Source organism: Rhodococcus sp. IEGM1339, assembly GCF_050321925.1.
GTDB lineage: Bacteria > Actinomycetota > Actinomycetes > Mycobacteriales > Mycobacteriaceae > Rhodococcus > Rhodococcus pyridinivorans.
Genome location: NZ_JBNQFT010000004.1, coordinates 1 through 229,565, shown reverse-complemented (window position 1 = coordinate 229,565; position 229,565 = coordinate 1). Strand labels below are relative to the sequence as shown.

The window sequence follows — 229,565 nt, the reverse complement described above, 5'->3', positions numbered from 1 at the left end:
AAACCGAACTCGTCCGGGTCGCGGACTTGAAGGACGACGACTACGTCGTGGTCTCCCATCCGCGCAATCGCGAGGTCCAGCGGTTCATCAACCGGGTCATGTCGGGCAGGACCCGTAAGGCCACCTCGTACACGCGGCACGAACCGGTGGCACCGTCTGCGCCCTACCCGGCCGTCGACGTGCGCTCGGAGTTCGCGATCGCACCCCGCATCGATGCGATCGCGGTCGCGCACGGCGACCAGGTGTGCACCAACGAGGACCTGATCCGTAACACCGCCTACAACTGGTCGCCCATGTCGGCCGACGAGATCACGGCCAAGACCGGGATCGAGCAGCGCCGGTACACCTCGGGAACCTTCGAGGACCTGGCCCTGACGGCGGCGAAGCAGGCGATCACCCACGCCGGAGTCGGCCCGCAGGACATCGGCGCGGTCATCACCTGCACGTGCACGAGCGGTCGGCTGATCCCGTCGCTGGCCACGTGGATCTCGGGCGAACTGGGCATCGAGCAGACCCATGCCTCGTTCGACCTGATCGCGGCGTGCGCGGGAATGCCCTACGGCCTGGCCGAGGCGACCCGCATCCTGCAGCAGGTCAAGCGCCCCGTCCTCGTGGTGTGCGTCGAGAAGTTCTCGGACAAGATCGGCACCGTCCGGCCGTCCCGGATGATCTTCGGTGACGGCGCCGCGGCGATGGTCATCTCTCCGGCCGCCGAGGGCGAGGCACCCGATCTCGAGTTCTTCAACAGCTACGCGAGCGGCCCGACGAGCGAGGTCAACTCGATCATCTGGCCGAACCCGGACTTCGACAACTTCATCACGGTCTACGGACCCGAGGTGAAGACGCTCGCCGGTCGTTATCTGGCGCAGATGCTCGACGAGATCAAGGCCCTCCCGTCTCCCGACGATGCCGAGCGTTCACTGCTCGACGACATCGATCTCATCGTTCCCCATCAGGCGAACAAGACGATGGTCATCGAGCTCGCCGCGAACGCCGGACTCTCGGCCGACCGGTTGTACTTCAACATCGAGAAGGTCGGCAACACGTCGTCGGCGAGCATCCCACTCGCGATCCACGACGCCGTCCGCGAGGGGGTCATCACCGAACCGGTGCGCATCTTCGCTCCCGGCTTCGGCGCCGGAGCGGTGGCGGGGTACACCGTCATGCGGATCGACCCGAAGGTGGTCGTGGCGTTCGAGGAGGCCGACGCCGGCTGAGCCGGCAGATGGACCGACGCCGGCTGAGCCCGGCGTACGACGGACTTCCGGGCCGTCCCCCGGCAGGCCCGGAGTACATCGGCCCGTTCGCGACATCCGGTCGCGAGCGGGCCGATCGTCGTCTGCGACCGGCCGACGTAACACCCGCGCCGTCCAGGCCGACATTTCGATCGGATCCGGCAAATCGGATCCGGACGAAGTACAGAAAGGCCTCGCGCATGAAGTTCCGCCGCATCGTCGCTGCGACGCTGGGGTGTGTGGCCCTGACGGTCGCCGCACCCTCGACCGCCACCGCCTTCCCTCTCGTGGACCTGCTCCCGAAGGGCATCGCCGATCTCGTTCCGAGCGGATCGTTCAATCCGTTCGCTCCGCCGCCGGCACCTCCGGCACCTCCGGCTCCCCCGTCCCCGCCGGCACCTCAGACCGGCCCGGTTCCGCAGGTGGCACCGGCTCCCCCGGCTCCCCGTCCGGCTCCGTCCGCACCGAGCGGCGGGTTCAAGAACTGCACCGAGGCCTGGAACGCGGGCGCTGCTCCGGTCCACCGCAACGACCCCGGATACGCACCGCGCCTCGACCGCGACAACGACGGGATCGGCTGCGAGCGCGATCCGCGCTGATCGGTCCGTCCCGTAAAAGAGCGAAGGCTCTTCCATCCTCTCCGGGATGGAAGAGCCTTCGTCGTTCGTACGTGCGGAAACCTCAGAGCCAGCGCGGCGGCGTGAGTTCTCCGCCGGTGACGCCGACGGCTCCGCGACCGACCGCATCCTCACCACCGGACGCATGTGGGGCGACCTGTGGCGCCTCGACGGTGCCGGTCGCGAGGCCCGCAACGAGCTGTTCCGCACCCGCGACACCTCGAGCTACAAGTACACCGACTGGCTCCGGGGCTACAGCTCCGACCGCAACCGCTGAGCACTCACACAGCGCCGCAGAGCAATTCGTCCCGTTCCGGACAATGCCGTCCCCGATCACCGATCGGGGCGGCATTCGCCGTATATACGTCGTTCGTCCCGCACCGAAAGGTACCGGAGCGACCGTGACCAGCACATACTGAAAATATGACCGCGTCACGGCAGGCGTCGGCGCTCCGCAGCGAGGTTCGGGACATCGCACTCGGAACCGCCGACCCGGTCGAGTTCCGGCACGCCGTCTTCGCGACACGATCCGGCGGCGTATCCACTACGACATCGGATGCATCGCTCTCGTCGATCCGGCGAGCATGTTGTTCACGTCCGTGACCATGCTCGGCGCCGACGCCCCGCCCGGTCGTGCCGCGAAGACGGTGGCACACATCGAGTACGGCACGTCGCGCTTCGCGAACACCTACCGCAAGCTCGCCCGGACGCGCACCGGTGTCCGGACGATCCGCGAGGCGATCGACTGCGACATCCGCGATTCCTTGCCCTACAGCGAGATCCTCGAACCGCAGGGAATGGACGACGAGGTGCGTCTCGTCTTCCGGGGCCGTGACGGGCGCGTCTGGGGCGGCGGCACTCTCATGCGCGCCCCCGGCCGACGCTTCGACGCCGACGATGTGGCAGCACTCGCAGGATGCGTGGGCGAGATCGGCGACGGACTGCGGTTGTCGTTGCTCCGCGAATGCCCTCGACTCGCGGCGGACGCATCACCCGGCGGTTCCGGTCCCGCGGTCGTGGTGGTGGGCGCGGACAACGAGATCGAATCGACTACTCCGCAGGCGGTGGAGTATCTCGAGCGACTCGGTGCCGAAGGCGCCTTCATGCTCTCGGCCGTAGTGGTCGCCGTCCGTTTCCGCTACGAAGGGGCCGCGGCGCGCGTCGTCCGTGTCCGTACGGAGGACGGTCAGTGGCTCGTCCTGCGGGCCGGGTCGCTGGACGGCCGAGGAGAATCGGCCCGGATCGTCGTCGCGATCGAACCCGCGCAGCCCGGTCAGCTCGTGGCTCTGACCGCCGCCCTTCACGGTCTCACCGAACGGGAGACCGATGTCCTCGCCCGCGTTCTTGCGGGAGAGACACGCACCGAGATCGCGCGTGGACTGTTCGTCAGCCCGTACACCGTGCAGGACCACCTGAAGAGCATCTATGCGAAGACGGGCGTGAACAGTCGGCAGGAACTCGTCGCACGACTGTTCTTCACGCACTGCCTCCCCCGGGTCGGTACGGAGATCGGGCCGGACGGGTGGTTCGTCGAGAAACCGGCGCCGACGAGCGTCCCGGTCGGTGCACATCGGAAGAGGTGAGCCGTGGCACGCATCCTGATCGTCACACTGGAAGGCGGGGGGAACTACCCACCCGAAGCAGCGCTCGGATGCGAGTTGCACCGCCGCGGACATCACGTTCGGGTTCTCGGTCACGAATCGCAACGGAAGGTCGCGGAGGATGCCTACCTCGTCTTCTGCGGCTACCGGCACTCGCCGACCTGGACCCCGCACGTAGAACTGAGCACCCCGAAAGTGCTGACCATGGCCTACGCCATGATGACCGACTCCGCCGTCGCACGGGATGTGGAGGACGAGATCGCCGGGGAGCCGACCGATCTGGTGATCGTCGATTGCATGCTGTTCAACGCCCAGGACGCTGCGGCGCGCACCGGGGTGCCGTACGTGGTGCTGTTCCATTCCTTCTTCGCCGCATTCGACGGCGCCTTCCGGCACGGACCGTTCGGGATCGGTTCGCGACTACGCGGCCTGGGTCCGAAGCGACTGTGGGAACAGGCCGACATGCGACTCGTGTGCTCGGACCGAGTGCTCGACCCGGCCGCGCGACGGCGCACGGACGGCTCGCTGACCTGGACCGGTGCGATTCACGACGCGAAGGCCGCGGCGGTCGGTCGAACACCGCCGCGCGTGCTGGTCAGTCTGAGCACTGCCGGCTTCCCGGGTCAGCGCCGCACTTACCAGAACATCTTCGACGCCGCCGCGGAGATGGACGCGGAGTTCGTCGTCACGACCGGGCCGGCGATCGACCCTACCGGGTTGCGCGTACCGCCCAATGCGACCGTCCGTCGGTACATCCCGCACCACGAGCTGATGCGGACCTGTTCGGCGGTCGTCGGGCACGGCGGGCACGCGACGACCTTCCGGGCTCTCGCACACGGACTTCCGATACTGATCATGCCCATGTCGGCGGTGACGGATCAGGCGATCATCGGTCGTGAGGTCGCGAAGGCGGGGGCTGGAATCCGCCTGCGGAAGACCGCCTCGCCCGAGCAGATACGCGCGGCCTTGGAGAGGCTGCTGACCGACGACGGTTATCGCACGGCAGCAGCAGAACTCGGCGCCCGTCTCCGAACCGTCGACGGTGCATCGGCTGCGGCCGACCGGGTGTTGACGCTCGTCGACCACTGACGAACACGCGAAGGACCGGCACCTGTCCGGTAGGTGCGGGTCGATCCTTCGCATCACCCTTCGATCGCATCTCCCTCCTCCAGAAGCTGTTTCGCGTGTTCGAGGTTGTTCCGCACATCGCGCGCGTACAGCTTCTCCACGACCGGCTGGGTGAACCTGCCGAAGAGGTTCCCGACGTCCTCGGTGTCCTGGTGGAAGGTGACGCGGGTTCTCGTCTCCACCGGCTCGAAGCGATAGACGGTCTCGTACCGGATCGGACTCTTCACGCTGCGGCGGTGCTGGGCTCTGCCGGGCTCGACGCGGGCCAGTTCCTCGGTGAGTTCGATCCGCCGTCCGGCAACCTTGACGGTGGCGCGCGAGACGGATCCCTCCTTGCCGCCCTCACCCGACATGCAGTGACTGTTCCTGCTGTACCGCAATGGTTCTCATGGAGGTGCGCGTCAGGATGCCTGGCGCGGGACCATTCCTCCGAGGGCGATGTCGTATTCCTGCGCCTGCTCGTCGAATCCGACGCTGTAGACGGTGGGATACCAGGCCGAGTGCTGATAGGCGGCCGGCAACTTGATCTGTTCGCGGATGGTGGGACGGGTCAGCAGCCACTCCCGCGTGATCATGGGCTCCATGAAGGTGTAGTCGCCGTCCCACGAACCGTTGACGAACGTCTCGGTGAAGTCGTAGACGCCCGGAACCATTTTTTCCGTGATGTCGAGCCAGTGCACACCCATGAACGGCACCGCGAGTTGCGATGCGAGCATCCCCGGCGGGGTCACGTAGTCGCCGGGCATGTACTTCGGGTCCGGGAGTCGTTCCGCGCGAGCGGCGTAATCCGGTGCGGTCGGGTCGATTGCTTCGATCGCCGCCATGTCGGTCATATAGAAGTGCATGTCGAAATGGGGCTTCCCGAACAGCACGGTCGGATCGTGTCCGCGCGGGTTCCAGTTCAGCATGACGTGGTCGAACACCGTGTCGGATGCCTGAACGGGCAGGTGCAGCATGTACATCTCGTCGGCATCGGGCAGTCCGTCGAGGGCCGCCGGCGAGAAGCGGATACCGACGGCGGTCGGGGCTCCGTTCGCATCGACGGTGGCGTACGCACGCGCGGTTCCGTCACCGACGCTCACGGCCTGACCGAAGTGCAGGTGGGCAGGTGTGGGCACCGCCGACGCCACGCCGCCGACCGCCACGGCGACGCACGCGGCGAGGAGCACTGCGATGGAACGAGATGATCGATGTTTCTTCATGGTGATATCCGATCGCCGAGGGTTCTCGGTGAACCTCTCCATTCCGTGGGTCCAGTCTCGACCGGTGTTCGTCACCCCGGCCATCTCTCATTCGGGGGATTTCGCCGAGCGATCCGACAGAAGAGCTCGTCCTCACAGCGTCGCGGCATATACTCGCCGGACTGCAGACAGACGTCACGATCCGCGGAGAACAGGGAGCGGCCCTTGAGTATTCGCAACCTTCGCGTCGCGGTGGTCGGTGGGGGAATCATCGGTGCCGCGACCGCCCGGCGACTCGCCCTCACGGACGCCGACGTCACTCTGTTCGAGAAGGAGGATCGGCTCGCCGCGCATCAGACAGGGCACAACAGCGGTGTCGTCCACGCCGGCCTCTACTACACACCCGGCAGCCTCAAGGCCCGGTTGTGCAGGCGTGGGGTGGAGTTGTTGCAGACGTTCACCACGGACAAGGGCCTGCCCTACGACGAGTGCGGCAAGGTCGTCGTCGCCCTCGACGAATCGGAACTCGGCCGGCTCGACGCGATCTTCTCGCGGGCCACGGCGAACGGGGTCCCCGGCATCAGACGCATCGGCGGCGACGAGATCACCGCGATCGAACCGCACGCCGTCGGGATCGCGGCCCTTCATTCCCCGCACACGGCGATCATCGATTTCGTCGCCGTCACCCGCGCGCTCGCGAACGACGTCGTCGCCGCGGGCGGCACGGTGCGGACCGGTACCGCCGTGACGGCGATCCGTGAGGCGGGCGAGCAGGTCGTCGTCGACATCCCGGGCGATCAACTGGCCTTCGACCTGGTGATCACGTGCGCGGGACTGCAGTCCGACCGCCTCGCCCACACCTCGGGTGACACCCGCGACCCGCGGATCGTCCCGTTCCTCGGCGACTATCTGCTACTCGAACCCGACGCGGCGGCGAAGGTGCGCGGGTTGATCTATCCGGTGCCCGATCCCCGCTATCCGTTCCTCGGTGTGCATCTCACCCGGCGGATAGACGGCGAGGTGATGGTGGGACCCAACGCCTTCCTCTCCCCCGGCCGCGAGGCCTATCGCGGCGGGCGCGGATCGTGGCGGGATCTGCGTGATGCCGTCGCCTGGCCCGGTTTCTGGCGGTTCGCCGCGAACAACCTGCCCGCAGCGGGTCGGGAACTACGCACGGCGAGCAGCACTCGGCGGTTCGTCGCCGATGCGGCCGCGTACATGCCCGGGCTGACCGTCGACGACGTGCGGCCGGGTCCGCGTGGCATCCGCGCTCAGGCGATGAACTCCGACGGAGGTCTCGAGGACGACTTCGTCGTCACCGGGCACGGACGGGTCGTGCACCTGCGCAACGCCCCGTCGCCCGGGGCCACCTCGTCGATGGCGATCGCGGAGTATCTCGTCGACCGCGCACTCGAACGCATCGCCTGATCGGGCATCCGGCGGCGGACGTCACGGTTCGCGGTGACCGGTTCGGGGCATGCTGCAGGGAACCACTTCATCGTCAGGAGGTCTCCATGGCACGAATCGCACTCTTCGGAGGACACGGCAAGGTCGCGTTGCATCTCGAGCGGCTGCTGGCCGATGCCGGTCACGAGACCAGTGCGTTCATCCGCAATCCCGATCACGCCGACGATGTCCGCGCTGCCGGTGGCACGCCCGTCGTCGCCGACGTCGAGAAGATGGACATCGCCGAGATCACCGAGCTGCTGCGCGGCCACGACGCGGTGGTCTGGTCCGCGGGCGCCGGCGGAGGGAATCCCGAACGCACCTATGCGGTGGACCGCGACGCGGCGATCGCCTCGATGACCGCCGCGCAGGAGGCCGGGGTCCGTCGGTACGTGATGGTGTCGTACTTCGGGGCCCGCCCCGACCACGGCGTCCCCGAGGACAACAGCTTCTACGCCTATGCCGAGGCCAAGTCGGCGGCGGACACCCATCTGCGGGGCACCGACCTCGACTGGACGATCCTCGGTCCGAGCGCGCTGACCCTCGACCCGCCCACCGGCCGCATCGAGATCGAGGGGCACGGGGCGAGCGACAAGGGGCAGGTCTCGCGCGCCGACGTCGCGGCCGTCGCCGCAGCGGTGCTCGAGCGACCGGAGACGGTGGGACGCACCATCGAGTTCAACAACGGTGACGTCCCGATCGACGAGGCACTCGACGCGCTGCGGTAATCCCCGTACGTCGGAAGTCGTACGCGGATCACGATCACGGGTGGACGCTTGCGGAGCCCACCGCTCCTAACGTCGATCCCATGACCGCACTCCGAGTCACGAACTCCCGAAGCGACACCCTCCGAACCGTGGTGAGCGCGGCCTATTCCTGGGTCGCGCTCATCGCGTTCGGGGGCATCCTCGCCGAAACGATCATTCTGTATCCCAACATCTTCCACGCTCCGCCGGACTCTCTCGATCTGGCCGTCCGGTTCTTCTCGCAGACCGGTCCCGCCGATTTCTTCCCGCCGATGGGAGCACTCACGGTCGCTCTCGGTCTCGCCGCCCTCATCGTCGTACGCCGGGACCGGGCGGCGCGCAGGTGGGTTCTCGCGAGCCTGACCGTCCTGCTCCTGGGCGAGTTCGCGTTCTCCGCGCTGTACTTCTGGCCGCGCAACACCATCATGTTCGACGAGGGCATCGCGGTGCACTCGGCGGAGACACTGCGTCGCGTGGCCACGGAGTTCGTGACCGGCCACCGTGTGCGGCTCGCGATGAGTGCACTCACCGCGACACTCGCGTTCGGCGCCCTGCGTCGCGTGCTGATCTCGTCTGCACTCGCTCGTGCCGCACGGGAGCAGGCCGCACACGATGTTCGAATGCCGCCCGCGCCGTCCGCGCGGTAACGTCGCCGACGTGTGGTGGTCCGCTCGCGGCCCCGGCGGCACCGGAAGCCGGGCCCGCACGATCGATGTGCTCCTCGCGGCTGTGGTCCTTGCCGTTCTCGTCGGGGCGATCGTCGCGGATCTCGGGAGCGACAGCTCGGGACCGACGGCACTCGCCTACGTCTTTGCTGCACTCGTCGCCGGCGCGGTCCTCGTACGCCGGACTCACCCGGTGGGCGTATTGCTCTTCACGGCCGTCGCGCTCGTCGTGTACTACAGCCTGTCGCTGCCGCCGATCGGTCTCGCCGTTCCGCTGGCGGTGGCGTTGTACTCGGCTGCCGAGCGGGCACATCTGCGCTGGGCTGTGACCGTGGCCGTCACGTTGGCGGTGTTGTCGACCGGGGTGCGCTGGGCGCAGGGCGACGATCTCGCGTACCTCTTCGGCTTCGAGGTGGGAGGGCAGATCGGACTGATGGCCGCGGTCATCGCCCTGGGCGACAGTGTCCGGTCGCGACGCGCTCTGCGAGCGGAGATGGTCCGGCGGGAACGGGCAGCACAGCTCGAACGCGAGCACGAAACCGCCCGGCGGGTCGAGCGGGAACGGGTGCAGATCGCCCGCGACCTCCACGACCTGCTCGCGCACACCGTCTCGGTCATCTCGTTGCACGCCGGCGTCGCGACGGAAGCGATCGAGGACGATCCGCCGCTCGCTCGCCGGTCGCTCGCCGCGGTACGCACCGGTTGTTCGCGTGCGGTGGAGGAACTCCACGCCACGGTCGAGGCCCTCCGCTCCCCTGACGATTCCCGCCGCGCCCCGACACCGTCGCTCGCGCAGCTGCCCCGTCTCGTCGACACGGTGCGCGCCGCGGGACTCGACGTGCGCATCGACCGCGACGGAACGACCGACGACCTTCCATCGGTTGTGGCCGCGACTGCCTATCGGGTGGTGCAGGAGGCGCTGAGCAACGTCCTACGACATGCCGATGCCTCGAAAGCGGTTGTGAGAATGACACTTCGGGACGATGTCCTCGTCGTGGCCGTAGAGGACGACGGTCGGGGTCCGAGCCAGGGCGCCTCGGCCGGCTGGGGGCTCGCCGGCATGCACGAACGCGTCGGTCTGCTCGGCGGAACGATCGAGACGGGACGATGGGACGGTGGGGGTTTCCTCGTGTCGGCCCGGATCCCCACGGGAAGTCGATCGTGACAGGAGGTCGATCGTGATCAGGGTGGTGATCGTCGACGACCAGGCCCTCGTCCGGGAGGGGCTGCGGGCACTGCTCGGTCGCGCCGACGACATCGAGGTGGTGGGCGAAGCCGCCGACGGCAACGACGCCGTGAGAGTGGTCGAGCGTACGGAACCCGATGTGGTGCTCATGGACATCCGGATGCCGGGGACGGACGGGATCACAGCGACCCGCCGGATCCTCGGCGCCTCGCCGTCGACCCGGATACGGGTGGTGGTGCTGACGACCTTCGACAGCGACGACAACATTCTCGACGCGATCGGTGCAGGTGCGACCGGCTTTCTCGTGAAGGACTCGGCCCCCGAGGAACTGCGTACCGCCGTCCGCACCGTCGCGGCCGGCGAGGCGATGCTCTCGCCGACGGTGACGCGCCGTGTCATGCAGGCGGCAGCGCGCAGTCCCCGGGTGCGAGGGACGGAGATGCTGAGTGTGCTCACCGAGCGCGAACGCGAGATCCTCGCCGAGGTCGGTCGGGGGCTGTCGAACGACGAGATCGGACGCGAGCTGTTCATCAGTCCCACGACAGTGCGTACCCATGTCACCCGTATTCTCGCGAAGCTCCAGGCGCGGGACCGGGCGAATCTCGTCGCGATCGCCTTCCGCACGGGATTGGTCCCGCCGACCGATCCCTGACAGGGGTCCGCCCCCGGTAGCAGGGGGCTACCGGGGACGGATGGTCGAGCGGTATCGGCGGTCAGGCCTGCGGGGCGAGTTCCTCCACGCGCAGCGGTGAGGTGTCCGCGGCGGCCGCGATGGCCTCCTCGAACTGCCGGCGGTCGATCTGCGAGCCGAGCACCAGCGCGAGTCGTGTCAGGAAGCCCTCGCGGTCGTCCTCGGCGGCCTGATCCAGGGCAGTCGACAGGCCGAGCCAGACGTTCTCGCGACGCTGGTCGTCCTCGGTGACCTGCTCGGCAGGCCGGGCCGGGAGTTCCGCGCCCGCCGGAGCGGCACCGGAGCGCAGGGATGCGGCGACACTGTCCAGGTCGGCGACCGGCACACGGCACAGCAGCAGACCGTCGGGGCGGACTACGAAGGCCTCACCGGCCGTCGCGCCGAGTGCCTCGACGAGATCGGGCGAGTCGAGCAGCATCCGCAAACGGTTCTGGGTGTCCTCGCGGAAGTCGATGTCGGCGCGAGGGAGAGATAACACCCCACCGCCACCGGACCGACGATGTCGCCCGCCTCCGACCGCGCGTCGCTCTCGAGTTCGCTCGCGTGGTGCAGCAGCATCTTCGCCCGCTCGAGCACCGCGTGACCGGTCGGTGTGAGCTTGACGCCCTGGGCGCGCTGCCGGACGAGGAACTTGACCGCGAGGGCCTTCTGGTCGGTGATCGCAGACGAGAGCGAGTTGCCTCATCGTGTACGTGGGCACCGCGTCCGTCCTGGGCATGGTAGTCCCGAGTCGAGAGCGCTCACACGAACCGGAAGAGCGGCGGGATCGCGACGACCGCCAGTGCCGCCCACCCGCAGTAGACGGGCAGGTAGCGCATCTGCCACCGCTCGACCGCCGCGAAACCGGTGCGGCCCCGCAGGAACGAGATGCCGAGCCACGCCGCCCACACGAGGTTCACCAGGAGGACGAGGTTCAGACCGAGGGCGGTGACCTTGTTGGCGGTGAAGCCGAACTCGGCGATGCGGGTGGCCATCGCGGTGAGCATCAGCAGGTCGACGGCGAGCGCCGCGGCGATCAGCATCACCTGCAGCAGATCGAAGACGTCCGGTGCGGCGTGCGGGTCGCGGGCGGAGATCGAGTAGAGCAGAAGTCCGAGGACGAGCACGAGGATCAGGTCCATGAGGATCAGCAGGCCCCGGTCGACGTCGACGACGCTGTGGGACGCGATCACCGCGACGAACAGCGCGACCAGCATGAGGATCGTGACGGGCGTGAAGACCCGGGTGAGAACGGGAGCGATGTTCTCCACGACCTGCTGCTTCGCCTCGACGAGCCAGGCCGCGACGACGATCGCTCCGGCCGGCCCGAACGGGACGATCCACTGTTCGAAGAACGGTTCGATATCGATCTCCAGGGCGCTGAAGGCACCCGCGGTCAGCCCCATGAGCACGCCGCCGCCGAGCGCGAGCAGCGCCAGGTACACGGCGAACTCCCCGGTGAAGCGCACGAAGTCCATGCGACGGCGATGGGATCGCCACTGCCCTGCGACATAGGCCGCACCGACGACGAACCACAGGACCACCGGGGCGTGGATCGCCGCGATGATCTCGGTGGCGCCGCCCGGTTCGAACGGGAAGACGTTGAGCACGATCGCCACGAGGACGAACGGAACGGCAAGGAGCGCACTGCTCTTCGGACTCATCTGACGCTTCCACGCGAAATACAGCGTGAGGAAGGGCAGCATGAGCACGGCGGCGTTGCGCACCAGTGCGTTATCGGAGAGCCACTCGAATCCGGCCCGGACGGCCAGACCGGCACCGAGCGCGCAGGCGAGGACGACCGCGAGTTCCCTACGGCGACGCGGGGTTCCGGACTCCTCACCGCGACCGCCACCGGTGAGGACGAGCTGCTTCCACAGCCGGTCGGAGTGTTCCTGGGCGAACTCGCGGGAGACCTCGTCGAGACCACCCATCCGGCCGACCGCGACGAGGAATGCCTCGTCGGCCGTCAGTCCGACCGACACGAGGTCCGAGATCTGTTCCCGCAGATGATCTTCCATCTCGTCGATGTCCGAGGACGAGATGACCCGATGGTCGGCGACGTAGTTGCGCCAGCCGGCGATCCGGTCCTCGAGATGTGCGTCGAGTGTCATCACGACCACCCCGGCGCGACGGCGGGAGGCAACTGGGCCGACTGCCACACCTGGTGCAGGGCCTCGGCGACGACCGTCCACTGCGCCGCCCGTTCGGTGAGGACTTCCCGGCCCGCGTCGGTGATGGCGTAGTGCTTGCGGCGCCGCCCGTTGTCGGCGACACGCCAGGTGGCGGACACGTGCCCCGCCCGCTCGAGACGGTGCAGGAGGGGATAGAGCATCCCGTCGGTCCACTGCATCCGGCCCTGCGACAGCTCGTTGACGCGTTTGATGATCGCATACCCGTACGACTCGCCCTCGGCGAGGATGCCGAGCACGAGCGGGGTGGCGGACGCGGCCACCAAATCCTTCTCGATGAACATGTCGTCCTCATACCTAGAGGTTCTATGGATAACGGTGACCCTAGCAGATCTAGGTATGAGGACCGAGCGCTCTCCGCAAGGTGGTGCGGTGGCGTCTACTGCCGGTCGTCGGATCCGGCGGTTGTGGATTCGTCGGAGCCGGAGGCGGTCGATCCGGAATCCGCAGATCCCGAAGCGGCAGATCCCGAAGCGGCAGATTCCGAAGCCTCGGAGCGACTCCACGTCTCCGTCACCCGCGCACGGCCGCGTTCGAACACGTCTCCGAGGACTCCCCCGACCGCCTTGAGCGGACTGCTCATCGAGTCCAGGGCCTCGGCGATCACCGGGTCCTCGTCGTCGAGCCAACCCGCCTCGTCGGCACGGCACGCCCACCGGAAGTCGTCGAAGTCCTGACGCAGACCCGCGAGCACCTTCGTCGTCCGTCCCGACGACAAGCGGCGTACGACCTCGATCGGGGTGCCCTCCGCGAACCGGGCGAGCGCGGCACGGGCGCGGCGCAGCAGTTCGGCGTCCTGCGTGAAGTGGTCGGCCAGGACCTGACGGGCGGAGGTCAGCGCGTCGCGCAGTTCGTCGTCGGGCGTGCGTGCCAGGCGCACGCGATGCCACAGGAACAGGCAGTCCTCGACGATCACGAGCAACTGCAGCGTCTCCCCCAGAGCCTCCTCCACCGCGACCTTCTGCAGCAGTTCGACGTGCTCACCCACCGCCGCGTCGAGTCCGAGATCGTCGAGCGACGAAGAGACGTGCCCGCGCAGACGCGTCACCGTCCAGGCGAGGACCTCACCGAGGTCGGCGATCGACTGCCAGTCCCGGTCGGGAAGACCGCCGGTGTGGTCGGCGATCGATGCCGCCCTGGTCAGAACATTATGGGTCGCGACGATGTCGCCGGCCGGCTCCGCCCCGGCCAGGTCGAGCACGCAGTCGACGGTTCCGGGCGCCGCATCGTCGCCTTCGAGACGCACGACGGCGGCCTCCACCGACGCGACTGCTCCCCGCAACGCCTCGAGGACCGCGTCGGGGGCGGTGGGGACTGCGGCGGTGGGTTTCGACGTGTCGGCCATACCCCAATCGTGCTACGTCGAAGGGCCGGATGCATCACGTCTTCCGGCTCAGTTCGGGACGCGCACCCACTTCCCGCTCAGTTCGGGACACGGACCCACTTCCCGCTCAGTTCGGGACACGGACCCACGCCTGTTCGAGCAGGGCCACCACTTCGGTCTCCCTGCGGGCCCGGTAGGCCGACAGGATCCGGCGCGGGCGCGACTCCCCGTCGAGGCCGAGAGCGGACGCCAACGCCGACGCGATCCGCTCCTCGGGGACGGTCTCCGGTTCGGTGTGGCCGATGAGCGAGAGCGCCTTGCGCAGCGGTTCGGCGTTGTCGGCGACGGTGCGCAGCGGCAGGACGTCGAACCGGCCGTCGGTGCGGACCTCGAGCAGCAGCTCGTTGTCCTCCTCCACCCCGACGTCCTCGAGGAACCGGCGGATCGACGACAGACGCGGCACCGGTCCCGTCCAGCGCAGGGTCTGGCCGCCCAGGCGGGACGGGAGCACCACGTGCCCACCCGGCGCACACCCGGCGATCACCGCGACGGCGGACGGAACCGTGAACTCGGCTCCCCGCAGGTGGTCGCGGGTCGCGGGGATGCGCAGGCGCCAGGCCTCCCCCAGCCGGTAGAGGCGGCGTGTGCGCTCGGGCAGGGCGATCGGGACGTGCGAGCGGTGACGACGCCGGACACGGCCGTCGACGACCTCGAAATCCCCTCCGGCCGTGAACGTCCGAGCGGAATCCTCCGAGATGCCGAATCGGTCGACGAGCGCGGCGACCACCATGTCGCGATCGGCGCTTCCGCCGCGGGCATCGACCAGCCGTGCGATGCGGTTGCGGATGGCGGTGACCACGTCGACGTCCCACTCGGCCAGCGCCCAACGTTCACCGTCGGATGTGAAGCGCTCGTCGTCGGCGAGTTCGGAGACGAGGGTGTGGACGTCGGCATTGACCCCCATGCGCGCGACAAGCGTGTCGGCGGTCAGGGGGTCGCCGAGCACCTCGAGGACCTGAGCGGCACGTCCGGCGAGCCCGTCCGGCGGGGACAGTAAACGGCCTTCGAAGGTCGTCGTGCCGCAGTACCGGGTCCACGCCTCGAACTCGTCGTCGGGAAGCGACCACACGGCCTTCACGGCGGCGGGCTCGACCACACCGTTCGGTGATTCGAACTCCGAGAGCAGTCCGCGGGTCTGCTTCTCGGCGTCGGGCAGATCCGGTACCGCGATCCACCCGTCCGCGACCTCGAAACGGTCGTCGAGACGGTGCAACACCCGCCACAGGGGCACGTCGAAACCCTGGACGGTCCGGCCCAGCACCGGGTGGGTGCGCACCATCCGGTCGAAGGCCGCCACCGGCCGCACGTCGACGCGCAACGCCGCGAGCAGGTCGCCGACCGCCGTGCCGAATGGGAAGGTGGACGGCCCGGCCGGGTCGTCGACGCCGTCGTGGACGCGGCGCCGCAAGGCCGTGCGTTCCGCGTCGGGCAAGCCCTCGAGGTAGTCGGTGAGTTCGGCGATCGGATCGGCCGGCGCCGCCACCGGCAGGTCGCGGGCGGTGAGTGCCCGCAACCGGGCCGCGGCGTCCTGGATCTCCTCCGGCGCCCCGTCGTCGATCACGGCCAGCAGGAGAGGAGCATCGTCGCGGCCGCACACGCGACTCCACCGCGCCAGCGCCGCCAGGTCGTCGAGGAGCAGCGCCGCGGCGGGCACCCGCGCGGCACGCGGATCGGCTTCGAGGGTGGCCGGTTCGCGGAGCACCGTCGCGACGAGCGCGGCGCAGACGATCTCCTCCACCGCGTCGCGGTCGGCGCCGCGGATCCCGAGCAGATCGGCCGGACTGCGACTGAACAATTCGGCGGTGGTGGGTGCGTGCGGGAGGCGCGCGACGAGGGTCGCGGCGGCCGGACCGAGATCGAGTGCGGCCACGGGCACTTCGTCCTCACGCAGCAGACCGTCCGCGAAGCGCAGCTCCGGGTGGTCGGTGACGTAGATGTGGGCGAGTTCGGCGCACAGTTCGGGAATCTCGGTGTGCTCGCAGGTCTCGGCGGGCGACTCGTTCTCCCACCAGCGGGACGACGACACGAGTGCCCCGAGGGCGGCGGTGCGGGCCGATCCGTAGCGGTCGATCCACGGCATCAGATCCACCCAGCGACGACTGTCGAGTTCGTCCGACGACAAGGCACGAGACCACAGCGACACTGACCGATGCTCCTCTTCCACGCCCGGCGGAGGCCGCGGGCCCCCTCTCCGGCGTCGACGGCGCGCTCGTGCAGCGCGTCCACGCGAGGCGCCCTCGACCCGGACGCCGGTTCTCACCCTACAGTCCGAACGCCCCGTTTCCCGTCAGGTGAGGGCGGTGTCGACCGCTCAGGTGATCGCGAGGTCGACCGCTCAGGTGATCGCGAGGTCGACCGCTCAGGTGATCGCGAGGTCGACCGCTCAGGTGAGCGCAATGTCGGAGTCGTCACGCGCCTCCGGGCGCAGCCGCAGCAGGACGAGTCCCGTCACCGACGCGACGATGAGCGAGGCCACCAGCCCGTTCACGTGCAGCGCCCACACGGCGATCACCGCCCCGGCCAGTCCCCCCAGCAGAGCGATCCAGAGCAGTACTTTTCCCAGGACCGAAGCCATTTCCCCGCACCTTCCGGCAATTCACGATCAGAACGGTGAGGATAGTGTCATCTGTCACAGTCCTCGCGAAAGTCCATCGGTGTGTCGACGGATCGTGCCCGCACGGTGACCGGGGCATACTGGTGCGGTTCGAGACGGTGGGGTCGGCAGGAACACGACGGGGAGGCGGAAACAGTGGCGGAACCGACGAGTGACCGAGCATGCACGGACGTGATCCTGCGCGACGTGACGCTGCGCGACGGACTGCAGCTGACCGGCAAACTGCTCCCCACCGAACGCAAGGTGGAGATCGTCCGGGCGCTGCTCGCCGCGGGCGTGCCCGAACTCGAGATCGGGTCCCTGGCCCGCGCCGACCTCGTGCCGCCGATGGCGAACACCCTCGACCTCGTCGCAGCGCTGACCGAGGAGGAACTCGACCGCTGCTGGATCTGGGTCGCCACGCCGCGCCACGTCGAGAAGGCGATCGCGGCCGGTGCCCGACGGTTCCAGTACTGCTTCTCGGTCTCCGACGCCCATAACCGCGCCAACATCGGCCGCGACACCGCGGACAGCATCGCCGCGATGCCGGCGGCGATCGAACGCGCCCACGCCGTCGGCGGCGGTATCCAGTTGTGCCTGGCCACGGCGTTCACGTGCCCGTTCGACGGGCCGGTCGATCCCGACCGGGTCGTGGAGATCGCATGCGATCCGCGCACCGACGGGGCCGCCGACATCGTCGTCGCCGACACCCTGGGCCAGGCCGTGCCCGGCCAGGTGTCGTCGCTGGTCGCGCGCCTGGCCGCCGAATCCCCCGACCGACGGATCGTCTACCACGGTCACGACACGTGGGGTCTCGGTGTCGCCAACAGCCTCGCCGCGATCGACGCCGGGGCGACCGTCGTCGACGGCGCACTCGCCGGCCTGGGCGGGTGCCCGTTCGCACCGGGTGCGAGCGGCAACACCGCGAGCGAGGACCTGCTGTTCGCGACCCGCCCGTCGTGGCTGGACCCGGAGGTCTTCGGCGCCCTGGTCCGGCTCGGCGAGGACATCGTCGCCGAACTGGACGAACCGAACCGGTCGCGTGCCCGGCAGGGCGCCCGCTCCGAGGCCGAGGCCTTCGACTGGGCCCTCCGGTGACCCGCATCCTGATCGCCCCCGACAGCTTCAAGGGCACCTACACCGCCGTCGAGGTCGCCGACGCGATCGCCTCCGGTGTGGAGAGCGCCGGGCACACCGCGATCCGGATGCCCGTCGCGGACGGCGGCGAGGGCACTCTCGACGCGCTCGCCGGGCCGCTCGGTCTCGCCCGGATCGAGGTCGAGGCCGTGAACCCGTGGCGCGCACCGTGCCGCGGACTGCTGGGGATGTCGCCGGACGGCACGGCCGTCGTCGAACTCGCGACGGCGAGCGGCATCACCACTCCGCACGACGGTCCGCGCGACGCCGTCACCGCCGACACCTACGGCACCGGGATGGTCATGGCCGAAGCCGTCCGGCGCGGAGCACGGCACATCGTCGTCGCGGCCGGTGGGTCGGCGACGACCGACGGGGGCGCAGGTGCGATCGCCGCGATCGACGAGCGGGGTGGGCTCGACGACGCCCGCGTCACCGTGCTGTCCGACGTGACGACCCGCTACACCGATGCGGCACGGATCTTCGGGCCGCAGAAGGGCGCCGATACGGCAGCCGTCGCGCTGCTCACGCGCCGCCTCGAAGAGAGGGCGCTGACCCTCCCGCGCGACCCGCGGGAGGTCGACGGCTCTGGAGCGGCCGGGGGTTTCTCCGGTGGGATGTGGTCGCGGTTCGGTGCAGAACTGCGGTCGGGAGCCGACTTCGTGCTCGACGCAGTGGAATTCGACGACGCCGTGCGCACCGCCGATCTCGTGGTGGTCGGCGAGGGACGGCTCGACGGCCAGTCGCGGGCGGGCAAGATCGTCTCGGCGATCCTCGCGCGCTGCAGCGACGTTCCGGTGGTCGCGGTGGTCGGTTCGGTCGGCGACGACCTCGGCGACTACCGCGAGCGGTTCGCCGATGTCGTCGTCGCATCCGATGCGGAATCGCTGACGCGCGCCGGTCGGACACTGCGCACCTGAGAGATGCGCCTTTCGGCACTGCGCACCTGAGAAATGCGCCCGATCACCGGCCGATCACGGAGCGGTGGGAGGTGCGCTGCCGCAGGGAATCTCGGTGGGCGTCTCGGGCGTCGGCACCGGGTCGACCGGATCGGACGCGTGGGCCGGCCACGATGCCGGTCGCGCCTCGGAGCACGGGTCGTCGACGGGTGCGCGATCGGGCGACGGCACCGGCGACGGCGGCGGCGCCACGGCCGTCTGCAGTCCGGGCGCGGAGCGTTCCGCCTGCACGCCGCTGCTCACCGCGACGGCCAGTCCCCCACCCAGCAGGGCGACGAGCGCGACGAGCATGGCCGGCAGGACGGTGCCGCGACGACGGTTCATGGGCGCGGCGACGACCGTCGGGGAGCGGCGGGCGGCTGCGACGAGCGCGGCACCGGTCGCGCGATGCCAGGGCACCCCGTGCGGAGTCACGAAGGGAACACCGAGGACGGTGGCGAGTTCTCGTGCCGGACGGGCGTCGCCGGGACGCAGATCGAGGAAGACCACCGCGTCGGGCGAGGTGCCGGCGCGGGCGACCGCTTCGTCCATCGCCTCGGGCAGGGACTGCGTGTAGGGACCGAACTCGTCGCCGTCGGGACTCACCGTGGACAGCACCGTGCGCGAGGGGACGTCGACCATCGATGCGGATTCGACGCCGTAGGTACGGGTGTGCAGGGCCAGGACCGGCAGTTCCGCGAGTTCGGGTGCTCCGGCGAGGAAGGCCAGTCGCGCGTCGTCGAGCAGGACCGTGTCGACGTCGATACCGAGCACGGCTCGCACCGCCTCGGTGACCGGTTCGGCGTCCTCGTCGTTCTCGGGACCGGTCACCACCGCGGCCGCGGACAGGGTCAGCGACGCCGCGGCGGCACGTTCCGCCATGGCGGAGGCGGCAGCGGCAGCGGCCTCCGCCGGTGTGTCCCCGGGTGCGCCGAAGCCTCGCTGGGAGTCGAACGGACCGAGACTCGGAACGTCGGCATCGACGAGGACCGCGCACACTTCACCGTCGTCGACGGAGATGCCGAGCATCGGGCGCATCTGTTCGTCCCTCCACGGCTGCCAGCACGAATCACGACGGCCCGAGCGGCCGTCGCTCGGACGAGCCTAGCCGACTACCGGGCCTACTCCGGGTAACAACCGACGGTGAGTCCGACGGTCGCGGCGACGTAACTGCCGAAGGTGATGTACGAGCCGTCGGCCGCGAACATCCGGACGGCGAGACCGGTATCCGGAGGCAGCACATGGCGACCGTGGAAGCCCGCCCGCGCGGCGGTGTCCTCGAAGACCCTGGCCGCACGGTCTAGTTCGTCGACCGGCACCGGCCTGCCCGAGCCGTGGATCGGGAGGTGCACCGTCAGGCCCGAGGTGCCGTCGGGCAGCGTGCATCCCGCGGTGGTGCTCGCGTACTTCGGTTCGAAGCGCACGCTGGGGAACTCGGCGGACAGTGCGGTGAGGACGTCGCGCTGCACGGCGGTGTAGAACTCGACCGCGCCCGCGCTGGTCGTGGCGACCGGTTCGGGCATCGCGACCGGGGTCACCGTGGTGGTGCACGCCGCGAGCAGTGCTGCCGGAACGACGACGCACGCCCCGAGCCGAAAACTCCACACAGAGGTCACGGCGTACTCCGTTCTGCGGTGCCCGCGACGACACCGGCGATGTGGTGGGAACTCGACGTTCCGGGGGTGAGATACGAGCTGTGGCCGGTGATGCCCGCGAGCGGGACTCCGGCGGTGGTGGTGCCCGGACCGGCGGGAAGATGCGTCAGGCCGTCGAGGAAGCTCGGGTCGCCACCGAAGGTTCCGGCGTCGGCGACGATGTCGCGCTCGGCTTCGACGAGATAGGCGGAGCCGGGCGGGATCCGCAGGTCGGTCACGTCGCCGGTCCCGATCCCCGGAGCCCCGACGAACACCGCGGCATCGACCGCACCGGTCTCCCTCAGCGCCAGACCAGAGACGACGGCCCCGTAGGAATGCCCGACCGTGGTGATACGCGGGTCGTCGGGACGCGAGGCCGCGATGCCGTCGAGGAAGTCGACCAGGCGAGGCGCGGCGATCCGGGCGGCGAGGTCGGAGACCGGACTGCGCTCGGTGAACGCGAGACCCCATCCCCATTGGGGCGCCTGGTAATTCAGCCAGGTGACCGCCGCGACGGAGGGATCGCCGCCGGTGAGGTGGAGCCGAGCGGCGTCGCGCAGCGCCGCGACCTGCGTGTCGTAGCCCTGCAGATTGCCCTGCACGGTCGAGCCGGCGCCGGGGACGAAGACGGCCAGGTGCTCGGCGGTGTCGACGTCCCCGACGGCCACCGCCGCCATCGCTTCGCGTCCGGACAGGTCGAGGGCGAGCAATTGCCGGTCGCCGTGGGCGAGGGTCGCGTCGATCGCGGCGAGGGCCTCGATCTTCCGCACCGTCTGTTCGAGCCCGGCATCGGCGTCGGTGAACAGTCCGGTGACGCCGAGACTGTCGATCACGGTGCCACCGAGGAACATCGCGTCGAGTTCGGCCCGCAGTTGTGTCGCGACGGATTCGAGGCGGCGACGTTCGTCGTCGAGCAGGGCACGATTGGCGAGATCGCGAACCGCAGCGGGTAGTCCGTCGAGGGCGCCGATCCGTTCGGGATGTTCGGCGACCAGCGCGGTGCGTGCCGTGTCGTCGAGACCGTTCCACCACTGCGCGACCTGCACGGGATCGGTGGCCGGATCCGGCAGGACCGGCAGCGTCGTCGATCCGGACCGCGCGATCGCGGTATGTAGTCGACCCTGTTCGCCGAGAACCGTTCCCGGCGGCTCGGATTCGACACTCAGGCGAGCGGCGGCCTCGCGGTCGAGCCCATCGGCACGGACGAGCAGCGATCGCAGCGACGCCGCGAGCAATTCGTCGGCGTCGAGCGGGAAACCCCGCGCAGCGGCCCTGGTCTGCAGCTCGCCCAGTTCGGAGTGCAGTGCCCGCAGTCGCGGCACGACGAACCGCGCACATGCGGACACGCGCCGATACGACTCGGCCTGTGCCGCGAGATCCCGCCCGTACGAGGCGAATGCGGACATCGCTCCGTCATGCGCCGCACCGCTCCAGGCGTCGCCGAAGGACGCCGACCGCGCGACGTCGCCGGCCACGGCGTCGACGGCATCGGCACATGCCGCGAGCTCGGTCGCCGTGCGCTCGAGCGCATCCGGATCCCACCCCGCCAGATCGTCCACCTGCACACCACCACCCCCTGCCGCGGAAGCATAAGGGGCACCGACGACGGCCGGCCCGCGGAATGCTCCGCGGGCCGGCCGCTGTGGACAACTCCACTGCCTGTGGACAACTCGTGTCCACCTGCACTTTCTGCCTACATGTCGCTGATCGCTTCGAGCGGCGGCGTCTTCGCCGCACGCTGGCCGGGCCACAGCGCCGCGAGGACACCGATGATGCCGGACGCGACGAGCATGCCGACGACCTGCGACCACGGCACCGAGATGATGTCGAGTCCCTGATCGGCGAGGGTGCGTACGAACGCCCAGCCGAACGCGAGACCGAGCACGACACCCACGACCGCGCCGAAGACCGCGATGAGCAGCGACTCCAGGTAGATCGTGCGACGCACCTGGGCGCGTTGCATACCGACGGCGCGGAGCATGCCGATTTCCCGCCGCCGTTCCACCACCGACAGCGCGAGGGTGTTGACGATGCCGAGGATGGCGATGACTACGGCGAGGGCGAGCAGGCCGTAGAGGATCGCGAGGAGCATGTCGATCTGCTGCGCCTGCTGACCCTTGAACTGCTCACGGTCGAGGACCTGCACGATCACGTAGTCCTTGACGGCCTCCTCGATCGACGCGCGCACGGTCTCCGGATCGGCACCGTCGACGGTGTTCATGAGGACGACGAGCGCCGACCGGTTGTTCGGCGGCGTGAACTGCTCGAACAGCTCCTGCGAGACGACCCACGGACCGATCAGCTGGTTGTCGGCGAAGATGCCGGCGACCGTGGTGTCGACGGTGTCGCCGTCGCGACTGGTGAGCGGAACGGTGGAGCCCACTTCCCAGCCGTGGTCGTCCGCCGAGGTCTGCGAGACGAGAATCTCGTTCCCGGTCACCTCGAAGGCTCCCGCGACCATGTCCAGGTCGAGAACGTCCTGGAGGGGCCCGCCCGCTCCGGTGCCGAACTCGAAGTCCTCGTCGATCTTGGCCTGCACGCCGTAGGCGGGCACGACCTCCTCGATGCCGTCCACTCCGCGGACCGCCTCGGCGGCGGGGGCCGGGACACCGAACATCTGCGGCCCGGTGAGCATGAAGTCCGCCTCGACCCCGTTGTCGACGAGCGCGTCGACACTGGCCTTCGCCGACGACCCGAACACCCCGATGACGGAGACGAGCATCAGCCCCAGGGTGAGGGCGAACGCGGTCGCGGCGGTGCGACGCGGATTGCGGGTCGCATTGGTGCGCGCGAGCCGGCCGATCGCCCCGAACGGCCGAGCGAAGACCGCACCGAGCGCGTTCACGACGGGCCGGGACAACGCCGGCGCCGCGAACAGCACCGACAGGATCAGCAGGAAGGCGCCGATACCGACGGTCGCGGCCGCGCCGCCACCGACCTGCTGTGCGCCCACCACGACGAGTGCCGCACCGACGATCGCGCAGAGCACACCGATGATCGTGCGGATGCGCAGCGACTCGACGGTCGCTGTGGATTCCTCGCGCATCGCGGCGACGGGCGGAACGTGGGTCGCGCGCCGCGCCGGGGCGTAGGCGCTGACCACCGTCACGACCACGCCGACGAGCAGCGCGACGATCACGGTGCGCGGGGACAACTGCAGCGGGCCCGACGGCAGTCCGAGATCCGCGGCGTTCAGTGCCGCGCGCAGACCGTAGGCGAGCGCGACGCCCGCGGCGATACCGATGATGCTGCCGATCAGACCGACGACGAAGGCCTCGAGGGTGACCGACCGGCCGACCTGCTTGCGGCTCGCGCCGATCGCGCGGAGCAGGGCGAGTTCGCGTAGTCGCTGGGCGACGATCATCGAGAAGGTGTTGTAGATGATGAACGTGCCGACGAGCAGTGCGATCGCGCCGAACGCGAGCAGGAAGTAGTTGAGGAAGTTCAGGGCCTCGGCGACCTGCGACTTGGTCTCCTCGGTGACCTCGGCTCCGGTCTGCACCTTCAGCTCGGGCAGCGCTGCCGCAATCTCGTCGCGCAGCTGCTCGGGCGAGAGCGAACCGTCGCCTGCGACGTCGAGGAAGCCGATGTGCCGGCCGTCGGTGAACAGCTGGGAGGCCTGTTCCTCGGTGAACAACGCACCGATGTAGCCGCCGGTGTCGGTCTCGAGTTCGTAGATGCCGCTGACGGTCACCGGCACCATGCCCTGCGAGATGGTGAGCACGGTCGTGCTGTCGCCGATCGAGAGATCACCTCGTTCGGCCGCGCTCTCGTTGAGCGCGATCTGCCCGCTCTCCGCGGGTGGTCCACCGGCCACGAAGGTCTCCGGTTCGCCGACGAGACGGTCGGGCGGGATGTAGGCGTAACCCTCGGCGGGTGCGCCTCCGGTCTGGATCGCGGCGCCCTCGGAGTCGAGGACGATGATGCCGCCACCGATCGACGGGGACGTGCGCTCGACGCCGGGGAGGGCGACGACCTGGTCGACGGCCTCGATCGGGACACCGCTGGTGCCGTACTGCTCGGTGCTGACGCGGACGTCGACGCCCTGGGCGACGTCGCCGAAGATGCCGTCGAAGGTGCGCTGCAGTGTGTCGGTGAAGACGAACGAACCGGTGATGAAGGCCGTGCCAAGCACCACGGAGAGCACGGTCAGGGCGAGCCGCACCTTGTGTGCGGCGAGGTTGCGCAGGGCAACCCTGCGGATGGGATTCCCACTCATCGCGGTGTCTCCTATTCCGCCACGGGAGCCGCGGAGGCGGGATCGAACTGTTTCATCCGGTCGAGCACTCGTTCGGCCGTCGGTTCGCGCATCTCGTCGACGATGCGTCCGTCGGCGAGGAACACCACGCGGTCGGCGTAGCCGGCGGCGCGCGGGTCGTGGGTGACGATCACGACGGTCTGGTCGAACTCGTCGACGGCCGCCCGCAGGATGGACAGCACCTCACCGGACGAGCGGGAGTCGAGGTTGCCGGTCGGCTCGTCGCCGAAGATGATCTCCGGCCGGCCCGCGAGGGCACGCGCGCACGCGACACGCTGCTGCTGGCCACCGGACAATTCGCCGGGGCGGTGTCCGAGACGGTCGGTGAGACCGAGACGGGTGACGACGGTGTCGAGCCATTCCTGATCGATCTTGCGGCCCGCGATGTCCACCGGCAGGGTGATGTTCTCGAGCGCGGTGAGGGTGGGGACGAGGTTGAACGCCTGGAAGACGAAGCCGATGCGGTCGCGCCGCAGCTGGGTCATCCCCTTGTCGGACAGGGTCGTCAGATCGGTGTCGCCGATGAAGACCGCTCCGGAGGTCGCGCTGTCGAGACCTGCGAGGCAGTGCATGAGGGTCGACTTGCCCGATCCGGAGGGACCCATGATCGCGGTGAACTCACCGGCGGCGAAATCCGCGGTCACACCGTCGAGGGCGTGTACCGCGGTTTCTCCGGTTCCGTAGATCTTCTTCAGGTCCTGGGCGCGGGCTGCTGGGGCCGAGTGCAGTGGCATGCACCCATCTTCCCGGTGCCGGGACCACCGCACCATCGGGGATGACCCCGATCTTCGATTCGGGGATACGGGTGTATGCCGGGGCGGTGGCTCAGGCCCAGCGTGCCTGACCCCCGTCCAGCGGGATCGTCGCGCCGGTGAGATAGCGTGCGTCGTCGCTCACAATCCACGCCACGGCGCGCCCGATGTCCTCTTCGGGGTCGCCGATGCGGCGGAGCGGGATGGTTTGCACGAACTCGGCGGCCTCCTCCGGGTTCTTCTCCGTCCACCATTTCAGGCCCGGCGAAAGGGCGTGCGGGGCGATGGCATTGACTCGGATGCCGTCGACTCCCCATTCGGATGCCGCGGTGCGGGTCAGCGACCGCAGTGCCTCCTTGGTCGAGGCGTAGCCGCCGTAACCACTCGCGTCCCAGCGCACCGCGGCGGAGGTGACCATGTTGACGATCGACCCGCCACCGCGTTCCTTCATGATCGGGTGGACGAGTTGCATGGCGTGCAGCGCGGCGAGCGGACCCGAGCGGTACGCCTTCTCCAGCACGGCCGGCTTCAGGTCGAGCAGCGGCCCGAGCGGATTGAAGCTCGCGTTGTTGACGAGGATGTCGACACCTCCGAAGGCTCTGACCGTGCGGTCCACCGCGGCGGCGATCGCATCCGGATCGGCGATGTCGCACACGACCGGCTCGGCGGTGCCACCGAAGGCGCGGATCTGCTCGGCGGTGTCGATCAGCTTCGACTCGGTCCGGCCGGCGACCGCGATGGCCACACCTTGGCGGGCCAGCGCGAACGCAACCCCCTGACCGACCCCCTGACCTGCGCCGGTGATCAGCGCGACCCTGCCGTCGAGTTTGCCGCCTTCGAGTGTGCCCATGCGAGGAGTCGAGCAGATTCCGGGCACGTCCGGATATTGCGGTCCCGGTCGGCGGGACACTGCCCTAACCTGTGGCACATGCGGATAGGTGCGCACGTCCGGCAGGACGACGATCCCATCGGTCAGGGCGAACATCTCGGTGCCGATCTGGTGCAGGTGTTCCTGTCGGACCCGCAGAAATGGACGAAGCCCGGTGAGCATCCGCGCACCGAGGAGATCCTCGCATCGGACGTCGACGTGGTGGTGCACTCGCCGTACGTCATCAACGTAGCGAGCCTGAACAACAGGGTGCGGATGCCGTCGCGCAAGGCCCTCGCCGACCACGCCGAGGCGGCCGCGCGTATCGGTGCGCTCGGGCTGGTGGTCCACGGCGGGCACGTGCGCGCGGGTGAGGACGTCGCCGCCGGGGTGGAGAACTGGCGCAAGCTGTTCGAACGGCAGGAGGACAAGGGCGGGTTCGGGGTGCCGATCCTCGTCGAGAACACGGCGGGCGGCGACTTCGCGATGGCCCGCTACATCGACGCGATCGGACGTCTGTGGGACGCCATCGGCGACTACGGTCCCGGCTTCTGCCTCGACACCTGCCACGCCTGGGCGGGCGGTGAGGATCTCGTCGGTGTCGTCGAACGGGTGCGTGCGGTCACCGGCCGGATCGATCTGGTGCACCTGAACAATTCGCGTGACGAGTTCGATTCGGCCCGCGACCGGCACGCCAATCTCGCCGACGGGCAGATCGATCCGCAGTTGCTCGCGGAGATCGCGGTGCAGGCCGACGCACCGATCGTGCTCGAGACCCCGGCGGAGGGACTCGCCGAGGACATCGCCTTCCTGCGGGAGCACTCGACCTGACGACACACTCCGTTCTACGTTTGCGTCGTGCGCGGACCGATGCACCGTGTCGACGGCGCGCCTCTGTCTCCGACCGAAGCGCACGCCCCCGAAGCTGCGGTCACATGCCGGGCAGGTCGCCGGTCAGATAGCGCTGCACAGTGGGGGCGACGATCTCGACGAGCTGCTCCGACGACATCGACGCGAGCGGTTCGAGTCCGATGATGTAGCGCACCAGCATGATCCCGGTCATCTGGGTGGCCACCAGTTCGGCCCGCAGCCGGCCGGTGCCGACGGGACGGTCGATACGCTCGAACAGCGGTGCGAGCGCGACTTCCAGCAGGAACGAGCGGATCAGACCGCTGTCGCCCCCGGCGATCTGCGCACGGAACATCGCCACGGCCGCGTCGCGGTGCGGGGAGTCCCACACACCGAGAAGGGCGGTCGTGAGGGCACGGCCGAGATCCTCGGGTTCGGCCGCGTAGACGGGGGCGAGGACGTCGCGCGGATCGACCGGCAGCGCGATGGACGCGGTGAACAGCTGCAGCTTGGTGCCGAAGTAGTGGTGCACGAGCGCCGGGTCCACCCCTGCACGGGCCGCTACCGCACGCACCGTCGTCTTGTCGAAACCGTTGGCGGCAAACAGTTCCCGGGCGCTCGCGAGGATGTCGCCGCGCGCACCCGAGTTCCCGGGACGGCGGCCGGGGCGCCGCGTCCCGGCCTCGCTCGTCACGGGGTGCGACGGCGCAGCGTCGCCGCACCGAGCGTGAGGGCCGCGGCGGCGAACGCCGCGACGACGATCAGATCCCGCACCATGACGCCGGTGACCCCCGGGTTCACGGTGATCTCCTGCAGCGCCTCCACCGCGTAGCTCAACGGCAGTGCGTTGCTGATCCAGCGCAGCCAGTCGGGCAGATCGTCCCGGGCGACGAGCAACCCGCACAGCAGGAACTGCGGGATGACGATCACCGGCATGAACTGCACGGCCTGGAACTCGGTGCGGGCGAAGGCGCTGCACAGCAGCCCCAGGGAGACCCCGAGGACGGCGACGAGAACCGCGACGACCAGCACCCACAGCACCGATCCGGCGCTGGTGACGTCGAGCAGCCAGAAGGCCACCACGCATGCGAGACCGGCCTGGACGGCCGCCGCGAGCGAGAAGGCGCTGCCGTAACCGGCGAGCAGGTCGAGTTTCGTCAGCGGTGTCGTGAGTAGCCGTTCGAGGGTGCCCGAACTGCGCTCGCGTTGCATCGCGATGGAGGTGACCAGGAACATCACGACGAACGGGAGGATCCCGAGCATCGTGACGGCGATCCGGTCGAACAGCGAGACTCCGCCCGGGCCGGTGGGCGCGTTCTGGTACATGAAGTACAGCAGCGTCATCAGCAGGCTCGGGACGAGCACGATCATCGCGACGGTGCGATGGTCGGCCCGCAGCTGACGCAGGATGCGGGTGGTCGTGGTGGCATAGATGACGGCGCTCACGGTCGTGCTCCCGTCCGGTTCCGGATGAGTCGGAGAAAAGCGTTCTCGAGGCCCGTCTCCCCCGTCTGTTCGCGCAGTTCGACCGGCGTCAGTCGGGCCACCAGTCGGCCTTCGCGCAGGAGGACGAGCTCGTCGCAGTGGCCGGCCTCGTCCATGACGTGGCTCGACACGAGCAGGGTGGTGCCGCGGTCGGCGAGCGCGCGGAAGTGCTCCCACAGTTCGGCGCGCAGCAGTGGATCGAGTCCGACGGTGGGTTCGTCGAGCACGAGCAGTTCGGGATCGCCCACCAGCGCACACGCGAGCGACACCCGGCCCATTTGACCGCCGGAGAGGGCCGCCGTCCGGTTGCCGGCGTGGTCGGTGAGCCCGACCGCCGCGAGGGTGTCGGCGACCGCGGCGCCCTTCCGCCCGTAGAGGGAGGCGAAATAGGAGACGTTCTCGGTGACGGTCAGGTCGGGGTAGACGCTCGGCGACTGGGTGACGTAACCGATCCGGCGGCGCAGTTCGGCGCTGCCCGCGCGCAGGCCCAGCACCGTGACCGTGCCGGATTCGACGATCTGGGTACCGACGATCGTGCGCATCAGGGTGGTCTTCCCGCAGCCCGAGGGGCCGAGCAGTCCGGTGATCGCCCCGCGCGGGACGCGCACGCTCACGTCCTCGAGAGCTCGATGGGTGCCACGCCGAACGTGCAGATCGCGGATGTCGACAGCGTCGGAGATGTGGTCGATGGCCATGATCCACTCAATTCATCGAGCGTTGAAATCATCCTCGGATGAATTGTGCGCCTCACGTCTCGATCCGGTCAACCCCCGCGAGCGTCGCCAGTGGCCGACGGGAGCTCCGACGTACCATGAGTCCCATGAAGCACACGCGTCTCGCCCTGGCCGTCACCGCAACAGCACTGGTCCTGGCGGGATGCTCCGCCGGTGCCGACGAGCCCGCACCCTCCCCCGCCGTCTCGGTCGACACGCCGACGTCCTCGGCTCCCGAGACCACCACCTCCGACGAGGTCCCGCGCGACGCGCGCGAGAAGGTCTCCCCGGCCGGAGAGGGCGCAAAACTCACGGTCGTCGACATCCGTACCGGACGTCACGAGGGCTTCGACCGCGTGGTCTACGAACTCGGCGGCGAGGGCACACCGGGGTGGCGGGTCGGCTACGTCGACGAGGCACTCCAGCAGGGCAGCGGCAACGAGGTCCCCGTCGCCGGCGACGCCGTGCTGCAGGTGCTCATCGACGGCTCGGCCTATCCGTTCGACAGCGGTGTCGAGCAGTACGCCGGCCCGGATCCCGTGCTCGCCGATGCCGGCGGATCCGTGGTGGAGGTCAGCGGGTCCGGCGTCTTCGAAGGTGTCACCCAGTCGTTCATCGGCGTCGCCGCGCACGGCACGCCGTTCTCGGTGTACTCCCTCACCGGACCGACCCGCGTGGTGATCGACGTGGCCCGCTGACGCCTCGTTCTGTCGTGGTGCGAGTCTAGGCTTGACCTCGAGCGCACTCGAGGTCCTAGCCTCGGCTGCGACCCGAGGAGGCCGACACCATGAGCATGGAAGTCACCGCGTGGAACGCGATGTACAACGCGATGCACGCCGAGAGCGACCGCAGGCCGTTCTCCCGAGCGAGCCTACGGCGGATCGCCGAGTTCGCCCGGCCGCACCGCCGTAACATCACCTTCTATCTCGTCCTGAGCGTGACCATCGCGGCGCTCGGCGTCGCGACACCGGTACTCGCGGGCCGGGTGATCGACGCGATCGTCGACGGCGCTGCGGTCTCGGTCGTGGTGCTGCTCGCGGTGATCATCGCCGCGATCGCACTGATCGAGGCCGGCCTCGGGATCGCGAACCGCTGGTTGTCGGCGAGCATCGGCGAGGATCTCATCCTCGATCTGCGCACCACGGTCTTCGACCACGTGCAGCGCATGCCGGTCGCCTTCTTCACGAGAACCCGTACGGGCGCGCTCGTCTCGCGCCTGAACAACGACGTCATCGGTGCGCAGCGTGCCTTCAGCGACACCCTGTCCGGCGTGGTCGGCAACATCGTCACCCTCGCGATCACCCTGGTGGTGATGATCGGGATATCCTGGCAGATCACCCTTCTCGCACTGCTGCTGCTCCCGATCTTCGTGATTCCCGCCCGGCACATGGGCGCCCGGCTCGCGCAGCTCAGCCGGGAGGCCGCCAACCACAACTCGGTGATGAACACGCAGATGACCGAACGGTTCTCGGCTCCGGGCGCCACCCTGGTCAAGCTGTTCGGCCGTCCGGCACAGGAGTCGAGGGAGTTCGCCGTCCGGGCGAAGCGGGTCCGCGACATCGGCGTGCGCACCGCGATGCTGCAGAGCGTGTTCGTCACCGCCCTGACACTCGTGTCCGCACTCGCGCTCGCACTCGTCTACGGCCTCGGCGGTTTCTATGCCCTGCGCGACCAGCTCGATCCCGGTTCGGTGGTCGCGATGGCGATGCTCCTCACGCGCCTGTACTCGCCGCTGACGGCGCTGGCCAGTGCCCGCATGGACGTCATGAGTGCGATGGTGAGCTTCGAGCGGGTCTTCGAGATCCTCGATCTGAAGCCGCTGATCGAGCAGTCGCCCGACGCCCGGCCGGTGCCCGACGGTCCGGTCTCGGTGGAACTCCGGGATGTCACCTTCGCGTATCCGTCCGCCGACAAGGTCTCGCTCGCCTCCCTCGAGGAGGTCGCGGTGCTCGATTCGCGGGGCGGCGAAGAGGTGCTGCGCGACGTGTCGTTCCGCGTGGAACCGGGCCGGATGGTCGCACTGGTCGGATCGTCCGGCGCGGGCAAATCGACCATCGCACAACTGATCCCGCGATTGTACGATGTCGATTCCGGCGCCGTGCTGCTCGGCGGAGCGGACGTCCGCGAACTGACCGCCGACTCGATCCGCGCGACAGTCGGGCTGGTCACCCAGGACGGTCACCTGTTCCACGACACGGTCCGCAACAACCTGCTGCTCGCCCGCCCCGAAGCCGGCGAGGACGAACTGTGGGACGCCCTACGTCGCGCACGCCTCGAGCCCCTGATCGCGTCGTTGCCGAACGGACTCGACACGGTCGTCGGCGAACGCGGCTACCGGCTCTCGGGTGGTGAGCGTCAGCGGCTGACGATCGCGCGACTGCTGCTCGCCCATCCGCGGGTGGTGATCCTGGACGAGGCCACCGCCCATCTCGATTCGACCTCGGAGGCCGCTGTGCAGGAGGCGTTGACCGAGGCGCTCGAGGGTCGCACGTCGGTGGTCATCGCGCACCGCCTGTCGACCATCCGCGCCGCCGACGACATCCTGGTCGTCGAGGCCGGGCGCATCGTCGAACGCGGCAACCACGACGATCTCCTGGCGGCGGGCGGCCGCTACGCGGAGCTGTACCGCACGCAGTTCGCCGATTCGGGACCGAAGGTATCGGTGGGAGCCCCCATACTCGACGCATGAGCGCCGGGACGTCGACGGTGCCACCGCCGACGTCCCGGCCGAGTGGATCGGCCGGCGGTCTCAGTCGCGGTATCCGCCGCGACCACCACGATCGTTGCGGTCGCTGCGGTGCGTGAAGTCGCCGGAGCGGCCGCCACGGCTGTCGCCGTACTCGCGCTTGCCGCCACGATCGCGCTTGCCGTGATCGCGACGGTCTCCCCCGCGTCGATCGTCGCCGCGACGGTCGTCGCGTCCGCGATACGAGCTGGGACGTCCGGACGGTGCGCCGGAGTCGGGCTGCAGCTGGATGAGCACGCCCGAGATTCGGGTGGAGCGCAGCGCGTCGAGGGTCTGCGGCGACAGATCCTTCGGCAGCTCGACGAGGCTGTGATCGGCACGGATGCTGATGTGCCCGAAATCGCCGCGGCGCAGTCCGCCCTCGTTGGCGATGGCACCGACGATCGCACCGGGCTGCACGCGGTGACGCTTGCCTACGGCGATGCGGTAGGTGGTCATCTCCTGGCCGTCGCGACCGACCTTCGGCCCGTCGTCGAAGCGACGCGGCGGACGCTCGCGCGGTTCGCGCTCGCGGCGCGGCGGTGCGACCGGCTCGGGTTCGGCCTCCATGAGGAACGACTCGCCGTCGCGAGACAGCACCGCCAGCGCGGCCGCGATGTCGGCGAGCGGCACGTCGTGCTCACGCTCGTAGTCCTCGATGAAGGTGCGGAACAGCTGCAGGTGATCGGAGGCGAGCGCCTCGGTGATCGAGTCGTTGAACTTCGATACGCGCTGGGCGTTGACGTCCTCGACGGTGGGCAGCTGCATCTCGGCGAGCGGCTGGCGGGTGGCCCGCTCGATCGCCTTGAGCAGGTGACGCTCGCGCGGAGCGACGAACAGCAGCGCGTCGCCGGTGCGGCCGGCGCGGCCTGTGCGGCCGATGCGGTGCACGTACGACTCGGTGTCGTGAGGGATGTCGTAGTTGACGACGTGGCTGATGCGCTCGACGTCGAGACCACGCGCGGCGACGTCGGTGGCGACGAGGATGTCGAGCGTGCCGTTCTTGAGCTGGTTGATCGTGCGCTCGCGCTGGGCCTGCACGATGTCGCCGTTGATGGCGGCGGCGGAGAAACCGCGGGCGCGCAGGCGCTCGGCCAGGTCCTCGGTGGCCTGCTTCGTGCGCACGAAGATGATCATGGCCTCGAAGGTCTCGACCTCGAGGATTCGGGTCAGCGCGTCGAGCTTGCGCTGATGGGAGACGAGAACCCAGCGCTGGGAGATGTTCGCCGACGTCGTCGTCTTCGACTTGACGGTGATCTCCTGCGGATCCTTCAGGTACTGCTTCGACAGCCGGCGGATCGCGCCCGGCATGGTCGCGGAGAACAGCGCGACCTGCTTGGTGTCGGGGGTGTCGGCGAGGATGCGCTCGACGTCCTCCTGGAAGCCCATGGTGAGCATCTCGTCGGCCTCGTCGAGGACGAGGAACTCGAGTTCGGAGATGTCGAGGGTGCCCTTGGCGAGGTGATCGATCACACGTCCGGGGGTGCCGACGATGACCTGGGCGCCGCGGCGGAGGCCGGACAGCTGTACACCGTATGCCTGACCGCCGTAGATGGGCAGGACGGACAGGCCCGGGATATGGACGGAATACTTACCGAAAGCCTCCGCGACCTGCAGCGCGAGCTCGCGGGTGGGCGCCAGCACCAGCGCCTGGGGCCGCTTCACGGAGGTGTCGATACGCGAGAGGATCGGCACCGCGAAGGCGGCGGTCTTGCCGGTGCCGGTCTGAGCGAGACCGACGACGTCCCGTCCCTCCAGCAGCGGTGGGATGGTCGCCGCCTGGATCGGCGACGGGGACTCGTAACCCACATCCGAAAGAGCTTGCAGCACACGTGCATCGATGTCGAGATCGGCAAACGTGAGAGCTGCGGTCTCCTGGTCGGGGGCGTCTTGAATATCACTCATTTGACCAGCAGTTTATCGGATGAACTCACCTCTTCGCGCCCGGACCCGGCCGCGACCTGGGCTCGAGCGCGCGAACAATGACCCACCCCACCCCGTCGCCGGCACCCGGGGCGCGTCACACTGGGCAGGTTCACCGTCCTCGACCGAAGGATTCCACAGTGACGGCTTCCCCCTCCGCGCACGCATCCGCGACACCCCCGTCCGTCGCCGATTCGGGTATTCCGACGCACTGGTACAACATCGTCGGCGACCTCGCGGTGGCCCCGCCGCCGCACCTGCACCCCGGCACCCGCGAACCGATCACCGCCGACGATCTCGCACCTCTGTTCGCCTCGGGACTGATCGAGCAGGAACTGTCGACCGAGACCGACATCGAGATCCCGGAAGCCGTGCGCGAGGTCTACGCCGGTTACCGCTCCACGCCCCTTTTCCGCGCCCGCTCGTTCGAGAAGGCACTCGGCACCCCGGCCCGCATCTACGTCAAGTACGAGGGCGTGAGCCCGGTGGGCAGCCACAAGGTGAACTCGGCGGTCGCACAGGCCTACTACAACTCGCTCGACGGCGTCACCCGGCTCACGACGGAGACCGGTGCCGGACAGTGGGGTTCGGCCCTGTCGTTCGCGTGCGCGAAGTTCGGTATCGATCTCGAGGTGTGGCAGGTCCGCGCCTCCTACGACTCGAAGCCCTACCGCCGCTTCCTCATCGAGACCTACGGCGGCACAGTACATCCCAGCCCGTCCGACCTGACGGAGGCCGGTCGCGCCGTCCTTGCCGAGCACCCGGACACACCCGGCTCGCTCGGCATCGCGGTCTCGGAGGCCGTGGAGGTCGCAGTGAAGGACGCCGCCGCCCGCTACACCCTCGGCAGCGTGCTCAACCACGTGGTGCTGCACCAGACCGTCATCGGCCTCGAGGCCGTGGAGCAACTGCGGGCCGCGGGTGAGGACCAGGCCGACGTCGTCTTCGGTTGCGCGGGCGGCGGTTCGAACCTCGCCGGCCTGTCGTTCCCGTTCCTGCGCGAGGTCATCCACGAGCGGGCGACCACGCGTGTCGTCGCCGTCGAGCCCGCGGCGTGCCCGTCGATCACCCGCGGCGAGTACCGCTACGACCACGGTGACATCGCGGGTCTGACCCCGCTGCTGAAGATGCACACCCTCGGCCAGGACTTCATCCCGGATCCGATCCACGCCGGCGGGCTGCGATATCACGGCATGGCGCCGTTGCTCAGCCACACCGTCGAGCTCGGCTACGTGCAGGGACAGTCCGTGGCACAGACCGATGCCTTCTCCGCGGCGGTGCTCTTCGCCCGGAACGAGGGCATCGTGCCGGCGCCGGAGTCGTCGCACGCGATCGCCGCGGCCGCGGAGTACGCGCGGGGCCTCACCGAACCCGAGGTCATCGTGATCGGCCTGTCCGGCCACGGCCAGCTCGATCTGCCCGCCTACCACTCGTACCTGTCGGGCGAGCTCGACCGAGATCCCCTCGGTCCGTCCGGGCGGTGAGTGCTCGCCCGCCCGGGCGGACCGTCCCATACTGGAGGTGTGGGGTACGCCACACGCGAGGAGGCAGGCCGGCGACTCGCCCGGTCGGCCGGGCACCTGCGCGACGCCGACCCGGTGGTCCTCGCACTACCTCGCGGCGGCATTCCCGTCGCCCGTGAACTCGCCGCAGCCCTCGATGCGCCCCTGGACGTCCTCGTGGTGCGCAAACTGGGCGTGCCCTGGCATCCCGAACTCGCGATGGGCGCGATCGCCGAAGGACCGGGTCCCGGAACCGCCGGGGAATCGACCACGCAGGACGCCGTCTTCCGGGTCCTCAACGACGACGTGATCCGGCGCGGGCGGATCGCCCCCGAATCCGTGGCGGCCGTCGAGCGACGCGAGCTGGCCGAACTGGCTCGACGTGCCGATTGCCTGCGTGCCGGTCGCACCCGGGTGCCGCTGGAGGGCCGCACGGCGATCGTCGTCGACGACGGCATCGCCACAGGTGCGACGGCCGCGGTGGCATGCCTCGCCGCGCGCGCCTCCGGAGCGACCCGGGTCGTCCTCGCGGTGCCGGTGGCCTCCCCCGACGCACTGCGCCGGGCCGGCCGGACGGCCGACGAGGTGATCTGCCCGTGGACGCCGGTGGACACCGACAGCGTCGGCGCCGCCTACGACGACTTCCATCAGCTCGGCGACGACGAAGCGATTCTCCTTGTCCGAAATACTGGTACTTCCGGTACCGGGAAATCCGACGAGACGATCCGATAGTGGCAATCTTCGTTACCGGCGGGTAGCATTGTTACCTGGATCACTGCCTATCGGACTGTAAAAAGGGGGCAAAGCGGTCCGAGGGTAATGCATTTCCCAACGACGTGTGATGCAATGCACACCGACAGCACCTAACGATGGAGGGGTCACAGTGAGTGAGATTGCCGTACCACAGTCGTTCTCGATTCCCGAGAACACGTCGATGGCCGACAGCGTCTTCCGGCACGAGAAGGAGTCGCCGGAGTTCGTGCCGTTCGAGCGACTGGTCGACGGCAAGTGGGTTCCCGTCACCGCCCGCCAGTTCGCATCCGAGGTGCGCGCCGTGGCGAAGGGCCTGATCGCGTCGGGTATCGAGCTCGGCGACCGCGTCGCGGTCCTGTCGGCGACGCGCTACGAATGGGTCCTGCTCGACTACGCCATCTGGGCCGCGGGCGGTGCCACCGTGGCGATCTACGAGACGTCGTCGGCCGACCAGGCCCAGTGGATCCTCGAGGACTCCGGGACCAAGCTGCTCATCGTCGAGAACTCCGGTCACGTCGACACCGTCCGCGAGGTCGCCGAGAACGCCCCGACCGTGCGCGAGGTCCTGCAGATCGAGCCGGCGCCGGGCGGCAAGAGCGCGGTCGACGAGCTCATCGCACGCGGCGCAGCGGTCACCGACGAGCAGGTCGAGGAACGGCGCAACTCGGTCACGGCCGAATCCGCGGCGACCCTCATCTACACCTCCGGCACCACGGGCCGGCCGAAAGGCGTCCAGCTCAAGCACCGCCACTTCGCCTCGGAGTCCGCGGCCTGCGGCCTGGCCCTGCCCGACTCGATGCACGAGGGCCAGCGCACCCTGCTGTTCATTCCGATGGCACACGTCTTCGCGCGCCTGATCTCGTTCGCGGCATTCGACAGCAAGGTCACCGTCGGTCATACCTCCGACCTGACGACGCTGCTCGACCAGTTCGCGGTCTTCAAGCCGAATTTCATCCTCTCGGTGCCCCGCGTGTTCGAGAAGGTCTACAACTCGGCGAAGCAGAAGGCCTACGACGGCGGCAAGGGCAAGATCTTCGAGAAGGCCTCGGAGGTCGCGATCGAGTACAGCAAGGCCCTCGAGAACGGCGGCCCCGGCCTCGGCCTGAAGATCCAGCACTTCGTCTTCGACAAGCTGGTCTACGGCAAGCTCAAGGCCGCGCTCGGCGGCAACGTCACCCGGGCCGTCTCGGGCGGCGCCGCACTCGGCGCACGTCTCGGCCACTTCTTCCGCGGTGTCGGCGTCACCATCTACGAGGGTTACGGCCTGACGGAGACCACCGGCGGCATCATCATGAACACCCCGGCCGCCCAGAAGGTCGGCACCGTCGGCACGCCGTTCAACGGCTGCGCCGCGAAGATCGCCGAGGACGGCGAGCTCCTCCTCAGGGGCCCCCAGGTGTTCGACGGCTACTGGCAGAACGACAAGGCCACCGACGAAGCCATCCGCGACGGCTGGTTCCACACCGGCGACATCGGTGCGATCGACGAAGACGGCTTCATCTCGATCACCGGCCGCAAGAAGGAACTCATCGTCACCGCGGGCGGCAAGAACGTCGCCCCGGCCGTCCTCGAGGATTCGCTGCGCGCCCACCCGCTGATCAGCCAGGTCATCGTGGTCGGTGATTCCAAGCCATTCGTCGGCGCGCTGATCACCCTCGATCCGGAGGCGCTGCCGGGCTGGCTCGAGCGACACGGTCTGCCGGCGGAAACCACGGTCGCCGATCTGATCAAGAACCCCGACCTGATCGCCGAGATCGACGAGGCGGTTGCCGAGACCAACAAGAAGGTCTCGAAGGCCGAGGCGATCCGCAAGTACCGCCTCCTCGAGACCGATTTCAGCGTCGAGAGCGGCGAGCTGACCCCGACGCTCAAGCTCAAGAGGAACATCATCCACGACAAGCACGGCGCCGAGATCGCAGCGATCTACAACTGAAGTTCCACACCGTCGACCGGGCCCCTCGTCACCGCGAGGGGCCCGGTCGTTTCTCGGGGAATCTGGGAATCCGGTCGGCCACGTCGCCCACGAACGCGGCAATATCCGAAGTCACCCTGCGATGTACGGGTTCGTGCAACAGGTCGTGCCCGGCATCGGAATACTCGCACCACTGTGCCCCGGGCAGCGACGACGCCCACTCGCGTACCGGGTCGATGGGGGCCAGCCGGTCGTCGACGCCGTGGACCAGCAGAACCGGCAGGTTGCTCGCGCCGAGCGCTTCGGCCGTCTCCGGCAGGGCCGCGGTGCGCGGCGTACCGCACAGCACGACGCCCGCGAGGCGGCTACCACCGGAGGGATCGGCATCCAGCGCCGTCAGGACCGTCGCCGCCCCCAGCGAATGGCCCATCACCACCAGCGGCAGACCGGACTCGGCGGCGAGGCCGGTGAGCACGCCGAAGTCCTCGGCGTGGAACTCGACGTTGCCCGGTGAGCCGGGTTCTCCTTCGGAGAGCCCGTGTCCGGCGAGGTCGAGTCCCCACCACGCGATGCCGTGGGCGGCGAGGCCGGAGGCGAAACGGTGGTAGTGCCCGGTGTGCTGCCCGAAACCGTGCGCGAACACCACACCGGCTCTCGCGTCGTCGACGGTCCGGCACCGCCAGTGGACCCGGCCGACCGACCCGGGGAAGAACGTCAACGGCATGGCCTCATTGTGGCCGGAGCCGGAAGGTCACCAGCAGCCGCCCTCACCGCGATAGGTGGGAACCTCGGTGCGTCCGTTCTCGTCGACGAGGTACACCCGGTCGAACCTCTCGCACAGTTCGCCGGCCTTCGCGTGGCGGAACCACACCCGTCCCCCGACGGGGATCGACGCCGCAGCGCGACCGTGCACCGGGGTCTGCACCTCGCCGGCACCTTCCGTCCCCAGCAACTTCAATCCCGCAGGACGGACCGGGCGCGGCACCCGCGAGGCGCCGGTCGGGCCGGACGCGATGTACCCGCCGCCGAACAACGTCGTGACCGACGGTGACGGTTTGCGTACGGCAGGCAGCGCGAAGAACATCGACGGGTTCGGGGTGAACGCCCGGTAGCCGTCGAACAGGGTGGGCACGTACAGCCCCGATCCCGCGGTGGCCTCGGTGACGACACGATCGGCGGTGGTCACCTCGAGCGAGCCGGTTCCGCCACCGTTGACCAGTTCGAGGTCACCCACGACCGCACGCACGGCCTCCACCACGGCGCGGCGGCGCGAGGAGAGATCCCGCGCCGACAGTCCCTTGACGAGTCGTACCGGCAGCGACGAGTCGGGCAGGCCCGCGATCTGGGCCTCGTAGAACATCACTCCGACGACGTCGAATCCGGCGGCGTCGGCGCGACGGGCCAGGCCGGAGGCTGCCTCCGGGTCGCGCAGCGGAGAACGGCGCACACCGAGATGGAGCGGACCCACCCGCAACGACGCATCGATGTCCAGGCAGACCTTCGTCCGGAAAGTGTTCTTCCCCAAAGCCGTACGGATGATGTCGAGGTGCTCGGCCGAATCGACCATGAGCGTGATCGCCTGCACCGCGTCCGGCGACACCGCGAGCTTCCCGAGCGCCGCCCGGTCGACCGTGGGGTAGCCCATCAGGATGTCGCGCGCTCCGTGCTCGACGAGCCACAGCGCCTCCCGTAGCGAGTACGCCATGATGCCGCGAAAACCGCCGCGGGTGGTCAGTTCCGGGCCGAGGACCTCGGCGAGGACGGCACGACAGCGCACCGATTTGCTCGCGACCCGCACGGGCACACCGTTCGCGCGGCGGATCAGGTCGTCGGCGTTGCGCCGCAGGGTGGGCAGATCGACGGCGGCGAACGGCGGGTCGAGGTCGGCCGTCGCCGCGTGCACCCGGTCGAGGGCGGCGTCGTGAACGGAAGCAGCACGGAGCACGGGCGATCCCTTCGAAAAGGTCGGGTCGGGTCAGGAACGTTCTACGGCACGGGTCGCGATGATGTCGGCGACGACTCCCAGTTCGGCCGTGGCCGCCTCGCCGTCGCGATCGACGAGCCACCGGAGCACGACGCCGTCGAGCACGGACAACGACAGTCGTGCGAGCGTCGAAGTGGGCAGCGACCATTCGACGCCGCATCGCTCGGCGCAGGTGTCGAGGAACAACTGGGCCTGCTTGTCCATCAGGCGGTACTGCTCCACGGCGATGTCGCCGCCGGCGGGACTGCCATCGGTGCGCTGCCGGAGCGAGTAGGCGGTGATCTCGTAGGTGAGGGTCTGCAGCCCCGGCGTGGACTCGATCGTCGACCACATGGAGCGAAGGCCGGTGTGGAGCATCGAGCAGAGACAGTCGACGCCGCCGGTCTGCTGCGCGTCCTCGGGCACATCGAAGGCCGCGTGCATGGCTCCGGCGAGTTCGCCGACGACGGCGTTCGCCATGGCGACGACGAGGGCTTCCTTGCTGTCGAAACAGTAGTGGACAACGCCCAGTGACACTCCGGCCTTCTCGGCGACGGCGCGGACCGTGACGGCTCCGACTCCCCCGCCCTCCGCCAGTTCCAGTGCTGCTGCCACGAGTTGGGCGCGGCGCTCGTCAGCAGGCAACCGATTCGGCATGACCCTGATGGTAGAGGTCGGGAAAGGTTCACGAGCAGGTGTTGACTTGGACGCTTGTCCAGGTCGAAGATGAGGCATGGCCACCTGGCACAATTGGGCTCGCACCGAGAGTGCGGCACCTCGCCGTTTCGAGACCCCCGGCAGCACCGACGACCTCGCGCGCGTCGTCGTCCGCGCCTCCGAGCAGGGCGAACATGTCAAGGCCGTGGGCGCCGGGCACTCGTTCACCGGCGCGGCCGTCACCGACGGCACGCTCATCTCGCTCGACCGGATGTCCGGTCTCGTCGCGGTGGAACCGTCGGCCACCGGCGCGCGCGTCACCGTGCGGGCGGGGACGCGACTGCGCGGCCTGGGCGACCTGCTGTGGGCACAGGGCCTCGCCGTACCGAATCTCGGCGACATCGACGTGCAGTCCGTCGCCGGCGCGATCTCGACCGGCACCCACGGCACCGGCGCGACCTTCCGCGGACTGGCAGCAGCCGTGTGCAGCGCGACGATCGTGCTCGCCGACGGCCGGATCGTCGACTGCTCCCCCGAGCACGAGCCCGACCTGTTCGAGGCCGCCCGGCTCGGCCTCGGCGCCCTCGGCGTGCTCGCGACCGTGACGCTCGATTGTGTCCCCGCATTCCGCCTGCGCGCAGAGGAAGCCCCCTCGTCGCTCCGCACCACACTCGATGTCCTCGACGAACTGCGAAGCGGTGTCGACCATTTCGAGTTCTACTGGTTCCCACACACGGACGGCGTGCTCATCAAACGCAACACCCGCCTCCCCGGTGAGGCACCGGTGCAGCCGGTCGGGCGGGTGCGCACCCTCCTCGACGACGAACTGCTCTCCAACGGCGCCTTCGCACTCCTCCAGCAGGTCGGGACGCGGGTTCCCGCCACCATCCCGGCGCTGAACCGGGTCGCGTCCCGGGCGTTGTCCCCGCGCACCTTCGTCGACCGCAGTTACCGGGTGTTCGCCTCCACCCGCCGGGTGCGGTTCCGGGAGATGGAGTACGCGCTCCCCGCCGAGCACCTTCCAGCGGTTCTTCGCGAGATCGATGCGTGGCTGCAGCGCACGGACGTTCGTGTCGGTTTTCCGGTGGAGGTGCGGTTCGCGCAGGGCGACGATGTCTGGTTGTCCACGGCGCAGGGCCGCGATACCGCCTATGTGGCCGTGCACCAGTACCATCGGCGCGACCACACGCCCTACTTCGACGGTGTCGAGCCGATCCTGCGCGCCGCGCAGGGACGCCCGCACTGGGGCAAGCTCCATTCCCTGACCGCGGACGCTCTACGCGAGCTCTACCCTCGGTTCGACGACTTCCTCGCCGTGCGCGACCGCGTGGATCCGCACCGCACCTTCACGAACCCGTATCTGCGCCGCGTCCTGGGCGAATGACGCCCGAGCCGACTCACCCGGACGGACTCAGAGGAAGGCGGCGTCCCACGAATTGCGCCGGAGCACATCCCGTTCGGCATCGGTCAGACCGAGCTGATCCTTCAGCCCTGCGAGGTTGTCGTCGACGTAACCACCGAAATAGGCGGGATCGTCCGAGTGCACGCTCACCGACAGGCCCGCCTCGAGCATGCGGCGCAGCGGATGGTCGGCGAGCGTATCCACCACGCGTAGGCGGACATTCGAGAACGGGCAGACGGTGAGGGGAATGCTCTCGTCGACCAGGCGCGCGACGAGTTCGGGATCCTCGAGCGAGCGGATGCCGTGGTCGATGCGCTCGGCGCCGAGCAGATCGAGCGCCTGCCGAACATATTCCGGAGGTCCCTCCTCCCCCGCGTGCGCGGTGATGTGCAGCCCTTCGGCCCGCGCCGCGCGAAGACGTCCTCGAACAGTGACGGCGGGTGACCGACCTCCGCCGAGTCCAGGCCGAGAGCGATGATCGGCGCACCGAGGCGCAGCAGTTCGCCGAACACCTCATGCGCTTCGGGCACGGGGCGATCGCGCACGATCGACGCGATCATCGCCGCATCGACCCCGAACTCCCGGTGTGCCCCGGCGACCGCGTCGGAGAGCCCGGCTACGACCTCTGGCAGCGGGACACCGCGCGAGGTGTGGGCCTGCGGATCGAAGAAGAACTCCGCGTGGGTGACACCCGCCCGCGCCGCACGAGCGAAATAGGCGCGGGCGAGGTCGGCGAAGTCCTGCGCGGTGCGCAGGACCTCCATGTTCGCGTAGTACAGGTCGAGGAACGACTGCAGATCGGTGAACTCGTAGCGGCTGCGCAGATCGTCGAGATCGCGATAGGGCAACTCGATGCGGTTCCGCTCGGCGAGGGCGAGGATCAGCTCGGGTTCGAGCGTGCCCTCGATGTGTACGTGCAGTTCTGCGAATCCGTCGGTCACCTGATCCTCGTCATCTCTCGTTCGGTCTTTCAGCGACCCTTCCACACCGGAGCTCAGCGACCCTTCCACACCGGAGCTCAGCGACCCTTCCACACAGGGGGTCGCTTCTCGGCGAATGCGGTGGCGCCTTCACGCGCGTCCTCCGAGGTGAACACGGGCGCCATGATCTCCATCTGCTTCGCGAATGCTTCGTCGCTCGACCAGTCGGCCGAGCGGACGATGATCTCCTTGGTCGCCGCCACGGCGAGCGGTCCGTTCGCTGTGATGCGCTCGGCCAGTTCGAATGCACCCTCGAGCGCCCCACCGGGTTCGGTGAGACGATTGACGAAACCGTATCCGTAGCCTTCCTCGGCGGTGAACGCGTCCCCGGTGAGGGCGAGTTCGAGGGCCTTCTGGTAAGGGATGCGCGACGGCAGGCGCAGCAGGCCACCGCCCCCGGCGACGAGGCCGCGCTTGACCTCCGGGATGCCGAACTTCGCGTCCTTCGCGGCGACGACGAGGTCGGTGGCCAGGACGAGTTCGGTTCCGCCGGCGAGGGCGAATCCTTCGACGGCGGAGATGAGCGGCTTGCGCGGCGGCGCCTCCGTGAAGCCGAGACCCTTACCGGGCACGACCACGTTCTCGCCTGCGACGAACGCCTTGAGGTCCATGCCCGCGCAGAAGTTGCCGCCGGCGCCGGTAAGCACACCGACCGACAGGGAGTCGTCGCTGTCGAGCTGGTCGACCGCCTCGGCGAGCGCGTGGCTCACGGCGGCGTTGACGGCGTTGCGCGCCTCGGGCCGGTTGATGGTGATGACGAGAACGCGATCGCGTCGTTCGAGCAGGACTACGTCGGACATGGACACACCTCTCCACTACGAAAAATGCCGGTTCATCGGGTTACAGGCTGTATACCGGACGGGAACCTGTTGCAGGGTTCACGACACCCGGACGGCGATCGGATCGACGAAGCCCTCGTCGTCGATGCGCACCTGATCGCCCGTGCGGAACCAGCCGTCCTCCGTGAACGTCTCGTCCGTGGCGCACGGATCGCGCCAATAGCGGCGGGCCACGCTCGGTCCGCGACAGAGCAGTTCGCCGACACCGTGTTCGGCATCGGGCCCGAGCAGCGCGATCTCGATCCCTCCGAACGGCACTCCGACACTGCGGGGATGGCGGGAGCGGTGTTCCGAAGGCAGCAGCAGACCGATCCCTCCCGTCTCGGCGACTCCCCAGCCCCGCACACACCGCGAGGTGGGGAAAGCTGCGCGGAGGTGCCGCCACGGTGCGCGGATCACGCGGGATCCCGAGACCACGACGGTCCCCCCGGAGGCGAGGGTGGGCAGCAACTGGACGCTGCATCCGACCGCCGTGGACAGCGGCGCCGTCAGCACGGTCCGTACGCCGTCGCCGACGAGATCCATTGCGTGGGCGACGGCCTCGATCGTCGACAGCACGTTGGTGTTCGTCAGTTCGACGCCGCGCAGTCCACCACCGGCGACGCGCACGTAGTAGAGCACCGCGAGCTCGTCCGGTGACGCACCTCCGTCGAGGAAGGCGACACCGTCGGGCAGATCGGAGTCCAGGGTGAGAACCGCACCGCTGTGGACCCCGATCTCCGCCGTTTCCTCGGGGCTGCAGCTCGGGTCGGGGAGCACCGGAACACCTCCGGCAAGGACCACGCCCAGGAACCCGATCAGCCAACGGACCCCGTTCGGCTGACAGACGACCACCCGGTCGGTGGGGCCGACCCCCTGATCGAGGAGACCACCGGCGACGCGGGCGGCGGCGGCCCACAGTTCGCGGTAGGTGAGTGCGCGGCCGCATCGGTCGACCACCGCGACGCGGTTCGCGAAACGCAACGCACTCCGATCGAGCAGCTCGGCGATGCACGGCTCCAGGCAGTCGTACTGGAGGATGCCGCTGTCGCGGCGAGTGACCCGATCGTCCCGGAGCCAACGACTCCCTGCCGGAATTTCCACTACGGCCACCGACATGCCACCTCCCACCCGGCGTGCGTGCCTGCACTATATGGCGTGGATCACAGCCATGTGAGGAAACGGCGGGTCACGGACAACCGGGGAAGGTGCCGCAGGGTGGTCGCTGGAACGTCCGTCAGGCGCTCGCTGCCGCCGAACGCTCCTCGGCGGCACGCTGTTCCTTCTGGCTCGCGGGACGGTCGAAGGCGAGCGCGGCCACGAGCCCGATGAGCAGGATGCCGGCGGGAAGCCACAACGATTCGGCCATCGCCGCGGCGAACGGTTCGTGCAGGGGCTCCGGCAGGACGGAGCCGGACGTCTCCATCTCCGGCGCCCCTCCTCCCCCGCCGACACCGTTGGCGCTCAACCGCGCCGCCATGATCGCACCGAGAGCGGCACTCCCCATCACCGCGCCCACCTGACGCGTCGTGTTGTACACACCGGAACCCGCCCCGGCCCGGCTCGGTGCGAGACCGTTCGTCGCGGTGGCCGAGAGCGGCGACCAGATGCCCGCGTTCGCCACCCCGATCAGGGCGATCGGCAGCAGCAACTGCCAGATCTCCGCGTCGGGGGTCATCACCAGCGCGAGCCAACCCAGCCCGATCGTGAGCAGCGAGAAGCCGGTACCGGCGATCAGCCGCGGATGGACCCGGTCGACGAGCCTGCCCACGAGCGGCGCGAGCACACCACTGAAGACCGCCATCGGCACCATGAGCATCGCGGCGCCGGTCGGGCTCAGACCGCGCACCGACTGGGCGTAGAACATGATCGGCAGCATGACGCCGGTGATGGCGAAACCCATCGTCGCGATACCGATGTTCGCCAACCCGAAGTTGCGGTCCCGGAACAGCGACAGCGGTACGAGCGGTTCACCGCGGTTGCGCGACTGCTGGACGACGAACACGACGAGCAACACGATGCCCAGCCCGATCAGCACCCACACGCGGGCGGTCCACTCGAACGAGTTGCCCTCCTGGATCCCGAACACGAGGCAGAACAGGCCGGCGCCGCTGAGCAGCATGCCGAGCACGTCGAACCGGTGCGGGCTCGTGGGCAGCACCGGCACGTACCGCACTGCGAGCGCGAACCCGACGATCCCGACGGGCACGTTCACGAAGAAGATCCATTCCCAGCCCAGCCCGTCGACCAGGACACCGCCGGCCAGCGGCCCGACGAGCGTCGCGACCCCGGCCACGGCGCCCCACAGGCCCATCGCGGTCCCGCGCCGCTCACGCGGGAAGATCCGGGTCACCACGGCCATGGTCTGCGGCGACATGAGCGCCGCGCCGAATCCCTGGAACACGCGGGCGACGATGAGCATCTCGATCGTCGACGAGAAACCGCACCACAACGACGCGATCGTGAACAGCACCAGCCCGCAGAGGTAGACCCGGCGCTGACCGAAGCGGTCGCCGAGGCGGCCCGTCACGAGCAGCGGCACCGCGTAGGCGAGCAGATAGGCGCTCGTGACCCACACGACGGCGGCGATGTCGGCCCCGAAGGTCCGCATGATCGCCGGGTTGGCGACGGCGACGATCGTGCTGTCCACCAGGATCATGAAGAAGCCCAGGCACAGAGCGCCCAACGCCGCCCAGCGGGCACCGTCGGACATCTCCACCGCCACATCGGACCCGCGTTCGCGCGTGTCCACCCCGCTGTCGTCGCTCACCGGACCTCTCCCCTCGTCGGCGGTCTACGGTAGCGGGGTGGACCCGCACATCTCGAGCATCGCCGCCCTCGCGTGGTGTCGTGCACTGGGCCTACCCGACGGCGCACTCGTCGAACCCGGGTGCGTGACGCGTGTCGACGACTCGTTCCGCGACGTCCGACTGCTCGCCGTGGGGCGCGCCACCGCGATCGTCGGACCCGACGCCGCGGTCTCCCGCCTCGCGGCCGAACCCGACCCGGCCGAGATCGATGCCCCGAACGCCGAGCTCGTCGTCGCAGGCCACGCGGGTCGCACGGAGATCCTCGCCCTGTGCACCGACTGGATCGACGCGACACGCGTCGAGAACCCGCTCATCTCCGACGACCCCGAGGACCTCGCCGAACTGCTGCGGTGCTGCCCGCCCGACGACGTCACCGAGGCCGAACTGTCGCCGACCGGGCCGTCGCGCGTGTTCGTATTGCTCGACAACGATCACCGTCCCCTCGCCGGCGCGGCCTACAGCGAACTCGGGTCGTTGCTGGCCGATGTGCGGGTGCTGACGACACCGCCGGCGCGCCGGCTCGGGCTCGCCTCGACGGTCGCGACGCTGGCGACCCACGACGCGCTCGACGCCGGACTCGTCCCGCTGGCCCGCATGCGCCGCGACAACCGCGGTGCCCGGACGGTCGCGGCGGTGTCGGGATACGACATCTGGGGAACCCTCGTGACGGTTCGGGTTCCACCCGGGAAGTGACGAGTGTGCACGGAAGGATGCGTAGGTGACCGAGAACAAGTACGTCGAGCCGGGTGCGGAGTTCGCCCGCGACACCAACTACATCCGAACCCGCATCACCGCGGACGGGCGCGACGGCTATCCCGTCGAGTCGGGGCGGTACCGGCTCGTCGCCGCCCGGGCGTGCCCGTGGGCCAACCGCACCCTCATCGTGCGGCGGCTGCTCGGTCTCGAGGACGCTCTGTCGCTGGGACTGTGCGGCCCGACGCACGACGAGCGCAGCTGGACGTTCGATCTCGACCCGGGCGGGGTCGACCCCGTCCTCGGCATCCCGCGACTGCAGGACGCGTACTTCGCGCGATTCCCCGGATACGACCGCGGCATCACCGTCCCGGCCGTCGTCGACGTGCCCACCGGGCAGGTCGTGACGAACGACTATCCGCAGATCACCCTCGACTTCTCCACCGAGTGGACGCAGTTCCACCGCGAGGGCGCCCCGGATCTGTATCCCGAGGAGCTACGAGGCGAACTCGACGAGGTGGCCGAGCTCGTCTACCAGGACGTCAACAACGGCGTGTACCGGTGCGGTTTCGCCGGTTCGCAGGAGTCCTACGACAAGGCCTTCGACCGTCTCTTCGCCCGCCTCGACTGGCTCGAGGAACGCCTCGGGGCGCAGCGCTATCTCGTGGGCGAGACCATCACCGAGGCCGACGTGCGCCTGTTCACCACGCTCGTCCGGTTCGATCCCGTCTACCACGGGCACTTCAAGTGCAACCGGAACCGGCTGGCGGACTTCCCGGCGCTGTGGGCCTACGCGCGCGATCTGTTCCAGACACCCGGCTTCGGCGACACCATCGACTTCGTTCAGATCAAGCAGCACTACTACCTCGTGCACACCGACGTCAATCCCACGGGCATCGTGCCGAAGGGACCGGACCTGTCGAACTGGCTCGATCCGCACGGCCGTGAGGCCCTCGGCGGGCGGCCGTTCGGGGACGGCACACCGCCGCCCCCGCCGCGTCCGAGCGAGGTGGTCCCCGAAGGGCACGGCACGGTCGCCCGCTGATCCCCTGCGACGCTGACCCCCCTGCGACGGTTCCTACGGCCGGCGGGGCCGGTAGGTGCCGATCGTCCAGTACACACCGTGCGGGTCCCGGCAGGTGAACCCGTGCGATCCGTAGTCCTCGTCGCGGAGTTCGACGGTCACGGTCGCGCGGACCGCCGGGTCCTCCGCCTGCGCCGAGGCGAGCACCCTCTCGTACAGGGCATCGACGGTGACGTCGTCGGGAAGCACGAGATAGGCGGCGCCCCTGTCGGCGTGCTGGTCGAGCGGCGACCCGCGACCGGTCGAGCCGAGCATGACCCCTCCGCCGTGCGGCCAGAGCAGGGCTGCGTGGTCGACGCGATCCCCTTCCCCGTAGACCTCCGCTTCGGCGAACCCGAGGGTGTCCACGAGGAAACGGATCGCGCCCCGGGCGTCGGTGTAGGCGAAGCACGGCCACACCGTGTCGACGGTGGGTGTGAGGGTGGTCGACTGCTGCGTGGAATTCGTTGTGTTCGTCATGTCTCCGAGTGTCGGCCCGGAACCCCCCGGTCGTCTTGGACGAATGGGAACACCTCGTCCTCGAGCCACCGCGACGGCGGGACGCCCGCCAGATCGCGCCAGTCGCGGGCGAGATGCGCCTGGTCGTAGAAGCCGCACTCGGCGGCGACATCGGCGAGGCGGCGGCCGGGGTCGGCCCGCAGCATCCGTCGCGACCGGTCGAAGCGCGCCACCCGGGCCACGTCCTTCGGGGACAGTCCGAACTCGGCGGCGCACCGGTTCGCGAGGTGTCGCCTGCTCCATCCGAGTTCGTCCGCAACAGCGCGGACCGGGCGAGCCGGGTGCGTCACGAGCAGGTGCCAGGCGTGGACGAGGTGCCCGTCCGGACTCGTCGACCGTGCGGCGACCAGGCGGCGGGTGAGAATCCGGTCGAGGACGGCGAACCGCTCGTCCCACGATTCGACCGCGGAGATCCGGTCGAACAACTCCCGGCCGTCGGCGCCGATGACGTCCTCGAGATCGACGGCCCACGGCCCGAGCGCGGCGGCGGGCACACCCAGCAGGGCGCGCGCACCCGCGGGGGTGAGCGCGAGTTGGATCCCGTGCTGCCGGCCGTGGTGGACGATGGGCACCGGTTGCGTCGACAACCCTCCGGCGAGCGCGTCGAAACGTTCCGGGCACCGTCCGTCGCCCCGCGAGAGTTCGACGGGTTCGGAGATCGTGAGGATTACGGTGACCTCCGGAGAGGGCATACCCAGATGGGTCCCCGACGGGAAACCGTCGAGCCGATACCCCTCGTACGACCGTACGTAGGGTGTCAGCAGGGGTGTCGGACGCCGCCTGGCGCCGTCAGACTCACCGACTGCGGACCCGGTCATGGCACCAGCGTAGTGAGAGCAGTCCGGAAGACAAGAGCACCGGAGAACAGGGGCACGATGAGCAACAAGGCAGGCGTCGCAGAGGCCTTTATCGTCAAGATGCTGGACAACGGCGCGAGGCTGCAGGGCCCTGCGGTGGCCAAGTACGTCGATCTCATGCGGCGCTCGCACCCCGACGAGTCCCCGGCGCAGATCATCGAGCGGCTCGAGAAGCAGTTCCTGCTGACCGTCACCGGCAGCGGGTCCGCGGCGGGCGCGACCGCAGCCTTCCCCGGCATCGGGACACTCGCGGCCATCGGCGCGGTCGGCGCCGAGACGGCCTTCTTCTTCGAGGCGTCCGCGCTGCTCACCCTGGCCATCGCATCGGTGCACGGGATCGAACCCCACAACCACGAGCAGCGCCGCGCGCTGGTGCTCGCCGTCTCCCTCGGTGACGCCGGCCGGGAGATCGTCGCGACCGCGACCGGCGCGTCGCTGCGCAACTGGCCCAAGGCGCTGACCACCGGCGCGGGCGGCACCCAGCTGAAGACGCTGAACAATTCCCTGGTCAAGAAATTCATCCGCCGGTACTTCGCCAAGCGCAGTCCGCTGCTGATCGGCAAGCTCGTCCCCGCTGGTATCGGCGCCGCGATCGGTGGCGTCGGCAACCGTGCGCTGGGCAAGCGCACGATCCAGAACGCCCGCGACGCCTTCGGTCCACCGCCGGCCGCGTGGCCCGTCGCACGTCCCGTCCTCCCGGCGAGCGGAGAGGCACCGGCGCTCGACACCGGTGTTCCGGTCCCGAAGGACTGACCGTGACGGCCGACGGGAAGGTGTTCGTACGGGAGTCCGGTGCGGGACCACGCACCGTCGTTCTGCTGCACGGCTTCTCCGATCACGGCGGTACGTGGTGCAAGGTCGCGCCGGCGATCGCCGAACGGCACCGGGTGCTCGCGGTCGACCTGCCCGGTTTCGGACGTAGCGCGCAGCACTGGGAGACCCCCGTGCTCGACCACTATGTCGACGTCCTGGCCGACCTCGTCGACGACGTTCCCGAACCGGTGTCGCTGGTCGGGAACTCGCTCGGTGCGGTCACCGCACTGGTGTTCGCGTCGGTCCACCCGTCCCGGGTCGACCGCGTGGTGCTCGCCGACATGCCGGGTCTCGCCGGGATCCCCCGGTGGTGGACACAGGGTGCACGCATGCCGGTCGAACTGTCGCGCCTGCTGCCCGCTCCGGTGATACAGCAGGCCATGGGTGCCCTGTACGCGCGGGCCGCCGTGCACCGGCGCGGCACCTTCGACCGGGCGGCGCGCACGGCGTTCGCGGCGAACTACGCGACCCGCGAGCAGGTCGACACGCTGCTGACCGTGGGCCGGCACGCGATCGGTGAGCTCGGCCGACTGCCGATCCCGGAGATGGTGCACGCCCTCGACATGCCGGCCCTGCTGGTGTGGGGTGCACAAGACCGGTTGACGCCCGCTCACGCCGCACGACGGGTGCAGGCCGGCGGCCGGAGACGGGTGGTGATCATCCCCGATGCCGGGCACTGTCCTCAGCTCGACGCGCCCTGCGAATTCCTCGACGCCGTCCTGCCCTTCCTCGACTGACCCGTAAGCTCACGGCGACCGCGGCACCAGCCGCACCCATCTCTCGACGACGCGGGGGTCCGAATCCGTGACAGCACCGTCAACGCAACCGCCGTACGGCACACCCGATCCCCGGGTGCCCTCGGGGGCACCGGGCGCGGGGATCGCCGTCCACGGCCTGAACAGGACGTTCGGTGACCACACGGCCGTATCGAATCTGTGGTTCACGGTGCCGCCGGGCTCGATCACCGGCTTCCTCGGACCCAACGGATCGGGCAAGACCACCACCCTCGGCATGATGCTCGGCCTCGTCCGGCCGAGCGCCGGGAACGCCTTCGTCGACGGCGTGCCGTTCACCTCCCTGCAGCAGCCTGCACAGGTCGTCGGAGCGGTGCTCGACGCGCGCAGCGCCCACCCCAAACACCGGGCGCTGACACACCTGCAGATCTACTGTGCCGCGATCGGCGTGCCCGACGAACGGGCGAGGCAGATGCTCGACCTCGTCGGCCTGGGGTCGGTCGCGCGGCGTCGCATCGGGGAGTTCTCCCTCGGCATGCGGCAGCGACTCGCCCTGGCGACGGCCCTGCTCGGACAACCGCGTTATCTCGTGCTCGACGAACCGGCGAACGGACTCGACCCCGAGGGCATGGCCTGGCTGCGCGACTTCCTCCGCGCATTCGCCGCCAACGGCGGGACCGTGCTGATCTCGAGCCACATCCTGCGGGAGATCGAGCAGATGGCCGACCGCCTCGTGATCATCGCGAACGGTCACCTGGTCGCGGAGACCTCGATGACCGATCTGCGCGACGCCTACCGCTCGCGGGTGTTCGCCGCGGCCTCCGACCCGGCCCGCCTCGCGACCGCACTCGCCGCGGCCGGGCACACCGACGCGCAGGTGCAGCAGGACGGACGGCTCGCGGTCGTCGGCGTGACTTCCGACCGCATCGCCGAGATCGCCGCGACCGCGGAGGTGACGCTGTTCGGGACGAGTGTCGAGCACGTCGATCTCGAGCAGGTCTACCTGGCGATGACGGCCGGTCGCTACGCGGCCGCGCCGGTCGTGCAGTATCCGGGGCACGGAGCCCACCATCCGCCGGGCGGGCAGTATCCGCAGGGCCCGCAGTACCCGAGTGCCCAGCAGCACCCGCAGGCCCAGCCGTATCCGAACGGCCAGCAGTATCAGCAGTACCCGACCGCACAGCAGTACCCGAACTCACAGCAGTACCCGAACTCACAGCAGTACCCGCAGTCGCAGTGGGGACAGCCGAACCGACCGCCGACCGGGCAAGGAGGTCCCACCGCATGACCGCGCTTCTCACCGCCGAGTTCCGCAAGGTCCTGAGCCTGCGCTACTGGTGGATCCTCGGCATCGCACCGCTGCTGGTGGGGCTGTTCTGCGGGGCGCTGACGCTGCCGGTCGCGCGGCAACTCGAACTCGGCTTCGGTGACGGTTTCGCCGAGGCCGTCGCCGCTGCGGTCGGCATCTCCCTCTCGTTGTCGCTGGTGTTCCTGTTCGCCGCGATCTTCGGCGCGGTGGCGACGGGCAACGAGTTCGCGCACCGAACGATCGTGACGACCTTCCTCACCGCGCGGGGACGCGACCGGGTCGTCGGCGTGAAGTTCGCGACCGTCGCCGTGATCGGGCTGCTGTACTGCATCGTCACGGAAGTCGCGGCGGCCGCGACGCTCGTGTTGTTCGGTGGGGGCTTCGACGGTGCCGACCTCGGATCGGTCGCCGAGGTGATGGGCATCGGTCTGTTCTGCGCGCTGATGTGGTCGCTCATCGGAGCGGGGCTGGGTCTGCTCACACGGTCGACGACGGGCAGTGTGCTTGCGATCTGCGCGTGGGTGCCGTTCGGGGAGCTGATGGTCTCGGTCGTCCTGCACGGTCTCGGTCTCGGCGCGATCGCGTCGTACCTGCCGGCGCAGGTGACCTGGTACGTGCTGTTCTCCGCGGTGTCGATGCCCGAGGACGTGACACTCGAGATGACGTGGCCGGCGGCCCCGCTGCTCCTGCTCCTCTGGACCGTGGTGCTGGGCGGCCTCGGCTGGTGGCGCGCCCGCACCGCCGACGTCGTCTGACACGTTCGATCACCTGCGTCACCGGCCCTCCCCGGGCGGCTTCGACGTGCCCTGTCGTCGCTCGGCGCTAATGTCGGTTCGATGGCACACGACCCGATTCCGCGCTCGCCGGGATGGATTTCCCGGCTCGTCGCCGAATGCCTGAAACACCGCAGAACAGCCGTCGGGGCGCTGGCCGTCACCGTCGTCGCCGCCCTGATCGACATCACCTTCCCACTGCTGACGAAGGTCGCGGTCGACAGCGCGACCGGGCAGGGCGACGTGCCCGCCGACGACCTGCGCCTGATCGGGCTGGCCGCGGCTGCGATCGCGGCAGGTGCGGTGATCCGGTTCGGCTGCCAGTACGGGCGCCGCATGCTCGCCGGACGCCTGTCGCTCGACGTGCAGCACGACCTGCGGTTGCGCCTGCTCGGCTCACTCCAACGTCTCGACGGCCACGGTCAGGACCGCATCCGCACGGGTCAGGTGGTCTCGCGGTCCATCACCGACCTGCAGCTCGTGCAAGGGCTGCTCGCGATGGTGCCGATGTCGGCGGGTGCGCTGCTGCAATTCGTGCTCGCGCTGGTGATCATGACGACCCTCTCGCCGCTGCTCACGCTGGTCGCGGTGGTCATCGTCCCGATCATCGCGGGTCTCGTGCGGGTCGTGCGCCCGAGGCTGTTCGCCGCGACCTGGTCGGCGCAGCAGCGCGCGGCCGATCTCGCCCAGCACGTCGAGGAGACGGTCACGGGCGTGCGGGTCGTGAAGGGATTCGGGCAGGAATCGCACGCGGTCGACCAACTCGAGGAGCACGGTCGCAGGCTGTACGCGGAGCGTCTGCGTGCCGCCCGGATCAACGCGTGGTTCTCGGCGCCGATGGGTGCGATCCCGCAGTTCGGGCTCGTCGCCACCATCGCTCTCGGCGGCTGGCTCGCCCTCGAGGGCGGAATCACCGTGGGCACCTTCGTGGCGTTCACCGCCTATGTGGCGACGATGACGGGGACGACCCGCACCCTCTCGCAGGTCGTGATCATGGCGCAGCTGTCCCGCGCCGCCGTCGAGCGGGTGTACGAGGTGATCGACACCGAACCCGACGTCGCCGATCCCCCGCATCCCGTCGAACTGCCCGACGGTCCGCTCGGGGTGCACCTGGAGGACGTGACGTTCGGCTTCGGCGACGACCGGGACGTACTGCGCGGCCTCGACCTGGAGATCGCGCCCGGCGAGACCGTCGCGATCGTCGGCCCGGCCGGGTCGGGCAAGACCGTGCTGTCGCTGCTGCTCCCCCGCTTCTACGCGCCACACCGCGGGTCGGTGTGCCTGACCGCGGACGGCCGCGACATCGACGTCGCCACGCTCCGCGCCGACGATCTGCGCGGGGCGGTCGGCCTCGTCTTCGACGAGCCGTTCCTGTTCTCCGACACGGTCGCGTCCAACATCGCGCTCGGCCGGCCCGACGCGTCGGACGACGAGATCCGCACCGCGGCCGCGGCGGCACGCGCCGACGACTTCGTCGAGGCCCTCCCCGAGGGTTACGACACGGTCGTCGGTGAACGCGGCCTGACACTGTCCGGTGGGCAGCGGCAGCGGGTCGCGCTGGCGCGGGCACTGCTCGTCGATCCGCGGGTGCTGATCCTCGACGACGCGACCTCTGCGGTCGACGCCGAGACCGAGGCTGCGATCTACGGCGCGTTGCGGGCGGGTCGGCGCCGCACGACCCTCGTGCTCGCCCATCGGCGGTCGACGCTCGCACTCGCCGACCGGGTCGCCGTGCTCGACGAGGGACGCATCGTCGACATCGGGACGGTCGACGAACTCGAGGAGCGCAGTCCCGTCTTCCGGCGTCTGCTCTCGACCGACGACGACGCCGCACCGGCACCGGAACGCCCGGTTCCCGCCGGTGAGTTGTGGCCCGAGGAACCGGACGACGATGAGCCGTCCGGTACCGTTCGGAATCCTCCGGCGGTCGGTGGAGGTCGCGGCGGACCGGCGGGCAGTGGTGGCCGCGGCGGGCCGGTGTCCGGGGCGCTCGGCGCGGTGGCCCCGACCCCGGAACTGCGCGCGGCCGTCGACGCGCTTCCCCCGGCCACCGAGACCCCCGGACGCGATCCGGCCCTGCGGTCCGAGGCCCTGCGCCTGCCCGACCCGCAGTTCCGATTGTGGACGACGCTGCGCCCGGTGCGCGCACTGCTGGCGGTCGTCGTGCTGTGCCTGGCGGTGGAGTCGCTGACGAGCATCGCGTTCCCGTCGCTGGTGCGGTACGCCGTCGACCGCGGGGTGACCCCGGGCGATCCGTCCCGGCTGTGGCAGGCGACCGCCGCGGGTGTGGTGCTCGCGCTGCTCGGCTGGTTCGTGGTCGCGATCCTCACGGTGCTCACCGCGCGGGCGGGCGAACGGGTGTTGTTCGGGCTGCGCGTGCGCTCGTACGCGCACCTGCAACGGCTCGGGCTCGACTACTACGTGTCGGGCCGGATCATGACGCGGATGACGACCGATGTGGACGCGCTGTCGCAGTTCATCCAGACCGGCCTGTCCACCGCGGTCGTGGCGGTGCTGACGCTCACCGGTATCTCGATCGCGCTGATCGCCACCGATCTGTCGCTGGCCCTGGTAGTGCTGGCGGTGCTGCCCGTGCTGGTCGGCGCGACCCTGTGGTTCCGGAAGGTCTCCGGGACGGCGTACGCGCAGTCCCGCGAACGCATCTCCCTGGTGAACGCGGATTTCCAGGAGAACGTCACGGGTCTGCGCGCCGCCCAGGCCTACCGCAGGGAGGAGACCGCGGCGCGGCGGTTCGCCGAGCGCGCGGAGGCCTATCGGCGCAGTCGCCTGCGGTCGCAGCGGGCCATCTCGCTGTACTTCCCCTTCATCACTTTCCTGTCCGATCTGGCGCTCGCGGCGGTCGTCTTCGTCGGCGCCCGCGAGGTGGCGTCGGGCGCGGTCGGCCCCGGTGTGCTGATCGCGTTCGTGCTGTATCTGAACCTGTTGTTCGCACCCATCCAGCAGTTGTCGCAGGTCTTCGACGGTTACCAGCAGGCGCGCGTCGGTCTGCGCCGGATCGGCGACCTGCTGCGGACCGAGAGCTCGCTCGAGTCTGCCGAGGAGGGCACGGTCGCCATCACCGGGCACCTCCGCGGCGACGTCGACCTGCGGCAGGTGGGCTTCCGGTACAGCGAGGCCGACCGTGACGCGTTGAGCGATGTGGACCTGTCGATCCCGGCCGGTTCGACGGTCGCCCTGGTGGGCCGCACCGGTGCCGGGAAGTCGACGGTCGTCAAACTGCTCGCCCGGTTCTACGACCCGACCTCCGGTTCGGTGCGGGTGGACGACACCGATCTGCGCAGTTACCGTCTGCGCGACTATCGGGGCCGGCTCGGGGTGGTGCCGCAGGAGGCGCACCTGTTCACGGGCACGGTGGCGACCAACATCGCCTACGGCCGGCCCGAGGCGACGCGCGAGGAGATCGAATCGTCCGCGCGCGCCGTGGGGGCGCTGGACATGATCGCGGGACTCGCCGGCGGCATGAACCATCCGGTGGGTGAGCGCGGTCAGGGTCTGTCGGCAGGGCAGCGTCAGCTCATCGCACTCGCGCGCGCCGAACTGGTGGACCCCGATCTTCTGTTGCTCGACGAGGCCACCGCGACCCTCGATCCCGCCACCGAGAAGGCGGTGCTCGAGGCGGGTGCGCGGGTGGCCCGCTCGCGGACGGCCGTGGTGGTGGCGCACCGTCTCGCGACCGCCGCACGCGCCGATCTCGTGGTGGTCGTCGACGACGGCCGTATCGTCGAGTGCGGGCCCCACGACGAGCTCCGCCGAGCGGGAGGTCTGTACACCACTTTGTGGCAACTCGCTACCGGTGGTCTCGTTCCGGAGGAGCCCGAGGTCCTGCTCACTTCGACGACGGAAGGATCGAACATGAGATCGTCCTCACGTTTGTAACGGGGTGCGCGCTGCGCCGATGCACCTTAGAGGGAATAATCGGCTCTCGAGAACCGTCATCGATGGAGACCCCATCGCACCAGATTGTGAGGTAGCCCACCGACATGCGCGGTCAGTTCGGATCGTCACATGCCACGGGCTAGCCTCATATTCACAGGCGCTCCGATCGGGTACCGAAGAAAGAAACGAGGCGAACAACTGCCGTGAGCAGCAGCTCTACATCACAGTTCGGACAGAACCAGTGGTTGGTTGACGAGATGTACCAGCGCTTCCAGGACGACCCTTCGTCCGTGGACGCGAGTTGGCACGAATTCCTCACCGACTATTCGCCGGAAGCCGCGGTGGCCGGAGGCACCAACGGCTCCGACACCGCCACGACCGAGAAGCCCGCGCCGAGCACAGCATCTGCGCCGAGTTCCTCCGCTTCGGCCCCCACCAAGCCTGCACCGAAAACCGAGACCGCGTCGGCGAAGCCCGCACCGCAGGCCGAGGCCGCGCCGGCCAAGCCTGCACCGAAGGCGGAGACCAAGCCTGCGACGCAGCCGAAGGCCCAGGCCGCGCCCGCGAAGCCGGCTCCCAAGCCCGCCGCGGCCCCGTCGGGTCAGGCCACCGAGGAGAAGAAGGTTCTGCGTGGCGCCGCTGCTGCCGTTGCGAAGAACATGAACTCCTCGCTGTCGATCCCGACGGCCACCAGTGTTCGCGCGGTGCCCGCGAAGTTGATGTTCGACAACCGCATCGTCATCAACAACCACCTCGCCCGCACCCGGGGCGGCAAGGTCTCGTTCACCCACATCCTCGGTTACGCGATCGTCCAGGCGGTCAAGGCGTTCCCGAACATGAACAACCACTTCGCCGAGGTCGACGGCAAGCCGAACCTCGTCGTGCCCGCGCACACGAACCTCGGTCTCGCGATCGACCTGCCCGGCAAGAACGGCCAGCGTTCGCTTGTCGTGGCGGCCATCAAGAACTGCGAGACGATGAACTTCGCGCAGTTCTACTCGGCCTACGAGGACATCGTGCGCCGCGCCCGCGACGGCAAGCTCACCGGCGACGACTTCTCCGGCGTCACGATCTCGCTGACCAACCCGGGCGGTATCGGTACCGTGCACTCGGTCCCGCGTCTGATGCAGGGCCAGGGCGCGATCATCGGCGCCGGCGCCATGGAGTACCCGGCCGAGTTCCAGGGTGCGTCCGACGCGCGGCTCGCCGAGATCGGCATCGGCAAGCTGCTGACGCTCACCTCCACCTACGACCACCGCGTGATCCAGGGCGCGGAGTCGGGTGAGTTCCTGAAGAAGATCCACGAGCTGCTCATCAGCGACGACTTCTACGACGGCATCTTCCACACCCTGCACATCCCCTACGAGCCGGTCCGCTGGCGCAAGGACGTGCCGGAAGGTCTCGTCGACAAGCACACCCGTGTGCTCGAGCTCATCGCCGCCTACCGCAGCCGCGGCCACCTCATGGCCGACACCGATCCGCTGCAGTTCGTGCGCGACAAGTTCCGGTCGCATCCCGATCTCGACGTCACGACCCACGACCTGACGCTGTGGGATCTCGATCGCGAGTTCAATGTCGGTGGCTTCCACGGCCGCCAGAAGATGAAGCTGCGCGACGTGCTGTCGGTGCTGCGCGACGCGTACTGCCGCCACGTCGGTGTCGAGTACACCCACATCCTCGAGCCCGAGCAGCAGCAGTGGCTGCAGGAGCGGGTCGAGGCGCACCACGTCAAGCCGACGGTCGCCCAGCAGAAGTACATCCTGAGCCGCCTCAACGCCGCCGAGGCGTTCGAGACGTTCCTGCAGACCAAGTACGTCGGTCAGAAGCGCTTCTCGCTCGAGGGCGCCGAGTCCGTCATCCCGATGATGGACGCGATCATCGACCAGGCCGCCGAGCACACGCTCGACGAGGTCGCCATCGCGATGCCGCACCGCGGTCGCCTGAACGTGCTCGCGAACATCGTCGGCAAGCCGTACTCGCAGATCTTCTCGGAGTTCGAGGGCAACCTGAACCCGGCCGCTGCGCACGGTTCCGGCGACGTGAAGTACCACCTCGGCGCCGAGGGCACCTACATCCAGATGTTCGGCGACAACGACATCAAGGTCTCGCTCACCGCGAACCCCTCGCACCTCGAGGCGGTCAACCCGGTGCTCGAGGGCCTCGTCCGCGCCAAGCAGGACATCCTCGACAAGGGCGAGGACGGCTTCACCGTCCTGCCCTTGCTCCTGCACGGCGACGCTGCGTTCGCCGGTCAGGGCGTCGTCGCGGAGACCCTCAACCTCGCGCTGCTGCGCGGCTACCGCACCGGCGGCACCGTGCACATCGTCGTCAACAACCAGGTCGGCTTCACCACCGCGCCGGAGCACTCGCGTTCGTCCGAGTACTGCACCGACGTGGCGAAGATGATCGGCGCGCCGATCTTCCACGTCAACGGCGACGACCCCGAGGCCTGCGTGTGGGTCGCGAAGCTCGCCGTGGACTTCCGCGAGAAGTTCCACAAGGACGTCGTCATCGACATGATCTGCTACCGCCGCCGCGGTCACAACGAGGGCGACGACCCGTCGATGACCCAGCCGGCGATGTACGACGTGATCGACACCAAGCGCAGCGTCCGCAAGAGCTACACCGAGGCCCTGATCGGCCGCGGCGACATCTCGCTCAAGGAAGCGGAAGACGCCCTGCGCGACTACCAGGGACAGCTCGAACGGGTCTTCAACGAGGTCCGCGAACTCGAGAAGTACCCGCCGGAGCCGTCGGAGTCGGTCGAGCTCGACCAGACCCCGCCGAAGCGTCTCGACACCTCCGTCGACCGGCCGGTGCTCGAGCGGATCGGCGACGCCTTCGCCGAGGCGCCCGAGGGCTTCACCGTCCACCCGCGCGTCAAGCCGGTGCTCGAGAAGCGTCGTGAGATGTCACGCAACGGCAAGATCGACTGGGCGTTCGCCGAGCTGCTCGCGTTCGGTTCGCTGGCCGAGGAAGGTGCCCTGGTGCGCCTGGCCGGTCAGGACTCGCGTCGCGGCACGTTCACGCAGCGCCACTCGGTCATCATCGACCGCAAGACGGGCGACGAGTACAACCCGCTCGCCTCGCTGGCCAACCAGGCCGGCAACGGCGGCCGCTTCATGGTCTACGACTCGGCGCTGACCGAGTTCGCGGGTCTGGGCTTCGAGTACGGCTACTCGGTGGGCAACCCCGACGCGCTCGTGCTGTGGGAGGCGCAGTTCGGCGACTTCGTCAACGGCGCGCAGCCCATCATCGACGAGTTCATCTCGTCCGGTGAGGCCAAGTGGGGTCAGCTCTCCGACGTCGTGCTGCTGCTGCCGCACGGCCACGAGGGCCAGGGTCCCGACCACACCTCGGGCCGCATCGAGCGCTGGCTGCAGCTGTGCGCCGAGGGTTCGATGACGGTCGCGGTTCCGTCGACCCCGGCGAGCTACTTCCACCTGCTGCGCCGCCATCACCTCGACGGCATCCGCCGCCCGCTGGTGGTGTTCACGCCCAAGTCGATGCTGCGCAACAAGGCCGCGGTCAGCAACATCGAGGACTTCACGCAGGGCAAGTTCCGCTCGCTGCTCGAAGAGGTTCCTTACGAGGAGGGCACGGCCGACCGGTCGAAGGCCACTCGTGTGCTGCTCACCTCCGGCAAGATCTACTGGGAACTGCTGGCGAAGAAGCAGAAGGAAGGTCGTGACGACGTCGCGATCGTGCGCATCGAGCAGCTGTACCCGGTGCCGCGTCGCCGCATCGCCGAGACGCTCGAGCAGTACCCGAACGCCACCGAGTTCTTCTGGGTCCAGGAGGAGCCGGCGAACCAGGGTGCCTGGCCGTTCCTCGGCCTCGCGCTGCCGGAACTGCTGCCCGACAAGCTCAGCGGTATCAAGCGCGTGTCGCGTCGCGCGATGTCGGCACCGTCGTCCGGTTCGAGCAAGGTCCACGCTGTCGAGCAGCAGGAGATCATCGAGAAGGCCTTCGGTCGCTAGAAGCTCCGTTTCGGATCCTTCGGGTCCTTGACGGTTCTCATGTGAGCCGGGTCGGTTCGTCCCCGCGAGGGGCGATCGACCCGGCTCACGCCTTTTTCCGGTGTGTTTCGGACCGGGCACGACGGGCACCCTCCGGAGGACCCCCGATCGTGTCCTGCGAGGAGCTACCGATGGCAAATCCGACCGTGGCCGACTACCTGTTGCACCGCCTGCGCGCGTGGGGGGTGGACCACGTCTTCGGATATCCCGGCGACGGCATCAACGGGATCCTCGCCGCCTGGACGCGCACCGGCAACGATCCGGTCTTCGTGCAGTCCCGGCACGAGGAGATGAGCGCCTTCGAAGCCGTGGGCTATGCGAAGTTCACGGGCCGGCCCGGGGTGTGCATGGCGACCTCCGGCCCGGGCGCGATCCATCTGCTCAACGGCCTGTACGACGCGAAACTCGACCACGTTCCGGTGGTGGCGATCGTGGGCCAGACCGACCGTTCAGCGATGGGCGGGTCGTACCAGCAGGAAGTGGACCTGCACACGCTGTACAAGGATGTGGCGTCGGCGTTCGTGGAGACGGTGACGGTGCCCGAGCAGTTGCCGAACGTCCTCGACCGGGCGATGCGCACCGCCATCGCGTACCGCACTCCCACGGCAGTCATCATCCACGGCGACGTGCAGGAACTCGAGTACTCCCCGCCCGGCCACGAGTTCAAGATGGTGCCGTCGAGCGTCGGCTTCGACCGTCCCCGGATCACACCGGACGACGACGCGATCCGGCGGGCCGCGGAGATCCTCAACGCCGGGGACAAGGTGGCGATACTCGTCGGCAGCGGCGCCCGCGGTGCGCGGGCGCAACTCGAGCAGGTCGCGGATCTGCTCGGCGCCGGGGTGGCGAAAGCCTTGCTGGGCAAGGACGTGCTGTCGGACGAGTTGCCGTGGGTCACCGGATCGATCGGGTTGCTGGGCACGCGGCCCACCCACGAGATGATGACCGGCTGCGACACGCTGCTCATCGTCGGTTCGTCCCTCCCCTACAGCCAGTTCCTGCCCGAATACGGCCAGGCCCGCTGCGTGCAGATCGACATCGACCCGAACATGATCGGCATGCGCTATCCGAACGAGGTCAACCTCGTCGCGGATGCCGCCGCCGCGCTCGACGCGCTCGTCCCGCTGCTGCAGCGCAAGGAGGACCGGTCATGGCGTGAGGGCATCGAGCAGAACGTGCAGCGCTGGTGGCAGACCATGGGACAGCAGGCGGAGGTCGAGACGGAGTTCGTCAATCCGCTGCGGATGTTCGCCGAGACCTCACCACGACTGCCGGACGATGCGATCGTCACCGCCGACTCGGGTTCGGCCGCCAATTGGTATGCGCGCCAATTGCAGTTCCGCGGTGACATGCGCGGTTCGCTGTCGGGCACCCTCGCGACGATGGGTCCGGCGGTGCCGTACGGGATCGGCGCGAAGTTCGCGCATCCGGGTCGTCCGGTGGTCGCGTTCGCCGGCGACGGGGCGATGCAGATGAACGGCATGGCCGAGCTGATCACCATCCAGCGGTACTGGCAGCAGTGGACCGATCCGCGGCTCGTCGTCGCGACCATCCACAACAACGATCTCAACCAGGTCACCTGGGAGATGCGTGCGATGGGTGGGGCACCGAAATTCGCGGAGTCCCAGTCGCTTCCGGACGTCGACTACGCTGCCTTCGCGCGCAGTCTCGGGCTGGGCGGCGAAACCGTGAAGTCCTCGGACGAGATGGGCTCGGCCTGGGATCGCGCGCTGGCCGCGGACCGTCCGACGGTGCTCGACGTGTACACCGATCCGGACATGCCGCCGATCCCGCCGCACGCGACGTGGGAGCAGTTCACCGATGTCGCCAAGGCCGTGCTCGCCGGTGACGAGAACCGTTGGGGCTTCGTGAAACAGGGCGTCAAGACGAAGCTGCAGGAGTACCTTCCCGGAAACGATCGCTGAGAAACCCACCGGCCGGAGCAGCGTCACCAGCCGATGAGTGGAGCGAATGTGCCGCCAGCGCAACGCCGGACAGCGCCGCGATGGCCAGTTCGACGAACTCGTCGCGGGTGAGTTCGGGATCGCGTAGCCACGCGATGGTCGTGTCCTCGACGAAGGCCACCCAGCCGCGCACGGCGAGCCGCACGGCGGGCGTCGGCTTGATCCCGATGGCGGGCAGGTGCGCGACGGTCCGGTCGACGAGCGCTGTGCGGGTGTCCTCGAAGGCCGCCCGCATGTCGGGGTCGCCGCTGGTGGCGCCGCGCAGGATCGAGACGTACATGTCGCGGCGCCGGGTGACGTAGTCGACGTACGCGACGAGCGTGCCGCGCAGCATCTCGATCGGTTCGAGACCTTCGTCCGGTGCGGTGTACTCGACGAGATCCTGGCCGACGCATCGCACGAGTTCGACGTGGTAGTCGTGCTTCGAGGCGAAGTAGTGGAACAGCAGCCCCTTCGAGACCCCGGCCCGGTCGGCGACCTCGTCGACGGAGATCTGCTCGAGGGGCCGGTCGGCGAGCAGTTCGAGACCCTGTTCGATCAGCTGGGCCCGGCGTTGGGCGGGACCGAGGCGGGTCCGGCGGGGTCCGGGACTGTCGTCTGTCACGTCCACCATGCAAACACCGTTATTGAATTATGGTCAACAAGTGTTGACCAGGTCACTGGAACGCTCTAACCTCGAGTACATGAGTCTTCCGGTTACAGATACCGTCGCCGACGCGGAGATCCGTCAGGTCGACACGCTGATCATCGGCAGCGGGTTCGCCGGGCTCGGTGCGGCCATCCGACTGTCGCAGGCGGGCAAGGACTTCCTCGTGCTCGAACGCGCCTCCGAGGTGGGCGGCACCTGGCGCGACAACACCTACCCCGGCGCGGCGTGCGACGTGCCGTCGAACCTGTACTCCTACTCGTTCGCCCTCAACCCCGGCTGGACGCGCTCGTTCTCGCCGCAGCCGGAGATCCAGGAGTACATCCGCTCGGTCGCCGACCGGTACGACGTGCGGCGACGCACTGTCTTCGAGTGCGACGTGCAGACGGCCCGCTGGAACACCGCGACGCACCGCTGGGACGTGGCCACCACGCGCGGGAAGTACAGCGCCAAGGTCGTGATCTCCGCGGTGGGCGCCCTGTGCGAGCCGTCGCTGCCCGACATCGAGGGCATCTCCGGTTTCGAGGGCGAGATCTTCCACTCGGCACGGTGGAACCACGACGCCGACCTCGCCGGCAAGCGCGTCGCGGTCATCGGCACCGGCGCCTCCGCCATCCAGATCGTGCCGGCCATCGCCGGCACCGTGGGCCATCTCGACGTCTACCAGCGCACGGCACCGTGGATCCTCCCCCGCTTCGACCGCGAGTACACCGCTCCCGAGCGGTTCGCCTTCCGGTTCATCCCCGGCTTCCAGCGCCTTTCACGCGCCCTGCAGTACACCGCCCGCGAGACGCAGGTCGTGGGTCTGGCCAAGGCGCAGGCCTTCATGAAGCCGCTCGAGCTCGCCGCGCGCATCCAGGTCCGGCGGCAGATCCGCGACAAGGAACTGCGCCGGAAGGTCACGCCGAACTACGGTATCGGCTGCAAGCGCATGCTGATCTCGAACAACTACTACCCCGCGCTCGACCGGCCGAACGTCGACCTCGTCACCGACGGTATCGCCCGCGTCACCCCGCGCGGCATCGTCACGAAGGACGGCACCGAACGCGAGGTCGACGCGATCGTCGTCGCGACGGGCTTCCACGTCACCGACTCGCCGACCTTCGCCGGCATCTTCGGCGAGGAAGGCCGTTCGCTCGCCGAGGTCTTCGACGAGACCGGCATGCGGGGGTACAAGGGCAGCTCGGTCGCCGGCTTCCCGAACCTGTTCTTCCTCGTCGGACCGAACACCGGACTCGGCCACACCTCGATGGTGTACATGATCGAGTCGCAGCTCGAATACGTCGTCGACGCCATTCGCACGATCGATCGCAACCGCATCGGCACGGTCGAGGTCCGCGAGGACGTGCAGGACGAGTACAACCGCGACCTGCAGCGCGCGATGCGGTCGAGCGTGTGGAACAACGGCGGGTGCGCGAGCTGGTATCTCGACAAGCACGGCAACAACACCACGCTGTGGCCGGGATTCACCTTCGAATTCCGCCGTATCACCCGCAGATTCGACCTCGAGGCGTACCGTAGCGTCGCCGAATCGGATCTCCCCGTCGCCACCGACCGTCCCGCGCAGGAGCGCACGTCCCGAGAGGCAGCAGTTCGATGAGTGATGTCGCAGGCCGGGTCGTCGTCGTCACGGGCGCGGGTTCCGGGATCGGCCGGGCCCTCGTCCTCGCCCTCGCGGCCCGAGGCGCCCGCCTGGCGATCTCGGATGTCGACACCACAGGGCTCGAGGAGACCGCGCGTCGCGCACGGGAACTCGGCGCCGAGGTGAAGGCCGACCATCTCGACGTCACCCAGCGCGAGAAGGTCCTCGAGTACGCCGAGCAGGTCGCCGCCCACTTCGGCGCGGTCCACCAGGTGTACAACAACGCGGGCATCGCCTATCACGGCGACCTCGAGCGCACCGAGTTCAAGGACATCGAGCGCGTGATGGACGTCGACTTCTGGGGAGTCGTCAACGGCACCAAGGCTTTCCTGCCGTATCTCATCGCGTCGGGCGACGGCCACCTGATCAATGTCTCGAGCCTGTTCGGTCTGCTGAGCATCCCGGGTCAGGCGGCGTACAACTCGGCGAAGTTCGCCGTGCGCGGCTTCACCGAGGCGGTGCGGCAGGAGATGCTCGTCGCGCGGCATCCCGTACAGGTCACGTGCGTGCATCCCGGTGGTATCAAAACCGCGATCGCGCGCAACGCCGCCGTCCCCGACGGCGACGACCAGGCGACCTTCGCGGAGTTCTTCGACCGCAAGCTCGCACGCACGACCCCCGAGGACGCGGCGAAGACCATCCTCACCGGTGTGCGGAAGAACAAGGCGCGTGTACTGATCGGCGCCGATGCGAAGCTGCTCGACGCCTTCGTCCGCGTTGCCGGACCGGCCTATCAGCGTGTCGTCGCCACCGTGACCTCCCGGGTCGTGCCGAGGGGATAGGCTGCGGCATGCCTCCGACACCGCAGCTGTCACCGCGGGTGGCGCGTACCGCCCTGCGTCCTCTCTTCCGTGCCCTGCTGTCGCCGCGCTGGTCGTTCGCCACGCAGCGCCGGTTGCTCGACCTCGCGGCGCCGTTGCAGTTCCTCCCGAAGGACACCGTGGTGCGCCCGATCGGTCTGGCGGGACGCCCCGCCGAGCGGATCACGGTGGGCGCCACCGAGCGGACCACGGCGATCCTGTACCTGCACGGCGGGGCGTACACCGGCGGGTCGCTCGCCACGCACCGCTCGCTCGCGGCGCATCTCGCCGCCGCGTCCGGAGCGGCCGTGTACGTCCTCGACTACCGGCTCGCGCCCGAGCATCCCTATCCGGCGGCGTTGAACGACGCCGAGGCGGCCTATCTCGAACTCGTCAGCGAGCACGGCTTCGAGGTGTCGAGCATCGCGATCGCCGGCGACTCGGCCGGCGGTGGCCTCGCCGCGGCCACCACACACCGGCTCGTCGACCGTCACGGGATCACCCCGCCGGCGCTCGGATTGTTGTCGCCGTGGACCGATCCGGCCGCCCGCGACCTGCCCGACGTGAACGACGTCGTTCTGAACAAGGGCTGGGTGTATTCCTCGGCCGAGGCGTATCTCGCCGGAGGCGATCCCACCGATCCCGGTTACGCGCCCATCCACGCCGATCCCACGGGTCTGCCGCCGACGCTCATCCAGGTGGGCACCGCGGAGATGTTCCACCCACAGGTGCGGCAGTACGCCGAGAAGCTCCGGGCGGCGGGCGTCGAGGTCACCCTCGTCGAACAACCCGAGCTGTGGCACGTCGCGCCGTTGCAGGCGTCGCTCGTTCCCGAGGCCGCCGCGGCGATCTCCGACTTCGGTGTGTTCCTCCGCGACCGGATGGGCACCCGCGCGGGCTGAGTACTCGCGGGGTGCCGTTCACGCTCCGGCGTGTTCGTCGATCCATTCGCGGGCCACGGTCTCGGGATCGTCTCCCTCCTCGACACGCGCACGCAGTTCGGTGAGATCGCTCGTGGTCAGTTCACCCGCGATGGTCCGCAACGCGTCGAGTTGTGCCTCGTCGAGGGTGCCCTTGCGGAAGACCGGGACGACGTTCTGGGCCGGCAGGACCGGGGCGGGCGCATCGTCGGCGTTCGTGTCGTCCTGCGGGCTGCGGTCGGGTGCGTCGGGCACGGTGCTCACGGGCGAATCCGCGTCGATCTCCGCGAGGGCGGACGACGTCGTGGTGGTTCCGACGACCGTGTCGGGTTCCGACGCGACGGCGACGGACTGTGCATCCTCGATCCGTCGCACCTCGCGCGGGCGGCAGTCGGCGCGTTCGAGGGCGGTGAGTCCACCGGCGGTGTCGAAGTCCTCGGTCACTGCGAAGGTCAGGTCGGCGCAGCGGCCGGCGAGGTCGGCCACGCGGCTCACCGACCATTGCGTGAGCCGTTCGCGGTCGGCGAGCAGCACCGCGCGGTCCTGCGCCGAGGCGTAATCGGAGATGGTCAGTTCGTCGGGCAGTGCGCGCGCCAGCGCTTCGAAGACGTCCTCGGCGTCGGTCGCGTCGGCACCGGGATCGTAGGACGCGAGCAGCCGTCCCGTGTAGCCGGGGATCAGCGTGAGATCGGCGGCGTCGAGCGCTGGGGTCGGATCGGCGACACCGGAGCGGACCTGCACGTCGATCCCGCTACTGCGCAGCGCTCCCGCGTACAGCTGCGCGAGCAGTTCCTCGTCGGGCCGCTCCCCCGCCCCGACGATCACCGTCGTCGACGGTGCCGCCTCGTCGAGAACGGGCGACGCACACCCCTGGAGCACGGCCGCCGCCGCGCATGCGGTGAGCACCGTCGCCGCGACCGGCCGGATCCGTCTCGCTTCGTTCGCCACGGCGGTCATTGTCGCCCACCGGTGCGCCACGGTCCGCACGTGCCCGACCGTCCGGCCCGCCGAGACGCCGAACGCCCCGGTCCGGAACCCTTGTGCGGTTCGGATCGGGGCGTTCGGTGCGATCTCGCCGGGAGCGAATCCCTAGTCGGTGACGCCTTCGGCCTTCGCCGCGGCCGCGACGGCCTCGGCGACGGCGGGCGCCACGCGCGGATCGAGCGGGCTCGGGACGATCTTGTCCGCAGCCAGTTCGTCACCGACGACCGAGAGGATGGCCTCGGCGGCGGCGAGCTTCATGCCCTCGGTGATGCGGCGGGCACCTGCGTCGAGAGCGCCCTTGAACACACCGGGGAAAGCCAGCACGTTGTTGATCTGGTTCGGGAAGTCGCTGCGACCGGTCGCCACGATCGCGGCGTGCTTGTGGGCGATGTCGGGGTGGATCTCCGGATCCGGGTTCGACATCGCGAAGATGATGGCGTCGTCGGCCATCGTCGCGACGATCTCCTCGGGCACGGTGCCCGACGACACGCCGAGGTAGACGTCGGCGCCGTCGAGCGCCTCGGCGATGCCGCCCTTGCGGCCCTCCGGGTTGGTGCGGGAGGCCAGATCGGCCTTGATCTCACCGAGATCGGTGCGGTCGGAGGAGATGATGCCCTTCGAATCGAGCACCACCACATCGCGCGCACCGGCGGCGAGCAGGATGTTCGTGCACGCCACGCCGGCAGCTCCGGCGCCGGAGATCACGATGCGCAGGTCGGCGATGTCGCGGCCCTGCACCTTCACCGCACCCTTGAGGGCGGCCAGGGCGACGATGGCGGTGCCGTGCTGGTCGTCGTGCATGACCGGGCAGTCGAGCGCCTCGATGACGCGCTTCTCGATCTCGAAGCAGCGCGGAGCCGAGATGTCCTCGAGGTTGACGGCGCCGAAGGACGGACGCAGCCGGATGAGGGTCTCGACGATCGCGTCGGGATCGGTGGTGTCGAGCACCAGCGGGATGGAGTTCAGGCCCGCGAACTTCTTGAACAGCGCGGACTTGCCCTCCATCACCGGCAGCGAGGCACGTGCGCCGATGTTGCCGAGACCGAGGACCGCGGTGCCGTCGGAGACGACGACGACCAGGCGGTTGGTCCAGGTGTAACGGTCGACGAGGGTCTCGTCGGCGGCGATGGCCCGGCAGACCTGGGCGACACCGGGGGTGTATGCAATGGACAGATCGCGCTGGTTCTCGAGCGGCGCGGTCAGTTCGACCGACAGCTTGCCGTCGACGTGACTCGAGAAGATCTCCTCGTCCGTCAACTCGAGCTTCTGAGGGGTAGGTGCATCAGACACAATTGACACGATCACACTCCTGCGTGTTCCGAGTCGACCTCTGGACTCGGTTGCTGCGAAAACACCGCAGTTCGATGCATCTCACACACGTGCATGCATCGAGTTGCAGCGCTTCGCCAAGGACATTGGATTGAAGCTTCCGGGCGCGATCACGACTGCCGCTGTACAACGCTGTACGGCTTCCGGAACGTGATGGAGCCGGGGCGGGTGGCCCTGGCATCGAGCCCTGGGTGATCTAGCCCTGGGTGGGTCTGCCATCCTTCGTCCGATTCCGGGGTATTCCGGCTTTCGGATTGCCGCAAGTTTGCCACCTTCGCAGACGAACAATCAAATCGGCATCGATTGCGAAGGTCTCACGGTTTTGTCGCCTCACCTGTGAGTTTACGTGCCGTGAACACCGCGCCGCGGGCGCACCGCGATGAATTTCCGCAGTTACACGATGGCTACCGACGGGTAGCCGAGATGGCACTCGGGGCCGTCATCCCCACCACTGAGTGATCATCAGAATCGATGCAGTGAAGATCACCACAAGGCTCGACAGGAGTGCTGTGCCACCCGAGCGTCGATCCGCCGTCACCTGGGCGATCACGGCCACGAGCGCGGCGACGACGTGCGCGGCGACCGAGGTGGCGCCCGGGCCGGGGAAACCGCGGTCGCCGGCGAGGTACTGGGCCCCGCACACCACGAACGTCAGGACCAGCACCGCCCCGCACACCACACCGGAGAGAGCGCGGAGGGCGCGGACGGGCAGACTCGCGCGGCGCGATGCGGGTTCGTACGGATCGGCGTAGTACCCCTCGTCCGGGTAATACGGTTCGTTGTAGTACTCACTGTCGTAGTAGTTTTCGTCGTTCGGCGACCCGTACTCCTCGTCCGGATACCGCGCACCCCGTCGCCTCATCCCTCGAGCACCTCCACACCGGTCGCGCAGTCGAGCAACGCCTCGTACGCCGCCGGAGCCGTGGTGAAGCTGCCGAGCCTGATGGTCTTGTTGTCGCCGTGATAGTCGGACGATCCCGTGACGACGACCCCGAGCGACCGCGCGAGATCGCGCATCGTCCGCACATCCTGCTCGTCGTGATCGGGATGATCGGCCTCGACACCGCCGAGTCCGAGTTCGGCGAGTTCCTCGATGTGGTCGAGGGCGAGGAGCCGCCCACGCGCACGTGCCCGGGCGTGCGCCACCACCGGCACACCGCCCGCGGCCGTCACCATCTTCACGGCGTCGGCGAGCGGGGTATCAGCCTTCGGTACGTAGTAACGGCCGCGCGGCGACAGCAGCTCGGTGAAGGCGTCGGCCACCGTGGGCACCACACCGGCGGCGACGAGCGCCCGCGCCAGATGGGGCCGGCCCGCGGCGGGGCCCGCCTCGGCGAGCACTGCGTCGATGTCGATCGGCAGACCGTCGTCCGCCATCCGCACACCCATCGCCCGGATCCGCGACACCCGTTCGCCACGGAGCCGCTCGAGTTCGGCGACGAAGACCGGATCGTGCGGGTCGAACAGATAGGCCAGCAGGTGCACGGCGACCGGGGCGCCGTCCTCCCCGCGTCCCGTGCAGGACATCTCCATTCCCCGGACGAGACGCAGGCCCGTCGGCAGGGCTGCTGCGGCCTCGTCCCATCCCGCGGTCGTGTCGTGGTCGGTCAGGGCCACGACGTCGAGACCCGCCCGGGCAGCGGCACGGACCAGTTCCGCGGGACGGTCGGTGCCGTCCGATGCGGACGAGTGGGTGTGGAGATCGATACGCACGCCACCAGTCTGTCAGGTCGGCGGGCTAGCATGATTGGAGCTGCCCCGCCCGGTCCCCGTCGACGGGCGACCGCCCCGCCGCGGGCCTGCGACCGGGCCGCGTCCCAGCGGCATGCCGTGAGGAAGGACAACATGCCGCACCAGCCTTCTCGTGCCACCCGTCGCGGCCCCACTCCCCCGGTCCCCACCGAGCAAGCGGTGGTCGACTGCGCGGTCTACGTCGACGGGCACCGCCTGCCCGGCCGCTACAGCCACACCGAGGCGGTGGCAGAGGTACGTCGGCGCGGTACGGGATTCGTGTGGCTCGGGCTGCACCACCCCGACGAGAAGCAGATGACGAACGTCTCGCACACCTTCGGACTCCACGAGCTGATGGTCGAGGACGCCGTCCACGCCCACCAGCGCCCGAAGCTCGAGCGCTACGACGACGTGCTGTTCCTGGTGCTGCGCACCGTCAGTTACATCGAGCACGAGTCGGTGACGACCACCAAGGACATCGTCGAGACCGGCGAGATCATGTTGTTCACCGGCCCCGACTTCATCGTGAGCGTGCGGCACGGCGACCACTCCGAGCTCTCGCACGTGCGCAAGCGCCTCGAACGCGACCCCGATCATCTGTCCCGCGGTCCGGCGGCCGTGCTCCACGCGATCGCCGACCACGTGGTCGACTCCTATCTCGCCGTCACCACGGCCGTGCAACCCGACGTCGACGACATCGAGGAACTCGTGTTCACCCCCGACACGCGGATCGCGGTCGACCAGATCTACATGCTCAAGCGCGAGATCGTGCAGTTGCGCCGCGCCGTCGTGCCGCTCGCCGAACCACTGCAGCAACTCATCCGGGCGCCGGGCAACCCGATCCCGAAGGACGTCCGGCGCTACTTCCGCGACGTCGCCGACCACCACACCACGGTGTCCGACCGCATCGCGGCCTTCGACGAGACGCTCGGCACGCTGCTCGACGCGGCGATCGCGAAGGTCACCGTGCAGCAGAACACCGACATGCGCAAGATCTCCGCGTGGGTCGCGATCGCCGCCGTGCCGACGATGATCGCCGGGATCTACGGCATGAACTTCGATCGCATGCCCGAACTGCATTGGCAATACGGCTATTACGTCGTGCTCTCCGCGATCGTCGCGATCACCGTGGGACTGTTCGTCACCTTCAGGCGCAACAACTGGTTGTGACCACCGAACTCGACCGCCCCTCGACACGCGCTGCGCAGGCTGCGCGATCTCCTCGGCGCCACGTGCTCGCCGTCGCCCTCGCGCTGATCCTGCTGCAGACGATCCTCCGGACCGTGGTGGCCGCGACCGGCGAGTTCTACTGGGACGACCTGATCCTCGTCGGGCGCGCGGGGTCGTATCCGCTGCTGTCCGACGCCTTCCTGCGGTACGACCACGACGGTCACCTGATGCCCGCCGCCTTCCTCGTGGCGGGGATCGCCACGGCGATCGCGCCGCTGGAATGGTGGCCGGCGGCGGCCTCGCTCGTGATCGGTCAGTTGCTCGCCTCGCTGGCGGTGCTGCGGGTGCTCTGGTTGCTGCTCGGCCCGCGACGCGCTCTGTGGGGACCGTTGCTGTTCTATCTCCTCACGCCGCTGACGCTTCCGGCCTTCGCGTGGTGGTCGGCCGCGCTCAACGCGTTGCCGCTGCAGGCCGCACTGGCCTGGGTGGCGGGAGATGCGCTGCAGTACAGCAGGACCGGCCGGCGCCGTCATATCGTGAGCGCCCTCGTCGTCACCGCTGTGGCGCTGGTGTTCTTCGAGAAGTCGGTCCTCGTTCCGTTCGCCGCGTTCGCGACGGTCGCCCTCGCACACCACGTCGACGGACTCGTTCGGCCGATCCGCAGCACGTGGGCGCAGGCCCGGCCGTTGTGGCTCGGCTCGGCGGCCGTGCTGGTCGTGTGGGCGGTCTGTTACTCGACGATCGTCGAATCCCGGTTCGGGATCCCGCCGTGGTCGATGGTGGCCGGGTTGACCCATCACGGCATCTCCTACGGGCTGTTGCCGTCGCTGCTCGGGGGTCCCTGGGAATGGGAGCGGTGGAATCCGAGCCCGCCCTGGGCCGATCCCCCGCTCGTGCTCGTCGTGGTCGCGTGGCTCGCTGTCGCGGGCGCCGCAGCGTGGACGGTGCGCCGGCGACGGCGGACCGGGCCCGTGTGGTTCGCTGTGATCGCCTACATCCTGGCCTCGCTCGCGGCGATGATCAGCACCCGCTTCGGTCCGGAGACCACCTACGAACTCGCGCGCACTCTGCGCTACTTCGCCGACTCCGCCGTGGTCGTCGCGATCGCCGTGGCGCTGATCCTGCGCGCCCCGCGACGAGGCACGACGTCCCGTCCTCGTGCCGTGCGTGCGGCCGCCTGGACCTGCGCGGCCGTGTTCACCGTCGGCTCCCTGTGGTCGACCGCGACGTTCGCGCGCAGCTGGTCGGACAATCCGACGGGCGATTATCTCGGGGCGGCGAAGGCGGCGCTCACGGCCCGGCCCGACGAGCCCGTGCTCGATCACCCGGTGTCGGTATGGATCCTGCTGCCCGTCACCTACCCGCACAACCTGGTGGGGTCCGTCTTCTCCGCGCTGCCCGTCCGGTCCGACATCCGCGACCACGCGACCGACCTGTGGGTCCTCGACGATCTCGGTCACCGCACTCCTGCCGACCTGCTGCCGCTGCGCCTCGTCCCGCCCGGCCCCGAGCCCGACTGTGGCCATCGCGTCACCACCGACGCCGTCACGGCCGTGCCGCTCGATTCCCCCGCGGGCGACTGGGAGTGGACCGTGCAGGTGAACTACCGGGCCTCCGCCGACGGCACGATCGACCTCGGCTTCCCCGGCCGCGCATCCGTTCCGGTCCCCGTCACCGAAGGACTCGGGACGGTGTACGTCCGCGTCTCCGGGGACGGGTCGGCGTTGCAGGCGCGCTCGTCCACCCCCGGCACGACCGTGTGCCTCGGTGCCGGATCGCTCGGAGTGGTCGTGCCGCGGGGGTGACGGCGGGCCAGCGTGGCGCGTCCGAGCGCGCGGTCCGTGAGAACCGGGACGGTCACAGACGTGCTTGCGCCCGGCGCGGGTCGCTCAGGTCGATGCCCGCTTCCTCCCACGCCTCGCGCAGCGCCTCGGTTCCCTTCAGCCGCTTCCAGGCCGCCTCGGTACCGGTGATCGGGCGGGCCTCGAAGAAGTGGACCGGATCGGAGGGCTCGGGCAGTTCCAGCGACGGCACGTCGGCCGTCTCGAGCAACACCGCGGTGAACGGAGCGCCCGGCCACAGCGGCTCCCCGAGATCGAGCAGGGCGTCGTCGGTGAGGACCACGCCCTCCACGGCGGGCAGCGCAGCGAGCACCGCGAGGGTGCGGTGGACACCGGCGGTGACGCCCTCGTTGTCGCGCAGGCTGAGGACCAGTTCGGCCCGCGGCCCGCGCGTCGGGTCGGCCACCATGTCGGTCGGATCGCCCATCGGATGCCGTGAGCACCCCAGAGTGGCGTACCGCAGGAGCTCTGCACCACGGAAGCGGAGGACCTCGATCGGTTCGAGACCGAGGAAGGTCACCGACGCCGATTCCGGCTCCGGATCCCCCGGCACGGTCAGATGCTCGGTGAGGTGGCTGCGGACGGTGGCGAGAACTGCGTCGGTCACCCCTGCAATGTAGTCCCCGTCCCCGCACATGCGGTTCACACCCGGACCTGTGCACCGCGCGGTACCGTCGAAGCGTGGCTCGCGACACCGGTTTTCCGGTCTCCGATGCCGGCGACGATTTCGCCCGGCAACGCCGGCGCGCCGAGTACGCCCGGCTGATCGCATGGCTGCGCCGCGAACCGGCCGACGTCAACACGGTGCTGCCCTTCGACGACGTCGTCGCAGCCCTCGGACGCCTCGGTGAACGGCGACTCGGGTTGCAGATCATCGAAGTCGCCTCGATCGTCGGCAGCGTCGACCGCGCCGACGACTTCGACCGCCGTTTCCGCCCCACCTCGGCACGCCTGCGCGCCAGGTGGGAACGCATCGCGGCCGCGCGGCGGCGCGGCGAGGCCATGCCCCCGATCTCCGTGTACCGGGTGGGACCGATGCATTTCGTGCAGGACGGGCACCACCGTGTGTCCATCGCCTACGCGCAGGGCGACCGCACCATCGACGCCTACGTCACCGAGATCACCACGAAGGTGCCCGCGGAGGGAATCACCGCCCGTCCCGATCTCGTGCGCAAGGACCACTTCCGGATGTTCCTCGGCCGCGTTCCCCTGCACGGCGCCGAGCAGGACGCGATCCGCGTGTCCGACCCGTGGGGATACGCCGAACTGGCCGAGGCCGTCGAGGCGTGGGGTTTCCGGCTCATGCAGGATCTCGGCGAGTACCTCACCCGCGAGGAGGTCGCGCGTCGCTGGTACGAGGAGGAATTCGTCCCCGTCGTCGCGATGGCCCGCGAAGCGGGGATGTTGCGCTCACGCACCGACGCCGAGGTGTATCTGTGGATCGCGAGCGAGCGGTACCGGCTCGTGCGGCGGCACGTGTGGAGCGAAGAGATCGTCGACGAGCTCCGTAGCCGCGCACCCCGCTGACGGCTTCGGTGGATCCGGACCCGTTTTCCGGGGTCGGATCCACCGAAGCCGGTTTGTCAGAGGGTGACGTTCGCGCCGGTCTCCTGATCGAACAAGGCGATCTTCGCCCTGTCGAACCACAACTGCACGGTCCCGCCCTTGGTGGCCTGCGATTCCACCGACAATCGCGCGACCAGCGATTCGGCCGACATGTCGGCACCGGCGTCGGCGGCGAGTTCGTCGAGGTCCTTCGAGTGCACGCCCGGCCCCTCGGCCGTGAAGTACGCGAACTTGTCGGAGCCCATCGACTCGAGCACGTCGACCTCGGCGGAGAAGGTCACGCCCGTCTCCCGTTGGGTCGGGTCGAGCAGGTCGGTGTCCTCGAAGTGCTCCGGACGGATACCGACGACCACCTCGCGCGACGGATTGTTGCGACGCACGGTCTCCCACCGCTCGTCGGGCAACCGGAACTCGCCGAACGAGGTGCGGATCGAACCGTTCTCGATCTGCCCCGGAACGAAGTTCATCGACGGCGATCCGATGAAGCCGGCGACGAACAGGTTCCGCGGATGGTCGTACAACTCCTGCGGCGCCCCGACCTGCTGCACGATCCCACCGCGCATCACGACGACGCGGTCGCCGAGCGTCATCGCCTCGGTCTGGTCGTGCGTGACGTACACCGTCGTGGTCCCGAGACGCTTCTGCAGGCGCGCGATCTCGGTGCGCATCTGCACGCGCAGCTTCGCGTCGAGATTCGACAGCGGCTCGTCCATGAGGAACGCCTTGGGGCTGCGCACGATCGCACGACCCATGGCCACGCGTTGCCGCTGACCGCCCGACAGGTTGGCGGGCTTGCGGTCGAGATGCTGTGTGAGATCGAGGATCCGGGCCGCCTCGTCGACCTTGCGGGCGATCTCGTCCTTGGACACCTTCGCGAGGGTGAGCGGGAACGCGATGTTGTCGCGCACCGACATGTGCGGGTACAGCGCGTAGGACTGGAAGACCATCGCGATGTCGCGGTCCTTCGGTGCCCGCTCGTTGACACGCTCACCCGCGATGCGCAGCTCGCCGTCGGAGATGTCCTCGAGACCGGCGATCATGTTGAGCGTCGTGGATTTTCCGCACCCGGACGGGCCGACGAGAATGATGAACTCGCCGTCGGCGATCTCGAGATCCACGTCGCTGACGGCCTTCGCTCCGTCCGGATACTCCTTCGTCACCTTGTCGAGCACGATCTCGGCCACGATAGTTATCCCTTCACTGCGCCGGAGGTCAGTCCGGCGACGATTCGACGTTGGAAGATCAGGACGAACACGATGATCGGGATCGTGATGACGACGGCCGCCGCCGCGATCGAGCCGGTCGGTTCCTCGAACTGCGATGCACCCGTGAAGTTCGCGATCGCGGCGGGTGCGGTGATGGACCGCTCGGTGGAGGTCAGCGAGATCGCGAACAGCAGGTCGTTCCAGCAGAAGATGAACACCAGGATCGCCGCCGTGATGATGCCGGGAGCGGCGAGTGGGGCCACGACCTTCCGGAACGCCTGACCCGGTGTCGCGCCGTCCATCTTCGCGGCCTTCTCGAGTTCCCACGGGATCTCCTTGAAGAAGGCCGACAGGGTGTAGATCGCGAGCGGTAGCGAGAAGGTGATGTACGGCAGGATCAGCGCCGCCCACGTGTCGAACAGTCCGAGGCCACGCATGATCTCGAACAGCGGGCTGACGAGGGAGATCTGGGGGAACATCGCGATGAGCAGCGCCACGCCCACCAGAATCTTCTTACCGGGGAAGTCGAGCCGGGCGATCGCGTAGGCGGCCATCGTCCCGAGGATCACCGCGATGACCGTGGCGATCAGGCCGATGCCGATGGAGTTGATCAGCGCGCTCGTGAACGCGTCGGTGCGGAAGATGCCGCGGTAGTTGTCGAGCGTCCACTGCTGCGGGATGAACCGGCCGTCCTGGATGGTGCCGGGCGGCTTGAACGACAGGCTCGCGATCCACAGCACCGGGACGAGTGCGTAGAGCAGGACGATCAGGTTCACCGCCGACCACGACAGGGTCCGTTTCCTGGTCTCGGCCATCATCGGCCCCCTTCGTCCGAGCCGGGCGCGGATGCACCGAACAACTTGATGAACACGAACGCGATGATCGCGACGCACAGGAAGATCAGGACGCTGATCGCCGACCCGATGCCGAGGTTGAAGGCCCGGAACAGATTGTCGTAACCGAGGATCGACACCGATCCGGTGCCGTTGGCACCGCGGGTGAGGACATAGATGTTGTCGAAGATGCGGAAGGCGTCGAGCGTGCGGAAGAGCAGGGCGACGAGGATCGCCGGTTTCATCAGCGGCACGATGATCCGCACCAGACGTGTCCACGCTCCGGCGCCGTCGACCTGCGCCGCCTTGAGCAGATCGTCGGGGACGAGTGCGAGGCCGGCGAGGAGCAGCAGTGCCATGAACGGCGTGGTCTTCCACACCTCGGCGAGCACGATGATCGCCAGGGACGGGATCTGGTCGGTGAGCGGGGCGCTGCCGTCGGGCAGCAGGTTCGCGAGATAGCCCGTGCCCGGGGTCCACGCGTAGTACCAGCTGTAGGCGGCGGCGACGGTGACGATGCCGTACGGGATCAGCACCACCGTGCGCACGATGCCCTTGCCGACGATGGTGCGGTGCATGACGAGTGCGATCGCGAGGCCGAGCACGAACTCGATCGCGACGGAGACCAGGGTGACGAGCGAGGTGACCATGAAGGCCTGCCACCAGAATCCGTCGCTGAGCACCGCGATATAGTTCGACAGTCCGACGAAGCGCCGTTCGTCGGGGAAGCGCAGATCGTAACGCTGCAGACTGAGCCAGACGGCGTATCCCACCGGATAGGCCGTGACGGCGAGCATCACGATCGCGGCGGGTGCGACGAGCAGCAGACCGAGTCGCCGTTCGGCCTTCTTCCCCTCGGACAGCGCTGCTTTCGTCTTCGTCGACGGTTCCTTCGGGGTCTCGTCGGTCGGTGTCGATTCGACGGCGGTCACGGGATCAGTCCTTCCGAATTGACCGCCTTGCGCACCTGCTCGGCGAGTTCCTCGACGGTGCGGGGCGGATCGATCTGGTCGACCGGGTTGAGGGTGGCCGTCACCAGTGTCGAAATGCTCTGGTAGGCCGGTGAAGCGGGACGCACCGCGGCGTTCTCGAGACCGGCGCGGACCTCACGCCAGGCCGGATAGGCCTCCTGGAAATCGGGGTCGTCGTACAGCGCCGCGAGCGTCGGCGGCACGCCGCCACCGATGGCGTTGTTGCGCTGGTTCTCCTCGTTGCGCAGGCACTGCATCGCTTCGAACGCGAGATCCGGGTGGGTACTCGTGCGGGCGACGGCGATGTTGAACCCGCCGATGGTGACCTGGGCGGGCTCGCCGGGGGTCACCGAGGGGTACGGCGCGGGAAGGAAATTCTGCTCACCGTCGACGGTGAGGACCGTGTTGCCGGTGTTCTCCGAGGTGACATTGCCGTTCTCGTCGATGAAGGGCAGGGCCCCCTCGTTCTCCATGATGCCCGGCAGGACGAACGGCCAGTTGACCTGGAACGCGGTGCGCCCGCTCTCCATACCGAGACGGACGGCCGCCTCGTCGGCCTGGTTCAGGGAGGGATCGGCGCCGGGCGCGGTCGCAACGCGCTTCATGATGTCGAGCGCGGTCACCGCCGCGTCGTTGTCGGTGAGGGTGACGGTGACACCGTCCTCCCCCACCACCGAGCCTCCGGCGCTCGAGAGCAAGGTGTTGAACCACACCATCAGCCCCTCGTACTGCCGGCCCTGCACACCGATCCACGACGGCCGGCCCTCCTCGGCGAGGCCGCTCGCAATCTCGATCATCTCGTCCCAGGTCTCCGGAGGTTGCCCGTCCGGCATGAGATCCTTTCGGTACCAGAGCAACTGGGTGTTGGTGTTGAGCGGTGCGGCGTACAGCCGGTCCTGCCAGGTCGCCGATTCGAGGGGACCTTCGAGGGTGCCCTCGGAGACCGCAGCTGCAACATCGTCGGGCAGCGGCAGCGCCCACCCGGCCTCGGCGAACTCGGCCGTCCACACGACGTCGAGGGTCATGAGGTCGAGCCCCGGGTCGTTACCCGTCAGCCGCCGCGCCAACTGCAGTCGCTGGTCGTCGGCGTTCTTCGGAAGTGTCCTCTGCTGCACGCGATATCGGCCGCCCGCCTCCGCGGTGCACACCTCCGCGGCCTGCGCGTACTGCTCGGCACCGTCGGCGGCCGTGTAGAAGGACAGGACGACACCCTCGTCGTCGCTGCCGCACGCGGCCAGCCCCGACGCCAGGAGCACAGCAGCCGCGGAAGCTGTGACCGCTCGGCTCGTCCGCCGACTCTTGCCCGACCGTCTCATGCGCGACTCCGCTCGCATCGGGGACCTCGTGATCCGACGATAACGCCCGTACCGGCCAGCCGTAGCAAAACGAGCAGGGCGTACATCCGGAACGGAATCGGCACGACGACGAGGTCAGAAGGAGGTCCCCGAGAAGGGTGCCTGGGGCCAGGAGAACAGCAGGTCAGCGGTGTCGACGGCCTCGGGCCGGTGCACCCGGGCGCGCCCCGCGTCGACCATCCGGTGCCAGCCCTGCCGGCCGAGCAGGAGCGCACCGAGGTCGGCGATGTCGATCGTCAGGTCGGCCGGTCCCGCGGTGCGCGCCACGCCGTCGGCGGAGATCTCGAAGACACCGGCGTTGTCGGTCAGCACCGGATCGGTCACCTCCACGGTCACCGAGCCGAAGCCTCGGTAACTCCGCGCCGACAGCGCCCGATCGAGGTCGAGGATGCGCAACCACGTCTCGTCCGAGACCGAGCGGAAGTGCACGGCACGCGCGTCGCCGAGCATGAGCGGGAGTTGGTCGTCCTGCGGAAGTGCCGCGAACCGCAAGGTGTCGACCAGGTCGAGGTCGAGCAGGAACCGGATCAGGCCGGCGTACGCCGCGGGCGAGGGGGCGAAGAAGTCGTCGACCACGACGGTGCGGTTGTGACTGGTGAACCACCCCTGCGTGTCGACGGGGTGGTACCGGACGAAACCGTCCTCCTGTCCCGGTTCGCCGTGCACCGCCACGTACATCGGATCGGTGAGCGAGTCGGCCCGCCACCGGCGCGAGTTCCACCAGTACTCCGACCGATCGATCATGCCGGGGCGCGGCGGCAGATGACGGGAATGGATCTGCGCCAGCACGGCCCACGCCTCCGGATAGGTCAGCAGACGCACCGCTCCGGACTCGGGCACGTCGGGACGCAGTGCGCACCACGCACGTCGACGTCGACGGACACCGAAGTCGAGGCGACGCCGTAGCCGAACCGGCCGTAGATGGTCGCTTCGGAGGCACGCAGCGTCGCGAGGATCTCACCGCGGTCGCGCGCGTCGCTCAACTGCCGGTGCACGAGTCCGGAGATCACGCCGCGACGCGTGTGGGTGGGCAGCACACCGATGTGGGTGACCGCCGCGTGCGGCACCCGGGCGCCGCCGGGCAGGGTGAGATTTCCGCTCGTGGCGTCGACTGTCCCAACGAGCATGCCGTCGAGGAAAGCACCCCACGTGCGGCCGGCCTCGAGGTAGCGGCTCACCGCCCCGTCGGGAACCTCGGGCCACGAGGGCAGACCCACCATCGCCGTGCGGAACAGCGCGGACGCCTCCCGCAGTTCGGCTTCCGACTCCAGAACTCTGATCTCCGGTTCCGTTCGCTCGCCCATGGAACGACACTATCGACCGCGAACTTGCACCGCGGGTGAACGGCCGTGACGTTCGGTACACCGGCTCCGGGCGGGTAGGTTTCCAGCGTGCGACGCGAGTGGGATCCAGCAGACACCGGGGTGCTGCAGCTGCCCTCCGGCCGACTCGTGCGGGGACGCGGGATGCGCAGACCGGTGTTCGGCGAGCCGTTTCCCGACTTCGGGGTGTATCTCCTCGGCCGCCCCCCGGCAGCACCGTTCGAATGGGAGTCGCGGTGGATCCACTGGCCCGACTTCCGCACGCCACGCGACCCGGAGGACGCTCTCGCCATCCTGTACGAGGCGTGGATCCGCGCGGGAAGACAGCGGGTGGAGATCGCGTGCGGGCGTGGACGCGGCCGCACCGGCACCGCACTGGCGTGCCTCGCCGTCCTCGACGGGCTCTCCCCGGAGGAGGCGGTCGACTTCGTTCGGCGGCACTACCATCCGCGCGCGGTCGAGACGCCCTGGCAGCGCAAATTCGTCGCGCACGCGAAGGCGCATTCCTGACAGCTCAGTTCTTCGTCCGGGCGAGGTCGACCTCGGCGGCCGAGACGGCACGTTCGGCGGCGACCACCCGCTTCTTCGCCTCGGCGGCGGCGCGGCGCGCGAAGGTGCGTTGCTGCTCTGCGTGTTCGAGCTTCGCCCGCAGCTCGGCGACCTCCTCCTCGTGACGGGCCAGCTCCTGCTCTGCCGCCGACGCGGCTTCGCGCGCTTCCTCGGCCGCGTTGTGCGCCGAGTCGAGAGCGGCAGCGGCCTCGTCGATCTCCGCCTCGCGAGCCGCCTGGTCCGCCTTCTCACGCTCCGTGGGTTCGCGCTCGCCCTTGCTCTTGCGTGCAGACTTGCCCGCTGCCGTCCGGTCGTCCTCGTCGTCCTCCTCCGACCCTCCGCGGACGACGGTGAGCGGCATGGCCGACAGGTCGCCGAAACCGTCGGACTCGACGATCGCGTCGAGCCGGCCCTGCCGGACCTGCTCCCCGATGTCGGGATCCGACAACGCGGCGTTGAGGGTGCGCCCCACCTCTCGCAGTGCGCTCTCCGAGACGGTGCGGCCGCGGTCGGCGGCGAGCCGACCCGCGTCGCGCTCGAGCGCGGCGACCACCCGGCGACGCTGCTCCGACAGTTTCCGCATCTCGCTGCCGGACAGTCGTCGTTGCGCGGTGCGCAGGGCGGATCCGATGTCGAGCAACGCCGCGAGTTCGTCGGCCCGTTCGCGGGCGAGCAGGTTGACCATCCAGGCCGCGACCGTCGGTTTGCGCAGTCTGCCGATGGCCGCCGTCAGCTCGCGGTCGCCCGCTTCGCGTGCCTGCGCCGCGAATTCGGAGCGGGCCGCCACGAAGTCTCCTGGGTCGAGGCCGTAGAGGGCATCGGCCACCGAATCGAGGTCGGGCATGGGATCGACAGTAGTGGCGCGAGGCCGATCACGACGAGTGCCGTTCTCGGCGAACGCGCGACCGCGAGACGATCAGATGGCGAGCTTGGCGAGGATGTCGCGCGCCTTCTCGGCGGTGGGCGGCTGGCACAGCACGTCGTAGCGGCCGGCGACGAGCTGCATGGTGGACGAGAAGTCGCGCTGACCGCGGGTCGCGGCGTACGGGATGCTCGCCGAGATGAGGCCGAAGATGATGCCGCCGACGAGGCCGACGAGCAGCGGGCCGAGGAAGTCGGTGGAGAAGATGCCGAGCAGGAGACCGAAGAACACGCCGAGCCATGCGCCCGAGACGATGCCGCCGCCGATCACCTTCGGCCACGTGAGCCGACCGGTGACCCGTTCGACCTGCATGAGATCGACACCGACGATGGTGACGTCCTCGACGGAGAAGTTCTGATCGGCCAGGTGGTCGACCGCCCGTTGCGCCTCGGCATAGGTCGGGTACGAACCGACGGGCCAGCCCGTGGGAGGTGTCGGCAGACCGGGTACCTGGCGACCGGGTCCGAGGGGATTCGTCATGTCGTTTCGGCTCCTTCGCGATGCACGCCGACGGTCGCGGCGCCGGTCTCCATTCTGCCTCGACAGGGACCGGCACGCCGCGATGGTTCGCCCGATATGTTCTTTTCCCTGGTCGTTCCCGTCAGGAGGCCGGCGGCTCGAACTTCTGGGTGCGCTGCAACCCCGCGGCCCGGCCCTTCGCGGAGATCACGAGGGCCATCTTCCGGCTCGCCTCGTCGATCATCTCGTCACCGAGCATCGCGGCACCGCGGGCGCCGCCCTCGGCCGAGGTGTGCCACTCGTAGGCGTCGAGGATCATCTCGGCCTTGTCGTAGTCCTCCTGCCGGGGGCTGAAGACCTCGTTGGCCGCGTCGATCTGGCTCGGGTGCAGCACCCACTTGCCGTCGAAGCCCAGGGCGGCGGTGCGCTGCGCCGACCGGCGGAAGGCGTCGACGTCGCGGATCTGGAGGTAGGGACCGTCGATGGCCTGCAGCCCGTGCGCACGCGCGGCCATGAGGATCGTCATGAGGATGTGGTGGTAGGCGTCGCCGACGTCGTAACCCTCGGGCTGCTCACCGACGACGAGGGTGCGCATGTTGATGCTCGCCATGAAGTCTGCCGGACCGAACACGAGTGTCTGCACGCGCGGGCTCGCCGTCGCGATCTCGTTGATGTTCGTCAACCCGATGGCGTTCTCGATCTGCGGTTCGATACCGATCCGTCCCGCCTCGAGACCGTGGGCCTTCTCGACCTGCGTGAGGAGCAGGTCGAGCGCCTTCACGTGGCTCGCGTCGGGCACCTTCGGCAGCAGGATCGCGTCGAGATTCGCGCCGGCACCACCGACGACCGTCGCGACGTCGAGATAGGTCGCGTCCGTGGTCCAGTCGTTGACGCGCACGACCTTGATCTGGTCGCCCCAGCCGTCCTCGTTCAGAGCTTCGACGATGGTGCTGCGGGCCTGCTCCTTGGCCAGCGGCGACACCGCGTCCTCGAGATCGAGGAAGATCTCGTCGGCGGGAAGGCCCTTGGCCTTGTCGATCATCTTCCGGCTGCTGCCGGGAACCGCGAGTACCGATCTTCGGGGCCTGAACGAAAACGACATGACCTGACCAGACCTCCGAGTTCCGGGAACAGCGTGGGCACGCTCTAGCCTGGCAATCATGGCAGCAGTGAGCAAGGTCTTCGTCGCGCGGCTGGCCGGACTGGTCGTTCTCGGCCCCGACGGCGAGTCCATCGGCCGCGTCCGCGATGTCGTGCTGACCATACGAGTGGGACGTCAGCCGCCTCGTGCGCTGGGGCTCGTCGTCGAACTGCCCACCCGCAAGCGGATCTTCGTCCCGATGCTGCGCGTGACCGCGATCGAACCCGGCGCGGTCACCCTCGTCACCGGCAACGTCAGTCTGCGCCGGTTCACGCAGCGACCCTCGGAGGTGCTCGCCCTCGGTCAGGTCCTCGATTCGCGTGTGCGCGTCGACGACCCGGAGCTGCCGGACCTGATGGGTGTCGACGCCGTCGTGGTGGATCTGGGGCTCGAGCTCATGCGCACCCGCGACTGGGTCGTCGCCCGCGTGGCGGTGCGTCGCCATCGCGGCCGGCTCGCGCGCCGCTCCCCCATCCACATCGTGGAATGGCCGCACGTGCACGGACTCACCCAGCAGGCACTGTCGATGCCCGGGCAGGGTGTCGCGCAGTTGCTCCTGCAGTTCGAGGACATGCGCCCGCCGGACGTCGCGAACGCCCTGCGCGACCTACCGATCAAGAGACGCACCGAGGTCGCCGCGGCGCTCGACGACGAACGCCTCGCCGACATCGTGCAGGAGCTACCCTCCGACGACCAGACCGACCTGCTCACCCAGCTCGGCCTCGACCGGGCGGTCGCGGTGCTCGAGGCGATGGATCCCGACGACGTCGCCGACCTCCTCGGTGAGCTGCCCGCAACGGACGCCGAGTCGTTCCTGCAACGCATGGACCCCGAGGACTCCGAGCCGGTGCGCCGCCTGCTCGAGCACTCCCCCGACACCGCCGGCGGTCTGATGACCCCCGAGCCGGTCGTGCTGACGCCGGCGACCACGGTGGCCGAAGCGCTCGCCCGCGCCCGTAATCCGGATCTGAGTCCGGCCCTGGCGTCGATGGTCTTCGTCGTGCGGCCGCCCACCGCGACACCCACCGGCAAGTACCTCGGCTGTGTCCATCTGCAACGATTGCTCCGGGAACCGCCTGCGAGCCTGGTGGGAGGGGTCGTCGACGACGACCTGCCGCGCCTGGCCCCCGACGACGCCCTGACCACCGTCACCCGGTACTTCGCGACGTACAACCTGGTCTGCGGTCCGGTGGTGGACGACGAGGGGCACCTGCTCGGCGCGGTGAGCGTCGACGACGTGCTCGACCATCTGCTGCCGGAGGACTGGCGCGAGGAGGACATCGAGGATGAGTGACCGCAGCACGCAGGGCCGCTCGCGCCTCGAGACCCCACAGGCGTCGAGGTTCCGCTTCAACTTCGACGCCGAGGCGGTGGGCCGGGTCAGCGAGTCGATCGCCCGGTTCCTCGGAACGGGCCGTTATCTCGCCATCCAGACGATCGTCGTCATCGTGTGGATCGCCCTCAACATCGCCGCGGTCGGACTGCAGTGGGATCCCTATCCCTTCATCCTTCTCAACCTGGCCTTCTCGACGCAGGCCGCCTATGCGGCGCCGTTGATCCTGCTGGCGCAGAACCGGCAGGAGAACCGCGACCGCGTATCTCTCGAGGAGGATCGCGCCCGCGCCGAGCAGACCAAGGCCGACACCGAGTTCCTGGCACGCGAACTCGCGGCTCTGCGACTCGCGGTGGGTGAGGTCGCGACCCGCGACTATCTGCGTCGCGAACTCGACGATCTGCGCGCCCTGCTGATCGACGACGAGAACGAGGACGACGCCGGCACTCCACGCACCCGCGGGCCCCGTCACTGAGGGACCCCGTCCTGTTGTCCGGCACGCCCCGTTGCACACAACCCGACACCCTTCTGTAACCTTCGTCACATCAGTCGGACGGACGATCGGAGGAGGGTGATCGCGTGCGGTGGAAGGTCGCGCTGGCGATGCCGGTGATCGTCGCTGCCGGACTCGCGGCGACAGCGTCGTCGGCGACGGTGGTGGCGGAGACGACGTCCGCCGAGACCGAGCCGAGCGCCGCTCCGGCGGTGGGCGTGCTCCCCGGCGAGGTGCGCGACGCGCAACCGCTGCGCAGCCCGAGCGACCCGCTCACCCAGCTTCCGCCCGAAGCCGTGGCCGCGGCAGGGGGTGCGGCGGCCCTCGGCGACGGGCCGCTCGCGATCCCCGAACTCGTCTTCTACGCCTATCGCGCGGCCGAGATGCAGCTGGCCATCGACTCTCCCGAGTGCGGCCTGCCGTGGAATCTGCTCGCCGCCGTCGGGCGCCTGAACTCCGGACACGCGGACGGGGGACGCACCGACATCCTGGGCACGCTGACCGCGCCGGTCGTCACCCCGGAGGGGCTGCTCGGGCCGATGCGCCTGGCCCCCGCGGTGTGGGAGCAGTACTCGGCCGACGGCAACGCGGACGGCACCGCCGATCCACAGAACATCTTCGACGCGACCCTGGCCGCCGGTGCCCGGATGTGCGCGGAGGGCGGAAACCTGCGCGAGCCGGACGGGGAGGCGCGGGCGGTGGCGTCGGTCGATCCGTCACCGGACTATCTGGCGAACGTCCGGCACTGGTCCGGTGCGTATTCGAAGGCCGCCGAGGTGGCTCCCGCCGATCTCGCTCCGATCCCGGCGCGGCCCGTTCCGAACGCCGCGGATGTCGCGGCCCCCGCTCCGGCTCCGGCGGTCACCGCGCCCGCTCCGGAGGCGACACCTCAGCCGGCCCAGCAAGCGCCCGCCGACACTCCGGCTCAGCAGGCACCCGAACAGAACATCCCGGCTCCGCCGCCGATGCCGGAGTTGCCCGAACTCCCCTGCCTGGTGCCCGCCTTCTGCGAATAACTCCCGGCACACACGTGAGGTGACGCCACTCGCGACACGCGTGTCGTCATCTTCTTCTTTCACCCCACCCGACCTACCGGACCAGCACGGACGGGCCACAGCAGTACGCATACACCCCCGTTACATCACGTTTGAGTAACGGAAAGGCATCGAATGCTGTAGCCTCGGCCCGGCACGTAACGAAGGTGTCTCGTTCCGAGGCACCCGAGGGAGGGTTATCCATTGGGCCGCCACGCCAAACCGTCGGATTCGAAGCTTCGGCGAAATTCCGTCATCGCGATGACCGGACTCGTTCCGGTCGGACTGGTCGCCGCAGCCGCGACCACCGCGGGTGCGTCGCCGCGAGCGCTGATGGGTGCAGCTCACCACGAGACCGAGCCGACGGCGTCGTCGACCGACTCGACCGACCTCGCGAACGCGATTCCCGAAGCGGTCGCCGCCGTGCAGACGATCATGCTCGAGCCCGAACCGGCACCCGTGCGCACCTTCAAGGCCGCCCCCCAGCCGGAACCCGAGCCCGAGGTCCTCCACGAGGGCCCCCTCGGCATCCCCGGCATCAACTACGCCGCCTACCGCAACGCCGAGCGCATCCTCGCCGAGGAGAATCCCGCCTGCGGCATGCACTGGACGCTCCTCGCCGGCATCGGCCGCGTCGAGTCCGGACACGCCAACGGTGGTCATGCCGACGCCAAGGGCAACCTGCTCGAGCCCGTCATCGGACTGCCGCTCAACGGCAGCCTGCCCGGCCAGGCCGTCATCCACGACACCGACGGCGGCGCCCTCGACGGCGACACCGTCTACGACCGCGCGGTCGGGCCGATGCAATTCATCCCCACCACGTGGAACCAGTACGCGGGCGACGGCAACGGCGACGGAGTCTCCGATCCCCAGAACCTGTACGATTCGACGCTCACCACCGCGAAGTACCTGTGCGACGGTGGCCTCGACATGCGCAACCTCGCGCACTCGACGAAGGCGATCCACCGCTACAACAACTCGATGGCCTACGTGGCGAACGTGCTCGCCTGGTCGACGGCCTACTCCACCGGCATCGACCCGAGCCCCGCGGATCTCCCCCGCATCCACTGAGGTCCGGAGAGGGTCGTCGGGTCACCCCGGACCGAAGGCGGTCGTCGGGTCACCGTCGACCCGTATCCGGTCGCGAGCGGCGTGCCGCCTACCATGGGCGTCATGGCAGTCAGTGAGTCCGACGTCCGCAGTGCGCTCGCACGGGTCCAGGACCCGGAGATCCGCAAGCCCATCACCGATCTCGGAATGGTCAAGAGCATCGAGATCGGCGCCGACAGCAGCGTCGATGTGGCGATCTATCTGACCACCGCCGGGTGCCCCATGCGCACCGAGATCTCGGAGCGCGTCACCAAGGCCGTCGCCGACGTCGCCGGCGTGGGCGAGGTCCGGGTGACCCTCGACGTGATGAGCGACGAGCAACGCACCGAGCTCCGCAAGTCGCTGCGCGGCGACTCCACCGAGCCCGTCATCCCGTTCGCCCAGCCCGGTTCGCTCACGCGCGTCTACGCGGTGGCCTCCGGCAAGGGTGGTGTCGGCAAGTCGTCGGTCACCGTCAATCTCGCCGCGGCGATGGCCGCGCGCGGACTGTCGGTGGGTGTGCTCGACGCCGACATCTACGGTCACTCGATCCCCCGCATGCTCGGCACGTCCGCCAAGCCCACGCAGGTCGAGCGGATGATCATGCCGCCGATCGCGCACGACGTGAAGACGATCTCCATCGCCCAGTTCACCGAGGGCAACACCCCGGTGGTGTGGCGTGGCCCGATGCTGCACCGCGCGCTGCAGCAGTTCCTCGCCGACGTCTTCTGGGGCGACCTCGACGTCCTGCTCCTCGACCTGCCGCCCGGCACGGGTGACGTCGCCATCTCCGTCGCGCAGCTGATCCCCAACGCCGAGATCCTCGTCGTGACGACGCCGCAGCAGGCAGCCGCCGAGGTCGCCGAGCGCGCCGGTTCCATCGCGCTGCAGACGCGTCAGCGCATCGCCGGCGTGGTGGAGAACATGTCGTGGCTCGAACTGCCCGACGGCACCCGAATGGACGTCTTCGGCAGCGGCGGCGGTCAGGCCGTCGCCGAGCGGCTCACCCGCGCGGTGGGCGCGACGGTGCCGCTGCTCGGCCAGATCCCGCTCGACCCGGCAGTGCGCGAGGCCGGCGACTCCGGTACCCCGATCGTCCTCGCGGCGCCCGACTCGGCACCCGCGGTGGCGCTCGAGGAGATCTCCGACAAGCTCGCCGTGCGCAGGCGCGGACTGGCCGGCATGTCGCTGGGAATCGACACCACGCGTCACCTGTAAGAACCCGATATCGATCGAGCCCCCGCCGTGCTTCACGGCGGGGGCTCGATCGTAGGAAAGCTGTCAGGTGGCGTCGGGATCGATCGGCGGCTTCTCGTCCGGAGCGAGCGGCTTCGACAGGTTCGGCCGGGCCGCGCCGTTGGTGGGCGTTCCCGGAGCCGCCGAGGACGGCTTGTCGAAATTGCCGGTGAGGATCGAGTCGTCGCCGTCGAGCAGATGCTTCGTGATCACGGCCCGCGGTGTCATGCCGCGCAGCTGGTTCAGCTCGGACAGCGGTTGCCGCAGGTCGTCGAACTCCGGTCCGAGTTCCTGCTCGAGCTGGTCGCGCGCACCCGTGGCGTAGTCGCGTACCTGACGCAGCGACTTGGCCACCCACGAGACGGCGCCGGGGAGGCGCTCCGGGCCGAGGACCACGAGGGCCGCCACGATGAGTACCAGGAACTCGCCCCAACCGATGTTGCCGAACACGCATCCAGGGTACGTGGTCTCGTCCGGATCGCAGCACCTACGTGGAAGGTCACATCACACGGCTGGGACGTTCTGTCCGAGACAGGGCCGCTCAGTCGGAGACTGGGGTGACCTCGACGTCGACGAGGCGGCCGTTGCGCACGAGCTGGACGGTGATCGGTTCGTCGATCTCCTGCTGCTGGACCGCCACGACGAGCTCGTCGGCGCTGGTGACTTCGCGGTCGCCGACCTTGACGATGACGTCGCCCTCGACGATGCCGGCGCGCTGGGCCGGGCTGTCCTGACGGACGTTGGCGACCTCCGCGCCGCTCGCGACGTCGTTGACCACCGAGCGTGCGTTCACGCCGATGTCGGGGTGCCGCATCTCGCCGGTGCGGATCAGCTCCTGCGCCACCTCGGTGACGTCGTCGATGGGGATCGCGAAGCCCAGGCCCACCGAACCGCCGGTCTCCGACTTGATCGCGGAATTGATACCGATCACGCGACCCTCCATGTCGATGAGGGGGCCGCCGGAGTTGCCGGGGTTGATCGAGGCGTCGGTCTGGACGGCGTCGATCACCGCGTCGGTGTCGGTGCCCTGCCCGCTGAGCCGCATGGGCCGGTGCAGCGCGCTGACGATGCCGCGGGTGACGGTCTTGCTCAGGCCGAGCGGCGAACCGACCGCGACGACGTCCTCGCCCACCTGGACGTCCTCGGAGCGGCCCAGCTCGGCGACGACCAGGTTGTCGACGTTCTCGACGGCGAGCACGGCCAAGTCGGTCTTGATGTCGCGTCCGACGATCGAGGCGGGCACCTTCGTGCCGTCATCGAAGGTGACCTGTACCTTCGCATCGGGATTGCCGGCGGCCATCGAAACGACGTGGTTGTTGGTGACGATGTAACCGGCACCGTCGATCACCACGCCCGAGCCGGTGCCGGCGTCGCCGCCGACGGTGGTCTGGATGGAGACGACCGCGGGCAGCACGGTGTCGGCGACACGCGCGACCGCGCCGGTGGGCAGTTCCTCGTCGGGACCCGACTGGCTCAGCGTCACTCCGCGACTGGTCAGCGAACCGTTGTCGGCGGTCGCGAGCGCGACGACGAGTCCGCCGACCATGCCGATCACGACAGCCACAGCGGCCAGGGTCGCGAGTGCGCGGGGTTGGACGCGGCGGTCGAACAACACCTCACGCAGGGTCAGTCCGGGAGCCGGAGGAAGTTCCTTCTCCTCGGTCTGCCCGGCCAGGGGCGGACCGAGCCGCACCGCTGAGTCGGGGTCGCGCCAGGGATCGGGTTCGGTGTCGTCCTCGGTCTCGGCCGCGGGCTGCGAAGGGGGACGCTGGAGCGTCTCGTCGACGTCGGACGGCCGTCCGTAGGCCTCGGCCAGGATCGCATCGGTCGGAGGTGCCTGCTGGACGCGCGGGTCGACGACGCGGGGATGGGCCGAGGAGTCGAACGATCCCTCGGCGCCGGCCGGGCGCCCGAAGACACGGGCCGATGCCGGGTCGACGGTGGGCCGGTAGACGGGCCGCGGTTCGAGACGGGGAGCGTCGTCGGGGCGCGCGATCGCTCCGTCGGGGAGACCCGACGAGGCGTTGCCGGACGAGCCTCTGCCGGACGAGTCTCCGCCCGAGGAGTCCTTACCCGACGAGGCATGGGGCAGCTCGTCGTCGCGACGACGATCGTCGCCGCCCCGCCGTCCGGTGTGCTGCGCAGATTCGGCCGTCACGCGTGCCCGTCTCCCCCGTCTAGGTCCGTCACGCAGCCCAGTATCACCGATGGCATCGGATCACCTGTTACCGCCCGTCCGGTCACCGGCGCCGGAGAATCGACCAGCGGCGCGCGGCGAAGCCTTCCTCCGCCTGAGGGCGCGGGGTCGGGTCGCACAGGTGGGACGGGATGTTGCTGAGCGTACCGCGCAGTGAACTCGGCATACGCGGTATGTGATCGGCAGCGGACCGCAGTGCGTGGCGGGCCTGCTGCTGGGCTTCGACCTCGGCGGCACACTCCGGACACATCGACAGATGCTGGGCGGCCCGCATGTAGGCCGCCATGCGCAGTTCGCCGTCGACGAATGCGGCAATTGCCTCGCTGGCGAGGTGTTCCGTGGAGCCGAACCTGCGAGGTGGTTGCACCATCGTCATGACTACCTCCCGGCGGCTACCCCGCATCGACGCGACCGTTTTCGACCTTTCCATGCTCGCGCAGGTACTCGCGGAGTGCCTGGCGGCCTCGGTGGATACGACTACGCACCGTACCGAGTTTCACCCCCAGTGTGGCACCGATCTCCTCGTAGGACAGACCTTCGATGTCACAGAGCACCACCGCGGCACGGTACTCGGGTCCGAGCGAGTCCAGAGCGGACTGCAGGTCGGCGCCGAGACGCGCGTCGTGGTAGATCTCCTCGGGGTTCGGCCCTGCGGCCGGTACACGATCGTAGTCCTCCGGGAGCGCTTCCATCCGGATGCGGTTCCGGCGGCGCACCATGTCCAGGAAGAGGTTCGTGGTGATGCGATGCAACCAACCCTCGAAAGTGCCGGGCTGGTAGTTCTGCAACGACCGGAAGACGCGGATGAAGGTCTCCTGCGTGAGATCCTCGGCGTCCTGGGCGTTGCCGGAAAGACGGTAGGCGAGGCGGTAGACGCGGTCGCCGTGCTCACGAACGAGTTCGTCCCACGACGGCATGGCCGCGTGGTCCCCGGTGGCGTCGAACGCCGCGGTGCCGCTCAGGTCCGCCTCGAGCGCCGCGGTGCCGCTCAGGTCCGCCTCGAGCGCCGCGGTGCCGCTCAGGTCCGCCTCGAGCGCCGCGGTGCCGCTCAGGTCCGCCTCGAGCGCCGAGGCGTCGTTCTCGGGAACAGTGTGGGCTCGGGTCATGTGGATCGGTGGATCCTCCTCGTCGGGACCGCAGTGGTACTGGCTTCAGGGCCTATCAACACTCGATCTGCAGGGAATATTCCTTCACAGGAGCGTTCCCCGAGAGCGGTGCGTCCTCGAAGTCGTGAACCGGTGCGATCGTCCGGTTCGCCGATTGTCAGTTTTCCTCGCGGCGATGTGGCCGCCGTATGAGTAACCTGAAACGTCCCTGAGAAAATCGGTTCGGGCGTGGTCATCCGCCTGAATCACACAACTGGCGGCACCACTCCGTGCGCGCCTGCCTGCGCGAACGGATCGCCGAGGATAGCCTCAGTGAGGTGCAGACCAACGCCGATCGCATCCTGACCCACGCCGAGAACATCGTCGTCGAGGACGACGAGCTCGCCGCGGCGCGTGACCGTGCCGAAGATCTGGGCGCCGACCCGGTGTCCCCCTCCGTCGGAGCCGCCCTCGCGATGTTCGCCCGCATGCTCGACGCCAGGACGGTAGTGGAGATCGGGACCGGTGCGGGTGTGAGCGGACTGTGGTTGCTGCACGGCCTCCGCGAGGACGGCGTGCTCACCACCATCGACAGCGAGCCGGAGCATCAGCGGGCCGCGAAGATCGCCTTCCGCGAGGCGGGTGTCGTGGCGTCGCGCACCCGGCTCATCAACGGCCGCGCGCTGGACGTGCTGCCGCGACTCGCCGACTCCGGCTACGACATGGTCTTCGTCGATGCGACCCCGGCCGACCATCCGCACTTCGTGCGCGAAGGGGTGCGTCTGCTCCGGCCGGGTGGGGTGATCGTGCTGCACAACGCCCTGCTCGACGGACGCGTCGCCGACCCCGCTGCCCGCGACGCAACGGTGCTCGCGGTGCGCGAGGCGACCCGCGCGGTGTCCGACGACGAGCGTCTCGCTCCGGTGGTCCTGCCGCTCGGCGACGGCCTGCTCTGCGCGGTGCGCCTCAGCTGATCCGCGCAGCCGCCTCCGGGCGGGCAGCACGCTCTCAGATCCAGATGCCCTTGCCGATGGCGACGACACCGCCGTTGCTCACCGCGAACCGCTGACGGTCGCGCTCGAGGTCGACGCCGATGATCTCGCCGTCGCCGACGACGACGTTCTTGTCGAGGATCGCTCGTCGCACGACCGCACCCTTGCCGATGCGCACACCGGGCATGAGCACGCTGCCCTCGACGGTCGCGCCGTCGTCGACCATGACGTTCGAGCTGAGCACCGAGTTGCGGACCGTGGCGGCCGACAGGATGCTGCCGGCGCCGACGATCGACTCCTGCGCCAGACCGCCCTGCACGAACTTCGCGGGCGGCAGGTTCTCGGCGGCACCGCGGATGGGCCAGCGCCGGTTGTAGAGATTGAAGATCGGGTGGACCGACACGAGGTCCATGTGAGCGTCGTAGAAGGCGTCGAGCGTACCGACGTCGCGCCAGTAGGCACGATCGCGTTCGGTCGCGCCCGGGACGACGTTGTCGTTGAAGTCGTAGACGTGAGCCTCGCCCCGCTCGACGAGCGCGGGGATGATGTCGCCCCCCATGTCGTGGTCGGAGTCGCGATTCTCCGAGTCGGCCCGCAGCGCCTCGACGAGGACCTTCGTGGTGAAGACGTAGTTACCCATGGACGCGAACGTGACGTTGGGGTCGTCGGGTGTCCCGGGCGGATGAGCGGGCTTCTCGAGGAACTGGGTGATCCTGCCGCTCTCGTCGCTGTCGATGCAGCCGAACGCGAATGCCTCGCTGCGCGGGACGCGGATACCGGCGACGGTGACACCGGCGCCCGACTCGATGTGCTGGCGCACCATCTGCTCGGGGTCCATCCGGTACACGTGGTCGGCGCCGAAGACCACGATGTACTCGGGATCCTCGTCGTAGACGAGGTTGAGCGACTGCAGGATCGCGTCGGCGCTGCCGGTGTACCAGCGTGGACCGAGCCGCTGCTGGGCCGGCACCGGGGTGATGTACTCACCGGTGAAGCCGGAGAGGCGCCAGGTCTGCGAGATGTGCCGGTCGAGGGAGTGCGACTTGTACTGCGTGAGAACGCAGATGCGCAGGTAACCGGCATTCACGAGATTGCTGAGCACGAAATCGATGAGGCGGTATGCGCCCCCGAACGGCACTGCCGGCTTGGCCCTGTCCGCGGTCAGCGGATACAGACGTTTGCCCTCGCCGCCGGCGAGAACGATTCCAAGCACATGGGGCTGGCTCCTCACACGCTTCAACCTATCCCCCGACCCAGGCCGCCGCCAGCGAAGCGCGATCTCGACGCCCTTCGGAGTGTCGGGGCCGGGTGGCCGGAACCTGCGCGGCCCGCTACTTTGAGGCGGTGAGGGTGGCAATGATGACGCGGGAGTATCCGCCTGAGGTGTACGGCGGGGCCGGGGTCCACGTCACCGAACTCGTCGAACAACTGCGTCGACTGGTCGAGGTCGACGTGCACTGCACGGGCGCACCGCGCGATACCGCGTTCGTGCACTCCCCCGACCCGGCACTGCGCGATGCCAATCCTGCCCTGACGACCCTGTCGGCCGGGTTGCGCATGGCGCACGCCGCGGCCGGAGTCGACGTGGTGCACTCGCACACCTGGTACACCGGGCTGGCCGGTCATCTGGCCGCCGAACTCCACGACGTCCCGCACATCCTCACCGCGCACTCCCTCGAGCCCCGACGGCCGTGGAAGGCCGAGCAACTCGGGGGCGGTTACCGCATCTCATCCTGGTCCGAGCGCAACGCCGTCCGGTACGCCGACGCGATCATCGCGGTCAGCGACGGGATGCGCCTCGACGTGCTCGACGCCTATCCGTTCGTCGATCCCGCTCGGGTCCACGTGGTGCGCAACGGGATCGACACCACCGTCTGGCATCCGGGCCCGGCCGAGCCCGGCCACGAGTCCGTCGTCACCCGCATCGGTCTCGATCCGGATCGTCCGATCGTCGTGTTCGTCGGCCGCATCACCCGGCAGAAGGGCGTCGGGCACCTGATCGCCGCGGCGCACCATCTCGACCCCGACATCCAGCTCGTCCTGTGTGCCGGCGCGCCCGACACCCCCGAGATCGCCGCGGAGACCGAACGGGCGGTGACCGCCCTGCAGGACGCCCGTGACGGGGTGCACTGGGTACGCGAGATGCTGCCCACCGAATCGGTCCGCGAACTACTCTCGACTGCAACGGTTTTCGTCTGTCCGTCGGTGTACGAGCCGCTGGGGATCGTCAACCTCGAGGCGATGGCCTGCGAGACCGCCGTGGTGGCGTCCGACGTCGGAGGCATCCCGGAGGTCGTGCAGGACGGGGTCACCGGGCGACTGGTGCACTACGACGCCTTCGACACCGAGACCTACGAGCGTGCGCTCGCCGATGCGATCGACGACGTCGCGCGCGACCGCGACCGTGCCGCCCGGTGGGGCCGGGCCGGACGCGACCGCGCTGTCAACGAGTTCTCGTGGGCGCAGATCGCCCGCCAGACCGTCGCCGTCTACCAGCAGGTGCTCACGACGCGCTAGGTTCGTCGGCCGTCTCGACCCGTCGCCACGAGGTGACGGTGACCGAGACCGTCACCTCGAACGGATCGGGCAGGGAGGCCAGCAACTCCGCACGCCGGTTGGACGTCACATGATGGGCGGACGGTCCCATCCCCGCGACGAGACCGAGCGCCTCGCACGGGAGTGCGGCCGTGAAGCGCACGTCCGTCCGTCCCGTTCGCTCGAAACGTCCCGACAGCGCGGACGAGAGCCGCTCCGTCTTCCGGTCGTCCACACTCACCATGCCGGGCAACGCGACCAGTTCGCGCAGATGCTCCGAGGTGGGTGTAGCAACGACGAGCGTGCCTCCGGGGACGAGCACGCGATGACTCTCGGCGGCGTTGCGGGGCGCGAACACCGACAGCACGTGGGTGAGCGATGCCGACTTCACAGGCAGTCGTTGCCACGCATCGGCGAGGATCGCTCCGGTCCGGGGATGACTGCGGGCGATGCGCCGCACCGCGGGCTTGGAGACGTCGAGCCCGATGCCGCGCGCCGCCGGCAGGGCGTCGAGCACGGACGCGAGGTACTGCCCCGTACCGGCCCCGATCTCGAGGATCGCAGTGTCGGCGGCTGCGACTACCGCATCGGTGTCCACCGTATCGGCGGTGTCGAGGCATGCGTCGGCCACCGCGCGCCGGATCGGGTCGTAGTGCCCGGCACCGAGGAAATCGGCGCGGGCCGCGATCATGTCGGCGGTGTCGCCGGTGAACGGCGTCGAACCGCCGGCGAGCAGCGACACGTAGCCCTGGCGTGCGACGTCGAAGCTGTGCCCGCGATCGCACACCACGACGTTGTCGTCGAGGTCGAGCGCGGACTCGCAGTGAGGGCACGCGAGAAGATCGATCACGTCGGCGAGCATCGCGCCTCCGATCGTGCTCTCAGGACGACACCGGGCCCCGCGCGCCGAGGAGCGCGGGGCCCGGAGTGCCCTGAGAGGGGCCGATCAGCTGGTGACACTCTTGAGTTCGTCGCCGAGTGCCGCAGCCTCTTCCGGCGTGAGCTCGACGACCAGACGTCCGCCGCCCTCGAGTGGAACCCTCATGACGATTCCTCGTCCCTCTTTGGTTGCTTCGAGGGGACCGTCCCCGGTCCGGGGCTTCATGGCCGCCATCCTCTGCTCCCTCCAAATCTGCACCCGACCGCCGGGCGCGTGGGTTACCGTGTGGTTGCATCGCCGGTCGCGGCGACGCGCACCTTCTCATTCTTCCCTATCCGGAATACGTGCGCGTAGCTGACTCCTGGGTAAGACACTCCTCCGGGTTCTACGAGTCGAGTGACACCCAGCACGATTCGAGGTGATCGTCGACCATTCCGGTAGCTTGCATCAGCGCATACGCAGTGGTAGGGCCCACAAAACGGAAGCCGTGGCGCTTCAGCTCACGGGCCATCGCCGTGGACTCCGGCGTCACCGCCGGAATCTCCTCGACCGTTACCGAACGTCGCGCGCGTCGCGGCGGTGCGAACGACCACAGCAGCTCGTCGAGATCGGTGGACAGTTCGAGCACGGCCCGCGCGTTGGCGATCACCGCCTCGATCTTGCGGCGGTTGCGCACGATGCCGGAGTCGGCAAGCAACCTCTCGACGTCGGCCTCCGTGAAGTGGGCGACCGCCTCGACGTCGAAGCCGTGGAAAGCCGCGCGGAAGGCCTCCCGCTTGCGCAGGATCGTCAGCCATGACAGTCCCGACTGGAATGCCTCGAGGGAGAGCCGCTCGAACATCTCGTCGCGGCCGTGGAGCGGCCGACCCCACTCGTAGTCGTGATAGTCGCGGTAGAGCGACGAACCGGGACCGTCGACGGCCCACGGGCACCGCACGCGGTCGTCGGTATCGGTTACGGGCCCCTGCCCGTCGGTATCGACCACGGGACCCTGCCCGTCGGTATCGACCACGGGACCCTGCCCGTCGGTATCGACCACGGGACCCTGCCCGTCGGTATCGACCACGGGACCCTGCCCGTCTGCCGTCATCGTGACTCCCCCGTCGACTCCGACGAAGCCCGCTCGGCGACGTTCTCCCCATCGACGTCGGCTGCTCCGACGTCCTCTGCTCCGACGTCTTCTGCCCCGCCGCCCTTTCCGGTGCCGTCGACCTTTCCGGTGCCGTCGACCGGCGGCTCCTCTGCGCGGGCCTCGGCGTCGGCGAGGCGGACCCGCAGATCGTCGACCTCGCGGGCGAGACGATCGAGCGCCCAGTCGACCTCGCTCATCTTGTAACCCCGCACGGTCTGTTGGAACCGCAGGTCGCGGATGTCGGTGCCGGTGACGTCGGTGGCCGGCAACACCGTGACGGTGGTGCCCGGAGGCAGCGGCGCCAACGTCTCGCCCCGGCCGAAGACGGCGCTCGCGACGAAGAACAGCACCGCGGCGACGCCCGCCATCACGAGCACGTACAGCAGAACCGTGAGCATGCTCCGATCTTGGCACGAGCGGCCGACACCGGCCGGGACCGGTGCCGGACGGTCGGGTCAGCCGGTGACCGTCACCATCGGGGGGCGGTCGGTGAGATCGACGGAGGTGTCGAACGGCACGAACGCATCGCCCTCCACCAGGAACTGGGTGAGCGGCGCACCCGAATCGGGGATCCCGCAGCGCGCGAGCATCGTGCCCACGATCTGCCGGCTCATCGCCCCGAGTTCGGACAGCGGCCGGTTGCGGTGCTTGCGGACCCCGAGGTTGACCTGCGCGATCGCGTGGAGACCGAACCGGTCGTAGGTGTCGAGCAGCAACCCGATCTCCACCCCGTAACCCGGTGCGAACGGGACCGACTCGAGCAGTTCCCGCGTCCCCGCGTACTCACCGCCGAGCGGTTGCAGCACGCAGGTCAGCTCCGGTCGCAGTGCCGCGAGCAGCGGCCGTGCGACAAGCTCGGTGACGCGGCCACCGCCGTGGGCGTCCTCGCCTCCACCGGTGCGCAGCGGGCGCCGGTAGTACCCCTTGACGAGGTGCACACCGTCGCCGAGCAGCAGGGGTCCGAGCAATTTCGGCACGAAGGCCGGATCGGGATCGATCAGATCGGAGTCGACGAAGGCGATGATGTCGCCGGAGGTCGCCGCGAGCGACCGCCACAGCACCTCCCCCTTGCCGGGGACCGGTTCGATGCCCGGCACCGCTTCCTCCCTGGACATGACACGGGCACCCGCCGCCCGGGCCCGGATGGCGGTCTCGTCGGTGGAACCCGAATCGAGGACCACCAGTTCGTCCACGAGACCACCGAGCAGCGGGTGGATCGTGTCGATCACACTCGCGACGGTCTCCTCCTCGTTGAGGGCGGGCAGCACCACGGTCACTGTGCGGCCGGCCTTGGCCGCGATCAGCTCGTCGATCGCCCAGGCGGGCCGATCCCAGCTGTTGGCTTCGTTCCACGTGCGTGCAGGTGCACTCATGCCAACCCCCTCACCGTGCGCGCCGGCGGGCGTGTACCCGTGATCGCCGCGACCATGTCGACCACCCGACGTGTGGCTGCCACCTCGTGTACCCGGAACATTCGTGCGCCGGCCGCTGCCGCCAGAGCTGTCGCTGCCAATGTGCCCTCCAACCGGTCGGCGAGTTCGACTCCCAGAGTCTCCCCCACGAAGTCCTTGTTGCTCAGCGCCATAAGCACAGGCCACCCGGTTTTTACAAGAACGTCCACGTGCCGCAACAGAGCGAGTCCGTGATGGGTGTTCTTTCCGAAATCGTGGGTCGGGTCGATGAGGATCGAGTCGCTCGCGACGCCGGCGCGGGCGGCGGCATCCGCGGCCGCGACGACCTCTGCCACCACCTCCCCGACGACGTCGGTGTACCGCACACGGTGCGGGCGGGTGCGCGGGACGGCGCCGCCCGTGTGGGAGCAGACGATGCCGGCCCCGAGTTCCGCGGCGACCGCGACGAGCTCGGGATCGGCACCGGCCCACGTGTCGTTGATCAGATCGGCGCCTTCGCCCACAGCGCGACGCGCGACCTCGCTGCGCCAAGTGTCGACGCTGATGAGCACATCCGGATAGCGCTCGCGGATCGCGGCGACGAACGGCACGACGCGCCGGATCTCCTCGTCGCTGTCGACGACCTCACCCGGCCCGGCCTTCACCCCGCCGATGTCGACGAGGTCGGCACCCTCGGCCACTGCGCGGTCGACGGCCGCGAGCGCCATGTCGTCCTCGAAGGTCGCTCCCCGGTCGTAGAACGAGTCCGGGGTGCGGTTGACGATCGCCATGACGAGCGCCCTGTCGGTGGCGACGGGGCGCCCGCACAGGGTGGACGGTGCCGGACCGGGACGGGTCACGGGGGTCTGCTCGTCGACATCGGTCGCGGGGCCGCTCATGATCCCATCCTGACATGCTCAGCGACCGGGCAATTCTCCTCGCGCGACGCCGTCGACGAAGCCGTCGAAGATCGGCCAGTAACCCTCGCTGCGACTCGCGAGGACGTACACCTCGTCCTCACCGGTCTCGCTGTAGCCCTGCTTGCGCAGATCGACCTTCCTGCTCTTGAAGGTCGTCGTGTACTCGAGCTCGTCGACGATGCGGACGAACAGCGGAACCGCGTAGTCCGGCAACGCGTCGTGCAGCGACTTCGCGAGCGCCGCTCCGTCGAGCTCGGCGCCCTCCTTCAAGGTGATCGCGGCCATCCCGGTGCGGCCGTCGGCCCCGTCGACCTCGACGCCGTAGACGACGGCCTCGGCGATCGTCTCGTGCGACGACACCGCGGCTTCGACCTGCGTGGTCGCGACGTTCTCGCCCTTCCACCGGAAGGTGTCGCCGAGCCGGTCGACGAACGCGACGTGCATCCATCCCTGGTTGCGGACGAGGTCGCCGGTGTCGAACCAGACGTCGCCGTCGGAGAACGCGTCGCGGAGCAGCTTCTTCTCGGTGGCCTCGGGATCGGTGTACCCGTCGAAGGGTGCGCGGGAGGTGACCTTCGCGAGGAGCAGTCCGACCTCGCCCTTGCCGACCTTCTTCAACCGGCCGTCGTCGCCGCGACGTGCCTGGCCCGAATCGGGGTCGTACTCGACGACGGCGTAGGGCAGCGGGCAGATGCCGGCGGTGCGCTTCTGGTCGAGCGCGTTGATGAAGGCGATGTTGCATTCGCTCGCACCGTAGAACTCCGCGACGCGGTCGATACCGAAGCGTTCGGTGAACTCGTCCCACAGTTCTGCGCGCAGACCGTTGCCGACGGCGAGGCGGATCCCGTGGTCGGCGTCGTCCTCCCGCGGCGGCTGGTTGAGCAGGTAGCGGCAGATCTCGCCGATGTAGATGAAGGCCGTGGCGCCGTTGCGCTCCGCGTCGTTCCAGAAGTTGGACGCCGAGAACTTCCGGCCGAGCCCGAGCGTGGCGCCGGCGGCGAGCACCGAGGACAACGCGACCGTGAGGGCGTTGTTGTGATAGAGCGGCAGGCAGGAGTACAGGACGTCGGTCCGGCGCAGGCGCACGCCGAGGCTGCCCAGGCCCGACATCGATTTCAGCCACCGGAAGTGCGTCATGCGGCTGGCCTTCGGCAGTCCTGTCGTGCCGGAGGTGAAGATGTAGTAGGCCGTCTCGGACGCTTGCAGCTCCTCGGTGACTGCGGGATTCGACGCGTCGGCGTCGCGGGCGGCGGTGTCGAGATCGTCGAAGCGCAGCACGGTGCGGGCCTGCGGCTCGCCACCGAGAGAGTCGACGGCCTCCTCGCACTCCTCCCCGATCACGAGGGCGGCGCTGTCGAGCAGCGACAGGCTGTGCTCGAGCACCTCACCACGCTGGTTGATGTTGAGCATGCCGGCGGCCGCACCGAGCTTGACCGCGGCCAGCGCGACCAGCAGGGTCTCGGGCCGGTTGCCCATGAGGATGCCCACGACGTCGCCCATGCCGACACCGCGATCGGCGAGCACCGCTGCGTACCGGTTGACCTGCGCGTTGGCCTCGCCGTAGCCGATGGAGGCTCCCTCGAACCGGATGAAGGGCCGCTCCGGGTGACGCTCGGCGAGCTTCTGGAAGACCGACCCGATCGTCTCGCGGGCGGTCGGCTTCCGGGTCATCCCGGCTGCTCCGCGCAGCACGATGGGGAGATCGGTAGCCATCCGGGGCAGTTTCGAGACGAGTCCGGGCAGGGACACGACGGGGACATTGCCTCGATCGGATCGAATGGTCACGACAGATTTCCTCACGGCGACGTTGGGGACGGGCGGGCTCGCTCGGGCGACACCCACGGCGTTCCCCCGAACTTACCGAAGAGTAGATAAGCGCGCGGCGAAGTGGAACACCTCAGACCGTCGCGTACGGCGCAGCGCAACGGTCGAGCGCGTCGGCGAGGTCGGTGGTGACCGCGAGACCGTCGAGTGCGCGTTGCGCGACGAAGCCGGTGTCGACCATCGACCCGAGCCAGCCGAGCAGGCCGTCGAAGTGGCCCGTGGGATCGAGCAGGACGACCGGCTTGTCATGCATACCGAGATACCCCGCGGTCCACGTCTCGAACAGTTCCTCGAGGGTTCCGATGCCGCCGGGCAGGGTCAGGAAGGCGTTGGCGCGGTCCTCCATGATGCGTTTGCGCTCGCGCATCGTCTCGGTGACGATCAACTCGTCGGCGTCGACGTCCGCGACCTCGCGGTGCACGAGTGCCTTCGGAATGACCCCGATCGTGTGCGCGCCGGCCGCGCGGGCCGCGTCGGCGACCGCGCCCATCATCGATACGTTGCCGCCGCCGGAGACCAGCTGCCAGCCCCGTCGGCCTATCTCGGTACCGACAGCGGCGGCGAGTTCGAGGAACTTCTGGTCGACAGGGCCCGACGCGCAGTACACACAGACCGACAGAGCTTCGGTTACCATCCACTCCCGTTTCCGTACAGTTCGTTCTCGTCCTCGCCGCGATGCGCCTCGAGGATGATGTCCACCGTCTCCTCGACGCTGTCGGTGACGAAGAGCAGGTCGAGGTCGGCGGGCGAGATCTTGCCGCCGCGGACCAGGGTCTCGCGCAGCCAGCCCACCAGACCGTTCCAGTACTCCGAACCGAACAGCACGATCGGGAACTGCGTGATCTTGCGGGTCTGCACGAGGGTCAGTGCCTCGAACAGCTCGTCGAGCGTCCCGAAACCCCCGGGCAGGCACACGAACGCCTGCGAGTACTTCACGAACATCGTCTTGCGCGCGAAGAAGTACCGGAAGTTCAGGCCGAGATCGACCCACTCGTTGAGGCCCTGTTCGAAGGGCAGCTCGATCCCCAGTCCGATCGACAGTCCCCCGGCCTCGCTGGCACCGCGGTTGGCCGCCTCCATCGCGCCCGGACCGCCACCGGTGACGACGGCGTATCCGGCGTGGACGAGTGCGGCGCCGAGCTCGCGGCCGATCTCGTACTCCTCGTGACCGGCCGGGGTGCGCGCCGATCCGAAGACGGTGACGGCGCGGGGCACCTCGGCGAGCGCACCGAAGCCTTCGACGAACTCGCTCTGGATCCGCAGCACACGCCACGGATCGGTGTGCACCCAGTCGGACGGGCCGCGGCGATCGAGCAGCCGCTGGTCCATCGTCGTCGCCTCGCGGGCGAGAGAGCCGCGCAGTTGCACCGGGCCCTGGTGCACGACCTCGCGCCGGGAGCCGCGTTCGGAGGAGGAGTTGTCGCCGGACATGGCGGCCACCTTATCGGGTGAGATAGGAGCGCAGAACGGAGGTCACCTCGGTGATCCGCCCGACCTCGACGTGCTCGTCGCGCTTGTGCGCGAGGTTCGGGTCGCCCGGCCCGTAGTTGACAGCCGGGATCCCCAGCGCGGCGAACCGCGAGACGTCGGTCCAGCCGTACTTGGCCCGGAACTTCCCGCCCGCGGCCTCGACGAGCGCCGCCGCGGCCGGGTTCGACAGTCCGGGCAGCGCGCCGGGTGACATGTCGGTGAGTTCCATCGAGATCGCGAGACCGTCGAAGACCTCGCGGACGTGCGCGAGTGCGTCGTCGGGGCTGCGATCCGGGGCGAACCGGAAGTTCACGTCGAGCGCAGCGGCGTCGGGCACCACGTTGCCGGCGACACCGCCCTCGATGTGCACGGCCGACAGTCCTTCCCGGTACACACAACCGTCGATGTCGACCGACCGTGCCTCGTAGCGGGCCAGACGGTCGAGCACGGCAGCGAGCTTGTGGATCGCGTTGTCGCCGAGCCAGGAGCGCGCCGAATGCGCCCGCACACCGTCGGTCGTGATGCGCACCCGCAGGGTGCCCTGGCAACCGGCCTCGATCTCACCCGAGGTGGGTTCGCCGAGGATCGCCACGTCCGCGTCGAGCCAGTCGCGCAGTTCGGTCTCGATCCGTCCGAGCCCGTTGTACGCGGCCGCGATCTCCTCGCAGTCGTACATCACGATCGTCAGGTCGTGAGCGAGATCGGTGACGGTCGCCGCGAGGTGCAGGAAGACGGCATCGCCGGCCTTCATGTCGGAGGTGCCGCAGCCCCACATCAGGTCGCCGTCGCGCCGCGACGGCACGTTGTCGGCGATCGGGACGGTGTCGAGGTGGCCGGCGAGCATCACACGGCTGCCGAGTCCGCGGTTCGTCCGCGCCAGGACACAGTTGCCGTTGCGCACGACCTCGAAGCCGTCGGTCTGCTCGCGCAGGGCCGTCTCCACGGCGTCGGCGATGAGCGTCTCGTTCTGCGACACGCTCGGGATGTCGACGAGCGCGGCGGTCAGTTCGACGGGGTCGGCGTGCAGGTCCAGCTGCGGTACGGGCATACCTGCACGATACGAAACGCGCCTGTTCCTCAGACCCCGCACACGGTTTTCTCAGGGGGGACACAGGCGCAGGACCGCCTCGCGTACGCTTCTCACCCGTGAGTGCACACGGAGCATCAGCAGTAGGCATCGCGAACATCACGGAGGACGGGACCGTCCTCGACACGTGGTACCCGGCACCCGCCCTCGGCGAGCCGAGCGAAACCGGAACGACGCGACTCGAGGGCACGGACATCCCGTCCGATCTCGCCCTGCTCGCCGGTCACGACGAGGCGCGCGAGGTCCAGCAGGTCGTGGTGCGCACCGACATCGCGGACCTGTCGAAGTCGCCCGTCGACACTCACGACGTCTACCTGCGCCTGCACCTGCTGTCGCACCGTCTCGTCCAGCCGCACGGGCTCAGCCTCGACGGCATCTTCGGCATGCTCGCGAACGTCGTGTGGACCAACTACGGCCCGTGCTCGCTCGAGAACTTCGAGACCGTGCGCTCCCGTCTGCGTATCCGCGGACCGGTGACAGTCTTCGGTGTCGACAAGTTCCCCCGCATGGTCGACTACGTCGTTCCGGCCGGTGTCCGCATCGCCGACGCCGACCGCGTCCGCCTCGGTGCGCACCTCGCGTCCGGCACCACCGTGATGCACGAGGGCTTCGTCAACTTCAACGCCGGCACGCTCGGCAACTCGATGGTCGAGGGCCGCATCTCCGCGGGTGTCGTCGTCGACGACGGTTCCGACGTCGGTGGAGGCGCCTCGATCATGGGCACCCTCTCCGGTGGCGGCAAGGAGGTCATCTCCGTCGGCAAGCGCTGCCTGCTCGGTGCGAACGCGGGCGTGGGCATCTCGCTCGGCGACGACTGCATCGTCGAGGCCGGCCTGTACGTCACCGCCGGTACCAAGGTCACCGGACCTGACGGCACCGTCGTCAAGGCCGCGACCCTCAGCGGCGCGTCCAACCTCCTGCTGCGACGCAACTCGGTGAGCGGCGCGGTCGAGGTCGTGCCGAACAAGGGCAGCGGAGTCGAACTGAACGCGGCTCTGCACGCCAACGACTGACTCTGCAACCACAACAGATTCGGAACCGAGAAACTGTGAGTGAAACCCAGCGGCCCGCGTCCGAGGCCGAACATCTCGGGAGCGGCCTGAAGGTCCGCCATCTGACCATGATGGGACTCGGCTCCGCCATCGGCGCGGGTCTGTTCCTCGGTTCCGGAGTGGGTATCGCCGCAGCCGGTCCGGCCATCATCGTCTCGTACCTGCTCGCCGGCGTGATGATCATCTTCGTGATGCGCATGCTCGGCGAGATGGGTGCCGCACTGCCGGTGAGCGGTTCGTTCTCGCACTACGCGCGCATCGGAATCGGCCGCTGGGCCGGATTCAGCATGGGGTGGCTGTACTGGTTCATGCTGATCATGGTGCTCGGTGTCGAGATCACCGGTGCCTCCGCGATCGTGCAGTCGTGGCTGCCGGGCGTACCCCAATGGGTGGTCGCGCTGGTGTTCGTCACCTTCTTCGCGGTGGTCAATCTGGCGAGGGTCGCCAACTTCGGTGAGTTCGAGTTCTGGTTCGCGGCACTGAAGGTCGCGGTCATCCTCGGGTTCCTGGTGATCGGCATCCTGCTCGTGTTCGGTCTGCTTCCGGGCACCGAACCCGTCGGCACCACGCACCTGCTCGGCGACGGCGACGGTTTCGCGCCCAACGGGATCGCCGGTGTCGCGGCCGGTCTGCTCGCGGTGGCCTTCGCGTTCGGCGGCATCGAGATCGTCACGATCGCCGCGGCCGAATCGAAGGATCCGGAACGGTCCATCGCGACGGCCGTGCGCAGTGTCGTCTGGCGGATCTCGGTCTTCTACCTCGGGTCGATCTCGATCATGGTGCTCGTGCTGCCGTGGACCGCGGCGAGCGGTGAGACCTCCCCGTTCGTCTCGGTGCTCGACATCGCCGGCATCCCCTACGTGTCCGGCTTCATGGAACTCGTCGTGGTGATCGCGCTGCTGTCGGCGTTCAACGCCAACGTCTACGGCACCTCCCGCATGGCCTACTCGCTGGCACGCGGCGGCGACGGACCGGCCTGGCTCAGTAAGCTCACCCACCACGGAGTGCCCCGCAACGCGGTGCTCGTCTCGGTGTTCTTCGGCTTCGTCAGCGTGTGGCTCAACTGGCTGCTGCCCGACACCATCCTCGGGATCCTGCTCAACGCGGTCGGATCGGCGCTCATCGCGATCTGGTTGTTCATCGTCGTCTCGCATCTGCGGCTGCGCCGCAAGTTCGAGCGCGAAGGCACCATCCGCCTGCGCATGTGGCTGTTCCCCTATCTCAGCTGGTTCACGCTCGCGATGCTCATCGGCTTCATCGTGCTGATGCTGTCCGACAGCGCGGCCCGGGTCCAGCTCGCGTCGACCTTCGTGCTGTTCCTGATCATCACGGCGCTCGGCTTGCTCTGGCACCGCACCCACGACGACAAGACGGTCAGCCACCCGTCCGATCGGCCAGCGCAGTGAGCACGAGCTCGGTGATGTCGAGCGGATCGCTCGTCCGGTAGCTCACCCCTCCGGTCGCCGCGGCGATCTGCTCGAGGGTTGCGGTGTCCACGTCCTCACCGAGTCCGATCGTCACGATCCGTACCGGCCTGGACGGATCGTTCTCGTTCGAGAGGACCGCGAGCAGTTCGTCCTTCGACATCGCGGAACCGTTGTCGGCGCCGTCGGTCACCACGACGACACTGTTGGCCGCGCGCGGATCGTAGCTGTCCTGCACGTACCGGAAGGCCGCGAGGATCGTGTCGTAGAGCGCGGTGGTCTCGTCGGCCGTACCGGCCATCTGCGCGACGAGCGAGGTGAGCAGGTCGCGTTGGGTACCGTCGTCCACCACCGCATCGAAGCGCCGGATCGGTGCCGCCACGATGTAGTCCCCCGTTGCCTCGGCGCGGTCGTTCGGCAATGTGGCGTAGTCGCTCACTCCCCCACCGAAGAACCACAGGCCCGCTGAGACGTTCCCGGGCAGGACCTCGTTGGCGGCGGTCGCGGCGCGCCGGACCAGTTCGATCCGACTCTCGTCGCCGAGATTACGGTTCATCGACGCGGAGACGTCCACCGCGAACACGGTGCGCACGGGAAGCGCCTGCAACGCCCACACGTTCATCGCCTCCTCGGCGACGGTCTCGTCGTCGAGTTCGAGCACCGGCACCGCTCCCACACCGCGGCCGTCGGGCAGGGGTCGTCCGCCTCCGTCCCGGAAGCCGTGACGGGTCAGCCTGTCGAGTCCTTCGGACGTGTGCAGCGCGTCGGTCAGCGCCGTGGCGGCCGCCGCCGCGGCGTCGTGCCGTTCTCCGCGCGCCGTCACGACCACCGGATAGTCCACGAGCAGCGTCCCGGTGACGGGTACCTCGATGCCCAGTTCGCGCTTGTGGACGCTGCGATAGGTCTCGACCTGCTGTTCGGTGCTCACCACCGTCCCACCATCGGCGACGGTCTCCTCGAGCAAGGTCGATCCGGTAGGTACCTCCTCGTCGCGAACCCCCTCCCGCTCGGCGAGCGGCGCCATGACGGGACGGACCGTGCCCATCGCGACGGGATCGTCGGCGGCCTCGGCCAGCACGGCGCGGATGGCACCTGCCGCGGGACCGGAGCGCAATGGATTGCCGAAGACGAGACCGGGATCGGACAGGGCCTCCTGCCAGTCGGCCGCCGGTTCGACGGTGCCCGGCGCACCCGCGATCACGAGCGGCGTGGTGGCCAGCGGTGTCGACACCGTGCGCACCGGGCCCGTGGCGGTCTCACCCGCCCACGACGCCCACCAACCGCCCGCCGGGAGCCACAGGTCGGGAACGTCGTCGGTCGCCAGTCGCGCCGACACCTCCCCCGGTTCCTGTTCGACTACCTCGAACTCCGTACATGCGGATACCGAGGTCCCCTCGATCACCGGTGCGAGGTCGGCGGTGACCGCCACGGTGTAGCGCTCGGAGTCGTCGCACCCACTCCGCCGCTCCACGAACAGGAAGGCGACGGATCCGGCAGCGAGGACGAGGATCACGGCGACGACGAACCAGCGCGCCCGACCCCCGCCCGGCCGTGCATCCCCACTCACGCCGCCACGACGGCTCGGCGGATCCGACTCGGACGGTCCGGACTCCCCCGCCATGCGTCGGCCCCCTCGTGCTCACTCCGGGTGACGACCCTCGGTCGCCCGAGACCGATGATATAGACCGGCACGCCTCGGGAAGCCGAATCCGACGCGATATCAGCCCTGTTCGGAGCTCTCCAGTTCGAGTCGTCGAGCGATCAGCGCCGCCTGCAGCTGGCGCAGTCCGGAGGGCCGGGTGGGGTCGAATCCGGTGAGTTGCGCGACCCGCTTGAGGCGGTAGTCGACAGTGTTCGCGTGGACGTGCAGGGTCTTGGCCGTGAGCTGGCGGCTCAGGTCGTGGGCGATGTGCGTTTCCAGCGTCTCGACGAGTTCGGGTGATTCGTCGAGCGGGTCGAGGACGCGTGCGAGGTGACGGCGCGCCGGTCCGGGCCGCGTGAGCTGGTATTCGAGGGCCAGATCCTGCATACCGTAGGCCCCGACCGCACGGCCGAGCCGTCGCACCAGATCGAGCAGTTCGTGGGCCTGCTTCGCCGCGGTGGGCACCTCCCGGACGGGGGCGTGGACGAGAGCGATCGTGACGGACACGCCCGCGACGGTCTCGATGCGCTGCCGGAATTCCTCGATCGCCTCGGTCGAGGGCGATTCGGGGAGCAGGACGGTGCCGCCCTCGGGGCCGAGCATCGCGAGGTGGCGGCCCTCGCAGATCGCCTCGAGTTCGGTCTCGACCCGGCGCAGGGTGCGCCGCGCGACGACCTCCGGCCGCACGTGCGGATTGCGTTCGTCGGGATGTCGGGTGAGCGAGACCGCGAGCACGGTGTAGGTGTCGGCGAGCACCAGCCCGGAGCGTTGCGCCACGGCCGCGGCGTCCTGCCCGCTCAGCAGCGCGGCGACCAGTTCCTGCGCGGCGACGTCGCGTTCACGGCGGATGGCGTCGAGTTCGGCGACGAAACCGGTGGTCGCGGCGACGGTGACCTTCTCGAGCAGCGCCATCCACAGGCGGGACGCGTCGGCGACGGAGGAGACATCGCCCTCCCGGGCCCGATCGGTGACCAGCTCCCACCCGAGACGGATGCCTTCGTGATAGATCCGGAGCATGTATTCGAGCCGGAAGCCGGCGCGGGCCCACTGGGCTGCGCTGCTGCGCAGGTCGGCGAGTTCCGCGTCGGAGGGTAGTTCTCCGGAGTCGAGGAGATGGATCGCGATGCGCAGGCAGCGCACGGTGACCTCGGTGACGTCACCGCGCAGCGATTCGCCCGGTCGCAGCGAACACGGCGCCACGTTGTCGGCGAAGTGCGCCACGAGTTTGCGAGCCACGGCGGGCAGATCGCGCAGCGGAACGGACGCGGGCTTCCCGTCCACCAGGAAGAGCGGAGCGTTGTCACCGTCCCCCCGACGATCGTGCCCGGTCACCCGGACCTGATCCGTTACAGACATCCCTCGAACCCCCATCGAAGTGAGTAGATCTACATACGGTGCAGTAGAGAATCCGCCTCGCAGTGTGACACATGCAACCCCTGTGACCGATTTTCCACGAAGTTCCGGTGACAGGAACCTGCCCGCGGGCGCTCCCCACCGACCCTGTCAGCCCAGTTTCTTCTTCTGCACCTTGCCCATCGCATTGCGTGGAAGGTCACCCACCACACGCACCTCCCGGGGCCGCTTGTGCACGGAAAGCTGTTGTGCGACAAGGTCGATCAGTTCCGACCCGTCGACTTGGGGGCCGTCGGCGGCGGGCACCACGAACGCGACGATCCGCTGACCGAGGTCGTCGTCGGGCAGGCCCACCACGGCCACCTCCCGCACCGCGGGATGACCGAGCAGAACGGTCTCGATCTCCCCCGCACCCACCCGGAACCCACCGGTCTTGATCAGATCGGTCGACTCGCGACCCACGATGCGGTGGAATCCGCCCTCGTCGACGGCCGCCACATCGCCGGTGACGAACCATCCGTCCTCGGTCCACGCGGCCGCGGTGGCCTCCGGCCTGTTCAGGTAGCCGTCGAAGAGCATCGGTCCACGCACCTGCAAGACGCCGATGCTCTCCCCGTCGTGGGGCACGTCGCGGCCCTGCTCGTCGCGCAGGCGCGTCTCGACCCGGGCCACCGGCGTGCCGACCCAGCCGGGACGGCGCTCGCCGTCGACGCGCGTGCTGAGCGTCAGCATCGTCTCGCTCATGCCGTAGCGCTCGATCGGAACCAGTCCCGTGAGCTCACGCAGTCGTTCGAAGACCGGCACCGGCAGCGGCGCGCTGCCGGAGACGAGCAGTCGCGCGCCGCTGAGCGCGCGGGCGGAGTCCTCGTCCTCGACGACGCGTGTCCACACCGTCGGCACCCCGAAGTAGAGGGATCCCTGCGCTTCGGCGTAGGCCTGCGGAGTGGGCTTCCCGGTGTGGATCAGCCGGCTGCCCACCCGCAGGGCTCCGACCACACCGAGCACGAGTCCGTGCACGTGGAACAGCGGCAGCCCGTGGACGAGCGTGTCGCGCTCGGTCCAGGCCCACGCCTCGGCGAGCGCGTCGATGCCCGCGGCGATCGCCCGGCGGCTCAGCAGCACACCCTTCGGAGCGCCGGTGGTCCCGGAGGTGTAGAGCACGAACGCGATTCGCGCCGGGTTCGGCTCGGGCAGGTGGTGCCAGTCGCGGGCGTGCAGGCGGACCGGCAGGCTCGGCAACTGCGGAACGTCGGGATGCTGCACCTCCGGCGCCGGACCGAGCCAGGCCTGCGCCTCCGAGTCCGTCAGGATGTGGGCGAGTTCGGCGGGCCCCGAGTCCGGTGGCACCGGCACCACGGTCGTCCCGGCGAGCAGGGCACCGGTCACGGCGACGACGGTGGTCGCGCTCGGAGTCGCGAGCACGGCCACCCGATCGGCGCGCGCCACCCGCGCCGCGACGGCGGTGGCCGCGCCGAGCAGATCGCTGCGGGAGAAGGTGTGGCCGTCGATACGGACGACGTCCGGGAGATCGTCGCCGCGCGCGACGGCCAGCGGATTCAGCGAACGAAGCAGTGCAGACACGACAGCCACGATTCCATATCGATGCCGCAGCCTCGCGGGGGCGGTCGGGTGTGGCGGTCAGGTGTGGATGTCGCCGCGCGCCGCGGACATCGATGTCCGCGCCAGATGTGCCGGGGGAAGCACGGTGGCCAGGACCGCGCCCAGCAGCATTCCGATGAGGACGGCCACGCCGTGCGCATCGCCCGCGATCACGAGGACCACACCGAGAAGGAAGGTCGCCGCGGAGGCGACGAGCAGCGAGCGTGTCGCTCCGACGACCGGCCACAGTCCCGCGAGAGTCGCGGCCGCCGCGAGCGTCGCGCCGGTTGTTCCCGCGCCGTCGGACGGGAAGACGAAGGTGGTGAACAACCCCCACAGCACCTGGCCGACCAGGAACAACCCGAGTGCGCGGTACCACCCCCACACCCGCACGATCGCGATGGCGACCACCGCGAGCAACAGCAGGTTCACGACGGTGAGGAGCACGCCGCCGTCCTCGATCAGACCTGCGGTGAGGACACGCCACCACTCCCCCGAGTCCCGGGTGCGGACCGGCTGCCGCCGGAAGACGTCGAGCAGTCCCGGGAAGACCAGTCGCGCGAGCGAGGCCACCGCGACCACCGACCACAGGATCGTCGCCGCGACCGGCGGAGGCCACCAGAACGATCGCGTCGTCGCGTGCGCGGAACTTCCCGCATGGGAGCGTGACGCGCTCACCGCAGCGATGGCCACCACGGCGACGTAGAGCACCCACAGCAGCGGATCCTCACCGGACGAACTCACGGGGCCAATCTACCGGCGAGCTGCTCGCCGAGCGGTGCGCCGGCGCGCTCTATCGGCGCAGTCGGGCAGCGGCGGCGTCGATGGCGTCGTCGGTCGCGGTGAGCGCGATCCGGACGTGCAGGACACCTCCGGGACCGTAGAACTCGCCGGGTGCGACGAGGATGCCGCGGTCAGCGAACCAGTCGACGGTCGCGCGGCATCCCTCACCGCGCGTCGCCCACAGGTACAGGCCCGCCTCCGAATGGTCGACGGTGAAGCCGGCGCCGCGCACGGCCTCGAGGAGCACCTCGCGACGCTTGCGGTACTTCTCGCGCTGCGCGTTCTCGTGTTCGTCGTCGTTCAGTGCCGCGGTCATCGCGGCCTGGATCGGCAGCGGCAGCATCATGCCGGAGTGCTTACGGACCTCGAGCAGGTCGGCGACGAGGTCGGCGTCGCCGGTGACGAAACCGGCCCGGTAGCTCGCGAGATTGGAGGTCTTCGACAGCGAGTGCACCGCGAGGAGGTTGGTGTGGTCGCCCCCGCACACGTTCGGGTGCAGGATCGACAGGGCCTCACACTCCCAGGTGAGCCCGAGATAACACTCGTCGGAGACGACGATCGCGTTGCGGCTGCGCGCCCAGTCGACGACCTTGCGCAGGTGGTCGGGTCCGAGCACCTTGCCGGTGGGGTTCGACGGCGAGTTCACGAAGACCAGCGACGCGACCTCGGGGCCGAGGCGGGTCAGCCCGTCGGCGCGGATGATGCGGGCACCGGCGAGCAGCCCGCCCACCTCGTAGGTCGGGTACGCCAGTTCGGGGATCACGACGAGATCGTCGGCACCGAGGCCGAGCAGCGACGGCAGCCAGGCGATCATCTCCTTGGTGCCGATCGCCGGCAAGATCGCCGAGTCGTCGAGACCGGTGATGCCGTAGCGACGTTCGAGCGCACCCACGGCCGCCCGCCGCAGTTCGGCGGTGCCGTGCGTGGTCGGGTAGCCCGGCTCCTCCGCGACGGAGACGAGCGCCTCCCGGATCACGGGGGCGACCGGGTCGACCGGTGTGCCCACCGACAGGTTGACGATGCCGTCGGGATGCGCCGCTGCCTTCGTTTTCGCGTCGGTCAGGGAATCCCAGGGGAAGTCCGGCAGGCTCTTCGCCACCGAACGGCGGACACGCGTGCTCACGAAAGTTCCACCGGTCCGTTCGTCACTCTTCGCCCATGGGAGGGAGATTCTTGACGAACGGCGGGTCGTAGTCGACCTTGCCGAGCTTCGCGGCGCCACCGGGCGAGCCGAGATCGTTGAAGAAGTCGACGTTGGCCTTGACGTACTCGGACCACTCGTCCGGGACGTCGTCCTCGTAGAAGATCGCTTCGACGGGGCACACGGGCTCGCACGCACCGCAGTCGACGCACTCGTCGGGGTGGATGTACAGCATGCGACCGCCCTCGTAGATGCAGTCGACGGGGCACTCCTCGATGCATGCCTTGTCCAACACGTCCACGCACGGTTCCGCAATCGTGTACGTCACTGCTGTTCTCCCTGCCTCTCTGTAAGCCCGCCGACCTGCGCGGTCTCGCCCGAGCGGGCACCCTCGGCGCCCACGGTCCTCCAGTATCCCCCGTGCCCGTGCCACACACCGGAGTAAGGGTCCCCTACTTCAGAGTGCAGACCGTCGAGGCGGGTCAGCCCGCGGTGACCGGGAGCTCGATCGGCGTGTACGCGGTGGTCCGTTGGCGCGCCGGCCGCCCGATGCCCTCGGCGATCGCGACCAGTTCGGCGACGGTCTTCTCCGAACCGTGCTGCGAGCCCGCCATGCGCGAGATCGTCTCCTCCATGAGCGTGCCGCCGAGATCGTTCGCCCCGCCCTCGAGCATGGCCTGCGTCCCGGCGACACCCAGCTTGACCCAGCTGGTCTGGATGTTGTCGATCCGGCCGTGCAGCATGACCCGGGCGAGGGCGTGCGCGGCACGGTTGTCGCGCATGGTCGGGCCGGGACGCGACGCGCCGGCCAGATACAGCGGCGACGACTGGTGCACGAAGGGCAACAGCACGAACTCGGTGAATCCGCCCGTGCGGTCCTGGATCCCGCGGATCACCTCGAGGTGGCCGACCCAGTGGTGCGGCTGGTCGACGTGCCCGTACATCATCGTCGAGCTCGATCGCAGGCCCACCTCGTGCGCGGTGGTCACCACCTCGATCCACTCGGCGGTCGGGAGCTTGCCCTTCGTGAGCACCCACCGCACCTCGTCGTCGAGGATCTCCGCGGCGGTGCCCGGGATGGTGTCGAGCCCGGCCTCACGCAGTTCGGTGAGCCAGTCCCGGATCGACGTGCCGCTGCGCGCGACACCGTTGACGATCTCCATCGGCGAGAACGCGTGGACGTGCATCGACGGCACCCGCGCCTTGACGGCGCGGACGAGATCGGCGTAGCCGGTCACCGGCAGTTCCGGATCGATACCGCCCTGCATGCACACCTCGGTGGCGCCGGCGACGTGCGCCTCCCACGCCCGGTCGGCGACCTCGCTCGCCGAGAGGGTGAACGCGTCGGCGTCGCCCTTGCGCTGCGCGAAGGCGCAGAACCGGCAGCCGGTGTAGCAGATGTTGGTGAAGTTGATGTTCCGGTTGACGACATAGGTGACGTCGTCGCCGACGGTGTCGCGGCGCAGCTGGTCGGCGAGCGCCACGAGTGCTTCGAGACCGGCGCCGTCGGCGTTGGCGAGGGCGATGTACTCCGCTTCGGTGCAACCGCCCGGATCCCGTTCGGCGGAGCGCAGCGCCGAGAGCACGTCGCTGTCGAGCCGCACCGGTGCTGAGGCGCCCAGCTGGAGCACCTGTTCGCGGACGGTCTCCCAGTCGCCGAAAGCGCTCCCGAGATCGGACCGGTGCTCGGTGTTGCGTCCGGTCACGTCGATCTCGGAGTTCAGATCGACGCGACCCGACGACTCCCAGTCGATGTCGGGTTCCTGCCAGGGCAGTCCGGACGGGATCACCTTGCGCGCGAGGCCCGTGGCCGGATCGGCGAGGGCGTGCACGTGCGCGGTGATGCGCGGATCGATCCACGGCTGCCCGGCGAGCACGTACTTCGGCTGCGCGGCGATCCGCTCGGTGAGCTCGAAGCCGGCCTCGGAGCTCAGGCGCGCCAGGGTGTCGAGATTCGGCCAGGGCCGTTCGGGGTTGACGTGATCGGGCGTCAACGGCGAGACACCACCCCAGTCGTCGACACCCGCCCCGAGCAGCGCGCGGCACTCGTCGAGCGAGACGAGATTCGGCGGGGCCTGGATGCGCATTCCCGGCCCGAGGACGAGCCGCGCGACGGCGATCGCGGCGAGGAACTCGTCGAGATCGGCGTCGTCGTGCTCGCGCATCGCGGTGTCGTCCTTGGCGCGGAAGTTCTGGACGATTACTTCCTGGATATGACCGAATGCCTTGTGCGACTTACGGATCGCGTGGATCGATTCGGCACGCTCGGTGAAGTCCTCACCGATGCCGACGAGGATGCCGGTGGTGAACGGCACCGCGAGTCGGCCCGCATCGGTGAGCACCCGCAGCCGCACCGCCGGATCCTTGTCGGGGCTGCCGTAGTGGCACTGCCCCTTCTCGGTGAACAACCGTTCGGAGGTGGTCTCGAGCATCATGCCCATCGACGGGGCGACCGGCTTCAGCCGCGAGATCTCGGCCCAGCTCATCACCCCGGGATTCAGGTGCGGCAGCAGACCGGTCTCCTCGAGGACGCGGATCGCCATCGCTCGCACGTAGTCGAGGGTGGAATCGTAGCCGCGCTCGTCGAGCCACTGCTTCGCTTCGGGCCACCGGTCCTCGGGCCGGTCGCCGAGTGTGAACAAGGCTTCCTTGCAACCCAGTTCGGCTCCCTGACGGGCGATCTCGAGGATCTCGTCGGGTTCGAGATACATGCCGTGACCCTCGGCGCGGAGCTTGCCGGGGACGGTGACGAAGGTGCAGTAGTGGCATCGGTCCCGGCACAGCCGGGTGATGGGGACGAAGACCTTGCGCGAATAGGTGACCGTGCCGGGTCGACCCTCCGCGAGAAGGCCGGCATCGCGCACCCGCGCCGCCGACGCACAGAGATCCTCGAGATCGGCACCCCGGGCCTGCAGCAGGACCGCCGCTTCGTCGACGTTCAGTGCGACCCCGTCGCGAGCCCGACGCAACGCTCGACGCATTCCCGAGGGAGTCGCCGTGGATCGGTGCGCAGCGCCGGGACGCACGGTGGGGGTCGGGAGCATCGCGGACTGCGGGGTGTCGTCTGCGGAATCGGTCATGGGCCCGATCATGCGCCTACGAGCACCCCCATGCCACTTCGGGGTCTATCCGCGCGGGTAGTCGTCGTCCGCCGGGACTTCGCGGGACTGCTCGTAGGTGTCTGCCGGGTCGGCTTCGAGGGGCACGTCCGAAGGCAGGTCGTCGGCAGGATCGTCGTAGACGGGAATGGCCTGCTCGAGCCGGTCGGCCTCGGAATCGTTGTCGGACTGGATCTCGATGCCGAGCGCATTCGACTCCGTCATTGCGATCTCCTCCTGATAGGGCCCGATCGTGAGATCGGATCGGGCGAGTCCGGCCGGGTTCTACGGATCCCAGCCTAGCGTGGAACCGGACACGGGGCCCGATGGAGCAGGAGGTGCGGGTGGAGGACGACGAGAGTTCGCCGGCGGGGTCGGCCGACAACACGGCAGCGACGAGCGTGGTGATGAGGGAACCGTCGTGGCGGCCGAGCCCGAAGGCGCGTGTGCTGTGGGCCGTGAGTGCAGCGCTGATGTGGTTGCCGCTGGTCGTCGCGCAGGTCGTGTGGGTGCTCGTCACGCCGGTGGGCGCCGGGTGGCACGTCGCCGCCGCGGCCGCGACCGTCGTCCTCGGTGGACTGCACGTCGCGGTGGTGCCGGTCTGGCGATACCGCGTCCATCGCTGGGAGATGGACGAGACCGCGGTCTACACGCGTTCGGGTTGGTGGACGCAGGAGCACCGCATCGCACCGATCTCCCGGATCCAGACCGTCGACACCGAGCGTGGACCGCTCGACCGGTGGCTCGGCCTGACCACCGTCACCGTCACCACCGCCTCGGCGGCGGGTGCGGTGGAGATCGTCGGGCTCGACAGCCGGGTCGCCGACGAGACCGTCGCTCGCCTGACCGCACTCGCGGCGAGCTCGGAGACGGACGCGACATGAACGACGCCCTCGTGGCCGGGACGGACGAGGAGGTGCCGTGGTCGCGTCTCGATCGCCGGATGCTGCTGATCCACCCGATCGAGGAGATCCTGCGCCTGCTGCCCGTCCTCGCAGGCTCGTTCGTCATCGGGTCCACCAGCGGCAATCCCGTGTGGGGCCTCGCAGCGACGGGCGTGCTCGTGCTGGTCGGTCTGCTGCGCTGGTTCACCACCACCTACCGCGTAGGACCAGAGCACGTCGAACTCCGCCGCGGCCTGCTGCAACGACGCGAGTTGTCGATCCCCCGCAGCCGCATCCGGTCGGTGGACGTCGAGCAACGCCTCCTGCATCGCGTGCTGGGCCTCGCGGTCGTGAAGATCGGCACGGGTCAGAGCGGGGGCGCCGATCGCAACCGGTTCGAACTCAACGGCCTTCCGATCGCAGCAGTCCCCGAGCTCCGTGCCGTTCTCCTGAGGAGTGGGCAACAGGACGACGTGCCGGTCGAGACGACCTCGACCGCTGCCGTCACCGAGCGTCAGCTGGCGCGATTCGACCCGGCCTGGGTGCGCTACGCGCCGTTCTCCACGACGGGACTGCTCGCCGTCGCGGCCGTCGCCGGTGCCGCCTTCCAGTTCGGGCTCGGCCGGTGGATCGCCGAATCGCAGCTCGTCCGCCGCGCGGTGGAGACCGCGGAAGACCTCGGCCTGGTGGTCGCGCTCGTGATCCTCGTGCTGGTCGTCGTGCTCGTCGCCAGCCCGGCCGCGTGCGTGCGGTACCTGCTGCTCTACGGCGATCTGCGGGTGACCGACGACCAACGGGTCCTGCGCATCGCGCACGGCCTGCTCACGACCCGTCACACCACCCTCGACCGGGCGCGGCTGCGCGGGATCGCGCTGCACGAACCGCTGGCGCTGCGGCTCGTCGGCGCCGCACGGCTCGACGCCGTCATGACGGGCAGAACCGCGCAACAGGGCGGTTCGTCACTGGTCCTGCCGTCGGCGCCCGACGGGGAGGTCCGGCGGGTCGCGGCCGAGGTGCTCACCGGGGGGCTGCCGCTCGACGTTCCGCTGCGCAGTCACGGTCCCCGTGCCCGGCGTCGCCGCTACACGCGGACGCTGTGGCCGGTGGCCGTCGTGGTCGCCGCCGGGCTCGTCGCCCTGAGCGTCACCGACCGGCACGTGCCGTTCGCCGTGATCGCCACGGTGGTCGTGGTGCTGGTCGCGGGGGCGTGCGCGCTGGCGCAGGACCGCTACCGGGGTCTCGGCCACGCCGTCGTCGACGGACATCTCGTCGCCCGCAGCGGTTCGATCGACCGGCAGCGCATCTGTCTCGATGCGGACGGTGTGATCGGCTGGACGGTGCGGCAGACCTTCTTCCAGCGCCGTGCCGGTCTCGCGACCGTCGTCGCGGCGACGCCGGCGGGTGCGGGACGCTACGAGGTGATCGACATCCCCGTGGACGAGGCGTGGGCGCTTGTCCAGGAGGTCACACCGGGTATGGGAGAAGCATGGATCGACCGATGAAGCCGACATCCGGCAAAGGCCCCCTGCACGGCACTCCCCCGGCGACGCTGGCCGAGCTCGACGACGCGCTCGTCGACTGCCACGCGTGTCCGCGGCTGGTCGCATGGCGTGAGCAGGTCGCGCGGGAGAAACGGGCGGCCTTCCGCGACGAGGAGTACTGGGGCCGGCCCGTCCCGGGCTTCGGCCCGGCCGATGCGTCCCTGCTGATCGTCGGGCTGGCGCCCGCCGCGCACGGCGGGAACCGCACAGGACGGATGTTCACGGGCGACCGGTCGGGCGACGTGCTGTACGCGGCCCTGTACGACGCGGGACTGGCGTCGCAACCGACCGCGACGCACATCGGCGACGGCCTCGAACTGTTCGGCACGCGCATCACGTCGCCGGTGCACTGCGCGCCACCGGCCAATCGCCCCACGGTCGTCGAACGCGACACCTGCCGGCACTGGCTCGAACAGGAACTCGACCTGCTCTCCCCCACGCTGAGGTCGGTCGTCGTGCTCGGCGGGTTCGGGTGGCAGGCACTACTGCCGGTCCTGTCGGCGGCGGGGTGGACGATTCCGGTTCCCCGCCCCAAGTTCGGACACGGCGCACATGTGCTGCTCGCTGCCACCGAGGCGCGGGAGCACCCGTTGCACCTGTTCGGTTGCTATCACGTCAGCCAGCAGAACACCTTCACCGGCCGGTTGACGAAGGAGATGGTGACCGAGGTGCTCAGGGACGCGGCGCGGGCTGCGTCCCTCCCACTGCCTGGGTGATCTCCCTGATGCGGGCCGAGAACAGGTAGCCGCCGGCGGGGGCGAGCGCGGCCACGGGCAGCAGCAGGGTCCGCCAGTCGCCGAGCGCGAGCTGGTCGCCGCCCGGACCGCCCACGAGGCAGACGAGGAAGACGACGGCCCAGGCCAGCAGCGGCAGGGTCGCGCTGCGCAGGGATCCGGTCTCGGCGCGGAGGGCCATCACCAGCAGCAGGTTGACGAGGCCGGCCAGCAGGATGGTGATCGGGAAGGGCACTCCGGCGATGTACACGCCGAGATAGAAGACCGACAACAGGGCGCACAGCGCACCGTCGAGCACGAGCAGCGCGACGAGCCCCCGGCGGGGTTGGACGTCCACCGGTGACGCGAGGGGTGCAGCGGTTGCTGGATCGACCGTCATGCTTCGATGGTGCGCTACCGGACGCGCCCGAGCGCAACCGGGGTCCGCGGAACCATCCGCGACCCACGCACGGGACGTCAGGGAACCGGCGGGTATCCGAGCATGGTGAGCAGCGCGCTCTGCTGGTCGGCGAAGGAGTACAGAGCGTGCCAGTAGTCGGCCCGGATCTCGTCGGCGTACGGCCTCAACGACTCCACGAACGCGACGATCTGGTTCTGGACGGACCAGTTGTACATCGACAACCCCCTGACGGTGTGCCTGCGTGGTACGCGAGGACGGGTGACGCGAACCACCCACGGCCTCGTTGATGACTCGGGTCACACTATCCGATGCCGGAGAAGAGGTCGTCCTCTCGTCCCGTGGAGTCGGTCAGGCCGAGCTGCCCGCGCACGAGCACGAAGTGCTCCTGGTCGAAGACGGGCTGGGCGACGAGGTTGGAGAGCACGAACTGCTCGCCGTCCTCCGCGACCAGCACCTGGGTCGTGTGCGCGGCCATCGCGGTCCGCTTCGCGTCGAGAACCGAGCGGACGTCGACGACGGTGGTGACCTCGTCGTCGGGCACGCTCGGCAGTTCGCCGGCCTCCGGTCGGCGCCAGCCGTCGGGCAGCGTGCCCATGGCGGCGATGCCGCGTTCGAGCGCGGACCGTTCGGCGACGGTCCAGTACACCTTCGCGGGGGTCCACGCCGCCCCGGCGGACGGATAGTCCTCGGTGCCGGCCGCTTCGACGGCCGCGGTCACCCGTTCGTGCACCGCGATGTGGTCGGGATGCCCGTAGCCACCGAACGGGTCGTAGGTGACGACCACGTGCGGACGCGTCTCGCGGATCACGGCGACGAGCGCCTCGATCGCCTCGTCGCGGTCGGCGTTGACCCAGGCGCGAGGATTGTCGGCGGACGGGGTGCCCGCCATCCCGGAGTCGCGCCAGTGCCCGGCACCGCCGAGAAAACGCGGTCGCTCGACGCCGAGCGCGTCGAGCGCCCGGGTGAGTTCGAGGATGCGGTATCCGCCGAGCTGATCGGCGCGGTCGGCGGTGAGCTGGGCCCACTCGTCGCCGATCACTTCGCCCTCCTCACCGAGCGTGCAGGTCACGACGGTGACCTCGGCGCCCTCGGCGACGTACCGGGCGATGGTGCCGCCGGTGGTGAGGGTTTCGTCGTCGGGATGGGCGTGGACGAGCAGAAGTCGTCGATCCGCAACGTCGGGGAGAGCTCCCGGAGCATCGGTCACGGTGTGGTCCTTCCCCACAGATGGGCGTCGCCGAGAATACCGGTGGCGACGGCGGCTGTCAGCGAGACGTTCTCGACGCCCGGACCGGCGGCGACAACGGCCCGGTCCTGCAGGATCGGCAGATTCACCGCGAGATCCCACAGCCTGGCCTGCGCGTCGGCGACGACCTTCGCCGGGTCGGTGGTGCCGTTCAGTGCAGCGAGCAGATCGGGTTCGAGACCGGGATCGCACGCACCCGAGAGGTTGCTCGGAGCCTCGAGCTGCGCTGCGAGCGCATCCTCACGTTCCTCGACGTCGTCCTCGTCGAGCGTGGTGGTCGCGGGGGCCGACGACTGTGCCGCCTCCGCCGTCCCGGGGGCGTCGGGCTGCGCCGGGAGGTCGGACTCGGGCACGGTCGGCAGGTCCTCCCCCGCCACGGTGGGTGCTGCGGCCACCGGGACGCATCCGAATCGGGACAGCGCGGCGGTGGCAAGGTCTCCACCGGCACGCATCCAGCCGACGACCGCATGCACGGTGCCCTCGACGAGGGCTTCGCCGTACAGCTCGTCGGGGGGAAGTTCGTCGACCGATGCGTCGATCCCGGCGCCACGCCACAGGTCGACGGCGGTGCGTGCGACGGCGCGGGCGGTCTCGTCACCCTCCGGCACGCCCACGACCAGCGTCAACGGCACGCCGGCCCGGGCCAGGGTGCCCTCGGGCAGGGCCGGCCCGTCGGGGGTTCTCGGTCCGGGAGTCGCGCTCGTCGGCGCCGCCGTCTCGGATGCCGCCGTCTCGGATGCCCCCGTCTCCGGTGCAGCGGCCTCCGGCGCTTCGGGGCCGGGTGCGTCGGGGTCCGTCGGCACCGGGGGCACGGCAGGCGGGACGGGTAGATATCCGGCCTCGGCGAGACGTCCGAGGGCCTGCTCCCGGGACAGACGCGCCGGCATCGTGTCGGTGTATCCCGGATCGGACGGCGCGAGCACCTGGGCCCGCGCCCGCACGACCCCGGTGCTGTTGGCCGTGGCGACAAGTCCGAGCAGCTCGGGGTCGAGCAGGTCGAGCATGCCTCGCCGGACGACCGGGTCGGCGAGTTCGGCGGTGCGCGTGTTGAGGGTCAGATCGAGGGTGCGCGGCTGGAGCTGGACGCCGGTCCGCACACCCGGCACGGCGGCGAGCTGCGCCTCGAGAGCGACACCGCCCGCGCTCTGGACCACTTGGGCGTCGTCGCTGCGCACCGATTCGGTCACCTGGGCGTCGGTGCCGGCGCGGCGCATGATCAGTTCGTCGGGTCCGGCCGGGGTGCCCCAGAACCGGTCGTTGCGTTCGAGCAGCACCTCGGCGCGCCCCCGATCGACGTTGTCGACGTGGAATCGCGCTCCGGACACGGGAATCGTCTCGGACAGGCCGGTGGAAAAGCCACCCGGAGTGTCCTTGACCAGGTGGGCGGGCAAGAGATTCGTGAACAGTTCGCGCCAGGCCGGATACGGCTCGCGCAGGGTGACGGTGACAATCTTGCCTCCGCCCGACGATCGGATGTCGTCGATGAGGCGGTAGCCGGCAGGATCGACGACGCCGGGCTGGGTGATCATCTGCCGCCACAGATACCGGAAGTCCTCGGCAACGATCGGCGCTCCGTCCGACCACTGGGCCTCGTCGCGCAGGCGGTAGGTGATGGTGAACGGCGCCTCGTCGGTGACCTCCGCGGACAGCAGCAGCGAGTCGTCCGGAACCCACAGTGCTGCAGCGGGATTCTCCGGATCGGGCACGGCCCGGAAGGCACTCGGGAGCACGAGTTCGGCAACGGCGTTCGCGACGGGCGACTGGTCTGCGAGCAGGTGGGGGTTGAAGCCCGAACCGACCTCGTCGATCGCGACCACCACCGTGCTGCGCTTCGGAGCGGGAGCCGGGGTCGTGGTCGGCTCCGTCTGCTCGATGGGCGGCGGCGGGTCGGCGGTGCAACCGGTGAGGACCAGCGCAGCCACGGCCAGGCCGGCCGTCGCCCCGATCAGTCGGCGACGAGCGCGCGTACGCGACACTCGGGCTCCTTCCGTGAGGCAGGTGGTACGTGGGTGGCCCCGGCCAGCATGCGCTCGCCGGGGCCACCCCACACCTGGACTACTTGTTACGGGCCTTCTCCCGCGACCGCGCACGCGCACGGTCGGTCTGCGAGAGGTGCAGCTTGCGCACGCGCACGTCCTCCGGCGTGACCTCGACGCACTCGTCCGCAGCACAGAACTCGAGCGCTGCCTCGAGGGTCAGCTCGATCGGCTTGGCGAGGGTCTCCATCACGTCGGCGGTCGAAGAGCGCATGTTGGTGAGCTTCTTCTCGCGGGTGACGTTGATGTCGAGGTCCTCGGCGCGCGGGTTGATGCCCACGACGTGGCCCTCGTAGGTGTCGCTGCCCGGTTCGACGAAGAAGGTGCCGCGGTCGGCGAGCTGGATCATCGCGAACGGGGTGACCGAGCCTGCACGGTCGGAGACGAGCGAACCCGTGTGGCGGGCGCGGATCTCGCCGGCCCACGGCGCGTAACCGTGGAAGATGGCGTTGGAAATGCCGGTGCCGCGGGTCTCCGTGAGGAAGTCGGTACGGAAACCGATCAGACCGCGCGACGGGATGATGAACTCCATACGAACCCAGCCGGTGCCCTGGTTGGTCATCTGGACCATCTTGCCCTTGCGGTTCGCGAGCAGCTGGGTGATGGCGCCGAGGTGCTCCTCGGGGCTGTCGATGGTCAGCTCCTCGTAGGGCTCGTGGAGCTTGCCGTCGATGGTGCGGGTGACCACCTGCGGCTTGCCGACGGTCAGCTCGAAGCCTTCACGGCGCATCTGCTCGACGAGGATGGCGAGGGCGAGTTCGCCTCGGCCCTGCACCTCCCACGCGTCGGGGCGTCCGATGTCGAGGACGCGCAGCGAGACGTTGCCGACGAGCTCGGAGTCGAGCCGCGTCTTCACCATGCGAGCGGTGAGCTTGTGGCCCTTGACCCGGCCGACGAGCGGCGAGGTGTTGGTGCCGATGACCATCGAGATGGCCGGCTCGTCGACGGTGATGCGCGGCAGCGCCACCGGGTTCTCCGGATCGGCGAGCGTGTCGCCGATCATGATCTCCGGGATGCCGGCCACGGCGACGATATCGCCGGCGACCGCGACCTCGCCCGGCTGCCGCTCGACACCGACGGTCTTGAGCAGCTCGGTGATCTTGACGTTCTTGACGCCGTCGGCGTGCATCCACGCGACGGTCTGGCCCTTGCGCAGCTCACCCTGGTGGATGCGCAGCAGCGCGAGACGACCGAGGAACTCGGAGGCGTCGAGGTTGGTGACGTGGGCCTGCAGCGGCGCCGACGGATCACCCTTGGGTGCGGGGATGCACTCCATGAGGACCTCGAAGAGCTCGTCGAGGTTCTCGGCGTCGGGGACCTGGCCGTTCTCGGGCTGCTTCTTCGAGGCCTTGCCCTCACGACCGGAGGCGTAGAGGACGGGCAGCTCGAGGGCGAGCTCGGCGGCTTCGGCGGCCTCGTCGTCGAGGTCGGACGCGAGGTCGAGCAGCAGGGTCTGGCTCTCCTCGACGACCTCGGCGATGCGGGCGTCCGGGCGGTCGGTCTTGTTGACCACGAGGATCACCGGCAGCGACGCGGCGAGCGCCTTGCGGAGCACGAAGCGGGTCTGCGGCAGCGGGCCCTCGGAGGAGTCGACCAGCAGGACGACGCCGTCGACCATGGACAGGCCGCGCTCGACCTCACCGCCGAAGTCGGCGTGGCCGGGGGTGTCGATGACGTTGATGACAGTGACGGTGCCGTCCGGGTGGTGACGGTGCACCGCGGTGTTCTTCGCGAGAATGGTGATGCCCTTCTCGCGCTCGAGGTCGCCCGAGTCCATGACCCGGTCGACGAGTTCCGCACGTTCGGCGAACGCGCCCGACTGGCGCAACATGGCGTCGACGAGAGTGGTCTTTCCATGGTCGACGTGCGCCACGATGGCGACGTTCCGAAAATCAGCGGTGCTCACGCGATAGCTCTCCTGGCTGTAGTCCGGCCACACGGCACTGGACCCGGTCGGCACCTCGCCCGTACGGCGTTCGTCTCGATGGCCGCGACGCGAGATTGCGAGCTACCTGCCCCGTCCGATTCTCGGCGTGCAGGCACTGCGGCCGTCAATACACTTTACAGGCCGTTCGTCGGTCGCCGCTTCTACCTCATCAGATACCCGCAGGTCGGCGACGATCGGGGTGACGCTCGACACTTCCCCAGGAGACGTAACCGCCGAATCCGGCACCACATGCACCCCTGGGTCCGCGAGTAAGGGGATGCTAACCTTCGCCCGCCGGTGATTCGCCGCGCAGGACCGTGGAAGGCAGGCGGGACGTATGGGGAAGGTGAAGGCGAGCAAGGTCGCAGGCCTGAAGCCGAAGAAGAAGTGCTGCCGCAAGAAGACGCGGTGCCTCAAATGCCCCGTCGTCGTCATGCGCATGAAGAAGGTCGAGAACGACGGGCTCAGCAAGAAGGAACTGCGCAAGTATCTCGACAAGGCCCGCGCCGCCTGACCACCAGGCATGCGCCGTATGACCTCAGCGCCGCAGATGTTCGCGTAGATCGGGAATCCACGCACGATCGGCCGGGACGAGATCGACCTCCCCGAGTTCGTCCGCGTCGACCCACCGCAACGCCGCGTGGTCCAGCGGCTCGGGATCACCCGAGACGAGTTCGACCCTGTAGGCACACAACTCGCGACCTCCGGCCAACGGCACCGCGACCCCCAGTCGCTCCGCACCGCGCACCTCGACACCGAGCTCTTCCCTCAGCTCCCGCACGAGCGCCGCCTCCACGCTCTCCCCCGGTTCCGCCTTGCCTCCGGGCAACTCCCACAGGCCCGCGAGGTCGACGGGCCGCGTGCGCTGGGCGAGCAGCACGCGTCCGTCCCGGATGACGGCGCCGGCCACGACGTGCCCGTCGGGCGCCGGTGTACTCGCGGACGATGTGCTTGCAGACATGACGTGCATCGTCCCAGAATGAGTCATGTCCCAGCTGCTGACGGACGGAGAGATCGACGCCGCGCTGGCCGAGTTGCCGCACTGGCACCGCGCGGGACAGTCGCTGGTCCGCACCATCGAGGCGCCCACCTTCCCCGACGCGATCGCCTTCGTCGACCGGGTGGCCGTCGTCGCCGAGGAGGCGAATCACCATCCGGACATCGACATCAGGTGGCGGAAGGTGACCTTCGCGTTGAGCACGCATTCCGCCGGTGGCATCACGGAGTCGGATCCGGCTCTTGCGCGTCGGATCGACGAGGAGGCACGGCGCTCGGGTCTGTAGTCACCCGTTCGTCCTGCCCCTCACGTCCCCGGGCTGCGAGGATCACGACGACGTAGACGGCGAGGACACCGACCACGTTGACGGCGCCGAGCCAGGCGAGCGGAGCGGGACGTTCGACATCCCAGATCGAGTTCTGCGCCGTACTCAGTACCCACGGAACGCCGATCAGCGTGACCGCGGCCCAGCACGCGGCGACGATGCGGGCTCCGAGCGACCGCGCCAAGGGTCCGTAGAGAAGCCACAGCAGCAAAGGGACCACCCACACCCAGTGGTGGACCCACGAGATGGGCGAGACGAGCAGACCGAACAACTGCACGATCAGCAGCGTGCCGAGACGGTCGCGCGTTCCGCCGGGCAGTGGTTCCAGCGACCGCCACGCCGCGAACGCGAGGACCGCGCAGACCACGACGCCGACCAGCCACACCGGCCCGAGTCCGACGTCCTCACCCGCGAGACGACCCAGCGCTCCGCGCAGCGACTGGTTCCACACCGACACGACCGGCCCGATCCGATCCGCGTCGCCGAAGAGGGACCCGAAATAGGTGGCGGCTTGGGAGCCGAGCACGAGCAGGCTCACCAGGACGGTCCCCACGAAGACGACCGCGGAGAACACCGCCTCGCGCCAGCGTCGCTGCGCGAGGAAGTACAGGCCGGTGATGGCAGGCGTGAGCTTGATCCCGGCGAGCACGCCGACGAGCCCACCCGACAGCCACCACCGGGAACTGCGGGCCGCGAGCATCACGCCGAGGACGAGAAAGACGTTGATCTGGCCGTAGTCGAGGGTCGTGCGTACCGGCTCGGTCCATATGCCCGCAGCCGTCCACAGCATCGCGACACCGACCCACGACCGGCTCCGTGCCCGCGCGTCCACGACGAGTTCGAGCGAGATCCACACGACGGCGAACAGCGCCGCGACCGTCAGCAGCTGCCAGGCCACGCCCAGGATTCCGAACGGGATCAGGTGCAGGGGCAGGAAGACGAGCGCGGCGAAGGGCGGATAGGTGAACGGCAGTGGGAAGTCGGGGGTGTCCTCCGAATAGGTGAACCCGTAGAGGTCGCCCTGCAGCAGAGCGGCCGATCCGTCGACGTAGACGTGCAGGTCGACGAGGTTCATGCCGTTGGGAGTGATGAATCCCCAGGCGATCCGGACGACGACGGACAGCGCCAGTAACGCCGCGCACCACCACATCCGGTGCGAAGGAAACCCTCGTGGCACTGCGGTGCGGCCTCTCCCGTCGAACGTCCGTCCGGTGAACCGGACCCGGCGAAGGAGATTACCGTTCCGATAGGCATGCAAACGAACCGGAGTTCACTCCCGTAACGATTTCATCTACAGTCGCAATCTTCTCAGGTCGAACGCGTTATGTTCGACAGGATCCGAGGGACGGAACACCCCGTGGTTAGAATCCCGAACCAGCGATGGGCGCGCCGTTCCGAAACGGCAGGCTTGTCCCGTGTGCGGGGGGTCCATAGAGTGTCTCCTCGAGCCGTCAGCATCCGGTCGTTCGTCCCGAACAACCGGATGCTTCAACGACAAGGATGGGGAACAGTGCTTCGTACTCGAGGAATGCGACGGGCGCTCACGCTGTGCGCACTCGCCGCCACCGCGGGATTGGCCGTGCCTACGCAGGCCGTCGCGCAACCGGCGCCACCCGTACTGCCGGACCTGGCAGGGCTCATCGAACTGCCCCGGTTCGAGATTCCCGCTGATCTTTCCGTAGAGTCGTTGACCGACCTGCTCGCCGGGGTCCGGGCGAACCCCGAAGAGGCCGAGGAACTGGCTTCCCTCGCGCCCGCGATCATCGGTGCGGCCGCGGGCCCCGCCGATGTCGCCGACGCGGCCGACGGCAAGAACGACCTGCTGGCGCAGGCCAAGGAACTGCTCGCGAACTCCGAGCTCCCCGAATCGGTGAAGAGCACGCTCCAGCGCGTCATCACCTTCCTCGATGGCAGCGGCGGCGGCGGACCCGAGATCCCCGAGCCCGGCGCCGTGGTGATCTCGCAGTTCCTCTACCCGACTATCGGCAAGGGCTGCATCGGCGACAGCCAGGACTCCGTGGGCACCGCTCTCGCGGTCGCGGGTCCGTCGCACCTTCCCCCTCCCGGACCGGGCGCAGGCCAGACCGGCTTCGTCTTCACCGCGCTGGGCACCGCACCCGCCGCCGGCGAACAGCAACAGCCGCTCACCCTGAGCTGGGTCAACGTCTCCAACGGACGCACGGGCACGCAACCGCTCACCAACGACGCGAAGATCAACCCCGACGGCCCGACCACGCTGAGCGCGATCGCCGACACCGGTTCGGGTCAGGTCCTTGCCGTGATCTCCGGTGGAATCACCACGCAGGACGAGGGCGCCGATCCGCGTTCGTGCACCTTCCTGCCCACCGTGGGTCTCGTCGCCGTTCCCTGATTCACGTACTCACGGAAGGCCGCCGGGAGTTTCTCCCGGCGGCCTTCCGCCGGGCGTGATAGACCGGAGCATGGCCTTCACCGCGGCGCGCATCCCGTCGAAGCAGAGTCGTCTGCGGCACCTGGCCGGCGCCGCGTCCGTGAACTCCCGGCGCTCGCTCCTCTCTCACCGCTCGATCCTGTCGATCGCCTCGGAGCGGTCGATCCTGTCGATCGGTTCCTCGTACTCGATCCTGTCGATCGGTAGCTGCGGGTCGGTCCTGTCCATCGGCTCCGTCGGGTCGTTCGGTTCGGCGTTGTCCTCACTGTCGTTCGCGAGTCTCGGTTCGGCGTTGTCCGGGCTGTCGCGCTGGTCGCTGCTGGCGTGGCGCGGCGATCATGCCGCCCCCGACGAGCATCCGCCGCTCTCGATCACCGTCGACGAATCCGAGCCCGACAAGCATTGTCAGTCCTGACACCGGACGCCGGTCGAACGGCCACGCAGGACCGGACGGGGTGAGGGTACTAGGGATCGACGGCCCTGCCGTGTTAGACAACGATGGCAGCGTCGTTCGTATTGCGCACAAATTGTTGTCGTAGGCCGCGTCACCCCGGCCCCGGACCGAGGAGCCGCATGGCCGTAGAGACACCGCTCTCCACCAGGGAGGTTCCTGCCCCGCGCGGCATCGTGCCGGTCCTCGCGACCGTCGGTATCAGCGTCGCGCTCATGCAGACCCTGATCGTCCCGATCCTCCCCCGACTGCCGGTGCTCGTCGGCGCGACTCCCGAGGACACGTCCTGGGCCGTGACGGTGACTCTGCTCGCCGGCGCGGTGGTCACCCCCATCAGCGGTCGCCTCGGCGACATGTTCGGCAAACGCCGGATGCTGCTGACCTCGCTCTCGCTCATGGTGCTCGGTTCGGCGGTCTGCGCGCTCGCAACGACCCTCGTCCCGCTCGTGGTCGGCCGGGCTCTCCAGGGCGCCGCGATGGGCGCGATCCCGCTCGGTATCGCGATCCTGCGCGACGAGCTGCCTTCCCGGCGACTCCCGGGCGCCATGGCCACCATCAGCGCCACGATGGGTGTCGGCGGCGCGATCGGCCTTCCCGCCGCGGCCTTCGTCGCCCAGGCGACCGACTGGCACATGCTGTTCGTCGCGTCGCTGGTCCTCGGGCTCATCGGTATCACCGCGATCCTGTTCGTCGTGCCCGAATCGTCGCACCGCAATCCGGGACGCTTCGACGTCGCCGGGGCACTGTTGCTCTCCGTCGCCCTCGTGTTGTTGCTCCTGCCCGTCACCAAGGGCAACGACTGGGGATGGACCGCCCCGGCCACCCTCGGGATGCTCGCCGGGGCACTCGTGGTGTTCGTCGGCTGGGGCCTGTACGAACTGCGGATATCGCGACCGCTCGTGGACCTTCGACTGTCCGCCCGCCGACCGATCCTCATGACGAATCTCGCGTCGGTCACGCTCGGGTTCTCGATGTACTCGAACATCCTGGCGTTCCCGCAGCTGCTGATGGCACCGACGGAGACCGGCTACGGCTTCGGGCAGACGATGGTCACCGCCGGTATCGCGCTCGCCCCCGCCGGACTCGTCATGATGGCGCTGTCCCCCGTCTCGGCGCGCATCACGACGCGGTTCGGCGCCCGCGTGACCCTCGGCTGCGGCGCAGTGCTCGTAGGCCTCGGCTATCAGATGGCGTACGTGCTGTACCAGGAGGTCTGGCACATCGTCGGCGCCTCGATGCTCATCGGCGCCGGCATAGGCCTCGCCTACGCCACGATGCCCGCACTCATCATGGGTGCCGTGCCGCTACGCGAGTCCGCCGCGGCCAACAGCCTCAACACCCTGATGCGGTCCATCGGCACGACGAGCGCCGCAGCGGTGGTGGGCGTGATGCTGGCAGTGATGACCCAGCGCATCGGCGACTCCGTGGTGCCCGCCCTCGAAGGGTTCCGCGCCAGCTTCCTGGTGGCGACGGGCGCGGCAGTGGTGGCGCTGGTCTTCACGGTCCTCATCCCGCCGCCGGGCCGCTCCGTGCGACCCGTCGACGACACCCGACCCGAGCGCTAACTTCCCAGGAGTCCCGGGTCCGAACTCGGTGCGCTGCCGGCGAGCGACCACTGGCCGTAGTCGGGCGTGAGGACGTGGTTGATGTCGACGCCGATGCCCTCGATCCGGACCTCGCCCGGAATCTGGTGCAGGTTCGCCCGCGGATGCACGTACCCGTTGGGCGTGCCCCAGTCGTGCTGCCAGTAGAAGGACCCGAGGGAGATCGCCGACGCCCAGTCGATGGTCGGCGAGTTGGCATACACACCGAGATTTCCGGCGCCGACCACTTCCTGCCAGCCCAGCAGGTACGGCACGACCTGGAGCGTGAACTGCTCGAAGGTCGGGTTGTCGTCGATCGAGGCGTAGATCGGTCGGTTCTCCGGGCCACCGGCCGCGTAGTGGAGGTCGAGGCCGCGCCGGGCGTGCTTCAGCCCCGCCTCGTAACCACCGAGCCAGTCGGCGGTCGCGGCCTTGCCGTACTGGTAGCACGAGACCACTTCGAGTCCGCTGTCGAGCAGCGCGTCCGCTTCCCGTCCGGTGAGCGGCTTGGCGCGCATCCAGGCGGCATCGGGTCGTGCATCGGACACGTACCGGATGGCGCCGATATGGCCGGCGGCGCGGATCGACGACGGCGACGGTACGGCGGCCGAGTAGTCGATGATGGTCCCGAGCACCGGGCGTCCCTGAGCCAGACCCGGTGCGCCGAGCGCAGAGATCAACGCGACGCCCGATCCGAGCGTCGCGTACCGCAACATGTCCCGCCGCGAAAGGCTCATCGCAACCTGTCCTTCGTATTGCCGTCTGTACGTCCGCCGTATTGCATCACAATCACAGCCGTCCCACCGGCCACACCGAGAATTCGACAGGTCGCGGCAGGCGATATCCGCAACGGCGCTACGAGGTCAGCGGCCGGACAGTTCGGCGAAGAAGGCCGGCACCAGGGAGACGTCCTCGACCGTCCGCACCGTGGAACGGACACCGAGACCGTGCTCCTTGAGCAGATCGCACAACCCGTCGCCGTCGACGAGATCGATCGGCGGGGCGCCGTGCCGGTGGGCTTCGGCGCGCGCGTCCTCGGTGAACGATCCGGTGGCGACGAGCAGACCCTTCTCGCCCCGCCCGACCATCGCGGCGCGGAACTCGCGGACCACGTCGGCACCCGCCTTCTCCGGTGCCCGCAGGAAACGGAAGAACACCGAGAAGCTCAGCAGCGATACGCGCAGGACACCGGTGCCCTCGACGTGACCGGCGCCCTCGGGAGCGTGGGATCCGCCCGGGGCCGGAATCGTCAGGGTGGTGAATCCGGCCGCGCGCAGTACCGCGGTGGCGAGCCGTTCGAAACCGTCCTCCGACAGGTCGGCGACGGCACCGAGGACGGGTTCGCGCCACAGTTCGGGATCCTCGGGGGCGGCTGCGAGCGGCACGACCTGGGCCCCCTGCGAGACGTTCCGCACCATGCGCTTGCGACGCTTCTCGGCCGTGTACGCGACCTGCATGGGCTTGATCTCCGACTCGCGCACGGCGCGGCCACGGTCGGTCACGCTCCACACACCGCGGCGGGTATTCGACAGCAGACCCATGCCCTTGAGGTAGGTCCGGGCCCAGGCCAGCCGGTATTCGATCTCCGTTCCGGGGCCGTCACCGTGGAGTACCGCCTGTGCGGCCTCGGACAGTCCCGTCCGGGAGATCACGGCGGAATCGATCTCCTCGATGACACCGGATCCGCCGAGTTCGATCACCGCCTGCACGGTCGGCCAGAGAAGATCCGTGTACGGCGGCAACGTGGCCTCGTCACCTCCGGTGTTCCGGACGGAGTTTCCGATCGCGTTCCGGCGCTGCACACCTTCCCCTAACGTCGCGGCCGTGCGGCCGCACTATCAGTCCTGCACGTAGGCAACAACCCTATCCGATGCACGGTCCCCGTCCGTGGGTGTGGGATCGGGCGCGCCGAATCACGAACCGATCGCCCTTCCCGGTCCTACGATTGCCCCACAGAAGAATCGCCTCCACCGAAGCGAGTCGTCATGCAACGTCCGGCGCCTGTCGACCTGGCACACCATCCGCATCTCAGTGGCCTGTTCGCGCCTCAACGCGAGGAAGTGGACGTCCGCGAGCTGGAGGTCCACGGGGAACTGCCCGCAGATCTGCACGGAAGCTATCTCCGCAACGGACCCAATCCGCGCTTCGACCCGATCGGTCACTACGTCTACCCGATCGACGGCGACGGCATGGTCCACCGCGTGCAGATCGCCGGGGGCACCGCGCGCTACACGAACAGGTTCGTGCGGACCCCGCAGGTCGTCGCGGAGGAGAAGGCCGGTCGCGCGCTGTGGGCCGGCATCACCGATCCGTACTTCCCTCCCGAGGAGGAGGTCGGGCCCGACCTGGCGAACACCATGCGCGAGCTGCCGGACATCAACATCGTCCGGCACGGCGGGCGGCTCATGGCGATGGCCGAAGCGGCGCCACCGTACACCTTGGGTTCCGACCTCGAGACGCTCGGACGCGAGACCTTCGACGGAACCCTGCCGGTCGGGCTGACGGCGCACCCGAAGATCGATCCGCACACCGGCGAGATGGTCGCCTTCTGCTACATGCTCGACCCGCCGTATCTGACCTGGTCGGTGGTCGCACCGGACGGGACGGTGACGCGCGCGCCCACCCCGATCGACGGCATGGACCGGCCGTTGATGATCCACGACATGGCACTGACGCCGACCTATGTCGTCCTGGTCCTGGCCCCGCTCGTGTTCGATCTCTCGCAGATCTTCTCCGGCGGGTCGCCGCTCGACTGGAAGCCGGATCTCGGAACGCGTGTCGCGCTCGTCCCCCGCGACGGCGGCGCGGTGCGGTGGTTCTCGACCGACACGTTCTGGATGTGGCACACCGCCAACGCCTTCGACCTGCCCGACGGCGACGTCGCGCTCGACTACGTCGAATGGTGTTATCCCGGCGGATTGACTCGGCAGAGCGAACCGAACCGGTCCACCCTGAGCCGTGCGGTGATCGGACGGAACGGGATCACGCGGACCGTCCTGTGCGAGCGCGACATGGAGTTCCCGCGCATAGACGACCGGTCCACAACCCTCGGTCACCGCGTCGTAGCGACGATCGGCAAGAGCGGATCCTCGAACCTACCTCCTGGATCGGCCGATTCGTTGTGCTGGTTCGACGTACAGGCGGGTACGGAGTCGGTGTGGACGCACGACAGTCTCGCTCCCGGCGAGCCGATCCTGATGCCGGGAGACGCGGCGGACCACTGGGGCACCATCGCCACCGACCGCGAGGACATGTCGAGCTGGTTCCTGATCTTCCCCGCATCCGACCCGGCATCGGGCCCGATCGCGCGGGTCCGTCTGCCGATCCGTGTCCCGGCCGGCCTGCACGGAGCCTGGCTCCCGCCGGACTGAGCGTCGCTCCGGCTAGTTTGGGTGGATGGGTTTCACACGAGCCGAACTCGAGTCCTTCCGCGATGCGGTGATCCCCGATCTCGTCGCGCCCGGTTGCCGCCTGTTGTTCGTCGGCATCAATCCGGGATTGTGGACCGCGGCGACGGGAGCCCACTTCGCGCGGCCCGGAAATCGCTTCTACCCCGCCCTGTTCCGTGCCGGCATCGTCGACCGGCCGATCGACGCGTCGTCCGGTATGAGCGACGCCGACCGCGATCACATGCTCGAGCGGGGTGTCGGCATCACGAACCTGGCGCCGCGTGCGACGGCCCGCGCCGACGAGCTCACCGACGAGGAACTGCGTGAGGGCGGACGCCATCTGGCGCACGTGGTGGCGGAGTTCCGCCCTCGCGCCGTGGCGGTCGCGGGCATCACCGCCTACCGCGCGGCCTTCGGCCGGCGCAAGGCGAAGGCCGGGCGGCAGGACGACACGATCGGTGACGTCCCGTTGTGGGTGGTGCCCAATCCGAGCGGGTTGAACGCCCACGAGACGGTGGAGTCGCTGGCGCGGGCCTACGCCGAACCGGCCCGGGCGGCCGGCATCCTGTCCTGAACTACCGCTGAGCGCCGAACACCTTGTCGAGGAAGTGGGTGGCGCGGTAGCCGGGCGGTGTGCCCTGCACGACGACCGCCCATCCCTCGGAGTTCTCGGTGCGGAGCGGGAGGATCGCCTGGTACTCCGGGGATTCGTACCAGGACCGGGCACGGTCGACGTCGGGGAATTTACCCCGGAAGTAATGGTGACCGTTCCCCGCCGGCTCTACTGTCGGGTGCATGACCACGGTCGACACTCCCCACGCCGGCGCCCTGCTGCGGGCATGGCGCGAGCGCCGCGGCCTGAGCCAGCTCACCCTGGCCCACACCGCCGGCATCTCGTCGCGGCATCTCAGCTTCGTCGAGACCGGCCGGTCCCGCCCGTCACGCGCGACCGTGCTGAAGCTGAGTGACCGGCTGGACATCCCGCTGCGCGAACGCAACACCATTCTGGTCGCGGCGGGACATGCGCCTGTCTACCCCGAGCATCACCTCGGCGATATGCCGATGGCGGCGATCTCCGACGCGATCACGCGAATCCTGTCGTCGCACCACCCCTTTCCCGCACTCGTCGTCGACCGGCATTGGACGATGGTCGATTCCAACGACGCCGTCGGGGTGTTCGTCGAGGGGTGCGCTCCGGAACTGCTGGAACCGCCGATCAACGTGCTGCGACTGACTCTGCACCCGCGGGGACTGGCGCCGCGCATCGTCGATCTCGGGCAGTGGCGCGGTCATCTGCTCGCCCGGCTGCAACACCAGATCGGTGCGACCGCCGACCCTGTCCTGCTGCGCCTGTACGACGAACTCGCCGGTTATCCCTGCGATGATCCGGTGGAGGAGATCGAACCGCATTCGCTGGTCGTGCCGATGCGGTTGCGGACCGAGGCCGGCGAGTTGTCGTTCTTCAGCACGACCACCCTCTTCGGGACCCCGCTCGACGTGACGGTGTCGGAACTGGCGATCGAGGCGTTCTATCCCGCCGACGAGGCGACGGCCCGGGTCCTGAACGGATCGTGATCGCCGAATCAGCCGATCACGAACGGTTTCCGCGCTAACGTGGGAGGTGCGCGTCTGCCGAGCGGATCATGCGGAGGACACCGACATGAGCACTGCGAAATGGTGGGTTCTCGATCAGCGGGAGTCCGGCTTCGCCCTCGAACACCGCCCCAGCGGCGACCTCGTACTGATGAACACCGCGACGTCGGAAGAACACGTCCTGCACGGCTACGTGTGGAAGCACTGTCCGCACTTCGGCCTGCAGATCCAGAGCGAGGGCCCACCCCCGTACGGACCGTGGGTGGAGAACCCCGAGGAGTGAGTTTCCCTCACGGGATCATCCGTAGCGGCGTGTGCTCGCCGGTGGCGGTGTCGATCAGCACCGCGCGATCGAGTGTCGCTTCGATGGGCAGCACGTCGTAGACGACCGCGCCCAGACGGTCGAGTTCCTCGCGCCGGGTTCGGGGACTCAGCGAACAGTGCGGGGTCCAGCGTCCCGGGACGTAGTAGCGGTACAGGTCCGCTCCCGTCGTCTCCACGACCCGCACGACGCGGTCCTGTCGCTGCACGAGTTCGGACGAGGGGGCGGGCACGAGCGACGCCCGGCCGCGCCGGAACATCCCGGCCCCACAGGCGCCGGATCGCGCGGTCGGTCTCGGGGTCGAACAGGAGACAGACCGCCAGCGCCATCAGTTGAGTGTGGCGTGCCAGACGAGCGCGGCGGCGAGGGCACCGGCGCCGTTGAGCGACCAGTGCAGGGCGATGGGCGCGAGGATGCTGCCGCTGCGACGACGCAGCCACGTGAAGACGAAGCCCGCGGCGGCGGTCGCGATCACCGCGCCGACGATGCCGGCGATCTGCGCGAGCAACCCGGCGCCGAGGAAGGCGCTGAGGCCGGCGTTACCCGCCGTGAGACCGAACGACGAGGCGACGTGCCACAGCCCGAACAGCAGGGATCCCGCGGCGAAGACCCCGCGTGCGCCCCACACTCGCTCGAGGGTTCCGTGGAGCACCCCGCGGAAGGCGAGTTCCTCGGGGATGACGGTCTGGAGCGGGATGATGATCATCGAGGCGACGAGGGCACCGGAGATCGTGGCGTAGCGCTCGGAGAGGAAGAACTGCCTGGTGAACGGCAGGGCGATGCCGATCGCCACCACCGCCAGGACGAGGGCCACGGCTGCTACCGAGTAGAGCGTCCCCTTCTTCCAGTGCCGGGGTGAGAGGCCGAGTTCCGACCAGCGCATGCCGCGTCGACGCATCATCGCGACCAGCACGCATGCTGCGATCGGCACGGTCGCGATCGACGCCCACGCCGTGGTGAAGTGGGCGATCAGGTTGGTGGTGACGAGCACCGCGATCACGACGGCGAGATCGATCCAGGCGTGGAAACGGGGAAGCCAGGCCAGCGACGGCAGGCGTCCGGTCTCGGGCGAGGGCAACCGTTCGATTTCTACGGTCACGTGCGATCCCTCCGGAAACTCTCGAACATCCGGTCAAGTGTACGGATCGGGGCCTGCCGGCCGCCGTGACGGCGAACACTCCGGCCTCGACTCCCTTGCGGGATTTCCGGTCGTCGGCGACATAAACACGCCGCCGAAAGTCGCGAGACGCAGGTCACATCGAGTTTGCAGGTCGAGTCCGTCACATGCCCCGTTGTCAAGGCCTTGCGCCGGCGCCGCTAACGTGTACGGCGATCACCAGCCCTCTTCCAGGAGAAACAATGGCCGACTTCCTCTACGAGGACCTGCTGCCGATCGGGGAAGACCCCACCGAGTATCGGTTGCTGACCACCGAGGGGGTGTCCACCGTCGAAGGACCCGACGGCCGCACCTTCCTGAAGGTGGAGCCCGAGGCCCTGCGCCTGCTCACCGAGACCGCGCTGCACGACATCTCCCATTACCTGCGCACGGATCACCTGAAGCAGCTGGCGAGCATCCTCGAGGACCCCGAGGCGTCGAACAACGACAAGTTCGTTGCGCTCGACCTCCTGAAGAACGCAAACATTGCCGCCGGCGGCGTGCTGCCCATGTGCCAGGACACCGGCACCGCCATCGTCATGGGCAAGCGCGGCCAGCAGGTGCTCACCCCGGGTGACGACGAGGAGTCCATCGCGCGCGGTGTGTACGACGCGTACACGAAGTTGAACCTGCGGTACTCGCAGAACGCCCCGCTGACGATGTGGGACGAGAAGAACACGGGCAACAACCTGCCGGCGCAGATCGAGCTGTACGCGGACACCGCGAAGGGCCACGAGAACGCCTACAAGTTCCTGTTCATGGCCAAGGGCGGCGGATCGGCCAACAAGTCGTACCTGTACCAGGAGACGAAGGCCATCCTGAACCCGGACTCGATGATGCAGTTCCTCGAGGCCAAGATCCGGTCGCTCGGCACCGCGGCGTGCCCGCCCTACCACCTCGCGATCGTTGTCGGCGGCACCTCCGCCGAGTTCGCGCTCAAGACGGCCAAGTACGCCTCGGCGCACTACCTCGACGAGCTGCCCACCGAGGGTGCCATCACCGGCCGCGGCTTCCGCGATCTCGAACTCGAGAAGAAGGTCTTCGAGCTCACCCAGAAGATCGGCATCGGCGCGCAGTTCGGTGGCAAGTACTTCTGCCACGACGTCCGCGTCGTCCGCCTGCCGCGCCACGGCGCGTCGCTGCCCGTCGCGATCGCCGTCTCCTGCTCGGCCGACCGCCAGGCCAAGGCCAAGATCACGCCCGAGGGTGTCTTCCTCGAGCAGCTCGAGTTCAACCCCGGTCAGTTCCTGCCCGAGGTCACCGACAGCCAGCTCGACTCCGAGACGTCGGGCGTCTCGGGCACCGGCAAGGGTGCCGCGGTCAAGATCGACCTCACCCGGCCGATGCCGGAGATCCTCGCCGAGCTGTCCAAGCACCCGGTCAAGACGCGCCTGTCGCTCACCGGTCCGCTGGTCGTCGCGCGCGACATCGCGCACGCGAAGATCAAGGAGCGCCTCGACCGTGGTGAGGAGATGCCGCAGTACCTGAAGGATCACCCGGTCTACTACGCCGGTCCGGCGAAGACCCCCGAGGGTCTGGCGTCGGGTTCGTTCGGCCCGACGACGGCCGGTCGTATGGACTCCTACGTCGACCAGTTCCAGGCCGCCGGTGGCTCGATGGTGATGCTCGCGAAGGGCAATCGCTCCAAGCAGGTCACCGACGCATGCCACACGTACGGCGGCTTCTACCTAGGTTCGATCGGCGGTCCGGCCGCGCGTCTGGCGCTCGACTGCATCAAGAACGTCGAGGTCGTCGAGTACGAAGAGCTCGGCATGGAAGCGGTCTGGAAGATCGAGGTCGAGGACTTCCCCGCATTCATCGTCGTCGACGACAAGGGCAACGACTTCTTCGCGCACACCGGCGAGGTCACGCTCACGGTCGGCAAGCGACCCGGTCTGTAGACCCGACTCGCTGTAGACGCACTATCCCGAACGGCCCGGCAGGATTTTCTGCCGGGCCGTTCGCGTTCGGGTGGATGTGCGCACCGTGCGGACAGAAACACGCTGCCGGAGCGTGTGCTCATGTCCACAGGACGAGCAAATTCGGACTCAAGCAGCGCAAGTGTGCGTCCGCGCGAGCACCGCGGGCGACTGCACGACCACCTGCTGCAGGAAGTCGAGGACGACGTCCGGTGCCGGTTCGGCGTCGGGTGCGAGCACCGAGCACAGTGCGCGGTACTGGTCGTCGCTCATCACGGGCGCGATACGGAAGTGCGTGGTCATCGCGAGCGTGAAGTCGATCCCGAAGTCGCGGGCGCGGACCTGCAGCTGCGGACCGTGCTCCCCCGCGATCAGGCAGACGTCGAAGACGGCCCGTCCGGCGGTGTGCTCGAACGATGCGGCCGGAACGTTGTTGCGGACCATCTGCCGGTATAGAGGCCGCAGTCCGCCGAGCACGACCGGCGGAAGCGTCACTGCTCGAGGACGGTCGGCGGTGAACATGTGATCACTCCTTCAACCCTGCGACCCCATCTGGGTCGCTCACTTTTCTGGAATAAATCCAATAACTGGAACTATTCCAGAAAAACGTTCGAGGCGCAACCACCTCGTTGGCCGATCATCCAACCGGCGCACCCGCGGCGAACCGAACTCTGTAGCGCTTGCACCTCCCTCGCCACACGCCCACCGGACAGTATCGAATGCACCGACGAAAGGAGGGTCCGTGCAGCTCACAACGGCCCGGTTCGATGCGATGCCCGAGGACGAGGCCGTCGCTCTGTTGCTCGACTGCTGTTCGAGCCGGACATGGGCGCACTCCGTCATTGCGACGCGCCCGTTCGGTTCGCGCACCGTGCTGCTCACCACCGCTGCCGCGGCGGCCGAGAACCTCGACGGTGACGATCTCGCCGACGCTCTCGCCGGCCACCCGCGCATCGGCGAACGCAGCGAACACGCGGCTTCCCGTCGTGAGCAGTCCGCCGTCGCCACGGCCGACGGCGCCATCCTCGACCGGCTCGCCACCGGCAACCGCGAATACGAGGAACGGTTCGGGCACGTCTACCTCGTCCGCGCCACCGGCCGCACGGCGCCGGAATTGCTGGAGATCCTCGAGCGTCGCCTCCGCAACGATCCGGAGACCGAGAAGGCCGAGATGCGTGCGGCGCTCGCCGAGATCACCCGACTCCGCCTCGAGCGGATCGTCACCTAGACCGCAGGGAGCCGCGCATGAACACCCTGAGTACCCACGTGCTCGACGCGACGGCCGGCGCACCCGCGGTGGGGTTGCACGTCACCCTCACCGACACGCACGGAACCTCGCTGGGCGCCGGCGTCACCGACGACGACGGCCGCCTCACCGGTTTCACCGACGCGCTGCCCGAGGGCACCTATCACCTGACCTTCGCCACCGGCGACTGGTTCTCGAGCCGTGGAGTCGCGTCCTTCTATCCGGAGGTGACAGTCACCTTCCGTATCCCGAAAGGCAGCAGCCACTTCCACGTGCCGCTCCTCCTGTCGCCCTATTCGTATTCCACCTACCGCGGGAGCTGACCACCATGACCGAACTGACCGGCAAGATCGTCCTCGGACCGCACCGCTACGGCAAAGCCGAGAACCGGGTGGTGCGCATCGTGCGTGACACCGACCGGCACGAGATCCGCGACCTGAACGTCTCGTCCTGCCTGCACGGCGATTTCGACGCCGCACACCTGGAGGGTGATCAAGGCACGGTGCTGCCCACCGACAGCCAGAAGCAGACCATCTACTCCTACGCCAAGGAGAAGGGCGTCGAGTTCGTCGAGGAGTATGGTCTCGCGCTCGCACGGCATTTCGTCGACGACGTCGAACCCGTCCGCTCGGCACGCATCGAGATCGAGGAGTACGTCTGGGAGCGGGTCGTCGTCGACGGCGCCGAGCACGATCACACCTGGACGCGCAAGGGATCCGAGGTCCGCACCGCTGCGATCACCGTCGAGGGCACCGGGACCGACCGCCGCGAATGGGTGGTCGGCGGCCTGAAGGATCTCGTCGTCCTCAAGTCCACCGGCTCGGAGTTCCAGGGCTTCCTCACCGACCCGTACACGGTCCTCGAACCGGCGGAGGATCGCATCATGGCAACGAGCCTCCAGGCGCGGTGGCGGTTCGCGTCGACCGACGTCGACTGGGACGCCGTCTACGCGGGCGTGCGCGCCACCCTCCTCGAGGTGTTCGCGAACCTGCATTCGAAGGCCCTGCAGGAGAGCCTGTACGAGATGGGCCGCGCCGTGCTCGAGCGCTACCCGTCGATCGCCGAGATCCGCCTGTCCGCACCGAACAAGCACCACTTCCTCTACGACCTGACACGTTTCGGAGTGGAGAACGCCGGTGAGGTCTTCCACGCCGACGACCGGCCCTACGGACTGATCCAGGCGAGCGTGCTGCGCGAGGACGCCCCCGATGCCGGCATCGCCTGGGAGCCCTACACCGGCGCCATGTGATCACTCATGCGGCGCGACAACGGATGTCGATCACACGACAGCAGGTTCTAAGGAACGCAACGCGAGATACAGGTCGAAGCGGTCACCGGTGCGCGCGAGGGAACGCCCGGTGAGCGCTTCGACTCGCCCGATGCGGTAGCGGACCGTGTTCAGGTGCACGTGCAGTCGATCGGCCGTGCGCCGCCACGATCCGTCGCAATCGAGGAATGCCTCGAGGGTCGCGAGCAGACCCGCGTCGGTGCGTCGGTCGTGTTCGACGACGTCCCCGAGCAGCCGGTCGGCGTAGGCGCGACGCAGTTCGTCGGGCAGGGTCGACAACAGGTCGAGCGCCGAATCGAGTTCGGCACGTCGCACCGACACCGGACCCGGATCGTTGTGTGCTGCAGCGCATGCCGATGCCGCCGCGCGGACCGCGCCGGCCGGGTCGTCGTCGGAACTCTGCCCGCCGACACCGACGAACATCCGGTCGCCGCGCAACGCCGGCGCGAGACGCCCGAGGCGTCGGCTCAACAGCCGTGCCACGTCGACGTCGCTGCCGATCGCCGGGGCGACCACCCTGTTCGCCGCGTCGATCGACGTGACCGCTCCGTCCAGGACGTCCTCGACGAGACCGCGTAGGACGTCCGGCGAGATCCGGCCCTCGGCTTCGGCCACCACCGCGACCCGCGAGTCCGCAGCGCGCACGGTCGGGGTCCGGTCGGTGATCTCCCATGCCACCCGGCGCCGTTCGTCGCGCCGGATCCGATCGAGAGCGACCACCGCGGCGAGTTCGGAGAACGCCTCGACGCACTCCGGTCCGCTCTCGTCGTGCCGGATCACCAGGAACCACGCGTCGATCCGGTCCGTCAGTCCGCGTCCCACCGGCAGGACGGTGAAGTCACCGTCGAGCCGCAGTGGAAAGCGGTCGGCGGTCAACGCTGCTGCGGTGATCCGGTCGAGTTCGGCGTCGTCGAGCTCGGCACCTCCTGCGACCGTCACGCCTGTGGAGGTGATCAGCGCCGATTCCACCCCGAGCTGCTGCGCGAGTCCGTCGAGCAGCTCCCCCACACTCCGACCGTCGGCGACGGCGGCGAGCCATTGCCGCTGCCGTGCCAGTCCCGTCTGCAGACGATCCATCCGGGCTCCGGCCATATGCCCGGTCATGTATTCGATGACCCGGCTGAACGGCACCTCGTCGGGCACGACCAGGAGCGGCATGCGATGTCGTGCACATGCCTCGATCACGTCGTCGGGTACCCGGCCGTGCAGGGCCTCGCCGGCGGCCATCGCCGTCACCCCCGCTCGGACGAGCCGTTTGACGAACAGGTCGGAGTCCTCGACGGAGCGTCGCCACACCAGGCCGGTGAACACGAGCGAGCCTGCGCTGACGTAGCGCGTGGGGTCGGGCATGTCGGTGGTGCACGCGCGCAGCACGGGACGGCTCAGGGCCTCCGCGTCGCCGTGCAGTACACCGATTCCCAGCCCCGGCGCCTCCACCACATCTCGAAGAAGCACGATGTTCACCTCCTGGTGACGGTCTTGGACGATCGCACAGTACGAGCCGCGGATTTCCGAGGTGTTTCGTGCGTGCTGCCGCAGAGGTACATCTGTTCGGCGCAGTTGACTGAAGACTCCCGACGATCCGAGGAGTCGACTATGCACGCGCATCCCACCACCCGGCCGCTCGTCATCCGCGGCGCACACGTGGTGAGCATGGACGCCGCCCGCGCCGAACACCGCGACGGTTATGTCGTCGTCTCCGGCAACCGGATCGTCGCGGTCGGGTCGGGCGAACCGACCGGCTACGACGATGCGCAGATCGTCGACGGCACCGGTTGCGTGCTCACCCCCGGCCTGATCAATACCCACCACCACCTGTACCAATGGATCACGCGTGGGCTCGCCGCCGACCACACCCTGTTCGAATGGCTCACCACCCTCTATCCAGTCTGGGGTGGCATCGACGCCGACGCCGTGCACGTCGCGGCCAAGGGCGCACTCGCGCATCTGGTGCGCACCGGATGCACGACCAGCACCGACCACCACTACGTCGTGCCCCGCGAGGGCGGTGACGTCTTCGGCGCGGAGATCGCCGCAGCGGCCGAGGTCGGTATCCGCTTCCATCCCTGCCGCGGGTCGATGGACCTCGGTGCGAGCGCCGGGGGTCTGCCGCCCGATCACATCGTCGAGGACATCGACGCGATCCTCGAGGGCAGCCGCGAGGCCGTCGACCGCTGGCACGATCCGTCGTTCGATTCGATGTTGCGGGTCGCGCTCGCGCCGTGCTCGCCCTTCTCGGTGACCGGTGAGCTGCTGAAGCAGTCCGCGTTGCTCGCCCGCGATCTCGGGGTGCGGCTGCACACCCATCTCGCCGAGACCCTCGACGAGGAGGACTTCTGCCTCGAGAAGTTCGGATGCAAGCCCGTCCAGTACATGGAGTCGCTGGGCTGGACCGGACCCGACGTCTGGTACGCGCACGCCGTGCACCTCGACGACCGTGACATCGGTGTGCTCGCCGCGTCGGGTACAGGTGCGGCCCACTGCCCCACCTCGAACGCCCGGCTCGGTGCCGGCATCGCCCGCGCCGCCGACCTCTACGCCGCGGGCGTGCCGCTCGGCCTCGGCGTCGACGGTGCCGCGAGCAACGAGTCGTGCTGCATGCTCGAAGAGGCCCACCACGCCGCACTGTTCGCCCGTGCCCGCAGCGGCCCCCGCGCCATGACGGTGCGGCAGAGCCTCGAACTCGCCACCATCGGCGGCGCCCGGGTCCTCGGACGCGAGGACGAGATCGGATCGATCGAGCCCGGCAAGCTCGCCGATCTGGCGTTGTGGCGGATCGACGGCCTCGCCCACTCCGGCATCGCCGACCCGGTCGCGGCCCTCGTCCTCGGCAGCACACCGCCTCTCGAACTGCTGTTGATCAACGGCCGTGAGGTGGTCGTCCGCGACGAGGTCCGGACCGTCGACGAGGACGTCGTGGCACGGCAGGTCGCGGCGGAACACGCCGCGCTGGTCGCCAAGGCGGGGTGAAGGCGATGGATCTGCACAACATCACCGCCTACGACATCGCCCGCGACCGCACCGATCTGACCTTCGAGGAGGGCGCGGCCCCGCTCGGCGGTGGCACCTGGTTGTTCTCCGAACCGCAACCGCACCTCCACCGACTCGTGGATCTGTCCGGTCTCGGCTGGCCTGCCGTGACCCGGCACCCCGACGCTCTCGAGATCGCCGCGACCTGCACGGTCGAACAGATGGCCGCACTCTCGGACGAGGCGGAACATACTGCGGCACCGCTGTTCCGGCAGTGCGCCGAGGCACTGTTGGCGTCGTGGAAGATCTGGAAGCGCGCCACGGTCGGCGGCAACATCTGCCTGTCCTTCCCCGCCGGTGCCATGATCTCGCTGGCGACCGCACTCGACGCGGACGCGGTGATCTGGACGATCGACGGCGGCGAACGGCGGATCCCGTTGGCCGACTTCGTCCTCGGAGTCGCCTCCAACGCCCTCGCACCCGGAGAGATCCTGCGGAGCATCCGGATTCCTCTGCGGGTCCTGAGTTCCCGCACGGTCTTCCGCAAGATCGCCCTCTCTCCGCTGGGACGTTCGGGGGCCGTCGTGATCGGACGCCGCGACGACGACGGCAGTGTCACGCTGTCGATCACCGCGTCGACGGTGCGTCCCTGTCTCCTGCGGTTCACGGAAGTCCCGTCGGCACAGGCGTTGTCCGACGCACTGGCCCGTCTCGTCCCGACGACGAGCTACTACACCGATGCGCATGGCTCCGCCGACTGGCGACGTGCCGTTACTGCGGTTCTCGCCGAGGAGATCCGCATCGAACTGTCGAACACCGCGCTGTCGAATACTGCGTCGGCGAACACGGAGGTTCAGCCGTGAAACTCACCGTCAACGGCCGCGAACGCGATGTCGACCCCCGGCCCGGCCAGTGCCTGCGCACCCTGCTGCGCGAGACCGAACACTTCGAGGTCAAGAAGGGCTGCGACGCCGGCGATTGCGGCGCGTGCTCGGTCCTGCTCGACGGCGAACCCGTCCACTCGTGCGTGGTCCCGGCCGTGCGGGTCGAGGGTCGCGAGCTCACCACGGTCGCGGGACTGGGAACCCCCGACGACCTGCATCCCGTCCAACAGCGATTCGCCGACGCCGCCGGTTTCCAATGCGGCTTCTGCACCGCAGGCATGATCGTCACCGCGTCCACCTTCACCGACGAGGATCTCGACGACCTGCCGAAACGTTTGAAGGGCAACCTGTGCCGGTGCACCGGCTACCGCTCGATCGAGGACGCCCTGCGGTCGCGCACCAACGTCGAACAGGTCGACGGCCCCTCGTGCGGTCGCTCGCAGCGCGCGCCGGCCGCGACGCGTGTCGTCAGCGGCACCGAGCCGTACACCCTCGACACCACCGTCGAGGGTCTGCTGCACATCGCCGTCCTCGGCAGCCCGCACACACATGCGCGAATCGTCTCCGTCGACGTCTCGGCCGCCGAGGCACTCCCCGGTGTCCACGCGGTGTTGTACCACCGCGACGCCCCGGCCACCGCCTATTCGACCGCTCGCCACGAGAACCGCAACGACGATCCCGACGACACATACCTGTTCGACCGGGTCGTGCGCTTCCGCGGACAGCGGGTCGCCGCGGTGGTCGCCGAGAGTCCGGCAATCGCACACCGGGCGCTCGCGTCGATCCACGTCGAGTACGAGGAACTGCCCTTCGTCCTCGATCCCGACGAGGCCCGGAAGCCTGGGGCTCCCCTCCTGCACGCCGACAAGTCCGCCGACGCGCGCATCGCCGATCCCGGACGCAACGTCGTCGCCGCGATCCACGGCAGCAGCGGGGACGTCGACGCGGCGGTCGCGTCCGCTGCGGCGGTGGTGCAGGGACGCTGGCAGACCCACCGCGTCCAACACACCCATCTCGAAACACACGGAGCCATCGGTCATCTCGACGAGGCCGGACGGCTCGTCATCCGCAGTTCCACACAGGTTCCGTTCCTGGTGCGCGACGAGCTGTGCCATATCTTCGGACTCGACCGGGACCGGGTGCGCGTGCACACGGCCCGGGTGGGCGGGGGTTTCGGCGCCAAGCAGGAGATGCTGGTCGAAGATGTCGTCGCGGCGGCGGTCCTGAAGACGGGGTGCCCGGTGCAGTGGGAGTTCACCCGTTCCGATCAGCTCACCGTCGCTCCGTGCCGGCATCCCATGCGGGTCGACGTCACCCTCGCCGCCGACGCCGACGGTGTCCTCACCGCCCTCGCGATCGACGTGCTGGCCGACGCGGGCGCCTACGGCAACCACAGCCCCGGGGTGATGTTCCACGGCTGCACGGAGTCGATCGCGGTGTACCGATGCCCGAACAAGCGGGTCGACGCCGAATCCGTGTACACGAACAACCGGCCGTCGGGCGCCTTCCGCGGCTACGGCCTCGGCCAGGTGATCTTCGCCGTGGAGTCGGCCATGGACGAACTCGCCATCAAGCTCGGCATCGACCCGTACGAGTTCCGGCGCCGCAACATCATCGCGCCGGGAGAGCCCCTGGTCGCGGCGCATCCCGAGGGCGTCGACCTGACGTACGGCAGCTACGGACTCGACCAGTGTCTCGATCTTGCCGAACGGGCGATGGCGCGCACCGGCGGCCGGCCCACGCCGACCGGTGATCACTGGCGGATCGGCGAGGGGATGGCGCTCGCGATGATCGCGACCAACCCGCCCAACGGGCACATCTCCGAAGCGTCGATCGAACTTCTGCCCGACGGCCGGTATCTTGCCCGGGTGGGCACCGCGGAGTTCGGCAACGGCACCACCACCGTCCACACCCAGATCGCGGCCACCGCGCTCGGCACCACTCCCGACTGCATCGTGGTCCAGCAGTCCGACACCGACGTCACCACCCACGACACCGGCGCGTTCGGGTCGTCGGGCACGGTCGTCGCGTCGAAGGCCCTGCTGGCGGCCTCCCACGAGTTGCGACGGCGGATGGCCAAGGCCGCTGCGGAGCTGACCGGCCTCGACCCGGAGCAGGCCGAGCTGCAGGCCGACGGCGTGCGGTGCGGCGATCGTCTCGTCACGCCTGGTGAGCTGCTGGAGGTCGCGGGTGGCCGGTTGCGCGCCGAGGGCCGGCACGGCGGGCTGCCGCGATCGCTGTCGTTCAACGTGCAGGCCTTCCGCGTCGCCGTCGACACCCGTACCGGTGAGGTGCAGATCCTCCGCTCGGTCCAGGCCGCCGATGCCGGCACCGTCCTCAACCCCGAGCAGTGCCGCGGGCAGATCGAAGGCGGCACTGCGCAGGCGCTCGGTGCGTCGATGTACGAGGAGATCATCACAGACGACGCCGGTCGCGTGACGACGGATGTGTTGCGCAACTACCACATTCCGCAGTTCGCGGACGTCCCGCGTACCGAGGTCTACTTCGCCGACACCTACGACGAACTCGGCCCCATGGGCGCGAAGTCGATGAGCGAGGCCCCGTTCAACCCGGTCGCCCCGGCGCTGGCGAACGCCGTGCGCAACGCCATCGGGGTGCGGCCGCACGAGCTGCCGCTCTCCCGCGACCGTATCTGGCGCCTCATGCAGTGAGACCGATCCGCCGAGACCGGTGTTGTGTGCGATTTCCGGCCGGATTTCGCACACGACATCGGTCTCGTTCGCTGTACGGCCGGATACGCAACGCAGCCGTAACACGAAGTTGATGCAGCGGGGTCGATTCGACCCATCACGCTGTGTGCGCGATGGGCGTGGGATCCGACGCCGTCGTCGACCCGGACCTGCGGGTCCACGGCGTGGACGGACTGCGCGTCGTCGACGCCTCCGTCATCCCGGTGCTCCCGTCGTGCAACACCAACGCCCCCGTGATCGCCCTCGCCGAGCGCGCGGCCTCGCTGATCACCGGAACCGAGAGGAGACTGTCGTCTGGGATTACGAGAACGGCGCCGCCGGGCCGGAGAACTACTTGGAGACGAAGACGGTGTGCTTGTCGATCTGACCGTCGGTCGGGGCCCCGAGGTATGCGTGCGTCGCTTCGAACCGCGATTGAAGGTACTCGCCGGCCCAGATCGGTGGATGGATCGGCTCCGCGCCCGGTTCGACACAGGTCGGGATCGCCTCGATCACGGCGTGGTAGTCCGGGGTGACGAAATAGGGCAGCGAATAACGGTGTCCGTGTGTGGGATTCAGCACACGATGGCGGGTGGAGACGTAGCGGTGGTTGGTCCACCGGGCGATCATGTCGCCGAGGTTGACGATCAGCGCGTCGGGCGGGGTCACGACATCGATCCATCCGCCGCCTCGCGCGGCGACCTGCAGCCCACCGATGTCGTTCTGGGCGAGCAGTGTCAACGAGCCGTAGTCGGTGTGGGGCGCGACGCCGAGTGTGGTATCGCCGACAGGAACGGGTGCGTAGTGCAGCATACGGAGCGACCCGAGCGGGTCGGTGAACATCGGCACGAAGGCGTCGGCGTCGAGGCCGAGAGCGAGTGCGAGACCGCGCATGAGGTGGGCGTTGATGTCCAGACACGCCTTCGCGTACTCGTCGGCGACACTCTTGAAGTCGGGCATCAGCGAGGCGGGCCACTGTGCCGGACCGTGCAGCGGCGTACCCGCCATCACCTCCGGATGATCGGCCGCACGGTCGGTGGTGATGTCGAGGGCCTCCTTGCCGTCGGCTCCGACGGTGGGGTCGAGTGCCTCGGTCTTCGGCGGCACATATCCGCTGTGACAGGTGGATCTCGCGATGGCGATCTCCATCTTCTCCTCGAAAGGCAGCGCGAAGAAGCGCCGCGCCTGCTCCATCGTCGCCGCGCGGAGGTCGGGGTCGAGTCCGTGACCGGTGACGACGAAGAACCCGAGGTCGGTACACGCGGCGTCGAGCGCGCCGACGACGGCGTGCGGGTCGCTCCCGTCGCGCAGCGGACGCAGATCGATGAGAGGCAGGGCTTCCATGGGTGACTCCTGGACAGAGCGGACGGGTGATCGCTCCGAGTCAACTCCTGCGATACTGCGGATCCGTCTCGCTGAGGTGAGGACCGTGTTACGGGTTCCCGGACCGCGCCCCGACGCAGAGCACCGGGCGAGCCGGATCGAGGAAGTCCGACGGCGACCGTCCGAGCGACGCGATCCTGTTCCGGCACTGCATTCTCCGTCGGCATCACGAATTTCATTCCCTTCCGCCGCCCGAAACACAATCGTCATGAATCGGACACGACCGCTCAACTACCAACCTGGATCGTCTCGACTCGACACATAGCGATTACTCGGAAGGCCCCACCGTATGGTGACAGCAACTTCGACCGCGAGCGTCACCACCACTGCGGGAGTGACAGAATCGGTTCCCGCCGAGGGCGTCGTGATGCGCGGTATCCACCGGTCCTTCGGTGAGAACACCGTCCTGCGCGACGTGTCGTTGCATGTGCGCCCCGGCGAGGTCTACGCACTGCTCGGCGAGAACGGCGCCGGCAAGTCGACCCTGATGCGCATCCTCACCGGGCTTCTCCCGCCCGACTCCGGTTCCATTGCGGTGGACGGAAAGTCGCTCATCGAGGGAGGCCGGGAACGGATCGCGATGGTCCACCAGCACTTCATGCTCGTGCCGAGCATGACGGTTGCGGAGAACTTCCTGCTCGGCCGGTCCCGCGGAGTGATCGGCCGGAAGTGCTTGCGGCGCAGCGAAGCCGAGATCGCCGCCCTCGCGAAGGACACCGGTCTCGCCTGCGACCCCACCGCACGCGTGGAGAACTTGTCGGTCGGCGAGCAGCAGCGCGTCGAGATCCTCCGAGCCCTGCACCTGGGCGCCCGTTACCTGCTGCTCGACGAACCGACCGCGAATCTGGCTCCGGCCGAGGTGCACTCACTGCTCGCACAGGTCCGCCGACTCGCCGCCGAACGCGGCGTCGGGATCGTGCTCATCACTCACCATCTGGAAGAGGTCCTCGAGGCCGCCGATCGGGTCGGTGTGCTGCGGGGAGGACGGCTCGTCGCCGAACGCCCCATCCGCGGGAACGGCGCCGAGAGGGTCACCACCGCCGAACTCGCCCGCGACATGGTCGGCCGTGAGGTCGGGCTCGGTATCCGCCGTGCGGCCACCGAACCGGCCGGGAACCGGATGCTCGAACTGGTCGGTGTGTCCGTCCCCGGTCAGTTGCACGACGTGACCCTGCGGGTCGCATCCGGGCAGCTCGTCGCCGTCGCCGGCGTCGAGGGCAACGGCCAGTCCGCCCTCGAGGACGTCCTGTCCGGGCTCTCCCCCGACTCCACCGGTGCGGTGGTCGTCGCCGAACGGGAGATCGACTCCTCGTCCCCCCGCGCGATGCGCGAGGCCGGTGTCGGCATCGTCCCCGCCGACCGCTACACCCGGGGACTGATCAAGTCGTTGGGAATCGACACCAATCTCGCGATCGACAGCTACACCGATCCCCCGCTCGCCCGTCGCTGGGGCCGCCTGTCGCGGGCAGCCGTCCGCGAACGCGCCGAGCGCATCATCGCCGCCCTGTCGGTCAAGGCCCAGAGCCCGCGCACGCTCGCCGGCACCCTGTCCGGTGGGCACGCCCAGCGCGTGGTGCTCGGCCGGGTCCTCGACGGTGAACCCGACGTCCTCGTCGTCGCCCAGCCCACCCGCGGTCTCGACATCGGCGCCACCGAATTCGTGTGGGACACCCTCGTCGACCACCGCTCCCGGGGCGCCGCGATCCTGCTCATCTCGTCCGATCTCGACGAGATCTGCAGCCTCGCCGACCGGATCGTCGTGCTCTACCGCGGACGGATCGTCGCCGAATTCGACGAAGGCCCGTTCGACCGCGAAGCCCTCGGCTCGGCCATGGGCGGATTCCAGGAGGCCGCAGCATGACCACCACGCTCAGCCCACCGGTGACGACACCACCCGAGCCGCCCACCGCGTCGCGGATGCGGGGCCTCGCGACCACCATCGGCGTGCCGCTGCTCGCCGTCGCCGTCGGTCTCGCGGCGGGCGGGATCCTCATCGTCCTCGCGGGCGGCAATCCCGGGCAGGCCTACACGACGATGCTCGACGCCGCGCTCGGCGGCGACACACAGCTCGGCCGCCTGCTCACCGGTATGACGCCGCTCGTGCTCATAGGGCTCGGCTACGCGATCGCGTACCGCACCGGCTTCATCACCATCGGCGCGCAGGGCCACTACGACGTCGGCGCCATCACCGCGACGGCCGTGGTGCTGAGCATGCCGTTGGGGACGAGCTGGATCGCGATCCCGATCGTCGCCGTCACCGCCGCGGCCGCAGGTGCGTGCATCGGCGGCATCGCAGGCGTGCTGAAGGCGCGGCTCGGGGTAAACGAGATCATCTCGTCGCTCATGCTCAACTACCTCGTCTTCTACACATTGGCGTGGGCGGTGCGCAAACCCCTCGCCAATCCCAACGGTTTCACCCCCGAGTCCGAACGCATTCCCGACTGGGCCGCACTCGCGACGATTCCCGGCACCCGCATCCACATCGGTGTGTTCGTCGCGATCGCGGCGGTGCCGCTGGTGTGGTGGCTCATGCGTTCGACCCGGTTCGGTTTCGCGTCGCAGATCGTCGGTGGGAGCCCGAGCGTCGCCGAGGCCAATGGCATCTCCGTCGCCCGCACCGTGGTCACCTCCGCTCTGATCAGCGGCGCACTCGGCGGTATCGCCGGCGCGATCATGTTGCTGGGCAGCGAGTTCCGACTGTCGCTGGCGATCTCCTCCGGGATCGGGTTCACCGCGATCGTGGTAGCACTGCTCGGGCGTCGCAATCCGTTCGGCATCGTGCTCGCAGCAGCATTGGTCTCCGGGCTGACCCTCGGCAGTCAGGCGGTGCAGCGTACCCAGGAGATCCCCGCGTCCATCGGCACCGTCGTCCAGGCAGTGATGATCCTGACGGTGCTGCTCGCCAACCGAATCGTGGAGCGTGCTCGATGAACTGGTCCGATGTCCTGGGCGCCGGTGCGCTCGTCCCGCTGTTCACCGCTGCGCTGCGGCTGGCGGTGCCGATCATCCTCGCCGCCGCCGGCGCGTGCCTCGCCGAGCGCTCGGGGCTGATGAACCTCGGTATCGAGGGACAGATGATGGTCGGCGCGATCATCGCGTTCGTGACGGTGTACTACACCGGGCAACCGATGCTCGGCGCCGCCACCGGCGCCGCCGCGGGCCTCGTGATCGCCGCGATCGTCGGCTACCTGACGATCACGATGGCCGTCGACCAGATCATCACGGGGATCTCGGTGGTGATCCTCGGGACCGGACTCGCGTCCTTCCTGTACCTGCAGGTGTTCGGCATGACCGGTACACCGCCGCGCATCCAGGGCACCATTCCCCTCGACCTTCCGGTGCTGTCCGACCTGCCGGTGCTCGGCCCGATCGTGTTCTCGCAGTCCCCGCTCGTCTACCTCGCGCTCGCACTCGTCGTCGCCCTGTGGTGGGTGCTCACCCGCACGGCCTTCGGCCTGTCGATCCGCGCGGCCGGGGAAAGCCCCGAGGCCGCCGACTCGGTGGGCGTCTCCGTCCCCCGCACCCGATGGAGCACGCTGCTGATCTCCGGCGCCGCAGCAGGTATGGCCGGCGCGCTCGTCATCGACAGCCTGGGCTTCTTCCAGGACGGCATCACCGGTGGTCGCGGCTGGATCGCGCTCGGTGTCGTCATCCTCGCCCGGTGGAATCCGCTCGGCGCCATCGTCGGTGGCTTCATGTTCGGTCTCGTCGACGCCTTCCAGCTGCGCGTACAGGCCGCGTCCGGTGGACAGGCCACGTCGGTACCGTACGAGCTGTTCCAGGCCATGCCGTACGCGGTGACGTTGCTCGCGGTCATCGCCACAACCGTGTGGTTCTCGCGCAGCAATTCTCCGAAGGCGCTCGGCATCCCGTTCGTGCCCGCGAAATAGCTTTCCGTCAGCTTTCCCGTCAGTCCTGGGGTTCGCAGTCGCGAGCCCTCCCTTCCCCGAGGAGAACCACGTGAAGAAATTGGGTACCGCTGTGGCGGCCGCCGCCGTCGTCGGAGCCGCCGTGACCGGGTGTTCGAGTTCCGACCCCGGTGGGAGCGGCTCGGCCGACGGGGTCGTCAAGGCCGCGATCATCACCTCGGGTCCGGTCAACGACGTCGGCTGGAACCAGGGCATGGTCGAGGGCGCCGAGAAACTCGAAGCGGAAGGTCTTATCGACCTGACCGTGGTGCAGCAGGATTCGGGCGCGACCTCGGAGCAGATCGCCCAGATCGTCACCGACCTCGCGGAGGACGGCAACCAGCTCATCGTCGGCCACTCGTTCAATTACGGCGAACCCATCAAGGGCATCATCGCCGACTACCCCGACGTGCTGTTCGCCTATCCCGGCGGCTTCGGCGACATCACCGCCAACCTCGCCGACTACAGCCAGCCGTTCTATCAGGGTTCGTTCCTCACCGGCATCCTCGCCGGCGACCTGACGGAGACCGGCATCCTCGCCGGCACCGCCGGTTTCGAGATCCCGGTGTGCAAGGCCCAGATCGAGGCGTTCGCCGACGGCGCGCGCCTGACCTACAAGGGCCCCGGTGAGATCCAGTTGCGTCCGGCCTACATCGGCGGATGGTCCGACGCGGCGGCCCAGACCATCGAGGCCGTCAACGCCCTCGTCGACCAGGGCGCCGACCAGTTCTCCACGTGCGGTGTCGACGCGGCCACCATCGAGGGCGCCAAGCAGCGCGGTGTCGGCGTCGCCGGCTACACGATGGATCAGACCCCGCTGGCACCCCAGAACGTCGTCTCCTCCGTCGTGTGGAATCTCGACGAGGTCCTCCGCGCGATGATCGCCGACGTCGAGGCCGGCAACGTCGACCCGGCGAAGTACTACGAGGTGGACATCACCGAAGGCGGCCTGGACGTCGTCATCAATCCGGCCTTCGCCGACAAGATCTCGCCCGAGGCGATGGCGCTGTTCGAGGAGTACCGCGAGAGGATCATGGCCGGCGAGTTCGAGGTCGAGTACAAGGGCGGCGACTGACCCGGAGCACCTCCTGTAGAACGAACGAGACTGACCTTGTGCGCGATTTCCCACCGGATTTCGCACACAACGTCGGTCTCGTTCCGTAGCTTCGACCTTTGTGAAGATCCGACCTATGTTCGGACGCGCTCCGCGCACCACTCCACCAGCGCCGCCGCGAGGTCGTCGCGGGCGGACAGCTGTGGCGCATGGTCGGACTCGAGCGACACGACCTGCGCACCCGGGGTGAGGCGTTGCATCCCCCGTTGGGTGACGAGGGGAACCGAACGATCCAGTGTCGCTTCGACGTACAGGCGTGGCAGGCGCCCGAATCGTTCCGGTGTCCAGCTGGGCGCCATGAGCCGGGTGGTCTCGAGTTGCGGCACGAGTCGGCGCGCGGCACCGATCGCGTCGGCCGAATCCGCCTCGTGGAAGAACACCGCCGCACCGGCCTCCGGGGGCACGATCGTCCCGCGACCGTCCTCGGTGGGTTCGAGCCATCGCGAGATGCCCACCGGCGATTCGAGACCGATTCCGTCGCAGAGCATCCCGAAGTCGACCCCGGACGGAAGCATCATCCCCGCCACATAGGCGACCCCGGTGACACGCTCCGGCAGCATCTCCGCGACCTGCGTGACGACGATGCCACCACCGGAATGACCGACGAGGATCACAGAGCCATCCAGTCCGGCAACGTGGTCGGCCACGACCGCGGCGACGTCGTCGAGCGTCACGTCGTCGGCGCCCCATGATCCGACACCGGGAAGCGCGAGTGGGTGTGGGACGTGCCCGGACCGGCGGAGCGGTTCGAGCAGCGTGTCCCACACCCAGCTTCCGGCCCACGCGCCGTGCACGAGCACGACATGACTCACGCGCGGTTCTCCCCCGTCGCCGCCAGCACCCGGGCGGCTTCCCGCACAGCAGCGGTGTTGGCCTTGCCGTGCCGCGACCCGGCGAGCTTCGCTTTGATGTGATCGCGGATCAGGATGGGTTCATAGGGTTCCAGGCCCGCATATTCGGGCAACGTGGAGACCACCGCGTCGACGTTGCCGTCGTGGAAGAACGCCACCGAACGACGGCGCCGGATCCTCCCGTCGACGATCGGCGGCTTGACGCGGTGCAGCGTCGACATCCACCGGTCGTCGGTGATGCGGGCGGTGAGATCGCCGAGATTGACCAGCAGGGCGCCGGGCAGCGGTTCGACGTCGTGCCAGACACCGTCGGAGCCGAGCACCTGCAGCCCCGCGACCCGATCGGCCCACAGCACGGTGACGATCCCGAAGTCGGTGTGCTCACCCATGCCGGTGAGATCGCCGTCGAGGTCGACGGTGCCCTCGGGCAGCGCGTAGTTGTTCATCCGCAACACGTCGATCGAGTGGTCGGTGAGCCGTTCGAAGTAGTCGGGGGCCTGCCCGAGGGCGTCGGCGAAGATCCGGGTGAGGGTCCGCGCGACCCGCGAAGCCTCGGTGAAATAGGTCTGCACACGGTCCTCGAAGCCGGGGACGTCGGGCCAGACGTTGATTCCGTAGTCGTCCTCCGACAGGTCCAGGTGGGCGAACGACCGGGCCTCCACGCCGACGTTGTACGCCTCGAAGAAATCGTTCATGCGGCTGGCGGATTCGACGCCGAGGCTCAGGCTCAGCGACTCGCTCTTCGGCGGGCTGTACCCGCGGTTCGCACCCACCACCCGATACTGCTGCTTGTCGTCCATCGGCAGACCGAAGAAGTCGTCGAGGGCATCGGCGAGGCCGTCGACCACCGGATCGGAAATGCCGTGTCCGAGAATCTGAACGAATCCCACACGGCTGCAGGCTTCGTCGATCTCACGGGCGACACGAGCTCGTTCGGCCTCGTCGCCGGCCCGAACGTACGGGCCGATGTCGACGGCGGGAACGACGAAGGCGTCAGACGGCGACTGGTTCATGGGCAACTCCGTTGGGAGAGATGGTACCGGCCGAGGTGACGGGGGCCGGCGTGCCGGACCGGGACGCGCGAGCCAGTGTCCCGAGACGAGTGTGGTTCAACAGCAGGTTCAACGAGAACGCCGCGATCGCGGCGAGCGTGATGCCGCTGCCGAGCAGGATCTGCGCAGCGGACGGGAAGCGCTCGAACATGCCCTCGGCGAGTTCGGGCAGCAGACCCACACCCACCGCGACGGCGGCGATCGTCGAGTTGATGCGGTCGGACAGGTCCACCGAGCGCAGCGTGTTGATGCCCACGAGGGCGACGGTGGCGAACAGGATCAGGCCGACACCGCCGACCACCGGCTTCGGCAGCGCCGCGACCACCGAGCTCACCTTGGGCAACGCCCCGAGGACCACGAGGATCGCACCCGACGTGGCGGTGACGTAGCGGCTGTAGACCCGGGTGGTGGCGACCGCACCGACGTTCTGGGTGAAGACGGTGTCGACGAAGGCGTTGAAGACACCCGCGAGCACAGCGGACGCTCCGTCGCCGGCGAGTCCGCGGGCGATGTCGCCCTTGCTGACGCGCTTACCGGTGATCTCGGCGACGGCGAGCATGCTCGCGGTGGATTCGGCGAAGACCACGGCCATGACGATGCTCATGGCGACGACCGCGGTGATGGGGAATTCCGGTGCACCGAAGTGGAAGGGGGCAGGCAGACCCACCCACGACGAGCCGGCCACGCCGCCGAGGTCGATCAGGCCGAGCGGAACCGCGACGACCGTGCCGATGGCAAGGGCGATCAACACCCCGAGCTGCGCCCAGATGCCGCGACCGAGGCACAGGAAGGCGACGGCGACGACGATCACGAGCACGGCCAGGGCGATGTTGGTGGGCGAGGCGAAGGTGGGCGACGACGGGTCGGTGCCGACGATCAGCCCGCCTGCCACGCCGATGAGCGAGATCCCGACGACGGTGAGGACGGCACCGGTGACGAGCGGCGGGAAGAACCGGATGATCCTGGCGAAGGGCCAGGCCAGGGCGAGACCGACGATGCCGCCGATCAGCATGGAGCCGTAGACGGCCTGCAGGCCGTATTCCTTCGCGATGAGGATCATCGGCGTCAGGCCGGCGAAGGTCGCACCGCAGACGATGGGCAGGCGGACGCCGACGAGTTTGCCGACGCCGAGGCTCTGGACGATGGTGATCAGGCCGGCGATCAGCAGGTCGGCGCTGATGAGCATCGCGATGGTGTCGCGGTCGAGTCCGACGGCCGCGCCGAAGACCAACGGGACGGTGATGCATCCGGTGTACATGATCAGGACATGCTGGAGGCCGAACGCGAACTGCCGGAGGAACGGTAGTCGCGCGTCGACGGGGTGCGGTGAGGTCATGTGATCGCTCCCATTTCGGATGCAGTGCTGTATACGGTGCCGGATACAGCTTGGGGGCCGAAGTTTTCGGGCTCGAGTCATCGTGTTTCGCGCGGGTAAGAAACCGCTCACCGCACCCGCATCGGAGCTAGGTCAGTCGTCCGTTCACGCGCAGACGGGCGATGCCACCGTCGGGATAGACGTCGAGCCGCACGAACTCCACCGGCGTCGGCGAATCGACGCGGAAACGGTGCCGGCAGTCCGGCAGCAGTGCGGTCCGCGGGACGAGTTCGACCCAGGACGATTCGTCGGACATCGCGTCCCCGCTGGGGATTCCGCTCAGGCGCGCCGCTCCCGGTGCGTTGCCGACGAAATAGGAGGTGTCGACCTCGACGTGGTCGACGCATCCCTGCCCGGCGAGACGGATCACCACGTAGTCGTTGCCGTCGTCGCGGCGCCGGGCGTTCTCCCAGCCCTCCCCCATGTGCCGCGAGCGACCGAGGCCGATGATGTTGCGCGGCGACGAATAGAAGCGGTTCGAGCACGCGACGACGTCGCCACCGTTCTCGAGGGCCGCGAGATCGATCGTGCCCGTGAGGAAGGCCGGGTCCGGGCGTGCATATCCGTGCACCCGGAAGCGGGCCACACCGCCGTCAGGAAAGATGTTCAGGCGCAGGTGCGTCCAGCGCCGGTCGTCTTCCACCGCGAAGGCGTTCGCGGTGTCGCCCTTCAGGGCCACGCACTCGAGGACCGGTTCCCACGGCGCGTCCAGCAACTCCTGATCGGTCGGGTAGCCGTCGAGGTTCACCCCGTCGACGGACGCGTAGGGCGGGTAGTTGCCGGTGAACCAGGCGGTGTCGATCACGACGCCCTCGACGACACCGGGAACTCCGAGCCGGACCACCGCGAAGTCGTGCCCGGGTTCGCGGCGACGCCGGGTCTCCCACCCGTCGTAGACCTTCCCCTTGTGCCCGAACTCCGACGGATCGAAATCCGGTGCGCCCGGCGAGATCAGATTCTCGCGACTCGCGAAGAACTCGTCGTTCGCGTACACGACGGCCCCGCCCAGCGATCGCGCGGCGAGATCGGGCAGTTGCAGGAAAGCTGCTTCGGTCAACGGTTTTCCTTTCGGGAGAGCAGCGCACCACGCGGTGCGGGGTCGGTGGCGCCGAGGGTGACGGTGAGTGGTTCACCGGCGAGCCAGGTCTGCCGCACGACCCCGGCCAGTGCACGTTCGGCGTAGGGCGTCACCGCGTTGCGGTGGTGCAGTCGCTCCGGGAAGACCACGAAGGCGTCGTCGGGCGCGAAGACGCACAGGTCGGCACTGTTGCCCACGGCGATGGCACCGCGGTCGGCCAGGCCCACGAGGTCGGCGGTGCGACCGGCCATCCAGCGCACCACGTCGACGAGTGTGTGCCCGCGCTTGCGCGCCTCCGACCACACGATGGGCAGTCCGAGTTGCAGCGACGAGATTCCGCCCCACGCCTCGCCGAAGTCGCCGGTGACGAACTTCTTCAACTCCGGCAGGCACGGCGAGTGATCGGAGACGATGCAGTCGAGTGTGCCGTCGGCCAGGCCGCGCCACAGCGCTTCCCGGTTGCGGGCCTCACGGATCGGCGGACAGCACTTGAAATGTGTGGAGCCGTCGAGGATCTCCTCGCTGAACAGCGACAGGTAGTGCGGGCAGGTCTCCGCGGTGACGGGCAGACCCTCGGCCTTCGCCGCGGCGACGAGCGGAAGGCTTCCCGCGTCCGACAGGTGCAGGATGTGCACGCGGCATCCGGTCTGCCGCGCACCGTCGATCACCTGGGCGACGGCACGGGACTCGGCGACCGATGGTCGCGAGTACAGGAAGTCGTCGTAGCGGGGTCCGGCCGGCGGGTCCTGCGCGTCGAGGGTCGGTCCGTCCTCGGCGTGCACGATGAGCAGGCCACCGAAGCCGACGATCACGCGCATCGCCTCGATCATCTGCTCACGATCGAGCGGCGGGTACTCGTCGAGACCCGAATACGCGAGGAAGCATTTGAATCCGTACACCCCCGCTTCCCAGAGCGGTTCGAGATCGGCGAGGTTGCCGGGGATCGCACCGCCCCAGAATCCGACGTCGACGGTGACTTGCTCGGCCGCGACCTTCTGCTTCACCTCGAGGGCCGCCACGTCGACGGTGGACGGGATGGAATTGAGGGGCATGTCGACGATCGTCGTCACTCCCCCGGCCGCGGCGGCACGCGTGGCCGTCGCGAAGCCCTCCCATTCGGTGCGGCCGGGTTCGTTGACGTGGACGTGCGTGTCCACGAGACCGGGGAGCAGCACCTCGTCGTCGGCGAGGACGATCTCCCGTGCATCGGCCGGAGCGGCACCGTCGTATTCCTCGATCGCGACGATGCGGCCGTCGCGCACGTGGACGGCGCAGCCGCGTTCGTCGTCCCCCATTACGGCGCGTCGCGCGCGGATCACGGTGGTCATCGCGTCACCGCCGTCGGTCGACCCGCGAGCCGGGCCAGGTGGTCGAGATTCGTGCCGGTGCGATCGCATACTTCCTTCTCTGTGAGGGCCCCGCAGCTCGTTCCCCGCAGGAGGAAGGCGGCGAGAGCACGGGCGGTGGCGGGTTCGTCGAGGTATCCCGACGACAGGGCCGGGTCGATGTAGGCCGCGACGCGTCCCACGGCAGTGGACAGCGACCGGCGGTAGAACGCGAAGGTCGCGGCGTAGCGGGTGGGCAGTTGCGCCGGATGCAGGTCCCATCCCTGGTAGAAGCCGCGGCGCAGCGACCGGTCGATCAGGTGGGCGTGCAGCCCCCATGCCGCGCGGATCTCGCCGCGGGTGCCGACGGGAAGGCGGTTGGTGGAGCCGTCGGACAACCGCACCCCCGTGCCCGCTGCCGCAACCTGCATCGTGGCCTTGGCGTGGTCGGCGACGGGGTGGTCCATCGCCTGGTACTCGGCGGCGATGTCGCACGCGGCCGAGTAGTCATAGGTGCCGTAGTGCAGTCCCGAACAGCGGCCCCGGGCCGCTCGGATCATGGTGGCGACGGCAGCGGTGCCATCGGGTCCGCAGATCGCCTGCGGCGTCTCGATCTGGATCTCGAACCGCAGGGGCGCGGCGAGCGGGTAGGTGGACTCGAGATGCTCGCAGACGGTGACCATAGCGGCGACCTGTTCGGGCGCGGTGACCTTGGGCAGCGTGACGACGAATCCGTCGGGGAGAGAGCACTTTCCGGTCAGTTCGGCGACGAAGAAGTCGAGCGTGCGCAGTCCGCGGCGCCGGGTGGCAGCCTCGAAGGACTTGAACCGGATGCCGACGAAGGGTGTCGCGGTGGGATCGGTCGCGAGCGCGGCGGCGGCGCGGGCGACGTGGGCGTCCTCGTCGGCGTCACGTTCGTGCTCCGGAATGCCGGGGCGGGTGAACCCGTCCTCGAAGTCGATGCGCAGATCCTCGATCGGTTCGGTGCGCAGTTTGGCCTCCACGAGAGGGAGGACGGCGTCGGCCAGTTCGGGTTCGATGCCGGTGACCGCAGCGAGGTCCGCGGGACCGTCGATGTGGGTGTCGAGGACGTCGAGCGCGTCGGCTCCCCATCGTGCCGCGATCCCGGCGTCGTAGCGGTCGGCCGGGACGTAGACGGTGTGCACCGGTTGGCGGGCACCGTCGGTCCCGGGATAGGTCGCGGCGTATGCCGCGTCGATGTCCGCGAGATGCGCGTCGAGCGCAGCCGCAAGCCTGTGCAATCCTGTCGGCACCCGAACTCCTGTCCTGTATCCACGGCTGTATACGTCGTGGTGCGCCGACGTTATCGGCGCCAGGTCATGTGTTCGGTTAACTGCGGTTACGGGCCCGTTACACATCCGGCAGGGCGGTGTTCGTCCTCGGCAGAACCCGGCCCGATGCCGCCGGATCGACGGCACAATGGTCGGCATGGAGCCGGAGCAGGGTCGCGTGATCGATTTCGCCACTGCCGCGAAGGCGGCACGTGTGACTGCCGCGAAGGCGGCGCGTGCGACCGCCGCGAACGCGGCACGGACTCCCGTGCGGGGAGCCGACAACACCGAGCCCCGTCTGCTCCGTCAGATCTACGGCGAGATCCTGCGCGACGAGCGTCGCGATCAGGACCGCAGCCTCGAGGACGTCGCCCGCACGGTCGGGATGTCGAAGCAGTACCTGTCGGAGGTCGAACGTGGGCGCAAGGAGGCCTCCTCCGAGATGCTGCGGTCCGTGTGCGATGCGCTGGAACTTCCGATGGATCAACTGCTCGCGCGCGGGATCCGCCGGATGACCGCGCACCGCACACTCCGAACCACGGGTCACGCCGGCGTCGAGTTGTGCGCGGCATGACGGTGCGACCACATGACAGCGTGACGGGTCATCCGTCCCGGTCGACGACGACGTGATCGGCGAGGCCGTAGGCCACCGCCTCGGCCGGTGAGAAGATCCGGTCCCGGTCGGTGTCGCGACGCAGTTGTTCGATGTTGCGTCCGGTGTGCGCGGCCAGGATCTCCTCGGTCTGGGCCCGTACCCTCATCACCTCCGCTGCCTGCAGGGCCAGATCGGAGATGGTGCCCTGCCCCTGCGCCGACGGCTGGTGCAGCAGCACCCGCGAGTGGGCGAGGACGTGCCGGCGACCGGGGGCTCCGGCCGCGAGCAGCACGGCAGCCGCCGACGCGGCCTGCCCCATGCAGTAGGTCGCGACCTTCGGTCGCAGGAATTGCATGGTGTCGTGGATCGCGAGCATCGCGGTGGACGATCCGCCGGGTGAGTTGATGTAGAGGCCGATCTCCCGGTCGGGGGATTCGGCCTCGAGATGCAACATCTGGGCCATCACGACGTTGGCGACCCCGTCGTCGATCTCGGTGCCGAGGAAGACGATGCGTTCGTTGAGCAACCGGCTGAAGATGTCGAACGACCGCTCCCCCGCCGGGGTGCGTTCGATGACGTTGGGGATCGTGTAGGTGCTCATCGTCCCAGTCCCATCTGTCGTCCCGCGACGAACGGCGCCAGTTCGACGAGTGAACCGACGACGGTGTCGACGATGCCGTACTCGCGTGCCTGTTCGGCGGTGAACCACCGGTCGCGGTCGCTGTCGCGTTCGATTTCTTCGAGTGAATGCCCGGTGGCGTCCGAGAGGATCTGCTGCGACTGCAGTTTCATGTATTCGAGATTCTCGGCCTGGATTGCGATGTCGACGGCCGTCCCCGAGAATCCGGCCGAGGGTTGGTGCATCATGATCCGGCTGTGGGTGAGGCTCGCGCGTTTGCCCTTCGTGCCCGCGGCGAGCAGGACCTGCCCCATACTGGCGGCGAATCCCGCTGCCACCGTGACGATGTCGTTGGGGACGAGTTGCATCGTGTCGTAGATGGCGAGGCCGGCGAAGACGGATCCGCCGGGTGAGTTGATATGCAGGACGATGTCGCGCCGGTCGTCGGCGGAGGCGAGCAGGACGAGTTCCGAGCAGACGCGCTCGGCCATCTCGTCGTCCACCTCTCCGGTCAGTCGCAGGATGCGCTGACGGAAGAGCCTGTCGGCCAGTTGGTCCCGGTACGAGAATGGTTCGGTGGTCGTCATGCAGCCAGCCTGACCCCCGATGGGTGCGAACCGGCGGTTCGTCTGCTCACGGCAGACGGACCGGTCGTTCCGGCAGATCAGTCCCCCGCGGACCGGAAGGCGCTGATCACCGCTGCGACGAGGACGGCCAGCAGAAGGAGCACGAGCAGGACCGGTCCGAGCAGCAGCACCAGCGTGATCACGACGGCCAGGCCGATCTTCGCCTTGGTGCTGAGTCCGGAAATCAGCCCGCCCAGCGCGGCGAGGGCCGGATTGCGACCCTCCAGCGCGGCTCGGATGCCGGCGAGGACCGCCTGCAGTCCCACGCCGCCGCTGGTGACCTCGCCGAGGAGCGAGTCCACCCATCCGCGGATCTTCCGGATCAGTCTCGCCCCGAGTCCCCGGAGTTCGGCCAGTGCGCTGCGGACACCGGCCCGCAGCGCATCCTGCAACCTCTCGAGGAGCGATGTGGGTTCCGGCTGTGCCTGCTCGGGTCGGGTCTGCTCGGATCGTGTCCGCTCACGTCCGGGGCGGGTGGGTTTCCCTGCCCGGGCGTCGTTCGCCGGCGGACGCGGTCGTCGTCTCTCCTTCGGAGGCGCCGGCTTCACACGAGAGCGGGGCGTGGCGTCCGAACGGGTCGATGTCCGAGTGGTCGATCGGGATGAGGTTCGGGTCGAGGTGCGCCGCGAGCCGGTTCCGGGGTCGCGGTCCCGACGCCGTGCAGCGGGTTCGGGTTCGCGGGTGCGACGCCGCGCGGTGGGCTCGGGCTCGCGAGGTCGACGGCTGCGCGTCCGCACAGGCTCGACGGGAGTCTCCGTCTCCGTGGCCCTCGCGCGCGTCGCGGTCGGCCGCCGCGCCGGACGGGAGGTTCGACGGGCTTCGTTCTGCCGAGCACTCATACCACTCGCCTTCTCTCGTGGACGAGCACGGTGCCTCTCAGTGAACGCCGGATTCCGGGTCCGGTCAACGGCAGACGGAGCGTTCAGCCGGTACGGAAAAAGGGGTGGACCCTGTTCAAGATCGGTAACGGCTCTTGGAAGAATGGTCATCGCCCTCACAGCACACGGGGAGGTGTGCGCATCATCGTTCGCGATGGGGAGTGCGCGCGCGACGTAATCCGAAGGAGAACCGACAGACGTGACCGAGCAATTCAGTTTCGAAACACTCACGCCCACGGCATTTCTCGACCGCTCCGCCCGGGTCTTCCGTGACGACCTCGCAGTGGTGGACGGCGACATCCGTCGCACCTATGCCGAATTGCGCGATCGGTGCCTGCGACAGTCGGGCATGCTGCACGCTCTCGGTGTCGAGCCCGGCGACCGTGTCGCAGTACTCGCGCCGAACACCTCGCTGATGCTCGAGGCGCACTACGGTGTGCTCTACGCGGGCGCCGTGCTCGTCTCGCTCAACACGCGCCTCACCGCGCCGGAACTGCGGTTCATTCTCGAGCACTCGGGCAGCCGGGTCCTGCTCGTCGAGGAGTCGCTGGCCGACCTGGCCCGCGAGGCCACGGCCGATCTGCCGTCGATCACGGTCGTCGGCGACGACTACGAGGACAAGCTCGCCGCCGCCCGTCATCGGTGCGTGCCGCTCGCCGACGAACGCACCATGATCGCCCTGAACTACACGTCCGGCACGACGGGTGATCCGAAGGGCGTGATGTACCACGCGCGCGGCGCCTACCTGCAGGCCCTGGCGATGGTCGCGCACTTCGGGCTCGACAGCGGATCCACCTATCTGTGGACGCTGCCTATGTTCCACTGCAACGGCTGGACGTTCACCTGGGCCGTCACAGCAGCCGGTGGCACGCACGTGTGCCTGCCCAAGGTCGACCCCGAGCGGATCTGGGATCTCGTGCGCACCGAGAACGTCACGCACCTGTGCGGCGCGCCGACCGTTCTCGCGTCGCTGGTCGACGCCCCGAATGCGGGCGGCATCGACCATCGTGTCGTCGCGGCGATCGGTGGCGCACCGCCGGCGCCCGCCCTCATCGAGCGGTGCACCGCGCTCGGACTCGACATCACGCACCTGTACGGGCTCACCGAGACGTACGGCCCGGCGGCGATCTGCGAGTGGCGTTCGGAATGGGACGTCCTCCCCGAGGACGAGAAGGCACGGCTGCGCTCGCGGCAGGGCGTGGGCAATGTCGTGGCCGGCGAACTCCGCATCGTCGACCCGATGGGATCCGACGTTCCCGCCGACGGTGAGACGACCGGTGAGATCGCGCTGCGCGGCAACAACGTGATGCTCGGTTACTACAACAACCCGGACGCGACCGCCCGCGCCGTGCCGGACGGCTGGTTCCGCACCGGCGACATCGGCGTCATGCATCCGGACGGCTACATCGAGATCCGCGACCGCGCGAAGGACGTCATCATCTCCGGGGGCGAGAACATCTCGTCCGTCGAGGTCGAAGCGGCGCTCATCAGCCATCCGGCCGTTCTCGAGGCCGCCGTCGTCGCGGCGCCGAGCGAGAAGTGGGGCGAACGTCCCGTCGCCTACGTGGCACTGCGCAGCGGCGCGAGTGCCGACGAAGCGGAACTGCGCGCGCATGTGCGTTCGCAGCTCGCCGGTTTCAAGGTTCCCGACAGCATCGTCTTCGGTGCCCTGCCGAAGACCGCCTCGGGCAAGATCCGCAAGGTCGAACTGCGCGAGCGTCTCTGAGCACCGGCCGGGGCGGTTCCCGACGTCACCTCTCGTCGAGAACCGTCCCGGCCCGCTCGGGCAGCGTGAATGCCGCGACCGCGGCGACGACGAACGATGCCGCGAACGCACCGAAGACGAGACCGTTGCCGCCGGCGCCCAGCAGCACCGGCACCAGCAGCGGCGCGATGATCGACGCGAGCCGCCCGAAGGCCGCTGCCGAACCGGTGCCCGCGCCCCGCACCGGCGTGGGATACAGCTCGGGTCCGATCGCGTACAGGGCACCCCACGCGCCCAGGTTGAAGAACGACAGCGCCATACCCGCCGCGACGATCGTTCCCGGAGTCTCGGCGAGCCCGAACAGCCCCGCCGAGACTGCCGATCCGGCGAGGAATACCCCCAGAGTCAGGCGACGTCCCCACACCTCGATCAGCCACGCCGCGACGCCGTAGCCCGGTAGCTGGGCGAGCGTGATGAGCAGCGTGTAGCCGAACGAGGTGACCAGGTCGAAGCCCTGCGCGACGAGCAGGCTCGGCAGCCAGATGAACGCGCCGTAGTACGAGAAGTTGATGCCGAACCACACGACCCACAGCGCCGCGGTGCGGCGGCGTAGGTTCGGCGCCCATACCGATCCCCGGGGTACACGCTCGACTTGGGCGACAGGTCGGCCGGGTTGTTCGTCATCGTCCGGCACGGAGGTGACCCCGGCCGAGCGCTCGTAGTCGCGCACGATCGCCTCGGCTTCCGCGTGCCGTCCGCGACTCTCGAGATAGCGCACCGATTCGGGTAGGCCGAACCGGACGACGAGGGCGTAGGCAGCCGGGACGAGCCCGACGGCGAGCGCCCACCGCCACCCGTCGTCGCCGGTGGGAACGACGAAATAACCGACGAGAGCGGCCAGGAGCCAGCCGACCGCCCAGAACGCCTCGAGGGCCACGACCACGCGTCCTCGCACCTTGCGGGGCGCGAACTCACTGACCAGCGTCGACGCGACCGGCAGTTCGGCGCCGAGACCGAGTCCGACGACGAACCGCAGGACGATGAGCATCGCCACCGAGGTCGACAGCGCCGCCGCGCCGGTCGCGAGACCGTAGACGAGCAGCGTCGCGGCGAAGACCTGCCGGCGTCCGATGCGGTCGGCGAGCAGACCACCGAGAGACGCACCGATCGCCATGCCGACGAAGCCGATGGATCCGATCCACGAGAGCTGCGTCGACGACAGATCCCACTGCACGGCCAGGGCTGCCATGACGAACGAGATCAACCCGACGTCCATGGCGTCGAGGGCCCAGCCCACGCCGGAGCCGGTCAGCAGGCGGCGATGTCTGCCGGTGAACGGCAGGTCGTCGAGCCGCTGGGTGCGAGTGGTCATGCACCGAAACGTACCGCAGCGCTCGGGCGCCGATCAGCCGCGCGCGGCGGCCTCCAGCACCGACACGTCGATCCGGCGCATCTTCATCATCGCGGCGGTCACGCGCTTCGCGACCTCCGGATCGGGGTCGGCGAGCAGTTCGTTCAGCCGTTTCGGTACCACCTGCCACGACAGGCCGTACTTGTCCTTCAACCATCCGCAGGCGGATTCCTCGCCGCCGTCGGCGGTCAGCGCGTACCAGTAGTGGTCGGCCTCCTCCTGATCGGCGCAGTCGATCTGGAAGGACACCGCTTCGGAGAACCGGAACTGCGGTCCCCCGTTGAGTCCGTAGAAGACCTGACCGTCGAGGAAGAACTCGACCGTCATCGGAGTCCCCGGCGGGACCGGGATGTCGCCTCCGGTGGACTCTTCGGTGTAGCGGGTGATCTCACCGATCTCGGAGTTGGGGAAGATGCCGATGTAGAAGTTCGCGGCCTCCTCGGCGTTCATGTCGAACCACAACCACGGAGTGATCCTGGGCATCGTGACTCCTCGTGTCGTCGAATGTGTTCCACTGTCACGAAGGCAGACCCTGTCCGGCCCGGATTCTCATCGCCGTGCGCACTCGCAGGCCGAGCCGCAGGGCTCCCGTGCTCGTAGGGGGGAACGCATGCCCCAACGGTTATGACCGGAGGCACGTCGGGTTTCGGGGCGATCGCCGCCGAACGGATCTCGGGCGCAGACGGGATTCGCCTCGTCCCCAGTGCCCGGCACGCCCCATCCACCGGAGAGGTACTACCGCTCGATCTGTCCTCTCTCGATTCCGTTCGTACCTTCGCGGCGACGGTTCGCGAACGGAGCGACCGGATCGACGGGCTCGTGCTGAACGCCGAGATGATCCGGAGCGACGTCGCCGCGCGGACCGTCGACGGTTTCGAGACGACCTTCGTCGTCAACCATCTCGCCCACTACCTGCTGCTGCGCCCGTTGCTTCCGGCTCTGGCGGACCGGGCCGTCGTCGTTGCGACCACCAGCGGCACACGCGACCCCGCGACCGGTGCGGGACTGGTACCGCCACGACATGGCGACGCCGGGCTGCTCGCCCACCCTGAACGGGATCCCGACCTCGATACGCATCCCCGCAAGGCCGGACAGCACGCCTACACCGCCTCGAAACTGTGCACCGTCCTCACGATGCGGAGGTTGTCGAAGGACGACACGGTTCGAGCCGGACGGATCACCGCGGTCGCCTTCGATCCCGGCCAGGTCTTCGGAACCGGTCTGGCACGAGCACTTCCCACTCCGATGCGACTGGCGTGGCGCGGCCTCGGGACGCGGGCCGGCATGTTCCTCCGCATCGTGCAGGACACCTTCAACACGCAGACCGAAGCCGGGAACACGCTCGCAGACCTCGTTCTCGGTGACATCGACGTTCCGGACGGCCGGGGTTATCTCGCACTGCGCCGCGGCGAACCGTCAGTGCTCGCTCGCAGCGACGAGCAGGCCGAACGGTCGTGGCGCGAGAGCGCACGGCTCGTCGGACTGCCCGACCGTTAGGTGTAGGTCCCCCGGGCGTAGTATCGGATGGCATGGGGAGCGCCTCGCGGTCCTCACGGCCTCTCAGCGATCGTCTCGCCGCACGGGCGCGACGTGTGTTCGTCGGTCGCGATGCCGAACTCGAGATCGTTCGCTCCGCACTGGACTCCCCCGAACCCTCGATCGCCGTGCTGTACCTGTACGGTCCGGGAGGCATCGGCAAGACCTGCTTGCTCGGCGCGATCTCCGATCTTGCGGAACGGAGCCATCGCGCGGTGACTGTGATCGACGGGCGCAACACGGATGCGTCGCCCGGCTCGGTCCTCGCGTCGGTGGATCGCCACATCGGCGACCGGCCGAGGGTGCTCCTCCTGGACTCGTACGAGCGGCTACGCGTGCTCGACGACTGGATCCGAACCGATTTTCTTCCCGGCCTTCCTGCGACGACGCTGACGGTGATCGCCGATAGGTCACCGCCCTCCGCGGGATGGCGCACCGATCCGGGTTGGGGTGATCTGCTCCGGATCGTGTCTCTCAGGAATTTCGACCCCGCTACGAGCGCTGCCTACCTCACCGCTGCGCGGGTTCCCGAGGAACTGCACGACGAGATCATCGGGGCAACGCACGGACATCCGCTCGGGCTCGGTCTGCTCACGGATGTCTTCGCCCGAGGAGGCGATGTACGTGTGCCGTGGCCTCCGGATCTCGTCGGGATGTTGCTCCGACGGTTTCTCGATACCGAGCCGGGGATCGCACATCGCCGCGCCCTGGAAGTGTGTGCGCTCGCCCGGGTGACCACCGAAGCCCTGCTGCGTGACGCCCTCGAGCTCACCGATGCACACGCCGAGTTCGAATGGCTCCGTGAGCTGTCGTTCGTCGAAGCAGGGCCGGACGGATTGTTTCCCCACGATCTGGCACGCGATGTCCTCGACGCCGATCTGCGCTGGCGCGATCCCGATGCCTACCGGTACACCTTTCACCGCGTGTGGAAGGGCATTCGCCGCGGTCTCGATTCTGCAGGAGAATGCGAACAGCAGCAGGCCATCGTGGACCTGAAGTTCGTGTTCCGCAATCTCCCCGGTGTGCTGTCGCCGGTGGATTGGCAGTCGTGGGGAAGCGCGCAACCCGAACGTGCGGAGCAGGCCGATCACTCCGCGATCGTCGATCTCGTGCGGACGTCGGAGGGAGACGAATCCGCGGTGCATGCGCGACGATGGCTCGAGCGACAACCCGAGGGTTTCTTCGTGTTGCGCGACGCCGACGGATCGATACGTGGTGTGCTCGGTCTGTTGGAACTCTCGCGAGCGTCACCCGAGGATGTCCGTGCCGACCCGGCGACGCGAGCCGCGTGGGATTTCGCCCGGCGGACAGCGCCTTCCCGTCCCGGCGAGTGTGTCGCGATCACACGCATCGTCATCGACCGCGCTGACTACCAGAATCCTTCTCCGACAATGAACTCGGTTCCGGTGCTCACCTTCCAGCGCTATTTCACCCTGCCGCATCTGTCGTGGGACTTCCTGGCGCTGGCGGAGCCCGACCGGTGGAACGAGTACTTCGCGGTCGCAGATCTCCCCCGTGCCGAAGGAGCGGATTTCACGGTCGGCGATCGTCACTACGGACTGTTCGCTCACGACTTCCGCCGTCGGGATGTCGACGAGTGGCTCACCGTCGTAACCGATCGTGCTCTGGCTCAGGGGCACAGCGGTCCCGAGCCCACGATGTCCCTGCCTCTCGCGCTGTCGGAGAAGAATTCGCGGAGGCGGTCCGAAATGCGCTGCACGACCTCCGTCGGCCCGATCTCCTCTCTCGTAATCCCCTGTTGCACAAGAGGGTCCTCCACAAACGGTCCTCTCCCGACGATCCCGATCCGGTGGTGCTGCGCGCGCTCCTTCGTGAGGCGATCGATTCCTTGGCGAGCGACCCTCGGGACGACAAGCTCTTCCGCGCGGTGGACCGCACGTACGTGCGCGGCGCAGCAACACGGGAAGCAGCGGCAGCCAGACTCGGGCTGCCGTTCAGTACGTACCGCCGACATCTGACCCGCGGCGTCACCCGCGTCGTCGGATGGCTGTGGGATCTGGAGGTGTACGGCGAGGCACCGTCCGGCCGTGAGCACATGTGAGCAGGTTCCGGCCTGTCGACCGAGCACCTTCCGCAGCGACGATCGATTCCGAGGAGGAGGTGTGATCATGCCGATCGGAGAGCGCGCCGTGGTTCTCGGCGCGAGCATGAGCGGATTGTCGGCGGCCCGTGTCCTGTCGGACAGGTTCGCCGAGGTGACGGTGATCGATCGTGACCGGCTGCCGTCCACGGACGAACCACGCCGTGGGGTGCCCCAGGGACGGCACATCCACGTGCTGATCTCACGGGGACAGCAACTCCTCGAGGAGATGTTCCCCGGGTTGTCACAGGAGCTGACCGCTGCAGGCGTTCCCACCCTCGACCACCTGGGCGACGTACGGTGGATTCTCAGTGGTCACCGGATTCGTCAGGGGCCGAGCGGTCTTCGAGTACTGGCAGCCGGCCGTTCGCTGCTGGAGCGCCGGATTCGTGACCGTGTGGCCGCGTTGGCGAACGTCGAGATCGTCGAACGGTGTGATGCCGCGGGTCTCGTCGCGACCGCGGACCGCAGCCGGGTGGTCGGTGCGCGGATCATCCGCCATGCCGACGGAAGCGCCGAGCAGGTGCTCGATGCCGACCTCGTCGTCGATGCGACCGGACGCGGATCCCGCGCCTCCGAATGGCTCGGGAGACAGGGCTGCCCGCAGCCCCGGGTCGACACCGTCGAACTCGATGTCGGCTACGCCACCGCGGTGTTCCGCGCGTCTTCGGTTGCACTCGGCAGCGACCGGGGCATCGTCATGGCGCCCACGCCCGAACATCCACGCGGTGCCGCCCTGCTCACCCTCGAATCAGATCGGTGCATGGTGGCTCTGATCGGGGTCCGCGGCGAAACCGTGCCGGCGACTCGGAGGGACTATCTCGAATTCGCATGGTCCCTGAGGTACCCGGACGTGTACGACGCGATCGCGGATGCCGAATGGGTCGAGGATGTCGTCCGGTATCGCTTCCGGGCGAGCACGTGGCATCGCTACGACCTTCTCGACGGATTCCTCGTCCTCGGCGATGCATTCTGCAGTTTCGATCCGATCTATGCCCAAGGGATGACGGTCGCCGCTCTCGAAGCCACCGCGATGGGCCGTCTCCTCGACGACCACGGGCCGTCCGCTGCCGTGCAGCGGAAGCTCGCGCGTGTCGTCGACGATGCCTGGGCGATGTCCACCGGTGGCGATCTCGCGTTCCCCGGTGTCGAGGGCCGGCGGGACCCGAAGACGAGGATCGGCAATGCATACGTACCGATGGTGCACGCGGCAGCCGCATACGACACGAAGGTGGGCACAGCGTTCGCCCGGGTGTCCGGACTGCTGGATCCCCCATCGGCATTGATGCGCCCAGGAATCATGGCACGTGTTGTCCGACAGAACATTTCGCATTCGGTCGCGTGGCCGTGGCGCCGAGCCGACGGATCCGCGATGCCGCCTCGCCGGTCGTCTCCGGGACCCGCCGGTCCGGCGGCACGATCTTCGTCCCTCTCGCGGGCCGGGCGCATGCACACGTAGTCGTCGGAGTGGGTATACATCGTCCGTGACGAAGAAGACGCGCGATCGCAGGAAACCGGGGCGGCAACGGCACCGGCCGCCGAGCACCGCGCCCCCACCACCGGCGCGATACGTCGAGGATCCGACGCTGCCGGCGGCCTGGCTCGTCGACATCGACGGAACGCTCGCGCACATGAGCGACCGGAGTCCCTTCCACTGGCACAGGGTGGGCGAGGACACCGTCTCCCCGGCGGTCGAGGCCGCGGTGCGAGGGTTCGCCGCCGCACCCGACAGGGCGGCGATCGTGCTGCTCTCGGGACGCGACGGCGTGTGCCGACCGGAAACCGAGGAGTGGCTCGCCCGGCACGACATCCCCTACGACGAGCTGTACATGCGTCCGGCCGGCGACAACCGGAAGGATTCGATCGTCAAGGCCGAGCTGTTCGACCGTCACATCCGGCACCGCTATCGCATCATCGCGGTGCTCGACGATCGCGATCAGGTGGTGCGCATGTGGCGACGGATGGGACTGGTGTGCTTCCAGGTCGCCGAGGGCGACTTCTGACGAGCACCGGCGCATACCCGGTTCTCGAACGATGTTTCAATCATGCTGGGACACTTCGGCACTCAGCGTGGACGGCGGAACGAACGGGGCCGCGCCGAGATCGACACGCCGAGTCCCGCACCCGACACAGCGCACGTACAGCACCTGTCCGATCGACGTGGCGTGGCTCGACTCCACACTCCATGCGTGTTCGTGAGGACGGGTCGAGGTCGGGCATTCCTGTGGGTTCCGAGCTTCGATGGCGGTCATGCCCACCACCATGATGTAATGCCCTTATGCATCTCAACCCTTACGGCGAGTATGCGGTCCTCCTCGCGGCGTCGCTGGCCGGCGACTGGCCCGACGACCGGGCCGGCATCATGGCCCGTACGCGCGAGGTGGGCATGACCATGGACTTCCCGACCGCGCCCGACGACCATCAGCGCACCCGTGAGGTCATCGACGACTGGCTCGCCGTCGTCGACGCGCCCGACCCCAGGGAACGTGCGCGCCTGCTCAACGAGCAGATGGCCGCCGCAGCGGCTTATCCCCGGCTGACCGATCACGACGGCGAGGGGTGGCACCTGCACTACCGCGACGAGGTCCAACCGCTCCCCGACGTACTGCGCGCGGTGATCAGCGTCGGCACGGCACTGCACCTCACCACTCGTGGAATACACCGCCTCCACCGGTGCGCCGCAGCGGACATCCCGACCAACCCGTGCTCGGCCGTGGTCGTCGACATCACCCGCAACGGCCGCCAGCAGTACTGCTCCGTGCGCTGCGCGAACCGCGCTGCAGTGCGCCGGCACCGAGCGCGAGCGGCCCAGCAGCGTCGACCCGCATAGCCCGAGTAGCACATCGCAATCGGGAACGGGTCTGTCCCCCACGTTCCCGCGAACCCGACGGGTTGGGAAGCTGGACCGCAGACACCCCACCGATCCGGAGGCCCCGAGAACCATGGCTGCTCGTTCCACCACCCGCCCGCCGAGGATCGACGCCCCGGACCTCGGCGTCCTCACCGACGCGGACGGCGACGAGTTGCTCGCGCACGGAATCTTCGAGAACAGCCGCTACACCGACACCGACCTGACGGGTCGTGATCTGGCCGGGATCATCCTGTCCGAATGCTCGCTCGTCGCACCGATCGTCGCCGACAGCGACCTCACGAGCGCACGCCTGCGCGACACTCTGGTCGAGCGCATGCAGGCACCGAATCTGTTCGCGCCGCGCAGCGGCCTGCACCGCGTGCACATCCGGGACAGCCGGATCGGTGCGCTGGACCTCTTCGACGCGGATCTGCGCAGCGTCACGATCGCGGATTCGAAACTCGGCCTGGTCAATCTGCGGGCCGCCACGGGACGCGACGTGCTCTTCCGCGGCTGCATCCTCGACGAACTGGATCTGGGAGGCGGCACGTTCACCCGCGTCGCCTTCGAGGACTGTTCCGTCGGCGTCCTCGACGTCGACCGCGCAACCCTCGACCAGGTGGATCTGCGCGGCCTGCGGATCGACACGATCCGCAACATGGGCGGTATGAAGGGTGCGACGATCAGCGCCCATCAGGCCGTCGAACTGGCAGGACACTTCGCCGCTCATCTCGGTCTGCGCATCGAAGACCCCTCCTGAGGACGATTCCCCGCCCGACCGATCACATTCGTACGGGTGGGACCGAGGAGACATCGAACGCCGCCTCGTCGAACGTCGACAGCTCCCGCAGCATCCGGTCCGTGGACCACGGCCAGTTGAAACTGTTGCGGCCGTTGACATCGAAGAAGTAACTACGACAACCGCCGGCGTTGTACACCGTCCCGTCGAGTGCGTCCTGCACCGTCCGGTTGAAGGCATCCTGCACGGCCCGTCGCGGCTCCATCCGGGTCCATCCCTCCTGCCGCGCTCGGATCAGCGCCTGCATGACGTATCCCAGTTGCGCTTCCAGGATCGTGAAGGCGGACGTGTGTCCGGTGCCCAACGAGGGGCCGAGCAGCACGAAGGCATTGGGGAAACCGGCGACCGTCGTTCCGAGATACGCCTGGGGGCTGCCACTCCAGTGATCGTCGAGGCTACGACCCTGCCCGTCGACGATCCGCCCGGCGATCGGCATGTCCAGGATGTGGAAACCCGTATACCGTGTCGGCGCAGGTGGACCGCGGCACCGAGACCGGAGATACCGGCACCGATGACGACCACATCGTGGTGAACGTAGGCGTTACCCGGCGTCATACCAAAAGTATGACACGTGGGGGCGTGACGGCCGACACCCTTTCCCGTCGCCCGATCCGACCTCACGCCAGTTCGGCGAACCGTTCGGTGTCGCGCGCCTGCCCGGAGACGATGATCGTGTCGCCGGGAGAGATCACGGTGTCGGCCGTGGCGTAGGTGAATCCCTCCCCCGGTCGCTTGATCGCCACCACCGTCACGCCGTAGCGGCTTCGGATCGTCGTCTGCGACAAAGGCTTTCCTACGGTGAATGCCGGTGCGACCGTCTTGACCATGGCGAAGCCGTCGTCGAACTCGATGTAGTCCATCATCCGCCCACGCACCAGGTGCGCAACGCGTTTGCCCATGTCGTGCTCGGGTCGCACGACGTGATGCACACCGATCTGGGTGAGGATCCGGGCGTGCGCGTTGCTGATCGCCTTGGCCCACACGTTCGGTACCGCCATGTTGATCAACGCCGAGGCCGTGAGGAGGCTCGCCTCGAGGTCGGACCCGATCCCCACGACCGCCCGGCCGTATTCGTGCACCGACAACTGCCGAAGTGATTCCTCGTCGGTGGTGTCGGCGACGGCGGCGTGTGTGAGCCGGCCCGACACCTTCTCGATCACCGCTTCGCTCGCATCGATACCGAGCACCTCGGTGCCCTGAGCCATCAGTTCGAGCGCAAGCGATTTGCCGAATCGTCCGAGCCCCAGGACGACGACGACATCGGCGGCCGGTTTCCTAGCCAATGAAGGGCCTTTCTGTGGGTAGTTCGTAGCGGCGACCACGGTCTCGGGCCGCCAATGCACTGACGAGCGTGATGGGTCCGATCCGGCCCAGATACATCAGCGCCACCAGGATCAGTTGTCCCCAGGACGGCAACTGAGCGGTGATGCCGGTGGACAGCCCCACGGTCGCGAACGCCGAGGTGACCTCGAACAGCAGTACGTCGAGGTCGAATGCGGTACCGGCGAGAAGCACGAGTGTCGGCACCATCACCAGCGCCACACCGATCAACGCCACCGCCAGGGCCTGGCGTTGGAGACGCGGATCGATGCGCCGATCGAACACCGTCACGGACTTCTCGCCCCGGACCTCGGCGGCGATGACGAACAACAGCAGGGCGAACGTCGTGACCTTGATACCGCCGGCGGTGCCGCCGCTCCCGCCTCCGATGAACATCAGTACATCGGTCACCAGCAATGTCGCGTTGTCCACCTGGGCGTAGTCGACGCTGTTGAACCCCGCGGTGCGCGGCATGACGCCCTGGAAGGTGGCCGTGAGCAGCTTCGCGCCCCAATCGTGCCCCTGCAGAGTGTGATTCCATTCGAGCGCCAGGACCAGCAGCGGGCCCACCACCAGAAGCACCGCGGTCACCACCACCGTCAACCGGGTATGCAGCGACCAGCGCTTCCGGTGTCCTCTCAGGTGCCTGCCGAGTTCGAACAGCACCGGAAACCCGATGCCACCGAGGATCACCGCGATCATCAACGGCACACAGATCCACGGATCGGCGGCGAACCCGACGATGTTGTCGCTGTAGAGAGCGAACCCCGCGTTGTTGAACGCCGAGATCGCGTGGAAGACCCCCAGCCACACCGCTCGGGCCGGGGTTTCGTCGTAGCCCACGGCGAAACGGAGCGCCAGGGCCGACGCCACGACGGTTTCGATGAGCACGCTGGTACGCACCACACCGACGACGACACTGCGGACGTCGCCGAGTCCGGACGTACGAACCTCCGCCGCAGCGTTGAGCCGGGCCTTCAGGCCGATCCGGTCGGCCAGCACCAAACCGATCAACGAGGCCATCGTCATGATGCCGAGTCCACCCACCTGGATCAGCCCGACGATCACACCCTGCCCGAATCCGGACCAGTGGGTGGGCGTGTCCACGACGATCAGGCCGGTCAGGCACGTCGCGGAGGTCGCGGTGAACAGCGCCGCCATCACGCCTGCTCCGGTACCCGACTGCGTCGCGGCCGGGGTCAGCAGCAGCACCGTGCCCACCGCGATCGCTGCGGCGAAGCCCAGCGCCACCACCCTGGCCGGGCTGTGCGTCAACCGGTTCGCGAGGCGCCGGATCGGCGCGGACACCACTTCGGTGCGTCTACTCACATCGCCGAACACTAGACCCGCCGGCCGCACGTCCGGAATCTCGGGGGGATCACTGCGGTGTCAGGCGTTCCCGGCCTGTTCGACGGGAACGCATGTCCGCGCACGCCTCACGCCCTGCATCTCGCGAATCCAGAGCCCGAGACCACAGGTGGGGAAGACTGCCCCCAGCACGCACACCGCTTTCCAGCCTCCACCGAAGTACGCGAGGGTGGACAGCACACTCCCGAGCGATCCTGCGAGGAAGTAGCAGGTCATGTAGGCGGTGTTGAGGCGACTTCGAGCGTCGGACCGAAGCGGGTAGATCAGACTCTGGTTGCTGATGTGTGTTCCCTGGATCCCCAGATCGAGCAGTGCGACCCCGATCGCCAGCGCGACGACGTGACGCTCCCCGACGGCGAGCAGCACGAAACTCGCCGCGGTGACGGCGACGAAGAATCCGGTCTGGCGACGCGCATATCCCCGGTCGGCGTCTCGGCGATGGCGCCGACCAGCGGTTGCGCGTAATAGCTGTTGGCCACCACCAACCCCGAGGCAAGGGCCATCACCGCGACGAGTCGGCGATCCATGCGAGGCGTCGAGATATCGGTGCGTGACATGGATCCGATCGTCGAACGCCGTCCACCGATCTGTCCAACAGGATAAATCGATCGATCCCAGAAGTAGAATCGATCAATGGAGTTTCGTCAGCTCCGCCATTTCCTGGCGGTCGTCGAGCACGGTCACTTCACCCGTGCCGCCGAATCCGTGCACCTGTCCCAGTCGGCCCTCAGCGCCTCCGTCCGCGCGCTGGAGAACGAGCTGGGAACACCGTTGTTCGAACGCACCACCCGCTCGGTGGTCCCAACCGATGCCGGCAAGGTGCTCTATCCCTATGCGCAGAGAATGCTCGGGGAAGCACAGGACGCGGTGGCCGCCGTCGGCCGGTTGCGGACCGGAGAACTGGGCACACTGACGCTGGGGACGGTGCAGACGTTCACCGCAGTGGACCTCCCCGCACTGCTGGCGCGCCTGCACGGCAGGTTTCCGGGAATCGGAGTGACGCTGAGAGAAGCGACCACGGACGAACTCTTCGATGCCGTGACCACAGCGGAGCTGGACCTGGCATTCGTCGCACTCGATGCACGCCCGCTCCGGTCGGGGCTGACCGCCCTCCGGACCTACCGTGAGGAACTGACCGTCGTCGCGGCCCGGATCATCCGCTCGCTGCGGTGACGGACATCGAGATGCACGACCTGCAGTCCTGTTCGTTCGTCGATTTCCACGCGGGCACCGGTCTGCAGAGCACGATCGAGTCGTTGTTCGCGGCTGCGGGAGTGCACCGGCACATCACGTTCCGGGTCGGCGACATGGACCGGCTCCTCGAACTGGTCCGCTACGGCCTCGGAGTGACGGTCGTGCCCGAACCGATCGCGCAGCGCAGCGGGCTTCGGCGGATTCGCATGAACACCGGAAACCGGTGCCGCACTCTCGCACTCGTCGGACGCACCAACGCGTCCCCCAGTAGGGCCGCGAGACTCTTGCTCGACCTGCTCACCGATCCGATCGCATGACCCCGGTGCCGAGCGAGTGCTCTCATCCCACCGAGCGTGATTCCAGGGCGATGTCCGAACCGTCCGTCAGGTCCCGCACCTCCGCGTAGCGCTCCCGCACGTGCGGGGTCGGGTCGGCCTCGTAGCGGCGTGTCGCGCCGGATTCCCACGCCGGGGGATCGTCGCCTCCGCGCAGCACCCACGCCGCCTGCCTGGCGGCGCCCCGCGCCACATACTCCCCCGGTTCGGGAACGTCGACAGGCATGCCCAGCACCGCCGGCGCCATCTCGCACACCGCCTGCGAGCGCGCCCCACCGCCGACGAGCAGCACCCGCCGGACCTCGGTGCCCTGCGCCCGGATGTGGTCGATGCCGTCGGCCAGCGAACACAGCAGGCCCTCGAACGCCGCGCGGGCGACATGCGCGGGCGTCGCCGTTCCGAGCCGCAGCCCGTGCAGGGCGCCCGTCGCGCCGGGACGGTTCGGGGTACGCTCCCCTTCCAGATACGGGACCAGCACGAGTCCGTCGCTGCCCGCCGGCGCCGAGAATGCGAGCCGCGTGAGCTCGGTGTGGTCGACCCCGAGCACCGTCGCGGTGGCGTCCAGTACCCGGGCCCCGTTGAGCGTGCACACCAGTGGCAGATGCCGGCCGGTCGCGTCGGCGAATCCCGCGACGTAACCGTCTGCGTCGCGGGCCGGTGTCGTGGACACCGCGCACACCACGCCCGACGTGCCGATCGAGACGACCACATCGCCTTCGCGGACGTCGAGAGCCAGCGCGCTCGCCGCATTGTCGCCGGCCCCCGGACCGAGCAGGGCACCGGCGACCGTCTCCCCGACACTCTCGGCCGGCCCGGCGACCCGAGGGAGGAATGGGCTCGGCCGGCGCAGGGCCTGTTCGAGCAGATCGTGTCGGTAGGTGTCGGTGGATGCGTCGAAGTAGCCGGTGCCGCTCGCGTCACTGCGATCGGTGGCGAGCCGGTCGAGGTCGCGGTCGGTGCGCATCGTCCACGTCAGCCAGTCGTGCGGCAGGCACAACGCCGCCGTGCGGTCGGCATTGCCGGGTTCGTGGTCGGCGAGCCAGCGTGCCTTCGCGACGGTGATCGCGGCGAGCGGGACCACGGCCTCGGCCCACGCGCCCGCGCCACCGGCCTCGTCGACGAGATCGGTCGCTGCCGCTGCGGATCTCGTGTCGTTCCACAACAACGCGTCGCGGACCACGTCGCCGCGCTCGTCGAGGCACACCATGCCGTGCTGCTGCGCTCCCACCGAGATCGCCGAGACGTCGTCGAGTCCGCCCGCTTCCGAACACGCCCGCTCGAAGGCAGCACGCCACTCCAGCGGGTCGACCGCGGTGCCGGACGGATGGGGAGCGCGACCCTCGCGCACGACGGCCCCGGTGTCGGCGTCGCACACGACGACCTTGCAGGACTGGGTGGACGAATCGATCCCGGCGACGAGCGTCATCGCGCCGCCTCCCGGGCCGCGGTGCGGTCGGCCAGCGTGGGCAGGTCGGCACCGGCGCGGGCGACCGTCAGACCGGACGTCCACGCGGCGATGTCGAACACATCGCGCACATCGTCGATCCCAATGCCACGCAGTCGTTCCCGACGGTCGGCCCCGAGGAGACCGCAGGTCCACAATCCGTCGAGCAGACCGGTGGTGAAGGCGTCGCCGGCGCCGACCGTGTCGATCACCTCGACCCGCACGGCGGGTACCTCGACGGTCCCGGCCGCGCACAGCGCCACCGCACCCTGTTCTCCACGGGTCACCGCAACGATCGCCGGCCCTCGCGAGAGCCAGTCCCGCGCGGTGTCGAGGGGATCACGATCGGGCGCGAACCACGTCAGGTCCTCGTCGCTGGCCTTGACCACGTCGGCGAGTGAGACCAGACGTTCGATCCGTTCCCGTCCGCGCGCCGGGTCGTCGATCAGCGCCGGTCGGACGTTCGGATCGAAGCTCACCGTGGATGTTCCCGCCTGCTGCGCAACGAGTTCGGCGACGAGATCGCAGCCGGGTTCGAGCACCGTCGCGATGGACCCGGTGTGCACGAGCACGGCGTCCACCGACGGCGGCGGCTCGACAGGATCCCAGACGATGTCGAATTCGTACGTCGCGGAACCCTTCTCGTCGATCTCCGCCTGCGCGGTCGCCGTGCGCTCGGCTGCAGCGCTCCCCGGCGTCAGCGACACCCCGGAGGCCGCGAGGTGATCGACGATCCGCCGTCCGCGGGCGTCGGTGCCGACGCGTGTCGTGAACTGCACGGGCCGGCCGAGCCGGCCCAGACCGAGCGCGACGTTGAGCGGACTCCCGCCCACGTGCTCGACGGGTTCGGCGCCGCCGCGGTGGACGATGTCGACGAGAGCTTCTCCGACGACGAGGGCGTGGCCGTTCATTCCGGCTCCCCCGGAAGTTCCTTCAGGGTGGCGCGTGCGCCGTCGCTGTGCAGGGCATTGAGCGCCCAGGTGTAGGCGTCGACGAAACGGTGGTTCTGCGCGAGATCACCGAAGACCTCGGCGTTCTCGATGAAGGCGGCGGGATGCGTGAGTTGTCCTCGCGCGATCGGGACGAGCGTGTCGGCGAGCCGGTCGACCACCTCGATCGGTTGTCCCTGTTCGTCGATACCTTCGGCGTAGCGCGCCCACGAAGCGACGATCGCCGCGGACAACCGCACGTGCCCATCGGCGGCAAGGTTCTCCCGGATCACGGGCACCAGCCACTTCGGAATGCGATCGGACGACTCGGCGCACAGGCGTGCGATCGTGTCCCGGATCTCGGAGTTCGCGAACCTCTCGATCAGGGTGGTCTTGTACTCGTCGAGATCGATGCCCGGCACCGGTTTCAGGGTCGGTGTCGCTTCGGTGTCCATGTACGCACGGACGAATCCGGCGAGGAGCGGATCCTGCGCGGCCTCGTGGACGAGGCGGTATCCCATGAGATACGCGAAATAGCAGAGTCCCTGGTGACCGGCGTTGAGCAGACGCAACTTCATCAGCTCGTAGGGAGCGACGTCGTCGACGATCTGGACTCCCGCATTCTCGAAGGGCGGTCGTCCGTCGGCGAAGTCCTCCTCGAGCACCCAGGAGGTGAAGGGTTCGGCGGCGACCGGCCAGCGGTCCTGCACGTCGAAGCGTTCGGAGAGCGCCGAGACCACCTCGTCGGTGGTCGCCGGGGTGATCCGGTCGACCATCGAGTTGGGGAAACGGACGTGCTCGGTGATCCATTCTGCGAGATCGGGATTCAGAAGGCGCGCGTATTCGGTGAAGACGCGACGCGCGACGGTTCCGTTGCCCTCGATGTTGTCGCACGACATCACCGTCGGAGCGCGCAGCCCCCGCTCCCGGCGCCGGGCGAGAGCCTCGGTGACGAGACCGAAGACGGTGGCCGGGGGTTCGCCGGACCGCAGATCGTGTTGCACGGCCGGATCGTCGACGTCGAACTCACCGGTGTCGTGACGGATGTTGTAACCGCCCTCGGTGACGGTCAGCGAGATGATCCGGGTGGTCGGGGCCGCGAGGAGCTCGATGACCGCCTCGGGATCGTCTGGGGCGTAACGATAGTCGATGATGGAGCCGATCACCCGCGGCTCCCAGGTGCCGTCGGGGTGGGTGAGCACCAGCGTGTACAGGTGGTCCTGGACGGCGAGCGCCTCCTGCATACGGCGATCACCGGGGAGCACCCCGACGCCGCAGATACCCCATTCCTTCGCCTTCCCCTGTTCGAGGAGCCGGTCTACGTACATCGCCTGGTGCGCGCGGTGGAATCCGCCCACACCGAAGTGCACGATGCCGACGGAGACGTCGTCCCGACGGTAGGTCGGGACGGGCACACCCAACTCGGGAAGCGTCTGCTCGTTCACGTGCATGGATCTTCAGTCCTTTCCCGCCGGATCGGTCACGTCCACGACGGCCTTGATGTTTCCGGGTGTCCGATCGGATTCGAGTGCGTCGGCGGTCTTGTCGAGGGGGAACCGGGCGGTGACCATCGAGTCGAGATCGACCCGTCCCGCCCCGAGGAGCGCGAGCGCGGTCGGCCACGTGTTCGCGTAGCGGAACACGCCGGTCAGGATCAGTTCGCGGTTCTGGACCCACTGCACCGGCAGGGTCATCGTCTCGGCGCCGGATCCGACGAGGACGACGGTGCCGCCGGGACGGACCGCGCGGATGCCCGAATCGACGGCGGAGGGGGCGCCGGACGCGTCGACGTAGGCGTCCACACGCAGGGCCGACGGGTCGTCGACGCGGGGATCGAGCGCAGCGCTCGCCCCGAACGACAGTGCGGTCTCGCGTCGTCGCTCGTCGAGGTCGGTGACGACGACCTCGACCGCACCGAAGGCGCGCGCGACCTGTGCGACGACGATGCCGACGGGCCCGGCACCGGTGACGAGGACTCGTGAGCCGGCGGTGACACGGGCCTTCCGGACGGCCGCGATACCGACCGACAGCGGCTCGCACAGGGCGGCGGCATCGTCGGACACGGTGTCCGGAACGGGATGCGCGAAGGCCGCCCCGATGGTGACGTACTCGCACAGCGCGCCGTCGACGGGCGGTGTGGCGTAGAAGCGCATGTGCGGGCACAGGTTGTAGTCGCCGCGGCGCGTCTCCTCGGTGAGCGGGTCGGGGCGTTGCGGTTCGATCGAGACCCGCTCGCCGATCCGGCTCTGCGGAACACCGTCCCCGACCGCGACCACGACCCCGGACGCCTCGTGGCCGAGCACGATCGGATCGGTCACGACGAACTCGCCGATACGTCCTTCGCGGTAGTAGTGCGCGTCCGAACCGCACACCCCTACGGTGGTCACCCGGACGAGGACGTCGCCGGGCTCCGGTGCAGGTAGTGGCCTTTCCTGCATCTCGATGCGGCCCGGTTCGAGAAGTACGGCGGCACGCATCGTGTCCGGGAGCGGCGGGCGAACTGTTGTGTGGGTCACACTGTGATGCTAACGTACTGAGCAGATGCACGCACCCCTGAGCAGATGCTCACGAAGCGTCCGAATACTGCTCACACCAAGGAGAGCTCGTGACCGCCCCCGGCCCCACCAACATCCCCGACACGGAGAGCCCGGTATCCACCGATGATCTCCGTCTCGCCGTGCGGGCCGCGACGCTCTACTACCTCGACGGACTCACGCAGGCCGAGGTGGCGCAGCGTCTCGGCGTCTCCCGTCCCACCGCCGGCCGGCTCGTCGCGCGCGCTCGCGCCCAGGGCCTGGTGCGCATCGAGGTCACCGTGCCACCCGCCTGGCGCGACGACCTGCACGCCGAGACCGAACGGGCACTCGAGGAGCGCTACGGACTCGTCGAGGCCGTGGTGGTCGGGCGCCGGGTCGACGACGCGGGTCCGATCGAGGACTCCGCAAGCTTCACCGCCCTCGGGCGCGCCGCCGCCGGCCTGCTCACCCGCCGTCTCCGCCCCTCCGACACCCTCGGATTCACGTGGGGTCCGGAGACCGTCGCCGTGGCACAGGCCATCCCGTCGGGTGTCGCCAGCTGCGCCACGATCGTCCAACTCGACGGCTCCATCTCCATGAGCGCCTACCAGACAGGTACCGAGTTCGTCCTCGGCCGCTGCGCCGAACAGCTTCGGGCGCAACCGCTCCGGCTTCCCGCACCGCTGTACGCCGATCCGTCCACGGTCGCGTCGATGCGCGCCGACTCGTTGATCTCCCGCACGCTCGAGGTCGGGCGCCGCGCGGAGGCGATGATCTTCGGTGTGGGCGCCGTGTCGACCTCGACCACCCTGTTCGAGGGCAGCTTCCTCGACACCACGATGCTCAACGAACTCGACGGCCTCGGTGCGGTCGGTGAGATCGGCGGCCGGTTCTTCCGTGCCGACGGCACCGCCGTGCACGGCGAACTCGAAAGCCGCACCATGTCGGTACCTCTCGACGACGTCCGCGACTGCCCCGCCACGATTCTCGTCACCGGCGGACAGTCCAAGCACCGCGCTGTACTCGGTGCTCTCCGAGGCGGTCTCGCGAACATGCTCGTCTGCGACATCGCGTGCGCCCAGTACCTGCTCGACCATCCCGACCAACGCCCTCGAGAACGGCACCCCGAAGGACGAGGCACCACCGAAATGAGGTAGACCATCGTGCCTACAGCAAGAAGATCCATCCGCGCGGCCGCGGCAGGAGCCGTGGCCCTGAGCGTCGCACTGACCGGTTGTGCCGGTGCAGGATCAATCGGTACGTCCGGCCGCACCGTCACCATCGCGATGGTGTCGAACTCCCAGATGCAGGACGCACAGCAACTCGCGTCGCAGTTCGAGGCCGAGAACCCGGAGATCGACCTGAAGTTCGTCACCCTCTCCGAGAACCAGGCCCGCGCCAAGATCACCGCGTCCACGGCGATGGGCGGTGGCGAGTTCGACGTCGTGATGATCAGCAACTACGAGACTCCCCAGTGGGCGGAGTACGGCTGGCTCACGAATCTGTCACCGTACATCGAGCAGACCGACGGCTACGACGCCGACGACATCATTCCCTCGCTGCGCGAAGCACTCTCGTACGAGGGCGATCTGTACTCGGTGCCCTTCTACGGCGAATCGTCGTTCCTCATGTATCGCAAGGACCTGTTCGAACAGGCCGGCATCATGCTGTCCGACCCGCCGACCTGGACCGAGGTGGCCGAGGCCGCAGCGCAACTCGACAGCCCCGACATCAACGGCATCTGTCTGCGCGGCAAGCCCGGCTGGGGTGAGCTGCTCGCACCGCTCGACACCGTCATCAACACCTTCGGCGGACGGTGGTTCGACGAGAACTGGAACGCACAGCTGAACAGTCCCGAGGTACGCGAAGCGGTGCAGTTCTATGTCGACCTCGTCCGCGAGTACGGTCAGCCCGGTGCCGCGACGAGCGGATTCAGCGAGTGCGCCACGCAACTCGCGCAGGGCCGGGTCGCCATGTGGTACGACTCCACCTCCGCCGTCTCGACCCTCGAGGATCCCGCGTCGAGCAACGTCGTCGGGAAGATCGGCTACGCGGCCGCGCCCGTCCAGGAGAAGGACCCCTCGGGCTGGCTCTACACCTGGTCGCTCGGCATCCCCGCGAGCAGCGAACACACCGAGGACGCCTGGAAGTTCATCTCGTGGATGACCGACCAGCAGTACCTGCGCACCGTCGGCGAGCAACTCGGCTGGGAGCGGGTGCCGCCGGGCAGCCGACTGTCGACCTACGAGATCCCCGAATACGCCGAGGCCGCCGCGGCCTACGGCCCGATCACCCTCGAATCCATCGAGGGAGCCGACCAGCAGAACCCCACGGTCGACCCCGTCCCGTACACGGGCATCCAGTTCGTGGCCATCCCCGAGTTCCAGGATCTCGGCACCCGGGTCAGCCAGCAGATCAGCGCCGCCATCGCCGGACGGCAGAGCGTCGAGGACGCCCTCGACCAGGCACAGAAGTACGCCGAGGCCGTCGGCGCGACCTACCGGGAGAAGACGTCATGACCGCACCTGCAGCGCAGCGTCCCGCACCGGACGCCGACGAGCGCATCCGCGCCGTACGGGAAGCGAAGGAGGAGCAGATCTCCCGCGCCGAGGGATGGCGCCGGCGCGGCCCCCTGCTCCCGGCCCTGATCTTCACGATCGTTGTCACACAGATCCCGTTCCTGTTCACGCTGTACTACTCGACCCAGTCCTGGAACCTCGTCAGCCCCGGCTCCCGCCGGTTCGTCGGACTCCAGAACTACGTCGACGTCTTCCAGGACAGCCAGTTCTGGCAGGTCACCCTGAACACGGTGATCCTCATCGTCGGCACGGTCCTGATCTCCGTGATACTCGGGCTGCTTCTTGCGCTCCTGCTCGACCGGGCGTTCCTCGGCCGCGGTATCGCACGGACCCTGCTCATCACGCCGTTCCTCGTCACCCCGGTCGCCAGTGCACTGATCTGGAAGACGTCGATGTTCGATCCCGTTTTCGGCATCGTCAACTTCGTTCTCTCCCCCTTCGGATTGGGAGAGGTGGACTGGATCAGCCGGTTCCCGCTCCCGGCCGTGATGGTCGCGCTGGTGTGGCAGTGGACGCCGTTCATGATGCTGCTCATCCTCGCCGGCCTGCAGTCGATGCCCCGCGACATCCTCGAGGCCGGCCGCGTCGACGGCGCCGGAGCCTTCGCACTGTTCCGCGAACTGACGCTGCCGCACCTGCGCCGGTTCATCGAACTCGGCACCGTTCTCGGCGCGATCTACCTGGTGAACACGTTCGACGCGATCTACATGATGACCCAGGGCGGACCCGGCACGGCCAGCTCCAACCTGCCGTTCTACATCTACCAGCGCGCGTTCCTCGGCTTCGACATCGGCCAGGCCGCGGCAATGGGTGTCGTGGTCGTCATCGGCACGATCGTCATCGCCACCTTCGCGCTGCGCCTGATCTTCACATCGTTCACCGGCAAGGAGGAAGCGGCATGAGCACCACGGCCACGCAGCCGCAAGCTTCGGACACCACGGCACCCACCGGCCGTGTCATGCGCACGGCCCGGAAGCGCAAGAACCGCAAGTTCAATCCCTGGGGTGTGGTCGCGTGGATCGCCGCCATCGGATTCTTCTTCCCGGTCTTCTGGATGGTGCTCACCGCCTTCAAGCAGGAGGCCGACGCCTACTCCGACCCACCGAAGTTCTTCTTCACCCCCACCCTCGACCAGTTCCGGGCGGTGTTCGAGACCGGAGTGGGCACGGCCCTGCTCAACTCGGCCTTCGCCACGATCGTCTCGACGGTGCTGGTCCTGCTGCTCGGCGTGCCGGCGGCCTTCGCGCTGTCGCTGCGGCCGGTGAAGAAGACCAAGGACGTGCTGTTCTTCTTCATCAGCACGAAGATGCTGCCCATCGTCGCGGCGATCATCCCGCTGTACGTGATCGTCGCGAACGTCGGCCTGCTCGACAACATCTGGGCCCTGATCATCCTGTACACGGCGATGAACCTGCCCATCGCGGTGTGGATGATGCGGTCGTTCTTCCTCGAGGTCCCGGGCGAGCTGCTCGAGGCGGCGAGCATGGACGGCGCGAGCCTGTGGACGGCGGTGCGCGAGCTGATCCTGCCGCTCGTCTCCCCCGGCATCGCTGCGACCGCCCTGATCTGCGTGATCTTCTCGTGGAACGAGTTCTTCTTCGCCGTCAACCTGACCGCTGTTCAGGCGCAGACAATTCCCGTCTTCCTCGTCGGCTTCATCACCGGTGAGGGCCTGTACTGGGCCCGGCTGTCCGCCGCCGCGACGATGGCGGCGCTGCCCGTCGTGCTCGCGGGCTGGCTCGCCCAGAACAAGCTCGTGCGCGGCCTGTCGTTCGGCGCCATCAAGTAGACCCGATTCCTTTTACCAGCAAGGACTTCCATCATGGCCGACATCACCTACCGCAACGCCTCGTGCATCTACGAGAACTCCGACACCTTCGCGGTCGATTCGCTGAACCTCGACATCGAGAACGGTGAGTTCGTGGTCCTCGTCGGACCGTCCGGATCCGGCAAGAGCACCGCGCTGCGCATGCTCGCCGGGCTCGAGGACATCGACGAGGGGTCGATCTCCATCGGCGGCAAGGACATGACCGGTGTGCCGTCGAAGGACCGCGACATCGCGATGGTCTTCCAGAACTACGCGCTGTACCCGAACAAGACGGTCGCCGAGAACATGGGCTTCGCTCTGAAGATGCGCGGTGTGAGCGCGGACGAGCGTCGCCGCAAGGTCGAGGAAGCGGCGAAGATCCTGGACCTGACCCAGTTCCTCGACCGCAAGCCCGCCAAGCTGTCCGGTGGTCAGCGCCAGCGCGTCGCGATGGGACGCGCGATCGTGCGCGAGCCACAGGTGTTCTGCATGGACGAGCCGTTGTCGAACCTCGATGCGAAGCTGCGCGTGCAGACTCGCACCGAGATCGCGGCGCTGCAACGCCGTCTCGGCACCACCACCGTCTACGTCACCCACGACCAGGTCGAGGCGATGACGATGGGCGATCGCGTCGCCGTCCTGAAGAACGGAGTGCTGCAGCAGTTCTCCAGCCCCACCGAACTCTACGACCGTCCCGCCAACGCGTTCGTCGCCGGTTTCATCGGCTCACCGTCGATGAACCTGCTCCGCGCGAAGGTCGTCGACGACGGAGTCGTCGTGGGCAGCACCGTCATCCCCGTCGAACGCGACCGCATCGCGCGACTGCACTCCGCAGGCATCGAGGAGGTCACCGCCGGGATCCGGCCGGAGGACTTCGAGATCGCCGACGAGGGCGTCGAAGCCGTCGTCGAACTCGTCGAGGAACTCGGCAGCGAGTCGTACCTGTACACGCGGGTGCCCGGCACCGGCAATCAGGTGGTCGCGCGGGCCCTCGTCCGCACCCCCGCACGCCTCGCCGACACCGTGCACCTGCGCAAGCGCGAAGGTACGGTGCACCTGTTCCACGTCGACACCGGAGAACGAGTGGGCGACTGACCCGGCGACGGAAGGATCCTCAGTGGGCGAGCAGAAGGAACGGATGCTGGCCGGCGAACTCTACATCGCCGACGACCCCGAACTCGCCGCCGACGCGCTGCGGGCAGCGCTGCTGACCGAGAAGTACAACGCGTCGAGTGCAGCGGATACGGATGCGCGTCGCGCACTCCTCGAGGAGTTGTTCGACTCGATCGGTGACGACGTGGAGATCCGGCCGCCACTGCAGGTGGACTACGGGTATCGGATCACCGTGGGGGACGGGACATTCGTCAACTTCGGCGCGATCATGCTCGACGTCGCGCCGATCACGATCGGCTCGGACGTGCAGATCGGCCCGAACGTGCAACTCCTCACCCCCACTCATCCCCTCGATCCCGATCTCCGCCGCGCGAAGTGGGAATCGGCGCAACCCATCACGATCGGCGACAACGTGTGGCTCGGCGGTGGCGCAATCGTCGGACCGGGCGTCACGATCGGCGAGAACACGGTCGTGGGAGCCGGCGCGGTGGTCACCCGCGACCTGCCGCCGAACGTCGTGGCGACGGGCGTACCTGCTCGGGTGACGCGCCGGCTCTGAGCCGATCGAAGCCACCGCCTCCGAGTCGATCGGAGCGGAACTTGCGTCGATCCCGACGCTCGCTATGCTGCCCCGCATGATCAGTCGCCGCGCACGCCTCGTCAGCTTCGTCGTCGTCGCGGGTGCGGCACTCGTCGCGGCAGGGTGTTCGCGCAGCGTGGAGGGTGAGGCCACCGCATCCGAAGCACCCCCCGAGCCGTCGAGCACCACGGCGACCTCGTCGGCGCCGACCACGACCGCGACCACCACGGCCGCACCGAAGCCGGTCGACCCCGACGACTACGCGGCGACCAGCGAGGGCGTGTACTACTTCGCCTCGCCGGGCGGGCAGTTCGGATGCGCCATCCTCGTCCACACCGCCCCCCTGACGGGCTGCCAGGGCACGATGCCGGCGAGTGCACCCCGGGTCCCCGGCAGCGGCGCGCCCGACGTGCTGGTGCCCGCGAACGCCCTGATGCTCGAAGGGGACGGCCCCGGAGAGTGGGTCAGCATCGGCGACATCGCGTTCACGGATCTCGGAGGTGCCCCGAATACACTGCCTCACGGCAGCACTCTCACCGTTGATCCGTTCACGTGCACCGTCGACGAGAAGACCGCTGTCACGTGCGAGACGGACACCCATGGCTTCACCGTGTCGGAGACCGGTGGCGAGGTGTGGTGACCGCATCGGCGATCAAGGAGCGCGGTCAGGGCAGGTCGTCCCGCGCCATCGGCATCATGAAATCGCCGATCTCGTCCCGCATCCACCACTGGCGCGTCGCGCGTCGTTCGGCGCGCGTGGCGAAGCGGTAGCGGAACAGGCGGGCCCGCACCAGACGGGGCGGTTCGTCCGGGAACGGGTTGTGCCGGAGCAACTTCACGGTGGCCGGATCGTTCTCCAGCAGTTTTCCCGCGAACCGCGGGAACCACCCCGCGGCGTAGTCGCGCGAGATCCCCGCGAACCACATCAACCAGTCCAGACGCAGGTGGTACGGCGCGTACTGACGAGGCCTGCGATACACGTCGCCCGGTTTGCCCTTGAACTCGTACTCGCGCCACTCCGTCGCCGGTGTCACCACCGCATCGGTGGTGCCTTCGACGATCACTTCCCGCCGGGTGCGTGTGACGGTGCCGAACGCGCCGTAGGTGTTCACGAAGTGCCACTTGTTGAACGAGGCGTTCATCGCCTGCCGATGCGACATCAGATTCGACACCGGCCAGTAGCTGAGCACCGCGACCAGCACGGTCAGCGCCACCACGGCGACGGTGAACGCGATCGGTGTCGGACCGTAGGTCGTGGTGGAGTCGATCAGCAACCCGTAGAAGCTGTCGGGCACCACCGACAGCGCGATGACGATGGTGATCCAGTTGAGCCACGCGAAATTGCCGCTCGTCACCAGCCACAACTGCGTGACGATCATGATCAGTGCGGCGATCCCGGCGACCGGTTGCGGCAGGAACAATCCGAACGGCACGACGAGCTGGGTGAAGTGGTTACCCGCCACCTCCACCTTGTGCAGCGGCCGCGGGATCAGGTGGAAGTAGCGGCTGAGCGGGCCGGGCATCGGCTGGGTTTCGTGGTGGTAGTACAGGCACGTCAGATCGCGCCAGCACCGGTCGCCGCGCATCTTGATCAGTCCGGCACCGAACTCCAGGCGAAACAGCAACCAGCGCAGCAGAATCAGCACGAGCAGCGGAGGCGCGGTATCGGCGTTGCCCAGGAAGATCGCGAGCACACCGCCCTCGAGCAGCAGCGACTCCCAGCCGAACGAGTACCAGACCTGGCCGACGTTGACGATCGACAGGTACAGCAGCCACATCACGAACCACACGAGCATGCAGACCACGAGCGGCAACTGCTCGGTGACACCGAGCACCGTCACCACCGACAACACGAGACCCACCGCGGCAACCGCGGTGAACAGAGCGTCGGAGTATCTCCAGTGGAACAGGCTCGGCGACTGCCGGAACGATGTGAGCGCCAGGAAGCGCGGGGCGGGAAGGATGCCGCGTTCGCCGATCAGCGCCCGGAACTGCAGCAGGGCCGCGAGGAAAGCCACGGCGTACAGCACCGCGAGTCCACGGGTGACCAGCAGCCGCCCGATCGTGTACCCGTCCGCGTCCAACCAGTCCATCGCTCGGCTCGTTCGTCGTCTGTCGTGCGCGCCATCTCGAGCATGCCACGTCCGGTTCGCCGACGGAGACAGTGTTGCGACGATGGGTCGACGGGATCGGGCCTCGTCCTCACTCGATACGGGTGCGGAGACCGACCGGCTACACGCGGATCTCCCGCCGCAGCCCACTCGCTCGGAGCACCTGCCGTGCCACGCCCGCGCGTACCGCATCCTCGGTCCCGATGATCCGCACGTGCGACCGCGCACGCGTGATCGCGGTGTACAGCAGTTCGCGGGTGAGCAGCGCCGATCCCGAATCGGGCAGCACCACCGAGACGGTGCCGTACTGACTGCCCTGGCTGCGGTGGATCGTCATCGCGTAGACGGTGCTCACCGCCGGGAGCTGACTCGGGCGCAGTTCGAACGGCGTCTCGCCGCGTGCGAACGCCGCGACGAGTTCGTCGCCGCGCCGCACGACCACGCCGGTGTCGCCGTTGTAGATCTGCATGTCATGGTCGTTCGCGGTGACGAGCAACGGCCGGCCCGGATACCAGCTCTCGGGATCGAGTCGCTGCCCCGCGGCCTCCCCGATCCACTCGGCGGCCTGCCGCGCCCACCACTGCACGCCGGCCGGGCCGTCGCGGTGCGCGCACAGCAACCGATGTTCCTCGAACCGCTTCAGCGCCGTCTCGACGTCCCCCGTCTCGGCGGACTTGGTGACCTCGGCGGCGGAGCGGACGATGTCGTCGCGTAGGGCGTCGAGGTCGGAGGGGGCCACGAACGAGACCTCCGGGTCGCCCCTGCGCAGGATGTCGAGCACCTCGTCGCCGGCGCCCTTGCGGACGGCCACCGCCAGCTCGGCGATCGCACCACCGAAGCGGCGGCCGCGGCTCAGCCGCACGACACCGCCACCGAGCCGGGCGCGTTGGGCCGGAGTGAAGGCCGCCTCGGCGGGGTCGTCGGCGGCCGCCACATCGCGGGCGACGACCCGTTCGAAGACCGGATCGAGGGTGCCGCTGACCGGGCGCCCCACGAGGTCGGCAAGCACAGCACCGGCGTCGACCGAGGCGAGCTGGTCGGGGTCGCCCACGAGGACGAGCCGGGTGTCGGGCCGCACCGCCTCGAGCAGGCGGCACATCATCGTCAGCGACACCATCGACGTCTCGTCGACGACGATCACGTCGTACGGCAGGTGGTTGCCCGCGTGGTAGCGGAAGCGGGTGCGGCCGCGCTGCCAGCCGAGCATCCGGTGCACGGTCATGGCGGTGAGATTCGGCGGCAGACCCAGCTCGGTCTCCTGCTCGCGCACCGATTCCTGGAGGCGCGCAGCGGCCTTGCCGGTGGGAGCGGCCAGGCCGATGCGCAGTTCGTGTCCGTACAGGCGGGTGAGCAGCGCGAGGATCCGCGCCACGGTGTGGGTCTTGCCGGTGCCCGGCCCGCCCGCGATCACCGTGGTCGGTCGGGTGGCGGCGAGTGCCGCCGCGACGCGCTGACGATCGGGTGCCGGCGCGGGCCGGGAGGGATCGTCGGGATGGTGGAACAGCTCGTCGAGTGTCGCCGCGATGCGCTCCTCGTCGAGGTCGGGGAACGTCGCCGTGCGCTCGGCGAGCACCCGGCGGATCGTCTGCTCCTGCCGGAAGTACCGGTCGAGATACAGCAGCGGACCTTCCGCGGTATCGACGAGACGCAGCGGACGCAGAGGTCCGCGGTCGCCACCGACCACGAGGGGGCTGCGACGCAGCGCCGCGAGCACGTCCTCGTCGCGAGGCCACGGCAGGCTCGCGGGGTCGACGACGGGATGGCCGTCCGCGTCCTCGTCGACCGTGACCTCGCGGAAACGGGTGAGGTCGAGGCACACCGACCCGGATCGCACGGCACGCACTGCCAGCGCGGTGGCGAGATGCACGTGCGGGTCGTCCTCGCCGCCGAGCGCCGCGAGTCGCAGGGCGACGTGCACGTCGGCGGCGGAGAGTGCGCCCACCTCGTTGAACTGCCGCAGAGCGCCCTTGCCGCGCTGGGCGATCCGAACGTCGGTCATGGACTCGATCACGAAATCATGGCCTTTCCGGCGAGGAGGTCGGACAGGTCGGTGACGAGATCGGCCGGCGGATGCCAGTCGAACACGCCGCTGCCGGGTGGACTGTCCGGTCCGGCCATGCCGCGGACGAACAGGTACTGCACACCACCGAGGTGGACGTGCGGGTCGTAGTCGCGCATCCGCCACCGCAGATAACGGTGCAGGGCAACGGAATAGAGCAGAGCCTGCATCGGATAGTGCGCGCGGAGCATCTCCGCCGCCATCGACTCGCGGGTGTAGTGGGCGGTGGTCAGTTCGTCGACGGGCGCGAGCCGGTTGGTCTTGTAGTCGACGACGACGAATCGCGGACCGTCGGTGCGCAGCACGGCGTCGATACTGCCGTTGAGGTAACCCCGCAGCGGCACGGACTCGAGGGTGCGCACCAGATCGGCGTAGGTCGCCATCGGATCGTCGGCGGGCAGGTGCCGGCGCAGCAACCCACCGACCGCGTCGAGGGTGACGGTGACGGGCACCGGGCTGTCGCCTCCGGTGAGCGGCAACTCGAAGTCGAGTTCGGAGAGCCGGTCGGACGGCGTGAAGTCGGCGAGGGTCCGGCCGAGTGGCCCGAGCGGGGTGCGCATCACCGGGAGCAACGCCGCCGCGAGCTGGACGGGGTCGATCGGCGACATCTGGCGTCGCACCGTCTCGTGGCAGCAGTCGAGTAGTTCGGCCTCGAGGTCGGCGGCGGAGGTGTCGACGACCTCGAGGACGGCGTGCACCAGCGTGCCGAAGATCGTGCCGCCGGGCAGTCCGTTCATCGGTGACGGAATGCCTTCGCGCGCCGCTTCCGGTGCGCTCAGCGGAGGCTCGGCAGGCTCGTCGGTCGTCACCGGTTCCTCCACCTCACCGCTCACCACGGGCGCATCGTGCACCGAGGCGGTGAGCGCCGAATAGGAGGTCCTGCGCCAGTTCTCGTCGACGACCCGATCGAAGCGCGCGGCGGCGAGTGGGCCGGTCTCCACGCGGGGGCGGGTCCAGCGCAACACCGGAATCGGGTGCGGCCCGACTGCTTCGGCGGCGATGACCCCGTCGGCGCGCGCGGCCCACCGGTCGAATTCCTCGGCCATGGCCTCGTCGTGGCCGATCCGGCCTTCCGCGGAGACCTCTGCCGAACCGGGATCGCGGGCGAACAGCAATCGGTGCAGCGGAGACCGCGAGGTGGGGGTGGACGGCGCCCACCAGAGGGTGAGCGCACACTGCGCGCGCGTCACCGCCACGTACAGCAGGCGCAGTTCCTCTCCCGCCTCCTCGAGTTCGTGCTGACGCCGCCGCGCGACATAACCGGGACCGCTCTTGCCGCCCACATCGAGGATGCGTCGGCCGTTCTCGTGCAGCAGCAGCTTGTCGGGCTCGGGGTTCTTCGCGGCATCCCACCCGTACGGGACGTGGACGACGGGGAATTCGAGTCCCTTGCTGCCGTGCACGGTGAGGATCTGGACCGCCGCGGCGTCGCTGTCGAGGCGCCGGATCCGGTCGGCTCCACCTCGGTCGGGGTCGTTGATGCGATCCTCGAGCCAGCGGGTGAGTGCGGCCAGCCCCAGCGACTGTGCCGAGGCGACGTCCTCGAGCAGCTGTGCGACGTGCCGGATGTCTGTGAGGGTGCGTTCCCCGGACGGCTGATCGAGGAGGCGGGCCTCGACCGAACCGAAGGACGCGAGGCGTTCGAAGACGGCGGCGAAGCCGGTGCGGGCGTAGACGTCGTTCAGTTCGCGGAGCAGTCCGCCGACCTCCACGACCAGCGCTTCGCCCTCCGAATCGATGTCGGTCATCGTGCGGCCGAGCAGCGGGGTGAGCGCGGCGAGCCGGACGCGATCGGCGCGATGGGGCTGCTCGAGCGCATAGAGAACCCACAGCCAGTGCTGTGCGGACGGTGTGGCGAACACACTCGTGCCCCCGGCGACCACGCACGGCACGTTCGCCTTCGTCAGCGCGTCGTGGACGAGCGTCACCTGTTTGTGTTTGCGCACGAGGACCGCGATGTGCCCGGGTTGCACACGCTCGGGCCCGGAACCGAGGTCGACGGTGACGTTCTCGTCGTCGAGCAGGCGCACGATGTCGGCCGCCACGTCGCGAGCGACCCGCCCACGTAAGCCGTCGAGGTTCTGCGGGAAACCCCAGTCGTTGAGCGGACCGGCACCGGCGCGGGGCAGGTGACGCACCCGCAGGGGCGCGATACCCGAGAGCCGGGAATCGGCGGCTGCCGCCTTCACCGGGTTCACCACGATGCGGGGATCACCGAGAGCCGCACCGAGATGGACGTGTTCGAGCGCCCGGACGAGATCGCCGTCGCTGCGCCAATTGGTGGTCAGCTCGCAGTAGGTGTCGGATTCGGAGACGGCGTCGAGATAGCTGAGCACCTCCGCGCCGCGGAAGGCGTAGATCGCCTGTTTCGGGTCGCCGACGAGCACGAGCGTGCTGTGCCCGTGGAACGCCCGGCGCAGGATCTCCCACTGCTTGGGGTCGGTGTCCTGGAACTCGTCGACGAGGACGACGGAGAAGCGCGCACGCATCCGCCGGCAGGCGGCGTCGCCGTGCTCCGGATCGCCGAGCACCGCGTGCAGTAGGGACAACTGGTCGTCGAAGTCGCGCAGTCCGAGCCGGCGCTTGCGCCGTTCGACCTCCTCGCGGACCGCACGCGCGAATTCCACACGCTCGCCTGCCGCGGTGCCGTCGGCGTCGTTCGGTGCGAGTTCGGCCTGCGGGTCGAAGATTGCCTCCTTCGCGGCGACGGCCGCCTCGGCGTAGGTGATGGGGGCCTGTCCCCTGCCGTAGCGCCGCAGGTAGAGATCGTCGACGACCTCCACCCGCAGGTCGTCGACGTCCTCGACGACCGTGACGTCGGGTTCGCGTTCACCGGCGATCCCGAGTTCGTCGAGCATGCGGCGGCAGAAGCCGTGCGTGGTGGAAATGGTGCCGGAGTCGAAGTCGGACAACGCCTGTCGTAGGCGGGCCCGCCGCGCGTCGACGTCCTCGCTCGCGAGATGACGGACGAGCATGTCGGTGCTCGCCCGCGCACTCTCGGGATCGGCGAGGGCGGTGGCGACCTGCGCGAACCGGTTCCGGGTACGTTCGCGCAGTTCCTGCGTCGCAGCCCGGCTGAAGGTGACGAGCAGCAGATCCGACAGGTGGGCGCGCCCTTCGGCGACGAACCGGGTGGCGAGCCCGACGATCGCGTACGTCTTCCCCGTTCCCGCGCTGGCCTCGAGAACGGTGGTGCCGCTCGGGAGCCGGCCGAGCAGATCGAAGCCTGCCGGCGGCGGACCGCCCGCGGCGCGCGGATCGGTGATGGCGGTATCGGGCACGCTGCGTCCTTCTCTCACGGGCGTCCCTGGTTCTCGGAGGCGAGCAGGGGTTCCCACAACCGTCGGGCGAGCACACCGAAACGGGTGGGGTCGTCGAACCAGCCGGCCTCGACACCCTCCGGTGCGTCGGCGGTGAGCTGCCCGAACGTGACGTCGGGCCCGTACAGATACTGCACGTGACGGTCCTTGCCGTCGCCGAACGCGCCACCGAACGCCTTCCCGGCGGCCGACAGTGCCATCTCCACGGAATCACCGCGGTGGCGGCGATCGGCGTACTCGGCCGACGCGCCCGTCACGAGCGGCAGCGGCCGGCACAGTCCACGATCGCGCAGATCGACGAGTGCGGCGAGCAGCGCGACGGGATCGGCGGGAGCCAGAAGGGTCGAGCGCCAGGCCGGATACGAGCGCGAACGGCTGCGCCCGGTGGTCACCGCACGCCACTGTCCGGGATGACCCGAGGCGACGACGGCGAGCAACCGGATCCATGCTTCCAGCCGGTGTTTCGGGGACAGCTTGGAATAGGTGCTGCGGGCCAGTACCTCGCCGTGTACACCTCCGACGGTGCCGGTGAGCCGACGACCGTCGCCGAGATCGACGCGGATGTCGACGGTGCGGGCCTGCCCGGTGTGCACACCGGCGCAGGCGTGCACGAGGCGGTCGACGTTGTCGCTCACCGCGTCGAGGGTCCTGCGGCCGAGCGCGAACGGCGGGAGCGTGCCGCGACGCCATTCCGCGTCCTGGAAGGCACCCGCGGACATGCCCGCCAATCGCGCTTCGAGCATGCGGTCGCCCAGTTGCCACTGGGCGAGACCGTCGAGTTCGACGTCGAGTGCGTCGGCGATGCCCTCGTCGGTGTCGGGGATCCGCAGACCGAGTCGCTGCCGGAGGAATCCCTGGGTCGGATGTGTCAGGAAGGAAACGAGTTCGTCGAGATCGACATCGGTGCGTGCCGGGGCCGGAAGGTCGTCGACGAGGAGCGCACCCGACCGGTCGCGCTCCACCGAACCTTCTTGTCCGGCACGGGCTCCCGCGAGTGCGGTGACACCGAACCCGAACGGGTCGTCGGCCCGGAAATTGCGCGGATCGAAGGGCTGCAGGGGATGTCGCCGCACGATGCGCTCGTCGTCGACGTCGACTCCCGTCATCGTCGACACCACGTCGCGCACCTCGGTGAGCGGAATCGCCGGTGGGCGCAGTGCTCCGGTGACGGCGTCGGCGCCGGTGTGGAACAACAGCACACGCTCCTCCGCGGCCATCAGCGCGTCGAGCAGCAGCTGCCGGTCCTCGCTGCGCGGATCACGCTCTCCCACACAGGGATTCTGGGTCAGGACATCGTCGCCGTCGATGTGGGCCGTGCGGGGGAAGACGTCGTCGTCGAGACCGAGGAGAACTACCACGCGATGGGGCACCGAGCGCATCGGCACCATCGTGCACACGGTCAGTTCGCCGGTACGGAAGTTCGAGCGCGACGGACGCCCGGCGAGCCGGGAGGAGAGCATGGACCGGACGTCGCTCAGGGACAACTGCGTGTCGCCGGCGTGCGCGACGGCGTCGCCGATCTCGCGCCGCGCGCGGGTGAGCTGCCATGTATCGGCGGCGGGAACGTCGGCGAGCAGATCGATGCCGTAACCGAGTTCGTCCGACCACCGCCCCGCCGGGTGCGGGCCGCGCAGCCGGAGCAGCACCACCGTCAGCCGGTCGATGAACTCGGCGAACCGCCCGGCGAGGTCGATGTCGTTGCTGTCGACGTCGTCGAGGGGCAGCGACAGGGACAGCCACTCCCCGTCCGCGCCGTCTGCGGCGACACCGAGCAGGATACGGTCGAGTGCCGCACCGAAAGTGTTCTGCATGAAGTCGCCGAGACCGAAACTCTTGCGCTGCCACGGGCCGAGACCCCAACGGGCACCGGTCTCGGTGGTCCACTCCTGCAGGCGTTCGAGTTCGTCGTCGTCGAATCCGAACTTGCGGCGCACCGGAGCCGACGCGGCGAGGTCGAGGACTTCGCTGGCGGTGACCCGGCCGTCGGCGAGCGCGAGCAGTTCGGACACCACCGCAAGGATCGGATCGGTGCGGCGCAGGCCGCGATCGGCGAGACGGACCCGCAGCGTGTGGCCGGGATGCTCGCCGACCCCGGCACCGAAGGCGGCATGGACGAGCGGCGCGTACGTCTCGACGTCGGGGCACATGACGACGACGTCGCGCGGTTCGAGCGTGGGGTCATCGCGGAACAGGTGCAGCAGGCACTCTCGGAGCACCTCGACCTGCCGGGTGGGGCCGTGGCAGGCATGGATCATCACGGTCCCGTCGGGCGCGGCCGATCCGTGTGCGGGGGCGCGGTCGTCGCGGAGATCGGCCTGCAACCGGCCGAGGAGCGTCGCCGGCGGCCGGGGTGAGGGATGCGGAAGGTCGGTGCACTCGAGGCCGGAGAGCCGGCTCTGAAGTTCGCGCACGTCGCGGCCGAGCGCGGCCAGCAGCGGGTGCTGCACCCCGAGAGCGCTGTGGTCGTCGGCGCGACGCATCGACTCCGGACGCCGGGTCAGTCCGTCCCACATCACCGGGCTCGGATGCGGAAGCCAGATGTGCACGTCGCGGTGGTGCCCGAGCGCGGTCAGCACCTCGACGAGGACGGTGTCGAGGCGGGTGGGACCGAAGATCGAGAGTCGTTCGGGCAGGTCGACGACGTCGGGGTCGTCTCGCAGCCGGCCGCACAGTTCGTCGAGTCGCTGCGACGGGCTGTCGACGCCGCTGCGGGCGCGCAGCCGTCGCCACAGCTCGGCTTGCCAACGCAGATGGTCGTCGAGAGGCGCACCCGTGCCGTCGGTGTCGTTCCCCGCCGCCCACTGGGAGATCATCCCGGGGCGCTGGAGTCCGTAACTGCGGAGAAGGCCGGCGAGATGCGCTGCGGTGGCGTACCGGCGTCCGGCCCGGTGGTCGTCGGCGCCGTGACCGAGATGCCGCGCGAGGGTGGCGCACCACGGTTCGCCGACGCACTCGTCGATCACCCCGAGCAGCGACCACAACATGCGGGAGGGATGCCACGGATCGTCGTCGGCGGTGATGCCGGAGGCCGCGGCGAGCGCTTCGTCGACGAGGCGGGACGGGGACGGGAAATCGATGTTGGCGGCCACCCCGTCGCCGGCGGAGGAACCGAGCATTCCCGACAACCGCTGGGTGAGCCATCTTTCGACACCGCGCGCGGGCACCGCGACGACCTCCCGCGCGAACGGATCGTCGAGGGGCTCGGCGAGCACCTCGGCCAGCGCATCCGCCAGGATGCCGGTGCGCTCGGCACGGTGCAGTATCAGCACGCGTCGCTCCCCCTCGTCGTCGCTCGTTCCCGTCCGGTACGGCTTATCACACCGCCCGGACAGGCGACTGCGTCGCAGGTCGCGAGTGCTCCGTGCCGGAGGTTGCGGGCGCTCCGTGCGACGGACGAGCTACAGGACGGGACGAACCCCGCCGGGAGAGACTCCGAAGACCGCCATCGATCGCGTACCCGCGATCGAGACGACGTCCCCGGCACGAAGTGGAGTACGGGGACTGCGGACCTGGCGATGATTGACGCGGACGAGACCTTCCATGAGCAGCGCCGCCGCTTCACCGCCCGAGCCGGCCAGTCCGCTCTCCTGGAGGAAACCGAACAGGGAGTCGCGCACGAGTGCCTCCATGACACCTACGGTCCCCTCCGGAGGAGACGATGCCTCCTCACACGGGGTCCGTGCGGGTGCACATCCGATGAACACACGGCGAACACCGGCGGCCGGGATTCAGGTCTCGGTCGAGATGTCGAACAACGACAACTGGTTCCTCGTCATCTCGGCAGTGATATCCGCGCGGTAGCGCTCCCCCAGATTCTGTGCGACATGGGCAGGGCAACCGAGTTCGCTGCCGATCTGCTCCCAGGTGTATCCGGCCTCGCGGCGTTCCCACGCGTAGCCGCCGTCCTCGTCCCACGGCATCGACATGATCCGATGGTGTCCTGGGTCACACCCCTCTTCAACGACCTGACCCGGTGTGTCGCCGACGAATCCGGCGGGAACGACGATGCCGCCGTACCTCGGAAGAGGAACGACGGCATCGGACCAGATGATCCGTCGATCGGAAGCCGATCGATCGGGCGCCCCTGCGAATCAGTTCTCCGTGAGCCACTTGTCGAGGTCGGTCCGATCGTTCTGGACGATGTTCTCGACGAGCTGGACGATCAGGCCCTCGATCTGCCCACCGACGACGGGAACCTTGACGGTGGCCTCGCCACGCACCTCGATCTCGGTACCGCCGTCCGCGTTGCCACGAAGCTCCGAACGGGCCGCGATCGTGATCGGCAGCCCCGACGTGCTGCCGGCGAGGGTTCCCTGCGCCGTACCGTCCCCGAGTCCGCCCCATTCGTCGGTGCGCTCGATGATCAGAGGTCCTCGCACCACGCCCCGGACGACCGCGGGCAGCGCGGAGGTGTCGATCTGGTCGGAGACCTTCGCGCGGAAGGTCCCGGGACCGGAGCCGACCTCGAGCTGCGCCACGCCGGTCTGGCTCGCAGCCAGTCGGCTGTTCCAGAAGTCCTCGCTGGTCAAAGCGCCGTGGACGCGTTCGACGCTGTGGTCGAGCGTGGACGTGAAAACGAATTCCTTGGACATGACCGGAGACGATATCCTCCCGCTCGGATCTGGACGAAACGGGCCTACCGGTGTCGTTCTGCCACGTCAGAGAACAGCGACGAGGGTCGCCGCCGCTCCTCCGACGACACCCACCAGAGCGAGCCCGGCCGCCAGGGATCCTGCGACCACCGCGGCGGCTGCGAATCCGCAGACGGCGAGGACGACGAACATCAGCACGCCCGCGATCGGGTGCTCGAGCAGGGCCGGCATCTCCTCCGTCACCGGAGGTTCCACCTCCCTCGACGCCACGGCGGCCGACGGCGGGGCCTCGACGGACCGCGCGTCGATCGTCTGCGCCGGAATGTCGGCCGACTGCGACGGAGCAACCGTCGCCGGAGCGGTGATCACGTCCGTGGGCATGACGGGTGCTGCCGTGGTCATCGTGTCGTCCCCGCTTTCCTTTGTGCTGCTTGCGGCCGTCTCACGGTCGCCGATCACCTGAGGAGTCAGGCGGACCGCGTCTCGTCCCGGCCTCGATCTCTCACGTCAAGGTGTGCTCCGAAGTTTCCCCGCGAGTAACCGGCTCAAACCGAGACCCGTGCGACTCGCGTGCGCCGAGTGGTCACTGCAGCAACGAACCCGACCAGAGGGTGTGTTATGGATCACATAGACGTTAGCAGTTACGGAGCTCGGGTAGCCGACAGTTGTCACGTCATTTCTCGATGGATGTGAATTCGTCGGTAGATCACCGACTCTTCCAGTGCGAAGGAGGCGAACGCACGATGACCGAGAACCGAACTCCCGCGTTGCTCACCCAGTTGCGCACTCTCCACGAACTGACCCATGCAGAGACCCAGGTCGCCGAAACGCGTGTCGCGCAGGCCCGAACCGAAGCGGTACGCAAGGAGCTGACCGAGAACGCCGAGAACTGCCGCATCCGTGCGGTGGCGATCGAAGAGGCGATCCGCGATCTGGGCGGACTTCCCGATGTGGTCGGGCCGTTCATCGGCCGCGCCGCCATCATGGTGAAGACCCTCACCGAGCAGGCGCAGCCGTTCGACGAAGCACTGCTGTCGGACCTCGCCCTCGAACATCAGCTCCTCGACCGTGCCCGCTACGTGAAGGCACTGGCCATCGCGGGCGGACACAAGTCGATCGTGTCGCTGGCGGACCGTCTGATCACGGCTCACACGGCGACGGTCGAGTGGCTCACCACCGTCATCGCGGAGGAGGCGCTCGGTGGTCCTGCCGCTCTGCGTCGCACTCCTCTGCAGGCCGCGGCCGGCGCAGCGGTGCGCCTGGTCAACACGCCGGTCACCTGGTCGGCGCGCAGCATCGATCGAGCGATCGATGTCGCCCGCTCGACGCGTCCCCGCATCGAGTCGCTGCTCTCGCGCGGCGCGCATGCCGGTGACGTCGCAGCCAAGACCATCGGTGCCTCGCGCGATGCGGCTCTCGAGACGGCCGAGCGCGTGAGCCGTCGTGAAGGTGCCGACGGCACCGCCGACGCTCTGCACAAGGCACGCAGCGCCTCGGGTATCCTCACCGAGGAGGAGCTGCCGATCCGGAACTACGACGATCTCACCGTCCCGAAGGCCGTGGCGGCGGTCAAGGAACTGACCGAGCCGGCGGACATCCGGGCGATCGTCGCCTACGAGGAAGCGCACAAGGCACGACACGGCGTGATCTCCGCGGCCCAGACCCGTCTGGCCGCCATCGCGCAGGAGGTGGTCGGCGTCTGATCCGCCGCACCCCCAGTCACGTCACACGATCGCCGGGTTCCTCGTGGGCCCGGCGACCGTCGTCACCGCCGGTGTCGGTCCCGCTCACAGCGGGTACCCGGCCTCTGCGTTCATCAGAGAGGACACACCATGACCCGCATCCTGTTCGCCGTCAGCTCCGCCGATCATTGGACATTGCAGGACGGCACCCGCCATCCCACGGGCTTCTGGGCGGAGGAACTCGTCGAGCCGTACACCGTCTTCGACGAAGCCGGCTACGACATCACCGTTGCCACTCCGGGCGGCCGCACGCCCGTCGTGGACCAGGCCAGCCTCGAACCCGACGCCGCAGGCGGTGAGGACCGCGTGGCCGAGTTGAAGTCGTCGCTCGAGAAGCTGCAGCCGGTACTCACCGGTGCGGCGGTGCTCGAGGACCAGCGGGCCGAGGACTTCGACCTGCTGTTCGTGCCCGGTGGCCACGCCCCGATGGAGGATCTGGCCGTCGACGAGCGGTTCGGTGAACTCGTCCGGCACTTCGTCGAGGCCGACAAAGTGGTCGCGATGGTGTGCCACGCCCCGGCTGCCCTGCTTCCCGCCCACGAGTCCGGCGGTCGCTGGTTGTTCGAGGGTTACAGCCTGACGGCGTTCACGAACGTCGAGGAGGTCCAGGCGGGACTGGCCGACAAGGCACCCTGGTTGCTGCAGGACCGCCTGCAGGAGGCCGGGGCCGTCTTCTCGTCCACGGACGCCTGGCAGCCGCACGTGGTGGTCGACCGCGTCCTGTATACGGGCCAGAACCCGGCCTCCTCGCGGCCGCTCGCCGAACGCATCGTCGCCGAGATCCCCGCGCGCGCTACGTCGTGACCTTGCGGACGAAATCGATCGTCCGCTCGAGCGCGGCACGCGCATCCGGTGTCGACAGATCGAACTGGTACTCGTGTGCCAGTTCCGGTGTGTGGTCGTCCGGATAGAACAACGCATCCACCTGCACACCCAGTCCGGTGAGCCGCTGCGCGAGCCTCTCGGACTGGGTGGCGGTGAGCGGATCGGCGTTGCCACCGGAGATGTAGGTGGCCGGGAAGTTCTCGGTGACCGAGTTCAATACCGACATCTGGCCCGCCGCATCCGAAGTGGCGAACTCCCGGGCGCCGGTGTAGGCCCACATCGCCTGCTCCACGCCCCATCCGGTCAGCCCGCCGCTCCCACCGATCGCGGACACGTCGTAGATGCCGCAGTTGAGCACGACACCGCGAACGTTCTCCCGAGTGAACGCCGGGTCGACACCGAGGGTCGCGGCGTAGTCGGGGTCGGTGATCGCCGCGGCGATCTGCGCGGACAGTTGCGCCCCGGCCGAGTCACCGGCGAGCGCGATCCGCTCGGTGTCGATGTGCAGTTCGTCGGCGTGCTCGAGCAAGTAGCGCTGTGCATCGACGAGTTGCCGCACCGGGGTCGGATAGCGGTGGCCCGGTGCGAGCGAGTAGCCGACCGACACCACGGTGAATCCGGCGGCCGCGAGACGCCTGTAGTAGCCCGCGTAGTTGGTGCGGTTACCCGACAACCACGCGCCACCGTGCGTCCACACGATCGTCGGCAGCGCCTCGGTGGTCCCCGGCGGTGTGTACACGTCGAGATAGGCGTCCGGGTCGTCCTCCCGATAGTGGAGGTCGGCGACGAAGTCCGTCTCCGGAGCGTCCACCGCGAGCTTCGCGGTCTGCTCCCGCGCGTCGCGTTCGAACACCTTCCGCACCACCAGTGATCCCGGCACAGGGGTGAGGACGAACGCCGCCGCCACGCCGACGAGCACCACGACGAAGACGATCAGGATCCATCGACCGACGCGCCGACGCGGCGCTCTGTCCGTACTGCCCTCCGACACCTGTCACTCCTACCCGGGTCACGACGCGCCCGGGCGGATCCGGACCGAACGATCATGTCAAACAGTGCGGCGGGATGCGGGTTCTCGGGCGGGGCGTCCGCGCCGAGAGACGACCGTCAGGGTTGTTCGCTCAGCGCCTGCAATCGGGTCTCCTCGAGGTCGAGGCGGCGCTGGGCCGCACCGAGCGTCTGCGAACTGTAGGTACCGCGCGCCCGGCCCTCGAGCAGGGCCCCGCGTTCGGCCGCGATGGTGAGCAGCCGCAGTGGTCACGACGACGAGAAGGACCCCGAGTCCGCTGATGGCCTTGAAGTTCCGGCGGAAGTCCTGGGCCGGCATGCTCAGCGCGGCCGAGTACAGCCGCGATGCTCACGGTGCCGGCGATGCCGACCACTGCCATGAGAGCCAGATCCATTCGGATCATCGTGCTCGCTCATGACCCTTCGGCCGCGGAGCGGTGCACGTGGTGTTCGTCGTGCGTAGACGGATATCGCGGGCTTTCTCGTTGAATGAGAAGAATCGATCCTACGAGCCGTCATCGCTCCCACACTCGTGGAACACATCGGTGTCCCACGCGCGCGGGACGGCGACGACCACGCTGAGGAGAACCCTATGGCCTTGCTCGACGAAGCCCTGTGGACGGGAAAGATCCATCTCGACGGCTGGCGCCCCGGCAACGGCGGCACCACGAAGGTCACCAACCCCGCGACCGGGGAACAAATCGCCGAGATCGGCCTGGCCGACCCCGATGACGTCTACGCCGCCGCCCGCGCTGCCGCCGCCGCACAGAAGTCCTGGGCCGCCACGGCGCCGTCCGAGCGTGCGGAGATCCTCCGTCGCGCCGGCGAGAAGTTCCGTGAGCACGCCGACGAACTCATCGGCTGGGGACTCCGCGAGGCCGGGTCCATTCCGGACTAGGCCGCCATGGAGGTGTTCGGTTCCGCCACCGAGTGCTTCGAGGCGTCGGCGCTGCCCACCCATCCGCACGGTGAGTACCTGCCGTCGGACAACGGTCACTGGTCCATCGCGCGCCGCCTGCCCGCCGGCGTCGTCTCGGTGATCGCACCGTTCAACTTCCCGTTGCTGCTCGCGATGCGCTCGGTTGCCCCGGCTCTCGCCCTCGGCAATGCGGTGCTGCTCAAGCCGGATCCGCGGACCACCGTCATCGGTGGTGTCGCCGTGGCCCGGATCTTCGAGGAGGCCGGACTACCCGCCGGTGTGCTGCAGGTGCTGCCCGGTGGTGGTGACGTCGGCGCCGCAACCGTCGATGCTCCCGAGGTGCGGGTGGTCCCGTTCACCGGATCCACCGCCGCCGGACGCCACGTCGGCAAGGCCGGCGCGGAACATCTCAAGCGCACCCACCTCGAACTCGGCGGCAACAACGCGATGATCGTGCTCCCCGGCGCCGACGTCGATCTCGCTGCCGGTGTCGGAGCGATGGGATCGTTCTTCCACCAGGGCCAGATCTGCATGACCACCGGCCGGCACTTGGTGCACGAGTCCGTCTACGACGACTACGTGCGCGCCCTCGCCGCGAAGGCGGATGCGCTCGTCGTCGGCGATCCCGCAGGCGGCCCGGTTCACCTGGGCCCGATCATCGACGAGCGTCAGCTGGCGAACATCGACACGATCGTGCAGGACACCGTCGCCGCGGGCGGCACTCTCGCTGCCGGAGGCACGCACGAGGGGTTGTTCTACCGGCCCACCGTCCTGACCGATCTGACCACCGAGATGCCCGCCTGGGGCCAGGAGATCTTCGGTCCCGTCGCGCCGGTGCTGAAGTTCTCCGACCCGGACGAGGCCGTCGAACTGGCCAATGCGTCCGAGTACGGCCTGTCGGTGAGCATCGTCGGCGACGTGGGACAAGCGATGAAGATCGCCGACCGGATCCACTCGGGCAAGATCCACATCAACGAGATGACCGTCGCCGACGAGGCCAACGCTCCCTTCGGCGGGGTCGGGGCATCCGGTACCGGTTCCCGTTTCGGCGGTCCAGCCGCGAACATCGAGGCGTTCACCGAGACCCAGTGGGTCACGGTGCGTCCCGACATCGCGCCCTACCCGTTCTGACGCAGATCGCGAATCGGCCCGGGCGAGCGTGTGCTCGCCCGGCCGTTCTCGTATGCCCGACAGGACTATTCGGCGAAGGTGAGTCCGCGGGCGGCTCGTTCCTCCACCGCCGCGGCCGTCTCCTCCGCGATCAGGTCGGCGTTCACGGCCGCCCCTGTCATCACGCCGGCGCCTGCAGCGACCACGACCACCGCGGAGAGGTCGGCGGAGTTGCCCGCCGCCCATACGCCGGGCAGAGCGGTCTTCCCCGTCGGATCGGTCTCGATGAGGGTCCCCACGGGATGGTCGGTGACCGTTCCGCCGAGCTGCTCGTACAGGTCGGCGCGGGCGACGAAACGCGGTGCGACCACCACGGCGTCGACCTCGACCTCGGTGCCGTCCTCGAGCACCACGGCACGGACCTCCTCGCCGTCCGCTCGCAGTTCCGCGACGGTGCCGTCGACGATCCGCACGTCGCGCGCCTCGAGCTGGTCGCGGGCCTCGCTCTCCAGGGCGGGCGCCGAGTGGGTGAAGAAGGCGACGTCGTCGCTGAGCTGACGGAACAACAGGGTCTGGTGCACGCTCATCGGCCCCGACGAGATCACGCCGACGCGCCGGTCCCGAACCTCCCAGCCGTGGCAGTACGGGCAGTGCAGGACACTCTTCCCCCACAGTTCGCGGACTCCGGGCAGGTCGGGCAGCTCGTCGACCAGTCCCGTCGCGAGGATCAGTCGACGTGCCTGCACGGTGGTGCCGCCGGAGAGACCGATCTCGAATCCCGTGTCGCTGCGACGAGCGGATTCTGCTCGTGCGGACAGGATTTCGGCGCCGTATCCGGCGGCCTCCTTCCGTCCGAGAGCCAGCAGTTCGGTCGGCGCGATGCCTTCGTGTCCGATCACGTTGTGCGCGGCCGCGGCAGGGGCGTTGCGCGGTTCTCCGGCATCGACGACAAGCACCGAGCGGCGTGAGCGTGCCAGCGCTGTGGCGGCACTCAGTCCGGCGGAGCCGCCGCCGATCACGACGACGTCGTAACCGTCCGGTGTGGGGTTCTCCTGGGTGTTCATCGGTTCTCCTCCTTGATTGCCTGTGCGATCCACACGGTTCGGGATTCACGCACCACCAGATCTGCCCGGTGCAGCACCGAGTCGGGACCGTCGCCGACGAGTCGATCGAGCGTGTCGAGATCCTCGTCGGACACGGCGTTGTCGAGGCCGGTCCGCATCCGGCTCAGCACCGCGTGGGCGTATCGGCGTGCGGTGTCGTCGACGTCGGCACCGAGTTCGTCGCGGCGCATCTCGACCATCCCGAACCCGGCGCGACGCAGGTTGTCGCTCCAGTCGGGCCACCTGTTCCACCCTCGGGACGCCGCGGCCTGGTGACATCTCGCTTCGAGTCCCGGTGTACCGATACCGATGTCGTCGGGCAGGAATCGTGGTTGCGACTCCATCTCGGTGACGACCACCGTCCCCCCGGGTGCCATCGCCTCGGCGAGTTGCCGGAGCGTTGCATCCGGATCCTCGATGTGGTGCAGGGACAGCGCCGCCCAGGCGAGGTCGATCGCACCGACGGCCGGAAGTCCTGCATCGAGGTCGGCCTCGACGGTCCGGATCCGATCACCGAACCCGTTGTACGCGGCGGTCTTGCGGAGTCGTTCGAGCATCCCGGCGGACCGGTCGAGAGCGACGAGCTGCGCGTGGGGGAACCGGCGCGCCAGGGCGAGTGTGCCTGTTCCTGTGCCGGCGCCGATGTCGACGACGGTGCGCGGTTCGCGCTCGAGCTGTCCGGCGACCCGGTCGAGCAACGACTCGAAGTAGGGCCGGTTCATCGCGGCGTCGAGGTCGAGCACCTCGGCCATCGACTCGTCGTGCGCGTGGTCGTGTGGTGCGTGGTGGGCGTGGTGGTGCATGACTCCACGTTAGGACGCGTCATCCAGTTTCGGCATACACTCTTGCCTATGGAGCAAGAATCGTCCGATCTGGACCAACTCATCCGTCAGCGCATCCGCAGCCTGCGGCTCGCGCGGGGGTGGACCCTCGACACTCTCGCAGGCCGGTGCCACATCAGCCCGTCCAACCTGAGCCGCATCGAGACGGGCCGTCGCAGGATCGCACTCGACCAGCTCGTTCCCATCGCGCGGGCACTCGACACCACGATCGACCAGCTCGTCGAATCCGGCGAGGACCAGGACGTGGTGATCAGGCCCCAGGCGTGCGACACCCCGGGGTACACGACCTGGCTATTGTCGCGGGAACGATCACTGGGCGGCGTCACCATCGCCAAGATGCGGATCACGAAGCAGGAGCCGGTGCCGGCCGACACGCTCCCCGTGCACCCGGGGCACGAATGGTTCACCGTCCTGACCGGCACCGCCCGGCTCCAACTCGGCGAACGGACGATCCTCATCCAGGAGGGCAACGCCGCCGAGTTCTCGACGATGACACCGCACGCCATCAGCGCGCACGACGGACCGGTGGAGATCCTCACGATCCTCGATCAGAACGGGGAGCGTGCGCACCTGCGCAACCCCGCATCGCACTGAAAGGGCCGGGTTCGCCCGTCAGGCATACAGGCGATCGACGAACGCGCCGAGATTCTCGCGGACGCGCTCGGCCTTCTCCTCCGGCTCGAGATCCTCGCGGTACCGGCTGCCCAGTGCGGGCTTCTTCTTGCCGCGCGCGTACAGCGAGCACTGCAGGTCGATGCACATGTAGGTTCCGACCGCGTTGCCCGCTCGACCCGCATCGCCGACCTTGTTCGCCGTCATCAAAGCGATGCCACCCCGGGTGTGGGTGGTGAGGCAGATCGTGCACATCTGCGTCTTGCCCGAGCCCTGCTGTTCGAACCGAATGGCGACACCCACGAGTTCGCCGTCGCGGGGGACCACGATGTAGCCGCGACCGGGGAACGACGGGTCGGTCCAGCCGAGGAAGTCGAGTTCGTCCCACGGCCGGTCGTCGAGATCGCGCGGCACCGGAAGCCGCTTCGCATCACCCTTGGAGCAGTTGACGAAGGATGTTCGAATGTCCCGTTCGGTGAGCGGGTCCATGGCGGGGACCACCTTTCGTTCGCGTATGTACCGACCCGAGGACGGTACGCGCACCGCTCACACCGGGCAAACGATTTTCGCGGCCCTCACGCCGACGAACGCGGTGCTCCGATACCCGGATCGATCGTCACCGGACCGGATGCGGTGGGCGCGACCGGGAAGTCGAAGATCGCCGTCGGAAGATACACCGTGGCACACGAATTCGGGATGTCCACGACACCCGACAAACGTCCCTCGATGGGTGCAGCCCCGAGCAGGAGATACGCCTGCTCGGGGCTGTAGCCGAATTTCGTCAGATAGTCGATGGCGTGCAGACACGCCCGCTGGTACGCCAATTGCGAATCCAGATACCGCTGTTCGCCGTCGAGCGTCACGGACGTGCCGGAGAACGCGAGCCACTCGGAATACTGCGGGTCGGTGTTGCCCGGCATGAAGATGGCGTTCTCGCTCACCCCATAGGTCTCCATACCGCCGGGGATCAGATCGACGCGCAGGTCGATGAACCCGCCCATTTCGATGGCACCGCAGAAGGTGATCTCGCCGTCACCCTGCGAGAAGTGCAGGTCGCCGACCGACAGATTCGCGCCGTCGACGAAGACCGGATAGAAGATCCGGCTTCCCTTCGTGAGGTTCTTGATGTCCTGGTTGCCGCCGTTCTCCCGCGGTGGAGCGGTGCGCGCCGCTTCGGCCGCGACCCGGTCGAAATCGGCGCCCGACAGGCTGCCGAGAATCGCGCCGTTCGGCTCGGGCGGCAGCGCCAGCGCCGGCTCGCGGTCGGGATCCGTCGCGATCAAAGCAGCTTCCCGAGTGTTCCACGTCGACAGCAGTTCGTGCGACGGCGCCGTCCCCATCAGGCCGGGATGCACGATGCCGGTGAACGACACGTGGGGCACGTGGCGGCTCGTCGCCTTCTGCCCGGAGAAGTCCCAGATCGCCTTGTAGGCGTCGGGGAACTGGTCGGTGAGGAATCCCCCGCCGTTCGTCTTCGCGAAGATGCCCGTGTAGCCCCAGCCCTGCCCGGCGAGCGGACCCGAGTCCTCCTGCGGAATCGGGCCGAGGTCGAGGATGTCGACGATCAGCAGGTCGCCGGGCTTGGCACCCTCCACTGCGAACGGTCCCGACAACGCGTGCACGATGTGCAGCGGGGCATTGCGGATGTCGTCGGCGGAGTCGTCGTTGTGGATCTCGCCGTCGAACCATTCGCGGCAGTGCACGCGGAAGGAATCCCCCGGTTTCAGCATCGCGACGGGCGGGATGTCCGGGTGCCAACGGTTGTGGCCGATCTTGTCCTGATCGGTGAACCGGCGGGTCGAATCGAGGGGGAACACGACGTCGGGCACGGGACCTCCTGGAGCGGTGTCTGATTACGGGCGGTGTCGGATCACGGGCGGGGCAACGTTCGATGTCGGGGATCGGTCGTGACCGGCCGCGACGGACGCCTCGACACGCCTGGGAGGGAACCCGAGACGACGTCGGGCTCGGAAGCGGTACGGGCCGTCGCGTCGTGCAGGCGCATCGCTGCCGAATCTCCCCGACCGAGACGCGGTGGGGTGAGAGAACGACGAGACTGTTGCTCGCACCGCGGGCACGGAGCCGATGCGGAGACTTCACTCATGGGAACGGAGACGTCGAAGGGCCCGCAGTCGGCACATCGGAACTCGTACAGCGGCATCTGCATCGCCTCTCGCGCGTCGGTGCACCGACCATAACGGACCGAGCGGAAACCCGCGTGTCTACTTCGAACCTTCCTGCCGTCCGGATCTATTCGGTGACGCGCTCCCGTTTCGTCAGCACCAGCGGTTCACCTTCGGTGATCGCGATCGTGTGTTCGCTGTGCGCGGTACGCGAGCCGTCGGCGGAGCGGATGGTCCAGCCGTCCGGGTCGTAGACGATCTTGTCCGTCCCCGCCGCGAACCACGGTTCGAGGGCGAGCGTCAAGCCGGGACGCAGCACGAGCCCACGCCCCTTACGCCCGGCGTTCGCCACGTGCGGATCCTCGTGCATGGTGCGGCCGAGACCGTGACCACCGAACTCGGTGTTGACGGGATAGCCGTACTCGGCGGCGACGGCGCCGATCGCCGCGGAGATGTCGCCCAGGCGGTTGCCGGGGAGCGCGACGGCGATACCCGCGGCCAGTGCCACCTCGGTCGCCTCGACGAGATGCCGGTCCTCGGGACGCTCCGCGCCGACGATGATGCTGCGCGCCGAATCGGCGACCCAGCCGTCGATCGAGACCGCGATGTCCATGCTGAGCAGGTCGCCGTCCCGGAGCTCGTAGTCGTGCGGGAGTCCGTGCAGCACTGCGTCGTTGACGGACAGGCAGATGACGTTGCGGAACGGTCCGCTCCCGAACGACGGCGCGTAATCCCAGTAGCACGAGACCGCGCCACGTTCCTCGATCATGTCCCGTGCGCGCTGTTCGAGGTCGAGCAGGTTCACGCCGGGACGGGCGCGGCCCGTCAGGTCGTCGAGCAACTCGGCGATGAACGTACCGGTCACATCCATTGCCGCGATCTCACCGGGGGTCTTCAGTTCCAACACGTGGGCACTCCTCAGGATCACGAGACGGTATTTAAATACCACCCTATCGCGACAATCGGTATTTTCATACCGGCGCGGTTAGACTGCGGGTCATGGTGCGACTCCCTCTGACCCCGGAACAGCTGGCCGCCGGCAAACGCCTGGGTGGACGGCTGCGCGATGCCCGAGGCAGCAGGACGCTCACCGAGGTGGCTCAGGCCGCCGACATCTCGCCGGAGACCCTTCGGAAGATCGAGACCGGACGACTGGCGACGCCGGCCTTCGCGACGATCGCCGCCCTCGCACGGGTGCTGCCCGTCTCCCTCGACGATCTGGCCGAACTGACCCTTCCCTATGACGACCTGCAGCAAACCGGGTGATCCCACCCCGCATGACGTAACAGCAGCAGACATCGGCAGCGATATCAGGAGGCGTAACACCGCGACAGCGAAGGGACCCGAATGTCGATGCAGCCTCCGCCGGACGGATACGGCTACGGCTACGGCGCTCCCCCGCCACCCTGGCCCACCCCGACCCCGCCGCGACGACCGAAGTGGCCGTGGCTCGTGGGCGGTGCCCTGCTCGTCGCCGTCGTCGCCGCAGTCGCCGCCCTGGTCGTCGTCCTGACCCGCTCGTCCGATCCGGGATCGGAGAGCGCCGTCGCCGCGAGCCCGCCCCCGTCGACCGTGACGGTCACCGTGTCGCCATCCGCAGCCCCGCAGACCGAGGCGGATCCGCCCACCCCGCGAGCGCAGACGAGCCGGCCTGCCACCCCGAGCGGCTTCCCGACCAACGGCACCCTGAAGGTCGGAGTCGACATCACCCCCGGCGAATACGCGCTACGCCCGACGGATTCGCTCGGCGGCTACTGGGAACGGCTGTCGTGCCTCACGGGCGACTTCGAGTGCATCACGGCCAACAGCATCGTGCAAGGCAACAGCTACGTCACCGTGCTGCCGGGCGACCTGGCCCTGCGGATCGAGGATCTCGAACTCACAGCAACCGGCAATCCCGCGCCCGCGACCGGACCCGCACGTCCACTACCGCCCGTGTCGGCCTCCGAGGACACCGACCCCCAGGGTTTCGTCGGCATCCCCGAGGCGCGGTGCAACCACACGAATCCCGCCGTCGCCATCGGCCAGACGGCCGACTCGCTCGTCGTGGTGTGCGAGACCGGGGCCGGCCGGTACTACTACAAGGGCGTTCGTACGAACGACGGTGCGGCGATCGAGATCGACGACCCCGCGCCCTCGGGCGACGGTTTCACCGCCACGAACGCCGGTGTGCAGTACAGCATCTCGTCGCGTGCTCTCGTCATCTCCGAGGGGTCGACGGTGCTCGCCGAGGAGCCGATGCTGCAGTACTGGTCGCAGTGATCGGCGGTACCGGTGATCACCGGGGACGCGAGGCCGCCCGCCCCGCGCCGCTCTGCCACACACCGTGCACCCCGCTCGGCCCGATGCCTCGATCAAGAGCGAGCAGCAGGACGGCACATCCGATTCCCGACAGCACCAGGCTCGTGCCGAACAGCGCGGGATAACCGAACACGTCTCCGACCACACCGGCGGTGAAGCCCGCGATGCCCTGCACCACGACGATCGCGCACGCGAGCAGGGTGTAGTCGCTGCCGGCGTGGTCCCTGTCCGCGGCGTCCATCATGAGCGTGAACACCGCGACCGTCGCGGCGCCGCCGAGGACGTGTTCGGCCAGGCTCGCGGAGACGATGAGCCCGAACCCGCCGTAGCCGAGCGACGCGACGACGTACAAGGCGAGGCTCGCCGTCTGGGTCACGCCACCGATCAGCAGGGCTTGCCGACGACCGCGACGGAAGCACAGCCACCCACCGAGGGCGGCACCGCCGAGAGCGCCTGCCGAGGACAGCACACCCTTGACCAGCGCGATCTGCCCGAGGGTGAGTCCCGAGTCGGACATGAACGGACCGACCATCGCCGAGCCCATCGAGTCACCGAACTTGAAGCCGCCGATGAGCAGGATGAACGCGAGCATCCCGGGGCGGCGCAGACGCGTCCACCACGCGACCGTCATGCGGGTCGCGCTTCGCGGTTCCCGATCCGTCGTGGCTCGTCGCTCCGTGCGCGGCAGTCGCCACACCGGGATCGTCGTCAGCACCAGCAGGAACGCCATCGCGAGGAACAGGCTGCGCCAACCCGCGAGGGAGAACACCCACAGCAGCGCTCCTCCGCCGACGATCATGCCGATGCGATACGCGCCGACCTGGATGCCGTTCCCCAGCCCGCGCTGTGTCGGTCCGAGCAGTTGCACGGCCAGACCGTCGGTCGCGACGTCCTGCGTTGCCGAGAGGGCGTTGACCACCGCGATGCCGACGAGCAGCCACCGCAGCGTCGACGACAGGTCGAGGCACGCCAGGATCAACGACACCGCCGACGCCGCGAGCTGGAGCGAGAGCAGCCACTGCCGCCGCGTTCCGTAGTGGTCGACGTACGGCGCCCACAGGAACTTCAGCCCCCACGGCGCGAAGAGCACACCCGTCGCGCTGATCGCGATCAACGAGAAACCCGACTCGCGGAGCACCACCGGAAGCGCCTGGGTGAAGAACCCGTACGGCAGACCCTGCGCGAAGTACAGGGCGGCCAGCAGCGCGAGCGTGCCGGTCGGGATGCCGAGCCGGGCCGGTGCAGTCATGCGGACATGGTGGCAGAACGGTGCCGACCGTCCCCGACGAGCATCTGTGAACCGCGCCTCGCTCTCCGATCGCGCCACCGCCGATCACCCGAGGCGCAGCTCACGTCGCAGCCGATGGGAGGATGGTGCCCGTGCCGATGCCGTCACCCTTGCCCGTCAGGAACGGGGTCGGGCCCACGCGACTGCGTGTTCCGACCTCCGGTCCGTGGTCGACGGTCGCCGAGTACGTCGTCGCACGCTTCGACCATCTCGACGCCGACGATCTCTACCGCCGCTTCGACGCCGGCGAGATCGTGGGGATCGACGGAGAACCCATCGGTCGCGGCACCGAACTCGGAGCGCACCGGTTCGTCTGGTACTACCGCGATCTGCCCGTCGAGGAACCGGTGCCGTTCCACGAGGAGATCCTGCATATCGACGACGACCTCGTCGTGGTCGACAAACCGCACTTCCTGCCCACCACTCCGGGCGGGCGCTACCTGCGCGAATCGGCACTGGTCCGTCTGCGGACCCGCCTCGACAACCCCGATCTGACACCGATCCACCGGCTCGACCGGGCGACCGCCGGGCTCGTGATGTTCTCGGCCCGGCCCGAGACGCGCGGCGCCTACCAGTCGTTGTTCGAGAAGCGCCGGGTCACCAAGGTGTACGAGGCGGTGTCCGCACTGCCGGCGGAGTGGGATCCGGCAGCGCCGCAGATCGCCGGACGTCCGGTCCCCGTGCTGTACCGCAATCACATCGAGGCGCGACGCGGTGAGTTGCGCGTCGTCGCCGACGACACCCGCGAACCCAACTCCGAGACCCTGATCGAGGTGCTCGGATCCGGGGTGAGCGGGTCGGGACGGGCCGTTCTGCACACCCTGCTGCGCCCGCACACCGGTCGGATGCATCAGCTGCGAGTGCACCTGGCGGCGCTCGGTATCGGGATCCTCGGCGACCACTGGTATCCCGTGCTGCTGCCCGAGACACCGGACGACCATTCGCTTCCTCTCCAATTGCTCGCGCGGGAACTCGAATTCGTCGACCCCTTGTCGGGGGTCGAGCGTCGCTTCGCCACCCGGCGCAGCCTGGCCGAAGCACCGACCACGCAGGACTGAGTGCGCCCGAGCGGATCCTGGTCGATCCTGCGAAAACTCCGACATGCCCGGCTTCACGAAATACGCTGGTAGGCATGACCAAGGTCGTCGACGGTTACCTCCGGTCGCCACTGTCGGGCATCGCACCGTGGATCCTCATGTCCGTCCTGTCGGCCCCGGGACGGTTCGAGGAAGCGGTGTGTTTCGCTCTCGGCCTCGTCCTGCTGACGATGTGGGTGGGCGCGCGACGCGGCATCAAGATACACGCCCTCGACGTGTTCGGCGCGGCGTTCTTCGTCGTGCTGGCCGCGGTGGGCCTCATCGCGTCGGACGGCGTCATCGACTGGATGGAGATCTGGGCCGGTGAACTCACCAACATCGCGCTCGCGGTGTTCGTCGTCGCCACCCTGATCGCGCGTAGGCCGTTCACACTCCCCTACGCGAAAGAGGACACGCCCCAGGAGTACTGGACGTCTCCCCTGTTCATGAAGATCAACTACGTGATCTCCGCGGTCTGGGCCGGTGCGTTCACCTTCTCCGCCATCGTCGGGTTCATCGGCGACGCCGTGATGCGCGACCCGGGCAACTTCTGGACCGGCTGGGTGCTCCAGCTCGCGGCGATCTTCTTCGCGGTCTCCTTCACCGAGTTCTATCCGGACTACGCCGGTGCGAAGTTCGCGGCGTCGCAGGGCGAGTCCGAACCCGCCCCGTCGCTCCTGAAGCTGATCGACTGGATACCGACGTTCGTGCTGGTCGCGGGGATCTTCGGGTGGGTCACCGACTCGATACCGGACGCGGTCGGGATCGGCATGATCGTCGTCGGCATCATCGGCAGCGCCGTGATCGGCAGACTCTCACCGAAGATCGAGAAGGCCTCCACGTGACGCGGTGCCCTGGCGCCCAGGGGTGCGGATCAGGCCCGATCGATTCGGATCAGCGATGAGCGTTATCGGTCTCGATGTCGGTGGCGGTGCGTACCGTCGGCCCGATGGCAGCGAACAGGACCCGAGTGTCTCGCGTCGTGATGATGTGCGGCCCGGCCGGTGCCGGTAAGACCACCTATGCCAAGCGCCTGGAGCGCGAGGGTTGGACGCTTCTGTCGTACGAGGTGGAGTTCTGGGATCGCGGGATCACGACCATGCCCTCCGCCGACGTGGTGGCCGAGGTATCAGCAGACCTGAAGGCGCGCTTGCTGCGCCATGTGGCAGCCGGGAACGATGTCGTGCTCGACTTCGGATTCTGGTTCCGGCGACAACGTGACGAGTTTCGCGCACTGCTCGCACCGCAGGGCATCGTGCCGGAGACCGTGTACATCGCGACGGAGCTCGAGACCATCCTGAGCCGGGTCGGCGACCGGCACGGGAGGTGGGCGGACGATTGGCCGCTGACCGAGCGGACGGCGACGGAGTACTTCGAGCGGTTCGAGCCGCCGACGCCCGAGGAAGGACCGCTCGAAGTAGTCCGCTAGGCCGTGACCTGCTCCGAAGGACGCTCTGTCGCTTCCTCACCCACCGCATGTCGCATGCCCACCGCGTAGAGCACGAGTCCCACGACGATCCACGTGGCGAGGGTCGACAGCGCGACGAATCCGCCGGCACCGTCGAAGTATGCCGCGGAGCGCACGAGGGTTCCGGCAGCACCCGGGGGAAGGATCTGACCGAAGGTACCGAGTCCGGACGGCAGCCATGCCGACGTCGTCGCGATACCGGCCAGCGGATTGCCGAGGAACATCATGGCCATCGCACCGATGGTGAACCCTTTGGCGCCGAAGGCCTTCTGGAGTCCGGCCAACGGGAGTGCAAGGGCGGCGATACCGAGGGCCATGGATCCCGCGACCGGCCAGAAGGTCGATCCGATGCTTCCGAACGCGAAGGTGAGGATGGACGCGACGACGATGCCACCGACGGCAGCGAAGACGAGCAGGCCGGTCAGGTACCAGCCGTCGCTGCGCGGCAGGATCTTCCGGAATGCAACGACCGGGACGATGCCACCGAAGACGAGCGGGAAGGCGAGACCACCGATGCCGACACCGGTGGGGTCGGATTCCGGCAACGGAACGACGTCCTCGACGCTCACATCGGCCCCGAGTGCTCCGCCGACCGCCTGCGAGGTTCCGGCGAGCGAACCGGAGATGACGGTCGAGCCCGCGCCGGCGACCAGCGTGCGAACGCCCGACTCGTCGACGACGAACCCTCCGATGACGTCGCGGTCGTGGATGGCGGCGCGCAGTTCCTGCTCGGAGGCGAATCGCTGCGAGGTGTAGGCGTCGGGGGCGGCCGTCGCGAGCGACGTCTCGAATTCTTCTGCCGCTGCGGAGGTTCCGACGATACCGACCTGCAGGTCGTGCGGTCCGCTCTTCAGCGACGGCATGATGAAGACCAGCAGCATCAGCATCAGGATCACCCCGAGCCCGCACGTCATTCCCAGCAGCGACAGCACGGGATGAGGCTTGCGCGCGGTGGAGTCATCCTCGTCGGGAACTGTCGTCGTAGCGGCGTCTGCCATCGCGTCTTCCTTGTCCGAGCCCTCACTAAGTGGATGATTTTCCTCCACTTATATCGGAGAATAATCCTCCGGTTAGGATGGACATGTCAAGCGAAGTTCCTCACAGCCCACTCCGGAAGGAAGGCAACCGATGCGTGCCGATGCCGCGAAGCGTCGTCAGCTGATCGTCCAGGAGGCGCGCCGGCTGTTCGCCGTCCACGGCAGCGACGTCGCACTCGAGGCGGTCGCGGAGGCCGCCGGAGTCGGCATCGCTACCCTCTACCGGAACTTCGAGTCCCGGGCCGCGCTGGCCGACGAGGTCGCGCTGACGATCCTCGCCGACATGCGCGCAGCGGGCACCGAGGCCCTGGAGCGCGTCGGCTCCTCACCCGAGGACGCCTGGGTGGGCTACGTGCAACGGCTGGTCGAACTCGACCTGGGTGCACTCTCGGCCACCCTCGCCGAATTCGTGACCGACGAGATCTCCGAATCGGTGCGCGACGCCCAGGCGCAGACGCTCGCCGGGGTCGAGGAGCTGCTCGACGCGGTGCGATCCGCCGGCATCGTGCGCCCCGACCTCGACGCGCTGGAACTGGTCCTGGCGATCGGCCTGATCACCCGTCCCTTACCCGACGCGATCCGTGCGGTGACCCCGGATCTCGTTCCACGATTGGTGTCGATCGTTCTGGCGGGCATGCGACCGTCGTGAGCCGCGCGCACACCGACGACCCTGCGTATCCGCGGGCGTAGGATCGCAATCAGCCGGTGTCGGCGGCGCTCGATCGCGGGAGCGAACATGGGCAGGTCGGCGGTCCTGGACCACGCGCGGGCAGCGTACCGCGCGCGCGAGTGGCCGCGTGCCCTGGACGGATTCCGCAGCGCCGACACACTCGCCGTCCTGTCCGCGGACGACCTCGATCTGTTCGCCCGAGCCGCGTACCTCGCTGGTCACGACGACGCCAGCGTCGCACTGTACGAGCGCGCCTTCGCCGCACATCTCGAAGCCGGCGAAACCGAGAGCGCGGGTATCAGCGCCTTCTGGTTGTGCTTCCTGTTGATGGGACGCGGTGAAGTAGCACGGGCCGGAGGTTGGCTGGAGCGAGCCCGACAGTCGGGTGTCCCGGACCGACCGGACTGCGCGACCAGCGGATTCCTGATGATCCCCGGAGCAGTACAGCAGATGTACGCGAACCGGCCGACCGAGGCACTGCCGATCTTCACCGCAGCTCAGCGCATCGGACGGGCCTGCCACGACGCCGATCTCCTCGCTCTCGGTTCGCTGGGCGTCGGACAGTGCCGAGTCCTGCTCGGCGACGTCGACGGCGGGCTGCGGACACTCGACGAGGTACTCGTCGCTGTCGGACTGGGCGAGGTCTCGCCCGTCGTCTCCGGACTGGTGTACTGCGCTGTCATCGAGACCTGTTACGGCACATATCATCTGCAACGGGCGAAGGAGTGGACTCAGGCCCTCGGCCGCTGGTGCGACGATCAGTCCGGACTCGTGCCCTTCCGGGGACAGTGCCTGGTCCATCGCGCCCAGATGCTGCAACTCGAGGGCGACTGGTCGCAGGCGATGGACCTCGCCCGCCTCGCACTGCAGCGGCTGTCGGATCCGCCCGGTCAACCCGCGATGGGAATGGCCCTGTACGAGCAGGGCGAACTGCATCGTCTACGCGGTGAGTTCGCCGAGGCGGAAGCCGCCTACAGGTCAGCGGGCATGTACGGGCAGGAGGTACAGCCGGGTCTTGCTCTGCTGCGTCTGAGGCAGGGCGACACCACCGCAGCGGTCGCCGGAATCCTCCGGGGTCTCGGCGAAGCCTCGAATCTCGACCGGCCGCGGATGCTCGCCGCCCACACGGAGATCGCGCTCGCCACCGGAGATGTCGCAGCGGCCCGGCGCAGCACCGACGAACTCGAGGCGCTGACCCGGACGCAGGACGCCCCTGCACTGGCAGCGATGGCAGACCACGCGCAGGGCTCGGTCCTGCTCGCCGAAGGTGACCCCTGCGGCGCCCTCGAACGGCTGCGGCGATCCGGCAGGCGCTGGCGTGACCTCGGTGCACCCTACGAACGTGCCCGGGTACGAGTGCTGCAGGGTCGATGCTGCGCCGCACTCGACGACGACGATGACGCCCGGCTCGAATTCGACTCGGCAACATCGGTTTTCCACGATCTGCACGCGTTGCCGGATCTGCGTGAGCTCCGCGGTCCCGAACTCGCCGACGCACCGAACGGGCTGACGCCCCGGGAGGCCCAGGTGCTGCGCGCCGTTGCCACGGGCAAGACGAATCGAGCCATCGCCCACGAGTTCGTCATCAGCGAGAAGACGGTGGCCCGGCACCTGAGCAACATATTCACCAAGCTCGAGGTGTCCTCACGAGCGGCGGCGACGGCCTACGCGTACGAGCATCGCCTGCTCTGACTGGGTAGAACTGCCCATACGCTGCCACCTTCGATTGCACACTCCTCCCGACGCGGCCGAGGGGCGGCAGTGCCTAACGTCGTCGGTGTAGTTCCCTCACCTCGGGGAGTCGTCATGACCGTCCACAGCGCACCCCAACAGATCGACACCGTCGTCGTCGGCGCAGGTCAGGCAGGCCTGTCCGCCGGTTACCATCTGGCCCGCCGTGACCGTCCGTTCCTCATCGTCGACACGTACGGACGCATCGGCGACAACTGGCGCTGCCATTGGGACTCGCTACGCCTGTACAGTCCCGCCGGCTACGACGGACTGCCCGGCATGTCGTTCCCGGGCGACCCGCACCGCTCCCCCACCAAGGACGAGCTCGCCGACTACCTCGAGTCCTACGCCTCCCGATTCGATCTGCCCGTACTCGGTAACACCCGGGTGCGCCGACTCTCCCACGACGGTGACCGGTTCGCCCTCGACTGCGGCGACACGCGGATCGAGGCGAACAACGTCATCGTGGCCACGGGCACGTTCGGTCGAACCCCACGCGTCCCCGGCTTCGCTTCCGAACTGGATCCCGAAATCGTGCAGTTGCATTCGAGTGAATATCACGATCCGTCGCAGTTGCGTGACGGTCCGGTGCTCGTGGTGGGGGTCTCTCATTCCGGCAGTGAGATCGCCTACGAGCTGGCGGCGTCCCATCCGACGATCCTGTGCGGACGCGACACCGGGCAGTTGCCGGTGCGTGTGGACAGTCCCGCCATGCGCGTGTTGTTCCCGGTCCTGTGGTTCGTGTGGGGACATGTGCTGTCCGTACGCACCCCGATGGGACGACGTGCTCGCGAGGACGAACGGCATCACGGCGCGCCGCTGCTGCGAATCCGCCGGCGGGAGCTGGCCGCGCGCGGCGTCACCCGGATCACCGAGCAGGTGACCGGCGTGGACGAACTCCGCCCCGCACTGTCCGACGGCCGGATTCTCGACGTGACGAATATTGTGTGGTGCACCGGATTCCGTCAGAACTACGACTGGATCGACCTACCGGTGCTCGACACGGATGGCTGGCCGCGCGAGGAACACGGCGTGGTTCCCTCGGTGCCCGGCTTGTACTTCACCGGTCTGTGCTTCCAGTCGTCGTTCCGGTCGATGCTCGTCGGCGGCGCTGGCGCGGACGCGGAGTACGTCGTCCGTCACCTCGTCGCACGCGGCGCACCCACGTCCCCCGGAACGGATCCGGATCGGCACAGGACGCGCTACACGACGAAGCGGAGCTCCACCGCGTCGCCGTCGGCTACGACGTAGTCCTCGGCCATCGAGTCGGCCGACGTCAGAGCGCCCGTTCGAGTCCAACCTGGGTGCAGCCGTAGCCGAGCCGCGCCCCGAACATCCGAGCCCGCTCGTCGGACGCGTCCACGGCGATCTGCGCGAGCGTGGCACCCCGGTTCCGGCCGTGATCGTGGGCCCACTCGAGCATGGCTGTGCCGATGCCGCGGGAACGTTCGGACGAGACGACCCGGATTCCTTCGACGAGCAGGCGGGTGGCACCGCCACGGAACAGACCCGGCACGATCGTCAACTGCATCGTGCCGACGATCCGGCCGACCTCGTCGCGCACCACCGCGAGGTAGTGTGAGGGGTCGCGGGCGACGGCGTCGTAGGCCTCTTCGTATCGGGCGAGTTCCGCACCGTCGCAGGGGGTCTGCTCGTCGTCGGAGAGCAATGCGACGATCGCCGGTACGTCGGATCGACCGGCACGTTGCACCCGATAGCTACTGTCGCCCAACCGGATCTGCCCGCCGACCGATTCGCGGGCGCGGGCCTGCAACCGGGCGATGAGCAGGTCCAGCCAGCCACCGACGTGCCGTCGAGCCTCGACGGTATCGGGATAGCGGCACCGCAGGTGCAGACCCGAGTCGTCGAGGATGAACCACAGCATCACCCCGTCGGTGCGGATGGTCGCGCCGACGTACTGCGCCTCGAGGCCGGTGGCGTCGACCCGGACGGGAAGCCTGCGCAGGTCCAGCCAGGAGATCGCGAACATGCCCGGGACCTCCGGCATACCGCCCCACGGGCGCAGGATGTCCTCGAGGGGCCAGGATCCGAGCCGGACCGCCTCTTTGACGGCGTCCGCGGCCGCGCGAGGTTCGGGGACGGACGATTCGAGCACCGAATTGGTGATGAACCAGCCGACGGAGTCGTGCCAGGTGGCGTCGTACCGGCTGTGCACCGGGAACACCGCCCGCAACGGGACTCCGGCCAGTTCGAGGGTCACCTCGGTCATGGCCGCGACCACCAGCGCGAGGGTGGACACCCCGTCGTCCTTGGCCTGGGAGGAGAAGGCGGCGCTGTCGTCGACGTCGAGCACGTCGCGCACCTCCACACGTTCGCGTTGGAGACTCGCCACTCCGAGGGAGAGCGGGAAGCGCGGCATCACGTCACCGCTGGCGGCGAGCACCTCGGCCCAGCGCTCGTGGACTTCGGCGGGTGCGGCCGGACGGTCCTGCAGTGCCCGGGTGTGTTCCGCGAAGGCCGGTGTCGGCGACAGGGACGGTTCCCGTCCCGCGCGCACGGCGGCGAGGGCAGCGAGCAGGTCGCGGGCCATCCCCAGCATCGACCACATGTCGACGTGCGAGTGATCGGCGGCCACCACGACGGTCGGTTCCGTAGCGGTCTCGAGCACGCATAGTCGGTGCGACGGCCGATTGTAGGGCGAACATGCGCTGTCGAGGACGTCCCGGAGGGCGTCGTTGACGGCCTGACCGGGACCGATCGGATGTTCGACCCAGCCGCCCGGGCGGATCTCGGCCTCGTGCAGGCGCGGCTCACCGTCGTCGCCGTGGGTGAACACCGAGCGCAGGGTGCCGTGCCGCGCGATCACCGCCAGCCACGCGGCCGCGAGGTCGTCGGGCGAGACCGGCTCGAACAGACGGAAGGACAGAGCCATCCAGGAGCCGGGACGATCGCCCGCGCCGACGTGCCGCCGCTGGTCGAACGACACGGGAAGCGCCCGGCCGAGCCCCGCGACGGTGACGTCGTACCCGAGCAGTCGGCCGAACGGCAGGCGCAGGTGCGCCACATTTGTCAGCCGCATGCCGGGTATCCTAGGCGCCTTCTCCAGCAACTGCTTTCCGACATCGGGAGACGACGTGCCGACCTTCAGTGTGCCGGGAGCCGAACTCGACGTGGAGCTGAGCGACGAGGGTGGCCACCCGGTCGTCCAGCTCCACGGACTGACCTCGAGCCGCCACCGCGACCGCCTCATGGATCTCGACCTGGGCCGCGGGCTCAGCGGCACTCGACTGTTGCGCTACGACGCGCGGGGGCACGGCCACTCGACGGGGCGTGCGGTGCCGGAGGACTACCGCTGGCCGGTGCTCGTCGACGACCTGCTGCGGCTGCTCGATCACTACTTTCCCGGAGAGCGGGTGCACGGGGTCGGGCCGTCGATGGGCACCGGGACCCTGTTGCACGCGGCGGTGAAGGATCCGGAGCGGTTCAGCAGCCTCACGCTGCTGGTGCCGGCGACCGCCTGGGCCACCCGCACCGCGAAGGCCGCCGAGTACCGGGCCGCCGCCGATCTCATCGAGCAGCAGGGACTGGCGGCGTTCCTCATGCGCGATCTGAATGCACCACGTCCACCGGCCACCGTCGACGCGCCCGACACAGTCCCCGACGTCACCGAGGAGCTGCTGCCGTCGCTGTTCCGGGGCGCCGCACTGAGCGACCTGCCCGATCCGGAGGCCGTGTCCGGCATCGACGTCCCGGTGACGGTGCTGGCGTGGATCGACGACCCCGCCCACCCGGTGTCCACAGCGGAGGCGCTGGTGGGTCTGCTCCCCCACGCGAAGCTGGAGATCGCGCACACCCCGGCCGATCTCGCACAGTGGCCGAGCATCCTCTGCGAGGACGTCGCCCGGCACGGTTGACTCGCGGTGACGACGTTCGGCTCCCGACGCGGCTACGGAATGGGGGACAAAACAACTTTGGTGTTCTCGACCCCGATATACGGGGTCGAGAACACGAAAATGGGATCGAGCGGGCAGCGGTCGCCTTGCGAACCGCGTCATCTCGTCAGACGTTGAAGCGGAACGCTAGCGGGACGCCCATTTAGCCGAGCTACCTGCGGAAACGTGGTTCAGGGATGCCGCATTAGCCCCGTTGTAGCCCCACGCGTCCCATTTGGGCGTGTTGTCGGACCAACATGAGACGATCACGCCATGACTTACATCCATTGGGAGCCCGACAACGGCGAAGTTCATCACTACACCGACACGGGCGGCCTCATCGGAATCATTCGAAATAAGAAATTTTGGGCGACGAACATCCAGTTCATGAATGATTCGCTCGAACATGATTCCGGCCTGCAGAGAGTGACCAAATCCCTAGACGACGCCCTTAAGAGATTAAGGGAAGACGACTCGGGAGAAATCACCCACACCGATGAACTCCACGAATCCGTGCAGACTATCAAGAAAATGCTACGTGGAGCCGGGGCAAATCCCAAGGATGGTCAGTATGTGTGCTGTTTTTCCAACCACTATGACGACCTTGGGCAGTGGCGGGGCTACGCAAGGGACGGGTACTGCATCACCTTCGACAAGGACGAACTGACCAAGAGTCTATCGGAATCTCAACCAGATCAACGGTCCGTCAGGCACGAAAATGTCGACTACGGCCTAGGATTTGAGCAGAACGAAACTGGATACTCAGACGCGGTCCTACGCAAGCTGCACGAGATCCTTCACCGCCCCGACGCAAACCTGGAAGATCATGGATTTTCCGCAAGCGACCCAACTTTCGGAGATCTTGTCAGGCAGAACAACCGAAATGCGCTAGCTGCAATCGCGGGTGTAGCCGCCTACCAGCTTACAATTCCCTTCCTGAAGGAAAAGGGATTTGCCGCTGAACAGGAGATGCGAGTATGCGTCTCGTACCCCACTACCGTCGACTTCCGCCCCTCCAAAATCGGGCCGATCCCTTACACCGAACTCGCATTTGATCCGCATTCAATAAAGTCGGTTACCGTCGGACCAGGATTGAATATGGATCTCCGACAAGCAACACTTGAGTATCTGCTGGTTCACGAGTTCGGCAAAGACCACGGGATTCAGATCAAGAAGACAGGGCTGTCCTTCCGGGGCTAGCGCCTGATCGCTCGCAGAGATGGCAGACGCCGTGTCGCGCCGACAAGGGCAGAGTAGAGACTGTACAAAGACCACATGGATGGATGGCTTGTAGCACTGATCGGTGCGATTGGGGGCCTTGTGTCGGGCTCAGTGGCGTCATTGGTCGCCCCGTGGGCGCAATGGGGTGTCGATAAGCGTCGAGCACAACGTGAGCGCAGGACCAGCAAGATCAAGGTTTGGCGCGGAGAGATCGATAAGCTTCGGAAGACTGTCGAAGACTACCGGTCCGCGTCGGACGTTACCGACTACGACCCAGACTGCGAGCACTACCCACTGAAGGAGGCCGAGCTTAAGCGCGCGCTCGATCTCAATACTCAGCAGTGGTACCACAGCCTTCTTGAACAGCTGGACAACGACAAGCGCAACAAACTGGAGGTCGACCTGCGCAGGTACGCCCAAGCAAACAACGGCGAGCCTGCGATCGCATTGCTGTCTAGGACGATTGAACAGCTCGACAAACGCTGGGAGCTGTCCTAACCCCTGAGCGCTCGCACGTTCCACTGCTCCGGGGCTGCCGGGGCCGCGAACGCCGCGCCCATCGCATTGGCGACGGTGTCGCTGGCGTCCTCGTACAGGTGCCCGTAGGTGTCCATCGTGATCTTGAACGAGCTGTGGCCCAGGTGCGCCTGGATAGCCTTGGCGGGGACGTTTGCCGCAATGAGCAACGCCGCGCAGGTATGGCGCATGTCGTGGAAGCGGAGCGCGCTGGGCAGCCCCGCCTTGGCGACGGCAGCCTTCCACCACTTCAGGTAGAAGTCCCGGCCCCAACTCATCGGCTGGTCGGCACCCTCAGGTCCGGGCCATACGTACAACTGGGGATTGAACGCTCCTGCCTCTGTGCGCTCGGCGGCGAGGGCCGCCAGGGCGTCGCGCAGGGGTGGCGGGATGGGGACGACGCGCGTCTTGCCGATCTTCGGGCGAGTACAAGGGCGTGAAGGTCGGCGCTGAGTTCACGACGCCCAAGGGGTGGGGCGTGTTGGTCAAGGGGATCGTGGGCTACACGGCAAGCCGGACCGCCGGCTCGACATCACCCCGTCCCTCGACGTCGAGCAGAAGAAGCTCTCCGTGAAGGCGCGGCCCAACCCCAATCGTCGTGCCAGCGCGGGCACGAAGATCAGACGGTAGTGCTTGACCTGCGGCGGGGCGCACGGCACGGTCTAAACGGCCACCAGAGGGCAGGATGAGCGCCTGGCCTGCTACCAGGGAGTCCGTTCCCCTGGCCGGGCGGGCGAGTTCACACCAGGTAGACGTGGTCGTGCAAGCGACAATTCGGGGCCTGGC

At 68.7% G+C, this 229,565-nt stretch carries 208 protein-coding genes and 9 pseudogenes (1 of these 217 running past the window's edge); 100 read left to right on the top strand and 117 right to left on the bottom strand.

Annotated features, from left to right (window positions below):
- The 5 genes and pseudogenes from ACQR3U_RS07690 to ACQR3U_RS07670 form a co-directional block, all read left to right on the top strand.
- Positions 1–1,217, top strand: the 3' portion of a protein-coding gene (locus ACQR3U_RS07690) for a 3-oxoacyl-ACP synthase III family protein (RefSeq protein ID WP_230810117.1). It extends 667 nt beyond the left edge of the window; 1,217 of the gene's 1,884 nt are visible here — the last part of the coding sequence; its start codon lies off the left edge, out of view; its stop codon occupies positions 1,215–1,217.
- A 218-nt stretch (positions 1,218–1,435) separates the two neighbouring features.
- Entirely contained in the window at positions 1,436–1,834 is a 399-nt protein-coding gene (locus ACQR3U_RS07685) for an excalibur calcium-binding domain-containing protein (RefSeq protein ID WP_230810116.1), read from the top strand.
- A 139-nt stretch (positions 1,835–1,973) separates the two neighbouring features.
- Positions 1,974–2,129: pseudogene (locus ACQR3U_RS07680) on the top strand (salicylate monooxygenase); the annotation flags it as partial.
- A gap of 307 nt (positions 2,130–2,436) precedes the next feature.
- A complete protein-coding gene (locus ACQR3U_RS07675) occupies positions 2,437–3,435 on the top strand; it encodes a helix-turn-helix transcriptional regulator (RefSeq protein ID WP_230810115.1) in 999 nt (332 codons plus the stop codon).
- A 3-nt stretch (positions 3,436–3,438) separates the two neighbouring features.
- A complete protein-coding gene (locus ACQR3U_RS07670) occupies positions 3,439–4,542 on the top strand; it encodes a glycosyltransferase (protein ID WP_230810114.1) in 1,104 nt (367 codons plus the stop codon).
- A 53-nt stretch (positions 4,543–4,595) separates the two neighbouring features.
- Here ACQR3U_RS07670 and ACQR3U_RS07665 read toward each other — a convergent pair whose 3' ends face one another.
- Positions 4,596–4,934, bottom strand: coding sequence for an SRPBCC family protein (locus tag ACQR3U_RS07665; protein WP_230810113.1), 339 nt, complete (start codon positions 4,932–4,934; stop codon positions 4,596–4,598).
- 48 nt (positions 4,935–4,982) lie between these two features.
- Complete coding sequence (locus tag ACQR3U_RS07660; RefSeq protein WP_200359737.1) at positions 4,983–5,783, bottom strand: DUF5602 domain-containing protein; 801 nt, start codon at positions 5,781–5,783, stop codon at positions 4,983–4,985.
- 210 nt (positions 5,784–5,993) lie between these two features.
- Here ACQR3U_RS07660 and lhgO point away from each other — a divergent pair, with 210 nt between their 5' ends.
- The 5 genes from lhgO to ACQR3U_RS07635 all read left to right on the top strand — a co-directional run bounded on the left by lhgO (position 5,994) and on the right by ACQR3U_RS07635 (position 10,457).
- Positions 5,994–7,190, top strand: coding sequence for an L-2-hydroxyglutarate oxidase (lhgO, locus tag ACQR3U_RS07655; RefSeq protein WP_230810171.1), 1,197 nt, complete (start codon positions 5,994–5,996; stop codon positions 7,188–7,190).
- A gap of 86 nt (positions 7,191–7,276) precedes the next feature.
- Entirely contained in the window at positions 7,277–7,936 is a 660-nt protein-coding gene (locus ACQR3U_RS07650) for an SDR family oxidoreductase (RefSeq protein ID WP_006553946.1), read from the top strand.
- Positions 7,937–8,016: 80 nt separating this feature from the next.
- A complete protein-coding gene (locus tag ACQR3U_RS07645; RefSeq protein WP_006553945.1) occupies positions 8,017–8,601 on the top strand; it encodes a DUF1772 domain-containing protein in 585 nt (194 codons plus the stop codon).
- Positions 8,602–8,611: 10 nt separating this feature from the next.
- A complete protein-coding gene (locus ACQR3U_RS07640) occupies positions 8,612–9,784 on the top strand; it encodes a sensor histidine kinase (protein WP_230810112.1) in 1,173 nt (390 codons plus the stop codon).
- A gap of 13 nt (positions 9,785–9,797) precedes the next feature.
- Complete coding sequence (locus ACQR3U_RS07635; protein WP_033097335.1) at positions 9,798–10,457, top strand: response regulator; 660 nt, start codon at positions 9,798–9,800, stop codon at positions 10,455–10,457.
- 61 nt (positions 10,458–10,518) lie between these two features.
- Here ACQR3U_RS07635 and ACQR3U_RS07630 read toward each other — a convergent pair.
- The 6 genes and pseudogenes from ACQR3U_RS07630 to ACQR3U_RS07605 all read right to left on the bottom strand — a co-directional run.
- Positions 10,519–10,911, bottom strand: a pseudogene (locus tag ACQR3U_RS07630) (aromatic ring hydroxylase); the annotation flags it as partial.
- Between the two features lie 325 nt (positions 10,912–11,236).
- The gene (locus ACQR3U_RS07625) at positions 11,237–12,589 is read right to left on the bottom strand and encodes a permease prefix domain 1-containing protein (RefSeq protein ID WP_112320151.1); all 1,353 of its coding nucleotides are present in this window, start codon (positions 12,587–12,589) and stop codon (positions 11,237–11,239) included.
- A complete protein-coding gene (locus tag ACQR3U_RS07620; RefSeq protein ID WP_024103494.1) occupies positions 12,589–12,951 on the bottom strand; it encodes a PadR family transcriptional regulator in 363 nt (120 codons plus the stop codon). Before ACQR3U_RS07620 ends, ACQR3U_RS07625 begins: the two co-directional genes overlap by 1 nt.
- Positions 12,952–13,046: 95 nt before the next feature.
- Positions 13,047–14,012 (bottom strand): hypothetical protein, encoded by a 966-nt coding sequence (locus ACQR3U_RS07615; RefSeq protein ID WP_006553940.1) that lies wholly within the window; start codon positions 14,010–14,012, stop codon positions 13,047–13,049.
- A 106-nt stretch (positions 14,013–14,118) separates the two neighbouring features.
- Complete coding sequence (locus tag ACQR3U_RS07610; protein WP_033097332.1) at positions 14,119–16,194, bottom strand: hypothetical protein; 2,076 nt, start codon at positions 16,192–16,194, stop codon at positions 14,119–14,121.
- Positions 16,195–16,434: 240 nt separating this feature from the next.
- Complete coding sequence (locus ACQR3U_RS07605) at positions 16,435–16,626, bottom strand: hypothetical protein (RefSeq protein ID WP_006553937.1); 192 nt, start codon at positions 16,624–16,626, stop codon at positions 16,435–16,437.
- A gap of 210 nt (positions 16,627–16,836) precedes the next feature.
- Here ACQR3U_RS07605 and ACQR3U_RS07600 point away from each other — a divergent pair, with 210 nt between their 5' ends.
- Both ACQR3U_RS07600 and ACQR3U_RS07595 read left to right on the top strand, forming a co-directional pair.
- A complete protein-coding gene (locus ACQR3U_RS07600) occupies positions 16,837–17,742 on the top strand; it encodes a hydroxymethylglutaryl-CoA lyase (RefSeq protein WP_006553936.1) in 906 nt (301 codons plus the stop codon).
- Positions 17,739–18,698: a glycerate kinase family protein gene (locus tag ACQR3U_RS07595; RefSeq protein ID WP_033097330.1), complete on the top strand. Its 960-nt coding sequence runs from the start codon at positions 17,739–17,741 to the stop codon at positions 18,696–18,698. Before ACQR3U_RS07600 ends, ACQR3U_RS07595 begins: the two co-directional genes overlap by 4 nt.
- Before the next feature lie 54 nt (positions 18,699–18,752).
- Here ACQR3U_RS07595 and ACQR3U_RS07590 read toward each other — a convergent pair whose 3' ends face one another.
- From ACQR3U_RS07590 to ACQR3U_RS07565, 6 genes are all read right to left on the bottom strand, one after another.
- On the bottom strand, positions 18,753–19,754 hold the full coding sequence (locus ACQR3U_RS07590; protein WP_230810111.1) for a hypothetical protein: 1,002 nt from the start codon (positions 19,752–19,754) through the stop codon (positions 18,753–18,755).
- Positions 19,755–19,837: 83 nt separating this feature from the next.
- A complete protein-coding gene (locus ACQR3U_RS07585) occupies positions 19,838–20,332 on the bottom strand; it encodes an LppA family lipoprotein (protein ID WP_019288108.1) in 495 nt (164 codons plus the stop codon).
- Positions 20,329–21,909: an alpha/beta hydrolase gene (locus ACQR3U_RS07580; protein ID WP_230810110.1), complete on the bottom strand. Its 1,581-nt coding sequence runs from the start codon at positions 21,907–21,909 to the stop codon at positions 20,329–20,331. Before ACQR3U_RS07580 ends, ACQR3U_RS07585 begins: the two co-directional genes overlap by 4 nt.
- Positions 21,910–22,043: 134 nt before the next feature.
- Positions 22,044–24,569, bottom strand: a complete 2,526-nt coding sequence (locus tag ACQR3U_RS07575) for an ABC transporter permease (protein ID WP_230810109.1) — start codon at positions 24,567–24,569, stop codon at positions 22,044–22,046.
- Between the two features lie 11 nt (positions 24,570–24,580).
- Positions 24,581–25,342: an ABC transporter ATP-binding protein gene (locus ACQR3U_RS07570; protein ID WP_006553930.1), complete on the bottom strand. Its 762-nt coding sequence runs from the start codon at positions 25,340–25,342 to the stop codon at positions 24,581–24,583.
- A 91-nt stretch (positions 25,343–25,433) separates the two neighbouring features.
- Positions 25,434–26,210 carry an SDR family NAD(P)-dependent oxidoreductase gene (locus ACQR3U_RS07565; protein ID WP_006553929.1) on the bottom strand — a complete coding sequence of 259 codons (777 nt, stop codon included), beginning with the start codon at positions 26,208–26,210 and terminating at the stop codon, positions 25,434–25,436.
- Between the two features lie 78 nt (positions 26,211–26,288).
- On the opposite strand from ACQR3U_RS07565, the gene ACQR3U_RS07560 reads away from it, so the two are divergent.
- On the top strand, positions 26,289–27,059 hold the full coding sequence (locus ACQR3U_RS07560) for a deoxyribonuclease IV (RefSeq protein WP_071934589.1): 771 nt from the start codon (positions 26,289–26,291) through the stop codon (positions 27,057–27,059).
- Positions 27,060–27,159: 100 nt separating this feature from the next.
- Here the strand turns inward: ACQR3U_RS07560 and ACQR3U_RS07555 are convergent, their stop codons facing one another.
- Genes ACQR3U_RS07555 through ACQR3U_RS07545 form a run of 3 tightly spaced genes read right to left on the bottom strand, consistent with a single transcriptional unit; the run spans position 27,160 to position 29,257 of the window.
- Positions 27,160–27,771 carry a TetR family transcriptional regulator gene (locus ACQR3U_RS07555; RefSeq protein WP_019288104.1) on the bottom strand — a complete coding sequence of 204 codons (612 nt, stop codon included), beginning with the start codon at positions 27,769–27,771 and terminating at the stop codon, positions 27,160–27,162.
- Positions 27,768–28,523 (bottom strand): ABC transporter permease, encoded by a 756-nt coding sequence (locus tag ACQR3U_RS07550; RefSeq protein ID WP_019288103.1) that lies wholly within the window; start codon positions 28,521–28,523, stop codon positions 27,768–27,770. Before ACQR3U_RS07550 ends, ACQR3U_RS07555 begins: the two co-directional genes overlap by 4 nt.
- Entirely contained in the window at positions 28,520–29,257 is a 738-nt protein-coding gene (locus ACQR3U_RS07545; protein WP_230810108.1) for an ABC transporter ATP-binding protein, read from the bottom strand. Before ACQR3U_RS07545 ends, ACQR3U_RS07550 begins: the two co-directional genes overlap by 4 nt.
- Positions 29,258–29,382: 125 nt before the next feature.
- Here ACQR3U_RS07545 and ACQR3U_RS07540 point away from each other — a divergent pair, with 125 nt between their 5' ends.
- Positions 29,383–29,973 carry an AMIN-like domain-containing (lipo)protein gene (locus ACQR3U_RS07540; protein WP_006553924.1) on the top strand — a complete coding sequence of 197 codons (591 nt, stop codon included), beginning with the start codon at positions 29,383–29,385 and terminating at the stop codon, positions 29,971–29,973.
- Between the two features lie 89 nt (positions 29,974–30,062).
- Positions 30,063–31,964: an ABC transporter ATP-binding protein gene (locus ACQR3U_RS07535; RefSeq protein ID WP_230810107.1), complete on the top strand. Its 1,902-nt coding sequence runs from the start codon at positions 30,063–30,065 to the stop codon at positions 31,962–31,964.
- 60 nt (positions 31,965–32,024) lie between these two features.
- Here the strand turns inward: ACQR3U_RS07535 and ACQR3U_RS07530 are convergent, their stop codons facing one another.
- The gene (locus tag ACQR3U_RS07530) at positions 32,025–33,905 is read right to left on the bottom strand and encodes a DEAD/DEAH box helicase (protein WP_006553923.1); all 1,881 of its coding nucleotides are present in this window, start codon (positions 33,903–33,905) and stop codon (positions 32,025–32,027) included.
- A 158-nt stretch (positions 33,906–34,063) separates the two neighbouring features.
- Between ACQR3U_RS07530 and ACQR3U_RS07525 the strand changes: the two genes are divergently transcribed.
- The 3 genes from ACQR3U_RS07525 to ACQR3U_RS07515 all read left to right on the top strand — a co-directional run bounded on the left by ACQR3U_RS07525 (position 34,064) and on the right by ACQR3U_RS07515 (position 38,111).
- Positions 34,064–35,407 (top strand): TrpB-like pyridoxal phosphate-dependent enzyme, encoded by a 1,344-nt coding sequence (locus tag ACQR3U_RS07525; protein ID WP_064255826.1) that lies wholly within the window; start codon positions 34,064–34,066, stop codon positions 35,405–35,407.
- A gap of 39 nt (positions 35,408–35,446) precedes the next feature.
- Positions 35,447–36,157: a phosphoribosyltransferase gene (locus ACQR3U_RS07520; RefSeq protein ID WP_230810106.1), complete on the top strand. Its 711-nt coding sequence runs from the start codon at positions 35,447–35,449 to the stop codon at positions 36,155–36,157.
- A 151-nt stretch (positions 36,158–36,308) separates the two neighbouring features.
- A complete protein-coding gene (locus ACQR3U_RS07515; RefSeq protein WP_230810105.1) occupies positions 36,309–38,111 on the top strand; it encodes an AMP-dependent synthetase/ligase in 1,803 nt (600 codons plus the stop codon).
- Positions 38,112–38,139: 28 nt separating this feature from the next.
- Here ACQR3U_RS07515 and ACQR3U_RS07510 read toward each other — a convergent pair whose 3' ends face one another.
- Genes ACQR3U_RS07510 through ACQR3U_RS07500 form a run of 3 tightly spaced genes read right to left on the bottom strand, consistent with a single transcriptional unit; the run spans position 38,140 to position 40,710 of the window.
- Entirely contained in the window at positions 38,140–38,814 is a 675-nt protein-coding gene (locus ACQR3U_RS07510; protein WP_230810104.1) for an alpha/beta hydrolase, read from the bottom strand.
- Positions 38,815–38,841: 27 nt separating this feature from the next.
- Positions 38,842–40,035, bottom strand: a complete 1,194-nt coding sequence (locus tag ACQR3U_RS07505) for an alanine racemase (RefSeq protein WP_230810103.1) — start codon at positions 40,033–40,035, stop codon at positions 38,842–38,844.
- Between the two features lie 30 nt (positions 40,036–40,065).
- Entirely contained in the window at positions 40,066–40,710 is a 645-nt protein-coding gene (locus tag ACQR3U_RS07500) for a TetR/AcrR family transcriptional regulator (RefSeq protein ID WP_230810102.1), read from the bottom strand.
- A 76-nt stretch (positions 40,711–40,786) separates the two neighbouring features.
- On the opposite strand from ACQR3U_RS07500, the gene ACQR3U_RS07495 reads away from it, so the two are divergent.
- Positions 40,787–42,094, top strand: a complete 1,308-nt coding sequence (locus tag ACQR3U_RS07495) for a D-arabinono-1,4-lactone oxidase (protein ID WP_230810101.1) — start codon at positions 40,787–40,789, stop codon at positions 42,092–42,094.
- Between the two features lie 27 nt (positions 42,095–42,121).
- On the opposite strand, the pseudogene ACQR3U_RS07490 reads toward ACQR3U_RS07495, so the two are convergent.
- From ACQR3U_RS07490 to ACQR3U_RS07475, 4 genes and pseudogenes are all read right to left on the bottom strand, one after another.
- Positions 42,122–43,053, bottom strand: a pseudogene (locus ACQR3U_RS07490) (adenosine deaminase).
- Positions 43,054–43,130: 77 nt separating this feature from the next.
- Positions 43,131–43,892, bottom strand: a complete 762-nt coding sequence (locus ACQR3U_RS07485) for a crotonase/enoyl-CoA hydratase family protein (RefSeq protein ID WP_024103470.1) — start codon at positions 43,890–43,892, stop codon at positions 43,131–43,133.
- A gap of 78 nt (positions 43,893–43,970) precedes the next feature.
- Positions 43,971–45,014, bottom strand: coding sequence for a class I adenylate-forming enzyme family protein (locus tag ACQR3U_RS07480; protein ID WP_230810170.1), 1,044 nt, complete (start codon positions 45,012–45,014; stop codon positions 43,971–43,973).
- Between the two features lie 133 nt (positions 45,015–45,147).
- Positions 45,148–46,623 (bottom strand): MFS transporter, encoded by a 1,476-nt coding sequence (locus tag ACQR3U_RS07475; protein ID WP_024103468.1) that lies wholly within the window; start codon positions 46,621–46,623, stop codon positions 45,148–45,150.
- 94 nt (positions 46,624–46,717) lie between these two features.
- On the opposite strand from ACQR3U_RS07475, the gene ACQR3U_RS07470 reads away from it, so the two are divergent.
- On the top strand, positions 46,718–47,413 hold the full coding sequence (locus ACQR3U_RS07470; RefSeq protein WP_230810100.1) for a GNAT family N-acetyltransferase: 696 nt from the start codon (positions 46,718–46,720) through the stop codon (positions 47,411–47,413).
- Positions 47,414–47,438: 25 nt separating this feature from the next.
- Positions 47,439–48,458: a glutathione S-transferase family protein gene (locus ACQR3U_RS07465; RefSeq protein WP_230810099.1), complete on the top strand. Its 1,020-nt coding sequence runs from the start codon at positions 47,439–47,441 to the stop codon at positions 48,456–48,458.
- A gap of 33 nt (positions 48,459–48,491) precedes the next feature.
- Here the strand turns inward: ACQR3U_RS07465 and ACQR3U_RS07460 are convergent, their stop codons facing one another.
- Positions 48,492–48,956, bottom strand: coding sequence for a VOC family protein (locus ACQR3U_RS07460; protein ID WP_006554329.1), 465 nt, complete (start codon positions 48,954–48,956; stop codon positions 48,492–48,494).
- Positions 48,953–49,813: an AraC family transcriptional regulator gene (locus ACQR3U_RS07455; RefSeq protein WP_033097311.1), complete on the bottom strand. Its 861-nt coding sequence runs from the start codon at positions 49,811–49,813 to the stop codon at positions 48,953–48,955. The genes ACQR3U_RS07460 and ACQR3U_RS07455 overlap by 4 nt, the downstream gene beginning before the upstream one ends.
- Positions 49,814–49,870: 57 nt before the next feature.
- Here ACQR3U_RS07455 and ACQR3U_RS07450 point away from each other — a divergent pair, with 57 nt between their 5' ends.
- From ACQR3U_RS07450 to ACQR3U_RS07420, 7 genes are all read left to right on the top strand, one after another.
- Positions 49,871–50,605: a hypothetical protein gene (locus ACQR3U_RS07450; RefSeq protein WP_006554327.1), complete on the top strand. Its 735-nt coding sequence runs from the start codon at positions 49,871–49,873 to the stop codon at positions 50,603–50,605.
- A gap of 2 nt (positions 50,606–50,607) precedes the next feature.
- A complete protein-coding gene (locus tag ACQR3U_RS07445; RefSeq protein ID WP_230810098.1) occupies positions 50,608–51,402 on the top strand; it encodes an alpha/beta fold hydrolase in 795 nt (264 codons plus the stop codon).
- 67 nt (positions 51,403–51,469) lie between these two features.
- On the top strand, positions 51,470–52,687 hold the full coding sequence (locus ACQR3U_RS07440; protein WP_372477543.1) for an ABC transporter ATP-binding protein: 1,218 nt from the start codon (positions 51,470–51,472) through the stop codon (positions 52,685–52,687).
- Positions 52,684–53,463: an ABC transporter permease gene (locus ACQR3U_RS07435; RefSeq protein WP_006554323.1), complete on the top strand. Its 780-nt coding sequence runs from the start codon at positions 52,684–52,686 to the stop codon at positions 53,461–53,463. Before ACQR3U_RS07440 ends, ACQR3U_RS07435 begins: the two co-directional genes overlap by 4 nt.
- Positions 53,464–53,544: 81 nt before the next feature.
- On the top strand, positions 53,545–57,378 hold the full coding sequence (locus tag ACQR3U_RS07430; RefSeq protein WP_230810097.1) for an ABC transporter ATP-binding protein: 3,834 nt from the start codon (positions 53,545–53,547) through the stop codon (positions 57,376–57,378).
- Between the two features lie 203 nt (positions 57,379–57,581).
- The gene (locus ACQR3U_RS07425) at positions 57,582–61,358 is read left to right on the top strand and encodes a multifunctional oxoglutarate decarboxylase/oxoglutarate dehydrogenase thiamine pyrophosphate-binding subunit/dihydrolipoyllysine-residue succinyltransferase subunit (protein ID WP_112319971.1); all 3,777 of its coding nucleotides are present in this window, start codon (positions 57,582–57,584) and stop codon (positions 61,356–61,358) included.
- Positions 61,359–61,528: 170 nt separating this feature from the next.
- Complete coding sequence (locus ACQR3U_RS07420; protein ID WP_230810096.1) at positions 61,529–63,322, top strand: thiamine pyrophosphate-requiring protein; 1,794 nt, start codon at positions 61,529–61,531, stop codon at positions 63,320–63,322.
- Here the strand turns inward: ACQR3U_RS07420 and ACQR3U_RS07415 are convergent.
- Entirely contained in the window at positions 63,279–63,974 is a 696-nt protein-coding gene (locus tag ACQR3U_RS07415) for a TetR/AcrR family transcriptional regulator (RefSeq protein WP_230810095.1), read from the bottom strand. The genes ACQR3U_RS07420 and ACQR3U_RS07415 overlap by 44 nt on opposite strands.
- Positions 63,975–64,044: 70 nt before the next feature.
- Between ACQR3U_RS07415 and ACQR3U_RS07410 the strand changes: the two genes are divergently transcribed.
- Genes ACQR3U_RS07410 through ACQR3U_RS07400 form a run of 3 tightly spaced genes read left to right on the top strand, consistent with a single transcriptional unit; the run spans position 64,045 to position 67,351 of the window.
- Entirely contained in the window at positions 64,045–65,607 is a 1,563-nt protein-coding gene (locus ACQR3U_RS07410; RefSeq protein ID WP_006554318.1) for a flavin-containing monooxygenase, read from the top strand.
- Entirely contained in the window at positions 65,604–66,431 is an 828-nt protein-coding gene (locus ACQR3U_RS07405; RefSeq protein WP_019288078.1) for an SDR family NAD(P)-dependent oxidoreductase, read from the top strand. Before ACQR3U_RS07410 ends, ACQR3U_RS07405 begins: the two co-directional genes overlap by 4 nt.
- An 8-nt stretch (positions 66,432–66,439) precedes the next feature.
- Entirely contained in the window at positions 66,440–67,351 is a 912-nt protein-coding gene (locus ACQR3U_RS07400; protein WP_006554316.1) for an alpha/beta hydrolase, read from the top strand.
- Between the two features lie 18 nt (positions 67,352–67,369).
- Here the strand turns inward: ACQR3U_RS07400 and ACQR3U_RS07395 are convergent, their stop codons facing one another.
- The 4 genes from ACQR3U_RS07395 to ACQR3U_RS07380 form a co-directional block, all read right to left on the bottom strand.
- Entirely contained in the window at positions 67,370–68,326 is a 957-nt protein-coding gene (locus ACQR3U_RS07395) for a glycine betaine ABC transporter substrate-binding protein (protein WP_019288076.1), read from the bottom strand.
- A gap of 132 nt (positions 68,327–68,458) precedes the next feature.
- Positions 68,459–69,652 carry an NAD(P)-dependent malic enzyme gene (locus tag ACQR3U_RS07390; protein ID WP_033097302.1) on the bottom strand — a complete coding sequence of 398 codons (1,194 nt, stop codon included), beginning with the start codon at positions 69,650–69,652 and terminating at the stop codon, positions 68,459–68,461.
- Positions 69,653–70,121: 469 nt separating this feature from the next.
- On the bottom strand, positions 70,122–70,544 hold the full coding sequence (locus ACQR3U_RS07385; RefSeq protein WP_006554312.1) for a hypothetical protein: 423 nt from the start codon (positions 70,542–70,544) through the stop codon (positions 70,122–70,124).
- A complete protein-coding gene (locus ACQR3U_RS07380) occupies positions 70,541–71,395 on the bottom strand; it encodes a PHP domain-containing protein (RefSeq protein WP_006554311.1) in 855 nt (284 codons plus the stop codon). The genes ACQR3U_RS07385 and ACQR3U_RS07380 overlap by 4 nt, the downstream gene beginning before the upstream one ends.
- Positions 71,396–71,527: 132 nt before the next feature.
- On the opposite strand from ACQR3U_RS07380, the gene ACQR3U_RS07375 reads away from it, so the two are divergent.
- A complete protein-coding gene (locus tag ACQR3U_RS07375) occupies positions 71,528–72,583 on the top strand; it encodes a magnesium and cobalt transport protein CorA (RefSeq protein ID WP_037215783.1) in 1,056 nt (351 codons plus the stop codon).
- Complete coding sequence (locus tag ACQR3U_RS07370) at positions 72,580–74,388, top strand: hypothetical protein (protein WP_230810094.1); 1,809 nt, start codon at positions 72,580–72,582, stop codon at positions 74,386–74,388. The genes ACQR3U_RS07375 and ACQR3U_RS07370 overlap by 4 nt, the downstream gene beginning before the upstream one ends.
- A gap of 52 nt (positions 74,389–74,440) precedes the next feature.
- On the opposite strand, the gene ACQR3U_RS07365 is transcribed toward ACQR3U_RS07370, so the two are convergent.
- Positions 74,441–75,031, bottom strand: coding sequence for a suppressor of fused domain protein (locus ACQR3U_RS07365; protein ID WP_024103453.1), 591 nt, complete (start codon positions 75,029–75,031; stop codon positions 74,441–74,443).
- Between the two features lie 74 nt (positions 75,032–75,105).
- Here ACQR3U_RS07365 and ACQR3U_RS07360 point away from each other — a divergent pair, with 74 nt between their 5' ends.
- The gene (locus ACQR3U_RS07360) at positions 75,106–75,951 is read left to right on the top strand and encodes a chromosome partitioning protein ParB (protein WP_230810093.1); all 846 of its coding nucleotides are present in this window, start codon (positions 75,106–75,108) and stop codon (positions 75,949–75,951) included.
- Positions 75,952–76,007: 56 nt separating this feature from the next.
- Here the strand turns inward: ACQR3U_RS07360 and ACQR3U_RS07355 are convergent, their stop codons facing one another.
- From ACQR3U_RS07355 to ACQR3U_RS07335, 5 genes and pseudogenes are all read right to left on the bottom strand, one after another.
- Complete coding sequence (locus ACQR3U_RS07355) at positions 76,008–77,174, bottom strand: ABC transporter ATP-binding protein (RefSeq protein ID WP_024103451.1); 1,167 nt, start codon at positions 77,172–77,174, stop codon at positions 76,008–76,010.
- A 5-nt stretch (positions 77,175–77,179) separates the two neighbouring features.
- A complete protein-coding gene (locus ACQR3U_RS07350) occupies positions 77,180–78,010 on the bottom strand; it encodes a carbohydrate ABC transporter permease (RefSeq protein WP_006554305.1) in 831 nt (276 codons plus the stop codon).
- On the bottom strand, positions 78,010–78,891 hold the full coding sequence (locus tag ACQR3U_RS07345) for a carbohydrate ABC transporter permease (RefSeq protein ID WP_112320150.1): 882 nt from the start codon (positions 78,889–78,891) through the stop codon (positions 78,010–78,012). The genes ACQR3U_RS07350 and ACQR3U_RS07345 overlap by 1 nt, the downstream gene beginning before the upstream one ends.
- Positions 78,892–78,956: 65 nt before the next feature.
- Complete coding sequence (locus ACQR3U_RS07340) at positions 78,957–80,315, bottom strand: ABC transporter substrate-binding protein (RefSeq protein ID WP_064060620.1); 1,359 nt, start codon at positions 80,313–80,315, stop codon at positions 78,957–78,959.
- 114 nt (positions 80,316–80,429) lie between these two features.
- Positions 80,430–81,658 (bottom strand): annotated as a pseudogene (locus ACQR3U_RS07335) (GNAT family N-acetyltransferase).
- Positions 81,659–81,745: 87 nt separating this feature from the next.
- Here ACQR3U_RS07335 and ACQR3U_RS07330 point away from each other — a divergent pair.
- The gene (locus ACQR3U_RS07330) at positions 81,746–82,186 is read left to right on the top strand and encodes a protein-tyrosine phosphatase family protein (protein WP_019288067.1); all 441 of its coding nucleotides are present in this window, start codon (positions 81,746–81,748) and stop codon (positions 82,184–82,186) included.
- Positions 82,187–82,190: 4 nt separating this feature from the next.
- On the opposite strand, the gene ACQR3U_RS07325 is transcribed toward ACQR3U_RS07330, so the two are convergent.
- The 3 genes from ACQR3U_RS07325 to ACQR3U_RS07315 form a co-directional block, all read right to left on the bottom strand.
- The gene (locus ACQR3U_RS07325; RefSeq protein ID WP_006554300.1) at positions 82,191–83,069 is read right to left on the bottom strand and encodes a hypothetical protein; all 879 of its coding nucleotides are present in this window, start codon (positions 83,067–83,069) and stop codon (positions 82,191–82,193) included.
- Between the two features lie 72 nt (positions 83,070–83,141).
- The gene (locus ACQR3U_RS07320; RefSeq protein WP_006554299.1) at positions 83,142–83,627 is read right to left on the bottom strand and encodes a general stress protein; all 486 of its coding nucleotides are present in this window, start codon (positions 83,625–83,627) and stop codon (positions 83,142–83,144) included.
- A 121-nt stretch (positions 83,628–83,748) separates the two neighbouring features.
- Positions 83,749–84,708, bottom strand: coding sequence for an HpcH/HpaI aldolase/citrate lyase family protein (locus ACQR3U_RS07315; protein WP_006554298.1), 960 nt, complete (start codon positions 84,706–84,708; stop codon positions 83,749–83,751).
- Between the two features lie 58 nt (positions 84,709–84,766).
- Here ACQR3U_RS07315 and ACQR3U_RS07310 point away from each other — a divergent pair, with 58 nt between their 5' ends.
- The 5 genes from ACQR3U_RS07310 to ACQR3U_RS07290 all read left to right on the top strand — a co-directional run bounded on the left by ACQR3U_RS07310 (position 84,767) and on the right by ACQR3U_RS07290 (position 89,914).
- Positions 84,767–86,041 (top strand): magnesium transporter MgtE N-terminal domain-containing protein, encoded by a 1,275-nt coding sequence (locus tag ACQR3U_RS07310; protein WP_006554297.1) that lies wholly within the window; start codon positions 84,767–84,769, stop codon positions 86,039–86,041.
- A complete protein-coding gene (locus tag ACQR3U_RS07305; RefSeq protein WP_006554296.1) occupies positions 86,034–86,555 on the top strand; it encodes a DUF1003 domain-containing protein in 522 nt (173 codons plus the stop codon). Before ACQR3U_RS07310 ends, ACQR3U_RS07305 begins: the two co-directional genes overlap by 8 nt.
- Before the next feature lie 104 nt (positions 86,556–86,659).
- Positions 86,660–87,589: a hypothetical protein gene (locus tag ACQR3U_RS07300; protein ID WP_230810092.1), complete on the top strand. Its 930-nt coding sequence runs from the start codon at positions 86,660–86,662 to the stop codon at positions 87,587–87,589.
- 222 nt (positions 87,590–87,811) lie between these two features.
- Positions 87,812–88,678, top strand: a complete 867-nt coding sequence (locus ACQR3U_RS07295; RefSeq protein WP_230810091.1) for a lytic transglycosylase domain-containing protein — start codon at positions 87,812–87,814, stop codon at positions 88,676–88,678.
- A gap of 102 nt (positions 88,679–88,780) precedes the next feature.
- Complete coding sequence (locus tag ACQR3U_RS07290; RefSeq protein ID WP_024103442.1) at positions 88,781–89,914, top strand: Mrp/NBP35 family ATP-binding protein; 1,134 nt, start codon at positions 88,781–88,783, stop codon at positions 89,912–89,914.
- Positions 89,915–89,977: 63 nt separating this feature from the next.
- Here ACQR3U_RS07290 and tatB read toward each other — a convergent pair whose 3' ends face one another.
- From tatB to sigE, 4 genes are all read right to left on the bottom strand, one after another.
- Positions 89,978–90,382, bottom strand: coding sequence for a Sec-independent protein translocase protein TatB (gene tatB, locus ACQR3U_RS07285; RefSeq protein WP_064060624.1), 405 nt, complete (start codon positions 90,380–90,382; stop codon positions 89,978–89,980).
- A 91-nt stretch (positions 90,383–90,473) separates the two neighbouring features.
- Positions 90,474–92,090: a S1C family serine protease gene (locus ACQR3U_RS07280; RefSeq protein WP_039586307.1), complete on the bottom strand. Its 1,617-nt coding sequence runs from the start codon at positions 92,088–92,090 to the stop codon at positions 90,474–90,476.
- Between the two features lie 82 nt (positions 92,091–92,172).
- Positions 92,173–92,505 (bottom strand): anti-sigma factor family protein, encoded by a 333-nt coding sequence (locus ACQR3U_RS07275; RefSeq protein ID WP_019288062.1) that lies wholly within the window; start codon positions 92,503–92,505, stop codon positions 92,173–92,175.
- Between the two features lie 16 nt (positions 92,506–92,521).
- A complete protein-coding gene (sigE, locus tag ACQR3U_RS07270; RefSeq protein ID WP_414896295.1) occupies positions 92,522–93,235 on the bottom strand; it encodes an RNA polymerase sigma factor SigE in 714 nt (237 codons plus the stop codon).
- Between the two features lie 317 nt (positions 93,236–93,552).
- On the opposite strand from sigE, the gene ACQR3U_RS07265 reads away from it, so the two are divergent.
- A complete protein-coding gene (locus tag ACQR3U_RS07265) occupies positions 93,553–94,188 on the top strand; it encodes an O-methyltransferase (RefSeq protein ID WP_006554288.1) in 636 nt (211 codons plus the stop codon).
- A gap of 34 nt (positions 94,189–94,222) precedes the next feature.
- Here the strand turns inward: ACQR3U_RS07265 and glgC are convergent, their stop codons facing one another.
- Positions 94,223–95,437 carry a glucose-1-phosphate adenylyltransferase gene (gene glgC, locus ACQR3U_RS07260; protein WP_230810089.1) on the bottom strand — a complete coding sequence of 405 codons (1,215 nt, stop codon included), beginning with the start codon at positions 95,435–95,437 and terminating at the stop codon, positions 94,223–94,225.
- Between the two features lie 113 nt (positions 95,438–95,550).
- Here glgC and glgA point away from each other — a divergent pair, with 113 nt between their 5' ends.
- The gene (gene glgA / locus ACQR3U_RS07255; protein WP_064255902.1) at positions 95,551–96,723 is read left to right on the top strand and encodes a glycogen synthase; all 1,173 of its coding nucleotides are present in this window, start codon (positions 95,551–95,553) and stop codon (positions 96,721–96,723) included.
- Here glgA and ACQR3U_RS07250 read toward each other — a convergent pair.
- From ACQR3U_RS07250 to dapE, 10 genes are all read right to left on the bottom strand, one after another.
- Positions 96,710–97,603 carry a putative RNA methyltransferase gene (locus ACQR3U_RS07250; protein ID WP_230810088.1) on the bottom strand — a complete coding sequence of 298 codons (894 nt, stop codon included), beginning with the start codon at positions 97,601–97,603 and terminating at the stop codon, positions 96,710–96,712. The two genes, glgA and ACQR3U_RS07250, sit on opposite strands and share 14 nt — an antisense overlap.
- A gap of 84 nt (positions 97,604–97,687) precedes the next feature.
- A complete protein-coding gene (locus ACQR3U_RS07245) occupies positions 97,688–97,855 on the bottom strand; it encodes a DUF3117 domain-containing protein (protein WP_006554284.1) in 168 nt (55 codons plus the stop codon).
- A 151-nt stretch (positions 97,856–98,006) separates the two neighbouring features.
- Complete coding sequence (locus ACQR3U_RS07240; protein WP_428692118.1) at positions 98,007–98,711, bottom strand: DNA-3-methyladenine glycosylase I; 705 nt, start codon at positions 98,709–98,711, stop codon at positions 98,007–98,009.
- A complete protein-coding gene (locus ACQR3U_RS07235; RefSeq protein ID WP_024103436.1) occupies positions 98,708–99,151 on the bottom strand; it encodes a DivIVA domain-containing protein in 444 nt (147 codons plus the stop codon). Before ACQR3U_RS07235 ends, ACQR3U_RS07240 begins: the two co-directional genes overlap by 4 nt.
- Positions 99,152–99,208: 57 nt before the next feature.
- Positions 99,209–100,126 carry a glucosyl-3-phosphoglycerate synthase gene (locus ACQR3U_RS07230; RefSeq protein WP_230810086.1) on the bottom strand — a complete coding sequence of 306 codons (918 nt, stop codon included), beginning with the start codon at positions 100,124–100,126 and terminating at the stop codon, positions 99,209–99,211.
- Positions 100,123–101,043, bottom strand: a complete 921-nt coding sequence (gene folP, locus ACQR3U_RS07225; protein WP_230810085.1) for a dihydropteroate synthase — start codon at positions 101,041–101,043, stop codon at positions 100,123–100,125. The genes ACQR3U_RS07230 and folP overlap by 4 nt, the downstream gene beginning before the upstream one ends.
- Positions 101,044–101,061: 18 nt before the next feature.
- Complete coding sequence (locus ACQR3U_RS07220) at positions 101,062–102,843, bottom strand: long-chain-acyl-CoA synthetase (protein ID WP_372477552.1); 1,782 nt, start codon at positions 102,841–102,843, stop codon at positions 101,062–101,064.
- Between the two features lie 118 nt (positions 102,844–102,961).
- Complete coding sequence (locus ACQR3U_RS07215; protein ID WP_019288053.1) at positions 102,962–103,522, bottom strand: TIGR00730 family Rossman fold protein; 561 nt, start codon at positions 103,520–103,522, stop codon at positions 102,962–102,964.
- On the bottom strand, positions 103,516–104,319 hold the full coding sequence (locus tag ACQR3U_RS07210; RefSeq protein WP_006550564.1) for a TIGR00730 family Rossman fold protein: 804 nt from the start codon (positions 104,317–104,319) through the stop codon (positions 103,516–103,518). Before ACQR3U_RS07210 ends, ACQR3U_RS07215 begins: the two co-directional genes overlap by 7 nt.
- A 10-nt stretch (positions 104,320–104,329) precedes the next feature.
- Positions 104,330–105,406, bottom strand: a complete 1,077-nt coding sequence (gene dapE, locus ACQR3U_RS07205) for a succinyl-diaminopimelate desuccinylase (RefSeq protein WP_219130043.1) — start codon at positions 105,404–105,406, stop codon at positions 104,330–104,332.
- Between the two features lie 98 nt (positions 105,407–105,504).
- Between dapE and dapD the strand changes: the two genes are divergently transcribed.
- A complete protein-coding gene (dapD, locus tag ACQR3U_RS07200; protein ID WP_230810084.1) occupies positions 105,505–106,458 on the top strand; it encodes a 2,3,4,5-tetrahydropyridine-2,6-dicarboxylate N-succinyltransferase in 954 nt (317 codons plus the stop codon).
- Between the two features lie 107 nt (positions 106,459–106,565).
- A complete protein-coding gene (locus tag ACQR3U_RS07195) occupies positions 106,566–107,903 on the top strand; it encodes an amino acid permease (protein ID WP_220577881.1) in 1,338 nt (445 codons plus the stop codon).
- Here ACQR3U_RS07195 and ACQR3U_RS07190 read toward each other — a convergent pair.
- From ACQR3U_RS07190 to ACQR3U_RS07155, 8 genes are all read right to left on the bottom strand, one after another.
- Positions 107,872–109,488 carry a substrate-binding domain-containing protein gene (locus ACQR3U_RS07190; RefSeq protein ID WP_230810083.1) on the bottom strand — a complete coding sequence of 539 codons (1,617 nt, stop codon included), beginning with the start codon at positions 109,486–109,488 and terminating at the stop codon, positions 107,872–107,874. The genes ACQR3U_RS07195 and ACQR3U_RS07190 overlap by 32 nt on opposite strands.
- A 153-nt stretch (positions 109,489–109,641) precedes the next feature.
- Entirely contained in the window at positions 109,642–110,895 is a 1,254-nt protein-coding gene (locus tag ACQR3U_RS07185) for a PucR family transcriptional regulator (RefSeq protein WP_006550569.1), read from the bottom strand.
- 171 nt (positions 110,896–111,066) lie between these two features.
- A complete protein-coding gene (locus tag ACQR3U_RS07180; RefSeq protein WP_230810082.1) occupies positions 111,067–112,497 on the bottom strand; it encodes an acyl-CoA synthetase in 1,431 nt (476 codons plus the stop codon).
- Between the two features lie 57 nt (positions 112,498–112,554).
- Positions 112,555–113,259, bottom strand: a complete 705-nt coding sequence (locus ACQR3U_RS07175; RefSeq protein WP_033097290.1) for a hypothetical protein — start codon at positions 113,257–113,259, stop codon at positions 112,555–112,557.
- Positions 113,260–113,308: 49 nt separating this feature from the next.
- Positions 113,309–114,421, bottom strand: a complete 1,113-nt coding sequence (gene dapC, locus ACQR3U_RS07170; protein ID WP_071934566.1) for a succinyldiaminopimelate transaminase — start codon at positions 114,419–114,421, stop codon at positions 113,309–113,311.
- A gap of 22 nt (positions 114,422–114,443) precedes the next feature.
- Positions 114,444–114,767: a ferredoxin gene (gene fdxA / locus ACQR3U_RS07165; RefSeq protein WP_006550573.1), complete on the bottom strand. Its 324-nt coding sequence runs from the start codon at positions 114,765–114,767 to the stop codon at positions 114,444–114,446.
- 154 nt (positions 114,768–114,921) lie between these two features.
- Positions 114,922–117,483, bottom strand: coding sequence for a bifunctional FO biosynthesis protein CofGH (locus tag ACQR3U_RS07160; RefSeq protein WP_372477551.1), 2,562 nt, complete (start codon positions 117,481–117,483; stop codon positions 114,922–114,924).
- Positions 117,484–117,564: 81 nt separating this feature from the next.
- Positions 117,565–117,762 carry a hypothetical protein gene (locus ACQR3U_RS07155; RefSeq protein ID WP_006550575.1) on the bottom strand — a complete coding sequence of 66 codons (198 nt, stop codon included), beginning with the start codon at positions 117,760–117,762 and terminating at the stop codon, positions 117,565–117,567.
- A 101-nt stretch (positions 117,763–117,863) separates the two neighbouring features.
- Here ACQR3U_RS07155 and ACQR3U_RS07150 point away from each other — a divergent pair, with 101 nt between their 5' ends.
- The 3 genes from ACQR3U_RS07150 to ACQR3U_RS07140 are packed head-to-tail and all read left to right on the top strand — an operon-like array spanning position 117,864 to position 120,678.
- The gene (locus ACQR3U_RS07150) at positions 117,864–118,421 is read left to right on the top strand and encodes a PH domain-containing protein (protein WP_006550576.1); all 558 of its coding nucleotides are present in this window, start codon (positions 117,864–117,866) and stop codon (positions 118,419–118,421) included.
- Positions 118,418–119,923: a PH domain-containing protein gene (locus tag ACQR3U_RS07145; protein WP_230810080.1), complete on the top strand. Its 1,506-nt coding sequence runs from the start codon at positions 118,418–118,420 to the stop codon at positions 119,921–119,923. The genes ACQR3U_RS07150 and ACQR3U_RS07145 overlap by 4 nt, the downstream gene beginning before the upstream one ends.
- Positions 119,920–120,678 carry a uracil-DNA glycosylase gene (locus tag ACQR3U_RS07140; RefSeq protein ID WP_019288045.1) on the top strand — a complete coding sequence of 253 codons (759 nt, stop codon included), beginning with the start codon at positions 119,920–119,922 and terminating at the stop codon, positions 120,676–120,678. The genes ACQR3U_RS07145 and ACQR3U_RS07140 overlap by 4 nt, the downstream gene beginning before the upstream one ends.
- Here ACQR3U_RS07140 and ACQR3U_RS07135 read toward each other — a convergent pair.
- The 5 genes from ACQR3U_RS07135 to typA all read right to left on the bottom strand — a co-directional run bounded on the left by ACQR3U_RS07135 (position 120,635) and on the right by typA (position 126,284).
- Positions 120,635–121,075 carry a hypothetical protein gene (locus ACQR3U_RS07135; protein WP_006550579.1) on the bottom strand — a complete coding sequence of 147 codons (441 nt, stop codon included), beginning with the start codon at positions 121,073–121,075 and terminating at the stop codon, positions 120,635–120,637. The genes ACQR3U_RS07140 and ACQR3U_RS07135 overlap by 44 nt on opposite strands.
- 77 nt (positions 121,076–121,152) lie before the next feature.
- Complete coding sequence (locus ACQR3U_RS07130; RefSeq protein WP_006550580.1) at positions 121,153–121,311, bottom strand: hypothetical protein; 159 nt, start codon at positions 121,309–121,311, stop codon at positions 121,153–121,155.
- Positions 121,312–121,397: 86 nt separating this feature from the next.
- Positions 121,398–122,321 (bottom strand): N-acetyl-1-D-myo-inositol-2-amino-2-deoxy-alpha-D-glucopyranoside deacetylase, encoded by a 924-nt coding sequence (mshB, locus tag ACQR3U_RS07125; protein WP_050993397.1) that lies wholly within the window; start codon positions 122,319–122,321, stop codon positions 121,398–121,400.
- Positions 122,300–124,318, bottom strand: coding sequence for an ABC transporter family substrate-binding protein (locus ACQR3U_RS07120; protein WP_230810079.1), 2,019 nt, complete (start codon positions 124,316–124,318; stop codon positions 122,300–122,302). Before ACQR3U_RS07120 ends, mshB begins: the two co-directional genes overlap by 22 nt.
- Positions 124,319–124,397: 79 nt before the next feature.
- Positions 124,398–126,284: a translational GTPase TypA gene (gene typA, locus ACQR3U_RS07115; RefSeq protein WP_006550583.1), complete on the bottom strand. Its 1,887-nt coding sequence runs from the start codon at positions 126,282–126,284 to the stop codon at positions 124,398–124,400.
- 358 nt (positions 126,285–126,642) lie between these two features.
- Between typA and ACQR3U_RS07110 the strand changes: the two genes are divergently transcribed.
- Positions 126,643–126,819, top strand: coding sequence for a hypothetical protein (locus tag ACQR3U_RS07110; RefSeq protein ID WP_006550584.1), 177 nt, complete (start codon positions 126,643–126,645; stop codon positions 126,817–126,819).
- Between the two features lie 24 nt (positions 126,820–126,843).
- Here ACQR3U_RS07110 and ACQR3U_RS07105 read toward each other — a convergent pair whose 3' ends face one another.
- Entirely contained in the window at positions 126,844–127,266 is a 423-nt protein-coding gene (locus ACQR3U_RS07105) for a (deoxy)nucleoside triphosphate pyrophosphohydrolase (protein ID WP_024103420.1), read from the bottom strand.
- A 25-nt stretch (positions 127,267–127,291) separates the two neighbouring features.
- Between ACQR3U_RS07105 and ACQR3U_RS07100 the strand changes: the two genes are divergently transcribed.
- Positions 127,292–127,588, top strand: coding sequence for a 4a-hydroxytetrahydrobiopterin dehydratase (locus ACQR3U_RS07100; RefSeq protein WP_230810078.1), 297 nt, complete (start codon positions 127,292–127,294; stop codon positions 127,586–127,588).
- On the opposite strand, the gene ACQR3U_RS07095 is transcribed toward ACQR3U_RS07100, so the two are convergent.
- A complete protein-coding gene (locus ACQR3U_RS07095) occupies positions 127,524–128,777 on the bottom strand; it encodes a mannosyltransferase (RefSeq protein ID WP_230810077.1) in 1,254 nt (417 codons plus the stop codon). The genes ACQR3U_RS07100 and ACQR3U_RS07095 overlap by 65 nt on opposite strands.
- Before the next feature lie 378 nt (positions 128,778–129,155).
- Between ACQR3U_RS07095 and ACQR3U_RS07090 the strand changes: the two genes are divergently transcribed.
- The 3 genes from ACQR3U_RS07090 (at position 129,156) to ACQR3U_RS07080 (ending at position 132,053) form a co-directional block, all read left to right on the top strand.
- The gene (locus ACQR3U_RS07090; protein WP_230810167.1) at positions 129,156–129,998 is read left to right on the top strand and encodes a hypothetical protein; all 843 of its coding nucleotides are present in this window, start codon (positions 129,156–129,158) and stop codon (positions 129,996–129,998) included.
- A 70-nt stretch (positions 129,999–130,068) separates the two neighbouring features.
- Positions 130,069–130,452, top strand: coding sequence for a hypothetical protein (locus ACQR3U_RS07085; RefSeq protein WP_019288039.1), 384 nt, complete (start codon positions 130,069–130,071; stop codon positions 130,450–130,452).
- Positions 130,453–130,610: 158 nt separating this feature from the next.
- Positions 130,611–132,053 carry an MFS transporter gene (locus tag ACQR3U_RS07080; RefSeq protein ID WP_230810076.1) on the top strand — a complete coding sequence of 481 codons (1,443 nt, stop codon included), beginning with the start codon at positions 130,611–130,613 and terminating at the stop codon, positions 132,051–132,053.
- Here ACQR3U_RS07080 and ACQR3U_RS07075 read toward each other — a convergent pair.
- Both ACQR3U_RS07075 and ACQR3U_RS07070 read right to left on the bottom strand, forming a co-directional pair.
- On the bottom strand, positions 132,050–132,808 hold the full coding sequence (locus ACQR3U_RS07075; RefSeq protein WP_006550591.1) for a DUF1906 domain-containing protein: 759 nt from the start codon (positions 132,806–132,808) through the stop codon (positions 132,050–132,052). The two genes, ACQR3U_RS07080 and ACQR3U_RS07075, sit on opposite strands and share 4 nt — an antisense overlap.
- A 126-nt stretch (positions 132,809–132,934) precedes the next feature.
- Positions 132,935–133,873 carry a winged helix-turn-helix domain-containing protein gene (locus ACQR3U_RS07070; RefSeq protein ID WP_006550592.1) on the bottom strand — a complete coding sequence of 313 codons (939 nt, stop codon included), beginning with the start codon at positions 133,871–133,873 and terminating at the stop codon, positions 132,935–132,937.
- Between the two features lie 183 nt (positions 133,874–134,056).
- On the opposite strand from ACQR3U_RS07070, the gene ACQR3U_RS07065 reads away from it, so the two are divergent.
- Together ACQR3U_RS07065 and mug are read left to right on the top strand one after the other, a co-directional pair.
- Positions 134,057–135,442, top strand: coding sequence for a carotenoid oxygenase family protein (locus ACQR3U_RS07065; protein WP_230810075.1), 1,386 nt, complete (start codon positions 134,057–134,059; stop codon positions 135,440–135,442).
- Between the two features lie 25 nt (positions 135,443–135,467).
- Positions 135,468–136,034: a G/U mismatch-specific DNA glycosylase gene (gene mug, locus ACQR3U_RS07060; RefSeq protein ID WP_230810074.1), complete on the top strand. Its 567-nt coding sequence runs from the start codon at positions 135,468–135,470 to the stop codon at positions 136,032–136,034.
- Between the two features lies 1 nt (position 136,035).
- On the opposite strand, the gene ACQR3U_RS07055 is transcribed toward mug, so the two are convergent.
- Positions 136,036–136,257: a DUF1330 domain-containing protein gene (locus ACQR3U_RS07055; RefSeq protein ID WP_019288032.1), complete on the bottom strand. Its 222-nt coding sequence runs from the start codon at positions 136,255–136,257 to the stop codon at positions 136,036–136,038.
- Between ACQR3U_RS07055 and ACQR3U_RS07050 the strand changes: the two genes are divergently transcribed.
- Positions 136,256–137,035 (top strand): helix-turn-helix domain-containing protein, encoded by a 780-nt coding sequence (locus ACQR3U_RS07050; protein ID WP_006550596.1) that lies wholly within the window; start codon positions 136,256–136,258, stop codon positions 137,033–137,035. The two genes, ACQR3U_RS07055 and ACQR3U_RS07050, sit on opposite strands and share 2 nt — an antisense overlap.
- A gap of 85 nt (positions 137,036–137,120) precedes the next feature.
- Complete coding sequence (locus ACQR3U_RS07045; protein ID WP_026061451.1) at positions 137,121–137,336, top strand: hypothetical protein; 216 nt, start codon at positions 137,121–137,123, stop codon at positions 137,334–137,336.
- Positions 137,337–137,343: 7 nt separating this feature from the next.
- Here the strand turns inward: ACQR3U_RS07045 and ACQR3U_RS07040 are convergent, their stop codons facing one another.
- Together ACQR3U_RS07040 and ACQR3U_RS07035 are read right to left on the bottom strand one after the other, a co-directional pair.
- Positions 137,344–137,634, bottom strand: coding sequence for a 2'-5' RNA ligase family protein (locus ACQR3U_RS07040; protein WP_230810073.1), 291 nt, complete (start codon positions 137,632–137,634; stop codon positions 137,344–137,346).
- Between the two features lie 69 nt (positions 137,635–137,703).
- Positions 137,704–138,453, bottom strand: coding sequence for a CPBP family intramembrane glutamic endopeptidase (locus ACQR3U_RS07035; protein ID WP_085989295.1), 750 nt, complete (start codon positions 138,451–138,453; stop codon positions 137,704–137,706).
- Between the two features lie 281 nt (positions 138,454–138,734).
- Here ACQR3U_RS07035 and ACQR3U_RS07030 point away from each other — a divergent pair, with 281 nt between their 5' ends.
- Positions 138,735–140,432, top strand: a complete 1,698-nt coding sequence (locus tag ACQR3U_RS07030; RefSeq protein WP_019288028.1) for a fumarate hydratase — start codon at positions 138,735–138,737, stop codon at positions 140,430–140,432.
- A gap of 147 nt (positions 140,433–140,579) precedes the next feature.
- On the opposite strand, the gene ACQR3U_RS07025 is transcribed toward ACQR3U_RS07030, so the two are convergent.
- A complete protein-coding gene (locus tag ACQR3U_RS07025) occupies positions 140,580–140,972 on the bottom strand; it encodes a hypothetical protein (RefSeq protein WP_230810072.1) in 393 nt (130 codons plus the stop codon).
- A 220-nt stretch (positions 140,973–141,192) separates the two neighbouring features.
- Between ACQR3U_RS07025 and uraD the strand changes: the two genes are divergently transcribed.
- From uraD to pucL, 3 genes are read left to right on the top strand one after another with little or no spacing between them, the layout of a single operon-like run.
- Positions 141,193–141,678: a 2-oxo-4-hydroxy-4-carboxy-5-ureidoimidazoline decarboxylase gene (uraD, locus tag ACQR3U_RS07020; RefSeq protein ID WP_230810071.1), complete on the top strand. Its 486-nt coding sequence runs from the start codon at positions 141,193–141,195 to the stop codon at positions 141,676–141,678.
- Between the two features lie 17 nt (positions 141,679–141,695).
- Entirely contained in the window at positions 141,696–142,019 is a 324-nt protein-coding gene (uraH, locus tag ACQR3U_RS07015) for a hydroxyisourate hydrolase (protein WP_120281844.1), read from the top strand.
- Positions 142,020–142,024: 5 nt separating this feature from the next.
- Complete coding sequence (gene pucL, locus ACQR3U_RS07010) at positions 142,025–142,945, top strand: factor-independent urate hydroxylase (protein WP_230810070.1); 921 nt, start codon at positions 142,025–142,027, stop codon at positions 142,943–142,945.
- Between the two features lie 30 nt (positions 142,946–142,975).
- Here pucL and ACQR3U_RS07005 read toward each other — a convergent pair whose 3' ends face one another.
- On the bottom strand, positions 142,976–144,439 hold the full coding sequence (locus tag ACQR3U_RS07005) for a helix-turn-helix domain-containing protein (protein ID WP_230810069.1): 1,464 nt from the start codon (positions 144,437–144,439) through the stop codon (positions 142,976–142,978).
- Positions 144,440–144,580: 141 nt separating this feature from the next.
- On the opposite strand from ACQR3U_RS07005, the gene ACQR3U_RS07000 reads away from it, so the two are divergent.
- From ACQR3U_RS07000 to ACQR3U_RS06985, 4 genes and pseudogenes are all read left to right on the top strand, one after another.
- Positions 144,581–145,954: an 8-oxoguanine deaminase gene (locus ACQR3U_RS07000; protein WP_033097281.1), complete on the top strand. Its 1,374-nt coding sequence runs from the start codon at positions 144,581–144,583 to the stop codon at positions 145,952–145,954.
- A gap of 5 nt (positions 145,955–145,959) precedes the next feature.
- A complete protein-coding gene (locus tag ACQR3U_RS06995; protein WP_230810068.1) occupies positions 145,960–146,817 on the top strand; it encodes an FAD binding domain-containing protein in 858 nt (285 codons plus the stop codon).
- Positions 146,814–149,510, top strand: coding sequence for a molybdopterin-dependent oxidoreductase (locus ACQR3U_RS06990; protein ID WP_230810067.1), 2,697 nt, complete (start codon positions 146,814–146,816; stop codon positions 149,508–149,510). The genes ACQR3U_RS06995 and ACQR3U_RS06990 overlap by 4 nt, the downstream gene beginning before the upstream one ends.
- Positions 149,511–149,644: 134 nt before the next feature.
- Positions 149,645–149,824: pseudogene (locus tag ACQR3U_RS06985) on the top strand (GMC oxidoreductase); the annotation flags it as partial.
- A 55-nt stretch (positions 149,825–149,879) separates the two neighbouring features.
- Here the strand turns inward: ACQR3U_RS06985 and ACQR3U_RS06980 are convergent.
- Positions 149,880–150,872 carry an isopenicillin N synthase family dioxygenase gene (locus tag ACQR3U_RS06980; protein WP_230810066.1) on the bottom strand — a complete coding sequence of 331 codons (993 nt, stop codon included), beginning with the start codon at positions 150,870–150,872 and terminating at the stop codon, positions 149,880–149,882.
- A 457-nt stretch (positions 150,873–151,329) separates the two neighbouring features.
- Between ACQR3U_RS06980 and ACQR3U_RS06975 the strand changes: the two are divergent.
- The 5 genes and pseudogenes from ACQR3U_RS06975 to ACQR3U_RS06955 all read left to right on the top strand — a co-directional run.
- Positions 151,330–151,740: pseudogene (locus ACQR3U_RS06975) on the top strand (ATP-binding cassette domain-containing protein); the annotation flags it as partial.
- A 228-nt stretch (positions 151,741–151,968) separates the two neighbouring features.
- The gene (locus tag ACQR3U_RS06970; protein WP_418345743.1) at positions 151,969–152,772 is read left to right on the top strand and encodes an ATP-binding cassette domain-containing protein; all 804 of its coding nucleotides are present in this window, start codon (positions 151,969–151,971) and stop codon (positions 152,770–152,772) included.
- Positions 152,769–153,842: an ABC transporter permease gene (locus ACQR3U_RS06965; protein WP_230810064.1), complete on the top strand. Its 1,074-nt coding sequence runs from the start codon at positions 152,769–152,771 to the stop codon at positions 153,840–153,842. The genes ACQR3U_RS06970 and ACQR3U_RS06965 overlap by 4 nt, the downstream gene beginning before the upstream one ends.
- Positions 153,839–154,801, top strand: coding sequence for an ABC transporter permease (locus ACQR3U_RS06960; RefSeq protein ID WP_006550611.1), 963 nt, complete (start codon positions 153,839–153,841; stop codon positions 154,799–154,801). Before ACQR3U_RS06965 ends, ACQR3U_RS06960 begins: the two co-directional genes overlap by 4 nt.
- A gap of 70 nt (positions 154,802–154,871) precedes the next feature.
- Entirely contained in the window at positions 154,872–155,894 is a 1,023-nt protein-coding gene (locus tag ACQR3U_RS06955; RefSeq protein WP_230810063.1) for a BMP family protein, read from the top strand.
- A 113-nt stretch (positions 155,895–156,007) separates the two neighbouring features.
- Here the strand turns inward: ACQR3U_RS06955 and ACQR3U_RS06950 are convergent, their stop codons facing one another.
- The 6 genes from ACQR3U_RS06950 to ACQR3U_RS06925 all read right to left on the bottom strand — a co-directional run bounded on the left by ACQR3U_RS06950 (position 156,008) and on the right by ACQR3U_RS06925 (position 162,888).
- Complete coding sequence (locus tag ACQR3U_RS06950; protein ID WP_230810062.1) at positions 156,008–156,745, bottom strand: alpha/beta fold hydrolase; 738 nt, start codon at positions 156,743–156,745, stop codon at positions 156,008–156,010.
- Entirely contained in the window at positions 156,742–157,797 is a 1,056-nt protein-coding gene (locus tag ACQR3U_RS06945) for an isopenicillin N synthase family dioxygenase (protein WP_230810061.1), read from the bottom strand. The genes ACQR3U_RS06950 and ACQR3U_RS06945 overlap by 4 nt, the downstream gene beginning before the upstream one ends.
- Positions 157,778–159,172 carry a uracil-xanthine permease family protein gene (locus ACQR3U_RS06940; protein ID WP_006550615.1) on the bottom strand — a complete coding sequence of 465 codons (1,395 nt, stop codon included), beginning with the start codon at positions 159,170–159,172 and terminating at the stop codon, positions 157,778–157,780. The genes ACQR3U_RS06945 and ACQR3U_RS06940 overlap by 20 nt, the downstream gene beginning before the upstream one ends.
- A gap of 127 nt (positions 159,173–159,299) precedes the next feature.
- Entirely contained in the window at positions 159,300–160,268 is a 969-nt protein-coding gene (alc, locus tag ACQR3U_RS06935; RefSeq protein WP_230810060.1) for an allantoicase, read from the bottom strand.
- The gene (gene allB, locus ACQR3U_RS06930) at positions 160,265–161,617 is read right to left on the bottom strand and encodes an allantoinase AllB (RefSeq protein ID WP_230810059.1); all 1,353 of its coding nucleotides are present in this window, start codon (positions 161,615–161,617) and stop codon (positions 160,265–160,267) included. The genes alc and allB overlap by 4 nt, the downstream gene beginning before the upstream one ends.
- Positions 161,614–162,888, bottom strand: a complete 1,275-nt coding sequence (locus ACQR3U_RS06925) for a DUF6986 family protein (protein WP_230810058.1) — start codon at positions 162,886–162,888, stop codon at positions 161,614–161,616. Before ACQR3U_RS06925 ends, allB begins: the two co-directional genes overlap by 4 nt.
- Before the next feature lie 166 nt (positions 162,889–163,054).
- Between ACQR3U_RS06925 and ACQR3U_RS06920 the strand changes: the two genes are divergently transcribed.
- Positions 163,055–163,480: a helix-turn-helix domain-containing protein gene (locus tag ACQR3U_RS06920; RefSeq protein ID WP_230810057.1), complete on the top strand. Its 426-nt coding sequence runs from the start codon at positions 163,055–163,057 to the stop codon at positions 163,478–163,480.
- 28 nt (positions 163,481–163,508) lie between these two features.
- Here the strand turns inward: ACQR3U_RS06920 and ACQR3U_RS06915 are convergent, their stop codons facing one another.
- The 3 genes from ACQR3U_RS06915 to ACQR3U_RS06905 form a co-directional block, all read right to left on the bottom strand.
- Entirely contained in the window at positions 163,509–164,102 is a 594-nt protein-coding gene (locus tag ACQR3U_RS06915) for an ATP-dependent Clp protease proteolytic subunit (protein ID WP_138842146.1), read from the bottom strand.
- Positions 164,099–164,707 (bottom strand): ClpP family protease, encoded by a 609-nt coding sequence (locus ACQR3U_RS06910; protein WP_193903345.1) that lies wholly within the window; start codon positions 164,705–164,707, stop codon positions 164,099–164,101. The genes ACQR3U_RS06915 and ACQR3U_RS06910 overlap by 4 nt, the downstream gene beginning before the upstream one ends.
- A 77-nt stretch (positions 164,708–164,784) precedes the next feature.
- On the bottom strand, positions 164,785–165,138 hold the full coding sequence (locus ACQR3U_RS06905) for a hypothetical protein (protein ID WP_230810056.1): 354 nt from the start codon (positions 165,136–165,138) through the stop codon (positions 164,785–164,787).
- Between the two features lie 685 nt (positions 165,139–165,823).
- Here ACQR3U_RS06905 and ACQR3U_RS06900 point away from each other — a divergent pair.
- Positions 165,824–167,350 carry an acyl--CoA ligase family protein gene (locus ACQR3U_RS06900; RefSeq protein WP_006550623.1) on the top strand — a complete coding sequence of 509 codons (1,527 nt, stop codon included), beginning with the start codon at positions 165,824–165,826 and terminating at the stop codon, positions 167,348–167,350.
- A gap of 25 nt (positions 167,351–167,375) precedes the next feature.
- On the opposite strand, the gene ACQR3U_RS06895 is transcribed toward ACQR3U_RS06900, so the two are convergent.
- Both ACQR3U_RS06895 and ACQR3U_RS06890 read right to left on the bottom strand, forming a co-directional pair.
- Positions 167,376–168,701 carry an MFS transporter gene (locus ACQR3U_RS06895; RefSeq protein ID WP_230810055.1) on the bottom strand — a complete coding sequence of 442 codons (1,326 nt, stop codon included), beginning with the start codon at positions 168,699–168,701 and terminating at the stop codon, positions 167,376–167,378.
- A 33-nt stretch (positions 168,702–168,734) separates the two neighbouring features.
- Positions 168,735–169,223 (bottom strand): VOC family protein, encoded by a 489-nt coding sequence (locus ACQR3U_RS06890; RefSeq protein ID WP_006550625.1) that lies wholly within the window; start codon positions 169,221–169,223, stop codon positions 168,735–168,737.
- A gap of 141 nt (positions 169,224–169,364) precedes the next feature.
- Here ACQR3U_RS06890 and ACQR3U_RS06885 point away from each other — a divergent pair, with 141 nt between their 5' ends.
- From ACQR3U_RS06885 to ACQR3U_RS06860, 6 genes are all read left to right on the top strand, one after another.
- Entirely contained in the window at positions 169,365–170,237 is an 873-nt protein-coding gene (locus tag ACQR3U_RS06885; RefSeq protein WP_230810054.1) for an SDR family NAD(P)-dependent oxidoreductase, read from the top strand.
- A gap of 32 nt (positions 170,238–170,269) precedes the next feature.
- Positions 170,270–172,255, top strand: coding sequence for an ATP-binding protein (locus tag ACQR3U_RS06880; protein WP_308251504.1), 1,986 nt, complete (start codon positions 170,270–170,272; stop codon positions 172,253–172,255).
- A gap of 150 nt (positions 172,256–172,405) precedes the next feature.
- Positions 172,406–173,836 (top strand): FAD-dependent oxidoreductase, encoded by a 1,431-nt coding sequence (locus ACQR3U_RS06875; RefSeq protein ID WP_230810053.1) that lies wholly within the window; start codon positions 172,406–172,408, stop codon positions 173,834–173,836.
- Positions 173,837–173,861: 25 nt separating this feature from the next.
- The gene (locus ACQR3U_RS06870; RefSeq protein WP_219130025.1) at positions 173,862–174,380 is read left to right on the top strand and encodes a polynucleotide kinase; all 519 of its coding nucleotides are present in this window, start codon (positions 173,862–173,864) and stop codon (positions 174,378–174,380) included.
- Between the two features lie 275 nt (positions 174,381–174,655).
- Entirely contained in the window at positions 174,656–175,207 is a 552-nt protein-coding gene (locus ACQR3U_RS06865) for a CGNR zinc finger domain-containing protein (protein ID WP_230810052.1), read from the top strand.
- Between the two features lie 112 nt (positions 175,208–175,319).
- Positions 175,320–175,988 (top strand): pentapeptide repeat-containing protein, encoded by a 669-nt coding sequence (locus ACQR3U_RS06860; RefSeq protein ID WP_064060660.1) that lies wholly within the window; start codon positions 175,320–175,322, stop codon positions 175,986–175,988.
- 22 nt (positions 175,989–176,010) lie between these two features.
- Here ACQR3U_RS06860 and ACQR3U_RS06855 read toward each other — a convergent pair.
- From ACQR3U_RS06855 to ACQR3U_RS06840, 4 genes and pseudogenes are all read right to left on the bottom strand, one after another.
- Positions 176,011–176,484 (bottom strand): annotated as a pseudogene (locus ACQR3U_RS06855) (cyclohexanone monooxygenase); the annotation flags it as partial.
- Between the two features lie 160 nt (positions 176,485–176,644).
- Complete coding sequence (locus ACQR3U_RS06850) at positions 176,645–177,310, bottom strand: potassium channel family protein (RefSeq protein ID WP_230810051.1); 666 nt, start codon at positions 177,308–177,310, stop codon at positions 176,645–176,647.
- Positions 177,303–178,658 (bottom strand): TrkH family potassium uptake protein, encoded by a 1,356-nt coding sequence (locus ACQR3U_RS06845; RefSeq protein ID WP_064060661.1) that lies wholly within the window; start codon positions 178,656–178,658, stop codon positions 177,303–177,305. Before ACQR3U_RS06845 ends, ACQR3U_RS06850 begins: the two co-directional genes overlap by 8 nt.
- Before the next feature lie 78 nt (positions 178,659–178,736).
- Positions 178,737–179,081 (bottom strand): hypothetical protein, encoded by a 345-nt coding sequence (locus ACQR3U_RS06840; RefSeq protein ID WP_230810050.1) that lies wholly within the window; start codon positions 179,079–179,081, stop codon positions 178,737–178,739.
- A gap of 267 nt (positions 179,082–179,348) precedes the next feature.
- Between ACQR3U_RS06840 and ACQR3U_RS06835 the strand changes: the two are divergent.
- Positions 179,349–180,226: pseudogene (locus ACQR3U_RS06835) on the top strand (LysR family transcriptional regulator).
- Positions 180,227–180,248: 22 nt separating this feature from the next.
- Here the strand turns inward: ACQR3U_RS06835 and ACQR3U_RS06830 are convergent.
- The 4 genes from ACQR3U_RS06830 to ACQR3U_RS06815 are packed head-to-tail and all read right to left on the bottom strand — an operon-like array spanning position 180,249 to position 185,094.
- A complete protein-coding gene (locus ACQR3U_RS06830; RefSeq protein WP_230810047.1) occupies positions 180,249–181,670 on the bottom strand; it encodes a xylulokinase in 1,422 nt (473 codons plus the stop codon).
- The gene (locus tag ACQR3U_RS06825) at positions 181,667–182,599 is read right to left on the bottom strand and encodes a carbohydrate kinase family protein (RefSeq protein WP_230810046.1); all 933 of its coding nucleotides are present in this window, start codon (positions 182,597–182,599) and stop codon (positions 181,667–181,669) included. The genes ACQR3U_RS06830 and ACQR3U_RS06825 overlap by 4 nt, the downstream gene beginning before the upstream one ends.
- Positions 182,596–184,068 (bottom strand): mannitol dehydrogenase family protein, encoded by a 1,473-nt coding sequence (locus ACQR3U_RS06820; RefSeq protein ID WP_230810045.1) that lies wholly within the window; start codon positions 184,066–184,068, stop codon positions 182,596–182,598. Before ACQR3U_RS06820 ends, ACQR3U_RS06825 begins: the two co-directional genes overlap by 4 nt.
- 6 nt (positions 184,069–184,074) lie before the next feature.
- Complete coding sequence (locus ACQR3U_RS06815; protein ID WP_024103315.1) at positions 184,075–185,094, bottom strand: NAD(P)-dependent alcohol dehydrogenase; 1,020 nt, start codon at positions 185,092–185,094, stop codon at positions 184,075–184,077.
- A gap of 128 nt (positions 185,095–185,222) precedes the next feature.
- On the opposite strand from ACQR3U_RS06815, the gene ACQR3U_RS06810 reads away from it, so the two are divergent.
- From ACQR3U_RS06810 to ACQR3U_RS06780, 7 genes are all read left to right on the top strand, one after another.
- Entirely contained in the window at positions 185,223–186,290 is a 1,068-nt protein-coding gene (locus ACQR3U_RS06810; protein ID WP_230810044.1) for a sugar-binding transcriptional regulator, read from the top strand.
- A 51-nt stretch (positions 186,291–186,341) separates the two neighbouring features.
- The gene (locus ACQR3U_RS06805; protein ID WP_231780982.1) at positions 186,342–187,652 is read left to right on the top strand and encodes an ABC transporter substrate-binding protein; all 1,311 of its coding nucleotides are present in this window, start codon (positions 186,342–186,344) and stop codon (positions 187,650–187,652) included.
- Complete coding sequence (locus ACQR3U_RS06800; RefSeq protein WP_006550640.1) at positions 187,649–188,614, top strand: carbohydrate ABC transporter permease; 966 nt, start codon at positions 187,649–187,651, stop codon at positions 188,612–188,614. The genes ACQR3U_RS06805 and ACQR3U_RS06800 overlap by 4 nt, the downstream gene beginning before the upstream one ends.
- Positions 188,611–189,501, top strand: a complete 891-nt coding sequence (locus ACQR3U_RS06795) for a carbohydrate ABC transporter permease (protein ID WP_006550641.1) — start codon at positions 188,611–188,613, stop codon at positions 189,499–189,501. Before ACQR3U_RS06800 ends, ACQR3U_RS06795 begins: the two co-directional genes overlap by 4 nt.
- A gap of 33 nt (positions 189,502–189,534) precedes the next feature.
- Positions 189,535–190,614 (top strand): ABC transporter ATP-binding protein, encoded by a 1,080-nt coding sequence (locus ACQR3U_RS06790; RefSeq protein ID WP_006550642.1) that lies wholly within the window; start codon positions 189,535–189,537, stop codon positions 190,612–190,614.
- Between the two features lie 22 nt (positions 190,615–190,636).
- A complete protein-coding gene (locus ACQR3U_RS06785) occupies positions 190,637–191,191 on the top strand; it encodes a sugar O-acetyltransferase (protein ID WP_033097265.1) in 555 nt (184 codons plus the stop codon).
- A gap of 76 nt (positions 191,192–191,267) precedes the next feature.
- Positions 191,268–191,852 carry a hypothetical protein gene (locus tag ACQR3U_RS06780; RefSeq protein ID WP_228044938.1) on the top strand — a complete coding sequence of 195 codons (585 nt, stop codon included), beginning with the start codon at positions 191,268–191,270 and terminating at the stop codon, positions 191,850–191,852.
- 25 nt (positions 191,853–191,877) lie between these two features.
- On the opposite strand, the gene ACQR3U_RS06775 is transcribed toward ACQR3U_RS06780, so the two are convergent.
- The 8 genes from ACQR3U_RS06775 to ACQR3U_RS06740 form a co-directional block, all read right to left on the bottom strand.
- Positions 191,878–193,305 carry a lipase maturation factor family protein gene (locus ACQR3U_RS06775; protein WP_019287997.1) on the bottom strand — a complete coding sequence of 476 codons (1,428 nt, stop codon included), beginning with the start codon at positions 193,303–193,305 and terminating at the stop codon, positions 191,878–191,880.
- Positions 193,306–193,444: 139 nt separating this feature from the next.
- Positions 193,445–195,322 (bottom strand): exodeoxyribonuclease V subunit alpha, encoded by a 1,878-nt coding sequence (gene recD, locus ACQR3U_RS06770; RefSeq protein ID WP_024103308.1) that lies wholly within the window; start codon positions 195,320–195,322, stop codon positions 193,445–193,447.
- Between the two features lie 8 nt (positions 195,323–195,330).
- Complete coding sequence (locus ACQR3U_RS06765; protein WP_006550647.1) at positions 195,331–198,663, bottom strand: UvrD-helicase domain-containing protein; 3,333 nt, start codon at positions 198,661–198,663, stop codon at positions 195,331–195,333.
- Between the two features lie 14 nt (positions 198,664–198,677).
- On the bottom strand, positions 198,678–201,971 hold the full coding sequence (recC, locus tag ACQR3U_RS06760; protein ID WP_230810042.1) for an exodeoxyribonuclease V subunit gamma: 3,294 nt from the start codon (positions 201,969–201,971) through the stop codon (positions 198,678–198,680).
- Between the two features lie 129 nt (positions 201,972–202,100).
- Positions 202,101–202,331: an RNA-binding S4 domain-containing protein gene (locus ACQR3U_RS06755; RefSeq protein ID WP_019287993.1), complete on the bottom strand. Its 231-nt coding sequence runs from the start codon at positions 202,329–202,331 to the stop codon at positions 202,101–202,103.
- A 99-nt stretch (positions 202,332–202,430) separates the two neighbouring features.
- Positions 202,431–202,628 (bottom strand): hypothetical protein, encoded by a 198-nt coding sequence (locus tag ACQR3U_RS06750; protein ID WP_019287992.1) that lies wholly within the window; start codon positions 202,626–202,628, stop codon positions 202,431–202,433.
- A 165-nt stretch (positions 202,629–202,793) separates the two neighbouring features.
- Positions 202,794–203,294 carry a DUF2505 domain-containing protein gene (locus ACQR3U_RS06745; RefSeq protein WP_033097261.1) on the bottom strand — a complete coding sequence of 167 codons (501 nt, stop codon included), beginning with the start codon at positions 203,292–203,294 and terminating at the stop codon, positions 202,794–202,796.
- Between the two features lie 66 nt (positions 203,295–203,360).
- The gene (locus ACQR3U_RS06740) at positions 203,361–203,696 is read right to left on the bottom strand and encodes a hypothetical protein (RefSeq protein ID WP_230810041.1); all 336 of its coding nucleotides are present in this window, start codon (positions 203,694–203,696) and stop codon (positions 203,361–203,363) included.
- Between the two features lie 341 nt (positions 203,697–204,037).
- Here ACQR3U_RS06740 and ACQR3U_RS06735 point away from each other — a divergent pair, with 341 nt between their 5' ends.
- Complete coding sequence (locus ACQR3U_RS06735) at positions 204,038–204,997, top strand: ferritin-like domain-containing protein (protein WP_230810040.1); 960 nt, start codon at positions 204,038–204,040, stop codon at positions 204,995–204,997.
- A 129-nt stretch (positions 204,998–205,126) separates the two neighbouring features.
- Positions 205,127–205,840, top strand: a complete 714-nt coding sequence (locus ACQR3U_RS06730) for a type 1 glutamine amidotransferase domain-containing protein (RefSeq protein ID WP_230810039.1) — start codon at positions 205,127–205,129, stop codon at positions 205,838–205,840.
- Here ACQR3U_RS06730 and ACQR3U_RS06725 read toward each other — a convergent pair.
- Positions 205,830–206,852: an alpha/beta hydrolase gene (locus ACQR3U_RS06725; protein WP_230810038.1), complete on the bottom strand. Its 1,023-nt coding sequence runs from the start codon at positions 206,850–206,852 to the stop codon at positions 205,830–205,832. The two genes, ACQR3U_RS06730 and ACQR3U_RS06725, sit on opposite strands and share 11 nt — an antisense overlap.
- Positions 206,853–207,461: 609 nt before the next feature.
- Here ACQR3U_RS06725 and ACQR3U_RS06720 point away from each other — a divergent pair.
- Positions 207,462–208,919, top strand: a pseudogene (locus tag ACQR3U_RS06720) (benzaldehyde dehydrogenase).
- Between the two features lie 65 nt (positions 208,920–208,984).
- Here the strand turns inward: ACQR3U_RS06720 and ACQR3U_RS06715 are convergent.
- On the bottom strand, positions 208,985–209,962 hold the full coding sequence (locus tag ACQR3U_RS06715; RefSeq protein ID WP_230810037.1) for an NAD(P)/FAD-dependent oxidoreductase: 978 nt from the start codon (positions 209,960–209,962) through the stop codon (positions 208,985–208,987).
- Positions 209,959–210,804 carry a class I SAM-dependent methyltransferase gene (locus tag ACQR3U_RS06710; protein WP_230810036.1) on the bottom strand — a complete coding sequence of 282 codons (846 nt, stop codon included), beginning with the start codon at positions 210,802–210,804 and terminating at the stop codon, positions 209,959–209,961. The genes ACQR3U_RS06715 and ACQR3U_RS06710 overlap by 4 nt, the downstream gene beginning before the upstream one ends.
- Before the next feature lie 48 nt (positions 210,805–210,852).
- On the opposite strand from ACQR3U_RS06710, the gene ACQR3U_RS06705 reads away from it, so the two are divergent.
- A complete protein-coding gene (locus ACQR3U_RS06705; protein ID WP_019287984.1) occupies positions 210,853–211,437 on the top strand; it encodes a helix-turn-helix domain-containing protein in 585 nt (194 codons plus the stop codon).
- A gap of 18 nt (positions 211,438–211,455) precedes the next feature.
- On the opposite strand, the gene ACQR3U_RS06700 is transcribed toward ACQR3U_RS06705, so the two are convergent.
- From ACQR3U_RS06700 to map, 4 genes are all read right to left on the bottom strand, one after another.
- Positions 211,456–211,944 carry an FBP domain-containing protein gene (locus ACQR3U_RS06700; RefSeq protein WP_230810035.1) on the bottom strand — a complete coding sequence of 163 codons (489 nt, stop codon included), beginning with the start codon at positions 211,942–211,944 and terminating at the stop codon, positions 211,456–211,458.
- Positions 211,945–212,030: 86 nt separating this feature from the next.
- Positions 212,031–213,284: a formamidase gene (fmdA, locus tag ACQR3U_RS06695; RefSeq protein ID WP_006550661.1), complete on the bottom strand. Its 1,254-nt coding sequence runs from the start codon at positions 213,282–213,284 to the stop codon at positions 212,031–212,033.
- 41 nt (positions 213,285–213,325) lie between these two features.
- Positions 213,326–213,616, bottom strand: coding sequence for an FmdB family zinc ribbon protein (locus ACQR3U_RS06690; RefSeq protein WP_072740540.1), 291 nt, complete (start codon positions 213,614–213,616; stop codon positions 213,326–213,328).
- Positions 213,617–213,705: 89 nt separating this feature from the next.
- Complete coding sequence (gene map, locus ACQR3U_RS06685) at positions 213,706–214,485, bottom strand: type I methionyl aminopeptidase (protein WP_230810034.1); 780 nt, start codon at positions 214,483–214,485, stop codon at positions 213,706–213,708.
- 92 nt (positions 214,486–214,577) lie between these two features.
- Between map and ACQR3U_RS06680 the strand changes: the two genes are divergently transcribed.
- Both ACQR3U_RS06680 and ACQR3U_RS06675 read left to right on the top strand, forming a co-directional pair.
- Positions 214,578–214,844: a helix-turn-helix domain-containing protein gene (locus ACQR3U_RS06680; protein WP_230810033.1), complete on the top strand. Its 267-nt coding sequence runs from the start codon at positions 214,578–214,580 to the stop codon at positions 214,842–214,844.
- A gap of 87 nt (positions 214,845–214,931) precedes the next feature.
- The gene (locus ACQR3U_RS06675; RefSeq protein WP_269601329.1) at positions 214,932–215,840 is read left to right on the top strand and encodes a hypothetical protein; all 909 of its coding nucleotides are present in this window, start codon (positions 214,932–214,934) and stop codon (positions 215,838–215,840) included.
- Between the two features lie 16 nt (positions 215,841–215,856).
- Here ACQR3U_RS06675 and ACQR3U_RS06670 read toward each other — a convergent pair whose 3' ends face one another.
- Positions 215,857–217,128, bottom strand: coding sequence for an MFS transporter (locus ACQR3U_RS06670; RefSeq protein WP_230810031.1), 1,272 nt, complete (start codon positions 217,126–217,128; stop codon positions 215,857–215,859).
- 122 nt (positions 217,129–217,250) lie between these two features.
- Here ACQR3U_RS06670 and ACQR3U_RS06665 point away from each other — a divergent pair, with 122 nt between their 5' ends.
- The 3 genes from ACQR3U_RS06665 (at position 217,251) to ACQR3U_RS06655 (ending at position 219,672) form a co-directional block, all read left to right on the top strand.
- Complete coding sequence (locus ACQR3U_RS06665; protein WP_019287979.1) at positions 217,251–218,225, top strand: pseudouridine synthase; 975 nt, start codon at positions 217,251–217,253, stop codon at positions 218,223–218,225.
- Between the two features lie 74 nt (positions 218,226–218,299).
- Positions 218,300–219,088 carry a hypothetical protein gene (locus ACQR3U_RS06660; RefSeq protein WP_033097256.1) on the top strand — a complete coding sequence of 263 codons (789 nt, stop codon included), beginning with the start codon at positions 218,300–218,302 and terminating at the stop codon, positions 219,086–219,088.
- 104 nt (positions 219,089–219,192) lie between these two features.
- Positions 219,193–219,672, top strand: a complete 480-nt coding sequence (locus tag ACQR3U_RS06655; protein WP_230810030.1) for an AAA family ATPase — start codon at positions 219,193–219,195, stop codon at positions 219,670–219,672.
- Here the strand turns inward: ACQR3U_RS06655 and ACQR3U_RS06650 are convergent.
- A complete protein-coding gene (locus ACQR3U_RS06650; RefSeq protein WP_230810029.1) occupies positions 219,669–220,709 on the bottom strand; it encodes an ABC transporter permease in 1,041 nt (346 codons plus the stop codon). The genes ACQR3U_RS06655 and ACQR3U_RS06650 overlap by 4 nt on opposite strands.
- A 130-nt stretch (positions 220,710–220,839) precedes the next feature.
- Here ACQR3U_RS06650 and ACQR3U_RS06645 point away from each other — a divergent pair, with 130 nt between their 5' ends.
- From ACQR3U_RS06645 to ACQR3U_RS06635, 3 genes are all read left to right on the top strand, one after another.
- A complete protein-coding gene (locus ACQR3U_RS06645; protein ID WP_230810028.1) occupies positions 220,840–221,397 on the top strand; it encodes a TetR/AcrR family transcriptional regulator in 558 nt (185 codons plus the stop codon).
- An 87-nt stretch (positions 221,398–221,484) separates the two neighbouring features.
- Positions 221,485–223,110 (top strand): LuxR C-terminal-related transcriptional regulator, encoded by a 1,626-nt coding sequence (locus ACQR3U_RS06640; RefSeq protein ID WP_230810027.1) that lies wholly within the window; start codon positions 221,485–221,487, stop codon positions 223,108–223,110.
- A 114-nt stretch (positions 223,111–223,224) separates the two neighbouring features.
- Positions 223,225–224,400: a flavin-containing monooxygenase gene (locus ACQR3U_RS06635; protein ID WP_230810026.1), complete on the top strand. Its 1,176-nt coding sequence runs from the start codon at positions 223,225–223,227 to the stop codon at positions 224,398–224,400.
- A 25-nt stretch (positions 224,401–224,425) separates the two neighbouring features.
- Here the strand turns inward: ACQR3U_RS06635 and ACQR3U_RS06630 are convergent, their stop codons facing one another.
- A complete protein-coding gene (locus ACQR3U_RS06630; protein WP_230810025.1) occupies positions 224,426–226,189 on the bottom strand; it encodes a GNAT family N-acetyltransferase in 1,764 nt (587 codons plus the stop codon).
- Positions 226,190–226,244: 55 nt separating this feature from the next.
- Here ACQR3U_RS06630 and ACQR3U_RS06625 point away from each other — a divergent pair, with 55 nt between their 5' ends.
- The 3 genes from ACQR3U_RS06625 (at position 226,245) to ACQR3U_RS06615 (ending at position 228,761) form a co-directional block, all read left to right on the top strand.
- Entirely contained in the window at positions 226,245–227,024 is a 780-nt protein-coding gene (locus tag ACQR3U_RS06625) for an alpha/beta fold hydrolase (RefSeq protein ID WP_230810024.1), read from the top strand.
- 291 nt (positions 227,025–227,315) lie between these two features.
- Positions 227,316–228,242 carry a DUF2971 domain-containing protein gene (locus tag ACQR3U_RS06620; RefSeq protein WP_230810023.1) on the top strand — a complete coding sequence of 309 codons (927 nt, stop codon included), beginning with the start codon at positions 227,316–227,318 and terminating at the stop codon, positions 228,240–228,242.
- A gap of 75 nt (positions 228,243–228,317) precedes the next feature.
- Positions 228,318–228,761 carry a hypothetical protein gene (locus tag ACQR3U_RS06615; RefSeq protein ID WP_230810022.1) on the top strand — a complete coding sequence of 148 codons (444 nt, stop codon included), beginning with the start codon at positions 228,318–228,320 and terminating at the stop codon, positions 228,759–228,761.
- On the opposite strand, the gene ACQR3U_RS06610 is transcribed toward ACQR3U_RS06615, so the two are convergent.
- On the bottom strand, positions 228,758–229,147 hold the full coding sequence (locus ACQR3U_RS06610) for a site-specific integrase (RefSeq protein WP_230810166.1): 390 nt from the start codon (positions 229,145–229,147) through the stop codon (positions 228,758–228,760). The two genes, ACQR3U_RS06615 and ACQR3U_RS06610, sit on opposite strands and share 4 nt — an antisense overlap.
- Positions 229,148–229,565: the final 418 nt, after the last annotated feature.

Excerpts from the sequence above, each read along its gene's own strand:
- ACQR3U_RS07605 (WP_006553937.1), bottom strand. The coding sequence starts at position 16,626 with ATGGCTTCGGTCCTGGGAAAAGTACTGCTCTGGATCGCTCTGCTGGGG.
- ACQR3U_RS06640 (WP_230810027.1), top strand. The coding sequence starts at position 221,485 with ATGGGCAGGTCGGCGGTCCTGGACCACGCGCGGGCAGCGTACCGCGCG.
- ACQR3U_RS07395 (WP_019288076.1), bottom strand. The coding sequence starts at position 68,326 with ATGACCGCCGTGGCGAACGAAGCGAGACGGATCCGGCCGGTCGCGGCG.
- ACQR3U_RS07590 (WP_230810111.1), bottom strand. The coding sequence starts at position 19,754 with ATGCGCCCGATGCTCGGCATCTCCGTCGACGACGGTGAAGTGTGCGCG.
- ACQR3U_RS06665 (WP_019287979.1), top strand. The coding sequence starts at position 217,251 with ATGGTGCCCGTGCCGATGCCGTCACCCTTGCCCGTCAGGAACGGGGTC.
- ACQR3U_RS07105 (WP_024103420.1), bottom strand. The coding sequence starts at position 127,266 with ATGTCTGCAAGCACATCGTCCGCGAGTACACCGGCGCCCGACGGGCAC.
- ACQR3U_RS07050 (WP_006550596.1), top strand. The coding sequence starts at position 136,256 with ATGACCACGGTCGACACTCCCCACGCCGGCGCCCTGCTGCGGGCATGG.
- ACQR3U_RS06860 (WP_064060660.1), top strand. The coding sequence starts at position 175,320 with ATGGCTGCTCGTTCCACCACCCGCCCGCCGAGGATCGACGCCCCGGAC.
- sigE (WP_414896295.1), bottom strand. The coding sequence starts at position 93,235 with ATGACCCGAGCCCACACTGTTCCCGAGAACGACGCCTCGGCGCTCGAG.
- ACQR3U_RS06745 (WP_033097261.1), bottom strand. The coding sequence starts at position 203,294 with ATGTCCAAGGAATTCGTTTTCACGTCCACGCTCGACCACAGCGTCGAA.
- ACQR3U_RS07130 (WP_006550580.1), bottom strand. The coding sequence starts at position 121,311 with ATGTACAACTGGTCCGTCCAGAACCAGATCGTCGCGTTCGTGGAGTCG.
- ACQR3U_RS07540 (WP_006553924.1), top strand. The coding sequence starts at position 29,383 with ATGAAGCACACGCGTCTCGCCCTGGCCGTCACCGCAACAGCACTGGTC.
- allB (WP_230810059.1), bottom strand. The coding sequence starts at position 161,617 with ATGACCACCGTGATCCGCGCGCGACGCGCCGTAATGGGGGACGACGAA.
- folP (WP_230810085.1), bottom strand. The coding sequence starts at position 101,043 with ATGAGCGGCCCCGCGACCGATGTCGACGAGCAGACCCCCGTGACCCGT.
- recD (WP_024103308.1), bottom strand. The coding sequence starts at position 195,322 with ATGACCGACGTTCGGATCGCCCAGCGCGGCAAGGGCGCTCTGCGGCAG.
- ACQR3U_RS06710 (WP_230810036.1), bottom strand. The coding sequence starts at position 210,804 with ATGCACCACCACGCCCACCACGCACCACACGACCACGCGCACGACGAG.
- ACQR3U_RS07240 (WP_428692118.1), bottom strand. The coding sequence starts at position 98,711 with ATGACGGCAGACGGGCAGGGTCCCGTGGTCGATACCGACGGGCAGGGT.
- ACQR3U_RS07340 (WP_064060620.1), bottom strand. The coding sequence starts at position 80,315 with ATGAGACGGTCGGGCAAGAGTCGGCGGACGAGCCGAGCGGTCACAGCT.
- ACQR3U_RS06800 (WP_006550640.1), top strand. The coding sequence starts at position 187,649 with ATGACCGCACCTGCAGCGCAGCGTCCCGCACCGGACGCCGACGAGCGC.
- ACQR3U_RS07290 (WP_024103442.1), top strand. The coding sequence starts at position 88,781 with ATGGCAGTCAGTGAGTCCGACGTCCGCAGTGCGCTCGCACGGGTCCAG.
- ACQR3U_RS07400 (WP_006554316.1), top strand. The coding sequence starts at position 66,440 with ATGCCTCCGACACCGCAGCTGTCACCGCGGGTGGCGCGTACCGCCCTG.
- ACQR3U_RS06895 (WP_230810055.1), bottom strand. The coding sequence starts at position 168,701 with ATGACCACTCGCACCCAGCGGCTCGACGACCTGCCGTTCACCGGCAGA.
- ACQR3U_RS07485 (WP_024103470.1), bottom strand. The coding sequence starts at position 43,892 with ATGTCCGACGTAGTCCTGCTCGAACGACGCGATCGCGTTCTCGTCATC.
- ACQR3U_RS07615 (WP_006553940.1), bottom strand. The coding sequence starts at position 14,012 with ATGGCCGACACGTCGAAACCCACCGCCGCAGTCCCCACCGCCCCCGAC.
- ACQR3U_RS07305 (WP_006554296.1), top strand. The coding sequence starts at position 86,034 with ATGAGTGACCGCAGCACGCAGGGCCGCTCGCGCCTCGAGACCCCACAG.
- ACQR3U_RS07660 (WP_200359737.1), bottom strand. The coding sequence starts at position 5,783 with ATGAAGAAACATCGATCATCTCGTTCCATCGCAGTGCTCCTCGCCGCG.
- ACQR3U_RS06880 (WP_308251504.1), top strand. The coding sequence starts at position 170,270 with ATGGGGAGCGCCTCGCGGTCCTCACGGCCTCTCAGCGATCGTCTCGCC.
- dapE (WP_219130043.1), bottom strand. The coding sequence starts at position 105,406 with ATGCCCGTACCGCAGCTGGACCTGCACGCCGACCCCGTCGAACTGACC.
- ACQR3U_RS07030 (WP_019288028.1), top strand. The coding sequence starts at position 138,735 with ATGGCCGACTTCCTCTACGAGGACCTGCTGCCGATCGGGGAAGACCCC.
- ACQR3U_RS07040 (WP_230810073.1), bottom strand. The coding sequence starts at position 137,634 with ATGTTCCGGCGCGGCCGGGCGTCGCTCGTGCCCGCCCCCTCGTCCGAA.
- ACQR3U_RS06960 (WP_006550611.1), top strand. The coding sequence starts at position 153,839 with ATGAACTGGTCCGATGTCCTGGGCGCCGGTGCGCTCGTCCCGCTGTTC.
- ACQR3U_RS07675 (WP_230810115.1), top strand. The coding sequence starts at position 2,437 with ATGTTGTTCACGTCCGTGACCATGCTCGGCGCCGACGCCCCGCCCGGT.
- ACQR3U_RS06780 (WP_228044938.1), top strand. The coding sequence starts at position 191,268 with ATGATCAGTCGCCGCGCACGCCTCGTCAGCTTCGTCGTCGTCGCGGGT.
- ACQR3U_RS06650 (WP_230810029.1), bottom strand. The coding sequence starts at position 220,709 with ATGGCAGACGCCGCTACGACGACAGTTCCCGACGAGGATGACTCCACC.
- ACQR3U_RS07565 (WP_006553929.1), bottom strand. The coding sequence starts at position 26,210 with ATGGGCACACTCGAAGGCGGCAAACTCGACGGCAGGGTCGCGCTGATC.
- ACQR3U_RS07460 (WP_006554329.1), bottom strand. The coding sequence starts at position 48,956 with ATGACGAACACAACGAATTCCACGCAGCAGTCGACCACCCTCACACCC.
- ACQR3U_RS07100 (WP_230810078.1), top strand. The coding sequence starts at position 127,292 with ATGTCCCAGCTGCTGACGGACGGAGAGATCGACGCCGCGCTGGCCGAG.
- ACQR3U_RS07645 (WP_006553945.1), top strand. The coding sequence starts at position 8,017 with ATGACCGCACTCCGAGTCACGAACTCCCGAAGCGACACCCTCCGAACC.
- ACQR3U_RS07500 (WP_230810102.1), bottom strand. The coding sequence starts at position 40,710 with ATGCCGAATCGGTTGCCTGCTGACGAGCGCCGCGCCCAACTCGTGGCA.
- ACQR3U_RS06740 (WP_230810041.1), bottom strand. The coding sequence starts at position 203,696 with ATGACCACGGCAGCACCCGTCATGCCCACGGACGTGATCACCGCTCCG.
- ACQR3U_RS07575 (WP_230810109.1), bottom strand. The coding sequence starts at position 24,569 with ATGAGTGGGAATCCCATCCGCAGGGTTGCCCTGCGCAACCTCGCCGCA.
- ACQR3U_RS06655 (WP_230810030.1), top strand. The coding sequence starts at position 219,193 with ATGGCAGCGAACAGGACCCGAGTGTCTCGCGTCGTGATGATGTGCGGC.
- ACQR3U_RS07375 (WP_037215783.1), top strand. The coding sequence starts at position 71,528 with ATGCCGCACCAGCCTTCTCGTGCCACCCGTCGCGGCCCCACTCCCCCG.
- ACQR3U_RS07350 (WP_006554305.1), bottom strand. The coding sequence starts at position 78,010 with ATGGCCGAGACCAGGAAACGGACCCTGTCGTGGTCGGCGGTGAACCTG.
- ACQR3U_RS07135 (WP_006550579.1), bottom strand. The coding sequence starts at position 121,075 with ATGACGGTCGATCCAGCAACCGCTGCACCCCTCGCGTCACCGGTGGAC.
- ACQR3U_RS07320 (WP_006554299.1), bottom strand. The coding sequence starts at position 83,627 with ATGACGAATCCCCTCGGACCCGGTCGCCAGGTACCCGGTCTGCCGACA.
- ACQR3U_RS07075 (WP_006550591.1), bottom strand. The coding sequence starts at position 132,808 with ATGAGCCTTTCGCGGCGGGACATGTTGCGGTACGCGACGCTCGGATCG.
- ACQR3U_RS06660 (WP_033097256.1), top strand. The coding sequence starts at position 218,300 with ATGACCAAGGTCGTCGACGGTTACCTCCGGTCGCCACTGTCGGGCATC.
- ACQR3U_RS07530 (WP_006553923.1), bottom strand. The coding sequence starts at position 33,905 with ATGAGTGATATTCAAGACGCCCCCGACCAGGAGACCGCAGCTCTCACG.
- ACQR3U_RS07535 (WP_230810107.1), top strand. The coding sequence starts at position 30,063 with ATGAGCATGGAAGTCACCGCGTGGAACGCGATGTACAACGCGATGCAC.
- ACQR3U_RS06680 (WP_230810033.1), top strand. The coding sequence starts at position 214,578 with ATGGTGCGACTCCCTCTGACCCCGGAACAGCTGGCCGCCGGCAAACGC.
- ACQR3U_RS07420 (WP_230810096.1), top strand. The coding sequence starts at position 61,529 with ATGGCAAATCCGACCGTGGCCGACTACCTGTTGCACCGCCTGCGCGCG.
- ACQR3U_RS07510 (WP_230810104.1), bottom strand. The coding sequence starts at position 38,814 with ATGCCGTTGACGTTCTTCCCCGGGTCGGTCGGCCGGGTCCACTGGCGG.
- ACQR3U_RS07405 (WP_019288078.1), top strand. The coding sequence starts at position 65,604 with ATGAGTGATGTCGCAGGCCGGGTCGTCGTCGTCACGGGCGCGGGTTCC.
- ACQR3U_RS07230 (WP_230810086.1), bottom strand. The coding sequence starts at position 100,126 with ATGAGTGCACCTGCACGCACGTGGAACGAAGCCAACAGCTGGGATCGG.
- ACQR3U_RS06795 (WP_006550641.1), top strand. The coding sequence starts at position 188,611 with ATGAGCACCACGGCCACGCAGCCGCAAGCTTCGGACACCACGGCACCC.
- ACQR3U_RS07065 (WP_230810075.1), top strand. The coding sequence starts at position 134,057 with ATGCAACGTCCGGCGCCTGTCGACCTGGCACACCATCCGCATCTCAGT.
- ACQR3U_RS07650 (WP_006553946.1), top strand. The coding sequence starts at position 7,277 with ATGGCACGAATCGCACTCTTCGGAGGACACGGCAAGGTCGCGTTGCAT.
- ACQR3U_RS07315 (WP_006554298.1), bottom strand. The coding sequence starts at position 84,708 with ATGTCGTTTTCGTTCAGGCCCCGAAGATCGGTACTCGCGGTTCCCGGC.
- ACQR3U_RS07570 (WP_006553930.1), bottom strand. The coding sequence starts at position 25,342 with ATGCCACTGCACTCGGCCCCAGCAGCCCGCGCCCAGGACCTGAAGAAG.
- ACQR3U_RS07090 (WP_230810167.1), top strand. The coding sequence starts at position 129,156 with ATGCGACGGGCGCTCACGCTGTGCGCACTCGCCGCCACCGCGGGATTG.
- ACQR3U_RS07245 (WP_006554284.1), bottom strand. The coding sequence starts at position 97,855 with ATGGCGGCCATGAAGCCCCGGACCGGGGACGGTCCCCTCGAAGCAACC.
- ACQR3U_RS07095 (WP_230810077.1), bottom strand. The coding sequence starts at position 128,777 with ATGTGGTGGTGCGCGGCGTTACTGGCGCTGTCCGTCGTCGTCCGGATC.
- ACQR3U_RS07455 (WP_033097311.1), bottom strand. The coding sequence starts at position 49,813 with ATGACCGGGTCCGCAGTCGGTGAGTCTGACGGCGCCAGGCGGCGTCCG.
- ACQR3U_RS07625 (WP_112320151.1), bottom strand. The coding sequence starts at position 12,589 with ATGACACTCGACGCACATCTCGAGGACCGGATCGCCGGCTGGCGCAAC.
- ACQR3U_RS07150 (WP_006550576.1), top strand. The coding sequence starts at position 117,864 with ATGGAGCAGGAGGTGCGGGTGGAGGACGACGAGAGTTCGCCGGCGGGG.
- ACQR3U_RS06945 (WP_230810061.1), bottom strand. The coding sequence starts at position 157,797 with ATGAACCAGTCGCCGTCTGACGCCTTCGTCGTTCCCGCCGTCGACATC.
- ACQR3U_RS06790 (WP_006550642.1), top strand. The coding sequence starts at position 189,535 with ATGGCCGACATCACCTACCGCAACGCCTCGTGCATCTACGAGAACTCC.
- ACQR3U_RS06890 (WP_006550625.1), bottom strand. The coding sequence starts at position 169,223 with ATGCCCAGGATCACTCCGTGGTTGTGGTTCGACATGAACGCCGAGGAG.
- ACQR3U_RS06620 (WP_230810023.1), top strand. The coding sequence starts at position 227,316 with ATGACTTACATCCATTGGGAGCCCGACAACGGCGAAGTTCATCACTAC.
- ACQR3U_RS07025 (WP_230810072.1), bottom strand. The coding sequence starts at position 140,972 with ATGTTCACCGCCGACCGTCCTCGAGCAGTGACGCTTCCGCCGGTCGTG.
- ACQR3U_RS06875 (WP_230810053.1), top strand. The coding sequence starts at position 172,406 with ATGCCGATCGGAGAGCGCGCCGTGGTTCTCGGCGCGAGCATGAGCGGA.
- ACQR3U_RS07430 (WP_230810097.1), top strand. The coding sequence starts at position 53,545 with ATGGCACACGACCCGATTCCGCGCTCGCCGGGATGGATTTCCCGGCTC.
- ACQR3U_RS06825 (WP_230810046.1), bottom strand. The coding sequence starts at position 182,599 with ATGAACGGCCACGCCCTCGTCGTCGGAGAAGCTCTCGTCGACATCGTC.
- ACQR3U_RS06635 (WP_230810026.1), top strand. The coding sequence starts at position 223,225 with ATGACCGTCCACAGCGCACCCCAACAGATCGACACCGTCGTCGTCGGC.
- ACQR3U_RS07000 (WP_033097281.1), top strand. The coding sequence starts at position 144,581 with ATGCACGCGCATCCCACCACCCGGCCGCTCGTCATCCGCGGCGCACAC.
- ACQR3U_RS07560 (WP_071934589.1), top strand. The coding sequence starts at position 26,289 with ATGCGGATAGGTGCGCACGTCCGGCAGGACGACGATCCCATCGGTCAG.
- ACQR3U_RS07080 (WP_230810076.1), top strand. The coding sequence starts at position 130,611 with ATGGCCGTAGAGACACCGCTCTCCACCAGGGAGGTTCCTGCCCCGCGC.
- ACQR3U_RS07235 (WP_024103436.1), bottom strand. The coding sequence starts at position 99,151 with ATGCTCACGGTTCTGCTGTACGTGCTCGTGATGGCGGGCGTCGCCGCG.
- ACQR3U_RS06675 (WP_269601329.1), top strand. The coding sequence starts at position 214,932 with ATGCAGCCTCCGCCGGACGGATACGGCTACGGCTACGGCGCTCCCCCG.
- ACQR3U_RS06615 (WP_230810022.1), top strand. The coding sequence starts at position 228,318 with ATGGATGGATGGCTTGTAGCACTGATCGGTGCGATTGGGGGCCTTGTG.
- ACQR3U_RS07275 (WP_019288062.1), bottom strand. The coding sequence starts at position 92,505 with ATGACGATGGTGCAACCACCTCGCAGGTTCGGCTCCACGGAACACCTC.
- ACQR3U_RS06980 (WP_230810066.1), bottom strand. The coding sequence starts at position 150,872 with ATGGAAGCCCTGCCTCTCATCGATCTGCGTCCGCTGCGCGACGGGAGC.
- ACQR3U_RS06735 (WP_230810040.1), top strand. The coding sequence starts at position 204,038 with ATGACCGAGAACCGAACTCCCGCGTTGCTCACCCAGTTGCGCACTCTC.
- ACQR3U_RS06920 (WP_230810057.1), top strand. The coding sequence starts at position 163,055 with ATGGTCGGCATGGAGCCGGAGCAGGGTCGCGTGATCGATTTCGCCACT.
- ACQR3U_RS06730 (WP_230810039.1), top strand. The coding sequence starts at position 205,127 with ATGACCCGCATCCTGTTCGCCGTCAGCTCCGCCGATCATTGGACATTG.
- ACQR3U_RS06715 (WP_230810037.1), bottom strand. The coding sequence starts at position 209,962 with ATGAACACCCAGGAGAACCCCACACCGGACGGTTACGACGTCGTCGTG.
- ACQR3U_RS07195 (WP_220577881.1), top strand. The coding sequence starts at position 106,566 with ATGATGGGACTCGGCTCCGCCATCGGCGCGGGTCTGTTCCTCGGTTCC.
- uraH (WP_120281844.1), top strand. The coding sequence starts at position 141,696 with ATGAACACCCTGAGTACCCACGTGCTCGACGCGACGGCCGGCGCACCC.
- ACQR3U_RS06970 (WP_418345743.1), top strand. The coding sequence starts at position 151,969 with ATGGTCGGCCGTGAGGTCGGGCTCGGTATCCGCCGTGCGGCCACCGAA.
- ACQR3U_RS07495 (WP_230810101.1), top strand. The coding sequence starts at position 40,787 with ATGGCCACCTGGCACAATTGGGCTCGCACCGAGAGTGCGGCACCTCGC.
- mug (WP_230810074.1), top strand. The coding sequence starts at position 135,468 with ATGGGTTTCACACGAGCCGAACTCGAGTCCTTCCGCGATGCGGTGATC.
- ACQR3U_RS06670 (WP_230810031.1), bottom strand. The coding sequence starts at position 217,128 with ATGACTGCACCGGCCCGGCTCGGCATCCCGACCGGCACGCTCGCGCTG.
- ACQR3U_RS07665 (WP_230810113.1), bottom strand. The coding sequence starts at position 4,934 with ATGTCGGGTGAGGGCGGCAAGGAGGGATCCGTCTCGCGCGCCACCGTC.
- pucL (WP_230810070.1), top strand. The coding sequence starts at position 142,025 with ATGACCGAACTGACCGGCAAGATCGTCCTCGGACCGCACCGCTACGGC.
- ACQR3U_RS07620 (WP_024103494.1), bottom strand. The coding sequence starts at position 12,951 with ATGTTCATCGAGAAGGATTTGGTGGCCGCGTCCGCCACCCCGCTCGTG.
- ACQR3U_RS06750 (WP_019287992.1), bottom strand. The coding sequence starts at position 202,628 with ATGTCGATGCCGTGGGACGAGGACGGCGGCTACGCGTGGGAACGCCGC.
- ACQR3U_RS07250 (WP_230810088.1), bottom strand. The coding sequence starts at position 97,603 with ATGCTCGCCGACGTGATCGATCTTCTCGCGTGCCCTCACTGCGAGTCC.
- ACQR3U_RS06865 (WP_230810052.1), top strand. The coding sequence starts at position 174,656 with ATGCATCTCAACCCTTACGGCGAGTATGCGGTCCTCCTCGCGGCGTCG.
- ACQR3U_RS06830 (WP_230810047.1), bottom strand. The coding sequence starts at position 181,670 with ATGACGCTCGTCGCCGGGATCGATTCGTCCACCCAGTCCTGCAAGGTC.
- ACQR3U_RS06700 (WP_230810035.1), bottom strand. The coding sequence starts at position 211,944 with ATGGACCCGCTCACCGAACGGGACATTCGAACATCCTTCGTCAACTGC.
- ACQR3U_RS07155 (WP_006550575.1), bottom strand. The coding sequence starts at position 117,762 with ATGACGGAGTCGAATGCGCTCGGCATCGAGATCCAGTCCGACAACGAT.
- ACQR3U_RS07415 (WP_230810095.1), bottom strand. The coding sequence starts at position 63,974 with ATGGTGGACGTGACAGACGACAGTCCCGGACCCCGCCGGACCCGCCTC.
- ACQR3U_RS06815 (WP_024103315.1), bottom strand. The coding sequence starts at position 185,094 with ATGCGTGCCGCCGTACTTCTCGAACCGGGCCGCATCGAGATGCAGGAA.
- ACQR3U_RS06915 (WP_138842146.1), bottom strand. The coding sequence starts at position 164,102 with ATGAGCACCTACACGATCCCCAACGTCATCGAACGCACCCCGGCGGGG.
- ACQR3U_RS06995 (WP_230810068.1), top strand. The coding sequence starts at position 145,960 with ATGGATCTGCACAACATCACCGCCTACGACATCGCCCGCGACCGCACC.
- ACQR3U_RS06965 (WP_230810064.1), top strand. The coding sequence starts at position 152,769 with ATGACCACCACGCTCAGCCCACCGGTGACGACACCACCCGAGCCGCCC.
- ACQR3U_RS06690 (WP_072740540.1), bottom strand. The coding sequence starts at position 213,616 with ATGCCGCTGTACGAGTTCCGATGTGCCGACTGCGGGCCCTTCGACGTC.
- ACQR3U_RS07055 (WP_019288032.1), bottom strand. The coding sequence starts at position 136,257 with ATGCACCCGACAGTAGAGCCGGCGGGGAACGGTCACCATTACTTCCGG.
- ACQR3U_RS07435 (WP_006554323.1), top strand. The coding sequence starts at position 52,684 with ATGACCGCGCTTCTCACCGCCGAGTTCCGCAAGGTCCTGAGCCTGCGC.
- ACQR3U_RS06885 (WP_230810054.1), top strand. The coding sequence starts at position 169,365 with ATGACCGGAGGCACGTCGGGTTTCGGGGCGATCGCCGCCGAACGGATC.
- ACQR3U_RS07215 (WP_019288053.1), bottom strand. The coding sequence starts at position 103,522 with ATGGTAACCGAAGCTCTGTCGGTCTGTGTGTACTGCGCGTCGGGCCCT.
- ACQR3U_RS06940 (WP_006550615.1), bottom strand. The coding sequence starts at position 159,172 with ATGACCTCACCGCACCCCGTCGACGCGCGACTACCGTTCCTCCGGCAG.
- ACQR3U_RS07475 (WP_024103468.1), bottom strand. The coding sequence starts at position 46,623 with ATGTCCGACGGTGCCCGCTGGGCGGCGTTGGGCGCTCTGTGCCTGGGC.
- ACQR3U_RS06645 (WP_230810028.1), top strand. The coding sequence starts at position 220,840 with ATGCGTGCCGATGCCGCGAAGCGTCGTCAGCTGATCGTCCAGGAGGCG.
- ACQR3U_RS07140 (WP_019288045.1), top strand. The coding sequence starts at position 119,920 with ATGAAGCCGACATCCGGCAAAGGCCCCCTGCACGGCACTCCCCCGGCG.
- ACQR3U_RS06820 (WP_230810045.1), bottom strand. The coding sequence starts at position 184,068 with ATGCACGTGAACGAGCAGACGCTTCCCGAGTTGGGTGTGCCCGTCCCG.
- ACQR3U_RS07160 (WP_372477551.1), bottom strand. The coding sequence starts at position 117,483 with ATGCTCCCGACCCCCACCGTGCGTCCCGGCGCTGCGCACCGATCCACG.
- ACQR3U_RS07685 (WP_230810116.1), top strand. The coding sequence starts at position 1,436 with ATGAAGTTCCGCCGCATCGTCGCTGCGACGCTGGGGTGTGTGGCCCTG.
- ACQR3U_RS07410 (WP_006554318.1), top strand. The coding sequence starts at position 64,045 with ATGAGTCTTCCGGTTACAGATACCGTCGCCGACGCGGAGATCCGTCAG.
- ACQR3U_RS07110 (WP_006550584.1), top strand. The coding sequence starts at position 126,643 with ATGGGGAAGGTGAAGGCGAGCAAGGTCGCAGGCCTGAAGCCGAAGAAG.
- ACQR3U_RS07545 (WP_230810108.1), bottom strand. The coding sequence starts at position 29,257 with ATGGCCATCGACCACATCTCCGACGCTGTCGACATCCGCGATCTGCAC.
- ACQR3U_RS07385 (WP_006554312.1), bottom strand. The coding sequence starts at position 70,544 with ATGAGGCGACGGGGTGCGCGGTATCCGGACGAGGAGTACGGGTCGCCG.
- ACQR3U_RS06755 (WP_019287993.1), bottom strand. The coding sequence starts at position 202,331 with ATGGAGGCACTCGTGCGCGACTCCCTGTTCGGTTTCCTCCAGGAGAGC.
- ACQR3U_RS07145 (WP_230810080.1), top strand. The coding sequence starts at position 118,418 with ATGAACGACGCCCTCGTGGCCGGGACGGACGAGGAGGTGCCGTGGTCG.
- ACQR3U_RS06775 (WP_019287997.1), bottom strand. The coding sequence starts at position 193,305 with ATGGACTGGTTGGACGCGGACGGGTACACGATCGGGCGGCTGCTGGTC.
- ACQR3U_RS06910 (WP_193903345.1), bottom strand. The coding sequence starts at position 164,707 with ATGACGACCACCGAACCATTCTCGTACCGGGACCAACTGGCCGACAGG.
- ACQR3U_RS06705 (WP_019287984.1), top strand. The coding sequence starts at position 210,853 with ATGGAGCAAGAATCGTCCGATCTGGACCAACTCATCCGTCAGCGCATC.
- ACQR3U_RS07310 (WP_006554297.1), top strand. The coding sequence starts at position 84,767 with ATGGCAGCAGTGAGCAAGGTCTTCGTCGCGCGGCTGGCCGGACTGGTC.
- ACQR3U_RS07045 (WP_026061451.1), top strand. The coding sequence starts at position 137,121 with ATGAGCACTGCGAAATGGTGGGTTCTCGATCAGCGGGAGTCCGGCTTC.
- ACQR3U_RS07085 (WP_019288039.1), top strand. The coding sequence starts at position 130,069 with ATGGCCTTCACCGCGGCGCGCATCCCGTCGAAGCAGAGTCGTCTGCGG.
- ACQR3U_RS06630 (WP_230810025.1), bottom strand. The coding sequence starts at position 226,189 with ATGCGGCTGACAAATGTGGCGCACCTGCGCCTGCCGTTCGGCCGACTG.
- ACQR3U_RS07450 (WP_006554327.1), top strand. The coding sequence starts at position 49,871 with ATGAGCAACAAGGCAGGCGTCGCAGAGGCCTTTATCGTCAAGATGCTG.
- ACQR3U_RS07210 (WP_006550564.1), bottom strand. The coding sequence starts at position 104,319 with ATGTCCGGCGACAACTCCTCCTCCGAACGCGGCTCCCGGCGCGAGGTC.
- ACQR3U_RS07325 (WP_006554300.1), bottom strand. The coding sequence starts at position 83,069 with ATGCCCGACCTCGATTCGGTGGCCGATGCCCTCTACGGCCTCGACCCA.